Source organism: Acrocarpospora macrocephala (genome assembly GCF_009687865.1).
GTDB classification, from domain to species: Bacteria; Actinomycetota; Actinomycetes; order Streptosporangiales; family Streptosporangiaceae; genus Acrocarpospora; species Acrocarpospora macrocephala.
Window position 1 is genome coordinate 1 of sequence record NZ_BLAE01000036.1, and the last position, 191,629, is coordinate 191,629.

Genomic DNA, 191,629 nt, shown 5'->3' on the forward strand with positions numbered 1-191,629 from the left:
CGCCGATACAGCAACAAATCTGAGGAGGCAAGAGGCCCCAACGTCGTCGAAAGCCAACGCGGCGCTCACGACGTCTCGTTCCTCGGCAAGAGCCGCGAGCTCACGCCGAAACAGCAACGAATTAGAAGAGCCAAAGAGGCCTCACCGCCGTCGAGAGCCAGTCGGCGGCCACGACATCCCATTCCTCGGCAAGAGCCGCGAACTCGCGCCGAAACAGCAACGAATCAGAGGAGCGTAATGAGTACTTTCGTCCTGGTGCCGGGGTTCTGGCTGGGTGCGTGGGCCTGGAAGGACGTTGTGGACGATCTTCGGGCGTCGGGGCACGTCGCGTACCCCCTCAGCCTCACCGGGCTCGCCGACCGAGCGCATCTGCTCTCACCCGAGCTCACCCTCGACGACCACATCAACGACATCGTCAACCTCATCACCTTTGAGGATCTGCACGACGTCATCCTGGTCGCGCACAGTGGAAGCGGCGGCACGGTCACCGCGGCCGCCGGCAGGGTCCCCGAACGTGTCGCCCGTGTCGTCTATGTCGACAGCGGCCCGGTCCCGGACGGCATGGCCCAGATCGACCTCGTCGGACGGGAAACCGTGGAGGCCGCGCTCGTCGACGGCTACCGGTTCCCTTTCGTCGCCTTGGAGAGCCATCCCGGCGCCGCGGGTCTGACCCAGGAGGCCAGGGACCTGATGGCCGCCCGGGCCACCGACCAGCCGCTCGGCCCGATCAACCAGCCCATCTTCCTCACCGGCGCCGTCGACAAACTCCCCAAAACGCTCGTGAGCTGCATGTTCTCAACAGCCCAGATAAAGGACCTGATGTCCCAAGGCCACCCCTACTTCGCCGCGGTGACCGGCCCGGAATGGCAGATCCGCGAACTCCCCACCAGCCACTGGCCGATGTTCTCCCGCCCAGCGGATCTTTCGGCACTGTTGCAAGCCCCGTAAGTATCCAAGGCGAGCGCCTTTACAAAGTAGAGTACGGCGTGAGTTCCGTCGGTTCCGCGATCACGTCTACCAGGGCGCCGTTGCGCAGCACCGTCACCGGCAACGGCCGCCCGATCGCCTCCGCGAACATCAGCCGCTGTAACCCCTGCGCGTCCCCCACCGGCTTGCACCCCGCGCTCAGCACCAGATCCCCCGCCCGCAACCCGGCCCGCGCCGCCGGCGACCCCGCGACCACTTCCACCACCCGCAACGCGCTCGCCTGCCCGACCCGCTCCCTGATCGCGGGCGGCAGCGGCGCGGGCGTCGTGACCAGCCCGAGGTAGGCCCGCCGTACCCGCCCGTCGCGCATCAGAGCGGCCACGATCGACCGCGTCGTGGAGTTGATCGGAACCGCCAGGCCAAGACCGGTTCCGGCCACCGCCGTGTTGATGCCCACCACGTGCCCGCCGGCGTCGGCGAGCGCGCCGCCGGAATTGCCGGGGTTGAGGGCCGCGTCGGTCTGGATGACATCCTCGATCAGCCGCACCGCGGACCCGCTGCGCGCGGGCAGCGAACGCCCTAAACCCGACACCACCCCCGCGGTCACCGAGCCGGTGAGGCCCAGCGGCGTGCCCACGGCCACCACCAGCTGGCCGACCACCAGCGTGTCGCTGTCCCCCAGCGTGACCGGCGGCGGGGTGGGCTCCAGCGCCCGCAGCACGGCCAGATCCGACAGCGGATCCGCGCCGACGACCGCGAACTCCGCGCTCGTCCCGTCGGAGAAGGCGGCGGAGCCGGTCCGCGCCGACCCGACCACATGCGCGTTCGTGAGCAGGAACCCGTCCGTCGTGAAGATCACCGCGGAGCCGCTGGACCGCCCCGCCTTGACGCTTGCCACCTTGGGCGTCAGCTCTGCCGCGACGGACGCGACGATCTTGGAGTACTCATCCATGGGGCACCACCTTCAATACACCAATTACTTCATTACACCTCATCTCTCAGGACATTTGTCCTCCCCAACAGAGGATTGCGCGGCCTGCCGGGCAAGCCGCCAGGAAAAATACCGTTCTGACCATGACGAACGCCGTCGTCCTCGACGACATCCGCAAGAGCTACCAGGACGTGACCGCCGTCGCCGGGCTCTCCCTCACCATCCCCGAGGGCCAGACGCTGGCCCTGTGCGGCGCCAACGGCGCCGGGAAGTCCACCGCCATCGGCATGCTGCTCGGCGTGATCACGCCCGACTCCGGACAGGCCCGCCTGTACGACCGCGACCCCGCGCAAGCCGTACAGCGCGGAATGGTCGGCGCGATGCAGCAGGAAGGCGGCACCCCGCCGCGGGTCACCGTGAAAGAGCTGCTGACCTTCGTACGGGCGACCTACCCGAACCCCCTCCCGATGGCCGAGGTCGTCGCCACCGCCCAGATCGCCGGTCTCGAGCGCAAACGCGTCGACCGCCTGTCCGGCGGCCAGCGCCAGCGGGTGCGCTTCGCGATGGCCCTCGCGGGCGACCCCCGCCTGCTGGTCCTGGACGAACCCACCGCCGCCCTGGACGTGCGCGCCCGCCGCGACTTCTGGGCCGCCATGCGGCGCCTCACCGACCGGGGCAAGACCATCGTCTTCGCCACTCACTACCTGGAGGAGGCCGACCGGCAGGCCGACCGCATCGTCGTGATGGCCGAAGGCCGGATCGCCGCCCAGGGCACCGGCGCCGACATCAAGGCGGCCGCCGAACTCGCCGCCGGAAGCCCCCTTGAGGACGCCTTCCTCACCCTTACTGACCAGAAACCCGTCCCATAGACAGCCGCACACCGCCGCAGCTGTCTAGATCACGACTTCTCATCAAACCTCGAAGGAGGACTGGCGATGATCCCCTATATCCGCCTCGAAGTCCGCAAGATGCTCCGCGACACCGGCTACGTGACCATGGGCCTGGCCGTCCCCCTGATCATGTATCTGCTCTTCACCACCCTGGCCATCCCCGCCGAGGACCGCCCAGAGGGCGCCCTCTGGTCGATGATCGGCATGGCCGCGTACGGCGCGCTCGGCGGCGCCTTCAGCAACGGCACCGGCACCGCCGAGGACAAATCCCTCGGCTGGCTGCGGCAGCTCCGCCTCACCCCGCTGACCCCGTGGCGGGTCATCCTCGGCAAGACGGCCACCGCCGCGATCATCGTCGTGCCGTCGATCGCCCTCGTCCTCCTCGCCGGCGCCCTGGTCAACCACGTCCGCCTCAACCCGATCCAGTGGATCGTCATCATCGCCCTGCTCTGGGTGGGCACCATCCCGTTCAGCCTGTTCGCCCTGGGCAACGGCTACCTGCTCTCCCCGCAGAACGCCGCCGCCGCCAACTTGGCCGGATATATCGGCCTATCGGTAGTCGGTGGCCTCTGGTTCCCCACCGCCAGCTTCCCCGGCTGGCTCGGCACGACCGCGAGATTGTCCCCGGTCAACGGCTACGCCAACCTCTCCTGGAGCGTCGCCTTCGACCACGCCCCCAACCCCCGCTCGGCCCTGGTGCTGCTCGCCTGGTTCGCCGTCTTCGCCGCCTACGCCAGGTACGGTTACCTGCGCTCGGACCGCATGGTGTGATGGAGACCGTGAAGACCCCCGAAGCGACCGGGATCCACATCTGGGTCCTGCTCACCGGGTTCCCCATCGCCGAGATCATCTCCGGCCGGAACCAGCCGCCCTGGCTGGCCTGGCCCGCGATCGCCGCCGTCGCCGCCCTCTACCTGTGGACCACCCGGCTCGCCTTCACCGACCGGGCCAGGGCCACCAGGATCGCCCTCCCCCTCCTGATCGTGGTGGGCGTCGCGTCCGCGCTCGCCTTCCAGGGCGCCTGGTCGTTCGTGCTGACCATGACCGCGATCGCCACCGGAACCGCCGTCAGGGCCGCCCGCGGCATGCTGCTCCTGCTCGCCCTCACCGCGGTGGCCCTGGCCGTGACGGCCGACCTCGGCCTGCTCCTGATGATGTTCTCCGGCTGGGGCGTGTTCATCGCCGGGCTCATCCCGTGGATCATCGTCCAGCTCTGGGACACCATCCACGAGCTCACCGAGACCCGCAAGGAGCTCGCCCGCGTCGCCGTCTCGGAGGAACGGCTGCGCTTCTCCCGCGACCTGCACGACCTGCTCGGCCACACCCTCTCGGTCATGGTCGTCAAAGCGGAGGCCGTGCGCCGTCTCGCCCCCGGCGACGGCGAGGCCGCCGCCCGGCAGGCCGCCGACATCGAGCAGATCGGCCGCCAGGCCCTCGCCGAGGTGCGCGCCGCCGTCACCGGCTACCGCGGGCGCGGCCTGGACGCCGAGCTCGCCGCCGCCCGCGACGTGCTCGCCGACGCGGGCATCAGCCTGCGCGTCCAGACCTCCGCCGTACGGCTCCCGCCGGAAACCGACGCCCTCCTCGGCTGGGCCGTACGCGAAGGAGTGACGAACGTCATCCGCCACAGCGCCGCCCGCTCCTGCCAGATCACCCTCAGCGACACCGGCGGCCTCGAACTGGAGATCCTCGACGACGGCCGGGGCGCGCCGGAACCCGTGGAAGGGAACGGGCTGGGCGGCCTGCGGGAACGGGTCGAGGCGGCCGGGGGGCGGCTGGCGGTCGCCGGGTCGAGCGGGTTCCGGCTGCGGGTGACCGTACCGGCATGATCAGGATTCTGCTGGCCGAGGACCAGACGATGATGCGCGGCGCGCTCGCGCTGCTGCTCGGCCTGGAGCCGGACATGGAGATCGTCGCGCAGGTCGCCGGCGGCGACGAGGTGGTCGCCGCCGCGCTGGACGCCCGGCCCGACGTGGCCCTGCTCGACATCGAGATGCCCGGCCGCGGCGGTCTGGAGGCCGCGGCCGACCTGCGCGAGCGCGTGCCCGGCTGCCGGGTGCTGATCCTCACCACGTTCGGCCGCCCGGGCTACCTGCGCCGGGCGATGGAGGCGGGCGCCTACGGCTTCCTGGTGAAGGACGGCCCCGTGGAGGAGCTCGCCGCCAGCATCCGCCGGGTGCTGGCGGGGGAACGCGTGATCGACCCGGCCCTGGCCGCCGCCGCGCTCAGCGCCGGGCCGAGCCCGCTCACCGACCGGGAACGCGACGTGCTCGCGGTCGCGGGCGACGGCGCCACGATCGCGGACATCGCCGCCCGCCTGCACCTGTCGGAGAGCACGGTGCGCAACTACCTGTCCTCGGCCATCGGCAAGACCGGCACCCGCAACCGGGTCGAGGCGGCCAGGCTGGCCCGCCACAACGGCTGGCTGTGAGCGATCACACTTTCAGCTGGTCGGCCATCTCCCTGAACGTGATCTCGGCCAGCGCCCGCTGCCCCGCCACGTTCGGATGGAAGAAGTCCCACGCGCTGACCTGGTCGAGCGTGAACGGGTAGGCGAAGACCTGGCCGCCGTCGTAGCGGCAGCCGGGGCCGTACTCGGCGCAGGCCGCCGCCAGCTCGGCGTTGTACGCCACGACCCGCGCCCGCACCCGATCCCGGCGCTCCGCGTCCTTCTTCGCCGCCGACCCCGGATTGGCCAGCAGCGCCTGGCAGACCTTGCCGATCGACCAGAACGTCCTGGCCAGCGGGTTGTCCTTGCCGACACGCCACAGATGCTTGAGGTCGGGGACGCTGGCCAGGAACACCCGCGCCCCGGTCGGCCGCAGCTCCCGTAACGCGGCCGCGACGCGCTGCCGGTAGGCGGCCACCGGCGTCATCTGCTTCTCGGTACGGACGCAGGCGTCGTTCGCCCCGATCAGGATCGTGACATAGGTGGCCTTGGCCGCCACCGCCGCGCGCGCCTGCCCGAGCAGATCGGCGCTGGCCGACCCGGACACGGCGAAGTTCAGGTTGCGGCCCCGCACGTCCGCCCCCGCGGCCAGCATGCGCAGGTAGTGGCTGTCGACCTCCGGGTGATCGCCCGCCGCCCAGGAGCGCGACGGGCAGGCGACATACCAGCCGCAGGCGTTGAAGCCCACGCTGATCGAATCCCCGAGCGCCGCCAGCACCACCGGTTCGGCCCGGGCCGCCGCCGTCCCGGTCATCGGCCAGCACAACGCGACCACGAGCACGGGCGTGATCTTCTTGATCATGGGCACCTCCGGGAGCCCAAGCTAGAGATCGCGAAGATGTCTGCTCTATCACCATCCGGGCAGGCGTCCCTTCCATGACCAACTTCCTATCGGCTCTTGACATGGAGCCCCCGCCCAAAGGGGCACCCAAATGTCGAACACGTTCAGTTTCTGCGTAGAGTGTGTGGAGTGAGTGTCGCTCTCGGACTTCAACGTCCCCTGGTGGTTCGCACGGTTCCGGTAGGCGACGTCGGGGACCTGATCGCGCGTCTCCCCGACACCGCCCCCTACGCCTGGGTGCGGCACGGCGAAGGTCTCGTCGGCTGGGGAGAGGCCGCCAGCGTCACCGTCCCGTACGGGCCTGGCCGCTTCGCCTGGGCGCGGGCCTGGCTCAATTCGGTCTTCCACACCGCCGACATCCACGACCAGGTGGGCCTGCCCGGCTCGGGACCGGTCGCGTTCGGCTCCTTCACCTTCGACCCCGGCTCCCCCGGCTCCACCCTCGTCGTGCCCAGGACCGTGCTGGCCCGCCGGGACGGCCGCGCCTGGCTGACCACCATCGGCGAGGACACCCTCGACCTGGTCACCCCGGTCCGCACCCCCGGCCGGATCCGCTACAGCGACGGCTCGCTCACCTCGATGGAGTGGGAGCACGCGGTCGCCACCGCGGTCAAGGAGATCACCGGCGGCCGCCTGGACAAGGTCGTGCTGGCCCGCGACCTGATCGCCACCGCCGACCGCGAGATCGACCCGCGCGCCCTGCTGGCCCGGCTCGCCTCCCGTTACCCCGAGTGCTACACCTTCTCGGTCGGCGGCTCAGTCGGCAAACTCCTGGTCGGCGCGACCCCCGAACTCCTGGTCCGGCACACCGGCCGGGCGATCGAGTCGCTCGTGCTGGCCGGGACCTCGCCCACCGGCGCCGACCCCGCCGACCTGTTCCGCTCGGAGAAGAACCAGTACGAGCACGCCTGCGTGGTCGCCTCCGTGCGGGACGCGCTGACCCCCCTCTGCGAGACCCTCGACGTGCCCGACCGGCCCGAGCTCCTGGTCCTGCCGAACGTGCAGCATCTGGCCAGCCGGGTCACCGGGCGCCTGTCCGACGGCGCGTCCGTGCTGGACGTGGTCGCCGCCATGCACCCCACCGCCGCCGTCGGCGGCACCCCGACCGCGACCGCGCTTGAGGTCATCCGCGAACTGGAGGACATGGACCGGGGCGGCTACGCGGGCCCGGTCGGCTGGATCGACGCCCGCGGCGACGGCGAATGGGGCATCGCGTTACGCTGCGCCGCCATCACCGGCGACCGCGCCCGCCTGTTCGCCGGCTGCGGCATCATGGGCGAATCCGACCCGGCCAGTGAATTAGCCGAGGCACAGGCCAAACTCCGCGTCATGCGCTACGCCCTGGAGGGCTGAGCTCACCCGTTATCCGCCGCCGACGACTGTCTACGTGGCGGGGACGTGCAACCCGGCCCCAGGCGCCGCGGCCGCACGGCCCGCCGTCGCCGTGGCCAGCCAGTCCGTGAAGCCCGGCAGGCCGCTTTCCGCGACGGCGACCTCGAAGGCGACCTGGTTGCCATAGTCGACTCCGCGCGGCGGGTGGCCGGAGGCCCGTAGATCGTTCTCGAGGCGGCCGGCGTGGGCGTGGTCGATGGTGACCGTGACCAGCCGGGCCGGGACCATGGTGATCGGCGACGCCCGGTCGAGAGTCTCGCTCACCACGCCGCCGTACGCCCGGACCAGACCGCCCGCGCCGAGCAGCACGCCGCCGAAATACCGGGTGACCACCGCCACGACGTCCGCGAACCCCCGCCGGATCAGCACATCCAGCATCGGCGTCCCCGCCGTCCCACCGGGCTCGCCGTCGTCGTCGGCCTTCCGCGTGCGCGTGCCGATCACATAGGCGGTGCAGTTGTGCGACGCGTCCGCCCGCCGCCGCGCCGCGATGAACGCCCGCGCCTCCTCCTCAGAACCGGCCGGACCCAGCGCGCACAGAAACCGCGACCGCCGCACCTCGGTCTCGTGCTCCACGACCTCGCTGATCGTCAGCCAGGACCCAGTTTCCCCAGGTAGCTCTCGGGTCACCGTGTCAGCACCGAACCAGCACCAAAATTTCACCCCAGACCGGGCCCATTGAAGAGCCCGTCCAAAATATCACGTGCGCTGCGGAGGTCCCGGCAGGCCCAGTGCGGTGAGCAGGCCGCGCATGTCGTCGGCCTGTTTGCTCATGGCGCGGCCGTCGGCAGATCGCTCACCCGCTCCGGTGCCGCGCAGAAAGGGTGCGGACACGCCCGACATGACCATATGCGGAGAGAGGCAGCGTACCGGTGGCTGCCTGCCTTGCTATTCCGGCAACGAGCTGGGTTCGCCGCCACTGGCGACGATGACGGTGCCGTTGATGTAGCTGCTCCCGGCCTCGATGAGGAACTGGACGACCGAGGCGATTTCCTCGGGTTCTCCGATCCGCTCGCGGAGATTGGCCCGTCCGAGTGCCTCAACGTTGTCGCCGAGCATGGCGGTGGTACCCGCGGTGCGGACCGGCCCGGGCGACACCCCGTTGATCCGGACGCCGCGTGCGCCGAATTCCGTGGCCCAGGAACGCGTCAGCAGCTCGATGGCGGCCTTCGATGCGCCGTACGCGCCACCGATCGGTGCGGGCGACGTCGCCGCGGTCGAGGTGATGTTGACGATCCACCCGTGCCCACGTTCGGCCATGGCGGGCGCCAACGCGCCGACGAGCAGGAACGGGGCCCGGGTGTTGATCGCGAACTGCTGGTCGAAACTGTCGGCCGTTGTATCCGGCGTGCTGGTGAACGCATAGATTCCGGCGTTGTTGACCAGGATGTCCACGTCACCCGCCTCTGCGGCGAGTGCCAGGACCTCCTCGGCGTTCGCCAGGTCCGCCGCGGCGAAACGCGCGCTGCCGCCTCCTGCCGAGATTTCCTTGACGAGCTGGGCACCGCGTTCGGGGTCGCGGCCGTGGGCGATCACATCGATGCCGCCGGCTGCCAGTTGCCGCGCGACGGCGCGGCCGATACCGGCGGTCGCGCCGGTCACGAGGGCCGTACGGGCGCGTTCGGGGACGGTGGTCATTTTGTCGGCCTCACTTTCTGGGTTGTTCTGTCCAGAAAGTAGGGGCAAATTCTGGATTGCGCAACCCACTATCCGGTAACCTCGAGACGTGGCCGAAGCACCGAAACCTCGTCGTCTGACCCCGAAAGGCCAGGCAACGAGGAACCGCATCATCGAAGCGGCGACCGCGCTCATCGCCCAGCACGGCGTGGCCGGCACCGGTATCGAGGACGTACGCGCGGCCGCCGAGGTCAGCGGCTCGCAGCTCTATCACTACTTCGACAGCAAGCAGGCCCTCATCAGGGCGGTCATCACCCGGCAGGCGGACTCGGTCCTCCAGCCCGGCCAGCCGCGGATCGCGGCCCTGGACAGCTTCGAAGCCCTGCGCGCCTGGGCCGACGCGGCGATCGAACGGCAGCGGGAGAACGGCTGCCGCGGCGAGTGCGATCTCGGTTCATTGGCCGGCGAGCTGAGCACCACAGACGAGGAGTCCCGGACCGACCTCGCGAACGGCTTCCTGCGCTGGAAGGACTTGATCCTCAACGGGCTGCAGGCCATGCGCGATCGCGAGGAACTTCGAGCCGACGCAGACCTCGACGAACTGGCCTTCGCGCTGCTGTCCGCGTTGCAGGGCGGCACTCTGCTGTCCCAGACCATGCGCAACGTGCAGCCCCTCGAGGCATCGATGAACGCCACACTGGCCTACATCCGCTCGTTCGAGGGGATCACGGGCGATGCAGCACCACGTACCCCTCCTGGTCGAAGATCACCTGGTAGCCGTCGCGTTTGAGTTCCTCCACCCGTTCGCGCTGCCGGTCGGGTGACCCCCATGGGTAGGAGACCCGGGCCACGTCGGCGACGATCCACGGCGCGACGGCGGGCCGGTCCTCCCACAGCAGGACGGTGGCACGGCCGGACAGGTGCGGCCCGACGTGGTTGATCGCTTCCACCACGGCCCCGTCGGGTATGGCGCGCACCGCCGCCTCGGCGGCCACCACGTCGGGCTGGGACTCGTAGAACTCGGGGCGGATGAGCTGGTCGAACGGGAACCTCGGCGCCAGTGTCAGCGCCACCGCGCAGGCCGCGGCCGCCCAGGTGAGTCCGAGGCCGCCGCGCCCGGTCCAGCGCATGAGCCGCGCCGTGCCGTCCACCCCGGCGCAGATCACCACAGCCACGATGAACGCGCTGTGATGGAAGTCGGTGCCCCACCAGATCGACCGGTCCGACAGCATGCGTTCCAGGTACGGCGGCACCGCCAGCAGGATGATCGGCGAGCACAGGCAGGTCAGCAGCGCGGGCCAGAGCAGGAACATCAGCGTGTCGAGCTTCACCATGGGACTGACGAGCGTGTGCAGCACGCCGAGCGGATCAGTGATCATCTTCCCGGCCAGCGCCGGAATGTCGGTCCCGAGGTGGTCGTACGCCCAGTACATGCGCGGATCTCCGCCGACGGCGGGGATGAGCACGCCGCGGACGAGCCAGGTGTAGAAGATCCCCACCCCGATGTACATGAACCCGTCGAAACGCCGCCCCTTTGTCAGGGCGAACACCCCGAAACCCAGCACCATCAGGCCCATGTCCTCTTTGACCAGGATCAGCCCGGCGGCGGCCAGCGCGGCGTGGCCGTGCCGTTCGGCGTGGAACCGCTCGACCATCAGCGAGATCAGCACCGGCGCGAACGCCACCTCGTGGAAGTCGAAGTTCACCGCCCGCGCGACCGGCCAGGACAGCGCGTAGGCGATGGCCACGAGGTAGGCGGGAGCCGGGCCGAGCACCCGCCGGGTGTACCGCCAGATCGGCACGATCGCCAGCGCGAACAGCGCGGCCTGCGCGACGATCAGCGTCTCCGGGCCGTCGTGCACCCAGTAGAGCGGCGCGAGCAGCGCCAGGATCGGCGAGAAGTGCTCGCCGAGCTGGTTGAAGTCCATCCCCTCGCCGAGATTCATCCCGCGGAGCGGACTGGTCGGCGCGCCGAACCCGGCCATCCCCCGGACCGCCTGGTCGAAGAGCGTGAGATCGAGACTCGTCGTCCGGAACAGGTTGTGCCGCACCAGCGCGAGCAGGGTGTAGATCCCCATCGCCGCGATCGTGATCGCCGCGACGCCCACGACATGCCGGGACCGATCGCCGCCGTCCCGTACGGCCAGCCGGGGAAGCGCGGCCAGGCGAATGGCCATCACCCGGGCAGCCTGCGGAAGATCGCTCGCGGCACGTGCCGGAGCACCGCCATGACCTGGCGCAGCACCCCGGGAACCCAGATCGTCCCGGCCCTGGACCGCAACCCGGCGTGGATCGCGACGGCGACCGCGTCCGGTGTGGTCGCGAAGGGCGCGGGCGGCAGGCCTTCCGTCATTTTCGTGTGGACGAATCCGGGGCGTACCACCAGGACCCGCACCCCGGAACCGTGCAGCACGTCGGCCAGTCCCTGGGCGAACGCGTCCAGACCGGCCTTCGCCGAGGCGTACACGAAGTTGGCCCGGCGCGGCCGTTCCGCGGCGACGGAGGAGAGCACGACGAGCGCGCCGTGCCCCTGCTCGCGCAGCGCGTTCGCGCAGACCAGCGCGGCCGACATGGCCCCCACGTAGGTGACGGCGGCGATCTCGGCGGCTTTCACCGGATCGAGCGCGTTCGTGCCGAGCACCCCGCAGGCCACGAGCACCACGTCGATGTCGCCGCCGGCGAACACCTCGCCGAACGCCTTCTCATGATCGCTGACCGCCGTCGCCTCGAACGCCACCGTCTCCACGGCCGCGCCCGCCGTGCGCAGTTCGTCGGCCGCCCTGGTCAGCGCCCCGGACGGGCGGGCGGCGAGCACCACGCGGCGGACCCGCCTGCGGACCAGCAGCCGGGCCGTGGCCAGCGCGATGTCCGACGTCCCGCCGACGACCAGCAGCGACTGCGGATCGCGGAAAGCGTTGTTCACAGTCGGAGCCTCCTGGCCAGGTCGGACTGGAACACCCCGGCGGGATCCAGCAGAGCGCGGACCTCACGGAACCGGGCCAGACCCGGATACATCGCGGGCAACGACTCGGGCGCGAGCCGGGCGTCCTTGGCCAGGTAGACCCGCCCGCCCGCGCCGATCACGGCCTGGTCGCAGGCGTCCAGCAACTCGGGCAGCCCGGGCGCGGCGGCCGGGAAGTCGAGCGCCAGCGTCCAGCCCTCGATCGGGAACGACAACAGCCCCTCCCCCGCGGGTCCGAGCCGTTTGAGCACCGCCAGAAAGGACGGCACCCCGGATCGGGCGATCCGCCGGACCACACTTTTCAGGCCTTCCCCGTATGGCACCGCGAACTGGTACTGCACGAACCCGTCCGGCCCGTAGATCCGATTCCAGTCGCGAATCCGGTCCAGCGGGTGGAAGTACGCACCGAGCGGCATCGACCGCACGCTCACCCGGGGCGCTTTGCCGTACCAGAGGTGGTTGAACAGCGCGGCCGTGTGCCGGTTCAGCAACCCGCCGGGCATGTGCCGCGGCACGCTCAGCAGCGGCCCCTTGAGCGCCGCCGTCACCGGGCCCTCGGTGTGGGCGGCCTGGTCGACGATGCCGCGCCCGCGCTCGGACAGGCAGTCGAGCCAGGCCACCGCGTACCGGGCGGTGCTGCCGGACAGGCAGGCCAGGACGTCGTCCAGGTCGCGGCAGCGGCGGGTCTCGACCAGCAGCGTCGGCGAGCCGATCGGGATCGGACGCAGGACCGCGCGGGTCACCACCCCGGTCAGGCCCATCCCGCCGGTGGTGGCGTGGAAGGCCGCCTCGCCCGGCCGTAGCGTCCTGACCATGCCCTCGGCGGTGAGCAGGTCGAGTTCCTCGACGTGCGCCGCGAACGAGCCGTCGGCGGGATGGTTCTTGCCGTGCACGTCGGCCGCCACCGCGCCGCCGACCGTGACATGCCGGGTGCCGGGTACGACCGGGAGGAACCGCCCGCGCGGCGCCAGCGCGCGGATCAGCTCGCCCAGACTGGCGCCCCCCTCGGCGACGAGCCGGTCACCGGTCAGGTCGAACGTCCGCAACCGGGTCAGGTCGACCACGACCCCGCCGCCGTTCTGCGCCGGATCGCCGTAACTGCGGCCGAGCCCGCGGGCGATCACGCCACGCCTGCCCGCTGTCTGTACGGCTGCCGCGAGCTCGTCCACCGAACCCGGCCGGAGCACCCGGGCCCGCGAGGGGGACGTCCGCCCCCAGCCGGCGAGCAGCGCGTCAGCCATTCGCGCCCACGAACAGCGCCACCCACGCGACGCCGAGCCCCAGCAGCCAGCGATCCCCGAACACCACGCTCTCCGGCGCGCCGGCGGCGGCCCGGTCGATGTGCCAGGCATACCGCAGGAAGGCCAGGCCGAACGGGATGATCGTGAGACTGTGCGCGGGGAACGCCCACAGGCAGTAAACGGTCATCGCGACCGTCCCCGCCGACTGCCAGACGAAGCGCAGGTAGCTCACCGAATACTGGTCGAGCGACGGCCGGACGGCCAGCCCGTCCGCGCCCAGCCGGGCCAGCTCGGAGAACCGCTTGCCGGCCACCGCGAACAGCGCCGCCGCGCCGAGCACGATCAGGAACCACCGGGTCAGCGGCACCGCCGCCATCACGCCGCCGTACGCGGCCCTGAGCAGGAAACCGGATGACACCACCGCCATGTCGACGATGAGCACATGCTTCAGCCACCGGCAGTAACACGCGTTGACCAGCAGATATCCGGCCAGCACCGCGGCCGCCGCCGGCCGCCAGGCCAGCGTGAGCGCCAGCGCGGTCACCGCGAGCACCGCCGCGCCGCCCAGCGCCACGCGCTCCGGCACGATTCCAGCGGCGACCGGCCGCAGGCGTTTCTCTGGGTGGCCCCGGTCCTCGCCGGCGTCAAGCACGTCGTTGAGGAAGTACACGGCGGACGCGGCGCAGCAGAACGCCACGAAAGCCACCCCCGTGCCGGCCAGCGTGCCGCCGTCGTACCGCTCGGCGGCCAGCGGCGCGGCGGCGACCAGCACATTCTTCACCCACTGGCGGGGCCGCGCGGTCCGGACCAGACCGCCGAGCCTGGTGGACGGGGCCACGGGGGCGGTGCTGGTGATGCTCACAGGCGGTCCCCCTGCGGTCGCTGATCCCTAGCCGCAGCGGACACTATCCACTGATCCACTACCAGGGGGAGAACGGCGGGTGAAGGCTGGACCGACCGACTGTGACCCATCGGAGGCGGCACGTCCAACGTCCTGCCAGCGCATTGCCGGCGGGTGAGCGCACAGTGAAGAAGTAAGCGAGGTGCCGCCCTGGACGCGGAATGCACCGATCCCAAAGATCACCACCTTTACAAAGTATGTCCTATATCCGTTTGCCGGTATATTCCCTTCTCGGTATATTCAAGGAGTGCTGTTCGATGTGCTCGCCGAGCCGACCCGGCGGCGGATCCTGGACCTGCTCCTGGAGCGCCCGCATCCGGTCGGCGAACTGACCGCCCGGCTCGGTCTCACCCAGCCGGGCACCTCCAAGCACCTGCGTGTGCTCCGCGAGGCCGGCCTCGTCCAGGTCCGGATCGACGCGCAACGCCGCTGGTACGAGCTGTGCCCGGCCCCGCTGGCCGAGATCGACACCTGGCTCACGCCGTACCGGCGGCTCTGGGCCACCAGCCTCGACGCCCTGGAACTCCACCTCGAGACGATGGGGAACGATCAATGAACGAGACCCTGCACACCGTCGACGGCCGCACCGTGCTGCGGATGGAGCGGCTGCTCGCCCACCCCGTCGAGAAGGTCTGGCGGGCGATCACCGACCCCGCCCACCTCAGCCAGTGGTATCCGTTCCCCGCCGCCGAACTCGACCTGCGCCCCGGCGGGACGATCATCTTCGACGACGGCGCGGGCACCGTGCTGAAGGCCGTGATCACCGAACTCGACCCGCCGCGCGTCTTCGCGTTCAGCGAGCACGCCCCCGTCTCGGTCCCCCGCGAGAGCGAGGACCTGGTCCGCTTCGAGCTCCGCCCCGAGGCCGCCGGCTGCCTGCTGATCTTCACCCACACCTTCGACGACAGGTATGCGGCGGCCAGCTACGCCTCCGGCTGGCAGACCTGCCTGGTCGCCATGGAATTCCTCCTCGAAGGCCGCCCCTTCACCCCGCCGGAGGGCAACTTCCCCGAACTCCACGAGGAGTACGTCACCCGGTTCCACCTCGACGAGGGCACCCGCGTCCCCGGCGGGGTGCGCTTCGAGCGCCAGCTCACCGTCCCGATCACCCAGGCCCAGGCGGCCCTGGAGAAGGCGGACTGGCCCCCGGCCGACTGCCACCTGTCCGACGGAACCGGCCACGGCGCCCGCCTGGTCGTCACCGCGCCCGACTCCGGCGACCCCGAGCGGGCCCTGATCGAATGGCGGGAACGAATCAACCGCTTCGCCCGCGAGCGCGCCTAACCAGGCCACGGGGTAAATTGTCTTGACATTCTGACCTCCGGTAACCTCGGACAGTGACATCGACTCGGTTGGAATTCGACCTGGACCGGTCGAGCCCCGTGCCCCTCTACTTCCAGGTGGCCGAGCAGATCTCGGAAGCCATCAGAACCGGCGAGCTGACGCCGGGCTCCCGGCTGGACAACGAGATCCTGCTGGCCGACCGGCTCGGGCTTTCCCGCCCCACGATCCGGCAGGCGATCCAGTATCTGGTCGACAAGGGACTGCTGGTCCGCAAGCGCGGCGTCGGCACCCAGGTCGTGCACGGCCAGGTCAAACGTTCGGTGGAGCTCACCAGCCTCTACGATGACCTGCGCCGCGCGGGCCAGGATCCCGCCACCCGGGTGCTGTCCATCGGCACGGCGGCTGCGGACGAGACGGTGGCCGGGGTGCTCGCCGTACCCATCGGAACCGAGGTTCTGCACCTGGAGCGGCTGCGTTTCGCCGCCGGGGAGCCGCTCGCGCTGCTGCGCAACTGGCTGCCGCTCGGCCTGGCCCCGCTGACCGCCGACGCGCTGACCGAGCGCGGCCTCTACGAGCTGCTGCGCTCCGCCGGGGTGCGCATGCGGGTGGCCAACCAGCGCATCGGCGCCCGCGCCGCCTCCCCCGCCGAGGCCCGCCTGCTCGGGGAACGCCGCGGCGCCCCCCTGCTCACCATGGTCAGGACCACCTACGACGACCAGGGCCGCGCGGTCGAGCACGGCTCGCACGCCTACCGGGCCTCGCACTACTCCCTTGAGGTCACGCTGATTGAGCGCTGACCTCCTCGGCCGCGGCCCGGGCGGCGACCCGCTTCTTCAGCCACAGCGTGGTGCCGATGCCGAACAGGACGGCGGCGGCCAGCCCCACCCAGGAGAAGCCCTTCAGCCACTGCTCGGCGACCACGCCCAGGTAGTAGACGGCCGCCGTGGTCCCGCCCGCCCAGGCGATCCCGCCGAGCACGTTCGCCACCAGGAACCGCCAGTACGGCATCCGCAGCGCCCCCGCGAGCGGCCCCGCCAGGATCCGCAGCAACGCCACGAACCGCCCGAAGAACACCGCCCACATCCCGTACCGCTGGAACATCGCCTCCGCCTTGGCGAGGTGCGCGGGCCCGAAATGTTTGGGGAACCGCCGCCCCAGCCGGTCGAACAGCGGTTTGCCGCCCTTCTTCCCGATCAGATAGCCGATCGAGTCGCCGACGATGGCGCCCGCGCTCGCGCACACGCCCACCATCACCGGGCTCACCACGCCCTTGGCCGCCAGCAGCGCCGAGCTGACCAGCACGATCTCCCCCGGCAGGGGAATGCCCAGGCTCTCCAGACCGATCACCAGGCCGACCAGGGCATAGACCCAGACGGCCGGAATCGACTGCAACCATTCCTCGACGTGCATGCTCAACCCCTGTCGTCCGGACAGCTCATTCTTCCCTGACCGGAAGACTGCTCCCGCCGGAAGGCTGCCAGCCGCGCCTTGCGGTCGGCTTGCGAGTCAGTAGCCGAGCGTGGTGAGCCCGGCCAGCGCCGCCTCCCGCATCCTGCCGCGCACCGCCACGGAGGCCGCCCGGTCGGTCCGCACCTCCACGATCCGCAAACCGTCCCCCTTGATCGCCCGGGACAGCTCGTCCGGCTCCTCGACCCGCGTGTACGGCGTGCCGGTCGCCGCCGCCAAATATCCCAGATCCACCCCGTGCGGCGTCCCGAAAACCCGCTCGAAGGGCGCCCCCAGGCCCGCCTGCGGCAACATCGAGAAGATCCCGCCGCCGTCGTTGTTGGCCACCACCAGGCACAGATCGGGCCGGGGCTCGCGCGGCCCCAGGATCAGCCCATTCTGGTCGTGCAGGAACGTCAGATCCCCGACCAGCGCGTAGGAGGGGCCGTTGTGGGCGAGCGCGGCCCCGATCGCCGCCGACACCACCCCGTCGATCCCGGACGCCCCCCGGCAGGCCATCAGCCGCAGCCCGCGCCTGGGCCGCATCGCCCAGTCCAGATCCCGGATCGGCAGGGAGGAGCCGCAGAACAGCTGGGCCCCGTTGGGCAGCAGCGCGCCCAGATCCCGGGCCGTCCTGGGCTCGCTCATCCCGGCGGAGTCCAGCACCTGGTCGATGGCGTCCCGGGCGGTGAGATCGGCGTGCCGCCAGGAGTTCAGCCAGTCGTCGTCCCCGGCGGTGACCGGGATCTCGACCGCCTGTGCGACCTGGGTGGCCGACCGGGTCGGATCGGGCCATCTGGTCAGATCCTGGGCGACGACGATGTGCTCCTGCGCGCGCTTCAGCCAGGACAGCAGCGGCCGCGACAGGCCCGGCCGGCCCAGCGTGACCACCACGTCCGGCGCGTGCGCCTCGGCGAAGGCCTGGTTGCCCAGCAGGAAGTGGTAGGTCGAGACGGCGTGGTCGCCGTACCGGCCGTTGCCGCTGGGCTCGGACAGGACCGGCCAGCCGGCCATGCCCGCCGCGGCCACGTAACGCCGTACGTTGCTGGCGCCGTCGCCCACCACGAGCACGCCACGCCGGGTCGGCGAGATGTGCAGCGCCGCCGACGGCGGCGCGACCCTGGACCTGATCCACGGCCCGTTGGCGTCGCCGTCCAGCGACTCGCACCAGGCCGAGTCCCCGTCGGGGATCAGCGGCTCGCGGAAGGCCAGGTTGAGATGCACGGGCCCCGGATCCATCGGCCCGGCCGCCCGCTGGTAGGCCCGGCACGCCAGCGACCGCCAGTACGCCACCTGCCCCGGCCGCTCCTCCGGCACGCCCACCTCGGCGAACCAGCGGACCGATGAGCCGAACAGCTTCACCTGGTCGATCGTCTGGTTCGCGCCCGTGCCGCGCAGCTCCGGCGGCCGGTCGGCGGTGAGCACCAGCAGCGGCACCCCCGACTCGTGCGCCTCGATCACGGCCGGGAAGAAGTTGGCCGCCGCCGTCCCGGACGTGCAGATCAGCACGACCGGCTTCTCGGCGCGTTTGGCCAGCCCGAGCGCCAGGAAGGCGGCGGAGCGTTCGTCGATCCGCACGTGCAACCGCAGCCGGGAGTCGGCGTGCGCGGCCAGGGCGAGCGGGGCGGAGCGGGAACCGGGGGCGAGCACGACTTCGGTGAGGCCGCAGCGGATCAGCTCGTCGACGAGCACCCCCGACAGCGCGGTAGCCGGATTCACGACAGGCCCGCCGTGCCGGAGGCACGGCCATCAACACAACCTAGCGCGCGAGACATGCGGCCGCCTCCTCCATCCGTCGAACCCACTCCGGCGACTCGATCTCGAAGCGCGCCAGCGCGGCTTCGTCCACCTCCGGACGCCGTACGGCGATCGCCCCGGCCACGGGGGTGAGCGAGTCCGCGACGACGTCCCCGGTCAGGAGGGACATGGTCCCGAGGCCGCAAGCGTACGGCAATTCGGGCAATGCGGCGGCCAGGGCGAGACCGGCGGCGAGCCCCACCGAGGTCTCCACCGCGCTGGACACCACGGCGGGCAGCCCGCAGGCTTCCACCACGCGCAGCGCGGCGCGCACCCCGCCGAGCGGCTGGACCTTGACCACGGCGATGTCGGCGGCCTCGGCGGCGCGCACCCGCAGCGGATCCTCGGCCTTGCGGATGGACTCGTCGGCCGCGATCGGGACGTCCACCCGCCGCCTGACCTGGGCGAGCTCGTCCAGGGACGGGCAGGGCTGCTCGGCGTACTCCAGGGTGAACCGGTCCAGCTCCTTGAGCCGCAGGACCGCCTCGTCGACGTCCCAGCCGCCGTTGGCGTCCACCCGGATCTTCCCGTCCGGGCCCAGCGCGTCCCGGACGGCCTCCACCCGGGCCAGGTCCGCGGCGAAGTCCTGGCCCCGCTCGGCGACCTTGATCTTCGCGGTCCCGCAGCCGGACGCCTTGGCCAGCTCGAAGGCCCGCGCGGCGGGCACGGCGGGGATGGTGGCGTTCACCGGAATGGTCGAGCGCACCGGGTCCGGCCAGCCTTCGAAGGCGGCCTCGCGGGCGCAGGCGAGCCAGCGGGCGCACTCGGCGGGGCCGTACTCCGGGAAGGGCGAGAACTCGCCCCAGCCGGCGGGGCCGCGCAGCAGCACCCCCTCCCGGGCCGTCTGCCCGCGGAACCGCAGGCTCATGGGAATGCCGAAGACCCGCGTCGTCATCGTCGCGCTCGCCTCCACAGGGCTGGTGGGTTGGGGAGACAAGCGTCGCACCACCCGACAACCGCCTCCCAGCCGCCGCGCCGTGACCGCATGTCCCGGGCCCTCGGGACGGTTAACGAGAAACCCGTCCCATAGCCGCCGACCAGGCGACGTGGCGGCTGTCTGGATCACGCCTCTCACATTAATCTTGCGAGCGTGCCAGAACGCGCTGTCCATGCCCTGCTGCTCCCGCCCGGCCCCGAACTCCTGGAATCGGTGCGGAAGGCCGTTTTCGCCGAGGGGCCCGCCGTGCTCCCGCTCTCCCCCGGCCTCCCGGCGGCGGCCCTGAAGACGACCCTGGACGCGCTGCGCCCCACCCACGTGATTACCCAGGACGGGGTGGAGCGGGTCGCGGGCGGCGCGCCGGCCCGCGCCGAGGTGGCGGTGATCATCGCGACCTCGGGCTCCACGGGCGCGCCCAAGGGCGTGGAACTGAGCGCGGCGGCCCTGGTCGCCTCCGCGGCGGCCTCGCTCCAGCGGATCGGCGCGGCCGGCGAGCGGTGGCTGTGCTGCCTGCCGACCTCCCACATCTCCGGCCTCCAGGTGCTGGTCAGGGCGATGCTGAGCGAGACCGTGCCGATCGTGCACGAACGGTTCTCGGCCGGGGCGGTGGCCGCGTCGGGGGCCGGGCACGTGTCCCTGGTGCCGACCCAGCTACGCCGGCTGGTCGACTCCGGCGCCGACCTGTCCGGGTTCCGGACGATCCTGCTGGGCGGCGCGGCCGCTCCCCCGGACCTGCTGGCCGCCCATCCGGGGATCGTCACCACCTACGGGATGAGCGAGACGAGCGGCGGCTGCGTGTACGACGGCACGCCCCTTTACAATGTAGATCTGGAAATCGGGCCCGACGGCCGGATCACGATCGGCGGGCCCGTGCTGTTCTCCGGCTACCGCTTCGGGGAACCGTTCGGCGGCGGCCGCTACCGCACCTCCGACCTCGGGATCTGGGAGGCCGGGCGGCTGACCGTGCTCGGCCGGGCCGACGACGTGATCAACACCGGCGGCCAGAAGGTCGTCGCCGGAACGGTGGCCGCCGTGCTGGCCGAGCATCCCGGCGTGGACGAGGTGGCCGTGCTCGGCCGCCCCGACCCCGAGTGGGGCGAGATCGTCGTCGCCGTCGTGGCCGGCCCCGCCGAACTCGGCGAGCTGCGCGCCTTCGCCAAGGAACGCCTGCCCGCCTACGCCGCGCCACGTGCGGTCATGCGCGTTCGTTCGCTCCCGCTGCTGCCCAACGGCAAACCCGATATGGTCACCTTGCGGAACCAAATATGACCTGCGCTCGTCATAAGTTGCGTAAGCCCGCCACCAGGAGGACGTGCCCGTGCTGATTCCCACGCCCAAGATGCTGATCTCCGCTGGAGTCGTCGGCGCGATCCTCGTGGGCGGGGTGGCCGTGGCGCACACCGCCTCGGCGGGACGGCTGTACGAGGAGTCGCTGCGGTTCAAGGAGGTCACCCGCGCGACCCCGGCGCCGGACCCCGGCGTGGTCTCCGAGCCGGAATCAGGCACCCCCGACCCGAATGTGGTCTCCCGCCTCATGCCCGGCGACCCGGGCGAGATCTCCGAGTACTGGACCAAGGAACGGCTGGAGGACGCGCAGCCGATGCCGATTCCGGAAGTGTCCATCAGCATCCTGCCGAACTGACTGCTCATACTGAATGGCGCGCGGGCGGGCCAAACCACCGCCCCGGCATTCTCGGGCCCCTGGGAACAAATCACGCCTTAAGGCGTTATTGCTACTGGCACGCCGGAGCGACGAGCCACCGCCGCCGACTCCCTGACCGAGCCGGAACAGCCCATCCAGAATCACTTTACTGACGAAGTCAAGGAGGAGGTGTCCTCATGCCCCGAACCGCCGTGGCGGCCTCGCGCGCACGCGAGACGACCCCCACGACGCTCGACCAGCTCCTTGAGCGAGGCCGCGCGCAGGGTCACCTTTCCCTGTCCGAACTCCGCCAGGCCTTCACCGAGGCGGGCGTCGGCGCCGCCGAGGGCCGCGCCCTGGTGCGCGAACTCACCGAGGCCGGGGTCAGCCTGGCCGATACCCCCCAAACCGCGGAGTCCACGGCGGCGGCGGAGGAGGATTTCGACCCTCAGGAGGCCGAGGCCGAGGCCCAGTCGATCGACATCGACGACAACACCTCCGTGATGGGCGACTCCGTTCACACCTACCTCAAGTCCATCGGCCGCCGCACCCTGCTCACCGCCGCCCAGGAGGTCGAGCTCGCCCGCCGGATCGAGGCCGGCCTGTACGCCGAGTACAAGCTGGAGGAGGCCGAGGAGTCCGGCGAGCGCATGCCCCCCGGCTTCCGCGAGGACCTGGAGTGGGTGATCGAGGACGGCCGCCGCGCCAAGGACCACATGCTGGAGGCCAACCTCCGCCTGGTCGTCTCGGTGGCCAAGAAGTACACCGACCGCGGCATGGCCCTGCTGGACGTCGTGCAGGAGGGCAACCTCGGCCTGATCAGGGCCGTCGAGAAGTTCGACTACACCAAGGGCTTCAAGTTCTCCACGTACGCGATGTGGTGGATACGCCAGGCCATACAGCGCGGCTTCGCCGATTCGGCCCGGACGATCCGGCTGCCCGTGCACGTGCTGGAGATGCTGTCCAAGCTGTCGCGCGTCGAGCGGGACATGCACCAGCGCCTCGGCCGCGAGCCCACCCCCGAGGAGCTGGCCGTCGAGCTGGACAAGACCCCCGACCAGATCGAGGACCTGCTGCGCACCAGCCGCCAGCCGATCAGCCTGGACTCCACCATCGGCGAGGACGGCGAGACCCGGATCGGCGACCTGATCGAGGACGTGGACTCGCTGGAGGCCTCCGAGGTGGTGGACCGGCAGCTGCTGGCCGAGCAGCTGCGCGGCGTGCTGTCCAACCTGTCCCCGCGCGAGGCGCGCATCATGGCGCTGCGCTTCGGCCTGGCCGACGGCAAGCCGCACACCCTGGACGAGATCGGCAAGCACCTGGGCCTGACCCGGGAGCGGATCCGCCAGCTGGAGAAGGAGTCGCTGTCCAAGCTGCGCCACCCCAGCAACACGATCCCGCTGCTGGACTGGGCCAGCTGACTAGCTAACTAGCCAGCTCGATCAGCGAGAACACCGCGCCCTGCGGGTCGGCGGCCACGGTCACCCGGCCCGAGGGCAGCGCGAACGGCGGGATCTCGATGACGCCGCCGAGCGACTCCACCCGGTCGGCGGCGGCCAGGCAGTCGGCGACCGCGAAGTAGACCATCCAGTGCGGCGCGATCTCCTGCGGCCAGGCGTCGGTCATCTCCACCATGCCGGTCACGGTCTCCCGCGGCCGGCGCAGGTCGAACTCGGTGTAACTGCCGGACACCCGGCCCTGCCAGCCGAACACCCGCCGGTAGAACTCCGCCGCCACCTCGGTGTCCCGGACGGCCAGCTCGTGCCAGCAGAACGTGCCCGGCACATGATGCATGGCCGCCCCGGGAAAGTCCCGCTCCTCCCACACCCCGAACATCGCCCCCGCAGGGTCGGCGAGCAGCGCCCCCCAGCCCTGCTCCCGGCCCTCGTCGAAAACCTGATCGGGCCCGGAAACTAACCGCCCACCCGCCTGTACGGCATGCTTGACGGTCTCCTCGAGATCGTCCACCGCCATATGGGTGACCCACCCGGCCTCCCGGACCGGCCCGAACCCCGCCACCGGCTGGGCGCGCAGCAGCGCGGTCGAGTGACTACGCCCCCGCGGCTCGAACTCCCAGCCGAACAGCCCCTGGTAGAACCCCTCCGCCCCGGCCAGGTCCCCCGTGCCGAGATCGACCCAGCATGGCTTACCCGCCGCGTACCGCGCCCGTCCGGCCATCCGCCCTCCCGTACCTCACGGTAAGCTCCGGCGGCGGAACGTGCCCAGCGGTTGCGTGATCGGTTATCCGTTATCCGGGGCCTTGTTATCCGGAACCCGGACGAGTTACCCCGGAACCCGGACGATCCCGGTCAGCCGGTGCTCCTCGCGGAGGGTGCGCAGCCGGTCCACCTCGGCGGTCCACTTGGCGCCCTCGGGCGTGGCCCGGCCCTTCCTGCGCCGGATCCGGTCGTCATACGCCTTGACCCCGAAGGTGGCCCGCTGCGCCGACTCGGCCGACCGCAGCGCCCCCGTGAGCGCCTGGTCCAGCGCCACCCCGGCGGCCCGCAGGTCCGCCCCCGGCGCGTGGTCGGCCCGCTTGGCGCGGTATTCCCGCTCCGCCGAGCGGGCCTTCTCCAGCATCGCCGGATAGCCCTTCGCCGCCTCCTGGTCGGCGTGGTAGCGAACCTCCGCCTCCCGGCTCACACGCGGACGGAAAAACGCCATCGTCAGCCCCTCAAACTCTGTCCAACGCTTACTGCCGGTAAGCGTACGCCGTCCCACCGACAGTCGTGCCCCCGGCGGCCTCCTGTACGAAGTAAGGTTCTCGATATGCCAGCCAAACGCCCGCCCGTCCCGCTCTCCCGGGAGCGCATCATCGACGCGGCCCTGCACATCGCCGACGGCCAGGGGCTACGCCGGCTCACTATGCGACGACTCGGCGACGCGCTCCAAGTCGAGGCTATGGCCATTTATCATCACCTCCCCCGCGGCAAGGAGGCCCTGATGGACGCCCTGGCCGAGCATGTCACCACGATCGAGGTGGACTCGGGCGGGCAGACCTGGCAGGAGATCGCCAGAGACTGGGCGCGGGCAGGCCGGGCGGCCCTGCTCGAACATCCGGGCGTGCTGGCGCTGGCGCTGACCAAACCACCCAAGGGCATGGCCCTGGCGACGATCGCCAACCAGGTGGAACGCCTCCGCGAAGCCGGTCTGGACGACCCGTCGGGCGCGGTGCGCACGCTCCGGGCGTACATGTTCGGCAGTGTCGCGGTGGAGGTGCAGCGCTCCGGCTGGGCGGATCCGGACGCCACCGTGCAACACGCCCGGGTGGAATCCGGCGAGGAGGACTTCGAGCGCGGACTCGACGCGGTCCTAGCCGGTCTAGCCCGCCCAAATGGTATGTAACCACTCATTTATCGGAACGACGGCGTGTCGCGCTTGGGCTGTTATCTTCCGTCGGGCAGTCTTGTGCCCCAGATCACATACGGCAAGGCTTGCCAACTGGACCGGTTGAAATCGTCCCAACGGGCTATGTCCTGACCGAGTGACCTACCGCACACTGGTGTAGTCCACTGCAACACGTCCAACCAAGCGCTCGTCCCCCGTCCAACTGAGGGATCCGTCCACGAGCGACCCGAGATAGACACGGAGCCCCGGCGATGTGCCCTCATGACCCGTCTTGTCCGAGCGCGGAAGCGAAGGATCGAGAAGCCGCCAGAACCGTCGCGGCCCACCCCGAGCAGGGGTGGAGCTTGCTGTGCAACGGTGTCGTCCTGTTTGAGGACACGGGGGAGCTGCTTCCGAACGGCGTCGTCATCGCCCCCCATCGGCCGACCGACCTGGCGAGCAGCGCGGCCTGACCCGCTCCGCCAGCCACCGGGCCACCTCCGCGCCCACCCGGGCCGGCTCCCTCTTGAGATCGTGACCCTCCCCGGCCAGCACCACCAGCCGGTCCGCGTCCGCCTCGGCGGGCACCCCGAACGGATCCCGGTCGCCGTTCACCACCAGCACCCGCACCCCGGCCGCGCGCAGCTCGTCGGCCCGGGACCGCTCCGGCCTGCCCGGCGGGTGCAGCGGGAAGGCCAGCGCCACCACCCCGTCCGCCCCGGCCGCCCGCGCCGTACGGCAGGCGACCCTGGCCCCGTTGCTGCGCCCGCCCTGGACCAGCGGCAACCCCGGTAGCCGCGCGCGCAGCGCGCCGATCAGCGCCAGCCAGGCCTCGTCCTGCTTGGCGGCCGGGCCGGGCGCCCGCGCCCCGCGCAGCCGGAACGGCTGGACCACCCGGGCCACGCTCACCCCCGCGTCCAGCGCCGCGTCCCGCACCGCCAGCAGATCGGGCGCGTCCACTCCCCCGGCCGACCCGTGGGTGAGCGCCAGCACCAGCCACGGCTCCGCCGCCGCGTCAATCTCCAGCCGCCCCGGCCCGTACGGCGTCTCGACCTCCATACCCGGACGCTACCGTGTTCATGGCCGCGCCTCCGGCACGGCGGCTCGGCCGCTTTCAGCCTGTGTCTTCCCTCGTCTCTCCGGTCGCTACGCTCCCTGCGTTCCTCAGTCCAGACACAGGCGCGGCCGAGCGCTCCCCCGCGGGCATTACACGGGCGTCGTCCGAATGGAGGATGACGTCATGGCGCGGGTGTGCCAGATTTGACTACGTGCCGGACACATCAATGCCACGCGACGATCTGCGAGCCACCCTCGAAGCGCGCCGGGACCTCGGTCCCGAGTATGAGGACGCGCTCGTCGACTCGTTTTTGGAGAAACTTGACAGTGAGATCACCGCGCGGGTGCGCGCGGAGGTCTCGGTTCACCAGAGCAAAGCGGGCGTGAAGCCAAGCAAGCCCGATAACTCACACATCCCGGTGGCGCTGGGCTCGCTCGGCATCGCCATCCCACTGACGGCGATCGCGGCCGCCAACGCGGGCACCGTGGGCCTGTTCCTGGCCTGGGGTGGCATCGTCCTGATCAACCTGGCCTACGCGCTGGGCCGCCGGAAGAACTAGGGACGGTCGTACCGCTGCCTGACCTGGGCGGCGAGCGTGTCGTCCGCGTGCTCGAACCCGTATCGCCAGACGGTTTCCGCGTCACCGTCCCGGCCGCGCAGCGGCAGCGTGCGCGCCAGCAGCTCGATGGCCAGCGCGGCGGTGTCGGCGTCGGGCCCGGCCTCGACGGCGGCGGCGAACTCCGCGCAGGCCATCTCCAGGTGGGCGATGCCCAGCAGCACCCGCAACCGCGGCGCGTCCGTCACCTCCAGCACCTGGAGCACCACATCGGCGGCCTCGTCCGGCCGGCTGTCCGCCAGCAGATCCTCGGCCATGCGCTCGGCCACCACCGCGAGCCCGAGCGCCGCCTGGGCCCGATCGTGCGCGCCCTCGGTGGTCGCCAGCTCCGCGAAGAGCTCGGCGGCGGCGTCCAGCTCGCCCGCCTCGTAGAGACGGCGGGCCTGGTCGATCTGCCGCACCTGATCGGCACGAGGGTCGATGGCCGTCATGAGGGGGGCCTCCACTGCCGATCTCAGCCGGAAAAGGATCACGAGGATCCTAGCCTTCCGGGCGGCGATCCGCCCCCAGACATGCCAAACGGTTCAGTCCTCGTACGCCTCCAGCGGCGGGCACGCGCACACCAGGTTCCGGTCGCCGTAGGCCTGGTCGATCCGGCGCACCGGCGGCCAGTACTTCTGCTCCCGCAGGGACGCGACCGGATAGGCCGCCTCGGTCCGGCTGTAGGCGTGGGTCCAGGTGTCGGCGGTGACGCTGTCGGCGGTGTGCGGCGCGTTCCGCAGGGGGTTGTCGTCCCGCTCGTACGCCCCTGACCCGACCTTGTCGATCTCCCCCTTGATCGCGACCATGGCGGTCACGAACCGGTCGAGTTCGGCCAGGTCCTCGCTCTCGGTGGGTTCGATCATCAGCGTGCCCGCCACCGGGAAGGACATGGTCGGCGCGTGGAACCCGTAGTCGACCAGCCGTTTGGCCACGTCGTCCACGGTCACGCCGGTCTCCTTGGTGATCTTCCGCAGGTCGACGATGCACTCGTGGGCGACCAGGCCGTCCCGCCCGGTGTACAGCACCGGGTAGTGCGGCGCGAGCCGTACGGCCAGGTAGTTGGCCGACAGGATGGCCTGCTCGGTGGCCGCCTTGAGCCCGTCGGCGCCCATCATCCGCACGTACGCCCACGAGATGGGCAGGATGCCCGCCGACCCGTACGGCGCCGCGCTGACCGCCCCCACGCCACGCCCGGGCAGGTACGGCGCCAGATGCGCCTTGACCGCCACCGGACCGACCCCGGGCCCGCCGCCCCCGTGCGGGATGCAGAACGTCTTGTGCAGGTTGAGATGGGACACGTCCGCCCCGAACTCGCCGGGCTTGGCCAGCCCGACCAGCGCGTTGAGGTTGGCCCCGTCCACGTACACCTGGCCGCCCGCGTCGTGCACCCGGGCGCAGATGTCGGCGATGGCCTCCTCGAACACGCCGTGCGTGGACGGATAGGTCACCATGATCGCCGCCAGCGCCTCCCGATGCTTGCCGATCTTGGCGTCCAGGTCGGCGAGGTCCACGTTGCCGTCCTCGTCGCAGGCCACCACGACCACCCGCATCCCCGCCATGACCGCGCTGGCCGCGTTGGTGCCGTGCGCCGAGGACGGGATGAGGCAGACGTCCCGCCCGAGGTCGCCGCGCGCGTGATGGTAGGCGCGGATCGCCAGCAGCCCGGCGAACTCGCCCTGCGACCCGGCGTTGGGCTGGAGCGAGACGGCGTCGTAGCCGGTCACCTCGGCCAGCCAGCCCTCCAGCGTCTCGATCAGGGCGGCGTATCCGGCGGCCTGGTCGACCGGCGCGTACGGGTGGATCCCGGCGAACTCCGGCCAGGTGACGGGCTCCATCTCGGTGGTCGCGTTGAGCTTCATCGTGCACGACCCGAGCGGGATCATCGACCGGTCCAGCGCGATGTCCTTGTCCTGCAATTTCCGCAGATAGCGCAACATGGCGGTCTCGGAGCGGTGGCTGTGGAACACCGGATGCGTCAGGAAGTCCGAGGTCCGCTCCAGCGCTTCGGGAAGCGCCGCCGGGCTCCCCGCCACCGCGGGCACTCCGAAAGCCTCCCAGACCGCCTCCAGATGCCCGTATGTGGTCTTCTCATCACAGGACACGCCAACCTGGTCCGCGTCCGCCAGGCGCAGGTTGACGCCCCGCTCGCGGGCCGCCGCGACGACCTCCGCCGCCCGGCCGGGCACCCGGGCCAGCACGGTGTCGAAGAACTCCGCGTGCGCCACCTCGACCCCGCCCGCCCGCAGCCCCTCGGCCAGCAGGGCCGCGTGCCCGTGCACCCGCCTGGCGATCCGGCGCAGCCCGTCGGGGCCGTGGTAGACCGCGTACATGGCGGCCAGCACGGCCAGCAGCACCTGCGCGGTGCAGATGTTGCTGGTCGCCTTCTCCCGCCGGATGTGCTGCTCGCGCGTCTGCAGGGCCAGCCGGTAGGCCTGCCGCCCGTCCGCGTCCAGCGACACCCCGACCAGACGGCCGGGCAGCTGCCGCTGCAGCCCTTCCCGGACGGCCAGGTAGGCGGCGTGCGGCCCGCCGTACCCGAACGGCACGCCGAAGCGCTGCGAGGAGCCGATCGCGATGTCGGCGCCGAGCGCGGCGGGGGTTTCGAGCAGCGTCAGCGCGAGCAGGTCGGCGGCGGCGACCACCAGCGCGCCGATCGCGTGCGCCCGCTCGGACAGGTCACGGAAGCCGGCGACCCGGCCGCTCGCCCCCGGATACTGCACCAGCACCCCGAAACACTCGGGCAGCTCCCCATCGAGATCGGCTTCGACCAGTTCGATGCCCAGCGGCTCGGCGCGGGTGGCCAGCACGGCCTTGGTCTGCGGCAGCGCGTCGGCGTCCACCACGAACACCGCGCTCTTGACCTTGGACACCCGCCGCGCCAGCGTCATCGCCTCGGCGGCGGCCGTGCCCTCATCCAGCAGCGAGGCCCCGGCCACGTCCAGCCCGGTCAGGTCGGTGATCACCGTCTGGAAGTTGAGCAGCGCCTCCAGCCGCCCCTGCGAGATCTCCGGCTGGTACGGCGTGTACGCCGTATACCACCCCGGATTCTCCAGCACGTTCCGCAGCACCACGCCCGGCGTGATCGTGTCGAAGTAGCCAAGACCGATCATCGAGGTCAGCACCTGATTGCGGGCGGCGAGATCCCGCAGCTCGGCCAGGGTCTCGATCTCGCTCGACGCGGCCGGCAGGTTCAGCGGATCGGTGGTCCGGATCGCCTTCGGGACGGCCACGGCGACCAGGTCCTCGGTGGTGGCGTATCCCACGGCGGCCAGCATGCGCGCCTGATCGGCGGCGGAAGGACCGATATGACGAGCGGCGAACTCGGAGTGAACAGTCATGACAGGGGCCTCCAGCGGCGTCGAGACCAGCGCGCCCGGCCTGGAACCGGTCGCTCTGCGGGTCTCCCCCTCTGTCATCGGACCTGAGAGCTTCACCGAGCCCTGATGAGGTGCCCGGCTTTCCCCTTCGGTGCGGCCGCCTGGCTGGACGGCACGGCTTTCCAGAGTCGCCTCGCCCGTGCGGTACCGGTTGCCTGAGAGATTCCGGGGAGGGTTGCTCCTTCGGCGCCCCTCCTACTGGACGTGGAAGGGACTCTCCCGCACAAGGTCGTCGGCTGGTACCAGACTACCGCTACCCGGCCGGGATGCTCTCAACCGGTCTTACGGGCGCGTCGTCGCTGCGCCAGTTCGTCGGAGGGGTGGTCGGCCTCAGGCGGAAGGCCGACCTCCGCGCGTTCCCCCGGCAGCTCCGCGAGCGATCCCTCGACTTCGCGCCACACGCGCCCGAGCGCGATCCCGAACACGCCCTGCCCGCCCTGCAGCAGGTCGATGACCTCGTCGGCCGAGGTGCACTCGTAGACGCTCACCCCGTCGCTCATGAGGGTGATCTGGGCCAGGTCGTTGACGCCGCGCTCGCGCAGGTGGTGGACGGCGGTGCGGATCTGCTGGAGCGACACCCCGGTGTCCAGGAGGCGTTTGACGACCTTGAGCACGAGGATGTCGCGGAAGCTGTACAGCCGCTGGGAGCCGGAGCCCTGCGCGGCTCTTATGGTCGGCTGGACCAGGTCGGTGCGGGCCCAGTAGTCGAGCTGGCGGTAGGTGATCCCGGCCGCCGAACACGCCGTGGGGCCGCGGTAGCCGATGTCGTCGGCGACGGCCGCGGGCCGCTCGTCGAACAGCAAGCCCTGCTCACCGGCGCGTTCCCGCGCCGACTCGCGCTGAGCCGGATCATGCCCGGCCGTCTTACCCTCGCCGCTGCTGACCGCCACTGCGGACCTCCGGCTTTCTCTCATCCCACGGCCTGATCTGGGGGTTCTCGAACTACAACCGTGGTTTCCCTTGCACGGTAGGACTGGCGCCAGCCTCAGTCAACGACCTCGATCGGCGCGTCGTGAAGCCGAAATATCGACCGATCTCAACCGGCACGGCCGAAGTCCTCCGGCGTGATGTTGTCCAGGAACTCGCGGAACTTCTCCACCTCGTCCTCCTGGTCGTCGGGCATGCTGACCCCCGCCTCGCGGACCACGTCCTCGCTGGCGAAGATCGGCGTGTGGGTGCGCAGCGCCAGCGCGATCGAGTCCGAGGGCCGCGCGCTGACCTCTACGCCGTTGGAGAACACCAGGTCGGCGAAGAAGATCCCGTCACGCAGCGCGACGATGTTCACGGTGCGCAACTGGATGTCGAGCGCGTCCAGCACGTCCCGGAACAGATCATGGGTGAGCGGCCGTGGCGGTGGGTCCTCTGCCTGTGCCAGCGCGATCGCGGTCGCCTCGGTCATGCCGATCCAGATCGGCAGGTACCGATCACCGTTCGCCTCCTTCAAGAGGACGATCGGCTGGTTCGAGGGCATCTCAACGCGGACCCCCACGACCTCCATCTGCAACACGGGCGACTCACTCTCCGGGATGCGGCATATATCACCAGGCATTCAACGTAACACCCGAGAGCGACAGGCGTTGTCAGCGGCCGAGAACGCCACGAACACTGCCATTAAGCAGCGCGGCGTGCAAACGCAGGAGAAGTCCGGAGATTTCGCGCGCGGATTCCTCGGCGTGGTCGAGGGATCCGGGCGCTCGGCGGCGCAGCAGCGGCGCCACGGCCTGCTCCAGCAGCCCGGCCTCGCGCTCGGCGGCGGCTTTCACCGCGCGCAGATGCCGCGCGTGCAGCCCGAACCTGGCCAGCCGCCCCACGCTGCGCGCCACATCGAGCGCGTCGGCGTCGTAGCGCCGCGCGCCGGGCGGGATGAGGCCGTAGTCCTCCAGCTCGGCCAAGGTCTCCTCGTCGATCTCGGCCGCCGCCAGCAGCTCCTCCCGGCTGAGCCGGACCGGCGGCGTCTCGGCGCCGACGGCGCGCGGGCCCGGCGGGCCGGCCAGCTGGTCCTTGATCACCCGCAGCGGCAGGTACTGGTCGCGCTGGGCGGTCAGGATGAACCGCAGCCGCTCGACGTCGGTGTGGGTGAACTTCCGGTATCCGGACGGGCTGCGCTGGGGCTCGATCAGCCCCTCCCCCTCCAGGAACCGGATCTTGGAGATCGTGACGTCGGGGAACTCCCCCTGCAGCAGGGCGAGCACCTCCCCGATGCTCATATGCGCCCTGATCGCCTCAGCGGCCATACGGGCTCACCCCCTTCTCACCCAGCGATCACGGTCCTCCCGGGCCGCGGGTGAGGAACACCAACCGGAATTTACCGATCTGCACCTCGTCGCCCCCCGCCAGGGGGAACTCCTCGATGCGCTCCCTGTTGACGTAGGTGCCGTTGAGGCTGCCCACGTCGCGGGCGGTGAACTGGCCGCCGCGCCGGTAGAACTCGGCGTGCCGCCGGGACACGGTCACATCGTCCAGGAAGATGTCGCTCTCCGGGTGGCGACCCGCCGTGGTGAGGTCGCTGTCGAGCAGGAACCGGCTGCCCGCGTTCGGCCCGCGCATCACGACCAGCAGCGCGGTGCCCGGCGGCAGCTGCTCGACCGCGGAACGATCCGGCAGCAGCGTCTGCCCGGTCGCCTCGTCCACGGCCTCAAGGGAGATCGTCGAGGTCGTGTCCGGCACCACCTGGTGCGCGGGCGGGCTCAGCGGCGAACCGCATCGAGAGCAGAAACGGGCATCCTCGGGGTTGGGGTGACCGCACTGCGTGCAGTAGACGCTGGGCATCGAACGGCTCGGCCTCTCTCACGACTTGCTCAAAACTGCGAATGCCGAAACTTACGCTGATCAGACACGAAGGTCAAGGCAGGCACGCTGGACATTGACTACCCAACGCTACCGTCAGGCACGGTCCAAGGTCCATGCCGCCACACCATCATCATCCGCCAGGGGTTCAGGTTATCGTTTCAGGCGGATCCGGCGGCCCGCTCGACGACTAGAGCCCATCGTTCGATCAGTGTTTGGGCCGTGTCCACGTCGTGTCCCTCGGCCCACAGGTGGGTGACGGCCTCGGCCGGGTCGGGCAGCACCATGACCCAGCTGCCGTCCTCCTCGACGATCCTGACGCCGTCGGTGGTGTCCAGGCGGCGGCCCTCGGCGGCCTCCACGACCGAGCGCATGACCGCGCCCTTGTGCGCCCACGGCGTGGGGATGGTGCGTTTGAGGAGTTTGGCCTCGGGGATGCGGGCGTCGATCTGGCTGAGCGAGAGCCGGGTCCTGGCGACCAGGCCGAGCAGGCGCAGGAAGACGGCCAGGCCGTCCACGGTGGGCCCGAACTCGGGCACCACGAAGCCGCCCCTGCCGTCGCACGCGAAGATCATCTCCGGGTGGGTGGCGGCGCTGGTGAGCGCGTCGACGCCGGTGGCCGTCCAGTCCACGTGCACGCCGTGGAAGCGGCACACCATCTCGGCCACCCGGGTGGTGGTGACCGGCAGCGCCACCCGGCCGCCCCTGCGCTCGGCGGCGACCAGGTCCAGCACGACCAGCAGGGCGCGCTCCTCGCTGATCAGGTGGCCCAGCTCGTCGACCAGCGAGACCCGCTCCCCCACCGGGTCGAACCTGACCCCGAAGGCGGCCCTGGACGAGCCGACCAGCTCCGAGAGGCGCTGCAGGTCGCGGCGGCGCTCGGCCAGCGTCTCGGTCGGGGAGGCGTCGTCCAGGCGGTTGTTGACCGTGAGCACGCCGACGCCGACCCGGCCGAGCAGGCTCGGCAGCACCAGCGAGGAGGTGCCGCCGGCGCAGTCCACCACGACCTTCATCTCGGCGTCCTTGACGCCGGTCATGTCCACGCAGCGGAGCAGCTCGCGAGCGTAGGTGTCCACGGCGCGGGCCGGGAAGGTGAGCTCGGCGATCTCGCCGGGGAAGGCCCGGCGGTACTCCTGGCGGGAGAAGACGCGTTCCAGCTTGCGCTGGGCGCCCGGGGACAGGTCGGCGCCGGTGTCGTCCAGGAAGACGATGTCGACGCTCTGCGGGTCCCCGGCGGTGGTGCGCAGGGTGATGCCGCCGCGCACGTTCTCCCGGGAGGTGTGGAAGCGGGCCACCGGCATGGCGGCGGCCTCCAGGTCCAGCACGTTGATGGCGCTGGAGTTGAGCGCGCTGATCACGGCGCGTTTCAGCGCGCGGGCCGCCCGGGAGGCGTCCCTGGAGGTCACCACCGTGTCGCCCTTGCTCAGCGTCGTCGCGTACGCGCTGGCCAGCCGCACGCACAGCTCGGGGGTGATCTCGACGTTGACCAGGCCGGAGACGCCGCGCGGCCCGAACAGGCTGCGCTGGCCGCGGGACTCCCAGATGACGCTGGTGTTGACCACCGCCCCGGCCTCGACGGTCTTGAACGGGTAGATCTTCACGCCGGACGACACGTACGCCTCCGACTCGATCACGCACTCGTCGCCGACGACCGCGTTCTCCTCGATCCTGGCGCCCGTCATCACGTCGGTGTTCTTGCCGATCACGCAGCCGCGCAGGTGGGCGGCCGGGCCGATGTACACGTTGTCGTGCACCACCGCCCGGTGCAGGAACGCGCCCTCCTTGACCACCGCGTTGCTGCCGAGCACGGTGTATTCGCGCAGTTCCGCCCCGGCTTCGACCTTGGCGTAGTCGCCGATGAACAGCGGGCCCTTGAGCACCGCGTCCGCGTCGACGGAGGCGCCCTCGGAGACCCAGACGCCGGGCGACAGCTCGAAGGCGTCGTCGAAGTCGACCTTCACCCGGCCCTCCAGCACGTCGGCCTGGGCCTTGAGGTAGCTCTCGTGGGTGCCGACGTCCTCCCAGTAGCCGTCGGCGACGTAGCCGAACAGGCGGGCGCCGCGTGCCAGCAGCTTGGGGAAGACGTGCGCGGACCAGTCCACCGACTCGCCGGGGGCGACCTCGTCCAGGACGCTGGGCTCCATCACGTAGATGCCGGTGTTGACGGTGTCCGAGAAGACCTGCCCCCAGGTGGGCTTCTCCAGGAAACGCTGGATCCTGCCGTGGTCGTCGACGATGATGATGCCGAATTCGAGCGGGTTGGGGACCCGTTTGAGGCCGATGGTGACCAGGGCGCGGTTCTCGCGGTGGAACCTGAGCATGTCGGTCAGGTCGATGTCGGTGAGGGCGTCGCCGGAGATGACCAGGAAGCGGTCCTCGCGGAGCTTGTCGGCGGCGTTCTTGACGCTGCCGGCGGTGCCGAGCGGGGTCTCCTCGGTGGCGTAGTAGAGGTTCATGCCGAGCTCGTCGCCGTCGCCGAAGTAGTTGCGGATCAGCGCGGCCAGGAACTGCACGGTCACCACGACCTCGGTGAAACCGTGCTTCCTGAGCAGGCGAAGCACGTGTTCCATGATCGGGCGGTTGATCACCGGCAGCAGGGGTTTGGGCTGGTTGGCGGTCATCGGGCGCAGCCGGGTGCCCTCCCCGCCCGCCATCACCACGGCCTTCACGCCAATCCCACCTTCATCGGGACGCACGTGCGAGCCTGCGCACCTGCACCACGTACAGCACCCCCGCCCACCAGTACAGACCCGTACCCCAGATGACGAAGGCCCACCCGAATATCGCGCATATCTCCGCGTACCAGCCGGGGTGCGCGGCCAGGAACAGCAGGGGGAACGCGTACATCAGGTTGGCGGTGGCGGCCTTGCCGAGGAAGTGCACCGGGAGGGCGGGGCCGTAGCCGAGGCGGCGCAGGATCGGGACCATGCAGAGCAGCAGCAGGTCGCGGGCGAGGACCAGGGCGACCAGCCACCAGGGGATGATCTCGCGCAGCAGCAGGCCGGCCAGGGTGGCCAGGATGTAGAGGCGGTCGGCGGCCGGGTCGATCAGCCGGCCCAGCCTGCTGGTCTGGTTCCAGGCCCGGGCCAGCTTGCCGTCCAGCCAGTCGGAGAAGCCGGCGACCATCAGCAGCGCGACGGCCCAGCCGTCGGCTTTGGGGCCGAGCACCAGCCAGAGGAACACCGGCACGCCGAGCAGGCGCAAAAAGCTCAGCAGATTCGGAATGGTCCAAATCCGGTCCTCGGCGGTGTCCACGATCCAGACCCTACATGCGCGCCGCGCGGCCCCGGCGGGCGCTCCGGTCAGGGCCGGGTGGGCCGGAAGTCGGCGTCCACCAGCCCGAGCCGGTGCGCGACCACGGCCGCCTGGGTGCGGTTGCGCAGGTCCAGCTTGTCCATCACGGCGGCCACGTGGGTCTTGACGGTGGTGACGCCCAGGTGCAGCCGTTCGCCGATCTCGGCGTTGGACAGGCCGATCCCGACCAGCGTGAGCACCTGGAGCTCCCGCTCGGTGAGCGAGGGCGGCACCCGGAGGTGCCCGTCCTCGGCGGCCAGCGCCCGGGCCACCACCCGGCGCAGCACCGAGGCGGCCAGCAGGGGCTCGCCCTGGGCGGCCCGCCGGACCGCCTCCACCATCCGGTCCGGCGGATCGTCCTTGACCAGGAAGCCGAGCGCGCCCGCGCGCAGCGCCGCGTAAACGTTCTCGTCCTCGGCGAACGTGGTCAGCACCACGATCCGGGTGCCCGGCCGCGCCGCCAGGATCCGCCGGGTGGCCTCGAGACCGTCCACCCGCGGCATGCGCAGATCCATCAGCACCACGTCGGGCCGATGCCGCTCCGCCTCCTGTACGGCCTGCGCCCCGTCGGCCGCCTCCGCGCACACGGTCATGTCCCCGGCGGCCTCCAGCATCATCCGCACCCCGGCCCGCACCAGCGCCTGGTCGTCGGCGACCACGATCCTGATCATCGAAGGCTCCCCTTGGCGAAGCGGGTGACCGCGCAGTCCCAGTCGGAGCCCTGCTCGGGCAGCGCGAACGCCGCCGCCAGCCGCCAGCCGCCGTCGGGCAGCGGCCCCGCGGTCAGCCGCCCGCCGAGTGCGTGCGCGCGTTCCCGCATGCCCGCGATGCCCTGCCCGGAGGACGGCAGCATCGGCACCGCGCCGCCCGCCGCGTTGCGCACCTCCACGGTGAGCTCGTGGTCGTGCACCTCCACCCGCACCCGGGCCGGCGCGCCGGGTCCCGCGTGTTTGAGCACGTTGGTGAGGCCCTCCTGGACGATCCTGGCCGCCGAGGCGCGGGCCACCAGCGGGGCGACGGCCACCTCGGGGGCGATCTCCAGCGCCACCTCCAGCCCCGCTCCCGCCATCCGGGCGGCGGCGTCGCGCATCACGTCCTCGGGGTCGCCTACCGGGAGTTCGGCGCCGGGGGCGCGCAGCACGGTGAGCAGGCCGCGCAGGTCCTCGAGCACCTGGTGGCCGGTGGCGCGGATGTCGGCCAGGGCTTCGGCGGCGGGGCCGGCGGCGCCGGCGTACTCGGCCGCTCCGGCGCGCAGCACCATGGCGCCGACGTGGTGGGCGACGATGTCGTGCACCTCGCGGGCGATGCGCTCCCGCTCGGCCAGGCGGTCCGATCTGGCGCGTTCCGCGGCCAGCTCGACTTCGCGTCTGGTGGCGGTGCGCCGTACCCGGACGAAGGCGCCGATCGCGGCCGGGGCCGCGACCATCGTGGCGAGCACGAGCAGCCACCAGAACGTCACCTCCGCGCCCGCGCCGACGGCGGTGAGCAGGGTGACCACGCAGGTGAGCGCGGACGCGGCGAGCAGCCACCGCCAGGTGACCTGGCTGGCGAAGACGCCGAGCGCGATGAACAGCAGCACCTGGAGGCTGGCCGCGGCGTCGGGGGCGCGGCCGGCCGCGACGAGCAGCAGGGCGCTCTCCAGCAGCAGCACCGCCCCCGGCAGCCAGCGGACGACGCCGAGCGCGAGGCCGGACAGCACCGCGAGCAGGCCGATCCCCCAGGCGTGCAGCTCCGCCTCCGGCCAGTTCGCCCAGGTGCCGAGCACCGCGAACGAGACTCCGCCGCCGGCGAGCAGGATGTCCAGGACGGGCGAGCGTTCCTCCCCATCCGGCACGGCGGCCGACTGGCTGCGCAGGTAGCGGCCGATGGCGACGGGGACGCCGATGATGCCGAAGGTGTAGAAGAGCACGCTGCCGGTCGGGGCCGCGCCGGACGCCAGGTGGATCGCGGTGGCGGCGCAGGCCAGCGCGGCCACCGGCAGCGTCCACGTCCAGTCGCGCGTCCTGGCCAGCGCCCCCGCCGTGAGGGCGAGCAGGATCTGCAGGCCGTCGAGGATTCCCGCGCCCACGCCGTCGAGGGCCACCAGCAGGAGGGCGAGGTATATCGCCACCGGACCCGGCATCCGGCGGGCCAGGCCGAGCGGCAGCCCGGCGGCCAGCACGACCACGACCGTCAGCCAGCCCGGAATGTCAGGACCGCCCCAGGACTGGTGGGTAAGGGCGCACAGCGCGACCCCGGCCATCGCCAGGAGAAAGTCCAGGGTGAATCCACGCCAACGCATGACAGAAACCGTATCCGTCCCGGTCACCAGCGAGTTCCCCCGCAGACATGGAACCCGATCCTTCAGATTCCGTATCCGTCCCGGTCATACGGAGTGCCTCTCCGACACCCGACCCGATCCTCAGATTTCCGTATCCATCCCGGTCGGCCAACGTGTTCTCCCTCACACTCGAAACCCCCGTACAGCACGGCCTTCTCCTTCGTCCGGAGGAGGCGGGTCCTTCAAGTGGCCGGTGTCTCTGGCCGCTCGAACGTGGTCAGCGGTGCCGTTCACCCCTTAGCGTGCGGGCCATGGCTAACGAACCAGCGCTCTTCTTCGGGCAGTTCATGCGCTCCCCCGCCATGATCGGCGCGATCGCCCCCAGCTCCCGGCGGCTCGCCACCGCGATCTCCGTCCCGATCCCCGAGGACGGCGACCCGGTCGTGGTCGAGCTGGGGCCGGGGACGGGCCCGTTCACCGCCGAGATCCAGCGGCGGCTCGGCGGCCGGGGGCGGCATCTCGCGGTGGAGATCAACCCCCAGCTGGCCAGTCACCTGTCCACCCGCCATCCCGGTGTGGAGCTGATCGTGGACGACGCCCGCAAACTCCCCGACCTGATGGCCGCGCGCCGGGCCGGGCAGGCCGACGTGATCATCAGCGGCCTGCCGTGGGCCGCGTTCGGGGTGAGCACCCAGGAAGCCCTGCTCAACGGGGTGCTGACGTCGTTGAAGCCGGACGGGGCTTTCACCATGTTCGCGTACGTGCACGCGCGGCGGCTGCCCCCGGCCGTACGGATCAGGAAAGCCCTGCAGAGATCCTTCGAGGAGGTCGTGCTCGGCCGCACGGTGTGGCGCAACCTGCCCCCGGCGTTCGTCTACCACGCCAGGCGCCCTCGCCGTCCCGGAGTCTAAGATGGCTCGCCATGGACTTCACGCTTCCCGAGAGCGCCCAAGCCGTCCAGGCCGGGATCGCGGCCATCTGCGCGCGATACGACATGGACTACTGGCAGCGGTGCGAAGCCGAGAAGCGCTGGCCTGAGGAGGTCTGGGCCGAGCTGGCCAAAGGCGGCTGGCTCGGCCTGGCCGTACCCGAGGAATACGGGGGTGGCGGTCAGGGGCTGCTCGAACTGGCCGTGGCCACGGAGACGCTGTCCGCGTCCGGATCCGCCGGGGGTTCGGCCTTCACCTACGTGCTCACGCCCGGCTTCGGGGCGATGACGCTGGCCCGGCACGGCAGCCCCGCCCAGCGCGCCGCGCTGCTGCCCAAGCTGGCCACCGGTGAGATCGAGACCTGTTTCGCGCTCACCGAACCCGACGCGGGCTCCAACGCGCTGGCGATCTCCACCTTCGCCCGCGCGGACGGCTCCGAGTATGTGATCAACGGCCAGAAGATCTGGATCACCGGCGTGCAGCGGGCCACCTGGATGCTGCTGGTCACCCGCACCATCCCCGCCGCCGAGGCGAAACCCCGCACCAGCGGCCTGACCGTCTTCCTGGTCAACGTCCCCGACGCCGTGGCCGCCGGCCAGCTGACCTACCGCCCGATCCCCAAGATGGGCGCCAACACCACCCCGTCCAACATGGTCTTCCTCGACGACCTGCGCGTCCCCGCCGACGCGGTCATCGGCGAGGTGCACGGCGGCGCCGTCGTCCTGTGGGACATCCTCAACCCCGAGCGGGTGCTCCTGGCCGCCTCCGCCCTCGGCGGCGCCGAGGTCGCCCTCCGGGTCGGCGTCGCGTACGCCAAGGAGCGCGAGGTCTTCGGCCGCCCGATCGGCTCCAACCAGGCGATCGCGTTCCCGCTGGCCCGGGTGAAGGCCAAGATCGAACTCGCCCGCCTGATGCTGTACAAGGCCGCCTGGCTGTTCGACCGGGGCCAGCCGTGCGGCACCGAGGCCAACATCGCCAAACTCTCGGCCTCGCAGGCCGCGTGGGAGGCGGCGGACGCGGCCTTCCAGACGCACGGGGGGATGGCGTACTCGCTGGAGTACCCGGTCGCCCGCCTGCTGAACGAGGCCCGCATCGGCAAAGTCGCCCCCGTCACGGAAGAACTCCTCCTGAACTACCTCGCCACCCAGGTCCTGGGCCTCCCCCGCAGCTTCTAGGCTCCGCGGGAGGGGAACGCGGAGCCCCTGTGGCTCAGGAGGCGGTGGTGCCGAGGAAGTACTGGTTGTGGCCACCGTTCCAGTACCACGTGTCGATAGCCGCGCCCTGGGCGCCGCTACCGCCCGAAACCTCCATGAACAGGCCGCTGCCGACGTTCTGGACGAGTACCCCAGGCCGGTGCTCGGGGTCAGCGAGGTGTCCCACTGCTGCAGCGCGGTGCCCTTGCAAACCCACTGGTAGAGCTGGGCGCGTGCCGCACTTCGGGAAGCCGACCTATTCGCGCTGTTCGCCGTACCTCAGATCTGTACGGAACCCACTCAGGGTGCGAGTGTGGCGAGCATGCGCGCGGTTGTCGTGAGTCCGGTCTTCGTCGGGCGGCAGGAGGAACTGGTCAGCCTGGCGGCGGAGGTGACCCGGGCGGAGAAGGGGCTATCCGGGTTCGTCCTGGTCGGCGGGGAGGCGGGCGTCGGCAAGTCGCGCCTGATCCAGGAGGCCGCGCGGGTGGCGGAGGCCGCCGGGGTCCGGGTCCTCACCGGCCGCTGCGTGGAGCTCGGCCCGGAGGGCCTGCCGCTGGCGCCGCTGGCCGAGGCGCTGCGCGCGCTGACCCGATCGGCGTCGCCCGGGCAGCTGGACGCGTGGCTGGGCCCGGCGCGAGGCCCGCTCTCCCACCTGCTGCCCAGCCTGGAACCCCTGGCCGAACCGTCCGGCGAGGGGTTCCAGGCCGCGCAACTGCCCGAGCTGGTGCTGGGGATGATCGAACGGCTGAGCGGCGACCGGCCGCTGATGCTCATCCTGGAAGATCTGCACTGGGCCGACCAGTCGACCCTAGGACTGCTCTCCTACCTGGTCAGGACGTTGCGGGACGCGCCCGTGCTGCTGGTCGGGACCTACCGGTCCGACGAGATCCACCGCAGGCACGCGCTCCGGCCGCTGCTCGGCGGGTGGGAGCGGATGCGCGAGGTGCGCCGCCTGGAACTGTCCCGGTTCGAGCGGGACGAGGTCGCCATCCAGGTGGCGGCCATCCTCGGGCGCGCGCCCGACGCCGAGACCGTGGACCTGGTTCTGGACCGTTCTGAGGGGAACGCGTTCCTGGTCGAGGAGATGGTCGGCGTCGTCGACGAGGGCGACGCCGCGGGGCTCTCGCCCACCCTTCGCGACCTGCTGCTGGTGCGGGTCGAGGCGCGTTCCGCGCAGGCTCAGCGGTTGTTGCGGGCCGCGTCCGTGGCCGGGCGGCAGGTGCCGGAACGGCTGCTCGCCGCGGTCGCGGACCTGGAGCCGGCCGCGCTGTTCGAGGCGCTGCGCGAACTCGTCGAGAACCATCTGCTGCTGGTGGACGAGGGCGGCCAGGGGTACGCGTTCCGCCACGCCCTCGCCCGGGACGCGGTCTACCACGACATGCTCCCCGGCGAGCGGGCGCAATGGCATGTGGCGTACGCGCGAGCGCTGTCGGCCGGCCCCGAGCTGACCGACTCCTCAAGTGTGAGCGCGCAGCTGGCTCATCACTGGTTGGCCGCCCTCGACCTGCCCGCCGCCCTGCCGGCGCTGCTCGCCGCCGCGCGGGCCTCCTCCGCGTACGCACCCGCCGAGGAATCGCAGCATCTGGAACGGGCGCTGGAGATCTGGCCCCGGGTGCCGGACGCCGCCGTCCTGACCGGCACCGACCTGGTAGAGGTGCTCGCGACGGCGGGCGAGGCGGCCTGGCGGACCGGATCGGTGGAGCGCTCGCGGGCGCTGTTCGAGCTGGCGCTGGCGGAACTCGGCGAATCCGGTCCCGCCGCCAGGCGGGCGCTCCTGATGGAACGCCTGGCCACGACGCTGGTCGACCTCGGGCGGTGGGAGGAGAGCATGGAGGCGCTGCGGTCCGCGCTGGATCTGCTGCCGCCCGAGCCGCTGGAGTACGCCCACGCGGTGTTGCTGACCTCGCTCTCCCGTAACCAGCTGCGCGGCGGCTGGATCGAGAACGTGCAGGCCACCGCCGAACGCGCGGTCTCCGTGGCGGCCGCGGTGCGGGCGCACGCCGAACACGCGGACGCGCTGGTCACCCTGGGCAGCCTGCGGGCGTCGGTCGGCGACGCGGAGGCGGGCATGCGGACCCTGAGCGAAGGGCTGGCCCTGGCCGAGCGGATCGGCGCCGTGGAGACGATGATGCGGGCCAGGAACAACTCCAGCGACCTGCTGGCGATGCTCGGCCGCCACCAGGAGGCGATCGACACCGCCACCGTGGGGCTGGAGCTGGCCCGGCGGACCGGCGCCAGCCGCACGTATGGCGCCTATCTGGCCGGGAACATCCACGAATCCATGGTCCGGCTCGGGCGCTGGCGGGAGGCGGAACAGGCGGCGGAACAGGCGTTGCGCGGAGAGCCTGAAGGGGCGTTCGCGGCGACCCTGCTCGACCAGCTCGCCCTGATCGCCGTGCTGACCGGGCGGCACGAGGAGGCCGCCCGGCTGGCCGAGCACGCCAAGCGCCTGATGATCGACTCCAGTGACCCCCAGTTCCTGCAGCCGCTGGCCTTCAGCCTGGCCGAGGCCCGCAGGCTCGTCGGCGACCTGGACGGCGCCATCGCGATCATCGAGGACGCGCTCACCCATGACTCCACCCTCTGGCTGGCCCGCTGCTCCTGGCCGCTGGTCTGGCTGGGCACCAGGATCGCGGCCGACCGCACGCTCCTGGCCCGCGACCGGCGTGTGGCCGACCGCTCGCCCGAGGTCGTCGCGTCGCTGGCGAGGATCGCGGGCGCGCTGCCCACGCTCACTCCCGCCAGCACCGGGTACGCGCTGACCACGGCGGCGGAGCGGACCCGGCTCGACGGGGCCACGCGCGAGTGGTCCGACGCCGTCGCCGCGTGGCGGGTGGCCGGGGAGCCCTATCCGCTGGCGTACTGCCTGTTCCGGGTGGCCGAGGATCGGTGTGCCGCCAGTGATCGCCGGGCCGCGACGGAGGCGGCGGCCGAGGCCGCGGAGCTGGCCGCGGGCCTGGGCGCGGATCCGTTGGCGAAGGAGATCGACGCGCTGGCCCGGCGAGCCCGTCTCGTGCTCACCCGGACCGTGCCGGCGGAGCCTCCCGTCCCCGCCCACGACCCGCTCGGCCAGTTCGGCCTCACCGAACGGGAACGCGAGGTGCTCGCGCTGCTGGCCGCGGGCCGATCCAATTCCCAGATCGCCACGGCGCTGTTCATCAGCCCGAAGACGGCGAGCGTCCATGTCTCCAACATTCTCGCCAAGCTCGCGTAACCGGCAGAATCGAGGCGGCGGCCCTGGTCCACCGCCTGACCGGTCCCACGTCTGAGTAGGCGGGACCCGTATATATAGGGATCGCGCCCTAGGGCTTGGCCGCCATGCTCGATGAGCGGGTCCGCAGGTCGAGGGCGATGTCGACCAGCATGTCCTCCTGGCCGCCGACGAGGCCGCGGCGGCCCGCTTCCAGGAGCAGGCTCCGTACGTCGATCTCATAGCGGGCGGCGGCGGTCTCCGCGTGCCGCAGGAAGCTGGAGTAGACCCCGGCGTAGCCCAGGGTGAGCGTTTCGCGGTCGACGCGGACGGGACGGTCCTGCAGGGGCCGGACCAGGTCGTCGGCGGCGTCCTGGAGGGCGAACAGGTCGCACCCGTGCGACCAGCCGTCCAGGGTCGCGGCGGCGGCGAACGCTTCGAGGGGGCAGTTGCCCGCTCCGGCGCCGTGCCCGGCCAGCGAGGCGTCCACGCGGGTGGCGCCGGTCTCGACGGCGGCCAGCGAGTTGGCCACCGACAGCGACAGGTTGTCGTGCGCGTGGATGCCGACCTCGGTGCCGGGATCGAGGACGTCACGGTAGGCGCGGACCCGTTCCCGGACGCCGCGTGGGGTCAGGTGGCCGCCCGAGTCGGTCACGTAGACGCAGTGCGCGCCGTAGGACTCCATCAGCGCGGCCTGCGCCGCCAGCGCGGCGGGTGCGGCCAGGTGGCTCATCATCAGGAATCCGGCCACGTCCATGCCCAGTTCCCGGGCGGTGGCGATGTGCTGCGCGGCGATGTCCGCCTCGGTGCAGTGGGTCGCGACGCGTACCGAGCGGACGCCCAGGGCGTGGGCGCGCTTGAGGTCGGCGACCGTGCCGATGCCGGGCAGCAGCAGCGTGGTGAGCCGGGCGGTGGTGATGCTCGCCGCGACCGCCTCGATCCACTCGGCGTCGGTGTGGCTGCCCGGTCCGTAGGTCAGGCTCGAACCGGCGAGCCCGTCGCCGTGGGCGACCTCGATCCCGTCGACCCCGGCCGCGTCGAGCGCGGCGGCGATCCTGGCGGCCTGGTCGGGGCGCAGGCGGTGGCGGGTGGCGTGCATGCCGTCGCGCAACGTCACGTCCTGGATGAACAGGGTCATGCGGTCTCCAAGGCGAGCCGTTCGCCGACGCGGAGCGCGGCGGAGGTCATGATGTCGAGGTTGCCGGCGTAGGCGGGCAGGTAGTGTCCGGCGCCCTCGACCTCGAGCAGGACGCTCACCTGGTGCGTGCCGCCGAAGGCGCGCGTCTCGGTGATCTGCACGGGCTGCTTCAGCCGGTAGCCGGGCACGTATTCGGCGACCTCGGCGACCGCGCGCTCGACGGCCTTCGTGATCCGCTGATCCGGGGCGTCGACCAGGCAGAGCACCGTGTCCCGCATGATCAGCGGCGGTTCCGCCGGATTGAGGATGATCACCGCCTTGCCGCGCCGCGCGCCGCCGACCGACTCGATCGCCCGCGCGGTGGTCTCGGTGAACTCGTCGATGTTCGCGCGGGTGCCCGGTCCGGCCGACCGTGACGCGATGGAGGCGACGATCTCCGCGTACAGCACGGGCGTCACCGCGGCGATGGCCGCGACGATCGGGATGGTGGCCTGCCCGCCGCAGGTGACCAGGTTCACCTCGGGCGCGCCGAGATGCCGGTCGAGGTTGACCGCCGGCACGACGAACGGCCCGTCCGCGGCCGGGGTCAGGTCGACCATCCGGATCGGGTACGGCGCGAGCGCCCGCGCGTTCGCCCGATGCGCGGTCGCGGAGGTCGCGTCGAACACGATCCGGATGTCGTCGAAGCCGGGCAGCGCGATCAGGCCCTCGACCCCGTCGGCCGTGGTCGCGACACCGAGGCGGGCGGCGCGGGCCAGCCCGTCGGAGGCCGGGTCGATGCCTGCCATGGCCGCCATCCGCAGATTCTCGCCCAGCCGGAGGATCTTCATCATGAGATCGGTGCCGATGTTGCCGGACCCGATCACCGCCGCGCCCACCTTCACGATGCGCTCCCGGTGAAGGCGGCGCTGACCGTTCCGATGCCGTCGATCTCGGCGTGGAAGCTGTCACCCGGGAGCACCGGCGCCATCGGGCCGAGCGCGCCGGACAGCACGATGTCACCCGCGCGCAGCGGCCGGCCGCGATCGCGGGCGGACCTGGCCAGCCAGGCGACCGCGTTGACCGGATCGCCGAGGCACGCCGCCCCGGATCCGGTCGACACGACCTCCGCGCCCCGTCGCATCGTCATCGCGCATCCGGCCAGGTCGAGCCCGTCCAGGCGGCGGCGTGAGCCCAGCGTGAACAGTCCCGAGGAGGCGTTGTCCGCAACGGTGTCGACGATGTCGATGTCCCAGCCGGCGATCCGGCTGTCCACGATCTCCAGCGCCGCGACGACCCAGCCGGTCGCGGCGGCGACGTCGGCGGGCCCGATGCCGGGGCCGGTCAGGTCGCGCGCGAGCACGAACGCGATCTCGGCCTCGATCTTCGGCTGGAGGGTCCTGCCGATGTCGATGGGAGAACCCGGCGGGCACTCCATCGTGTCGAGCAGCACCCCGGAGTCGGGCTGGTCGACCCCTAGCTGGGCCTGGACGACGGGGTTGGTGAGCCCCACCTTGCGGCCCACGACCACGGCTCCCGCCGCGACCTCGGTGGCCACCCACGCGGACTGCACGGCGTACGCCGCGTCGAGGTCCGGCACCAGGGACCGCACCGGAGCGCAGGGGTGACCACTGGCCCGGGCCGCCAGCAGCCGGTCGAGCGCCATCTCAGCTCACCTCGAACGTGGTGCCGATGCCCATGCCGGTGATCCATTCCGGCACCGGTTCGTAGCTGGTCCACACCAGCGGGCGGCCCACCGCGGCCAGCCCGATCAGCCAGGTCCGGATCTCGTGCCCGCCGCTGCCCGCCCGCTGCTCCAGGCCCTCGTCGCCGAGGTCGGTCACCGGCGCGAGGTCGGCCGTGCCGAGCTGCTTGAGGAACCACCGGTCCCATTCGGCGTTGACCGGCGCGTCCGGGTTGCCGGCCATGGCCAGGACGCGCGGCTCGCGGGCCGCGGCGAACGCGCGCGTGTCCTTGCGGCCGCGGATCACCGCCTCGCGGCGGTCCGCGGCGAGGCGAGGGTCACGCGGGTCGTTGGACGGCAGCCAGTGCGACAGGCCGCCGCTGGCCACGAGCAGCACCCGCCCGGCGTACCCGGAACCGCGGATCGCCGCGCCGAGCGAGCGTCCCAGCTGGACGCAGCGCGGCATGCCGGGCAGCGGCGGCGCGGCGGTGTTCACGACCAGCGGGACCATGGGGAGGTCGGCCGTCCCGCGGACCATGTCGTAGCTCTGCGCGATGCCGTGGTCGACGGTCAGCGCGTACGACAGGGTGAGGTCGAAGCCGTCGTCGGCGAGGGCGTCGCGGATCGACCACGCCAGCGCCGAGGCGACCGGCAGCGGGCCCGCTTTGCTGCCGAAGTCGCCGAACCCGTCGGCCTGCTCGACGCCGAGGATGAACGGGGGCATGGCGTCGTAGAAGTTGGCGTGGAAGTGGTCGGGGCCGATGACCACGAGCGCGTCGGGCGCGAGCGCGGCCACGGCCGCGGCCACGCGCCGGGCGTCGGCGAGGAAGCGTCCGCCCGGCTGTCCCGGGTCGGCGGGCGGCAGCAGGGTCGCGAACGGGGAGTGCGACATCCCCACCATGCCGATGATCTCGCTCATGCCTGGTCCAGCAGGAACTCGTGGTGAACGCGCAGGTACTCCCCCGGCTTCTCCCACTGCGGCCAGTGCCCCGCGTCGGCGATCACGTGCAGCCGGGCGTCGGGCAGCCAGTCCAGCAGCGTCGCCGCCTCGTCGAGGCCGCCGGTCGGGTCGTGGTCGGTCCACAGCAGCAGCGTCGGCGCGGTGATCTTGCCCACCCAGGAGGGATCCCAGGCGAAGTCCTTCCGCACCTCGGGGTCCTGCAGCACGAGCGTGTTGGTGATGGCCCGCACGAAGCCCGGACGGCTGTAGACCGCGCGGCGGAGGCCGACCAGCTCGTCGGTGACCATCTCCTTGTGGTGGAACAGGAACTCGACGCGCCTGCGCACGTTCGCGTCGCTCGGGTCGGTCACCGCGGCCATGGTGCTCTCCCGCAGCCGGACCATCACCTCCGGCTTGTTGGCGATGTTGCCGGGAGTGTTGAGCACCATCCGCTGGACCCGGCCGGGATGGTGCGCCGCGGTCCAGGCGGCCACCCAGCCGCCGAGCGACTCGCCGGACAGGTGCGCGGACTCGACGCCCAGCGCGTCCATCAGGCCGAGCAGATGGTCGGACAGCACATCGATCGTGTACGGCCGGTCCGGCAGATCCGACCACCCGTGCCCCACCATGTCGTACGCGGTGACCCGGAAGGCGGTGGCCAGCCCGGCGATGTCTCGCGCGTACGCCTCCAGGTGCCCGCCGGTGCCGTGCAGCAGGATCAGGTCCGGGCCCGCTCCCGCGCGCAGCACCCGGGTGCGCACGCCGCCGACAACGACGTGGCGCAGCTCGTGATCGACGTCGGACAGCTCGCCCCAGACGCTGATGTGGTCAGTCATGGCAGGTCCTCCTGGCCTCGTCGACGGTGCACAGTCCCGCGCTCTGCCGCCGTCCGACGCCCAGCAGGTTCAGCAGGCGGGAGTTCTCGATGGTCAGGAACTCGACGGGCTCCTCGGCGGAGTCGTTGTAATGGCGGTGCCACGTCCAGGGCGGGGTGTAGATGAAATCCCCGGTCGCCCAGCCGGCGGTCTCGTCCTCGACCTCGCTGTGCCCGCGGCCGGAGATGACGAAATGCACCGTCTCGTGGTGATGCCGTTGCATGTCGGAGCTCAGCCCGGGCGGGATCGTCTGCCGGAAGATCTCGAACGTCGCGGTCGGCAGCTTGCCGGCGATCGACAGCGTCGTCGGGTTGTGCACCTGATCGGCCGGCAACGTCTCCAGCTCGGCCGCGTGGACGACCACGGGACGTGCCGGGCCGGGCCGTACCACATCACTGATCGAGCCGAGGAACTCGGCCATCTCGAATTCCGCCATCAGATCGTTTCCGTCCTTCCACCGTCGACCGTCAGCACGGTCCCGTTGAGGTAACTCGCGTCCGCCGACACCAGGAACTCGACGGCCGCGGCGATCTCGTCCGGCCGTCCCGGCCGCCCGGCCGGAATGCCGCTCACATCCTCCGCGTCGAGCTCCGCCGCCGAGAGTCCGGTACGGCCTGCCCGCCCGGCCAGGATCCCCCGGCGGCGCTGGGTGTCGGTGGCGCCGGGGGCCACGCAGTTGACCGTGACGCCGTCCGCCGCGTGCTCGCGGGCGAGCAGGTGGGCGGCGGCCGTGACCGCGGATCTCAGCACCACCGAGACGGCGAGATCGGGCTGCGGCTGGCGTACGGCGGCCGAGGTCACGAAGACCACCCGGCCGAAGCCGCGCCCGGCCATGGCGGGCAGCGCGCGCCGCGCAAGACCCAGCGGGCCGAGCAGCAGCAGCTCGGTCGCCGCCCGCCAGGCGTCGTCGCCGACGTCGAGGATCCGGCCGGGCGGGGGACCCCCGGCGTTCAGGATGAGGATGTCCAGGTCGCCGACGGCGGCATCGCCGCGAGAGATGTCGTTGACCAGCGTCGCGACCGTGACGCCGGTGCTCTCCTTGAGCCGCAGCGCGGCGGCGTCGAGGGTGTCGCCGTGGCGGCCGGTGATCACGACGCGGTGCCCGGAGCGGGCCAGCCGCTCGGCGATCGCGTAGCCGATGCCGGTGGCTCCGCCGCCGACGAGTGCGGTACGAATGACAGCCTCCCAAGGGATCGAGACGAGGTTTAGCCTGACTCGTATGCACACCAGGAACCAACGATGAGTCCCGCTGAGCGGGACGAATCGGCGATGGGCGGGCTCGACCGGGCGGCCGCCATCCTCGGCGCGTTCGACGTGACCCACCGCGAGCTCACCCTCGCCGCCCTGGTCGCGCGCAGCGGCCTGCCGCGTTCGACCACGCATCGCACCGCCGGCCGGATGCTCCAGCTCGGCTGGCTGGACAAGCCCAGGAGCCGCTACCGGATCGGCAACCGGCTCTTCGAGATCGCCAGCCTCGCCCCGATCCGGATGGAACTTCGCGAGGCCGTGCTGCCGTTCCTGCAGGACCTGCACCACGCCACCAAGATCACGGCGCAGCTAGGCGTGCTGGAGGGCGGCCAGATCCTGGTCGTGGAGAAGATCACCGGCCATCGGGCGATGCCGATGTTGTCGCAGGTCGGCGGAATCATCCCGGCGTACTGCTCGGCGCTGGGCCGGGCCATCCTCGCCTACTCAGAGCCTTCGGTCATCGAGGCGGTCCTCGGCGCCCCGCTCGCCGCTCGCACGCCCCGCACGCTGACCAGCCCGGTCGCCATCATGCGGGAGCTGACCGCCGTCCCGGAGCGCGGCTGGGCGATCGACCGCGAGGAGGGGGTCATCGGCGTCAGCTGCGTCGCCGCACCGATCTTCGGACCGCTGGGCGACGTGGTCGCGGCGCTGTCCGTCACCGGGCCCAGCCAGCTCGTCCGGGCCGACCGGATCGGGCCCGCCGTGCGGATGGCCGCCTCGGCCGCCTCCCGGACCTACTCCACCCGACGCTGAGTCCCAGTCAGTGGGACATCTAATTGCGGATCACACCAAGCCCCCGCACGCTGTGACATCAGACACACGGCGAAGGAGGCCACGGTGACACTCGGTGGTGGATACATGCTGCCGTCCCGCGACGGACACAAGATCGCGGCGATCGGCCTGGGCATCACGATGAAGACCGACGGCAAGTCGACCCACGACGCGTACTCGCTGTTCGAGTACGCCGTCCCGCCGGAGACCGACGGCCCGCCGCCCCACCTGCACACCCGCGAGGACGAGTCGTTCATCTGCCTGGCCGGGCGGCTCGACGTCCACCTGGGTGGCGAGGACTTCACTCTGGAGCACGGCGATTACCTGTACCTGCCGCGCAAGGTGGTGCACACGTTCCGCAATCCGTACAAGGAGGAGTCCCGGGTCATCTCGGTGGTCTCACCGGCCGGTCTCGAGGGCTACTACCAGGCGCTCGCGGACATGCCGCCCGGCCCGAAGGACATCACCCTGATCAAGAAGATCATGGCGGAGTTCGGGCTGGAGATGCGGCTGCCATGAGAGTCGCGATCATCGGAGCCGGGGTGGCCGGCCTCAGCACGGCCAAAGTGCTCACGCAGGCCGGGCACGACGTGGTGGTGTTCGAGCAGGCCCCGGACGTGGGCGGCGTGTGGAGCCGCACCCGGCGCTACCCGGGCCTGACCACCCAGAGCCCCAAGGCGCAGTACTCGCTGTCGGACTTCCCCATGCCCAAGGACTACCCGCAGTGGCCCACTGGCGAGCAGGTCCAGGCCTACCTCGCCGCCTACGCCGAGCGGTTCGGGCTCCTCCCCTTCCTGCGGCTGGACACCCAGGTGACCGCGGCCGAACCGGGCGACGGCGGGTGGACGGTCACCACGCGCGACGCGACCGAGACCTTCGACCGGCTCGTCGCCGCCAACGGCGTGTTCTGCGAACCCGCCATCCCGAGCTACCCCGGCCTGGCCGAGTTCACCGCGGCCGGCGGGCGGCTGTGCGCGGGCACCGAGGTGCACGACGCCGAGCAGGCCCGCGGCAAGCATGTCCTGGTCGTCGGGTACGGCAAGTCGGCGTGCGACATCACGGTGCCGATCAGCCAGGTCGCCGCGAGCACCGACGTGATCGCCCGCCATCTGCTGTGGAAGGTGCCCCGCAAGATCGGCGGCGTCCTCAATTTCAAGCTGCTGCTGCTCACCCGGATGGGCGAGGCGCTGTTCCGGTACCTGCGCCTGCGCGGCGTCGAGAAGTTCCTGCACGGCCCTGGCAACGGCATGCGCACCCGGATGATCAACTCCATCGGTACGGTGTCGGTGCGCCAGTTCCGCCTGGACAAACACGGCCTGATCCCCCCGGGTCAGATGGAGGACATCGTCAAGGGCGCCATCGGCCTGGCCACCGAGGGCTTCTTCGAAGGCGTCGCCGACGGCACCATCGCCGTGCGCCACGACCGCACCATCGCCAGGCTCTACGCGAACGACGGCAGTCCGTACGCCGAACTCGACGACGGCACGACGCTCCCTGCCGACCTCGTCATCTGCGCCACCGGCTTCACCCAGGGCGTCCCGTTCCTCCCCGGCGACGTCCAGGAACGGCTGCTCGACGAGCGCGGCAACTTCATGCTCTACCGCCAGATCCGCCCCATCGACGTGCCGGGCCTTTACTTCAACGGCTACAACTCCTCATTCTTCAGCCCGCTCAACGCCGAGATGGCCGCCTTATGGATCGCCGCCGACCTCGCGGGCGCGGTGCCGCTTCCTGACCCGGCGTCGATGCGGCAGGCGGTCGTCGATCAACTCGCGTTCATGGACATCGCCACCAACACCCATCACTGCCGCGGCACGAAGATCATCCCATTCTCCATGCACAACGTGGACGAGGTCCTCGGCGACCTCGACCTCAACATCAGCGCCCCGGTCCGCGCCTCCCACTGGCTCAACCCGATCAACCCAGCCGCCTACCGCCGCGTCACCCCCACCCTCCTCAAACGCCTCTCCTCACCGGCTACCGCTCCCGGAGCAACGCTCCCGCCACCAGCCGCCCACCTTGCCGGGCGGAAGTCCGCTGACGCCTGACCGGAGTTCCCTGGGGCTTGGGTGGGTTCATCTGGTCCATGGGCTACCGGCCAGGAGGCCGCCGTCGGCGAAAATGCTGACTCCGGAGATGAAGGAGCCTGCCTGGGAGGCGAGCAGCAGGCAGGCGCCGATCAGTTCGGAGGGCGCTCCCGGCCGGCCCATGGGGCATCGGTCGAGGATCCAGTTCGCCCGGTCTTCGTCGTCCCAGAGAGGGCGGGACAGGGAGGTCATCAGAAAGCCAGGAGCCAGGCAATTGACCCTGATGTTGTATTTCGCCCACTCTACGCACATTGTCTTGGTCACCTGTGCCAAGGCTGCTTTGTGCGCACCGTAGATCGAGACGTGTTCGAGTCCCACCTCGGAATTGATCGAGGTGATATTGATGATGGAGCCTCCTCCGCTGCCTCTCATGGTCAGCATCGCCTCGCGGGCGAGGAAGTAGGCGGCTCGCAGGTTGACGCTGCCGATCCGCTCCCAAAGGTCGGTGTTCACCTCGGAGATGGGACGGCGCTCGTTGATCGCCGCGGCATTGACCACCACGTCGAGGCGGCCGAAATGTTCTACCGCTTGGGCCACGATCTGCTGAGGCGCGGTGGTCTCACGGAGGTCCGCGGGGACGACCGTGTGATCGACATCATTGTCCGACAGCAGGCGGGAAATCCCCTCGCACCGTTCCTTGGTGAGGTCACTCAGCACGATGCGAGCACCGGCCGCCGCCAGCCCGGCGGCAAGCCATCCGCCCACGCCACCACCGGAACCGGTTACCAGGGCGACCTTTCCCGTCAACGAGAAAATCTTCTCAGGACGCAACGCGTCCATATCCCATTGAACATCAGAGTCCACGGTGCCCCATTCGCTCACGGAAACTCTCGGGATAGACATAAAATGCGTCCTAACTCCAGAGTTTGATACTTTCCCGGCTCGCGCCCACTCCCAAGAACCCGGATACGCTAACGCGCCGCCCTGCGATCGTCTTGTTCACGGCGTGTAGACGTGTAGATCTCACGATGACCAGGTCACCGGTTCCGGGCTGAATGACCACATCGGGTGGCGGTAATCTCTCCCGATCGAATCCATACGTTCCATCCTGTGCCGTGAATCCCGCTCCGACCAGGTCCCCAAGCTTCTTGTCCCAGACCAGCAGTTCGCCACCGTGACGCGGGCCCTCGGTGTAGATATTCACCCCGAACTGTTCGCTGAACTGAAATGTCGAGGCGAACGCGGGAGTCGCTTCCTGAATGATGTCGAAATGCGGGAGAGCTTCCATGTCGGATTCCCAGCTTCGCATCATTCCGAACACGAGCGGGCGGCCGCCGAAACGGAGCAGAGTCGCGCCGTGCGGGGCGACCTCGTCCAGGTCGGCGCGGAACATGTCGGCCGGGCTGGCGAAAGGCAGGAACGCGAGACGCATCGCACGCAGGACCTCGGTCGCCTGATCAAGGTACCCCTCTTCCGCGTGAACGTCCCGGGAAATCGCCTCCGTGAACGCTCTCACCTGGCTTCGATAAATTCGCTGAAAGGAGTTCTCCAGCAGCAGCGGGACGACGTGGCCACGCGCCCGGTCACAGACTTCGGGAGGAAGATATCCTTGGACGTGCGCCGCCAACGCGCTCGGATCTTCGGCGAGGGATGTGTAGGCGGTTTCCAGGGAGTCGGCCCTGATCAGCATCACGCTACCTTTCTGGTCGCAACTCGTGGAATATGCTCGCGGCACCGGCCGAGATGTGCCCGGTATCGGATCCCACGGCCAGCAGACTGGTTTTCCGGGCCAGTTCGGCGTTCATCGCCGTGATGTTCGGACAGAATATTCCGAAGGGCACATCCGCGGCGTGACATGCGCGGCGGACGCGATTCACGTTCTCGATCAGTGCGGGATCGGTCAGCTGGCCGAGTATCCCCATGCTTCCGGAAAGGTCGTACGGGCCGATGAAAATGGCGTCGATGCCCTCGACGGCAAGGATGTCATCGACGTTCTCCACCCCGTCCACGTCTTCGATCTGGGCGATGACCGCGATTCTTTCCGCCGCGCCGCTCAGATAGTCCTGGAAAGATGAGCCATATCCCTGCGCGCGTGCGATGCCCACGCTTCTCCGCCCGAGGGGTGGATACTTCGAGAATAGAATGGCCCGCTCCGCATCCGCTCTGCTCCCTACATGCGGGATGATCACCCCGTCACAGCCGGTGTCCAGCGCGTGTTTGATCCAGGTCTCCGAATTGTCCGGCACCCGTATCACCGCGTATCCCTGGGGCTGGAGAACCTCAATTATGCGCTGTGCGCTTTTAAGATCCAAAAGTGCGGAATGCTCAAGGTCGAGGAAGAACCAGGCAAATCCCGCGCGCTGCAGAATAAGCGCGACCTCGGGAGAGTCGAGGGTGATGAGCGTGCCAAGAAGCGGCTCGCCCGACTTCAGCCTGATTCTCAGATTCGTCACAGGGTCAGGCCTTTCCGCAAACTTTGATAGAAGGGGTTGGCGTCTATTTCTGGGTTTAGCTGGACAATCCGGTCAAGCCCCTGGGATCGGACCTGCCTACCCTCATTGATCTTCAGGGAGTCGTGCCAAAGAAGATTGTAGTAATCCAGCATCGCCTTTCCCAGCACCGGATCCGATATCAGAATCGAGTCCATCGAGCCCGTCAAGTTGACCGGCGGGAAGATGAACACGTAGATATTTCCGTCCTTGTACGTGATGTGCAGGCTTAACGGGTGTAATAATGGGCGAATACGATCCTGGTCGAAGATCGCGAAGGACACCCGTCCGGTTTGATGGAGTTCGCAGCTTCTCTCGACCAGCCAGGCGGATTTCTGGACCGTGTCAACACTGGCAATGCTACGAAAACTCCGGAGCTGGCTCTTCCGGTTCTTGATGCTACTGTGGACAACTTCGAAATACCGGTCCAGTTCTGGATGTTCTCCCTTTGCCGGAGACAGGTTCAAAGTGCTGACGGTGGCCGCGCCCACGGTTATCTCCACCAATTTCCGCAGAAACTCTTCACTGGTGGTGAACACCTGAACGCCCCGCGCCGGCTGATGCAACAGCCGGTCCTGGCGTTCCAGTATCAACTCTGATCGCCCGTAGACGTAGGCGATGAAGCTGGCAAGCGTACCCAGCAGATAACCTGCGACAAGATCAAGAGGCACTGGTACGGGTTCGTCCAGAAACAGGTTGATCAAACCCACAATCAAAGCAACGATGGCAAAGAGACTGGCCAGCCAGATTGACAGTTTTCCAGCAAGGCGTGTGCCGTCGTCACTCAATGTCCCGGATCGCCTGTCTGTACTCGGCAGAGATCAGATGCCCGAACAGTACGATGACCACAGTGTCGCCTTCAGGGTAGATGAAAGCTCTTGCGTCAGCAATAGAAATACCATGGAACCCATGCCACGTTGAGCAGGCTCGTGACATCACAATTATCCAGATTGAGGATTCGGCCCGTCACCCACCTCCCTTGCGATATGCCAATACCGCACTGCCCCTTTTTGCTGCGCCGGCGATCATTCGGATTGGATCACTTGCACTCCTGTGCCGAGCGCCACGTGAAAGATTCGTCCTCGGAGAGCGTGCCGTGCACGATGACCGGACGACACCTTGGCGATCCGCGTGAAATGTTCAGGCCGGGGCGATGGATTAATCTGTGGATCGGCTGGAGGGAGCTGAGTTAGGGTGCCCTTCGGTGATTCCGTACCCCGGCCACCAGGAGGTCCACGTCGTCGCCCATGATGGCGTCGACGCCGAGCGCCAGCGAGATCCGTACCGCGTCCTCGTCGTTGGTGCTCCAGGCCCAGATCGCGATGCCCGCGTCGTGCAGGGTGTCGACGAGGTGGGGGCTGATGAGCTCCCAGCGGTGCTGGATGACCGGGGCGCCCAGGGCGAGCGCCTGCCGTACGGTCTCGGCGGGGGTTTGCGTGCCGTGTTCGGGCAGGCGTTCGGGGGCGAGCAGGAGCGCGGGGACGGCGGCTTTGGCCGCGGCGAGCGCGCAGTGGTCGAAGGAGGAGACGAACGCCCAGCCGAGGGCGTCGTTGTCGGCGACCAGCCGGGCCAGCCGTTCGGCCACCCGGGTGGCGTCCTCGGTGGTGTCGCCCTTGGCCTCCAGGCAGAGCGCGATGCCCTCCGCGCGGGCCAGGTCGAGCAGATCCTGGGCGCGCAGCAGCCGCAGGCCCGCGAAGGCGGGACCGAACCAGCTGCCGGCGTCCAGTTCGGAGAGTTCCGCCCAGGTCAGGTCGGCGAGTGGGCCGGTTCCGTCGGTGGTCCTGTCGATCGTGGTGTCGTGCATCAGGACGAGTTCGCCGTCGCGGCTCAGCAGCGCGTCGGCCTCGATCATCTCGGCGCCCTTGGCGATGGCGGCGCGCAGGGACGGCATCGTGTGCTCGGGGATGTGGGCGCGCTGGCCCCGATGCCCGACAACAAGCGGGCGATCCGCGCGCAGCCAGGGGCCGCTCACAGAGTTGACCATCCAGGTACTCCCGCTTCTCGGCGTATTGACAGGTCAGCTACCGGGCGATGGGTGTGAGCCGTACGTCACTGAGGGAGGCGGTCCAGCAGCCCGAGCTGGACGGCCTGCTGATCCGGCGGCATGGCTACTCCCCTGCTTCAGAGCGGCCTGAACGTCAACCAGAGCGCCAGCACGCTGATCCGCGCGCACGGCTTCGTCTGCGGCCCCGAGAATGCGTGATGACCTGATGACCGGCGCCCTCATCCTGATCGTCATCGGCTTAACGTCACCTGGCTTCAGGGCTTCCGGAGGTCCCGGAGGTTCAGGGGCTTGCGGCGAACGCTTCCTTGAGCCGGGCGGCCACGTAGTCGCGCGCCTCTCCCGCCTGGTCGAAGAAGCCTGGCAGCCCGAAGAAGCCGTGCAGGCTGCCCGGATAGCACCGGTATTCGACCGGGATACCCGAGCCGCGCAACGCGTCAGCGTAGGCGGCCCCCTCGTCACACAGCGGATCACATTCAGCGGTCACGACGGTCGCTGCCGCCAGACCTGACATATCCGACAACTTCAAGGGAGCCAGCCTCGGGTCGGATGGATCCACCCCATCGGCATATTTCCGGATAAACCACGCCATCTCGGCGGCACCTAGTCCGAAGCCAGAGGCGTACGCGCCATAACTCGGCGTGTCCATGGCGACATCGACGACCGGATAGACCAGCACCTGATGGGCAAGCGCGAACCCCGCGTCCCTGGCTTGCCAGGCCACCACCGCCGCCAGATTCCCACCCGCACTGTCCCCGATCACAGCAACCTTCGACGCGTCCGCCCCGTAATGCTCCGGCCGCTTGAAGACATCCGCCAGCACTCCCCAGGAATCCTCGACCGCCGCCGGAAACACATGCTCAGGAGCCAGCCGATAGTCCACGGAAACAACCACAGCCCCAGTACGAACGGCCAGGTCCCGCGCCAGCGAATCATTACGCTGCACACTCCCGTAGACCCACCCACCCCCATGAAAATAAACAACCACCGGCAACGCCTCGCCCCCACCCAGATACCGATATACCCGAACAGGAACCCCCGCCACCAACTCATCCCGCACGACCGCCAACTCCGCGGGCGCCCCCCGCTGCTCAGCCATCACGTCCATCGCCCGCAACTGCCTGATCTCAGCGTCAGTGATCGTCTCCAGATCGACGCTCATGTCATTGGGAAACAACTTCAGATAGGCGACAGCCTGGGGATGCAAAGCCATAGCGGCACACTAACCCAACCCCAACCGATCTTGAATCCATCCCCCACGCCCACGCTGGGTCATCACCGCGCCCCAAGACTTGCCATCGGCCAGGGGCCCGTTCCCGGCAGGATGGCCGGGTGCAGGCGGCGGGGCAGGGATCGGGCCACGTCACGAGCGGAACGCAACAGGGCGGAGACCTGGTCGTAGTCATCGGGCCGCGACCGCAGACGACGCTCGCTCACCTGCTTTTCACTTCCGGGTGCTCCTGACATTGGCAGAGCGACATGATGGAATGGAATCGAGTCATGTCCACACAGGGTTTACATCCCTCACGATCCGAGGTGTAACGAGAGGTAACGAGCTATGGCCGGCAGCGGCGGCAACGCCCGTATGTTCTTGACGCGAGAATTGCGGAGTGCCCGGGAGGCGAAGGGAATATCTCGTGCGGCACTGGCTGGCAGGCTTTATGTGAGTGAGAGCCTGATCAAACTGTGGGAATCCGGACGCCGTGTTCCCACGACGGATGACATGGAGAAGCTGGACGACCTATTCGGCAAGAATGGCACGCTAGTCAGGTTCCGCGAGGATTTCGTCAAGGCAGCGGTCCCCCTGGAATGGTTTGGCCGCTGGTTGGAGATCGAGAGCCGCGCTACGTCTCTGTGGACGTTTCAGCCCATCGTTCTCCCAGGTCTGCTCCAAACGGAGAACTATGCGCGAGCAATTCTGCGCGGGGCCGAGCACGACGCCGACCTGGAGGAGATGGTGGCCGCGCGAATAGATCGGCAACGCATCCTGACCAAGGAGGTCGGATCACCGACGTTCGTAGCGCTCATAGCGGAAAGCGCGCTCCGGAACAACGAAGGGCCTAAGCGTTCTCAGCTGATGAGAAGGAGCAGGTGAGGACGGGCGGCGGACGGCCGGGTTGTGAACAGCGAACGCGACCCTCAATGATCTTGGGTGTCTAGTCCAGATCGATCATGAAGGTCGCGTCCGCGTGCCATCCAACACCATCGCCACGCTCACCCGCCACTGCCGGGCCACCCAGTCCTCCGGCTCCCCTGAAAACCTCTCCCGCCTGCCGGAACTGCCCGGCCTCGCCGACCTGCTCGACGCCGTCCCCGACCCTCGCAGCAGGCGCGGACGCCGCCACCGCATCGGCTCCCTGCTCGCGTTATGCCTGATCGCGGTTCTGTCCGGAGCCCGATCCCTGGCCGCGATCGGCCGGTACGCCCGCGACACCGACCCCGCCGTCCTGGCCGCGCTCGGCCTGACCCGCACGCACGGCCGCCTGGCCGCAAGCACCGTCGGCCGCCTCCTGGCCCGAATCGACGGCGACGCCCTTGACGCGGCCGTGGGCCGTTTCCTGGCGAGCTTTGCCGCCCCCGCCCTGACCGACAATCCAGGTCAAGCCCCCGCCAATGACCGTGACCTGCATGGACTCGCGATCGATGGCAAGGCCCTGCGCGGCAGCCGCACCACAGACGGCGCCATGGTGCACCTGCTGTCGGCGACCCTGCACGAGGGCAGGCTCGTCATCGCCCAGCGCCAGATCCGGGCCAAGAGCAACGAGATCCCCGCCTTCGCCCCGCTCCTGGCCGGCCTCGACCTGACCGGCACGGTCGTGACGGCGGATGCGCTGCACACGCAAAACGCCCACGCCGAGCAGATCCTGGCCCAGGGCGGCGACTACATCTTTATCGTCAAGGCCAACCGTCCCGCCCTGTTGCGGCAGCTCAAAGACCTGCCCTGGAGCCACATCCCGCTCGGGGACCGCACCACCGGGACCGGGCACGGCCGCGGCGAGATCCGCCGGATCAAGATGTGCGGCGTGCTGCCCGGCCTGCCCTTCCCCGGGGCCGTCCAGGCGATCCAGGCCAAACGCCGCCGCGTCCGCCGCACACCCGCAAGGACGAAGATCACCATCACGACCGTCTACGCCGTCACCAGCCTCAAACCCGGTCGTGCCACCCCCGCCCGCACCGGCGGACTTATGCGCGGTCACTGGCAGGTGGAAGCCCTGCACCACGTCAGAGACGTGACATTCGGCGAGGACGCCTCACGCGTGCGCACCGCAAGCGCGCCACGTGCCATGGCAGCCTTCCGTAACCTGGCGATCGGCTTCGCCGGCGCGCTCGGCTGGACGAACATGGCCGAAGCGGTGGAGCACTACCACGCCAACCCCGCTCACGCTCTCCAGTGGTTCGGGCTCACGATGTGAGAACGCTTCGGCCCTGCCGGAACAACGTCGGCGGCCCGAAGGTCATGATCGATCAGCTACAGCATTTCATCGAGGTGGCGGAAGAAGAAAACAACAAGATCATCATCCAGGTCATTCTCGCTTCTGCTCGGGTATGTGCCCGGTTCAACGCCCCATTTGTTCTTGCTGCATTCGATGGTGGCGAAGTCGCGTATCTGGGCAACGCCCTAAGAAGCGATGTGGTCGAAGACGCTGAGGACCTGGTCCGGCTACGTCGCTTGTTCGATGTCTACCGGGCGGAAGCGCTGCGTCAAGACGAGTCCATAACATTTATTGCAAGGGTGGTAGAAGAATGGAAGAACCAACTCTGACGGCATGGCGGAAGTCGTCATACAGCGATTCGACCGGTGGGGACTGTGTTGAGGTTGCGCGCTATGCTCACGGGTTCGCTGTTCGAGACAGCAAGAATCCGCAGGGCGAGCGCCTCTACTTCACTCCGGCCGAATGGATTGCCTTCCTCAAGGGGGTCAAGTCTGGAGAGTTCGACGACATGCCTTGACGTCCAAAGTCCTATACCGCTTCCGCCCCGTCGCCTTCCACCTCGATACGTTCGAAGATGTCGGCGTCAGTCTCTTTCTGCCATTCGGGCAGATCGTCCCAGTCAGCCACATATGAGGGCTTCGGGTCGTCAATGTGCTTGTAGATCTGGGCGATCCAGCAGAGCGCGACAAAACGGCCTTTCTGAGCGCGGGTGAGTTTAGTAGTGGTTCCACCGCTGACCGTAATGAAATCACGCACTTGCCCGTACACAGCCGCAGCTGCTTGACGCTCCCAGCCCGAAGTGTCCTGCCAGGGAGTGACGTATCCCGGTTTGGGCTCCCCAGGAAAGTGCTTACGCACTCCAGCGATCCACGCCTCCCGGAAGATCCGGCCCTGCTCGTCGGTCACAGTCTGCACCATTACTCCTTCACACTTAGGCATCAAGCACGACTACGTCGATGCGGTCGATGAATTCTCTGACGCGTTTGTCGGTGGCGAACGGGGTAATCCGATCCCGCAGCGACAGGAGTTTACGGCCGACATATCCTGCGGACTTGGTGTGCTCGGCGACTTGGGCTGCGGCGTAACCGTGTCGCAGGGCATGGTCCAGGTCGCCTTGCCGTAGACCGACCATGGCCAGGTCGGTCAGGACTGCGCTGCGGCGGCGCGGGGAGTTGGCCTGGTCCAAGGCCTGGTACAACGCGTTCTCAGCGGGGCCAGTCCGGCCGAGTTGCAGGTAGCAGGCACCGCGTTCCTCGGCGAGGCGTGAGCCGTCGAAACGGAGCCAGCCGCTGCGGGTGACCGGTCCGTTCAGCCCGAGGACGTGCTCGGCATTGTCCAATTGGCGGGCGCAGGCGTCCAACTCGCCGAGCCCGGCGAAAGCGTTGGCGCGTACTGCGGCCACCCAGTGCCGGGTCGACAGCTGGGGATCTCCGCGATCGGCTGCTCGGGCGGCTACCGTCAGCAGGGTTTCGGCTTCGTGGTGCCTGTGCTCGTACAAGCAGATGAAGGCGTGCCGGGTGAGCGCGCTGGCCAGGAGGTCGTAGGCGCCGACTTCGCGGGCGGCGCTGACGGCCAGGCTGTAGCAGGAGGCCGCGTCGGCGTATCGGTTGGCGTCGAAGAAGATCTCCCCCGCCAGCTGGAAGAGATCGGCGGTCGCCATGCACACTCCCCGATGACCTGCCATCGTTCGCGCTTGCTCCAGATCGCCGGTCAGGACGCCGAGCTGCCGACGAACCATCGGGTACACCAGCTGCTTGGACGACGACAGCGCGAAGAGCTGCCACAGGTGGTCATTGAGCTGCTCGTACTGGGCTGGGTCGGGTTCGGTCGTCATGGCCGAGTCTGGAGGTTGGCCCTGAGCGGGCTCGGCGTACGGCAAGGCGACAAGGGCGCCGGTGATGCTCAGCAGGCGGAGAAGATCACGGCGGTTCATATCGTCATCCTCGTCCGATTCGCTGCCCGGCACGACATGTCCGGCGATCGGATTGGCGTGTCCCGAGCCGGAGCGGGAGCTGACGTGGTGCTCGTTTTCGGCGGGCGAGACGAGGTTGTCCAGATCGGCCAGGCTCACTTGCAGGAGCCGGGCGAGCTTGGGGCGGATGTAGGGCTGCGGTTCGCATTGCCCGCGTTCCCATCGGGCGACGGTGGACCGGTCGGTTCCCAGCGCATCGGCTAAAGACTCTTGGCTGTAACCGAGCGTCCGCCGACGCTGGGCAAGGTCTTGCCGTCTGGTCATCAGATCTCCTGGGCACTGTCGGCCAAGGTCAGCGTAAGCGATGCGCCAGCGATGACCACTGGATGCGAGGCAAATGCCACAGAGATGCCCCATCCGCGCCCTGGCTCGGCCGTGCCGATCGGGAGTTGGCTGGAGCGCGGCACACCTGACAACGACAGGAGCTGGTCGATGGCCTCCACCCAGCACCAAACGGCCACACCCGCAGAACTCACCCATTCTGATATGGACTGCCGCTCGCTGCGGACAGGTGAGGCGGACGGGTTCTTTGCTGACCTGATGACCGGATTCGCCCCCAGCGATGTGGCATCAATGGTGGTCACACATGTGCTGCCGGGCCAAATGGACTTCTTGGCAGCGCTGAACCGGATCGCTGCCGTGGCCGCGGTACTGCCCAAGCCCAAGTCCGCCGACCACGCCACCCTGGAGGAAGTGGCCAGTCGTTACCAATGTGACGTCCTGTCCCGTGGCCGCTTCGCCGACCCCGGCTGGCTGGCCACCTATCTGGTCGACCGAGCGGCCGGAAGACGGCTGGTGCTGGCCGACATCGGCGGCTACTACGCGCCTGCCCTGGCCGCAGTCTGCTCGGCCATGCCAGGGACGATCGCCGGCGTTGTAGAGGACACCGAGAACGGACTCCGCCGCTATCTCGCACTCGGCGCGCTGCCTTGCCCCGTCTACAGCGTGGCCCGAAGCCCGCTCAAAGAACCCGAGGACCGACTCGTCGGCGAGGCGATCGTGTTCTCCATCGAATCGCTGCTGCGAAAGCTCGGCCAAGTCCTGGCGGGACGACGGGCGTGCGTACTGGGGTTCGGGAAGATCGGTGCGGGTGTCGCCGCCGCACTGCACGCCCGCCACGCCCAGGTGAGCGTGGTGGAAACCGACCCAGTCCGCCACGCCCACGCCATCTCGATCGGGTACGGATCCGCGCCGTTGCCCTGCGCGCTGGCAGCCGCGGACCTGGTGGTCTCCGCCACCGGCAGCCGCGCCATCGGCGTTGAGCATCTGGGGATGCTGCGGGAGGGCGCAGTCCTGGCCGGGGCGACCTCCGCCGATGACGAGTTCGACCTGACCGACCTGCACAGTCCCGCTACCGGATTCACCCATGAGGCACTCGTCGATGGCGCTGTCCGCTACCGCCAGGACGGCCGCTCGTTTGTCCTGCTCGGCAACGGCAACGCGGTGAACTTCCTGCACACCTCGGCGCTCGGCCCGGCGATCCACCTCATCAAGGCCGAGATCGTCGCGGCGATGGCTCGGCTGGCCGCCGAGCCGCATGAGCCGGGTCTGTACGAGGTGCCCGGCGACACCCGTACCCGCATCGCCGCCGCCTGGGTGGAAGCCTTCCGCCCGCACATCGCAAGGGCTGTTGGGGTGGCAGCGGAATGGGCGGCTCACCGGTGATCATCGCAATCGAGGGTGTGAGCTGCTCCGGAAAAACTACGTTGGCGACGAGGCTGGCGGACCCTTTCGGCTGGCAGGTGGTCCCGTGCTACTACCACGTTGCCGCTGACCCCGGGCTTCTGGGCGAGCCGCTTGCCACAAGCGAGGACGAACAACTCGCGGCGCTCACGGCGCATCTACTCGTCGAAGCCGAACGCCGCCACCGGGCCGACGCCGCGCTGGCCCGTGACGGCGCTGTCATCCTCGATCGCAGCATCGACACTCTGCTGGCGCACCTGACCGCCGTCGGCCAGCTCCAGGGGCTCGATGTCCCGGCCACCGTGTCTCGCGCACGGACCTTGATCGACCAAGCCGTGTCGGCCGGAACAGCTGTGGTACCCGATCTAACTCTCCTCTTGATCGCAACGCCTACGGCCTTGGCCACGCGCGGCGTGACCCGCCCGGACGTGCCGCGCCTCTACTACGACCCGAACTTCGCCGCGCACTTCAACCAGTATTTCGCCGACCCGATCTCGCCGCGCTGCATGCGATTGGACGCTAACGCCGACCCCGCCGCGTTGCTCTCCACGGCTCGCACCGCGATCAGTCGGACCGCTGGCATTCTGGCTGAGGAGGCGTGATCGTGTACGCCTTCGGACTCTGTGTCGATGAGCGGTATCTACTCCCGGCACTGGTGACCTTGGAGTCGCTGGCCAGGGTGCTGCCGACTGCGGACCGGCGTGATGCCGCAGTGCGTGTGCTGACCCTGGACTTGACCCGCCAGCACGCCGCCACCATGGCAGACCTCGCCACCCGGTTCGGGTTCGGATCGTTCGACCTGCGCTGGGCTCGTCCCGCCGCCACAGCGGTGATGGCGGACACCGCCTACATCACCGTGACCGCATGGCTGCGATTCCAGTTCACGCCCGCCTTCGTCGGCCGCCCCTACCTCATCTACGTCGACGCCGACACCTTGGTGATCGACGACATCTCCACTCCCCTGGATGGGCTGCCCGCCGATCGGCTGGGACTGGTCACCGACGAGTTCGCTCCCACTGTGGGAAGAGGCCAAGCCCTCCCTCGGCTGACACACGATCGTCCTGAGCTGGCAGGCCGCCCCTACTTCAACGGAGGCATGTGGTGGGCACCCACCGCGATGCTGGCCGCGGTGCGTCGCGGCGTACGCAACGCCTTGAAGACCGGGCGCCGCTACATATTCCACAACGATCAAGACGCGCTGAACCTATGGCTGCTGGCCGACGGCTCGGTTCACGCCGTGCCCCGCCGATTCAACACCTTCGAACTGGCACGGTTCCTGGAGCGCAGCGACTGGCCGCACCGCTACACGCCGCGTTCCCGGACCCCAAACGCCACCGATGCGGCCCTGTTGCACTTCGTGGGCAGCGCCAAACCGTGGCTTCCATCGACCCCGGTCACCCAGCATGTGCGGTTGTACCGCAACCACATGAACGCCACCCTGCGACAGATCCAGCGGCTCGGTGACCTCAGCTTCGATGCCCCTCGCTGGAGACGTCGGTGATCGCACTTGCTGGCAGGTTCATCGTCGACGCTGCCTGCCGGGCTCTTCTCGGTGCGCCAGCAGTCCGAGCAAATCAGCTCTCCGCGACGCCGAGCACGGCCGTCTACCGCGTCATCCTCACCAACCGGCAGATCCACGACAGCGTGATCATCAAGGTGTACGCCGGACGCGCTCAATGGAAGGCCAGCAAAGAACACCTCATCCTGGCCGAGCGGTCCGGTTGCCCCGCGTTCGGTGTACCGGACGTGGTAGCCAGCGGCCCGATACCCCGTCACGACCTGACCGCGCTCGTCCTGACCGACATCGGCCCCCACACCCTCCACCAGACCATCAGCGACGGCGTCCGCTCCCGCCGAGACGCATTGCGACTGCTTGGGCAGCTCCTCAACGCGTTCCATCATGATCCTGGCCGCAGAGCGGACCGTACCCGAACCCAGATCGTGACCCAGCTGGCCTTGGACGTGCGCAAATTGCGCGACCGATTGCCCGAAGAGGTGCTCTGGCGGGTGCGGCCAAGTCTTGATCGGCTCTGCCGTCCCGCCGCCCAGCAGAATGTCGTGAGCTGCCACGGTGACCTGCACTTCGGCAACGTTGTTCTCCGGACCGCTAACGCACTCCCGCATTTGATCGACTTCGAGCAGGCCACCGACGCACCCGCCGAGTACGACCTCGCCCAAACCGCGGTCACTACCGACGCACTCGCACCCGACGACCTCGCCAGCCTGATGACCGGCTACCTCGGCCCGACATCGCGTGGCCTGCTCACCGACCTGATCGTCTTCCACACACTGCGCGGCTGGTGGTGGGCGGCGCGGCAGGAAGATCGCGACGTCGCCCTGTGGCAAGACCGTCTCATCCAAGTCCTCGACCACTACACGCGACCTTGACCAAAGCGGCCATCCTATGAAGGGGAGACCGGCATGAATGAGCCGATACCCGAGGTGTCCATCGTGATCCCGGCCTACAACGAGGAACGCTACCTGCCCCAGTACCTGCCCACCGTGGTAGCCGCGCTGCGGCACTGGGAACAGGCGACCGGCGGTCGTGGCGAGATCATCGTGGTCGACAACGCCAGCACCGACGCCACCGCCAAGATTGCCGCCGCCCTCGGGGCTCGCGTCATCCTCGAACCCCAGCAGGGGATCGGCCGAGCCCGTAACACGGGCGTCACCGCAGCCTGCGGTGACCACCTAGTGTTCATCGACGCCGACGTGGACTTCCCGGTTGAGGGCATCGATGCCGCGATGCGGCACCTGGCCTCTGGGGCCTGCGTCGGCGGGACGATCCCCGCCCTGTACGAGCCGACCAAACTCGGCGCCCGGCTACTGGTAGCCGCCTGGGCCCTCTACCGCCGGCACTTCGGAGGCGCCCAGGGCGTGACCCAGTTCTGCACCCGGGACGCGTTCTTTACGCTGGGCGGGTATCGAAGCGAGTTGTTCATGAGCGAAGACGTCGACTTCTTCGCCCGCCTGATCCGCCTCGGCCGCCGACGACAAGCCCCGGTCGTCTACCTCACCCACCTGCGGGTCCGGCCGTCGCTACGCCGGTTCGAGCGATGGTCCAGCTGGCGCATGATCTGGCGGGCCAACCCGATCACCGCCCGGCTGTTCCTGACCTCCCAGCGGTTCTGGCGGCCCTGGTACGACACCACGGTCCGCTGAACGACATCTCACATTGGAGGAACTCCGCCGTGGACCGGTTACTTCCGACTCCTGATGCCATCGGCGTCTACACCTTCCCCGACGACCTGGCCACCGCCCATCGCACCCATCAGGAGCAACTCGCCAGGCGTCGCAACCATGGGGACAAGACGATCATCGAGATCACAGCCCCGTACGACGGGCAGCCGTACCTGATCGAGCAGCGTCACCCAGCCGGACATCCAGTCGTGGTGATCGAACCCCACCACGACGACCTGGCGCTCTCGGCGAGCGGCCTGTTCCTCACCCAGACTCGTCCGCTGACCGTGGTGACCGTGTTCAGCCGCTCGGCCACCGCGCACGCCTCTGTGCGTGCTCAGCATCCGGGAGAGGAGTCGATCTCCAGGCTCCGTGCGGCCGAATCCACCCAGGCGCTCCGCCCGCTGCACGGCAATCAGCGGTGGCTTGGCTATCACGACGCCGAGGCCCCCTACCAGCCGTACGAGGCCGACCTCCTGGACCAAGTTGTCGCCGACCTGGAACCGGCCCTTGCGGAACTGGGTGACTGGCGCGAAGCCGAACTCCTCGCCCCTGCCGCGGTCACCCGCCACCCCGACCACCTCCTGGTCCACGACGCCGCGCGACGGCTCGGCTGCCGATGGTTCTGGGAAGATTCCGCCTTCTGGCAGACCTACAGCCTGTCCTCCGACGATCAGCACCTGTTCGCCGCACGCGTCGGCGACACGCTCGTCGCCGAAGTCGTCGACATCACTGATGTGCTACTCGACAAGCTCACGCTGCTGCACCTGTACGCCTCCCAATTGCAGCCGCTGTCAGCCATGTACAGGCCGATACGTCACGCCTGGACCGTCGCGCAGTCCGTCCATGGCACCAGTCGAGACCTCTTCGCGGAACGCTTCTACCGAATGGCCCCGCGATGACGTCTCCTCCGGCGGGAGCCGTACTCGGAACAGTGCTGTTCGCCTGGCGGCGGATCCCGCCGCCGTTCCTGATCGGCGGCGCCGAGGTCTCCCAGCAACTGCTCGCCGAGCAGTTCGCCGCCGCGGGCTGGCGAACGCTCTACCTGGCCTCACATGGACCCCCATGGGCAACAACCTCGATGCTGCCGTCGATACTGGACCATCTTGATCGCTCCGCCCTCGCCTACGACTACCAGGCTGGCAGCAGAGAGCTCCGCTACGTCGCCAACGGCATTCACATCCGCGTCGTCGCCCAGGACGTGTTACTGAAAGTGCTCGCTACGACGCTGCGGGAGGACAAACCCGACCTCGTCATCACCTCCCAGGAAGGCTCGGCCGAACTCGCCGCCCACGCCCGGACCAAGACGAAAGTCGCGGGCTGGCTGCACTCGGTCTCGAACACCGGCATGCACGTCCTGAACGGTAAGCCCCACTACGCGCTGGCAACCTCCCGGTTCGTCCTGTCCCAGACACCGTCCACGCACGCGGCTGTGCTCTTCTACCCGCCGTTCCGGCCGCCCAGCGAGCCCTCGGGGTCGCCCGACGCAGATCTGCTCATGATCAACCCGGTTCCGGCCAAAGGCGCCACGCTATTGCACCGGCTCGCCGAGCTTCTCCCGGACCGGCGCTTCACTCTGGTGGAAGGCTGGTGGGACACCGCAGCCGACTTCGCCTGTCACCCCAACGTCACCTACCTGCCCCGCACCTACGACCCCCACGAAATGACCGCCCTATATCGGCGTCACCGGTTGCTCCTGGTCCCCAGCGTGGTCGACGACGCCTTTCCCCGGGTGATAACCGAAGCCGCCCTGGACGGACTGCCCGCCATCGGCTCCACCCGGGGCGGCATCGGCGAGGCTATCGGTGACCCCACGCTCCTCGCCCCACCCGATCAGCATGCCGCCTGGATCGCGTTGATCCGAAACCTCACCCAGGACCGGCTTGCCGAACTGGCCGATCAGGCGCACCGCCGGGCCATCCCGCTGGCCCGCTCCTGCCTTCCGGAACTGACCGCCGCCGGCATCATCGGGACGTGAACGCCGCCCTCACCACGTCACGGTGGGCGGTCCACCACTGCAGTAGCCGCTCCCCGGACTCCCACAACCGATCAGGCCCGTGATCACCCTTGTCGTAGTGCCACTGCAACTGCCAGAAGTCGGTCAGCCGCTTCCACCACAACCGCTCGACCGCATCCACCAAATCCTCATCGGCGATCGCCACCTGTGAACGATATCCAGCGGTGAAAGCCGCTACCCGCTCCAGATCCAAGCGGCCATGGTCAGTGGTGAACTGCACCTGGGCGGTACGGACGACCTCCTCCCCGTACGGGCGGACTCCAAGCCGATCCCAATCCAGCACAGCCACGACCGCCCCGTCCCGCCACAGCAGATTGAGCGGCTGCAAGTCCCCATGGGTCCAGCCCACCGGACCCAGAGCGAGATCATCACCCGGAGCTTCACCGGCACACTCGGCGAGCAGTTCCTTGCGCTGCCGCAACGCCTTAAGCGTGGCGGCGTCGAACACGTCCAGTTCCTCCCGGGTAGCGATGATCTGGAGGAATCGGTCGGCCTCCGCCAGCGCCGCGTTGGCGGGCGTCACCTTTGTCCGCGGCCGATCCCCCACGGGGCCCAATCCGACGCCAGGGGCGGCCAATGCCTGGTGAAATCGCCCGACAAGCCTACCGAGATCGGCGGTTTCATTGACTGTCAGCTCCGCCCCTGGGTGGTGGCTCCCCTCAGCCCAGGGCAGAACGCAAAAGCCACGACCATCGATCTCGGCCACCACATCTCCGGAGACAGCGGCACGCGGGGCACAGACCGGAAGCCCAGCATCCGCCAGCTGACGCACAACGGTCAGGCTGCGCCGAGCCTTCGGCACCGGAACGTCGATGATCTCCTTGATGGCCAGCACTCCGACCCCGGTGCTCACCCGCCAGTTGCGGTTCATCATCCCCGACGGCAGAAACATCGCACCGCGTACAGAGCCCAGGTTGAACGCTTGAGCGACCTGCATCAGGTCGTACTCACCTAGTTCGGACGCTGGCAAGTCAGGATGCTCCGTGGTCACCTTCGGAAGGTTACGCAATCCCCAGACTCGCCATCCTGCCAATCCGCATGCTGGTCGGTGTCACCCGCGCCAACTCGACCAGGCCCCTGCGAACCCTCCAGCACTGCCAGGCCTCGCCTTGTTCCTTGCGGAAACACTGAGGGACACCGGGCCTGGACAGGGAGCCGTCTGTCCTCATAGCACCGATCCAGTGGAATGCTGAAGATCCGCGACGCACGCTCCACATAATCTTGGGCAGCGTGTTTTCGATCTTTCTGGCGATAGCACCCATGAGTTTTGACGTCCGGCCCCACACTTTGCTAACTTCATCCTGCACCGAGGACGTGCGCGAGGTGGCGAACTCACCCGGAATGAGTCGCGATGCTATCCGCAGGGTGCGATGCCCAGTTCTCGCCGTTCTTCCTTATTCACGCTGTCGTTGCGATCTACCAACGCGGCCGTAGTCCGGGGTACGCGCTGCGAGATGGGGATCTTATGCCGCACGTCAACGACAAGCGCGCCTTCAACGAATGTACCCGACTGCTCGGCGGCCCCAAGCAGCTCCATCTGAACGCCCGCCTAAACGGCCGACGGATCGTCGACACGCCCCATCCAGGCCAGCAAGAATTTCAAGCTCTCTTGCTCTGGTGCCTACTCAGTCCTACGCGGTCCATCGACTGGGACAGGAGAATTGGCCGCTCATTCCGCGACATGTTCCTCTACTACAGTTGGGCGTCTCCCCAGCCTGAACGGCTATCTACGGGATGGACGGTAGCCGCACGGGTAGCGAGTTACCTGCTTCCAAGCATTTCGATAGACGATAGAGGTGAGGCCCGATGCGGAGGCGTACCTGGACTTCGCTACGCCAGCAATAACGGCCGATCTATCCAACTTAGGCACCTGCCTACAGGAGGAACGCTCGAGCTAGTTGATAATCGCAGGCACGAACACCAAGATCTGCGCGAATTTCTAGGCTTCGAAGCTTCGCGCGCGCAGCATCACTTTAATCGACGACCGGTAACCCCTGTCTGGGAGAAGCCGACACTCACTTCGACGGAGTTCACCGAACTCCGGCAGTGGTTCCTAGCCCAGCATGCTCCTCTCCTATCAGCCATGATGGCTCGTATCGACCTACTGTGGCGGCACTTCTTCAATCGCGCCGAATTGGACATCAATCCTCGTAGCAAGTGCCCCAGGCTCTCGTGGTGGGCAGGTCCTACCACAATGGACTTTGTCACTCTTCTTATCGACTCGCCCATCGCGATAGACAATGTGCGCGCCTTCAGCGCCGGAGATCAGTGCCGTGCCCTCGCTCTTGGTGACGCGGCACTCGAACTACGAGGGCCTGGCGATGATCAATAGCCAGTCGGCCACGACGCCTTCGTCGGCACTCGAACTGTCGGTACTTCTTCGCTGGCGTGTGTGAGGCCCAGCGGCGGGCGATGAACGCTCCGCGCGCCTCGGCGGACTCGGCTGAGGGGCGCCAGAACATCGGCCACCACAGGCGACTGTGTGTACTTATGGGCGCGTCCGACAGGGCGCGCTATTGAAACTTGCCGTACACCGATCACTGCCCTCGCCCCGCTCCGAGTTGATGGCAAAGTCGTCATGGAGCCACGCCCAGCGCCGGTGTCCGAGAGTCATCTGGTGCCGGTCGGGGAGGCGGCGGCGTCGAGGGCGTGACCGGCCTGGTCGGCGAGGGTCACTGCGACGAGACGCGCCTGGAGGGAGGGGCTGGTTCCTGGGGTGGGCTGGAGCATGAAGCGGCCGTAGTAGTGGCCGTTGCCGAAAGTGCGCAGCTCGATCTCGCGGTCGGGGAGGCCCCGGCGTTCCACGTCCCAGTGCCAGTGGCCCATCATGATCGTGCCGTCCTGTTCGAGGCGCGGGGGATGGCCGAGCAGGGTGCCGTACTCGAAGCGGCACCCGCGGAGTTGGAGGACGTCGGCGAGCTGGTCCTGCACCTCGTCGATCACCTCGCTGGGCGAGGAGGCGGTCTGGGCCAGCGCGGCGGTGTCGTGGATGCGGGCGAGGTAGTCGGCGTCGGTGACGGCGATCACCCTCAGGCGGCGGGCCCAGGCGGCGATCTGGGAGGTGGCCAGCCCGACGACGAGCAGCAGGAAGGCGGTCTGCAGGTCGCCGGGCTTGAGGATGGCGAACTCGTTGTACGGGTGGGTGAAGAGGAAGTCGAACCAGATGGCGGCCGAGATGGCCGCGAGCGCTCCGGCGACGCGGCTTCCCACGGCGGCGACGGCCACCACGACGACGACCATGATGAGGGCGATGTTCGCGTTCGAGATGAATCCCTCGCGGAGGGGCACGAGCAGCGCTGCGGCGAGCAGCGGAGCCAGCACGGCGGCGGCTACCGCCACGGTGTCCCTGATAGGGAGGAATGCCATGTTCATCACCCCTTCTTGCGGCTCCGGCACAGGAAGGTCAGCCGAACTCGTGGTGCGGACCATCGGCCGACAGCCGAGTGAGAAAATGGGCAAATTGTGAACTATTGACCAATTTATCACCTATTCGCGCTCGGTTCTGCGCCTGCCGAAACCCGATCCATGCAGTTCAAGCGGCATGCGAGTACTCGTTGAGGACTCCTCCGAGCCGACCTCGTCGGCGTATGGTCAAGTCGGCGATTCGCTCTGAATCTGTGATCGGATCCGGGACGGTACGCAGCGGAGCGGCTTGGGCCAGGGCTTGATGGGCGAGCGACATCCACTTCACGTCATTCGGAGCCGCCGAAGGCGGCGTGCGAGCAGCTCAACACTGCCCTCCAGCCGCTCATCATGCTCAAGACGTGAGACCCCGGGAGATGCCTGTAGCCGCCGCCGACGTTCGCATTGCCATGCCGGGACCGATCGCCGGTTTGGCCGAAGGAGAGAAGCGGGAGGCGATCCAGCGCATCGTAGGCGCCAAGGTAGCGTCCTGGTCGCCCAGGTCGGCTCAGCTGTTTCGTATTCCTTGCCAAGGCCCGCCGGTCATGGAGTGCGCCGGTCGTCTACGTTGACCGACAGCATTCCCCATGAGCCGGCGAAGCGGAGCAGTTCGGTGGCCCACGCGCCGCTCGCGGCGATCAGGTGCTCATCTGGGCGGAAGTGGACGGCTGTTCCGGTCGTACCGTCGTCAGTGATCGATACCAGGTCGCTGTCGGGGATGCCGTGTTCGTAGCGCTGAGTCCAGGCTCCCCCTCGGCGGCGGTTGGTGTGGACAAGCCACTCGCTGAGTGCCGCCACGACGGACATACCCCGGCGCGGATGGCCGTCGAGAAGCGGTTGGGCGTCAGGAGCGTCGAAGAACCGCAGGTCTTTCGACGCCATGATGGGCTTCCTCACAGGTTGGCCGTGCTCGTCGAGGCGGGTGTCGGTGCCTCGCCCGTCGTCCGCCACGGATACCGAGCCGTCGGGATGGAGCGTGATGGTGCAGTGCCCCCCGTTGTTGCTCTCCGCCTCGTCTGCCGCGTAGGCGACGACTTCAAGGATCAGATGCGGGACGCCCCCGGGAGCGAACATGTCTGGGTTCTGTCGGATGTGCGCGAGGTGCTCGATGTCCACGCCGCTCGCCCAGTCGTGAGTCGTGTTACGCCAAGAGGCCCGCGATGTGTTCATCGGAGCAGGCTATGCCCACGGGGGCTAGAGCGCTCCGAGGTACGACCAGGTGCCCTCATGCCGTACGAAACGGCTGTGCTCGTCTAGGTGGCCCTCGGTGCCCCGGCTGAGGTAGTGGGCGCGGAACCGGACGGTGCCCTCGGTGTGGAAGGGGCTGCCTCCGGTTGTTTCGAGTACCTCCAGGCGCACCCATCGGAGCCCTTCGTCGGGTTCGATGCGGGGTGGCCGCGTCGTCGGATGCCAGCTGCGCAGGAGGTACGCGACGTCGCCGACGCTGAACGCGCTGTACCGCGACCGCATCAGCCTTTCCGCGGTGGGCGCGGCCGCCGTCCCTTGGTGCAGCGAGCCGCAGCACTCCCGGTACGGCATGGGGAGCCCGCACGGGCAGGCGGAAGTGGACGCGGAACGCGCCTGAGGCTGTGCACGACGTCGGGACACGCATGCAATTGTGCCTGCCGACCGGCCTCCGGAGGGCCGATCCCGCCGCCGGACGCACCGATCCGCGCGCCCTACGACCTCCGGCACGCCGACGGGCTGTTCCGCGCCGCCCGGGACGGCCGCCCGGTGGTGGGCTCTGCGTACCCGCGAGATGTGGTTCCACCGGCCGGTCCGTGCCGACGAGTGGCTGCTCTACGAGCTGACGAGCCCCGTGTACCAGGAAGCCCTGACGCTGTCGGCCGGACGCTTCTTCGACCTGGATGGAACCTTGTGGCGACCGTTGTCCAGGAGAGCCTACTTCGGCGGTGAGACCGTCAGCGTCTGCCGCTCGAATCAGAGTTGTTCGTGCAGGCCGTGAGCACCTTCTCCACCTCGCCGCCGCTGCTGGAGCGCCGCCCGCTGCCGCCAGTTCGTCCCGCATCCAGCTCAGCCGCTCGCGTACGCGCCGGTCGGCGGCCACGCGGTTCCGCCGCGGCCGCATCCATGCTGGCACGTGAGACGGGACCCATATGCTCGGGAGCATGGTATTGCCCGCGCAGCGGGCGCTGGTTCCCCTGGACTCGGTGCTTGGACTGCTGGATTTGCTGCTGGATGAGACGGCCGATGAGCAGAGTGCCGTCGCGCCGCTCGCCGAGTCGCTTGACGGCGCCGAGCTGGCCGGCGTGCTGTGGCGGACGCGGCGGGTGCGGGCGGCGGTGGCGCGGTGGCGGCGGCGTGATCAGGAGCTGTCCGCGCTGCTGTCCAGCGCGCGTGAGCTGGCCGAGTTGCGCGATCTGGACGCGCTGCTGGACCGCCTGGTGGCCCGGGCGCATGACCTGGTGGGTACCGACGTGACGTATCTGTCGGAGTTCGACCAGGAGACCGATGAGTTGCGGGTGCGCTCGACGCTGGGCACGTTCGCGCCCGAGTTCCGCCGGCTTCGGGTGCCTCCGGGGAAGGGCCTGGCCGGGAAGGTCGTGTCTACGCGCAGCCCGCAGTGGACGACGAACTATGACCACTATCTCGACGCGCCGCATGACGCGGAGATCGACGAGGCCGTGCGGGCCGAGGGGCTGGTGTCGCTGCTCGGTGTGCCGCTGGTGGCGGGCGACCGCGTGCTGGGCGTGCTGTTCGCGGCCAACCGTGACGAGCACGCGTTCACGCCCGAGGAGATCGCGCTGCTGTCGGCGTTCGCCGACCACGCGGCCGTGGTGTTGCAGACGGTGCACCTGCTGGCGCAGGCCCGCGCGTCGGCCGAGGCGGCGCGGGCGGCCAACGAGGATCTCGCGCGCACCATGGCGGCGAGGGAACGCGCCAGCGCGGTGCATCAGGATCTCACCAGCGCGGTGCTGCGCGGGGGTACCGCGCACGAGGTGGCCCGGACGCTGGCCGGCTCGCTGGGACGGTCGGTGGAGATCTTCGACCGCGACCTGGCCCCGCTCGCCTCGGCGCGGACCGATGCCTCAGGGGAGTCCGTGACCGCGCACGTACGCGCCGCGGTCGAGCGCAGCCGTACCACGGGGCGGTGCGTGTTCCTGGACCCGTCGGATGACGGGGCGGCTGTCGTGGTCGCCGTGGTGGCCGCCGAGACGCTGCTCGGCGCGATCCTCGTCGGCTACGGCGATCTCGCGCTGGGTTCGGTCGAGCGGCGTACGATCGAGCGGGCGGCGCAGATCGTGGCCCTGCTGGCGCTGAAGCGGGAGGCCGTGGCCGAGGCCGAGGAGCGGGTGCGGGGAGAGCTGATCTCCGACATCCTGCTGGGCGACGGCGCGCACCGCGAGGAGCTGATGTTGCGGGCCCGCGCCCGCGGGGTCCGGCTGGAGTCGCTGCGCATGGTCGTCGCGGTGCTGGTGCCGCGGGACCGGCGCAGGGCGGCCGTGCAGGCGCTCGGCACCTGGCGGCCCGGCCTGCTGGCCGGTGAGCACGCGGGCTGTGTGGTCGTGCTGACGGACGCGGCCGACCCCGACAGCGCGGCGACCGAAGTCCGTGAGTGTGTAGGGGCGCCGGTGCTCGTGGTGGCCGACGCGCCCGTCGCCGCGTGGGGCGAGTTGGGCGCCCGGTTCGAGCCGCTGCGCCAGTGCGCCGAGCTGCTGCACGACTTGGGCATCCAGGACACGGCCGTCAACGCGGCGGCCTACCAGCCGTACCTGGCCCTGTTCGGCGCCAGGCGCGAGGGGATCGTCGCGTTCACCGAGGCGGTGCTCGGGCCGATGCTGCGCTGGGACCGCGATCATTCGACCGACCTGGTGCAGACGTTGCGCGTCTACGTCGACTCGCACTGCAGCCCGGCGCGGGCGGCGCGAGCGCTGAACGTGCACATCAACACGGTCAGCCAGCGCCTGGACAGGATCACCATGCTGCTCGGCCCGGCCTGGCGCGAGCCGGAGCCGTTCTTCCGCGTCACCGTGGCCGTACGTATGCACGCCCTCGCGACTGGTCTGTGATCTACGTCGATTCACACATGACAATGGCTTCAACGGCGTGTGATTCACCCATGGGCGCGGCGTTCCGGTCGGACCTAATCTTCCGCACAAGCCGATTGCGTTTCGGCTCGATTATCAGCGTGTTTCGGCGGTATGCGGGAGGCATCGTGGGTGTTCACAGCCGGCTGACGGGGTTGCGTGACCTGTCGCCCGGGGAGCGGCGGGCCCTCGCCGCGAAGAGCGCGGGGCTGGATCCCGGCGCGCTCGACGTGCTCGATCCGGCCGCGGGGCTCACCCTGGACCAGGCCGACCACATGATCGAGAACGTCGTCGGAGTGCTCGGGGTGCCGGTGGGCGTGGCCACGAACTTCAGAGTCAACGGGTCCGACGTCCTGGTGCCGATGGCGACGGAGGAGCCGTCGGTGGTCGCCGCGGCGAGCAACGCCGCGCGTATCGCCCGCGTCCACGGTGGCTTCGCCACGACGTGCTCGGCGCCGATCATGCAGGCGCAGGTGCAGGTGCTGGGCGCGGCCGATCCCCAGGCGGCGCGGCTGCGGCTGCTGGAGGCGCGCGGCGAGCTCACCGCGCTGGCGAACGCGCAGGACCCGCGGCTGGTGGAGTTCGGCGGCGGCGTGCGGGACATCACCGTACGGCTCGTGCCGTCGGGCGAGGACGTCTACGTCGTGCTCCATCTCGTGGTCGACGTACGGGACGCGATGGGCGCCAACGCGGTGAACACGATGGCGGAGGCCGTGGCGGCCAGGGTGGGTGAGATCGCCGGGGGCCGCACCCTGCTGCGGATCCTGACCAACAAGGCGGACCTGCGCCTGGCCAGGGCACGCGCCGTCTTCGACGCCGAAGCCCTCGGGGGTCCGCAGGTGGTGCGGGACATCGTGCACGCGGCGGCGCTGGCCGAGGCCGATCCGTACCGGGCGGCGACGCACAACAAGGGCATCATGAACGGCGTCACCGCCGTGGTGCTGGCGACGGGCAACGACACCCGCGCGGTCGAGGCGGGCGCGCACTCCCACGCGGTCGCCCCGGACGGCCGCTACACCTCCCTGTCCCACTTCGAGCGCGACGCCGAGGGCAACCTGTCCGGCTCCCTGGAACTGCCCATGCCGGTCGGCCTGGTCGGCGGGGCCACGAAGGTGCACCCGGTGGCGCGCGCGGCGGTGCGGCTGCTGGGGGTGCGGACCGCGAGCGAGCTGGCCGGCGTCGTCGCCGCGGTCGGGCTCGCGCAGAACCTCGCCGCGCTGCGGGCCCTGGCCACCGAGGGCATCCAGCGCGGACACATGTCACTGCACGCCCGCAACGTGGCGGTGACCGCGGGCGCGAGCCCCGAGGAGATTCCCACGGTGGTCGCGCGCATGCTCGCCGCCAAAGCGGTACGCGCCGACCGTGCCGAGCAGATCCTGGCCGAGCTCCGCGCCGGAGCCGGTGCAGCCGAAGGAGACTGAGCAGTCATGATTTTGGACGTGGGCATCGACGTCGGGGGCACCTTCACCGACGCAGTCGCCATCGCCGACGGCCGCGCCGTGCGCGGCAAGGCGTTCTCGACACCGGACGTGACCACCGGCATCCTCGCCGCGCTGAGCATCCTGCGCGAGCAGGTCGGGCTGAGCGAGGCGGAATTCTATCCGGCGATCGACCGGTTCGTGCTCGGCAACACCATCGTCACCAACGCGGTGGACGAGCAGAAGTACGCCCGGGTGGGGTTGCTGACCACGCAGGGTTTCCGGGACACGTTGCGGATCGCCCGCTCCGCGCGTACCGACGAGCGCGACTCGCACAAACTGACCCCGCCGCCCGACATCGTGGACCGGCGTCTCATCGTCGAGGTGCCCGAACGCGTCGACGCGCACGGGACCGTGCTGGTGCCGCTGTCGCCCGGCGCCATCAGTACGAGCGTGGAGCAGGTGCTGGCGGCCGGCGCCGAGTCGATCGCCGTGTGCCTGCTGTGGTCCTTCCGCAACGACGCGCACGAGCGGGCGATCGCCGGCTACCTGCGCGAGCGCCACCCGGATGTGCCCTACTCGCTGTCCAGCGCGCTGACGCCGGTGTATCGGGAGTACGAGCGCATGGTGACCACGGCACTGGACGCGGCGGTCAAGCCGATCGTCGCGACCCACTTCCAGCAGCTCGCCGACGCTCTGGCCGCCAAGGGGCTGCGCACCAGGGTGCAGATCATGCAGGTCCACGGCGGGTTCCTCTCGGTCGAGGAGACCGCGCGGGCGCCGATCTCGATGTTCAACTCGGGTCCGGTGGGCGGGGTGACCGGCGCGCGCCTGCTCGGCATGCGGCTGGGTAGGCGCCGGGTGCTCACCGCTGATATGGGCGGGACGAGCCTGGACGCCGCCGCGATCATCGACGACGAGCTGCGGGTGCTGCCGCGGGCCGAGATCGGCGGGCTGCCCACCAGCCTCACCGCGGTGGACATCGAGACCATCGGCGCCGGGGGCGGCAGCCTGGGCTGGATCGACGGCCGCGGAGTGCTGCGCGTCGGCCCGCACAGCGCCGGTTCCGTGCCCGGGCCCGCCTGCTACGGCAAGGGCGGCGAACGTCCGGCCGTGACCGACGCCGCGCTGGTCATGGGGCTGATCAACCCCGAGTACTACCTGGGCGGTACGGTCACCCTGTCGCCGGGCAAGGCGCGGGAGGCGATTCGGCGGCACCTGGCCGAGCCGCTCGGGCTGTCCGAGGACGCCGCCGCGCACGGGATGTACCGGCTGGCGACCTCGCAGATGGCCAACGCGCTGCGCAAGATCACCGTCAACCGCGGGCACGATCCCCGCGAGTTCACCCTGGTCGGCTTCGGCGGCGCCTGCGGACTGTTCGCCGCCGCGATCGCCGCCGAGACGGGAGTAGGCGAGGTGGTCATCCCGCGCAACGCCGCCGTCTTCTCGGCGTACGGGCTCATGCACGCGGACTCGGTCTTCTCGGCGGTCCAGACCAGCCCGTGGACGATGGACCAGCCGGCCGAGACGCTGGAGAAGGAGTTCGCCGCCCTGGAACAGCGGGCGCGCGACTGGTTCGACGCCGAGGGTATCCCCCAGGACCGCCGCGCGGTCTACCGCGAGGCCGACATGAAGTTCGTCGGCCAGATCTTCGAGGTGACCACGCGCCTGCCCGAGGAGCCGTTCGGGGAGGGCGACAAGGAGGCGTTGCGGCGGCGGTTCGTGGCGGACTACGAGGCCGAGTTCGGCACCGGCACCGCGTGGACCGAGGCCGAGGTGCTGCTGGTCAACTCGCGGGTGCGGGCGGTTGGCCGTACCGAGACGCAGAACGTGACCGAGGCCGTCGGCCAGGAGCGGCACACCGCCACCGAGCGGGAGGTCATCGAGCCACTGTCCGGACACCGCCGCCACGTCGAGGCGCACCGGGGGTTCGGCGCGCTCGGCAAGGCCGAGGGTCCCTGCCTGATCGAGGAGCCGGACACCACCGTCTACGTGCCGCCGAACGCGACGGTCGAAGTCATCGACGGCGGGCACTTCCTCATCCGCCTGAACCACGCCGACGCCTGATCGAAGGAGACCCCCCGTGAGCTCACCGACGTCCGACTTCGACCCGATCACGCTGGAAGTGATCAGGATGCGCCTCGACTCGATCGTCGAGGAGATGGGCATCGCGATGATCCGGTCCTCCGGATCGCCCGTCATCACCGAGGCAGGTGACTTCAACACCGCGCTGTTCGATCCCGAGGGACGCATCTACGCCTACTCCGACTACGTGCAATTCCACATCGGATCGGGCAGCGTTGCCGTCCGCAACCTGATCGAAGCCATCCGGGACGAGCCGGTGTATCCGGGCGACGCGTTCATCAGCAACGACCCGCACACCGCGGGGGCGAGCCACCCACCCGACACGAACGTGATCACCCCCATCTTCCACGGCGCGGAACTGGTCGGCTGGGCGCAGTCGCAGGCGCATCTGCTCGACGTCGGCGGGATGACCCCCGGCGGCTTCGCGCCCGGCGCCTACGACTGCTACAGCGAGGCCCTGCGGCTGCCGCCCGGGGTCAAGGTCTTCGAGAAAGGAGAGCCGGTCGAGTGGGTCCGGCGGATCCTGCTCAACAACGTCCGCGTCCCGGTGCCCTATTGGAACGACGTGCGCAGCCTCGTGGCCAGCAACAACACAGGCATACGACGGCTGCTCGCCACGATCGAGGAGTTCGGGCTCGACCGCTTCCGGGCCTACACGCGGCGCAACTTCGAGATCGCCGAGCAGGTCGTGCGCGACCGGCTGGCCCGCCTGCCCGACGGCGTGTGGGAGGCCGAGGAGTGGACCGAGCACAACGGACACACCGACGATCTCTACCAGGTCCGGTGCACGCTGACCAAGCGCGGCGGCCAGGCCACGCTGGACTTCACGGGGTCCAGCCCACAGACCGACGGGTTCGTCAACTGCAGCTACGGTGCCCTGGTGGGTAGTGTCGCCACCGCCGTCGTGCCGATCCTGGCGTGGGACGTGCCGTTCAACGAAGGCGTCATGACCGCCTTCGAAGTGGTCGCCGAGCCGGGGAGCATCGTCAACCCACGCCCGCCCGCGCCGATCAGCAACGGCCACCTCACCACCGGCGCCCGGGTCAGCAGACTGATCGTCAAGCTGTTCAACCAGCTGTGCCGGGCCAGCGACGACCCCGTCCTCCAGGGGCGTACGCAAGGGGTCTGGGCTGATTCCTGGACGGGCGGGATCTCGGCAGGAACCCGTGACGACGGCGGATATTTCGTGCTGTTCAACATGGACGGTGGCGGCATGGGAGCCGGCGCCCAGCCTGAATCGGACGGCCTGGACTGCGCCGGGATGATGACGCAGATGAACAACATGCTGCCGGACGTGGAGATGAACGAGATGCTCTACCCGGTGCTCTACCTGTGGAAGCGACTCTCCCCCGCCAGCGCCGGCCACGGCGCCAACCGGGGCGGCCTCGGCCACGAGTTCGCCTGGACCCTGCACGGCGCGAGCCAGGTCACGCAGACCGTGTTCGCGCCCAGCGCCCAAGTGCCCGCCGACGGCTACGGCGGCGGCCTGCCCGGCGGCGGCAGCGGCCACCTTCTCTGCCGCGACACCGACGTCTGGCAGCTCATGTCCGGCGGCGCCGTCCCCACCGAGGAGAACCTCTCCGCGGCCACCAGGCAGTTGCTGGACATCAACCAGTACGACCTCACGGTCCGGCACGGCGACGTCTTCGTCCAGTGGATCGCCGGCGGAGGCGGCTACGGCGACCCCCTGCTGCGCGACCCGGCTCGAGTCGCGCGGGACGTCGTCGACGGCTACGTGACCGCGGCCGCGGCCGAGCGCGTTTACGGCGTGGTGCTCGACGGCGACCAGGCCGACCTCACCGCGACCGCCGGGCGCAGGGCCGCGCTCCGCGCCGAACGGCTGGGCGACGCACCCCCCGCGGCGGCGGTCCAGGACACGATGATCGGCATAGCCGGAGCCTCCGTCCCGCACCGGGGGCGGGACGGCCACTGGTACTGCCCGGCCAGCGGCGCCCTGATCAGCACCGCCGACGACTGGCATGACGACGCCCTGATCCGGACCCGTCCCGCCGCCGAACGCCTCGCCGAACTCGGCGTCCGGATCCGGCCCCGCCTCGGAGAGCCCGCCGTCCTGCTGGAGGAGTTCGTCAGCCCGGCCTGCGGCACCCTGCTGGAAACCAGAGTGTGCGCCCGATGACCGCCGAGACCTGGGGCGACGACGACCCCGCCCCGGCGGAGCGCGGGCCCCTCGCCGGAGTCGTGGTGCTGGACATCACCCGGGTGGTCGCGGGCCCGTTCTGCTCGATGATCCTGGCCGACCTCGGCGCGACGGTGATCAAGATCGAGCGGCCGACCGACCCGGACTACGCCCGCGATTTCCCTCCGCATCTGCCGGCCGCCGACGGGAGCACGTTCAGCGCGTTCTTCGCGCAGTACAACCGCGGCAAGCTCGGGCTCACTCTCGACCTGGCCACGCCCGACGGGCAAGACCTGCTCAAGCAGCTCGTACGCCGGGCCGACGTGCTGGTGGAGAACTTCCGGCCGGGCACCATGGACAAGCTCGGCGTCGGGCCCGCCGTCCTGCGCGCGGAGAACCCCGGCCTGGTCTACACCGCCATCTCCGGTTTCGGCCAGACCGGGCCGTACCGGAGCAGGCCGGCCTACGACAACAGCGCGCAGGCCACCGGGGGCCTGTGGTCGATGAACGGCTACGCCGACCGGCCCCCGGTCCGGGTCGGCACGATCATCGGCGACCTGTCCGCCACCCTGTACGCCGTCATCGGCACCCTGGCCGCCCTGCGGCACGCCGAACGCACCGGCGAGGGCCAGCTCGTCGACGTGTCGCAGCAGGACTCGGTGCTGTCGCTGACCGAGAACGCGGTCGTGTCGTACACGGTGGACGGCGAGGTGCCCAGGCCGCTGGGCAACCAGCACCCGTTCGTACGCCCGTACGAGTTGTATCCGTGCAAGGACGGGTACGTCTTCTTCGGCGGCTACACCGACAAGTTCTGGCGGCTGACGTGCACGATGTTCGACCGTCCCGAACTCGCCGGTGACCCGGAGATCGACACCATGGCCAAGCGGTTCGACCCCGATGTCTACTCCCGCCGGATTCGTCCGCTTCTGCTGGACTGGTTCGCGTCACGCACCCGCGCCGAACTCGAAGACCTGGCCGGCGACCAGGTGCCGCTGAGCGCGGTCAAGACCATCGCGGAAGTGGTGGACGATCCGCAGATCGCCGCGCGCGACATGATCGTCGACGTCGAGTACCCGGACTTCGGGCCGTTGCGGATGTTCGGCCAGCCGATCAAGCTCGACGTCACCCCCGCCCGGCCGCGTACGCTCGCCCCGCGCCCCGGCGAGCACACCGACGCCGTGCTGCGGGGCCTGCTGGACCTCTCCCTGCAGCGGATCGCCGAACTCCGCGCCGCAGGGGTGATCTGATTGACCATCGGCTTCGAGCGGGACGGGTCCACGGCCGTCATCTCCTTCGCCCGTCCCGCCAAGCTCAACGCGCTGACCCTGGCCATGTACGACGAGCTCGCCGACGCCTTCGCCCGGGTGCGGGACGACGACACGATCGCCGCGGCCGTCCTCACCGGCGAGGGCGACCGCGCGTTCTGCGTCGGCGCGGACCTGGGCGAGTCGATCCCCGCGCTGGCCGAGGGGCGGTTCGACATCTCCCGCTGGGACGGCGCGCACCAGAAGCACACCAGCCTGTTCAAGCCGGTGATCGCCGCGGTCAACGGCCTGTGCCTGGGCGGCGGTTTCGAGATCATGCTCTCCACCGACCTGCGGGTCGCGAGCGAGGACGCCGAGTTCGGCCTGCCCGAGCCGGGCGTCGGAGTGGTACCGGCCGGGGGCACCCTCGCCCGGCTGACCCGGCAGATCCCGTACGCCTGGGCCATGCAGCTGCTGTTGCTCGGCGAGCGCGTCCCGGCCGCGGAAGCGCTGCGACTGGGCCTGCTCAACGCCGTCGTACCGGCGCCGGAGGTGATGCCGACGGCGCTCGCGTGGGCCCGCCGGATCGGCGCGCTGTCCGGCACCGCGATCGCGACGATCAAGCAGGCCGTCCTGCGCCTGGGCGACCTCCCCCTTGACCAGGCGTTCCACGCCGAGGCGCTGTACGGGCAGCGGGCGTTCACCTCACCCGACGCCCGCGAGGGCTTGGCGGCCTTCGCCGCCCGCCGACCACCCGAGTTCCCCTCACGCAAGGGGCACGGGTGAACCGCTACGGAGTCGACCCGTTGCCCGGCCTGCCCAGCCGGATAACGATCTGGGAGGTGGGGCCGCGGGACGGCCTGCAGAACGAGGCCGCGATCCTGCCCGTCGAGGTGAAGGTCGAGCTCGTCGAGCGGCTCGCCGACGCCGGGCACACCGTCGTGGAGACCACCTCGCTGGTGCACCCGGAATGGGTGCCGCAACTCGCCGACGCCGAAGAGGTGCTGCGCCGGCTGAAGCGGCGCGACGGCGTGCGCTACCCGGTGCTCGTCCCGAACGAACGCGGCCTGGACCGGGCGATCGGCCTCGGGCTCACCGACATCGCCGTCTTCGCCAGCGCCACCGAGTCCTTCGCCAGGGCCAACCTGAACCGGACAGTCGCCCAGTCGCTGGAGATGTTCGCCCCGGTGATCGCCCGCGCCCGCGAGGCGGGCCTGGGCGTGCGCGGCTACCTGTCGATGTGCTTCGGCGACCCGTGGGAGGGCGAGGTGCCGATCCCCCAGGTCGTCGCGGTCGCGACGCGGCTGCTCGCGCTCGGCTGCACCGAGCTCGGCCTCGGCGACACGATCGGCGTCGCGACCCCCGGCCGGGTCGCCGCGCTGCTCGACGCCCTAGTGGGCGCCGGGGTGCCGGTCGGACGGATCGGCGTGCACTTCCACGACACGTACGGCCAGGCCCTGGCGAACACCCTCGTCGCGCTCGGCCGCGGGGTCACCACGGTCGACGCGTCCGCCGGCGGCCTCGGCGGCTGCCCCTACGCCAGGAGCGCCACCGGCAACCTCGCCACCGAGGACCTGCTCTGGCAACTGGCCGGCCTCGGCATCGACACCGGCGTGGACCTGGCCAAGCTGGCCGAGACGAGCACCTGGCTCGCCGCGCACCTGAACCGCCCGAGCCCTTCGCGCACGGTCCAGGCCCTCACACCGCCCGCGTGCTGAGCGCGAGACCACGCTGCGTTGTGCCGTCTCACCCCGATTTCAGCCCGGAACGGGCTCTTCCATAGAGCAATCGGGGATGACGGTGAATATTTATGCATAAACGACTAGACATGTGCTGACGGTACGGTCGCGTGAGCGACATGTCAATGACATGTCCGCGCAATAGCGCGGTAATGGTCGTCCGGTGACGCTCGCCGCCCGCGGCCTGCCCCGAATGGGTCTTGACGAGCCTTTTCGCGCGCTGCTACAACGTTAAAGAATCATTCAGTACTGAATATTTATGCAGACGCGGACACGCAAGGGCCCAGCGATTCGCGTCCTCCGGGTTACCCAGCCATTACGCCCCCTCCCCCAATCGCCGAACGGACACCCATGCCGTTCGCGCGTCTCCCAGAGGAGAACCATGCGAACTCGTAAACCAAGATCAATAGCGGGCCGGATCCTGCCGGTCGCGGCCGCCGGCGCGTTGGCCGCGGCGCTGCTGGCGGTCCCCGCGCACGCGGATCCGGACGACAGGGCGTCCGCGTTCGCCAAGGCATGCCGTCATGCGGGCGAGCACGCGAACCAGGACAAGCCCAGGGTGATCGTGACGCAGGACGGCGAGGTGGACGACATGGATTCGTCCATCCGGTTCCTGTACTACGCCAACGAGTTCGACATCGCGGGCATCATCTACTCCAGCTCCCGGTTCCACTGGGCCGGTGACGGAGGCTCGGTGGCGCCCTTCCGGTGGACCGGGACGGACTGGGTCAACCAGTACATCGACCTGTACGCCCAGCTCTACCCGAATCTCAAGAAGCACGCCGACGGCTATCCGACCCCCGCCGCGCTCCGCTCCCTGTACAAGATCGGCAACATCGAGAACGTCAGCGAGATGACGAAGGTGACCGAGGGGTCGGAGTGGATCAGGAAGGTGATCCTCGACAACAAGCCCGGCCCGCTCTACGCCCAGGCCTGGGGCGGCCTCAACACCATCGCCCGGGCACTGAAGTCGATCCAGGAGGAGTACGAAGGCACCAGCCAGTGGCCGGCCATCCAGCAGAAGGTCAGCGACAAGCTGGTCATCTACAACATCCTCAACCAGGACGCCACACTCGCCGACTACATCAAGCCGAACTGGCCCCAGGTGAAGATCATCGACAACCAGAGCCAGTTCTGGAGCTTCGCCTACCAGTGGAAGAGCAACGTGCCCGAGCCCTTCCAGTACACGCTGCGCGCGCCGTACATGGAGGCCAACTTCCTCAACGGCCACGGCGAGCTGTTCCAGCAGTACCGCACCTACCGGGACGGCAAGCCCACCCCCGGGGACGACCAGAACAATCGCTGGCGCCCGGAGCAGAACCTCACCTACGACGTCCATGACTTCATCTCCGAAGGCGACTCGCCGGCGTACATGTACCTGTTCGACTTCAACGGCCTGCGCTCGTCGGAGGACCCGACGTACGGCGGCTGGGGCGGCAGGTTCGCGCCGAACGCCTCGGGCTGGATCGACACCTCCGACGTCAATCCGTACAGCTCGACCGCGACCAACCAGCGCAGGTATCCGCAGACGCGGTGGGTGGAGGACATCCAGAACGACTTCGCGGCACGCGCCGACTGGGGTATGACGCGGAAGTACTCCCAGGCCAACCACAACCCCGAGGCCTCGGTGAAGGAGGGCCTGGACCTGACCTGCAAGGCCGGATCGACGGTCACCCTGCGCGGCAAGGGCAAGGACCCCGACCACGACCGGCTGTCGTACAAGTGGTGGCAGTACACCGACGCGGACACCTACCCGGGCGCCGTCGAACTCACCGGAGCCGACACGCCGTCGGTCTCGTTCACCGTGCCCGCCGACGCCGCCCCGGGCAGCACCATCCACCTGATCCTCGAGGTCAAGGACGACGGCACGCCCGCGCTGAAGCACTACCAGCGGGTCGTCATCACCGTATCCGGCTGATATTCGCCCACTGATGTACGGCCATGCCCGCACCTCCGGGGTGCGGGCATGGCCGGCGTCCTGCCTTGCCCGGAATCCCCACTCGACGTTCGTTGCCAGTTTGTTACAAGGACATGTCATTGACATCGACACAAAGTCACTCGTACGGTCTTCGTATGCCTAATCAGTCACGAATAGAAATTCAAGACCGGGTATTCGGTGCCGGTATCTGGCACTTCGGCCGCTATGTCGACCGATACGCGACCGACGGATACGGCCCGCCGGTGAGCACCCTGCAGGCGATCGACCGCGCCGGGCAGGTCGAGGACCTGTCGGTGGTCGACCTGACCTTCCCCTTTGACCCGGCGGACCTGCCGGTAGCCGAGGTGGAGGACGCGCTCAAGCGCAACGGCCTGCGCGCGATCGCCATCACGCCGGAGATCTACACCAGGCGTTTCACCCGTGGCGCGTTCACCAACCCCGACGCCCAGGTGCGCCGGCAGGCGATCGAGCTGGTGTCGCAGGGCGCGGAGGTCGCGCGTCAGCTCGGCTGCGACTACGTCAAGCTCTGGCCGGGCCAGGACGGCTGGGACTACCCGTTCCAGGCCGACCACTCGCAGCTGTGGCGGTTCTCCCTGGACGCGGTGGGCGAGCTGGCGGCGGCCTTCCCCGACCTTCGCTTCGCGATCGAGTACAAGCCGCGCGAGCCGCGCAACAGCATGGTGTTCTCCTCGGTGAGCAAGACGCTGCTCGGCATCGAGGAGATCGGCCTGCCCAACGTGGGCATCCTGCTCGACTTCGGCCACTCGCTGTACGGCGGCGAGAGCCCCGCCGACGCGGCCCGGCTCGCCATCTCGCGCGGGCGGCTCTTCGCGATCGACGTCAACGACAACTACCGCGGCTGGGACGACGACATGGTCGTCGGCTCCGTCCACCTGACCGAGACCTTCGAGTTTTTCTACGCCCTCCAGGACGCCGGCTGGGACGGCGTCTGGCAGCTCGACCAGTTCCCCTTCCGCGAGGACTCGGTCGAGGCGGCGCGGGCCGGCATCCGGGTCATGAAGGCCATCGACCGCGCGCTCGGGCTGGTCGACCGCGAGGCGCTCACTGCGGCTCAGCAGGCCCAGGACGCCCTGGCGGCCCAGCGCATCGTCCAGCGGGCGCTGCTCAGCACGATGGTAGAGCAGTGATGACCCTGCTCCCCGCCGCGCCCCGGCCGGCCCGCGAGTACCGCCAGGTGGCCGAGCGCGTCCGTACCGGCGGCGACCAGACGGCCGCCGCCGAGCTGAACCGGATCTCCACGGAGGTCCGCCGCAGCATCATCACGATGATCGAAAGGGCCAAGCTGGGGCACATCGGCGGCGACCTGTCGGTCACCGACATCCTCGTGACGTGCTTCTACGCGGTCCTGTCGGTCGACCCCGAGCAGCCGGACTGGGAGCGGCGCGACAGGTTCGTGCTCAGCAAGGGCCACTGCGCCGCCGCGCTGTACTCGACCCTCGCGCACTGCGGATTCTTCGACACCGGCGAGCTCGCCACCTTCATGGCTCCGCTGTCGGCGCTCAACGGACACCCCAACAAGGTCAAGGTCCCCGGCGTGGAGACCAACACCGGGGCGCTCGGGCACGGCCTGCCGGTGGCCACGGGGTGCGCGGTGGGCGCCAAGCTGGACGGGGCGAGCTGGCGCACCGTCGTCGTCATGGGCGACGGCGAGCTGCAGGAGGGCAGCAACTGGGAGGCCGCGATGGCCGCCTCGCACCAGGGACTCTCCAACCTCACCGCGGTGATCGACCGGAACCGGTTGCAGCAGGGCGCGCGCACCGAGGACACCAACCGGCTGGAGCCACTGGCCGAGAGATGGCATAGCTTCGGCTGGGAGGTGCGCGAGGTCGACGGCCATGACCACCTCGCCCTTCGCGCCGCGCTGCGCGGCTCTGACACCGGCAAACCCGTCGTCGTCATCGCGAACACCATTAAGGGGAAAGGCGTTTCGTTCATGGAGGATCGGGTCGAGTGGCACCACAAGGTGCCGACCTCCGAGCAGGTCGAAGCCGCCCTCGCGGAGCTGGCCCGATGACCGTACTGGAGCAGCAGGCGACCTTCGACTGCCGCCAGGCCTTCGCCGAGGAACTCAGCGCGCTCGCCCGCCAGGACGAGCGGATCGTGGCGATATGCAATGACTCCGTCGGCTCCAGCAATCTCGTCGGCTTCCGCGAGGAGTTCCCCGACCGGTTGATCAATGTCGGCATCGCCGAGCAGGAGCTCGTCGGCCTCGCGGCCGGTCTGGCCAACGCGGGCAAGATCCCGTTCGTCTGCGCGGCGGCCCCGTTCCTCACCGGTCGGGCGCTGGAGCAGATCAAGGCGGACGTCGCCTACAGCGAGGCCCACGTCGTGCTGTGCGGGCAGTCCCCGGGCATGGCGTACGGCGAGCTCGGTCCCACCCATCACTCCATCGAGGACCTGTCCTGGGTGCGGGCGGTCGCCAACCTGGACGTGATCGTTCCGGCCGACCCCGTGCAGACGCGCCTGGCGGTGCGCTGGGCCGCGGCCTCCAGCCGCCCCTCCTACCTGCGCATCCCCCGCTTCAAGGTGCCCGCGGTCACGCCCGCGGACGCGCCGTTCGAGCCGCGCCGGGCGGTGCTCCTGCGGGACGGCGACGACGTCACGGTGATCGCCATCGGCTCGCTGACGTCGCGCGCGCTGCAGGCGGCCGACCGGCTGAGCGAGGAGGGCGTGTCGGTACGCGTGCTGAACATGCCCTTCATCGAACCGCTGGACCTGGACTCCGTCCTCGCCGCCGCCCGCGAGACCCGGGGCATCGTGACCGCCGAGGAGGCCACCATCAGCGGCGGTCTCGGCGCCGCGGTGGCCGCCGCCGTCGTCACCAACCACCCCGCTCCGATGCGGATACTCGGCGTACCGCGGGTCTTCGCCCCCACCGGGGACACCGCCTTCCTGCTCGATCATTTCGGTCTCTCCGCGGACGGCATCGCCGAGGCTGTACGGAGCCTGCTCAGCCATGGCTAAATCGCTGATTCTCGCCATCGACCAGGGGACCAGCTCGACGAAGGCGCTGCTCGTCGACGAGGACGGGCAGGTCGTGTCGCGCGGGCTCGCGCCGGTGTCGGAAAGCCAGCCCCGGCCCGGGTGGGTGGAGCAGAGCGCCGACGAGATCTGGCAGAGCGTGCGACGGGCGGTCGCCGACTGCGTCGGCCCAGCCCACGCCGCCCAGGTCATCGGGGTGGGTTTCAGCACCCAGCGCGAGTCGCTGGTGCTGTGGGAGCGCGGCACGGGCCGCCCGATCGGTCCGCTGATCAGCTGGCAGGATCAGCGCACCGGCGCGCTGTGCCGTGAACTCGTGGCCGCGGGAGCCGGCCCCGTGGTGCGGTCGGCCAGCGGGATGCCCCTGGACCCGATGTTCTCGGCGTTGAAGGCCCGCTGGCTGCTGGACGCCCACGACCGGGACCGGAGCCGCGCCCGCGCGGGCGAGCTGTGCCTGGGCACGGTCGACTCCTGGCTGCTCAGCCGCCTCGGCGGCGAGCACGTCGTGGAGGCGGGCAACGCCTCGCGCACCCAGCTGCTCAACGTGGACACGGGGAAATGGGACGAGCGCCTGCTCGAGCTGTTCGGGGTGCCGTGCCAGGTGCTGCCGCGGGTGGTCGCCTCCGACGGTCCCTTCCCCGCGGTCCGCGACCTGGCGCCGCTGCCGGACGGCGTCCCGGTGCTGGCCGTCATGGGCGACTCGCACGCCGCGATGTTCGCCCACGCCGGGTGGCGCGCCGGAGTCGTGAAGGCGACCTACGGCACCGGCTCGTCGATCATGGCGATCGGTGACTGCGGCGACGCCCCGGGGCTGTGCCGCAGCATCGCGTGGGACCTCGGCGGTCCCACGCTCGCCGTCGAGGGGAACATCCGGGCCACCGGCCGTACCCTCAGCTGGCTGGCCGAGCTGTTCGGCGCCACTCCCGAGATCCTCCTGGCGGAGGCCGCGGACACCGGCGGCGTGGCCATCGTCCCCGCGTTCGGCGGCCTCGGCGCGCCCTGGTGGGAGCCCGACGCCACGGCGATCGTGGCCGGGCTGACCCTCGGCACGAGGCGGGGCCAGCTGGTCGCGGCCGCGCTGGAGGCCATCGCCTTCCAGGTGGAGGACGTCGTGGCGGCCCTGGAGCGGGCGACCGGCGAGGTGCGGGTGCTCCTGGCCGACGGCGGCCTCACCCGCAGCGACCGGCTGATGCGGCTGCAGGCCGACATCAGCGGCCGGCGGGTCGCCCGCACCGGCGAGCACGACCTGTCCTGCCTCGGCGTGGCGGACGCGGCCGGGCTGGTGGCCGGGCTGTGGACGCTCCAGCAGTTGGAAAGGCGGCCCAGGACCGCCGACGAGTACACCCCTGTCAGCGACCAGGCAGAGCGCGCCGCCCGGCGGGCCGCCTGGCGGGAGGCGGTCCAGCGGTCGCGTCCCGTACCGGCGACAGGCGAGAGGAGAACCACATGAGCACATCGCCGCCGGCCGCCCGCCGCCGGGTCCCGGCAGGGTGGGTCGCCACCGCGGCCATCGTGGCGCTACTGGTGGCCATGGCGGTCAGCACCAAGTACCGATCGGTGGAGGCCGCGGCGGCCGCGGCGCCCAAGGGATTCGACCCTGCCGCGTTCGGCGCGGAGAACTATGACGCCAAGGTCGTGCCCGCCATCAAGGGCAACGCCGTGGAGCTGCCCGCACTGCTGAAGGCGGTCGAGGAGGACAAGGAGGCCGCGGGCCAGAAGTACGGCAAGCGGGCGGGCACCGGCCCGTACAACTTCGCCGTCAAGGGCACGGGCACGGCGGGCAAGCCCACCTCGGGGCTGTTGCCGGTGGATGTTCCCGGCCTGCCGGACGGCGCCAAGGTGTATCTGCAGATCGGTCCCGCCATCAACGGCACGGCCCTGCGGGACTCCGTCGGGTTCATCACCTTCGGCCAGTTCGTCAACCAGGTCGACTTCGCCGACGCCGCCACGGCCCTCAACGACCAGATGCGCCAGAAGCTGCTCAACGGCCTGGACATCGCCGCGCTCGACGGGAAGAAGATCAGCTTCACCGGCGCGTTCACCCTGCTGACACCCGCCACCGTGACGATCACCCCCGTGGCGGTCTCATGAACGCGCACGTTCTGCAGGCCCGCGAGGTCACCAAGGTGTACGGCGGCACGCACGCCCTCAAGGGAATCGACTTCGGTGTCGCGCCCGGCCGGGTGACCGCGCTGTTCGGCGAGAACGGCGCGGGCAAGTCCACGCTCATGAAGATCCTCGCCGGCATCGAGCAGCCCACCACCGGCCACGTCGAGCTCGACGGCAGGCCGGTCCGGCTGCTGTCCTCACGCGACGCCGCCGACCAGGGCATCGCCATCATCCACCAGGAACTCAGCCTCTGCCCGAATCTCAGCATCCAGGACAACCTGTTCCTGGCGCGTGAGATCCCGGGCGCCTTCGGAGCCATCGACCGCAAGGCGCAGCGGCAGGCCACCGTCGCGGTCCTGAACCGGCTGGAAGAGGATGTCGACCCCAACCGTCTCGTCGGTGAGCTACGGCTCGGCCAGCAGCAGCTCGTGGAGATCGCCCGCACCCTGTTGCAGCAGGCCCGGGTCCTGATCATGGACGAGCCGACCTCCGCGCTCACCGCGCCCGAGGTCGAGGTGCTGTTCCGGGTCATCAGGGAGCTGACCGCCGCCGGAGTCGCGGTCGTCTACATCTCCCACCACCTGGATGAGGCACTGGAGATCGCCGACGACGTCGTGGTGCTCCGCGACGGCTCGCTGGTCGCCACCGCCGACGCGGCGGAGGTCGACATCCGGTGGATCGTCGCGCAGATGGTGGGCCGCGACCAGGACGCCCTGTTCCCCAGCCGGGAGCCGGTGCTGGGCGAAGAGCTCCTCACCGTACGGAACCTCATGGTGGCCGATCCCGACGTGCCCGGCCGGCTCGCGGTCAACGATCTGTCGCTGACCGTGCGCGAAGGCGAGATCGTCGGCATCTACGGCCTGATGGGCTCCGGCCGCAGCGAACTCCTCGAGACGCTGGCCGGCAAGATCACGCCGGTGTCCGGTGACGTGCTGCTCACCGGGACTCCCCTCGGCGGCGTCGGCATCCGCGAGCGCATCGAGCGCGGCGTGGCCCTCGTCCCCGAGGACCGCCAGCGCGACGGTCTCGTGCAGACCATGTCGGTCGGCGAGAACATCTCCCTGGCCGGGCTGAGCTCCATCGCGGGCCGCCTGTTCCTCTCCAGGAACCGGGAGCGCGCCGCCGTCGCGCGGACCATCAGCGACGTCACGGTGAAGACCAGCGGCCCCAAGGCGGCCATCGGCTCGCTGAGCGGCGGCAACCAGCAGAAAGTGGTCATCGGCAAGGCCCTGCTGACCGGCCCGCGCGTCCTGCTGCTCGACGAGCCGTCCCGCGGGGTCGACGTGGGCGCGAAGGCCGACATCTTCGACCTGATGGCGGCGCAGGCCAGACGCGGCCTGGCGGTGCTGTTCACCACATCCGACGCCGAAGAGGCCCTGCACATCCCCGACCGGCTGCTCGTGCTCGCCCGCGGCTCCCTCGTCGGCGAGTTCCGGCAGGGCGAACTGACCCGGGAGGAACTCATGAGCGTGTCCGACGGCGGCGCCCCCACCACCGCGGAGGGGCCGCGATGACCGCCCCGGCCACCACGCAGACGGCTACCGAAGCCGCGCCGCCCGCGCGGGCGGCCCTGCGAGCCCGGCGCCTCTCGCTGCTGAACGTCGCCTTCGAACTGCGCGCCTTCATCGCGCTGGCCGTCCTCATCGTGGTCTTCGGACTGCTGTCGGACTCGTTTCTCACCGTGACGAACCTGATCACGATGACCAAGCACGTCGCCATCAACGGCGTGATCGCCCTCGGCATGCTGCTGGTGATCCTCAAGGGCGGCATCGACCTGTCGGTGGGCTCCATCGTGGGCCTGTCGGGAGTGGTCGCCGGTGAGCTCCTGCAAGGCCTGCAGATCGGCGGAGTGATCGCCTATCCGCCCGTGTGGGTGGTGATCGTGCTGTGCGTCGCGGTGGGCACGGCGGTCGGCGCGCTGAACGGCCTGCTGGTCACCCGGTTCAACGTCGCGCCCTTCATCGCCACGCTCGGCATGCTCTACGTGGCGCGCGGCGCGGCGATGCTGATCTCCAACGGCGCCACCTATCCTAACCTGGGCGGCGATCCCAGCCTCGGCAACACGGGCTTCCACCTGCTCGGCAGCGGGCGGCCCCTCGGCCTGCCCACCGCGATCTGGATCATGATCATCCTGGCGGTCGCCGTCGCGCTGCTGCTGGCCAAGGCGCCCTTCGGCAGATGGCTGTACGCCACGGGCGGCAACGAGCGAGCCGCGGAGCTGTCCGGCGTACCCGTACGCCGGGTCAAGGCGATCGTGTACGTGATCTCCGGCGCGTGCGCGGCGATCGCGGGACTCATCATCGCCTCCGAGCTGACCTCCGCCGCCCCGCAGGCCGGCGAGACGTACGAGCTCAACGCGATCGCCGCGGTGGTCATCGGCGGCGCCGCGCTCAGCGGAGGCAAGGGGAACGTGCGCGGAACCCTCGTCGGCGCCTTCGTGATCGGGTTCCTCGCCGACGGCCTGGTGATCCTGGGCGTGTCGACGTTCTGGCAGATGGTCATCAAGGGGGCAGTGATCATCCTTGCCGTGGTCCTCGACCAGGTCCAGCAGCGATTCAAGCGCCGGGGGGCCGCCGCGTCCGCAGTGGTGGCGAGCGAACAACCCAACTGACCTACCCCACCCCGCACAACAAGGAGATACCCATGCCCGCATCACGTCCACGCCGTCTTCGGCCCACCCGCGGCACAGTCCTCGCGCTCTCGCTGCTGCTCGGCGGCTCCCTGCTGGCCGCCTGCGGCAGCGACGAGCCCGCGGCGACCGGCTCCCCGGCCACCACCTCCGCCACGGCCGGCGGCCTCATCGCCGTCATCACCCCGTCGCACGACAACCCCTTCTTCAAGGCGGAGGCCGACTCGGCCAAGGTCAAGGCCGAGGCGCTCGGTTACGAGACGTCGGTCGCCTCGCACGACGACGATCCCAACAAGCAGAGCGAGCTGATCGACGCCGCCATCTCGCGCAAGGCCAAGGCGATCATCCTGGACAACGCGGGAGCGGACGCGTCGATCGGCCCGATCCGCAAGGCCGCCGAGGCCGGAATCCCGGTCTTCCTCATCGACCGCGAGATCAACGCCACCGGCATCGCCAAGGCGCAGATCGTCTCGAACAACTCCCAGGGCGCCCAGCTCGTCGCCCAGTCGTTCGTGGAGGCGATGAAGAGCAAGGGAAACTACGTCGAGCTGGTCGGCAAGGAGTCCGACACCAACGCCAGCGTGCGTTCCAAGGGATTCGCCGACGTGATCTCGCAGTACCCGGACATGAAGCGGGTCACCCAGGAGAGCGCCAACTGGGACCAGCAGGAGGCGTTCACCAAGATGGAGACCATCATTCAGAAGAACCCCGACATCCAGGGCGTCATCGCGGGCAACGACACCATGGCCCTGGGCGCCGTGGCCGCGCTGAAGGCCGCGGGCCTGCTCGACAAGGTGGAGGTCGTCGGCTTCGACGGCAGCCCTGACGCCATCGCCGCGATCAAGGCGGGAGAGATGCACGCGACCGCCCTGCAGCCCGCCGCTCTCGGTGCCGAGTCCGCCGTCGAGCAGGCGGACGCGTTCATCAAGACGGGCAGCACGAGCAAGGAGGAGAAGCAGTCGATCGACTGCGAACTGGTCACCGCGGAGAACGCCGACGAGTTCGGCGTTTTCGCGAGGAAGTAGACCGCCGGCGGAAGGGCGCGTAGCGTCCTTCCGCCCGCCTACGATGTAGAGAGTCAGGATGGAATAGACATACGGGGAAGGTGGTGCTCGGTGGTCGCGGATCTGGGCCGTAGTCACGGCGTGGGCACGGACCACTTGCGCCTGCTGGCACGAGTGGCCCGCATGTACCACGAGCAGAACATCCGGCAGCCCGAGATCGCCGCGCTACTCAACATCTCCCAGCCGCGCGTCTCGCGCCTGTTGAAGGAGGCCGTCGCCTGCGGCATCGTCCGGACCGTAGTCGTGCTTCCCGACGGTGTCCACACCAAGATCGAGGAAGACCTGCAGCGGCGGTTCGCCCTGCGTGACGTCGTGGTGGTGGACGCCGACGGAGCCCGCGGCGACGTCATCCCCGCCCTGGCCGCGGCCGCCGCCGTCTACTTCGACACCACCTTCACCGGGGGCGACGTCATCGGCATCTCCTCGTGGAGCGAAACGCTCCTGGCCGCCGTGAACCGCATGAGCCCGAAGAACACCCAGGTCGCCGACCGTGTCATGCAGCTCGTCGGCGGAGTGGGCAGCCCCGAGGCCCAGGTCCTCGCCACCCGGCTCATCGGCCGTCTCACCGAAATCACCAAGGGCCGCCCCGTCTTCGTGCCTTCGCCGGGAGTCGTCGGCACCCCCATGGTCCGCGACGCGCTCCTGCAGGACTCCGCGGTCGTCGAGGTCATGTCCCAGTGGCACGACCTCACCGTCGTCCTGGTCGGCATCGGCAGCCTCGACCCCTCACCGCTGCTGCTGCGCAGCGGGAACGCGATCGGCCAGGCCGACCGGGAGGAACTCCGCCTGCTGGGCGCCGTCGGCGACGTCTGCCTGCACTTCTTCGACGAGAACGGCAACGCCATCGACTCCGCCTTCGACCGCCGAGTCGTCGGCATCGACGAAGCGAGCTTCCGAGCCGTGGCCCGCCGCGTCGCGGTCGCCGGCGGCATGCGCAAGTTCTCCGCCATCAAGGCCGCCCTCGAAGGCGGCTGGGTGAACGTGCTGATCACCGATTTAGAGGTCGCGCAGAGCCTGCTCGACCATAGGGCGTGAAACTTCTCGTTGGCCAGAGCGGTCAGTCGGTGGTGCGGCGTTCCAGTAGCGGGCGGAGGGTCTCCAGGACGGCGGGGTCCTCGATGGTGGACGGGACGGGGGCCGGGCGGCCGTCGGCCAGGTCGCGCATCGTGCGGCGGAGGATCTTGCCGGAGCGGGTCTTGGGCAGGGCGTCCACGATGGTGACCTCCTTGAAGGCGGCCACGGCGCCGATGTCGCGGCGGACGGCGGCGATCAGTTCGGCGCGGAGCGTGTCAGGGGCGATCGGGGCGCCGGCCTTCAGGACGACGAAACCGCGGGCCACCTGGCCCTTGATGGCGTCGTGGACGCCGATCACGGCGCATTCGGCCACGGCGGGGTGGGCGGCGAGCACGGCTTCCATGCTGCCGGTCGACAGCCGGTGGCCGGCCACGTTGATCACGTCGTCGGTGCGGCCCATCACGAACAGGTAGCCGTCCTCGTCGAGGTAGCCGCCGTCGCCGGTCAGGTAGTGGCCGGGGTAGTGGGACAGGTACGAGGCGATGTAACGGTCGTCGTCGCGCCAGAGCGTGGGCAGGGTGCCGGGCGGCATGGGGAGTTTGATGCAGATGGCGCCTTCGGCCCCCGCCGGCAGTTCCGCGCCGGCGGGGTCGAGGACGCGGATGTCGTAGCCGGGCATCGGGACGGTGGCGGATCCCGGTTTGATCGGCATGGGGTCGAGACCCTGCGGGTTGGCGGCCACCGCCCAGCCGGTCTCGGTCTGCCACCAGTGGTCCACCACGGGCACGCCGAGCCGGTCGGAGGCCCACCGGTGGGTCTCCGGGTCCAACCGCTCTCCAGCCATGAAAAGTGCCCTGAAAGCCGACAAATCGTATTTGTCGATTTCGTCGCCCTCCGGGTCCACCTTCTTGACCGCCCGCAGCGCGGTCGGCGCGGTGAACAGGGCCTTCACGCCGTACTGCGAGATCACCCGCCAGAACGCCCCGGCGTCCGGGGTGCCCACCGGCTTCCCCTCGTACAGCACGGTCGTCGCGCCCGCGAGCAGGGGCGCGTACACGATGTAGGAGTGGCCCACCACCCACCCGACGTCGGAGGCCGTCCACCACACGTCACCAGGCCCGATGCCGTAGACCCCGGCCATCGACCACAGCAGCGCGACCGCGTGCCCGCCGTTGTCGCGCACGACTCCCTTAGGCCGGCCCGTGGTGCCGGAGGTGTAGAGGATGTAGAGCGGGTCGGTCGCCGCCACGTCGACGCAGGCGGCGGGCTCGGCGGCGGACATCAGCTCGTCCCAGTCGGCGTCGCGCTCCCCCATCTCGGCGCGCGCCCGCTCGCGCTGGAGCACCACGACCTTCTCCGGCGGGTGCGCCGCGGCGGCGATCGCCTCGTCCACGATCGGCTTGTACTCCACCACCCTGGTGGGCTCGATGCCGCAGGAGGCGCAGACCACGACCTTCGGCTCGGCGTCGTCGATCCGGGCGGTCAGCTCCTTCGGGGCGAAGCCGCCGAAGACCACCGAGTGCACCGCGCCGAGCCGGGCGCACGCCAGCATCGCGACGGCGGCCTGCGGCACCATCGGCATGTAGATCACCACGCGGTCGCCCTTGCCGACGCCGAGGTCGCGCAGCACGCCGGCGAACCGCGCCACCTGGTCAAGCAGCTCGGCGTAGGTGTAGCGGGCCGTGCCGCCGGTGACCGGCGAGTCGTAGATCAGCGCCGTACGGTCGCCGTGCCCCGCCGCCACGTGCCGGTCGAGCGCGTTGTGGCAGGTGTTCAGCTCGCCGTCCGGGAACCATCGGTACAGCGGCGCGTCCGTGTCGTCCAGTGCCCGCCGGGGAGCGCGGGACCAGGTCACCGCCTGCGCCGCGGCGAGCCAGAACGCCTCGGGGTCCTTCAGGCTCTCCGCGTAGACGTCGTGGTACATGCCCATCACGGTCTCCGTTTCGTTTCGTAGCCGGTACACCGCGTAACACCCACCCGCCGTACCGTCATCGACCGTCCTCCCGAACCGGTCAGAAGAAGCCTAGGTCGTATGGGCGTCACCGGAGCCGGCCGGCGAGGGGCAGTCTGGTCCGGGTGAGCAGCGCCGCCGCTGTTGCCAGCACGGGTAGCCCCACCACCACGGCGAGCACGAATGGCCACGGTATGGCGATCGTGGCCGGGTCTCCGGCGCCGTGCGTCGTCATCGGCCGGCTCAGGGCCACGCCCGTCACCGTTCCCGCGGCCAATCCCACCAGGGCGCCGAGCCCGGAGATGTAGAGGGCCTGGCCGGCCACGACCACCCGCAACATCCCGGGCGGGGCGCCGATCGCCATCATGGTCGCCCGCTCGGGCCGCATGTCGGCGGCGGCCAGGCGGGTGGCGGCCAGCGTGCCGCCGACGACGAGGACGAGAGCGCCGCCGAGCCAGCCCCACAAGCTGGGGTCGGGCACGTTGCGATAGCCCTCCTCGGAGGCGATCGTGACGCGGGAGGTCGCCTTGGCGAGATCGCGCCACAGCGTGGAGTCGGCCGGCGGCCGGTACATGGCGTAGAGCTGGCGCTCCGACGTCGAGAAACCGGCCTGCTCGACCAGGGCGCGCGGCAGCAGGGCGCCGCCTTGGTGCTCGTCGGCGGGTGTGGCCAGCACCGCGGGCACGTCGAGCTTGCGCGCGGGGGCGGACGTGGAGCTCGCCCGCAGCGCCAGCTTGCCGTCCCGCAGCGCGGCCGCGTCGAACACCACGGCCTTGCCGCTCGCCAGCGCCGCGGCCGCCTGCGGGTCGTGGCGCCCTTGCAGGAGCCTGAGCAGAGCCTGGTCTCCGATGGCCACCGTGCGACGCGTCCGTATCCCGTTCCAGCGCACCGTGTACCGCAACGCGTAGCGGTGGCCCTGGGCGTCCTTCGCGTGATAGCCGGCGACCAGCGGCACGCCCGGCAGCTGGCGGGCCGTTTCGGCGCGAAGCCTGTTCCAGGCCGCGTCGCCGATATTGCCGGCCCAGATCGCCAGCATGCCGGTCGGGCGCGCCGAGGTATAGGCGTTCCGCCGGTCCATGTACTCGCTGTAGGCGCCGATGCCCATCGCCACGACCGTGGCCGTGACCGCGATGACGGCCGCCACGGCGCTCACCGTCCGGGATTGGTGGCGGACCGCGTCGCGGACGGAGACCCGCAGCGGGAGCCGCAACCGGGCGGCCAGCCGTCCCGTGCAGCGGACCAGCCATGGCGTCAGCACCACCAGCCCGAGCAGGACCAGCACCGCGGATGCGAGCACCCACACCGAGCCCGGCTGGCGCCGCGCCACCACGGTCGCCCCCAGTCCGGCCAGCACCAGCGCGGCCCCCACCAGGGGCCATCCCGGCCGATCGGCCACCGCGGGCGCGCGGCCGGCCAGCACGGTCGCGGTGTTCTGCCGAGCCGCCTGTACGGCCGGCACCAGCGCCGCCACGAGCCCGGTGAGCAGGCCCAGCGCGGCGACGCTCAGAACCGGCGACCACGGTACGCCCGGCGGGCCGACCTGCCCTCCCCAGCGCGCCACGACCGGGGCACCCAGCACTCCGGCCCCGATGCCCAGCACCGTCGCCACGAGGGTGGCCACACCGCCGAGGACCAGTCCGTCGGCCAGCACGATCGTCCGCAGCTGCCCGGCCGAGCCGCCCTGCGCCGCGATCTCGGCCAGTTCCCGGCGCCGTCTCCGGAACCCGACCGCGAAGGCGGGCCCGGCCAGCAGCACGATCTCCAGCACCACCATGATCACCATGGCGCCGATCCCGACCGTGGCCTGGACGTCGAAGGCCGAGGCACGAACCGGGGTGGCCGCCGGTCCGGTGAGCATGGCGCGGGAGGTGACGAACAGACCGGCCCTGTTCAGCGTGGGCACGTCGGCCCAGGACACGGGCTTGGGGGTGTCGGCGAGCCATCCGGTGCCGCGCCCGTCCGGTGACCAGAATTCATCCAACGGCGCCAACGGGAGATCCGGACCCACTACCTGTCGAAGCGAGGGCTGGTGCGGGTGCTCGACCACGCCCACCACCGTCAGCGGCGCCACGCCGACTGGCTGCAGGAGATCGCCGGGCCGCAGGCCGAACGCGCGTGTCACCGCGACCTCGCGGGCGGCCGGAAACCTGCCTTCGCTCAGCGTCAGCATTCCCCTGGTGACGGGATCGCGCAGGTCGATCTCCAGCGCGTCGACCCGCTCGGCGCCCAGCCGGAGCACGCCGGTGCTGAAGGGGATCAACCGGGTGCCCGGTCCGAGCAGCGCCACGACCTCGGCGGCGCCGAGCCTGGGCACGGCCGCTTCGTCGCCGCCCGTGTTCCAGCTCGCCCCGTTCTGCTCCTGGTGGAGCTCCGTACCCGCGGGCACCTGAACGAGGCGGGCGTCGGCCGCGCCGAGCTCGGCCGCCAGTCCCTCCCGCGGAGTGACGGTCATGGTCTCGGTGAGGGTGAGCATCGCCGTGATCACCAAGACCGGCAAGCCGATCATCACCATGATGAGCGCGCTTCGTCCCCGGGCACGCCACGCGCTCCGGCGGGCGATGCGCAGCGCGGCGCGAACGGCGCTCATCGGGCGCTCACCAGCGATTCGCTCGTGGAATCCGTGATCATCCCGTCGCGGAGGAACACCACCCGATCCGCCCAGGCGGCGTAGCGCGGCTCGTGCGTGACGAGCAGGACCGCCGCGCCAGCGTCACACCGAGCGCGTAACACTTGCATGATCTCGTCGCCGGTGCGCGTGTCCAGCGCGCCGGTCGCCTCGTCGGCCAGCAGCAGGCGCCGCTCGCCGACCAGAGCACGGGCGATCGCGACCCGCTGGCGCTGGCCGCCGGACAGCTCGTCGGGGAAGCGGTCGGCCAGGTATGCCACGTCGATCTCCGTCAGCACGGCCATGGCCTCCTCGCGGGCCAGGCGTGACCGCACGCCGTCGAGCTCGCGCGGCAGCATCACGTTCTCCGCCGCCGTCAGCGACGCGATCAGGTTGAGGTCCTGGAAGACGTAGCCGACGCTGCGGCGCCGCAGTGCCGCCAGGTCGCGCACGGTGGCCAGGTCCTGCCCGCCGATGTGCACCGTCCCCGACGTGGGCCGGTCGAGCCCGCCCGCGAGGTTGAGCAGCGTCGACTTGCCGGACCCGGACGGGCCCATGACCGCGACCAGCTCTCCCGCGCCGACCTCGAGGCTCACGCCCTTCAGAGCGGGTACGGCTGTCGCCCCCTCGCCATGGACTCTGGCCACCTCGGCCAACCGTACGAGCGTCATCTTTCCTCCTTGAGAACGGCCTCGCAGTGGTCCAGCCACCGCTGCTCGGCCTCGGCCCGGAAGATCATGGAATCGAGCACGAGCCGCTGGGCCACGCCTTCCGTGACAGCCCGCTTGGCCCTGGTCAGCTGCTGGAGGGCGCGCATGGTCGCCGTCCGCTGCGTGCGGATGACCTCGGCGACGTCCACCTCCTTGGCGGTGACGGCCATGGCCAGCTTGATGACCAGCTCGTCCCGCGGCCGGTCGGACTGGACGACGGGGGTGCTGAACCATCGCCCCAGTTCCGCCCGGCCGGCCGCGGTGATCGTGTAGACGACCCGGCCCTGCTCGTCCGACTCGCCCGGCTCGACCAGGCCGTCACGCTCCATGCGGGCCAGCGTCGTATAGACCTGGCCGATGTTGAGCGGCCAGGTCGCCCCAGTCGACGCCTCGAATTCCCCCCGCAATTGGTAGCCATGCCGGGGTCCTCTGCTGAGCAGGACGAGCAGCCCGTGCCTGATCGACATGAATACTAAGTATGCATATTCAGTATGCACTGGGCAAGGCGATCCACCGTATTCCGCACACGACGCGGCGTTCCACGTCACCGGCTGTCGTCGCACTCGGCCTGCTGGCTGATGGACAGCAGGATCGCCTCGGCGGTCCCGGCCGGGTAGCCGTCCCCCGCCTGCGGCAGGAGACATCTACGCCCTCGTCCTGGACCTGTGCCGTCAACCCTGGAAGCGTCTGTCCGATCTGTTGATCGCATCGGTGACCGCCGCCAACGGGCGCCCGCTGGCCACCCGCATTCGGCCAGACCCTCCCAGGAGCAAGTTCAAGACCGGACCGTGGAACCGGCGCTACCGGCGTGACCGCCGGCCCGAACCCGGCGTCATCGTCCGATGCTGCGCCGAAAATCAAGCCCACCCGGACTCACGGAAGACCCGCGGAAGTGCATGATCGGGTCGATGGGGGTTAGCATATAAATGGCTTTCTTCGATACACGATCGCCGCCAGCCAGGGGGTGCAGTGAATTGACGGCTGGAGACCCATCGCCAAGGCATCTTCCCATCATTTCCGAGCATGACACATGGATAAGTGTCGACCCGGTAATCGGCTGTCCAGCGAATTGTTCGTACTGCTATCTTGGGCCGATCGGCCTGAAGGCGAGCCAGCCTAGATCGATAATTCCTCCAGGGCGGGCGATGGAAATGCTGTGCGAGTACCTCGGAGAGACTCGCGGTGACATGGGCGACGAGGCCGAATCCACCCCCATCTGCCTGGGCAATTATACCGACATGCTGTTAACCGCCGCCAACCGCGAATACTTTCATGAATTCGCGAGCGAGATGGCCGCTGTCGGCTCCGCCCGACCACTGGTGGTGGTGTCCAAAGGGCGCATGTCCCGCTCCCTGGCGGAGGCCCTCGACGACCTGAACATCACTATCATCATCTTCCACTCACAATCCTTCCATCGGACGGCATTGGAGATTCGGACGGAAAAAGGCCCCGTCCTCATCCCGGATCAGACATTCGACGCCGGAGCGACGTATCGCGGCCTCAAGAACATAACGCCGGTTCACTTCTGGCGACCGATCACCCGCAAGGCCGTGCCGTCCACCGGTTGGGCAGTCGAGACGGTGCGGCGGCTAAAAGCGTCCGGGTACCGTTGCTCGGTCGCTCTCGGTCTCTCGGTCGGGGCGGGAATCGCCCAGTCGGAACTTGTCCAAACCGGCTTGCTGGAACAGCCCACCGAAGCATGCGACGAGATGTGGGACGCGGAGGCATGGGCGGACATCACCGCCGCGGCTGTCACCGTGGGCTATCCTGTCTACCGGAGCACATCGTGCGCAATCGCATTGGCCAGCGGGAAAGCCGAAGCTCTTGGCGTGTGGGATCGTCAGCGAGGCGCTGCGGAGCGGTGCTGGCCATGCAACTGTCCGGCGACTCAACGAACTCTTTGCCAGTCCAAGACTCTTCGGTCGGAGGCCATGAAGGAGCCGCTGGCCTGGATCGCGGACCACCTGGGGGGAGACGCTTCCCGCCTCGAGGCGCTATCTGGCCGCCGCGTTCGGGTGAGTGGGGAGATTCGGCAGTCCATGATTAGCCTGGTACTGCACAAGTATCAAATCGAACTGCTACCCGAATCGATTTCGGCTGAGCGGGCCTGGCTTGGCAGATTTGGCAGGAAAGGCAGCAGTGAATAGGACCCAGACGAACGTGTCGGAACTTCTGCCGACTTGGCTGTCCTATGCCGCGAAACGGCTGCGGTCCATTACTGGATTTGTCACTGTGCACCCAAACGGAGGTGATCCGAGAGCACTCGCCTTCTCCCGTTATGACCATGTCACCAGGGTCGCGTCTTTGGCATTGTCCGTAGGCGGCGATCGCAGGTTGTCGCGGTCAGAGGTGCTGCTGTTCTCCTGGCTGCACGATATCAACCGCTGGCCCTTCGCGCACAATTCCGAGCAAAACCGATTCGACCAGGCCGACGACATCGAACGCTTCATCGCAGGCAGGTTGTCCGCGGAGACGGCGAGACAGGCCGCCGCGATCGCGCGCAAGCGTATTCCGGACCTGAATCCGGCCGCGCGAGCGGTATTGCTGGCCGATATCGTCACCGGCTTCTTCGAGGACACGCTGTTCACGATCACCGGCCTCAATCTGTCGCCGTCGGAGCTCCCGGATGAAGCACTCGACCTGCTTCGCTTTCCGGTCGGAGACACCGCTTTCCTGGAAGAACTCCAGTATCTCTATCTGCTGCTGAACCGAGAACTCGACGTGGCCAGGTACACTCGCGATTTCAATTCGCTTGTCTTCAGATCGACACGAAGGTTTCTTTCGGATCACAATTTCCTGGACGCCGATCCACTTGAGAGCGACAGATTCTGGAGTATTCGGTCGACGCTCCGCGATGATTACCTGGAGCGGCAGATATTTCCGCTGAACAACGAGAAGGTCTGCCACGGTGAGTTGATCCGGCAGGTGGTCGTCGACCCCGTTCTCAGCCTACTCGGTGAAAGTGCCGGGGTCAGGCTCACACGGTGGACCGAGGCTGACCTGATCGCCTATGTTCTGCGGGAGCACCTGGTGACCGAGGAAACGGTGTTCGCGCTCAGGCCGACCATTGACTACATTCAGAAATTCGAGCCGAGTCGCTGTTTCATGTGAGTGTCTCCGCGCATTCAGTGGTTCGCGCGGCGCCACGCGCTCAGATACTCCTGGTAGATGAACTTCTGGGCGGGGCTCCCGCGAAACGAGTAGCGCTTCAGCGTTGTTCGCGCGCTTATCCACAGGCCGCCCACTTTCGGGACGCCGGGCACGGTCGAAGCGACCGAGGAAACACCTTCCGCGAGCTGCATCTCAAGTGGTGTCAGATCAGCGGTGCTCAGCCCCAGGCGCTCGTTGAGCCGCTGGGCGATCTCGTCGATATCACGCTCAAAACGAAGAACGTCTTCCTCGGTTCTTATGCCACGAACGTGCTCACGCAGGGATCCCGCCTGCCGCCGGTAACTCATGATGCGATCGCAGACCAGGTCGATCCATTCTCGATCAGGTCGAAGACCTACCTCTTCGTTGTTCCAGAGCCGTCCTCCGACCAAGGGCAGCTCAAGGCGAAGCAGTTCGAAGTGGCGGGCGCGTGAGGATCCCGCGCCATCGCTCACCTTGGAATGGATGCCCCGGATCAGCTTGATGACATCCAGCACAGCCTCCTCAGTCGCGTCATCGGACAAGATCTGGCTGGTGACGGCGAAGTCCCGGCGGAGGCCGTGCGGCTGATAGGCATGGCCTGTGACGGTCGCCCGCGCCTGATAGCGGAGGGATCTCGTCAGCGCCGCGATGAGGTTCGACGGCTCCACCGTGTCCGGCATCAGAGGACGGAAGAGTTCGCCGATCGCAACGGATGCCGCGCGTGCCCACTCACCAAGCTGATCTGGTTCGATCCCGTCCGAGGTGGGCACGCGCACCAGATGGTGGGGAAGCTGCGACTGGTGGAAGTCATTCCACTGCAGAATCCTCTTCCGGAGGCCGATGTTGCCCGATGCCTCGACTTCTTGGTCACAGGCGTCCATCGACCGCAGAAACGAAAGCATCGCTTCCACGCCCCGCGTCTGCAACGTGCCGAGCACCTCCGATTCCGCGGAGGCAAGCTGCTGCACGGAGCCGGCGAGAACCTGAACTGGCGTAACCAGGCCGAGTTCGAGCAGACGTCGCAGGAGATACGGTTCCTCACCGAATTGTTCGGGCGCCGGGCTGAGGTGGACCGGGTGAATCACCCTGACCGCCGGCTGGAAGATGAGCGACTGCACGAGTTCGACATAGGCCTGCCGGGCGAATGGATCACGGCTTCGCTCGCCACGATTCTGGGCGGTGATGAACTCCTGAGCGCTGATGAATGTCGAATTATCGAGCGCTATCGGGGGCATGGCCACGCGAAGTATCTTACAGTCGGGCCAATTGACAGGCCAGCACACGGGGCAACGATGGACTGGGATTCGCTTTGCCCACGTATGACGGAACATGTTCATGTTTCACTGCGTTCCGAACATCATGGGTGTTTCACCGCGTAGATGGGTTCATGTCGGGTTGAGCGCATTGATCGTTATCCCGTTTGCCGGACTGCGCACGGTGAGGGTATGCCGGTCTGTTTCGACGCGGTCGCGCCTGGAGCGTAGTCAGACGCCCGGCGTCCAGGCTGTGGTGGATCGACCTTGGTCGTGTACCTCGATTTCGGCGGTGCGTTGATAGGCGATCATCGCCCGCCAACCGGATCGGTGCCCGGATCGTCTCCATGCTCTTCGCTTTCCCCAACTTCTTCCCCGTGGGATGGATGGGTTCACCGCGCCGCCCGGCTGGAACTTCTCTCCGTCATCTGTGCGCACGTGTCGCCAGCCGCCGGGTCGATCAGGTCAGGAGGTTCCGCAGAGCGTTGATGACCTCGGCGGGGGCCTCTTCGGCCATGAAGTGCCCGGTGGTCACGGTGTGGTGCTTCAGGTCGGGAGCCCAGGCACGCCAGAGGGACGCGGCGTCGAAGCCCAGCGTCGTGCCCCAGTCTTGTTGCAGGACGGTGACGGGCATCCGCAGGGTGTTGCCCGCGTCGCGGTCGGCTTGGTCGTGTTCGACGTCGATGCCGGCCGAGGCCCGGTAGTCGGCGACGATCGAGGGGATCGCCTCGCGGGACGCCCGCAGATAGGCGGCGCGGATCTCGGCCGGGATGGCGCCGGGGTCGCGGGTCCACACGTCCAGGAAGTGGCCGAAGAAGGCGTCGGCGCTGGCGCTGATCATCTGTTCGGGCAGGCCGGGTGGTTGCGCCATCAGGAAGAGGTGGAAGCCGACGGCGGCCGAGGTCCCGCGCATGACGTTCCACATGTCCAGCGTGGGCAGGACGTCGAAGGAGGCCAGGTGAGTGACGGCGCCGGGGTGGTCGAGACCGGCTCGGATGGCGACCAGGGCGCCCCGGTCGTGTCCGGCCAGGGCGAAACGTTCGTGTCCGAGGGCGCGGGCGAGCGCGACGATGTCGGCGGCCATCGTCCGCTTGGAGTAGGTGGTGCCGTCGGGATCGGCCGGCTTGTCGCTGTCGCCGTACCCGCGCAGGTCGGGGCAGATGACCGTGTGGTCGGCGGCCAGGTCGGCCGCGACGTGCCGCCACATCAGGTGGGTCTGCGGGAAGCCGTGCAGCAGCACGATCGGCCTGCCCGAGCCGCCCACGACGACGTTGAGCGCCACCCCGTCGGCCACGGTGATCCTTTGACGGTCGAATCCTGTGATCATGATGTCCTTTCCTTTCGGTCGGCGGTGAACAGCTTCCGCGCAGCGACTGAACGCCTGATCAGCGGCGACTGAGTGACAAAGCGCGGCTAGGATGGGCAAAGTGATCGAGTTCGGGGTCCTCGGGTCGCTGCAGGCCCTGGACGGGCAGCGGAAGCCCGTCGACCTCAAGGGGCCCCGGCACCGGGAGGTCCTGGCTCGGCTGCTGATCGCCAAGGGCCGGGTGGTCCCCGTGGACTGGCTGATCGGTGACCTGTGGGACGACCCGCCCGAAGGCGCGCTCGGGGCCGTGCAGACCTTCGTGTCCGCGCTTCGCCGGGCGCTGGAGCCCGGCCGCCCGCGCCGCGCGCCGGCCAAGCTTCTCGTCACGGCCGCGCCGGGCTACGCGCTGCGGGCCGAGCGGGAGAACGTGGACGCCTGGCGGTTCGAGCAGGCGGTCGCCGGTTCCCGTGAACTTCCCGCCGAGCAGGCGCTGACGCTCCTCGACGGGGCGCTGGCGCTCTGGCGGGGCCCCGCCTACGCGGAGTTCGCCGGCCGGGACTGGGCGCGTGGCGAGATCACCCGGCTCGGCGAGCTGAGGCTCCTCGCCGTGGAGCGGCGGGCGGAGGCGGCGCTGGCGCTCGGCTTGGCCGCCGACGTGGTCGCCGACCTGGAAGCCCAGGTCACCGCGCATCCGCATCGGGAGGATGCCTGGCGGCTGCTGGCTCTGGCGCTGTACCGCTCCGGCCGCCAAGGCGACGCCCTCGGCGTGCTCCGGCGGGCCAGGACGAGCCTGGTCGAGGAGCTGGGCGTGGATCCGGGTTCCGAGCTGCGCAGGCTGGAGGCCGACATCCTCGCCCAGGCTCCGCACCTGGCCCTGCCCGCACGGGAGAGGCACCCTCCGCGTCGCCCCTTCTTCGGCCGTACGGAAGAGCTCACCGCCCTCCAGCAGTCCGCCACCGCCCTTGGGCTGATCTCGGGCGACGCGGGTGCGGGCAAGACCGCCCTCGCCGGGGAGCTGGCGCGACGGCTCCTGGCGGAGGGCTGGACCAGTGCCTGGGGAGCCAGCCCGGAAGACGGCGGCGTGCCGGCGGCCTGGCCGTGGAGCCGGATCCTCGCCGCCCTCGGCGCCTTCGCCGAGTTCCCCGGCGACAGGTTCGCGCTGCGCCGTCACATCGTGGCGGCCGTGGCGAGGGCGGCCGAGCGGGCGCCGCTGCTACTGATCTTGGATGACCTGCAATGGGCCGGCGAGGAGACCTTGGATGTGCTGGTCTCGCTCGCCGTCGAACCCCCACCGGGACGCATCCTGATCATCGGGACCTATCGCTCCACCGAGGTCGGTCCTTCGCTGACCGCGGCGCTCGCCAGGATCGCCCGGGTCGAGCCCACCCGGGTCCGTCTCGGCGGCCTGCCGGAGGAGGCGGTGGCCGAGCTCGTCGCCGTCGTGTCCCGGCGGGAACCTGAGCCGGCCCCTGTCAAGATCATCTATGACCGCAGCGGCGGAAACCCCTTCTACGTGCGTGAGCTGGCCAGGCTCTACGACGCCGAGGGCGTGGCCGGCCTCTCCGTGGTGCCCGAGGGGATCCGCGATGTCGTTCGCCACCGGCTGGCCGGGCTTCCCGACCGTAGCCGCGAGGTTCTGCGTCAGGCCGCGGTGATCGGCCAGGAGGTGGAGCTGGCCGTACTGACCGAGTTGACGGGCGACGAGGAGACCGTGCTGCGGGCGGTCGAGGACGCGACGCGGGCCGGGTTCGTGGTCGAACCAGAGGCCGAACGGGTGGACTTCGCGCACGCCCTGGTCCGCGACACGCTCTACGACGACATGACCCGTAGCCGCCGGGCCCGCTACCACGCCAGGACGGCGGAGATCGTCGAGCGGCTCAGGCCGTACGACATCGAGACCATCGCGCACCACTACGTGCGGGCGCGGAGCCGCGATACGGCGGCGCGCGCCGCCCATTACGCGCGGGCCGCGGCCGAGCGCGCCGAGCGGCGCTTCGCGCCGCACCTCGCGGCGCGGCTGTGGCGGGACGCGCTCAGCGCTCACGACCTTCGGGAGGATCCGCCCGTACGGGCGCGGCTGGAGCTGGTGATGGGCCTGGTACGGGCATTGGCGCTCACCGGGGACCTGGACGCGGCCAGAACCTCCCGTGGCCAGGTCCTCACCGCGATGGGCGAGCTGGACGACCCGGACCTGTCCGCGCGGGTGCTCGGGGCCTTCGATGTCCCCGCCGTCTGGACGACCAACGACGACGAACCCCTCGCCCGCCGGGTCGTCGCCGCCGCCGAGCGCGCCCTCGCCGCCCTTCCGGCGGACAGGGTCGCCGAGCGGAGCAGACTGCAGAGCACCATCGCCCTCGAATCCCGGGGCCACGGCAGTGCGCGAGCACACGACGCGGCGGCGGACGCCGAGGCGCTCGCCCGCCGCGCGGGAGATCCGGTGCTGCTGGCCTTCGCGCTCAACGGCCGCTACATGCAGTCGTTCCACCGCACCGGGCTGGCTCCCGAGCGGATCGGCATCGGGACGGAACTGCTGGCGCTCGCCGTCCAGCATGACCTGCCCGGGTTCGAGGTCACCGGCCACCTGATCCTGCTTCAGGCCCACTCCGCCCTGGCCGACTTCGACTCCGCCGACCGGCACGCCGCCGCGGCCGACGCCTTCGCCGAGTGGCATGAGATCTCCCTGGTCGGCGTCTTCACCCAGTGGTACGCGGCGCTGCGCCTCGCGGTCGAAGGCCGTACGGCGGAAGCCGAGGCCGCCTACCGCTCCGCGGCGTTCCGCCTGAACGCCACCGGCATGGGAGGCATGGCGCGTGGTCTGCTGCCGCTCGCGCTGCTCTCTCTCGACCGGGGGACGGTGGACTGGGACGCCGACTGGGGGACCTGCCACGATTGGGCGCACGCGCTGCGGCTCCTGATCTCGGGCAGATCCGAGGAGGCGGCCACGGCCCTGCGCACGCTCCCGGCCTCCCCGCGCGACCTGCTTTACGAGGTACGGCTGGCCCTCGAAGCCGAGGTCGCGATCGGCGTCCGGGACCACGCCGCGATGAGACGGATCCGGCAGGAGCTGCTACCCGCCGCGGACGAGCTGGCCGGCGGCGGAACGGGTCTGCTCAGTTTCGGCCCTGTCCGCCGCTATCTGGACGGGCTCACAGATCCCTCGGCTTGGGCATGACACCACGGCGTGCGGGTCCACGCTCAGCGCTTCATCGGTGTCATGTGATCGTCTCTTGACGATCATCCGGGTAGCACCACGAACGAAACTCACTTTCGCAGTCGAGGTCTCGTTCCAGGAGCGCGTGTTGACCCGTCCACCCCGCCTGCTGCCCGCCAGCGGGTTGCTGATCCCGCTCGCCGTCCTGGGCGGGCCGCCCACTCCCGGCCCGGGCCCCGTGGTGGACGGCAACGCCCGGTTCACCGTCCTGTCCCCCACCCTGATCCGCGTCGAGTACGCCGGCGACGGCGCCTTCGAGGACCGGCCCACCTTCAACGCGGTCACCCGCGCGACGGAGCCGCCACCGTTCACCACCACGGTCGAGAACGGCGCCCGGGTCATCCGCACCGGCCGGCTGACCCTGCGCTACCGCCGCGATTCGGGGCCGTTCACGCCGGCGAACCTGTCCGTCAAACTGAAGGCCGGGACACGGCGGGTCACCGCGCGCCCGTCGTTCGGCACCTCCGCCGTCACCAATCTCGGCGGCTGGCGGCGCTCGCTGGACAAGGTGAGCGCGCCGGTGGCGCTCAACGACGGCCTGCTCGCCAGGGACGGCTGGTACCTGCTCGACGACACTTCGACGGCGCTCCTCAACCCCGACGGCACGATCACCCAGCGGCCAGGGCATGGCGGCCTCCCGTACCAGGACGGTTACCTCTTCGGCTACGGGCACGACTACCGCCGGGGGCTGAAGGATCTGCGCGATCTCACCGGACCGGCGGCGATGCTGCCCCGGTGGGCCTTCGGCGTCTGGTTCTCCCGCTACTACCCTTACCGGGAGTCCGACTACCGCGACGGCCTGCTGCCCGCGTTCCGGGCCAACCGGGTGCCGCTGGACATGCTGGTCGTGGACACCGACTGGAAGTCGCCCAACACCTGGAACGGCTGGAACTGGAACCCGGCGCTCTTTCCCGACCCGCGGGGCTTCCTCGACTGGGCCAGGGGGCGGGGGTTGCGGGTGGCACTGAACATCCACCCCAGCATCTCCCTCGCCGACCCGAAGTACGCCCAGGTCAAGGCCATCGTCGGCGGAGATCTACCGGCGGGCGACTGCCCCAGGCGACCGGGGTCCAGGGTCTTCGACTGGAGCGACCCGAAGCAACTCAAGGCCTACTTCGAGCTGCACAAACCCCTGGAGGACCTGGGGGTCCGGCTGATGTGGCTCGACTGGTGCTGCGACCCGAGCAAGGTGACCGCGCCGGGCGTGACCCCCGACACCTGGATCAACTCCCGGTACGCCCTGCGGGACCGGGAACGCGGCCTGCGCGGGTTCGCGTTCTCCCGGGCCGGGGGCGGCTACGGCGGTTTCCGGGTCTACCCGGCCGGCCCGTGGGCCGAGCACCGCTACACCGTGCACTTCACCGGCGACACGTCCCCCAGCTGGGACGTCCTTGCCATCGAGGCGGCTTACACCCATCTGGAGGGCAACATCGGCATGCCGTACGTCTCGCATGACATCGGCGGCTTCTACGCCAGACCCAAGCACCTGCCCGACGGCCTCTACGCCCGCTGGGTGCAGTTCGGCACGTTCCAGCCGATCCTGCGCCTGCACTCCAACCACGGCGACCGGCTGCCCTGGGAGTACTCGGGCGCGGCCCAGCGGTCCGCGCAGAAATTCCTGCGCCTGCGCGAGGCGCTGGTCCCCTACACCTACACGCTGGCCCGCCAGGCGGTCGACACGGGACTGCCGATCACCCGCGGCATGTACCTCAACTATCCCGAACACGAGCAGGCCTACCGCTACCGGACCCAGTACCTCTACGGCGACGATGTCCTGGTCGCCCCGGTGACGACCCCTGGCCTCGGCAAGGTGACCACGAAGGTGTGGTTCCCGCCGGGCACCTGGACCGACTACTTCACCGGCGCGACCCACACTGGACCGGCCACGGCCAAGGTGACCACGGACCTGTCGACCATGCCGGTCTTCCTCCGCGCGGGCGGCATCCTGCCGACCAGAACCGACTACGTCGACTCGGCCGAGCGGAAGCCGCTCGACCAGGTCACGCTCACCGTGGCCACCGGCGGCGACGGAAAGCTGTCGCTTTACGAGGACGCGGGCGAGGGCCCCGGCCACCTCTCGGGAGAGTCCGCGACCACCGCGATGACCTTCGACACGGCGAAGCGCCTGCTGCGGATCGCCGCCCGGCGGGGCACCTTCCCGGGCGCGGTGACCACCCGCTCCTGGACCGCCCGCTTCCGGGACGCCGACCGGCCCGCTCAGGTCAAGGTCAACGGAACCGCGGTCCCGGCGCGCACGAGGGCTCCCGGGTGGACTTATCACACCCCCACCAGGACCCTGACGGTCCGCACGACGGCGCTCCCGGTCACGGCCGGCACCACCCTCCAGTTCATCGATGAACGCCGGGGTTCTTGACGGCACCATGGTTCAACGCCAGTGCGCCGACCCGGTGAAGCGGCGCGCGGTCCCGTTCTGGACGACGGTCCGCCGTTCGGGTCCCGCCCACAGGACCGACGGGTCGTCGAACGGATCGCCGTCGAGGATCAGGAGGTCGGCGGTGGCGCCGACCTCGACGCGGCCGAGATCGGGACGGCCGATGATCTCGGCGTTGACGGAGGTCGCGGAGCGCAGCGCGGCCAGCGGCCCTTCGACTTCGACCTGCAGCCGGAGCCCGGTGAGCTGCTCGTCCTCGAGCAGGCCCATCAGGTCGCTGCCGAAGCCGATCCGGACGCCTGCCGCCCGGGCGAGCTCGATCGCCCGCCGGCCCGCGTCCAGCACCTCGCGGTTCTTCGCCTGCGAGACGGGAGCGAGTCCCAGCTCCGCGCCGCGCCTGTCCATGGCGTCGTACGCGGCCAGCGTCGGCACGAGGAACGCGTCGTGCCCGGCCATCAGGCTGGCCGCGGGCGCGTCCAGCAGGTTGCCGTGCTCGATGGTGCGGACCCCGTTCTCGACGGCGTGGGCGATCGCCTCGGGCGAGTACGCGTGCGCGGCGACGTAGCTGCCGCGGCGGCTCGCCTCGCCGGTGACCGCGCGGATCTCCTCCGGCGAGTACTGCGGGACGCGGATCGGATCGGTGAGCGAGACCACCCCGCCGGAGGCCATGATCTTGATGGCGTGCGCGCCGCGCCGGAAGCGGTCCCGTACGGCGCGGCGGAGCGCGTCCACGCCGTCCACGATCTCCGCCATGTGGCTTGTGCACGAGCACAGGTCCTGGTCGCCGGGGCGGGGATCGCCGTGCCCGCCGGTCTGCGACAGCGCGGGACCCGTGTACAGGTACCGCGGCGCGGCGATCAGGCCCCGGGCGATGGCCTTCGCCAGGCCGGGGTCTCCCCCGGCCACGTCGCGCACCGTGGTGAAGCCGCGGCCCAGGGCGGCCGCCAGCCGGCCGGCCGCGGCCAGCGCGACGTAGCTGAGCGGGCTGGATTCGAGGGCGAGCAGATCCAGTTCGGTGCCGTAGGCGTGGAAGTGCGCGTCGATGAGGCCGGGGACGACCGTGCCGCCCCGGGCGTCGATCACCTCGCCGGCGGCTCGCGGGGCGCCGCCGATCTCCACGATGGTCCCGTCCGAGACGTGGATCGGGCCCTCCGCCAGCTCGGCCGAGACGCCGTCGAAGATGGCGGCGTTGACGATGGTCAGGCTGCCCGCGGTCATGCCGCCGGCTCCGCGCCGCGCAGTCGCCGGGTGGCGGCGGCATCGACGTCGAGGCTGTCCGGGTCGACCACGACCCCGTAGTCTCGGGCGGCGGCGGCCGCCGACACGAACCCGTTGCGCACGTCGCGCGCGACCCGCTCCGGCTCGCGCTCGAACGGGTCGCCGAAGCCCCCGCCGCCGCCGGTGTTGTTGACGAGCACGTCGCCGGCCTCCAGGTGGTTGTAGCCGCCCCCTTGCACGACCTCGCGGCCGGTGCCCGGGTTGAGCACGATGTGGTTGTTCTCGCCGGGGCGTCCCCCGCCGATGGCCCAGGGTTTGGTCCTGGTCTTGTAGACCAGGCAGATGCCGGTGGACGGCGCGGTGAACCGGTAGGTCCGTCCCACCCCGACGCCGCCCCGGAACCGCCCGGGTCCGCCGGTGTCCGGGCGGTAGCCGTACGACTCGATGAACATCGGCGACTTGGTCTCGAGGACCTCGACGGGGTTGTTGCGGCAGCCGGGCTCGGACAGGTGCATGATCCCGTCCTCGCCGTCGCCCGTCGCGTGGGCGCCGAATCCGACGGCCTCGTTGGTGGCCTCCAGCCACGTCTCGCCGTTGCGCGGGTTGATCCCGAGGCCCATCATCGAACTCACGTCCCCACCGGAGCACGCGGGCACGCGGTCGGGCATGCCCTGCGCGAGGGCCTTCAGCACGACCTCGCCGCCGAGCAGGCCGGTCCACAGCGTGAAGGTGGGCATCGGCGGGACCGCGTGCATCACCGAGCCCGGCTCGGTGATCACTCGCATCGGCCGGAAGTTGCCGGCCACCACGGGCGTGTCGGGGGTGGTCAGCGCCTTGAAGATCAGGCTGCAGAACGCCTCGGTCTGGCCGACGGGCAGGTTGATCGGCCCTTTCACGTCGCGATCGCTGCCGGTCCAGTCGATGATCATCTCATTGTCGGTGATCGTGACCGTGACGTGCATCTTGATCAGGCGGTCCAGGTCGACGCCGTCGCTGTCGACGAAGTCGTGCGCCGTCCACGTGCCCTTGGGCAGCTTGGCCAGCGCGAGGCGGGCGAGCCGCTCACCGTGGTCGTTGATCGCGTCCATGGCGCGCAGCAGTGTCCCGGCGCCGTACTTGGCCGCGATCTCCTGGGTCCGGCGGACGCCGGTGACGCAGGCGGACACCTGGGCCTGGATGTCGCCGATCGTGCGCTGGGGCATCCGGCTGTTGAACCGGATGACGTTGAAGACGTCGTCGTTCTGGACCCCGGCCCGGTAGAGCTTGCTGGCCGGGAAGAACAGCCCTTCCTGGTACATGTCCGTGGAGTCCAGGACGTACCCCGGATCCTTCTGTTTGAGGTCGAGCACATGGATCCGGCAGGAGGCGAAGCCGATGAGCTCCTCGCCGTGGTGCACCGGGGCGAAGACCAGCGGGTCGAGCGTGTGCGCCGACGACCAGTACGGGTAGTTGAGGATGAGGACGTCGCCGGGCCGCATCGCGTCGCGGCCGAGGAACTCCACGGCCTTCTTGATCCCGTGGTCGTTCCCGCGGGTGAAGACCGCGATGCCGGGGGCGTCCGCGACCACGTCGCCGTTGGCGTCGTGAATGCCGATGCCGTAGTCGTGGATCTCGTACACGACCGTGTTGTACGCGGTCCTGCACAGGTTCCTGGCCATCTCCTCGGCGGCGGCGAGCAGGCCGTGCCGGATGATCTCGGTGGTGATCGCGTCGCTCATCGGTTGAACTCCTTGCTCACGGGGGCGACGGAGATGACCATCTCGCCGTACGGGCCGACTCTGAGGGTGTCGCCAGCGTGCAGGACCGTCGTCGCCGTGTGCTCCGCGATCACTGCGGGACCTTGGATGACGTCGCCTGCCAGCAGGGACTCGCGGGTGTGGAGGTCGTAGCGGACCTCTGGACGGTCGTCGGACAGGTACACCGCCCTGGTGCCCTCCGGGCGGAGGTCGCCGGCCGTTCGCTCCGCGATCAGCGGGAGCGCCGGCTTGTCCACCGAGCCCGCCGCGCGCAGCCGCAGCGTGGTGACCTCGATCGGGTCGTCCATGGTGTGGCCGTACTGCCGCTCGTGCAGGCGGGCGAAGCTCGCCTCGACGGCCCCGGCCATGTCGCCGGTCCCGGCGGGGAAGGACACGGTGACGGAGTGCTCCTGGCCGGAGTAGCGGACGTCGAGGCTGCGGACCAGCGTGCGGCGCTCCGCGCCGAATCCCTCCGCGGCCAGAAGCGCCTCCGCCTCCCGCTCCATCTCGCGGTAGGAGGAGTCCACCGCCGCGGGGTCGAGCCCGGCCAGCGGTGACACGGAGGTGCGGGCGAAGTCGTACTGCACGTCGGCCATGAGCATCCCGAAGGCCGAGAAGGCACCCTGACCCGGCGGCACGACGACGGTGGGGATGCCCAGCTCGCGGGCCACGTCGACGGCGACGAGGCCGCCGCCCCCGCCGAAGGACAGCAGGGCGAAGTCCTTGGGATCGCGGCCCAGCTCGACGGTGATGGCGCGGACGGCACCGGTGATCTTCGTGTTGGAGATGCGGATGACGCCGCGGGCGAGGGCCTTGATGCTCATGTCGAGCGCGGTGGCGATTGGCTGCAGCGCCTTGTCCGCCAGCTCGGCGTCCAGGGTCAGCCTGCCGCCCAAGGGGGTCTCACCGCCCAGGTAGCCGAGGGCCAGCGCCGCGTCGGTGAAGGTGGGCGCGGTGCCGCCCCTGCCGTAGGACGCGGGTCCCGGCGCGGCCCCGGCGCTCTGCGGCCCGACCTGCAGGCCGCCGGCCTCGTCCAGCCAGGCGATCGAGCCGCCGCCCGCCCCGATCGTGTGGATGTACAGGGACGGCGTGTTGATGGGCAGCTGCTCGAATTCGGCGCCCTGGTACAGGACCGGCTCGCCGTCGAGGATCAGGGACGCGTCGAGGCTGGTGCCGCCCATGTCGATGGTGATGAGGTTGGGCCGGCCCAGGATCCGCGACAACGCGGCCGCGCCGATGACCCCGCCGGCGGGCCCGGACAGAATCAGGCTGACCGGCTGCTCCCGGGCCGCGGCGGCGGTCATCGCGCCCCCGCCGGAACGCGTCATGAGGAAGCGCCCGTCGAATCCGCCCGCGGCGAGCTCGCCCTCCAGCGTGTGCAGGTACTGGCGGACGATGGGCTTCACGTAGGCGTCCAGGACCGCCGTGCTCGTGCGCTCGTACTCGCGGTACTCCCGCGACAGCTCGTGTGACAGCGTGACCGCCACCTGGGGCGCCACCTCGGCGAGCACCTCGCGCATCCGCAGCTCGTGCGCGGGGTTGGCGTACGAGTGCAGGAAGGCCACCGCCACCGACCGGTACCCGCGCTCCGCGACGAGGGCCGCCACCCGGCGGGCGTCCTCCAGGTCGAGCGGAGTGTGCACCGTGCCGTCGAACCGGCTCCGCTCGACGACCTCGTACGTGTCGTAGCGTTCGAGCAGCGCGGCCGGCTTGCGGTAGGTGATGTCGTAGTTGGTCCGCCGGTCGGTACGGCCGAGCAGGTAGACGTCGCGGAACCCGTTCGTGCCGATGACGGCCGTACGGGCTCCGGTGCGGGTGAGGAGCGCGTTCAGCCCGAGGGTCGTGCCGTGGGTGAACATCCCGATGTCCGCCATGGGCGCCTGTGCCACCGCGAAGGCGTTCATCACGCCCCGGGTCGGCGCGTCCGGCGTGGTGGGGACCTTGTCGAAACGCAGCTCGCCGGTGCCGGGGATCAGCTCGACCACGTCCGTGAACGTTCCTCCGACGTCGATCGCGAGCCTGCTCGTCTTGCTCATCGTGGTGTCAGCCTTCCTGTCTGAGAAATGGTCACAGCCCGTGCGCGGCGAGCACCGACTCGAGCACGTCCGCCGGCAGCCCGCGCCCGTCATCGGCACGCGGCCAGTGCACGGTGACCTCGTCGAATCCCAGCGCCGCCAGGCGGCCGAGGAAGTCCGCGTACCTGGCGGCGCTCTCGAACGGCCACCTCACGTCCAGCGCGAGCTGGACTATCCGGCGCACAGATGCCGCCGCCCTGCCGGTGGCCTCGAGTTCCCGGGTCAGCGCCGCGCTCTGGTCGCCGATGGCCCGGAACCAGGATTCCGGGTCGACCTGCCCCCCGTACGGGCCGTAGGTGACCCACGCCTGGCCGAAGCGCGCGGCCGATCGCAGCGCCCGCGGACCGGCGGCGGCCACCGTCAGCGGCACGCGCGGCCGCTGGACGCAACCGGGGATCTGGTGGGCGTCGACGGCGCTGAAACGCTCCCCCCGCAGAGTGGTCACCGGCTGGGTGAGCAGCTGGTCGAGCAGGCGGAGCCACTCGGCGAACCGCTCGGCTCGTTCGCGGCGGTCCCGCGGCGGGTCACCGAGGACGAGCGCGTCCGGGCCCTCGCTGCCCGCGCCGACGCCGATGTCGAGCCGGCCGCCGCTGATCCGGTCGAGCGTCATGATCTCCTTGGCGAAGGTGACCGGATGCCGGAAGTTCGGCGTCGCCACCTGGGTGCCCAACCGCACCCGGCTGGTGGCGACCGCGGCCGCGGCCAGCAGCGGCACGCTGGCGTACCAGGGCCGTTCCCGCAGTGCCGGCCAGGTCAGGTGGTCGTAGGTCCATACCGTACGCAGGCCCGCGGCCTCGGCCTGCTGGACGTCGGCGATGAAGGCGGCGGGGGGATCACGGTCGGGAAGGACGAGAGCCGACAGGGCGAGCAACGGGCTTTCTCCATTCAATGGTGGCGAAGAGTCGGGGGCGCGCCGGCATGACGGCCCGTCGTCTCTGTTCGACCGGTCGCGGGAGAGGTGGATACGAGGAGCGCGGCTACCGGCGCCGGGGACGTTCTTCCCGGCCCGCCCAGCTGCCGCGCACGTGACCGATGTGGGCTTCGATCAACCGTTCGAGGCCATCGCGGTCGTCGGCCGCGATGAGGTCGAGCATCTGGATGTGTTCCAGCGCCGAGGCGTTCAGTTCGCCGGTCTCGGCGAGCCGGGTGAGCCCGAACAGCCGGGTCCTGGCCCGCAGCTCGCCGACCAGCGAGACCAGCTCCGCGTTGCCCGCCAGCGCGAGCAGTTCCAGGTGGAACCGGCGGTCGTCCTCGATGTAGGCGATCAGGTCTTTCTGCTGCGCGACGTCGACGATCCGCTGCGCCATCGGCCGCAGCCGGGCCAGGTCGCCGGCGGTCGCGACGCCGATCGCCTTCACGGTCGTGGGCACTTCGAGCAGCTGCCGTATCTCGGTGATGTCGTCGAGCTCCTGGTCGGACAGCTCGGTGGCCCGGAAACCCCGGTTGCGCACCGTCTCGACGAGGCCCTCCTTGACCAGGTCGAGCATCGCCTCCCGGACCGGCGTGGCCGACACACCTAACTGCGCGGCGAGGGCGGGGGCGGAGTAGACCTCGCCGGGCCGCATCTGACCGGCCACGAGTGCCGCGCGCAGGGCGTGCGCGACCTGGTCGCGCACGCTGCGCCGCACCGCCAGGGTCGGCAGCTCCAACGACTCCGCCATGACGCACCTTTCCCAAGCCGCACGGGATCTCCCCGGACCATGCTGACACGAGTTACCGGCACCCGGCGGCGACCGCCCGCTCCGTGGCTTCCCGCACGGCGCGCTCCTGCTCGCCGGTCAGCGGCACGCGCGGCGGCCGGCACGGCCCGCCATAGCGCCCCACGATGTCCATCGACAGCTTGATCGCCTGCACGAACTCGACCTTCGAGTCCCAGCGCAGGAGCGGGTGCAGCAACCGGTACAGCGGAAGGGCCGTGGCCAGGTCGCCCGCGGCGGCCGCGTCGAACAGCTCCACGCAGGAGCGCGGCAGCGCGTTCGGGTATCCCGAGATCCAGCCCGGCGCCCCGGCGAGGACCAGTTCCAGGGTGACGTCGTCGGAACCGGCGAGAACGTCCAGGTCCGGGGCGAGCTCGGCGATCTGGTAGATCCGCCGGACGTCGCCGGAGAACTCCTTGACACCCACGATGAGGCCCTCGGCGTGCAGCCGGGCGAGCAGCGCCGGGGAGAGATCGACCTTGGTGTCGATGGGATTGTTGTAGGCGACCACCGGCACGCCGGCCTTCGCGACCTCCCGGTAATGGTCGACGACGGCGCGCTCGTCGGCCCGGTAGGCGTTCGGCGGCAGGAGCATCACGGCCGGGCAGCCGGCCTCGGCCGCGTCCTCGGCCCACCGGCGCGCTTCCAGGGCGCCGTACGCGGCGATGCCGGGCATCACGGTGAAACCGTCGGGGGCGGCGTCGAGGGCCACCCGCACGACCGAGCGGCGCTCGTCGTCGGTGAGGGTCTGGTACTCCCCCAGTGACCCGTTCGGAGTCACGCCGTCGCAGCCCTCGGCGGCGAGCCACCGGATGTGCTCGGCGTAACGCTCGAGGTCGACATCGAGCCGGTCGTCCATCGGCAGCGCCGCGGCCACCAGCACGCCGTGCCAGGGCTTCAGTCGCGCTCGCATGCTTGCTCCCATCATTGATTGCGGAATACTCGACCCGGGCGCCGTACCCGTGGTCATCTGCCTCTCCTCGTCGCGCTCAGCGCGACGGCGGCGAGGATGACGACGCCGGTCGTCAGATCTTTGAAGAACGGGTTGGCGTTGAGGATGTCGAACCCGTTGTCGATGAGGGCCAGCAGGTACACGCCGCACACGGACCGCCAGATCGCGCCGATGCCGCCGTAGATGCTGGTGCCGCCGAGGATGACGGCGGCGATGGCCAGCAGTTGCAGGCCGTTTCCGGCCTGGGGCTGGCCGCTGCCGATGCGGGACACGCCGATGGCCGCGGCGATCCCGGCCGCCAGACCGCTGTAGAGAAAGGTGTACAGCTTGACCCGGTCGACCCGGATACCGGAGAGTTCGGCCGCCTCGGGGTTGCCGCCGACCGACAGCACGTACCGGCCGAAGGTGGTGTAGTTGAGCAAGAACCCGGACACCAGCGCGAAGGCGCCCAGGATGAGCACGGCGTAGTAGACGGGACCGACGCCGCCCCGGCCCAGCGCCGTGAACGAGCCGTCGCCGACACTGATCAGGAAGCCGCCGGTGATGAGCACGGCCAGACCGCCGTAGACCAGGCTCGAGGCCAGCGTCGCCAGGAACGAGTGAATCTTGAGGCGGGTGATCGAGAGCCCGTTGATCAGGCCGAGGATCGCTCCGACGGCGGGCGCCGAGAGCAGGCCCAGCACGGGGCTGCCCAGGCGGACCGCGACCCACGCCGCGACGACGCCGGCGACGCTGAAGATGGCGCCGGTCGACAGGTCGAAGCCGCCGCAGATGACGACCAGGGTGCCCGCGACGGCGATGATCGCCAGCGGGGCGTTCTGGTTGAGGATGTTGATCAGGTTGGTCAGGGTCAGGAACGACGAGGTCGACACGCTCAGCGTCACGAACAACGCGACGAGCAGGATCAGGACCGCGTACTGGCGGACGAAGGGCAGCACCTGGGCGGCCGCCGTCTCCGGCGTTGCGGACGTGCTCTTCATTGGTCCTCCCCGTTGCCGGAAGGTGTGCTGGTCGTGGGGGTGTCGCCGACGCCGAACAGCCGCTGCAGCAGGACCTCCACCGAGGTCTCCGCGGCCGCCACCTCGCCGATGAGCGAGCCTTGCCGCACCAGGTAGACGCGGTGGCTCAGCCCGACCACCTCCTCGAGTTCGGAGGAGATGAGCAGGACTCCGGTGCCCGCCGTGGCGATGTCGACGATGAGCTGGTAGATGCGGGCCTTGGCGCCGACGTCGACGCCGCGCGTGGGCTCGTCGAGGATCAGGAACTCCGGCCGGCCCAGCAACCACTTGGCGAAGAGGACCTTCTGCTGGTTGCCGCCCGAGTAGACGGAGATGTCGCCGTCGACCTGGCGCGGGCGCACCCCGAGCCGCTCGATGAGCTCCCCGACCGCCGCCCGCTCGGCGCGGCGCCCGAGCACCCCCATCCGGGAGAATCCGCCGAGGTGGGGCAGCGTCACGTTCTCGAACAAGGGCCGCATCAGGACCAGGCCCTGCGCTCGCCGGTCTTCGGGGATCATCGCCATGCCCCGCGCGATGGAGGCCCGCGCCGAGGCGGCGCGGACCTCCTCGCCGCGGAAGGCGATCCGGCCCGAGTCGGCCGGCTCGCAGCCGAACAGCACCCTGGCGATCTCGGTACGGCCGCTGCCGACCAGACCGGCCAGGCCGACGATCTCGCCCGGCCTGACCGTCAGCGACACGCCGCGTACCCGCTCGCCGCTGTGGACGTCGGACATCTCGACCAGCGGCGCGGTCCGCGCGCCGGGCGCCGGCGGCCGTTCGGGGAGCAGCATGTCGGCGGGCTCGCCGAGCATGGCCTCGACGAGACTCGCTTTCGTCTCCCGCCCGGTGTCCGCGGTGCGGATGAGCCTGCCGTCGCGCATCACGGTCACCCGGTCGCAGTGCGCCAGCACGTCTTCCAGGAAGTGGGTGACATAGATGATCGTGGTGCCGCGCGACTTGAGCCAGCCGATGATGTCGTGCAGCCGGGCCGTCTCGTCGGCGGTGAGCGAGGACGTCGGCTCGTCCATCACGATGACGCGCGCGTCGCGGGCGAGCGCCCGCATGATCTCGACCTTCTGCTGGTCGGCGATCGACAGCCGGTCGACGGGCACGTCCGGCGGCAGTCCGAAGCGGCAGATCCGCTCGAGCTCCCGGTAGCGCCGTTCCAGGCCGGAGTGCAGCACGCCGAACGTACGCCTCTCGCGTCCGAGGAAGACGTTCTGCGCGACGGTGAGGGCGGGCACCAGGCACAGCTCCTGGGCGATGAGGACGACGCCCGCGTCCTGGGCGCGCTTGATGTCCCAGCGCCGGACCCGCTTGCCGAACACGTCCAGGTCACCCGTGTCCTGGTGGTACAGGCCGCCGATCATCTTGCCCAGGGTCGACTTGCCGGCGCCGTTCTCGCCGACCAGGCCGTGCACCTCGCCCCGGGCGAACGACAGCGTGACCGCGCTCAGCGCCTGAGTAGACCCGAATCGTTTGGATAGGTTCCGTACGGATACGGCTGGTTCCGCGGTCACGCCATCACCTCCTTTGGTCACGTCGTCGATCGGGTCAGTCGGACCACTCGCCGGAAAAATCGGGATACTGGCCGAGAATCTCCTTGGTGACGATGAGCGGCACGGGTCCCAGCTTGTTCGCGTCGACGACCGCGGTCACCGGCTTGCCCAGCACCGCGTTCACCGCCTGGTCCAGCGCGGCGCCGCCCATGCTGACCGGGAAGTTCACGAGGTCGGCGGCCCACTTGCCCGCCCGCACCTGCTTGATCGCCTCGGTGTTGCCGCCACCGCCGGTGACGTACATCTTCGAGAGATCCAGCCCCGCGCTCTCCAGCGCGATCTGCGCGCCGGTGGTCTGCTGGTCGGCGTTCGAGAGCACGGCGTCCAGCTTCGGATTCGCCTGGAGGATGTTCTGCATCGCCTTCAGCGACGTGTCGCGGTCGTAGTTGCCCTGACCGGTCGCGACGACCTTGATGTTGCTGTGCTGCTCGAGGACCGACTGGTAGGCCTTGTAACGCAGGTTGTCGAACGGGAACTGCAGCTGGCCGATCAGGATCGCGACATTGCAGGGGTCCTTCCCCTCGCAGTACGTCACCACGCCTTCGGCCTGCGCCTTGGCGTCCGTCTCGGCGTTCGAGGCGACGGTGGAGACGACACCGGGCGTCTGAGGGGTCATCTCGGTCAGGTTGGGCCCAATGGGGAACAGGACCGTCACGACCGGAACCTTCGCCTGAGCCGCGGCCGGAACCGCCGCCGCGACGCCGACGTTGTCGTTGGGCACGATGACGATGCCGTCGAACTTGCCCTGGCCGGCCACGTTCTGCAGCTGGTTGAACTGCGTCTGGCTGTCGAACTTGCCGTCGAAGATGGTCACCTCGACGTCGCCGAGCTTCTTCGCCTGCGCGAGCGCGCCGTCGTAGACGGCCTTGTTGAAGCCGTTCTGGCTGGACGCGGCCAGCAGCGCTATCCGTACCGGGCCGGTGTGCTTGGCCTGCTCCCCGGCGGCCGAGCTCGCCGTCTGGGAGCCGGTGACGTCAGAGTTGCAGGCGGCCAGCGAGAAGCTGAGCGCGGCAGCCGCGAGAACCGCGAGACCGCTGCGGCGAAGTGGACGTCCTGACACGGGCACCTCACAAAGTTGTGGCATGTCGACGACCTCGACGGATCTTTCCTCGGTGCCCTCGACGGGGAGGTCAGTACAATGTCACACTGCAACTGCCCCGTCAACGACTCCGGCCCGTCGCCTCCCAGCAGGAGCGGTACATGACCGATTCACCCCCCACCACCTGCGGCACCGGTGGTCGTGGCCACCTCGTCAGGCCCGATCCCGCGACGTCGCCGCGATCACCGCCCCAGGCGTGCGTCGCGTACCGCGCGTACGGCCTTGAGGATGTTCACGTAGCCGGTGCAGCGGCAGAGGTTGCCGGCGAGGCCGCGCCGGATCTCGTCGTCAGATGGATCCGGGTTCTGTGCCAGCAGGTGGCGGACGGACATCACCATGCCGGGTGTGCAGTATCCGCACTGCATGCCCTGGGCGGCGATGAAGGCTTCCTGAATGTCGTCGACTTCGGGGGGTGTCCGGCCGTCCTCGACGGTACGGATCGTCCGGCCGTCTGCTTCCGCGGCGAGCAGGCAGCATGATTTGACCGTGAGCCCGTCGAGGCTGAGTGTGCATGCTCCGCAGCTCGCGGATCGGCACCCCACGTGGGCGCCGGTCAACCGGGCCCGCTCGCGGATCGCGTCGATCAGGGTTTCCCGAGGGTCGACATCCCAGGTGACGACTTCGCCGTTCACCTCGACTGAGATCAGCATGGCTGTTCCTCCCGCGCGTGTCGAAGCACGCGCGCCGCGAAGTTCCTGGCCATGGCTCGCCGGTAGGGCGCCGGGTTGTGCGCGTCGCCGAAAGGCCGGCCGGCGCAGGCCTCATCGACTGCGTCGAGTGTCGCGGCCAGGTCGAATTCGCGGCCCAGTTCCACGATCACCGGTGTGGGTGTCGCGCCGCCGACGGCGAGCCGGCCGCGATCCGGCATGAGAACAGCCGCGGCGGTGATGGTCGGCGCGGCGCCCTGAACCCGGAAGTACCTCTCGAACGCGGTTCGCCCGCCGCTGGTGGACGGCACTTCAACCGCGACGATCACCTCGTCGCGCGCCAGATCCGTACGCCGGAGCCCGAGCACGAAACGATCGAAGGCCACTTCTCGCGAGCCCCGCCGGCTGGCGACGACCACCCTCGCGCCGAGTGCCGTCAACGCGGTGACGTAATCGGCGCCGGCGTTGCCGTATGCCGCGACTCCGCCGATGGTGCCGCGATTGCGTACTTGAACGTCTCCGATGCCCGCGGCGGCCGTGGCGAGGATGGGCACGTGCTCGGCCACGATCGGGTCGGAGGCTATCTCGGAGTGGGTGGCCATCGCGCCGAAGCGAACGGAGTCTCCCGAGCGTGCGATACCCCGCAGTGCCGGAATGCCGCTGAGCGAGACGATTTTGCCGGCGCGGCCGATGCCCCGGTTGAGCAGCGGCATGATCGTCATCCCGCCGGCCAGGATCGTCGCCTCGCCGTCGAGTTCGGTGAGGAGCTCTGGAAGAGTCCGCGGAGCGGCGAAGGACGCCGGCATCATTCGCCTCGCCCGGCCGAGCGCGCGGTCTGAATGGCTGCCCACACCCGCGCGGGGGTGAATGGCATCGTCGTCATTCGTACCCCGAAGTCGGCGAGCGCGTCGTCGATCGCCGAGGCGATCGCCGGTCCTGGCGCGGAGATACCCGATTCTCCGACGCCCTTCATGCCCATGAAGGTGAAAGGTGAGGGCGTCGACCGGTGACCGAGCACGATGTCGACGCTTTCCCGGATACCGGGCAGCGTGTACTCCCGCAGGGTCGGAGTCTGCGGGATGGCGTCGTCGTCGTAGACGATCTCCTCGTACAGGCTTGCCCCGATGCCCTGCATGATGGCGCCGTGCAGCTGTGCCTCGGCGAGCAGCGGATTGACCACGACGCCGCAGTCGTGCACGAGAGCGAACTTCTCTATTCGCACATCTCCGGTCTCGGGGGTCACCTCCACGATGCACGCGCCGGTGGAGAAGGACCAGGTCGGGTACTGGTTGTAGCGCCCGTCCTCGTCCTTTCTGTGGTAGACGTTGTCGATCTTGAAGGCGCGGGTCGCTTCGAGAGCAGGGTCGATGCCGGCCATGTGACGGCCGTGCGGTTTGCGGTAGATCTCCGCCGCGACCTCATCGAACGTCACCGACTGGCCGCTTGCCCGGGAGCGGATGCGGTGTCCCGTCACCTCCAGGTCCGCCCGGTCCGCGTTGAGCATGCGCCCTGCCACGATCTCGAGTTTCTCGCGAATCACCAGGGCGGCGAGTCGCGCGGACGATCCACCGAAGGTCAGGCTTCGCGAGCTGTAGTTGCCGTTGCCGTGCGGCGCCGACTGGGTGTCCCCTTGCAGCACCCGCACCCGGTCGAGGTCGGCGCCGAGACATTCGGCGACGATCTGGGCGATGCCGGTCTCGTTTCCGCTGCCGGGGGAGGTGACTCCCGTCAGCACCGTGACATCACCGCGAGGAGTCATCTTCACGGTCGCCGAATCGGTGCCGTTGAGCAGGGCGTCAGGTCGTGAACTGCCTTCCGGGGTGAGCTCGTGGCCGATACCGATGCCGAGATAGCGGCCGTCCGCCCGTGCCGCCGCTTGGCGCGCCGGGAAGTCGTCCCAGCCGATCAGCTCCTGCACCGCCTCCAGCGTGCCCTGGTAGTCGCCGGAGTCGGTCACCCAGCCGGAGGGCTGGACGAACGGGAAGTGGCTGGGGGAGATGAAGTTGCGGGTGCGTACGGCATCGCGACCGAGTCCAGCTGCCCGGGCCACATCATCGAGAATGCGCTCCATGAAGAACGCGGCGACTTCCTTGCCATAGCCCCGGTAGGCCTGCCATGGACCCCGATTGCTGACCACGGCGCGCAGCCGGATCGAGACGTGGTCCACGACGTAGGAGCCCGGCATGCACGCCGCGCTCACGATCGCCATCAGCCACCCCAGGAACGTGGACTGGGCGCCTACGTCGGCGAGGAGGCCGGCTTTGAGCGCCGTGATCCTGCCGTCGGGCTCGAACGCCACCTCGTAGTCGCAGCGCATGTCACGGGAATGGCCGCCCGCCGAGAGGTACTCGTCGCGTTGTTCGATCCATTTCACCGGCCGGCCGAGCCGCCTCGACGCGTACGCGGTGATCACGTCCTCGGGGAACATCGGGATCTTGCCCCCGAACGCGCCGCCCACCTGGGGCTGAATGACGCGGAGATTCCCCTCCGGAAAGGACAGTGCCGCGGACAGGAGCGCGCGCAGCACGTGGGGCGCCTGGGTCGACGCCCAGCAGGTCATGGTCTCGTCGTAGGGGTTGTAGTCGGCGATGATGCCACGGCCCTCCAGCGGAGTCGCGGCGACGCGGTTGCAGACGAGAGTGCCCGAGGTCCGGCCGCTCGGCGGGGTGGCCGCGAGCACCGCGTCGGCGTCTCCTCGCGCGATCGGGTAGTCGACCATGACATTGTCCGGCCAGCTCTCCTCGACGAGTACCGCGCCGGGTTTCAGCGCCGCGCGGGCGTCGCCCAGGGCCGGGAGCGTCTCGTACGCGACGAGCACGGCCTGGGCGGCGGCGCGAGCGGTCACGTAGTCGCGTGCCACGACTGCCGCGACGGGCTCGCCGACATAGCGGACCTTGTCCACGGCCAGCACGTGACGTACGGCGGTCCGAGGCGTGAAGTTGACGTTCGTGCCGCTCGGGTGGATCGCGATGCCGGCGTCCCGGAGTTCCTCGCCGGTGAGGACGAGCGCGACACCGTCGAGATCGTGCCCGGCGCTCGTGTCCACCGACCGGATGCGGGCGTGGGCGTGCGGGCTTCGCACGACAGCCATGACCAGGCAGCCGTCGGGCCGGATGTCGTCGACGTAGGTGGCCGCGCCCGCGGCCGAACGACGGTTGTTGCGTCCGGGGATCGACGCGCCGACGTAGGTCATCGAGCCTCCGTCGCCCTTCGGACGAGATCGACGCACCGATCCGGCCAATCGGCGGGCTGGGGCTCGCCGCCGATGTAACTCGCGTAGTAGTAGCCGAACATCATGTTCAGCACGAGGTTGACGTCGATGTCCGCCGGGAACTGACCCTCCCTGACGCCCCGATCGAGCACGGCTCGCACGCGATTGCGTCGCGCTCGGACGACCTGTTCCCGGTAGAGGGCGATCATCCCGGGCTGCTGTTCTTCATGCGCGAGCAGCGTGCCGATGATGCTCATGCCGTGGTCCCGGCTGACCGCGCGTTCGAACAGCCGCAGCTCCGTGCGGAGCGCCTTCCACGCATCCGCCTCGGTGGTGGGCGGATCGTCGTTCGCCATCGTGGCGATCGCTGCGGTGGCCAGTTCGATCTTGGTGGACCACCGGCGGTAGATGCTCGGCTTGCTCACCCCCGCGCGTTCGGCGACGGCGTCCATGCTCATCGAGGCGAACCCCTCGCGCGAGAGCACGTGCAGGGCCGCTCGCAGGATACGGGCATCGGCGTCGATATCTCGTGGTCGGCCGCGGCCTCGAGGTGCGCTCTCTCGAGACTCCAATGCCGACCTTGACCCAGGGATCGTCATATCCCTACTCTAGGACATTATTTACGATACCGTAACGTAAACATAATGGGAGCTTCCACATGCTCAGGGTCGAGCGCCTGTCACTCGCCTTCCGAGGTGTACAGGCCTTACGCGACGTCACGTTCGAGGTCGCCGCCGGAGGCGTCACTGCCCTGATCGGACCCAACGGAGCGGGCAAGACGACGATGTTCAACTGCATCAGCCGCATCCTCACCCCCGACAGCGGGGCGCTCAGCCTCGACGGGATCGATCTGATCGGAGTCCGGGCGTCCCGCCTCCCGGAATTGGGAGTCGCCCGTACCTTCCAGCACGCCGCCCTGTTCCCGTCCCTCGACGTGCGCGGCAACGTCCGGATCGGGGCTGATGTCGCACGCCACGCGTCGCGCCCGGCGCTGCCGGTCGACGAGACCTTGGAGCTGCTGCGGCTTTCCGCCGACGCGTCCCGAAGCACCGAAGGGCTCCCGCTCGGCACCAAGAAGCGCGTCGAGCTGGCCCGCGCGCTGGCGAGCGGTCCGCACCTCCTGCTGCTCGATGAGCCCGCGGGAGGCCTGACCCACGAGGAGGTCGGCGAGATGCGCGACACCCTTCTCGCCGTGAAGGAGCGGCTCGGCCTCACCATCCTGCTCGTCGAACACCACGTCCAGATGGTCATGAGCATGAGCAGCCATGTGGTCGTGATGTCGTCGGGCGAGGTCATCGCCGATGGAGCGCCGTCCGACGTGCGATCCGACCCGCGCGTCATCAGCGCCTACCTGGGGAGCTGAGATGCCTCTCGTACCACTGCTCGACGTGGACAACCTGCACGCCCGCTACGGTCAGGCGCGCGTTCTGCACGGCGTCAGCCTGACGGTCTCGCCGGGCGAGGTGGTCGTCCTGCTCGGCGCGAACGGGGCGGGCAAGACGACGCTGCTGCGCGCCATCACCGGTCATGTCGAGCGGACCGGGTCGATAAAGTTCGCCGGCACGGACATCACGAGAGCCTCGCCGGCGGCGATCGTGTCCCTCGGGCTCGTCCAGGTTCCGGAAGGGCGTGGCACGTTCGCCGACCTGACGGTCCAGGAGAACCTCCGGCTCGGTGCCTATACTCGCCGGGTCACCGCCGCGGCGCTCGCGCTCGAGATCTCCGAGATCGTCGAGCGGTTCCCCATCCTCGGCGAACGCGCGGGCCAGCGGGCCGGGCTGCTCAGTGGTGGGGAGCAGCAGATGCTCGCGATCGGACGGGCGCTCCTTGCCCGGCCGCGGCTTCTCGTGCTTGATGAGCCCTCGCTCGGACTCGCCCCGACCGTGACGCGCGCCGTCTTCGACACGTTGCGTGAACTGCACGACGAGCAAGGGCTCAGCCTGCTCGTGGTCGAGCAGAACGCCGACCTGAGCCTCGGCATCGCCGATCGCGCGTACGTGCTCGAAGCAGGAGAGATCCAGGTTGACGGTCCGGCCGCAGCCATCCGCGACGACGCCGGTCTCCGCCGGGCGTACCTGGGATATTAGGAGGGACACGATGCTGGCTCTCCAGTTACTCGTCGACGGCGTCGGCAAGGGGGCGATCTACGCCGCTCTCGCCCTGGCGATTGTCGTCGCCCACCGGAGCACCGGGCTGATCAACTTCGCGCAGGGCGAGTTCGCCACGCTGTCGGCGATGTTGACGGTCGCGCTCACCGGCCTCGGTCTCGGCGTCTGGCCCGCGCTCGCCGTCGCGGCCGCGGCCTCGTTCGCCGCAGGCGCGCTCATCCAGGTGGTGATCGTGCGCCCTGCGATGCGCCGTGACCTCGTCCCCGTGGTCATCATGATCGGTCTCTATGTCTGCGCCAACGCCATCGGTCAGCTGACCTTCGGCCAGAACCCGCGCCCCCTCGAAGGACTCTTCCCCGCCGGGGGGCTCGTGTTCGGCGGGATCCGCGTCCAGTGGTCGCTGATCGGGGTGATTCTCCTGCAAGCGGTGGTGATCACGGCGCTCACCCTCTTCTTCGTCCGGACCAAGATCGGGCTCGGGTTCCGCGCGGTCGCGACCGCCCCCGAGGCGAGCCGGGTCGCGGGGATACCCGTCGAACGGATGCACATGATCGGCTGGGGCATCGCCGCGGCGCTCGGGGCCGTGGCCGGCGTCAGCCTCACCAACCTCGGCGTCTATGTCGAGTCGCACATGATGACGACGGTCCTGGTCTACTCGCTCGCCGCGGTCACCATCGGCGGATTCGACAGCGCGCTCGGCGCGATCGTCGGCGGCGCGATCATGGGAGTCGTGGAGAGCCTGGTCACCGGCCTCGTGCCGGGTGTCTCAGGGGATGTCGGAATCCTGGTCTCACTCACGATCATCGTCCTGATCCTGCTGTCGCGACCGCAGGGACTCTTCGGCCGGGAGCGGGTGGCCCGTGTCTGAGTCACGCCCGGTACGCGCTGCGGCCAATGCCGCGCTTGTCCTCGCCCTCGTGCTCGTCCCGCTCTTCTTCGAGCCCTTCAGGGTCACCCAGTTCACCCAGATCCTCGTCGTCGCCATCGCGGTGGCCGGGCTCAACCTGCTGACCGGCTTCACCGGACAGGTCTCCGTCGGGCACTCGGCCTTCTTCGGGATCGGCGCCTACGTGACCGGTGTCCTCATCGTCCATGCCGGCGTTCCGATGACCGCCGCGATCATCGCGGGCACCCTCTCCGGCGGCATCGCCGGAGCGCTGTTCGGCATTCCTTCCCTGCGGATCAAAGGCACCCACCTCGCGATCGTGACTTTGGTGCTCGCGGCATCCCTGCCCGCCGTGCTGAGCACGTTCTCCGAGATCACCGGCGGCACGGAAGGGCTGCGCGTACCCCGCATCACACCACCGCGCGGATCGTTCCTCGCCGCCGACCAGACCCGCTACTACGTCGTACTCGGGGCGCTGCTCCTCGTCGTCCTCGGCGTCTTCATGCTCGACCGCAGCCGGACCGGGCGCGCACTGCGCGCCCTCGGCGACAACGAGATCGCCGCGGTGACGTACGGCGTGCGCCCCATGCGGCTGCGGATCGGCGTGTTCGCGGCGAGCTCGACGATCACGGCCCTGGCGGGCGCCCTTTTCGCCGTCACGAGCGGCTTCATCTCCTCGACCACGAGCTACATGACGATCGTCGGATCGATCGTGTTCCTCACCGCGCTCGTGATCGGGGGACGCGCGCTGCTCGCAGGACCGCTCGCCGGCGCGGCGATCGCGGAGCTCCTGCCGGCCCAGATCAGCAGGTATTCCCCGGAATGGGCGAACTTCGCCTATGGCGCGATCCTGATCGCCCTGCTGCTCCTCGCGCCTGGAGGTATCTCCAGCCTCCGGTTCAGGCGCCGGCGGTCACACCCGGCTCCTCATGTCCTCCCCGCCCCCCTTCAACAAGAGGAAACACCCCATGACACCGACGACACCCGCGACCAGGCGCAGCCCACGACGCGTATTGGCTAGCACCGGATCGCTCCTCGCTGCCGTCCTCCTCGTGACGGCCTGCACGGCGCGAGTCGGCGACGGCGGCGACCCCGCGTCAACCGGCGACAGCCTCAATCTGACCGCCGACTGCCTCCACTACGACCCGACGGCGGGCGTCACCACCGACACGATCAAGCTCGGAACCAGTCTGCCGCTCACTGGGGCGCTGGCCATCCCCGGAACGTTCCACTTCGGCCTCGAAGCCTATCTCGCGACGGTCAATGCGGAAGGCGGCGTCAACGGCAGGAAGATCGAGCTCACCGTCCTCGACGATGGCTACGACCCCGCCAAGACCGCCACGAATGTCAACGAACTTGTCAACCGGGACAAAGTCTTCGGCATCGTCGGAATCCTCGGCACCGCTACGGCGCTCGCGGTACAGCAGGATCTGCAGGACAACTGCGTGCCCAATCTGTTCATCCAGACCGGGGCTCCCGTGGTCGCCGACCCCGCGCAGACCTGGTCGCAGATCCAGTTCCCGACCTACAGCCTGGAGGCGCAGGCGCTCGCCCAGCGCGCCATCAACGCGGGCGTCAAATCGGTGTCGATCATCAGCCAGAACGACGCCTTCGGAAAGGCGTACGTGGACGCCCTCGTCAGCCCGCTCAAAGACGCCGGTGTCACGGTGGGCACCCAGGTGACCTACGACCCCGGTGCCCCCAGCGTCGAAACCCAGATCACCCAGCTCGCCGCCGACGGCGCCGACGCGGTGTTCATCGCCGCGCTCGGTACCAAGTGCCCGCAGATCCTCAACGGCATCAAGTCGTCCCGCTGGAACCCGTTGCTGCTCAGCGTCAACTTCTGCACGTCTCGTGGACTGCTTGGGCTCCTTGAGGACGGCGCGGGGGACGACATGATCGGTACGACCTGGTACAAGAGCCCCACCGACCCGCAGTTCGCGCAGGACGGCGCTCTTGCGGCCTACCGTGAGGCACTCGCAAAGTACTCGCCCGCCGCCGATCCCGATGAGGATTTCGTGCTCGACGGTTGGCTGGTGGGCCAGCTCCTCGTCGATGTCCTCAAATCGGCGGAGACACTCGATCGCGCGTCGGTGATGCGGGCCGCGCACGAGGCCAACCTGCACGTGGACACCATGCTCGACGGCGTGCGGTTCGCCGCTGCGGGGACTACGGAGCCGATCGGTCAGGTTCAGCTGCGCCGCTACGACAGCGCAAGCAAGACGTTCCTGTTCATCGATCCCAAGTCAGGCGACGACCTGCCGGCCGGAAAGACGAGCCTGATCATCCGCGGGACGAACCCGAGCGCTGACGTCCGAGAGCCGTCAGCCTCCGGAGCTCCTCGCCCGTCTGACGGCAAGCCATGACCTCAGCCGATGACGAACTCTACGGACTCGACGCCCTCCCGTACGGTGTCTTCGATCCAGGTCAAGGCCCTCGGGTGGGTGTTCGATTCGGACCGGGAGTCGTCGATCTCGCAGCTCTGTCCGCCGCTGAGCGCTCCCCGCTGGTGGAACTGTTCGACCGGCCCACCCTCGACGCCCTCCTTGCGGCGGGCAGGACGACCTGGTCGCGGGCTCGGTCGAAAGTCCAGGAATGGCTGTCGACGACACCGGGCGAGCACGGCCATCACCTCGCGGACGTCGACCTTCATCAGCCCTTCACCGTCGCCGACTACGTGGATTTCTACTCCTCCCGAGTGCACGCGGAGAACCTGAGTCAAATCTTCCGGCCTGGTCAGCCGCCGTTGCAGCCGAACTGGCTGAGCCTTCCCGTCGGCTACCACGGCCGGGCCGGCACGATCGTGCCGTCCGGAACGCCGGTCGTCCGGCCTAACGGCCAGCGGGCGGGAGGCGGTGCCGGCCCTTCGGAATTCGGTCCCACCCGGAAGCTCGACCTGGAGGTCGAGCTGGGTTTTGTGGTGGGTCGCGGGTCCACGCTCGGAACTCCGCTCCCGGGCGGGCACGCCCGGGAGCACATCTTCGGCGTCGTGCTGGTTGACGACTGGTCCGCTCGCGACATCCAGGCGTTCGAGTACGTTCCCCTGGGACCGATGCTCGGGAAGTCGTTCGCCACCTCGATCGGGCACTGGGTACTGCCGATCGAGGCGCTCGACGCCGCGCGCATCCCGCCACCGCCGAGAGAGCAGGCGCTTCACCCCTACCTGACCGGCTGGCACGACATGGGACTCGACATCGACTTCGAGGTCCGCCTCAATGGGCACCTGATCAGCGCGCCACGCTACCGCGACGTCTACTGGACGCCCGAGCAGCAGCTCGCGCACCTGACCGTCAACGGCGCCTCGCTTCGATCCGGTGACCTGTTCGCGTCCGGAACGGTCTCGTCGATCGGGAATCCCGGTTCGTTGATCGAACTCACCCTGGACGGCCGCCGGCAATTGGCGCTCCCGGACGGGAGGCAGCGGACCTACCTCGAAGACGGCGACGAGGTCGTCATCACCGCGACGGCGCCTGGTCCCGGCGCCGCACGCATCGGCCTCGGAGAAGTGCGCGGAACGATTCACCCGTCATCGATCGAACAGGGAGACAGTTAATCGCCATGCAGGACATCAAACGCGTTCGGGTGGTCGTCACGGGAGATCGCGACGGCAGGTCGTACATCAGCTCGGATGCTCCCGCATCTGGTGCCCTCGTGCAGCCAGGGCGGCCGACGGCCCTCACGGACGTGTGGCATGTGGCGGGGGTACCCGCCGACCCGGCGGACTCCGGGGAACCGCCGACGGACCGGCCGTTCACCCTGGCACCGCCTGCGAGCGGAATCGTGTTCAGAGTCGTGCAGTTCGACCCGGTGAGCGCCGACGAGATCGCCGCGATGGACGGCCGGGAAATCTTCGCGGCGATGAATGCCAGCGCTGACCATGTGGGTGGAGAGACCAGCCCGTTCATGCATAGGACAAGAAGTCTGGATTTCGGGCTGGTCCTCGAAGGGTCACTCACGATGCTGCTCGACGACGATGTCACCGAGGTATCCGCGGGCGACATCATCATCCAGCGGGCGACCAGTCACGCTTGGGAGAACCGTGGCTCGCAGCGCGCCTTGGTGGCGTTCGTCCTGGTCTCCGCGATGTAGTACGCCAGACAGCCCTTGGTTATTTGATCTCCTTCCGTCGACAAGAAGAACGATCAGCCAAGGGCTGTCCCTTATATCCCCGCAGCAAGTCAGCGGACGATGCCCTGGCTGTCCTTGCCGTCGCCGTCCCAGTCGCCGATCACGGGCAGATCGCCGGCGTCGCCGTAGGCCACCGAGTGGGTGGTCTCGGTGCCGGTCGTGACCGGGCTGGTGCGCAGGTAGAACCCGTTGCCCATCCGGACGCCGATGTTGTCCTTGCCGTCGCCGTCCCAGTCGCCGACGAACGGCACGGCATTGGAATCGCCGTACAAGAAGGTGTACTGAGCCTGACCGCTAACCGGGTTGTTGCTGATGAAGAAGCGACCCGCACCCGGGTCGTAGGCGCTGACGGTGTCCCTGCCGTCACCGTCCCAGTCACCGGCCAGCGGGATCATCGGAGCGTCGCCATAGGCCACCGACTGGGTGGTCTCGGTGGCCGTGGTGACCGGGCTGGTACGCATGTAGAACACGTTGCCCATACGAACGCCCACGTTGTCCTTGCCGTCGCCGTCCCAGTCGCCGACGAAAGGCACGGCATAGGGATCGCCGTACAAGAAGGTGTACTGAGCCTGGCCGCTAGCCGGATTGTTGCTGATGAAGAAACGGCCCGCGGTGGGGTCGTAGGTGCTGACGGTGTCCTTGCCGTCGCCGTCCCAGTCACCCGTGATGGGCACCATCGGGCTGTTGCCGTACGAGAAGACCGGCCGGGTGGCGGCGGAGGAGCTCTGGTTGTCGGACAGATAGAAGTCCAGCACCCCCAGATCGGCGGAGCCGTTCCACAGGGCGTTGACGAGTAACTGGGCGTCGTGGACCTCGCGGCCGTAGGCGTCCGGAACCGCCGAGACCTGGACCTTCTGGCAGATGGCGCCGATGTCCCCGCTCATCCACGAGTTGTTGGGGTACTTGCGCAGCATGGCGTTGATGAACGCGTTGGTGGCGTACACCGGATCGGTCAGTTGGGCCGGGGTACCCCATCCCTGGGAGGGGCGCTGCTGGAACAGTCCCAGGCTGTCGTGGTCGGCGGCGACCGTGTAGTTGTGCAGGGTGCTCTCGGTGATCGCCGTGGTCACGGCGATCACCGCCGCTCGCTTGTCCAGGCCGCGGCCCTTGACGGTACGGGTGATGACCCGGGCACACGACACGTTGTAGCCGTTCACGCTCCGGCCCAGGCGCGGGCCGTTCATGGACGGTCGCACCTGGTTGGCGACCGCGTTGTCGGCCGCGGTCGGCCCGCCCGGTACGCACGCCGCGAACGCCAGCGCGGCCGCGAGCTCCGCGGGCACCGGAGAGCCGGCCGGGCCGGGAATGGAGGGGGTGGGGGAAAGTTCGGTGGCCCGGGCCGGGACAGCCCCGGCGGCGGACGCGAGGAGTCCGCCGACGAGAGCGGTAAGCGCGATCAGAGGCCGGACGACGGAGGAACGGGGGCGCGTGTTCATGGTCTTCTCCTGGGGAGATGTGAGCGCCCTGTCTCCAGCTGCCGGGAGACAGGGCGAGGGGGAGAATGAAGGGCCTTGGTGACGTCAGCGGGCGATGCCCTGGCTGTCCTTGCCGTCGCCGTCCCAGTCGCCGATCACGGGCAGATCGCCGGCGTCGCCGTAGGCCACCGAGTGGGTGGTCTCGGTGCCGGAGGTCACCGGGCTGGTGCGCAGGTAGAACCCGTTGCCCATCCGGACACCCACGTTGTCCTTGCCATCGCCGTCCCAGTCACCCACGAACGGGACCGCGTTGGGGTCGCCGTACATGAAGACGTACTGAGCCTGACCGGTCGCGGGGTTGTTGCTGATCAAGAACTTGCCCGAAGCGGGCTCGTAGGCGCTGACCGTGTCCTTGCCGTCCCCGTCCCAGTCACCGGCCAGCGGGATCATGGGAGCATCCCCGTAAGCCACCGACTGCGTGGTCTCGGTCGCCGAGGTGACCGGGCTGGTGCGCATGTAGAACCTGTTGCCCATACGGACACCCACGTTGTCCTTGCCGTCGCCGTCCCAGTCGCCCACGAACGGGACCGCGTTGGGGTCGCCGTACGCGAAGACGTACTGAGCCTGACCGGTCGCGGGGTTGTTGCTGATGAAGAAACGGCCCGCGGTGGGATCGTAGGTGCTGACGGTGTCCTTGCCGTCGCCGTCCCAGTCACCCGTGATGGGCACCATCGGGCTGTTGCCGTACGCGAAGACCGGCCGGGTGGCGGCGGAAGAGCTCTGGTTGTCGGACAGATAGAAGTCCAGCACCCCCAGGTTGCCGCCGCCGCAGTTGCGGCTGGTGACGTTTCGGTAGGTCTGGCTGTTGGCGCTGCCGTACGTGACGCCGTTGAACGTGGGCTGGACCCGCTCGGCGCCCGCGTACCCCCAGGACGCCTCCCCGTTGCCGTTCGAGTCGTAACCGAGCTCGAAGTGGAGGTGGGGATGGTTGTTGGACGTGGGCCCCGTCCGGCCGACCCGCCCGATGACGGTGCCCTGCTGGACCGAGGCGCCCACGTTGACGGCCCGGGACTGCAGGTGCAGGTACGTGGTGAACCAGCCGCCGCCGTGATTGATCTGAATCACGTTGCCGGCGTTCTCGTGGTAGTACGACTTGTTGACCGTTCCGGCGGCGGGCGCGACGAGTGTGGCCCCCTCGGTGCCCGTCTGGTCCGGTTCCTTGACCATGTCGAGCGCCGGAGCGTGCCCCCAGGTGTCCAGCCGCCACTGCTGACCGCAGGGGAAGGGCAGCTGAAGGTTGGGACCGGCCGCGGCGTGCGCCGGAATGGTCAACAGCCCGCCCACGAGGCCGGTGAGCGCCGCCGCGGTGACTGTTCTCACCCACCCGGGGTGCCCTGTACGTCGCTGCCGGGAGCGGAGGGAAATGAGCGAACGCATGATCATGCATCTCCTGACGGTCGACCGGTGAGGGCCGATTAGTGATCTTCTTCGTCGGACGGTCCTCACCGTGACCGGCCCTCTGTCCCACAGCAAGGGATTGGGACAAGTGAGGGACAACGGGACAAGGACCCGCTTTGACCTGCGCAATCCCGTGCGAGTTGGGACAGAGCGGGATATACCAGTGATGCTGCTGGTTCTGCTGTTAATCTTCGGGATGTCAAACTCGGGGTGTCGGCACTCGAGGAGCCAGGTTGTCAGAGCCCTCTGCAGTGGAGGACTTGGCCGCGTATCTACGCCAGTTGAAGGGCAAGACCGGCCGTAGTTACGACGCCCTCGCCAAGAGGCTCGGCGTCGGCAAATCCACCCTCCACCGCTATTGCTCCGGAGAGGGCGTGCCGCCGCGCTTCACTCTCCTGGAGCAGTTCGCCAAAGAATGCCGGGCGAGCCAGGCGGAGATCATCGAATTGCACCGGCGGTGGGTGCGGGCCCAGACCGTCCAGCTGCCCGAAGCGGAATCCGGCGCGGACCAGCCTGCCGAGCCGCCGGAGGCACCGCTCCCTCCGTCGCCGGAATCCCCGCCCCCGGCGAAAAGGTATCCGCCATTCCTACGCAATAGACGCACGTGGTGGACGCTGGCCGGGCTGGCGGCCCTGGTCATGGGCGCAGTCCTGATCTGGCGCCCCGGCCAGGACTTCATAGCGGACGCGGAGACCGCGCATCTCTGCACCGAGCGCAGCGGCGTCAAGCACGTTGACGCCAGACAAGGCGGCCATGTGTGGACCAGGGACTTCGTGTGCGCCAACCGACCAGACACACCGCTCTACGTCAACGTGGGCAGCACCGAGAAGATAGCGGTCCTGGACACCCCGAAGAGCTGGTTCGTCTGCTGGGAGCTCGGACGTGTCCAGAGCGACGGAGGAAGGGTCTGGTACTACACCCGCGGAGACCGCTCGGAGCCAGGCAAGGAACGCTGGGAGGGGTGGGGCTTCGTCGGAGCCGAACATGTCGACGCCACCACCCACCCCCTGCCGAACATGCCACGATGCGACCAGTAGCCGATGACCACCTTCCGGGCGGTTCCCCGCGCCGCCGACAGCACCAGCCGCGCCGGCGCCCACCCCTTCGAGCCCGGCATGACCTGCACTCCCCAAGGCAGTCCTGATCCTTTGGGAGACTGGGCACATGCCGGTTGAGTGGTCTCGCCAGGAAGTCCTCGACGCGCTCGGAACCCACCTGCTCCGTCCACGCGCCGCAACAGACGACTACACCGTCATCGACGTCATCACAGAGCCGGACAACCTGCTCGTGATCTTCCGTTGGCGGCGAGATCCCAACACCTACGCCGTCGAGGTCGAGTTCCCGGCATCACCCGAAAGCTCGGTGACCGGCGAGCCGCTGGCCTCGGTGGACGAATGGGCCGCAGACGTCGCGTTCAGCATCGCGGAACAGCTCTGGACCGGCCTGGTCCGCCGCAGCCGCCGTACGATCCGAGACGGCTACGTCGTGCTGGACATCCGGGATGCCCCAGACGTCTGCCCCGCCGGTTTCTTCATCAGCTCGGTCCCCCTCGTCATACTCTCTTCCCGGCCTCAATCCCCGATTGAGCCCCTTCCCCCACCCGCGCTCCAGGCCGGCCACTGGCTGGCCGAGGCGGGAATGGACGTGACCATCCCCCAGCGGTCACTAGCCGACGCCAAGCTCGCCTGCTGGCTACAGGCCTACGTCAACAACGCCCAAGGCGAACCCTACGTCGGCCACGCCGCCGCATCCTGGGAGGACGACGACCACACCACCGCCCGCCTCGACCTGGCCCGCACCCAGCCCGGCATCCCCCCGACGGTACGCGAAGCGCTCGTACGCCTGGCAATCTGCGAGGTAGCCGAAGCCGGCGCATTACACATGGTCACCATGATCGACATCCCAGAGCTCCACACCCTGGGCTTCCGCCCCACTCCCAACGGCGAACTCACCCTTGCGACCAGCTGCGCCGGGCCCTGATCCGAGGCGCTTTCCCTCGGACCTCAATTTCGGGAACCACCAAGTTCCATCGTGTTCCATCAGGTCCGCATAGTGTCTCTCCATGTCACGCCCTCTGTGGTGAGGCGCCGCCGTCCGGTTCGGCGCCCGTCACGAGGAGAACACCTTGAACACCATAGATCACCGGCCCCACGGCCGTACGAAGCGCCGCCTCCTGAGAGCGCTCGCCATGGCCACGGCCTCCGCCCTCGGCATCACCCTGATGGCCGCCCCCGCCTCAGCGGCACAACAATGCAACTACAAACCCGAATACAACGCCTGCCTGTCCCTCACCCCGACCGACTCCGGGCACTACCTGGTCCACATCGGCATCGACCTCCGCAAACTAACCCAGCCCGAGGCCCAGGCCATCATCCTGGCCGCCCCCTATCGCAACCCCTTCCGCACCTGGCTGTACGCAGGCGACAAAGTCCAGGACGACATCATCGCCGGCGTTTCCACCATCCGCGTATGGGCCTCGGAAACCGGCCTCAGCGCCGAATTCGAACGCGTCGTCACCAAGTCCAGCCTCAACGAGGACCCCTGGCCCGGCGAATTCGACGAGGTATACGGAAGCATCGACTACCGCGACCCCCGAACCGGAGCCACCCGCACCTTCAATACCCCCGAAATCGCCGGCCTCTTCTAGTGCCAATACCGTGCGGTGAACGTTTTTCATCCTGCCCTACAAGCGGTCAGATCACCGTGACGGTGAATATGCTCGGCTGGTGGTTGGGCGCGGAGACGCGAAACTGGGCGGAGTCGTCGACCGTGGCGCCCGGTCCGGCGGCCACCCGCACGGTCTGGGAGATGTTCCAGTTGGCCGGGGTGAAGGTCAGGGTCGCGCCCGACTGGATGTCCAGGTCGGGGTCGCCATTGATTCGCTCGGCCGTGACGACAGTGTCGCTCGTCGGAGCCCGTGAGAGGCGGACCGAGAAGAGGGCGGTGCCGCCGGGGGCGACGCCCAGCCACGTCGGCATGACAGCGACGAAGGGACCGGCCGTGGGCCCGATCACGCCGACGTTGACGACGTTGGAGGCGTAGCTCATGCCGCTGACGTCGATGGCTCTGGCCGACAGGGTGTAGTTGCCCGCCGGGGCGCCTAACCAGGTGAGGACGTACGGCGCGCTGGTGGCGCTGCCGAGCAGCGTCGTGCCCGAGTAGAAGTCGATCCTGGCCGCCCAGTTGGCGGGAGTCGTGGCCGCGGACAGGCGGATGGTCGTGGGTACGGTGAAGGCCTGGCCGTTGACGGGAGAGGTCAGCCGGACCGAACGCGCTGTATTCGCCGTGCAGGGCACGTCGTTGAGCGTGAACAACGTCGGAGGTGCGTTCGTGCCGGTGTAGGTCCCGTAGAAGCCGATGGTGACGCTCTGCCCGGTGCCCAGGGCCGGTGCGACCGATGGGGCGTTCACGGTCACGGCCGGTCCCGACTGAGTCCAGGTGCCGTTCCAGCCCACGGTGACCTGCTGGGTGCCGGGCCAGGTGAAGCGCAGGGTCCACGGGTTCACCGGGTCGCCCAGGTTGGTGACCGTGATGTTGGTGCCGAAACTGCCGCCGCTGTTCCAGGGCGGTGAGAACCAGACCGAGCACGCGATGTCCCCGTGTGCGGCGATGGGAGTGACGACCACCCCGGTCGCCGCCAGCAGCACGGTAACGGTGGACAGCGCCCATGCGCGCAGGGTTCTCATGGCCACACCTCCGAGCGCGGAAGGGCTCTCAGATTCGGCCTGTTCCGGGCGGATGTACAGCACGACTTGATTCACCGTTGCGCAGACCTGGTAGGACTTCACCTGGGTAGCTGAAACATTCAGCTCGCTGGGCGGTGAATCCCGAAGGCGGCTACGCCGCTCGAAAACACTGCCCTGCGTCCTGGTGCGTCCCTTCGGCGGTCGCAAGCCCCTGCCCTTTCTTCGTCTCGAAGCAGATGTAATGCCAGGAGTTTCCCGCAGCACCTGCGCGCCAGCTCCTATGGGGCCGGGTCCTGCTTCGACATTTATGGACGTTCGATACGGGTCGGGTTTCCGCGTACGAGCTCATCGTGGATACGCCAGCGGGCGGTGGTGACGGCGCGTTCTGCTGCCTCCTCACCGTGCTCGATGCGCTGTCGCAGCAGCTGCATGGCGATGCGGCGGTTGAGGCTGAGCTGCCGCTCGGAGTCGACCACGACGACGATCCCCGAGGGGCGGTGGGTCGCCCGTACCGCTGTGCTGGCCTTGTTTCGATGTTGACCGCCGGGGCCGCCGGTGCGGCAGGCGACGATATCGACATCTGCTTCCGCGAACCTCGCGCGCGGGGTGTCGACCTGGCACGGCTGGGCGATGATGTACCAGTTCTTTCGGCCGGTGCTGGTCCGGTAGGGGCTGGGGGCCTGCCAGCACAGCGTTCCGGTCCACGAGGCAGCGAACGGCTCCGCGCCGACTCCTGTGATCTGGACCAGGACGGATCGGTAGGTGCCGGGCCGGTCACCGGGAACGGTCTGGACCCGATGGGTCCGCAGATCCTGCCGGCTGGCGTCGGCTTCCAGGCGGCGCAGCAGCCGGGCCAGCGCCCAGGCACATTCTTGCGGGCCACGTCCTGCCGACAGAAGCAGGTGGACGATCATGCTCGGCCTCGCTTACGGCGGTGGCCCCGACGGTCCCGTTGGGGCGTCGACCCGATGTCAGGCGTCTTGTAGGTGACCAGGGGGACCGTGGTGGCCACGGGCGTGGCCAGCTCATGGTGGACGAGGTCGGCGATCACTTGCTCGATGCGCTTGTAGGCCGTTGGCGCCTCCTCGAAGAGCAGTTGGCGATCGCCGCACACCACCACCGAGCCCACCGGTGTGCGGCGCAACTCCTCGACCGTGTGCTTGGCCCGGCCCCGGCGCAGAGCGTCGGCACGCGACATCTTGCGGCCCGCGCCGTGCGCCACCGAATGGTTGGCGTCCGGCCCGGCGTGGGCGGCCACGAGGTAGGAACGGGTGCCTCGCGTGCCCGCGATGAGCACGTCGCGGCGGTCACCCGGTGCCGCCCCCTTGCGGTGCAGGTAGACCCCGTCGCGGATCTCGACCAGGTTGTGGCACTGGTCGACAATCGGCTCGGTAGGCTCGGTCCCCAGGGCATGGGCGACCCGGGCAGCCAGCAACCGCCGGTTGAGTGATCCCCAGCGTACGGCGTCGTCATGCATCGCCAGATAGGCGCCGGGATCAGGAGCGGGGCCCGCACCGTGGACCGCGGTGTGCGCCCTCAGGATCCGCTCGCCCAGCCCTCGGGAACCGCTGTGGACGATGAGAACGTGATCGCCGGCGGCGAGCCCGAGACGACTCGCGTGACCCGGCTCGAAGACCGTCTCGATCCGCGCCAACTCCACGAAGTGATTGCCTCGGCCGACCGTTCCGAGACCCTCGAGGTGACCGGCGGGAACATCGCCCTTCACAACGGCCCAGGCCGGGTCGCCGGCATCCTGCCCAGGGCTCAGCGCACGGTCGAGGTCGGGAAACCGGGCGGCAAGCTTCGCGGGTACGGCCCGCTTGAGCGTGATGGGGAACACGGCGATACCGCAGCCGATGTCGGAGCCCACCAGAAACGGATACAACACGGTCGACGCCATGGCGGCCCCGATCGGGGCCCCCTTGCCGGGGTGCAGGTCCGGCATGGCGGCAACGTGCGTCATGCCATCGAGAGCGGCCACCTGGTGGCACTGCACGAGGGCATCGGACTCGATCCAGCTTGCGGGGGAAGAGAACACGGAAATGGTGGCCGAACCCATGGCCGGCGTGGACGACGGCAGGGACTCCTGCCGAGAGTATTGCTGAGACAAAGACGTTTCTCCGCGGAAAGGATGTGGGCAGACGGCAGTACGGCACGGGTTGGCGCCGTGAGATCTCGCAGTGGCGGGTTGCTGTCCGTCAGAACGTCATGGAACACAGCGTTCCCTGAGCCCATGCGCGAGGCAAATGGTTTTCAGTCGAGCTGAAGGTGAACTGAGCGTCTAGGGACGGCAGCGCTTGAGGCCGTCCGGGGCGTAGCAGGGCAGGTGGCCGAAGGCCTTGAGCACGTCCTGGCCGCCGCCTCTGATCACGTAGTTGAGGAAGCTCAAGGTCAGCGAGTCGGCGGCCGGCGTGCCGCGGGTGTAGGCGTACTCGATCTCGGTGAAGCGGTAGCTGTCCTCGCCGATCGCGCGGAGCGACGGCGCGTGGCCGTCGATGTTCAGGGTGTGCAGCCCCTTGGAGACGGCCGCGGCCCGCAGTTCGCTGTAGCCGATGGCACCCGGCACCTGGGCCACCGTCTTGAGCACCTCGGCTGTGCTGTTGAGCTCACAACGGACGGTCTTGTCCTGCGGGGAGTTCTTGTTCACGCAGTCGCGGGAAGTGAAGGCGGGCTCGCCCTGTCCACCGAGGATCCGCCGGCGAAACAGGTCCCGGGTGCCGGAGTTGGCGTCCCGGCTCACGAGCCGGATGGGGAGGTCGGGGCCGCCGAGGTCCGTCCAGTTGGTCACGTCGGCCCGATAGATCCTGCGTATCTGGTCGATGGTCAGATCCTTCACGCCGACCTTGTCGTTGACCACGAGCGCGAAGGCCGCCACCGCGACCTGGTCCCCGTACAGGCCGGTGAAGCTGGGCGGCTTGGGACCGTCCGACAGGACGAGCACGGCCGGGGAGTCGGCCTGCGCCAGCTCCCGCAGACCCTCGTTGCTGCCGTGCGCGTCCACGATGATCTCGGACCGTGCGCAGTCCGCGGTGTACTGACGGGCGAGTTGTTCCATGGCGGGGGCGAAGGCCGTAGAGCCGATCACCCTCAGTTCGCCCGTTGCGCACCCCATGGGAGCCGTCGGCCGGAAGACGATGATGCCCGCCAGCGTGATGAGGCTGAGGGCGAGTACGACGACGGTCGTCAGCGCGGACCTGCTGAACAGGGGCGGCTTGTCATCGACCGACATACTGCGGGTGGATTCGACCCTGCCGTCCCGGATGCCGCCGCTGACGTCGATCTTGCCGCCGACGGGGCCGCCGCTGAGCAGGACGAGCAGCTTGAAGTGCTCGTCCTCGTTGAGCGGTACGCGCGGCAGCTGAATGACGTGGTCCTTGTACTGCATGCCGCCCTTGTCCTCGACCGGGTCGAAGTGGTGCAGCAGATGCTTCGCCTTGGGATCGGCGATGACCTCGACGGCCCACACGGTCCGCTCGGCGAAGATGACGTTGAGGCCATGATTCTTGTCCGGATTGGTGTAGTCGGTCTCGGCGATGCTGGTCGTGCCGGTGTTCTCGACGCGGAGCAGCACGAGGGTGGGGTTGGCGGGGATGGGCTGGTCGGCGCCGGTCTGGTTGGTGAACAGGCCCAGTCGCGCCTTCGGCTGCCCGTGTTCCTCACCCAGGTCGCTGATCGCGGTGTCCATCTGTACGCGATGGCCGATGCGCTTGCCGCGTCGCGTACGGAGCTGAAGCAGGCCGCCCACGGCCGGCGCCACGAGCCCGAGCAGTGCGGCCGTCACGGCGACGATGTTCTCGGGGCTGAACCAGTTCACGCTCGCCAAGCCTCGTATTACGCCAGAAGCCACTAAATCCCGACAGGAGGCGAGCACGCACACATCGCCTCTTGATCACGCTATGTGGGCAGAAAAAGGAATGAAGATCATTAGCTGATCAGTCGTCGAATGTTCACCCCGAAGACGCGAATGCCGGACTGAGGCCCGCCCGCGGCCGCTGTGCCGCTCCCACCGGCCTTATGCTCGGGCGGTAGAGTGCCGTCCCGATGGGTTCAGGGCCGATCGTAGAGAGCCCACCGGTCAAGGTGCCTGAGTGCCCGCGCGTAGGCGCGCTCGCTCGTTTGGGCAGTCAGTCCGGCGAAGAACATGTGCTCAGCCGCGAGGCGTTCAGCATCGGCCAGGTCGGTCGGCGGACGGGAAACCACGAAGCCAGTGGCCAGGCCGACGACGGTGGGTTCGGCCCCGTACCGGTCGTACCAGCGGTGAGCTGCCGCGACGAGCAACTCGGGTTCATGCCCCTCCGAATAATACGAGTTCAGGTAGGCGAACGCGGCCCATGGCTGGGGGCGCGGCAGGATCACCAGGTCCTGCGGCACACCAAAGTGGGCAATGTCATAGCCATCAAGGTTGTATCCCTCCTCACCGGTGCCGACATCCCGAGGGGCATATCGAGCGCTGATCTCCGCGATGCGGCCGTAGACGTCGACCTCTGCGGCTCTGGCCAGCACATCAGATGGCGCATTGCGTGGGTCAGTGGAGAAGACATAGTCAACGTCGAAGGCGGTTACCCGGTCCAACACAAGGATTGGATAGAAATCCGGCAGAGCAGTCCGTACCTGCCGCCACAGCTGTTGCCCATCGCCGGTGACGTGAACCACGAGGACAGACTCGCCAAGAACCTGAAACTCTTCAACGGGATACAACTCGAGGCCGGCGACACTCACGATGTCCCTCACGAAAAACGAATTTACGCGATTCTTGATCAGTTGCGACGAAGTCAGCCATCCTGACCGCGCACACCCGCGTAGCCTCCCCGGCCTGTGGAGTCTCGGCCGCTCGGGACGTCTCGCATACGACTGAATGATCTTGCGCCGCTGGTCGTAGCGGGCGCGTTACAGAACTTCGGAACGGCATCCGCTCATGCCGCGGATGGAGCGGCCTGGCCACGCGCCGCCGCCAGGGCGACTGGCGGGTAGCCCGGGCCGGGGCAGCCTGCCTAGAGTTGATCTGGTGACCTACTTGCGCGATACCGGGGAAGTAAGTGCCGAGTTCCGTGTCCACGATGACGTGGAGAGCCTCACCTTTCGTACGTCGGGCACGCATGTGCGGTTCGTGGCGCCGGGCGCGGCGACCAGGGGGCAGTTCGGTCTGTTCGAGTGGAACATGCAGCCACGCACGGCTGGTGCGGACGCACACTTCCACAAGACGTTCTCCGAGTCGTTCTTTGTCACGTCCGGCACGGTCGAGTTCTACGACGGCAACCGCTGGATGCTGGCTCAAGCGGGTGACTTCCTGTACGTACCGATGGGTGGCGTCCACGGATTCCGCGCCCTCAGCGACGAACCCTCCTCGATGCTGATCTTGTTTGCTCCGGGTGCGCCACGGGAGGAGTACTTTCGTGAGCTCGCGGCAATCCGGGACAACGGCCGGACACTGACCGAGGACCAGTGGACGGAGTTCTTCGCCCAACACGACCAGTACCGCGCCGAGTAATCGCCGATCCATCGCATTGCCCGCCACGCCGACCCGCGCACCACGATGCGCTACGACCGCGCCCGCAACGACCTCAACCGGCACCCGAACTTCATCCTCGCCGCCTAGATGGCCTCCGGCACCTGACTCGTGACCCGAGGAGGGACTCGAACGCACTGGTCTGCCGATGTGCGTGCGTGTCAGGTCGAATATGGTCCCGGTATGCTCCGCCCATGGGGGCAGACGAGATCACGCCGCAGCTGTTTCCCAACCGTTTTGCGGATGCGGTCGGACCCAGTGCGGGCGGGCCTGCCCGCGATCGTTGCCGGTGCGTCGGCCACTCGGTCGCGACCCGGTCTGCGACCGTCTCCTTCCACAGGGACCGGCAGGATACCGAGGCGGCGGGCTGGCAGCATCTGCTTGCGCTGATCGACGAGGCGGTTGCGGATGGACGGACGGTATTCAAGCCGTTCGTGGATCTGAGCGCTCCCGAGCGGCGACAGATTGTCACGCTACCGCCAGCGATCGCGAAGCTGACCGCCGTCAAACATCTGGAGCTCTACGGCACAAATCTGGTTCGCATCCCGCCCGAGATCGGGGCCATGACGAGCCTTGAGGTCTTCGAGCCCTACACCTCCCACAGACTGCATTGGTATCCGTATGAGCTGACTAGATGCGCCAAGTTGGCCGACAGCACGGTGAGCACGCGCGTCCTGTACGGCAATTTCAAGTTCCGGCCGCCGTTTCCGAAGCTGCGGCCGGTGACCGGCGTAGGAGAGGCAGACTTCGAAGCGCTCGACCCGGGCGTGTGGGGCGCCGACGCGGTGCGGACCTGCAGCATCTGCGACGGGCCGGTCCAAGGTGAGCTTCACCAGGTCTGGATCTCTCGCCTGGTCGGCACCGACGTGCTGCCGTTCCTGGTGAATGCATGTTCCGCGGCGTGTGTGGCGGCGCTGCCGGAGCCGCACCCCGGGTACTTTCCAACGCCGCACACCGGCGGTCCGGACATCGTGCAGTCGGCCGCCAGACGATGAGGTAGCGACCACGATCCCGTCGCGAACTCTCACCACGGACCACCGGCCCGCTTTGGGTTGGCACGCTTTGGCGGACAGCAGGCGATTGCGGCTCAACTACGCACCGTCGAGGCAGGCGATCCATCCCAGGCACTACGGCCACGATGAGGCGATCCGACACGCTGATCGGCCGTCCCGCTCCCAGAAGCATCCTCTTCTGCCGCTGGTCGAATCCTCGCTCAGGTCCGGCTGGTGATGGGATAGCCGGCTTGGAAGGCGAGTCGATGGTCGGCGTCTTCGGCAAGGCGGGTCAGGACCGTGTCGAGGTCCATGAACGCTTGCCAGGGCTCCTGCCCGGCCGCGAGGGCGAGGTGGTCGACGACTAATTGTTCGAGATCGGGAACGCGTTTGGCCTTCCAGATCTTGTCGGCCAGGCTTACCAGCAGATCCTCGACTGCGATGTCGGGCCGGGTCCAGTCGGCGTGGGTACGGGCGAAGCGGGCCATCGGCTCGGTGACCCCGTGGTCGAGCAGGAGCCGATAGCCTGCGTGCTCATGCGCGGATCCAGGACCGGATAGTTCGCCGGTGTGGATGGTCTTGCCGATGTCGTGGGTGGCCGCGCCGAACAGGACCGCCTCGCGGTCGATGGCAAGGCTCGGGTACTCGCGGGCGATCCAGTCGAGGAGCTGGTAGGCGACGTCGTGAACGGCCCTTAAATGCGCCGCGAGTCTGGGCGGCGCGACCAGGTCCCGGAGCAGACGAGCAACCTGATCGGGCAGCGGCCGCAATACCGGCCCCCCGAGGTCGCTCAACGCACGCTCCAGCGCGGCCGAAGTCACATCGAAACGGTATCCGGCACCTGCCCACACTCTTCTGCCGCGAAGCGCGCGGTCTTCGACTGTTGCGCCGCCGTCCGACTTTGCCGAATTGAGTGCGTGTCCGTTGCGTTGACCGTTCGCTCCGTCGCACTCCCCTGGCCGCCGCTGACGTCGCATCTGCCGCGAAGAGCGTGGGCGGCAGCATGTCAGACACGACTGCGAACCACTCAATGCGGAGTGGTCGTGGCGCACAGGTTTGTGCCCCACCTTTGTGGCCGAAACGCGCCCCAGACGTAGAGTCGGACTCCATCTGACCTGGGCAGATGCGATCGAGACGCAGGTGGAGATCGAGGGCAAGGCAGCGACTATAACCGTGACCCTCGTCGTCGGCTCGACGTCGCTGTAGAGATACCCGTCGATTGAGCGAGCGGCTCGCCAAGCTGCCGGCCGCAGATCCAGACGATCTCGATGCGCTCACGTTGCTCGACCTTGTGACGGCTCCCGATGGTTGGGAGATCGACCGGAGACTCGAATCGGCGAGATCCTGGACCGGTACCCGGCAACCAGTCCGGTACACCGGGCGGTCCGCCGCTCACGGGACACGCTGCTCGCCACTGCTGAGCGAGCAGCGAGACCAACCGCGGAACCCCGCGCGCCGACGACGTCGTCGCCGACGCATCGGCGGCCTGTGCGAGGCCGATTTCATACGCACAACATTTGCGTGGGGCCGAAGTCTTGCTCTACGGTTCGCGAATGGCGATTCTGCAGGCGCTGACGAACCAGGGACGCGTAGTGGGCGGCCACCTGGCGAGTGGCAGCGTTCTCTCAGGCCACGGCGGGCTCACCATCCAGCACCCACGCAACCCATTCAAGCGGCACAAGCTCAACGCCGAGACCGTGCTCGAGTGGGAGGAACTCTCGACCAGGGAAGGTGTCGCCGCCGTCATGGGCCAGGCTGCCGCGAAGGCTGCTCTGCCTGGGATGATCGGTAGGGCTGTCGGTGCCGGCCTCGGGGCTGCCATGAAATCCGGGCACACCGTCCGCGTGAACTGGGCCGACGGCAATCAGTCCATCATTGAGTTGCCGGAGAAGCTGTTCATGATCTTCTCCGTATTGCTCGAGAGCCAGCAGGTCGTAACTGATACCTCCGCGCAGGCTGAGTCTTCGGAGCCCCTCCCGGCGCAGCCTGGCGTGACCGAGAAGATCTTGGACCTCGGTTCTTCGGTGATTCAGCGAGGCAAGCATGGGGCACCGGCCGAGGCCGCACCTCAGCCGGATGTTGTCGAGCAGATCGCGAAGCTCGCGTCGCTCCACGACGCTGGCATCCTCACGGACGAGGAGTTCGCGGAGAAGAAGGCTGAGCTGCTCGAGCGTCTCTGACACTTGAGGCGGCCAGTCGTCGCCCGGGCCTGGGTCGACGCATGATCCAAATCTCTTGGCGTGGTACTGACGCCGGTTCTCGCGCAGGTGGTTCGACTCTACTCCGCAAGATCAACCGACCGGATCTGCCGCGATGAGGGCGGCTGGGATGATCGACGCGAAGCGGCCGAGGGGATGAGGCGGCATTGGGGTTGAACGAGGAGTGGCCGACTGCCTGGGCCTGGGCGGCGCAGGTCGAGGCGGCCGCCGTGCGGGCGCTGAGGGACGTCGTGTCGACGTACCCGTTTGAGGCGGGTGATCATAGTGTGGGCCCGCCGTCCTCCGCGGCGGAACTGGCCGCGCTGCACGAGCGCATGCCGTGGGTTCCAGATGAGCTTTTCGCCCTGTACCGATTTGTCGGGCCACTGTCGCTGCCGGACATCACCAACGGATACTTTCTGCACCCGCCGGACAGCGTGATCGGCAACACGTATCACGGGCGCGCCGACCGGATCGGCGAGCCGTTTGCGGAGGACGTCGCCGTCGTGGTCTTCGGTAGCAACGGAGGCGGCGACCTTTACGCCTTGGCAACCACGGTCGGCGGCCCGGTCTACCGGTTGCAGGAGGCCGTCTACGAAGTCGGCATCTATCACGGCACTGAACGCAGCATCACGGTCGTCGGCGAAGACCTACGCAACTTCCTCGAGGAGTTCCTAGCCGCGGTGGAGGCCTTCGCCGACGACGGAAGCACACCGATCTCTGACCTGCTCGACACACCAATCGACTACCGATAGCGCGTCAGGCTGCCGGGGGACACTCATCTGCCGCCGACAGCGCGCTCGATCCGACGGCGAGGATCCGGAGCAGTTGCCCGACCTCCCGGTCGCCAGCTTTGATGTTGGGAGACAAGGAGGGCGTGTGGCCGAGGGCACTGAGAATTGGCGACTGATCCTCCAGGCCGCCCGCGCATTGACGACGGGCACACGCCATTCACGCGGATCGCCGTCTACGAGTGGATCTGGGCACGCTACTTGCGCCGTGATCATGACCGGCCGAGCCTCGATCCCACCTTTCAGGGGCATGATCAGTAATGCGCCCGGAGGACCGCCCGGCACAGGTGGAACACCGCTCCGTCGGACCGGTCAAGGACTCTACGTGCTGGCCAGCCCGCCCGGAAGCAGCAGCGAAACAGCGACAAGGCCGGACGGTGATGCAACGGTCGCCGAGCCGTCTTCCGGCTACTGACCAGGCACGGCCCGCGAGTTCGTAGCTGTCCTGTCGACTCCGTCGCAGTCGCGCCGGTGCAGACGTCCTCTTCTGCCGCGAAGCGCGCGGTCTTCGACTGTTGCGCCGCCGTCCGACTTTGCCGATGAGAGAGCCATCACGGAACCTTCGAACGTGCCAGTCCCGCACGTACACCGCTTCAGAAACATCCGCTGATGCATTCATCTGCCGCTGACCGCGTGGCAGACCCATACCGCAGTCCAGGTACGTGCGCGTGAACGGTCACAGGCAAAGGGGACACGGCTGCAGGTCTCCGCCGACCTCGGTGCGGGCCCACAACTCCAATTCACCTCGGTCACCGCAGAATTTCACATAGTCAGCTGTCCAGCGCACGCCTCTTGCCGGGTTTCCCGTGATCGTGGCGCAGTCGCCGCGGTGCAGACGAAGGTAGCTGGGGCTGGGGTTACGCGAGGTATTGACAACGAATCCATCGGGGTGACGCCTCACCCACTCCAGGTAGCCAGTGTCGTCATCGACGAAACGCTGCATGAATCCATGATGCCGCTCCTGCTGCTACCGCGCGCGGCATCGCGATGCTGGATCAGTCGGGCAAAAGCTGGGGATGACACCCAACAAAGCTGGGCAGATGTCCGATCTGCCGACGTCCTCTTCTGCCGCTGACAATGCGCACTTGCCGAGTGGGGACCGCATACGACTCAGCGCTCGGCGATCGTCACTCGCCCGGGTCAGTGCCCTGAGATGTAGAGATAGACCTTGGAGAAGTCGAGCGCGGCCAAGTGATCCTTGCGGATGCCCCAGATCAGGTACGCCCCGTCGCCCCAGATCATCTGGGCCCTGGAGTCGTCGGCCACCTGCAGTAGCGTGACCCACTGGCGTGCCTCTTCCTGGAAGGCCGGATCACCGTACCAGCCGGCCCCGGCCGCATGCGCCGCCGCGACCTCGACCGGATTCTGCAGCGTGTCGGAGTACCCGCCCATCTGATGTGGCGGCCCAGGCCTCATCCTCCGTTCGTGGTACAGCGTGAGCTCCCAGGCGAAGGTCTCGCCGTCCCCGACGTCCTCGTCCTCGGCGTCCTCAGGATCCTGGTCCGCCACGTGGTCCCACACCAGTTCCCTGGCCGCGTCCAGACTCCCGAAAGCGTCCAGTACCGCGGGATGGCCAAGATCTGGCCAGCTCGGCTCGGTGACCGCGGCGAGCGGCACCTCAGCGTACACCCGGGCGCGGTCGTGGCCAGGCGGGTGTCGCTCGGCCACGGCAGTGCCCGGTGGCAGGTAGATCACCTGGTTCTTCCCCGACTCGGCCGCGATGAAGAACAGCAGCGTGCCGCAGCGGGGCAGGGCGATGTCCACCGGGTGGCGTGCCAGCCGCCCGCAGTCGAACTCGGCCACCAACGACAGCGGCCCGCCGCCCGCGTCAAGCGGCCACGCCATGTTCTCCGGCAACCGCGCCGCGCCGCCGAGCCGTCCGACCACGACTTCCCCGCTCGCGGCGGCATACAGCCGGACGGCGGGCCGTAACAGCCCGATCATGCGCTCGGCGCTCTGCACCGGCAGATTTCCGCGCGCGAACTCAGCGAAATCACTCCTCCAGTCCGTCACGCCCCCATCCTGCCTCCCGGCCACGACACGACGGCCGTACCGCAGGCATCGCCAGCCCAGACGTGGCAGCGATCCACCGCGGAGCCAGAGGAACTCGAACGCACTGGTCTGCCGATGTGCGTTAGTTGCTGTTGAGTGACCAGTCTTGGAATGCTTCGCAGATGTCCTCGCTCCCGGCGACGTCCGCCGAAGACGTCATCGATAAGCCAGCCAAGGCCCAGTTCGAGGTGTTTCTCGATGAGCACCGCAGGGCCCTCAATCGCTGCTTGGACGGGCTGGCCGAGGAGGAGGCGCGCCGGTCGTTGGTGCCCTCCCGGACCACGCTGCTGGGTCTGGTGAAGCACGCGACCTTCGTTGAGAAGGTCTGGTTCGACGAAGCCGTCACACGCCGGTCGCGCGCCGAGATCGGCATCCCCGCGACGCCGGACGAGTCGTTCATTCTCGATGACGGCGACACTATCGCCACCATCCAGCGGGCACACCGTGAAGCATGCGAAGCGTCACGCCGCGCGACGTCATCCCTCGGGCTGGACGACGTGGTCCACGGCAACCGGCGCGGCCCGCTCCCGCTCCGCTGGGTGTACCTCCACATGCTGCGCGAGCTCGCTCAGCACTGCGGGCACGCGGACATCCTGCGCGAGCAGCTTCTAAGCGAATAACGCGCCAACGTCCGCACATGCCGCTGAGCGCGGTGGGTTCTCCTTCGCCACGCAGGGAGATCAGCCACCACAGTGCGAACAACCGGTCTTCACGAACGAACGCCAGGAACTCCGCCAGTTCCACCCCGGGATCACTGGACACTGTGGACGAGCGCGTCCATGTCCAGGGTCATGTACGCCGTCGAGCTGGCGGCATCGACCACCGTCGTGATCGCGATGGCCAGGCCGGTCTCGGCGGTCCAGACGAACCGGCGGCCCTGCAGCAGCCTCGGTCCCCCGTTGACGCGTCTGGTCTCGCTCCAGGTGAGCAGGGTGCCAGATACTCCCCCGACGGCGGCCTGCTGTTTCTCCGCGGTGGGAATGTCCGTCAACCAGGGCTCGGGTTTCACCCCCTGCCAACCCTGGGAGTACGGCCCTCGGTACACCGACATGGCCACGTAGGCGCCATCGCCTGGCCTGTCTCCCCAGTAGCGGGTGGTTCCCCGCCAGTCGCCGCCCAGTTCCCGCGTCTCATCACCCTTTCGGAGTTCCGGAGGGAGGGAAGGCGCCCTCAGCCCGTCCACCGACTCCGCGAAGGTGGTGGAGATCAGCTCGATTCCCTCCGAGATCCGCTGCATGTCGCCGGCCGTGCTGCTCGACGCCCAGATCCGAATGCCCAGACCGGGCCGCACGACCCACAGCCGCATCCTGCCCTTGTCCGGTCCGCGCTCCCCGCCGACGACCCGGCCTTCGGCGGCGGCCGTTCCCCTGACGGAGGTTCGGCGCAGGTCGACCAGCCGCTCGCTTGTCGGCCAGGAGACCCCTTGCAGCGTTTTCAGGTCCTTCGCGCGCAAGCCGTACACCACCTCCACCGTGATCTCCCCGGCTCCGTCGGACGACCAGCGCCGGGCGATGCCGTCGCTGAAGGGCATGATCTCGTCCGGGGATCGCCAGCCGTCCGGCATGTACGTCACCCGTACCTCTCCGATGTCCCCCGTCCACCGGACGCGCAGCCCGCTGGCGATCCGGTCGAGGTCGTCCTTCAACGACGGGGATGTCGTGACCCGGAGCAGCACCCCGGGCCGCGGGACCCACAGCCTGTCGGTTCCGTCAGGCGAGACGACGGGACCGTCCGACGTCCTGGGTTCGACCGGGGCCGGCATGGCGTTGAGTGCGAGGACGCCCAGGGCGTTCTCCATCTGGCGATGACCGGTCCGGTACACACTGATCTCGGCCCACCGATCACCCTCCGACCAGCGAAGCGCCTCACCGCGCAGGTCGGCCAGGGTGACCTCCGCCCGCTCCGGCCTGTCGAGCCCGTCCGGCAGGTAGCTGATCTCTACGCCATTGATCTCGGCGTGGACGTCCTCCACGATCATCTCGTGGCCTCGGGTGGCGACGAGGTAGGCCGGTCCGGCCCCCGCCGCCGCGAACAGCGCGATCGCCGCCGCCACCACCTTCGCCCGTGCCTTCCGCCGCCATTGCGAACCCCGTACGACCCGGTCCACCAGATCCGGGGAGATCCTCAGCTCGGCTGTCTCCTCCGCCATCGCACTGCGCAGTTCGACCTCAAGCTCCGACATTGCTGGCCACCTCCTCTCCCAGCAGCGCGCGGAGCCGTACGAGCGCTTTGGCGGCCTGGCTCTTCACCGTGCCGACCGAGCAGCCGAGCAGTCTCGCGGTCTGCGCCTCCGACATGTCCTCCCAGTAGCGGAGGACGACGACGGCCCGCTGGCGGGGCGGCAGCGCGCGCAGCCCGCTCATCAGCACCTGCCGCAGCTCGACATCGTCCCTCGTGGTGGGCGTCTCGGGCGGGGAATGCGTGGGGATGATGCGGAGCAGCGCGCGGCGCCTGGCCCGGCTGATGGCGAGGTTCACGATGATCCGGCGTACGTAGGGCTCGGGGTCGGTGTCCTGGCGAAGCCGGTGCCAGCTCCGGCAGGCCCGCTCCAGCGCGCTCTGCAGCACGTCCTCCGCCTCCTGGGCGGAACCGCAGGTGAGGTGCGCTGTACGCAACAAGCTGGTGCCCCGAGCCGCGACGAACTCGGCGAACCCCTCCGGGGCGCTCACACGCTCCCATCCAGTCTCATGACCATATGTACGCCTGGCCGCCGGGGATGGTTGCCCACGGATCCCATCCTCGTTGGCCAATGCCCGAATCGCATTGATCAACGAGGGTCTGCGTCTACCTTGCGCACGTCATGGCGACCTGGGCGTGGAAAAGGTGCCCGAAGAGCGGATCGGTGAACGTTTCGAAGACCTGCGGCTCGCCGACTACGGTGCACGCGCCGTAGAAGCCTTCCGCCTGCGCCGAAATCCGCGCGTCGTCGAACGCACCCTGGATGGCGTTCTCCGCGGTCAGCCCGCGCGCGCCGCCGACGAACAGCGGGCTGGCCAGCGCCGGCGAGGCGGCGAACATGACCAGTGCGGCGGCGGATGCCGTCATGGCGAGGCCGAAGCCGGTACGGCGGCTCAGGCGTCGGCGTGCTGGGGACTGCTCGGTCAAAGGAGCCTCCTCGATCAAGGGATCCGAGTAGATCAGCGACAGTCTGTGTGGATGCTTGCCGGTTGGATAGATCAGCCCGACTGATCAAGCCCGCACGTCGGCTGACCAAACGACCGGACATCGGCGTCGCGCGGTCCGCGCCTGCCGAAAATCTCATCCATGCAGTTCAAATCGCCGGCTTCCAGGGCCTTCGACGGGTCGTGCCTTCGGGGCGGCGCGCGCGCCGTAGCTTCCCAGCAGGGTTTCGAGGAGCGGCAGGACACGGGTTACCTGCCGCGTCCGGATGGCCAGGTCCCACAGCGGCTCGAACTTCTTCCACCCGCCGGCGTAGGTGAGGTGGCGCAGGCGGTCGCGCGGGAGCGGCTTGGTGGCGGCGCCGCGCCAGATCGCGCTCCACCGGTAGAAGTCGCGGTAGGCCCGCCAGTATCCGTCCTCGAGTTGCCGGGCGCTCATTCCCATCGGCCGGTACACGACGTGTCGTGTGTCGTACCGGTCCCAGTCCTGGTGGAGGATCCGGCCCTCGGCCGCGATGCGGCGGTAGAGGCCGGTTCCCGGATACGGGGTCATGATGTGGAACGTGGCGGTCTCGATGCCCTGCTCCACCGCCCAGTCGACGGTACGGTCGAACACGTCGGGCCCGTCCTCGTCCATGCCGAACACAAAACTGGCGTTCACCATCACTCCCTGGTCGTGCAGCCGCCGGACCACCGCGGCGTAGTCGCGCCCGATGTTCTGCCGCTTGCGCTGCCCGGCCAGATTGCCGCCGTTGATGGTCTCGAAGCCGACGAACAGGCTGCGCAGCCCCGCCGCGACCGCCTGCTCCAACAGCCCGGGGGCGAGCACCGAGTCGACCGTGCCGGCGGCTTGCCACAGCCGCCCCATTCCCGCCATGCCGGCGAAGAGTGCCTCGGCGAAGCGCCGGTTGCCCAGCAGGTGGTCGTCGAGAAAGTACAGATGCCGCCCGGGCAACCGATCGATCTCGGCCAGCGCCGCGTCCACCGTCTGGGTGTAGAAGGACCGGCCACCGGCGAAGAACGCGTCCTTGTAACAGAAGTCGCAGTGGTGCGGGCACCCGCGGGAGACCACGATCGAGTTGGGCACCAGATAGCGCCGCCGATCGATCAGATCCCGCCGTACCGGCGGAAGGTCGGTCAGCGTCCGCTGAGTGGAGTGGTAGCGGGCCCGAGGCCAGCCGCGGCGGAAGTCGGCCAGGAACTCGGGCCAGGTGTCCTCCCCCGGTCCGGTGACGACGGTGTCCGCGTGCGCGGCGGCCTCGTCGGGCAGGGAGGTGACGTGCAGCCCGCCCATCACCACGTACACGCCTCGGGACCGGTAGGCGTCGGCCAGCTCGTACGCCCGCCGCGCCGAGGTGATGTAAGGCTGGATCACCGCCAGGTCGGGACGGTCGTCGTCAAGGCGCAGCCGCTGGACGTGCTCGTCCCAGATCCGCACCTCGTCGTCGTCGCCCAGGTAGCCGGCCAGGGTCGCCAGCCCCAGCGGCGGAAACAGCGCATACTTGACCGGCCGGAACAGCGGGCTGGTCGCCTCGGTCAACGCCGGGAGCACCATCGTGACACGCATGCCCTGGATGCTAGAGACCGGATGTGGAACCACCGCCGAGGTCATGTGCCTGTTCTGTGCAGACATTCCAGACCTGGCCCACCCACACGATCTGCCCAGTCCGTGGCGGCAGGACTGCACGCCCCCGCAGCCGGGAGAGGGCAACCCGCACGTGCCCGAGGGCGAGATCACGGCGGTGCGATCGCCGCCACTAGAAGAAGGACACGAACAGACTCGCCGCGGACAACACCGCCGCTCCGGCGAGACTGCCAACCAGGAGCACGCAGACCACCTTCACCCAGGGTTTCACCTGGCCATGGTGGGGTGCACGCGCGAGCAAAGCAAGTCGGCCTGGCAGTGCCGGACACTACTTTCAGTAACCAGTCCCAAGTCAGGCATCCCGCGTAGGCTCACTGGGGATAGCGTCTGAGGCGCGTCGCCAGGCGGCGCTGTGCAGCAGGCGCAGGCCGTTGAGGGCGACGATGACGGTGGAGCCCTCGTGTCCGGCCACGCCCAGCGGCAGCGGCAGATCGCCGAACAGGTCCCAGGCCACCAGCACGGTGATGAAGGTGGCGGCGATGACGAGGTTGGCCACGACCAGGCGGCGGGCCCGCCGGGCCAGGGCGATCACCGCCGGGACGGTGGCCAGGTCGTCGCGGGTGATGACCGCGTCGGCGGTGTCCAGGGCCAGATCCGATCCGGCGCGGCCCATGGCGATGCCGACGTGCGCGCTGGCCAGCGCGGGGGCGTCGTTGACACCGTCGCCGACCAGCGCCACCCGCACGCCGCGGGCTCGCAGCTCGTGCACCGCCGCCGCCTTGCCCTCCGGCAGCAGCTCCGCGCGCACATCGCCGATACCCGCCTGTACGGCCAGCCGGGCCGCGGCTCGCTCGTTGTCGCCGGTCAGCAGCACCGGCGCGGCCCCGGTCAGGGCCGTCAGGTGGGCTACCGCTTCGGGAGCGCCGGGCCGCATCCGGTCGGCCAGGGCGAGCAGCCCGGCCAGAACGCCGTCCAGGCGGACCAAGACGACGGTGTGTCCGCTGTCCTGGAGCTCGGCGACCAGTTCCTGGACGGCATCCTGGCCATCGTCCAGGAGATGAGCCGGGCTGGCGACCTCGACGAGATGACACTCCACGCGTGCGCGCACGCCCCGGCCAGGCTCGGAGACGAACTCCTGCGCCGCGGTCACCGGCAGGCCCGCCGCGTGGGCTGCTTGGACCACGGCGCGGCCCAGCGGATGCTCGGAGAACTGCTCGGCGGCGGCCGCCAGCGCGAGCAGCCGCGGCTCGGCGAGGCCGGCGCCGGGCAGGACGTGCACGCCGGTCACGTGCGGGCGGCCCTCGGTCAGGGTGCCGGTCTTGTCGAAGGCGACCGCCGTGACGGTGCCGAGTTGTTCCATCACCACGGCCGACTTGACCAGCACGCCGTGCCGTCCGGCGGTGGCGATGGCGGCCAGCAGCGGCGGCATGGTGGCCAGCACGACCGCGCACGGGGAGGCGACGATCATGAAGGTCATCGCGCGCAGCAGGCTGTCCTGCACCGGCACGCCCCACAGCAGCGGCAGCGCGAACAGCGCGAGGGTGGCGGCGACCATGACGACGGAGTAGCGCCGCTCGACCTTCTCGATGAACAGCTGGGTGCGCGCCTTGGTGGCGCCGGCTTGGGCGACCATGGCCACGATTCGGGCGATCACCGTCTCGCCGACCGGGCGCATCACCCGCACGCGCAATACGCCAGTGCCGTTCAAGGTGCCGGCGAACACCTGATCGCCGGCCTGCTTGTCCACCGGCATGCTCTCGCCGGTGATGCCGGCCTGGTCGACGGCGCTGGCACCGGACACCACCTGGCCATCGGCGCCGATCCGTTCCCCGGGCCGTACCAGGATTTCCTCGCCGACCTGGAGAGCGGCGGTCTCGACCCGCTCCTCACCGTCGGCGCTCAGGCGGGTCGCCTGCTCGGGTGCCAGATCCAGCAGGCCGCGCACCGAATCCTCGGTGCGCTTGGTGGCGAGCGATTCCAGCGCGCCGGAGGTCGCGAAGATGACGATCAGCAGCGCGCCGTCGAAGACCTGGCCGATCGCGGCGGCGCCGATCGCGGCGGCGACCATCAGCAGGTCCACATCCAGCGTCCGCTCGCGCAGCGCCCGCAAACCCGCCAGGCCGGGTTCCCAGCCTCCAGCCGCGTAACAGGCCAGGTACAGGCCCCACCACAGCCACGGCGGCGCTCCGGCCAGCCAGCAGATGCCACCGGCGGCGAACAGCGCTGTCGCGACCGCCGCCCAGCGCACCTCCGGCAACGACCACATTCCGGACCGCCACGATGAGGCGGCCCGGCCTGGCGCGGTATCACGGGCGGGGAAGGTTCTGAGTTCGGCGACCACAGAACCATCGTATATGCGCACTCACGCAGATATGCAACTAGACAGATTGCGGAGTACGCTGAGGGCATGCACACGTCGCTGCCGGACTTCGACATGCCGAACGAGGAACAGGTGCACCTGGCCGCCGAGTCGTTCCGGCTGCTGTCCGACCCCACCCGCATCAAAATCCTCTGGGCGCTGCTGCAAGGCGAATCCAACGTCGCCTGCCTGGCCGAACTCGCCGACGCCGCCCCCACGACGGTCAGCCAGCACCTGGCCAAACTCCGCCTGGCCGGACTGGTCAAAGGACGCCGCGAAGGCACGTTCGTCTACTACCGCGCCGCCGATGAGCACGTGCGCCGCCTGCTGACCCAGGGCCTGTTCCACGCCGACCACATCGACGGCGACGACCCGCATCCCTCACCCGGCACCGTTACCGAAGAGCCCAGCGCCAGAGTTGCTGACACCCGAACCGCCTCCTAGAGGTCCTCGGCGATCGATCGCGTCGCACCCACCCTCGGTACGCTCACTCGCATCAGCGACTCCTCTCACTGATGGATGAAATGTGAGCATCGATCCGCATCTGGTCCCGCACTGGGACACGGTCGCGCTGGTCACCATCGACGTGCAGCGCGACTTCCTCTCCGAGAGCCCGTACGGGATCGCCGGAACCACGGAGATCCTCCCCAACCTGGGCATCCTCGCCAAGGCCTTCCGCGGCGCCGGGCGTCCCATCGTGCACATCGTCCGCATCTACGAACCGGGCGGCGGCAACGCGGACCTGGTCCGGCGATCGCTGCTCGGCGGCGGGGCGCGAATCGCCGCGCCCGGTTCAGAAGGCAGCCAGCTCGCCCCGGGGCTGGCCCCGGACGCCGCGCCCGAACTGGACCACGCCCGCCTTCTCGCCGGCGAAACGCAGGAACTCGGCCCGCGGGAGTATGCGATCTTCAAACCGCGCTGGGGAGCGTTCTACCAGACCCCGCTTCAGGACGAGCTGCATCGGCTCGGCGTGGACTCGATCGTCTTCGCCGGATGCAACTTCCCCAACTGCCCGCGGGCCAGCATCATCCAGGCCAGCGAACGCGACTACCGCGTCATCGTGGCCACCGACGCTCTGTCCCAGGGCAGCGAACAAGGCCTGCGTGAGGTCTCCCGCATGGGCGTACAGCTGATGACCACCGATGACGTCGTCAACGCTCTCGGCTGATCAGGTACGACGCCAGGGTCGCCGCCTGTGCGCGGATCTCCGGGATCGCGGTGGTCTCGTACAGTTTTCCGCGAAGCGTGGGTCCGAGCGTGACGATCCGATCGTCCGGACGCCCAGCGGCGTCGAGCACCCGTCCGCACGCGTCGGCGTCCAGGCCGAGGCCCAGCGGGCCGGGGCGGACCAGCCCGTCGGCCAGGAGGCGAGCGAGCATTCCCTCGCCGGGGACGGTGAAGGCCGGACCTGTGGCGTTGACCAGCCAGGCGACCCGGAGATCGTGAGTGGTGCCGTCCGTGCTGACGCGGACGGTCAGCCCCGCTGAGTCAGGCGTCGCCCGGTCCACGTGGCCGCGGAGCACACGCAGCCGGCCGGCGGCGATCAGGCCGTCGACACGAGAGGCGGTCTCGGGTGGGATGCGATGGCGGTGCACCTCCCAGTAGCGGGCCAGGACGGTGAGGAATCTGCGCCGCTCGTCGATGGGCAGGCGGGCCCACAGCTCCTGAACCCGGGGCCGCAGGCCGTCGATCACGCCGCGCCAGTCGCCGCCGCTCTGGTGTGTGGCGACGCGGACCGCGCTCAGCAGACTCCGCAGCCTTAGCGGGCCGTCGGGAATCAGCACGGGTGCGCAGGGTGGGGTGGGCTGGCTGTGCGCCTGTGGCAGCAGGCCGTGCCGGGATATGGCGTACACGGTCCTGGCCGCGGTGCGGGTGAGGGTGACGGCTACGTCGACCATGGTCAAGCCGGTGCCAATGATCAGAACGTCACCGCAGCCGACGCGGGCCAGCGCCCCTGCCGCCCACGGATCCGCGATGTAGCGTTCGCCTGTTATGGGTATGGGGGTCGCCGCGGCGGGGTTTCCCGTGGCCAGGACGACGGCGTCGGCGTCGAGCGCACCTCCGTCCGACAGGTGGACACGTAAGGGCGAGCGGGTGAGGGCCACCGCGTCCCCCCGCAGGCGGGTCACCCGATGAGCGTTTTCGGCGTCGTCCAGCGTCTCGCGCAGGTAGCGGCCGTACATGTGCCGGGGCAGGAAGTCGGCTCCGGCCGCGTTCAGCCCTCGCGACCGCGTCCACCGCACAAAGTGGTGGGGATCATGTTCTAACGCGCTCATTCTCTCGGCGCGGCTGTTCAGGAGGTGGTGGGGGTCGGTAGTGGAGTACGCCTGCCCGAGCCCATGCCGCCCATCGCGGTCGATCAGCACCACATGCAGAGGGACGCCGTGCTCCCCCGCGCGGTACAGCAAGTGGACGGCGGCCAGCGTGCCGCTGGCACCGCCGCCCACGACCACGATGACATGGCTGCGGGACACCACCTCAGATTAAGCGACTTTACCTACATGTTGTATGGGTATTTCGATGAAGCACCGGCAAACGTTCTGGCGCCGTCAGGATCTATGACCGACCCGCTGGCCGCGGGTCCACAGCAGGTCGTCGGAGCAGATGCGGATCTCGGTGACGCCGCTGATCTGCCGACCGCCGCACCGGTCGCCGGGCACCGCCAGGTGCGGCCCCCGCTCCCCCAGGACCGAGCCGTCCATCGTGGTGCCGAGCACGGCCTCCACCCCCGCGAACTCCGGATCGATCTCACCCCACGACAACACGGCGTGGTGCCCGTCCCGGCCCAGGACCGAGACCAGGAACCGCAGCCGGTCCTTACGCTCCGCCGGATCGAAATCGGGCTCGGCCGCCTGGAGCACCTCCACCAGCAGCGGCCCCGTGAACCGATGCCGGCGCAGCCCCGAGGTACGGCACATGAACGCGACTTCCACGTCATGCTGCGGCAGCGACCAGAGATCCGCGACGTTGATCGAACCACGCATCCGCACGTCACCGTCCAGAAGCACTGTCCCAGCCAGCATGGGGCCTCCTCATCGACCGCAAAGAAGGATGCCCGCCCGGCCTGCCTTTTACGCGCAATAGCCAATGAAAGAGCAAAATTAGCTGGCAAATACCAGTGCCGAAGAGCTTTTGCCTTCGCATTCCGCAAAGGGCGCGGCCTCTCCCGCGAAGCCGCGCCCACGAGCTTGCCGGTCAGATGTGGAGTTGCGTGCAGATCGCCTTGACCTCGGTGTACGCCTCCAGCACCTCGTGACCCATCTCCCGGCCCCAGCCGGACTGCTTGTATCCGCCGAACGGCAGGGCCGCGTCGAACACGTTGTAGCAGTTGATCCAGACCGTGCCGGCGCGGATCCGCTTGGCCAGGGCGTGCGCCTTGGAGACGTCGCGGGTCCAGATGCCGGCGCCCAGGCCGTAGTCGGTCGCGTTGGCCTGATCGGCGATCTCGTCCAGAGTCGAGAACGGGGAGGCGACGACGACCGGCCCGAAGATCTCCTCCCGGACCACGGCCATGTCGGGGTTGGTGCCGGTGATGACGGTGGGCTGGACGAAGTAGCCGTGTTCGCCGTGCCGGTTGCCGCCCGCGACCGTACGGGCGCCGTCGGCGCGGCCGGACTCCAGGAAGCCGGTCACCCGGCGCAGCTGCTCGTCGGAGACGAGCGGCCCCATCTGGGTGTCGGGATCCAGACCTGAGCCGAGCTTGATGCCGCGCGCGATGGTGGCGACGCCCTCGACGACCTCGTCGAACCTGCTCTCCTGTACGAACAGCCGGGATCCGGCCACGCAGCACTGGCCGTGGTTGAAGAAGATCGCGTTGGCCGCGCCGGGAATCGCCAGCTCCGGGTCGACGTCGTCGAAGACGACGTTGGGGCTCTTGCCGCCCAGCTCCAGGCTGACCTTCTTCAGGTTGCCCGCCGCCGCCTGGACGATGAGCTTGCCGACCTCGGTGGAGCCGGTGAAGGCGACCTTGTCGACGCCGTCGTGGGCGGCCAGCGCGGCCCCGGCCGTCTCGCCGTACCCGGGCAGGACGTTGACGACGCCGTCGGGCAACCCGGCCTCGGCCATGAGCTCGGCCAGCCGCAACGCCGACAGCGGCGTCTGCTCGGCGGGCTTGAGGATCACGGTGTTCCCGGTGGCCAGCGCGGGCCCGAGCTTCCAGGCCGCCATGAGCAGCGGGAAGTTCCACGGGATGATCTGCGCGACCACGCCGATCGGCTCCCGCAGCGTGTAGGCGTGGAACTCCGCTCCCGGCAGGTACGGCACCGACAGCGCGATCGTGTTTCCTTCGATCTTGGTGGCCCAGCCCGCCATGTAGCGGAACAGTTCGGCGGCCAGCGGGATGTCGGCGGCCCGGGCGACCGCCAGCGGCTTGCCGTTGTCGAGCGATTCGAGCTGAGCCAGCTCGTCCGCGTGCTCCTCGATGAGATCGCCGATCCGCCAGATGATCCGGCCCCGGTCGGAGGCGGTCAGGCGCGACCAGGGGCCGTCGAACGCGGCGCGGGCCGCGCGGACCGCGCGATCGACGTCCTCGGCGTCGGCCTCGGCGATGTGCGCCAGGGTCTCGCCGGTGGCGGGGTTGGGGGTGGCGAAGGTCTTGCCCGAGGCGGCGTGCACCCAGCGCCCGCCGATGAACAACTGGCGTGGGGTGGCGATGAAGTCCTCGACGCTCTTTTCCAGGGTGACCGTCATCAGCGTCGGTTCCCTTCCGGTAGACAGCTCCAGTAGTCACAATCTGACTACTGGAGGTGTGAGAAAGCAAGGGCGGTCAGCGGCTGACGGACTCCATCAGGCGCAGTGCCGCGACGGCTGTCTCGTAGCGCCAGGAGGCGACGGCCCGCTCCAGGCCGTGCGCGGTGTCGCAGCGTTGTCGCAGCGCGGCGACGATGGGCCGGATCCGGTCCGCCTGCGCGTCGACCAGCGGCTGTGGGTCGCCGCCGGTGCGGTCGATCAGCGCGAGCTTGATGAGGAACTCGGTGCGGACGTCGCGGATGTGGTCGACCGGGCGGACGAGCCAGTCGGCGGCGGCGCGCCGGCCGGCGGCCGTGACGCTCAGCATGCGGCGTTGCGGCCCGGCGTGTCCCGGCTCGGTGCCGGCCGGTTCGGCGAGGCCGAGGTCCGTGAGCCGGTCCAGGGCCCGGTAGACCAGTGGCCGCGGCACCTGCCAGATCGTCCCGATGGGACCGGAGGCGGCGGTGAGCCGGGCGAGGGCGAAGCCGTGGGCGGGGCCTTCGGCGAGGAGCGCGAGCACGACCCACTCGGTGAGTGAGAGGGCGGGTGAGTCCACGCCCCAAGACTAGGGCGCTGCGGAGCGACCAGTAGTCTCATCATGACTAGTGATTCCGGATCATGGTTCCTGGGAGGCATCCATCCTGATGACGCCTCATCCGAACGCGATCTGCATCGGCGGGCCCTGCCATGGCCTGCTCGTCCGCATCGACCAAGAGGTCGGCATTCTCCGTATCGACCATGAGACGCTGCCGGACGCCCGATACCGGGTGACCGCCGACCGTGTTCACCACCCGTCCTCGTCGCGGCCGTTCATCGTCTTGTCCTGGGCCGATGATCCCGCCGACGACGTCATCGATCAGCATGATCCCCGTTGACAACGCAAGCGTCAGGTTGGGTCAGTTCACCGCTCGTGTCGCCCCGAGCAGATCACCGCTTCTTGGCCGCGGCGACGACGTAGTTGTCCCCAGTTGATGTGACGAGGAATGTCCATATTTCCGGACCGGCGGTAAGCGTGCATTTCACAGCCGGGTACGTCTGGGGCACGCCGGGCGCGCAGTTCGCCGTGGCGGCGGCCAGGGCGGGCAGGCTGTTCGGTGATTGCCGGAGGTATTCCCAGACGTCGTACGCGTAGGTGGTCGAATCGGGGGCGGGAGCCAGCCCGCCGAGGAACGCCGAACCTTGGGTTAGATCGTCGTCAAGCGCCGCGTCCAGCAGCATTTCGACCGCGCGCGCTGCCTCTGCCGCGTTGTGCTGACTCTGCGCGGAGTCGGGGGCCGACGCACTGGGAAGCGTTATTTCGGGGACGTGGTCGGCCGCGCAGTCGGCTCCCGCGAAGGACGGGAGGGCGTCGACGACTCCGCCGGTGTAGGCGATCAGCCGGAATGTCTGGCTGTAGGTGTCGAAGGAGTAGACGAAGGACGCGGTTCGGTAGCCGTACGCGCCTTCGGGGTGGTTGAGCGTCGTGAGCAGCAGCCGGCGGCCACCGTTGGAGACGCAGCCGGTGGTGTGCAGCGGATCGCCGCGCGGGATGACGAAGTCCCTGCCGGTGTTGTGCCCGTTTCCGTAGCGCGCGGCGCGTACGTTTCCGTCCTGGGTGGGCCCGATCAGCACGGCCCAGTCCGCGGTGCTCACGAAGATCTGCTCAGTCGCCGGGCCACCCAGCTGCCAGGGCACCACGGTGGAGGGGAAGGCCAATCGTGTGGCGGATCGATCCCAGACCCGGATGTGGCCGTCGGCGAGGTACGCGGTGGCGCCGAGCGCGTTGCCGGTGCTCCACAGCACCAGGCGATCCCGTTTGCCGTCGGTGTCGAGGTTCGCGTCCACCGGCCACAGGCAGCCGACCCGCGCCGGCGCTCCCACGGGCGCGAGGTTCGCCCGAGGGGGAGCACACGCTCCGCCGGGCAGGGCGGCCGCGGTCGTGCGGTCCATGCGCGCGGGCCAGGCGACGTATCCCGGATGGTCGTCGACGCGGAGGAGCTGGACGAGGCTCAGCACGATCTGGATGGACTTGATGCCGGCATTGACCACTTCGGCGATCTTGGCGAGATTGCCCAGCACCGGCAGCGCGCTCAGATATCCCATCACCTTCGCGATCCGCGCCGACAGCTCGATGCCGCTCTCCACGATCGACGGCACGAACACGAGAATCAGCCGGGCCAGCAGTTCCGGATCCGTCAGGACGATGCCCGCGAGACGTACCACGAAGTCGAGATCGCTGGTGTCCTGCTCGCCCTTGGGGAAGGAGAGGTGCCGGCTCAGCTCGTCCAGCAACTCCTGGTTCTTCTCGCTGTTGGCCGTCGACAGATCCATGATCAGGGTTCGGTTGAGGAACAGGCCGAGCACCGGGAGGACGGCGTGGTTCACGAGCGTCAGGGCGCGGCTGTAGACCCTCGGCTTGCTGATGTCCAGGATTTGGGGGTCGTCGGCCACCTGGCCCCAGGCGACGGAGTAGTACCCCGCCTTGGTCTCGATTCTCGCCTGCCCGGGACGCGCGAACTCGGCCAGCTTCGCGATCTGGCTGGGCGGCAGGTCGTCGCGGTGCTCGCACGGCTCGAAGGAGACGCCGAAGAAGCTCAGGATGCCGCAGCCGGCGGCCTTCACGCCGTACAGGACGTAGCCGGCGATGTCGGAGAGCACGGCCAGGACGATCGTGTCCAGGCTGGGCACGATCACGACCTGGCCGGGGACGGCGCCGAGCACGTGATCGGCGTTCTTCCCGGCCTCGTAGAGGAACGCGACCGAGGGGCTGTTGTTGACGGCGGTGGTGGTCACGCCGTCCGAGCAGAGGACGACGGGGGAAGCCGCGGTGCCGGGCGCGGGCGGGACTCGCCAGGCGGGTGCGGCGCAGGTGTCGCCCGGCGACTTCCGGGCTCGTACGGCCCGACGCCCGCCACCCAAATGGGCGATGGTGGTTTCGGTGCCGGATGGCGGAGCTGAGCAGGACCCCGGGTCCTTGCCGGCGTCGATCTCTTTCGAGATCTTCTGGATCTGCTCGACCAGGGAGCAGGTGAGCCGCCCATGGGCGCGGAGCTCCGCCTGACCGGGAGGCGGCGTGGAACCGTCGGCGAGCGGTTCCCGGGCGATCCGCCCGCACAGTTCGCCCGCGTGCTCGGTCAGCTCCTGGGCGCCGGACGGCCTCCTGATCAGGGCGTCCAGCAGGCTGACGGTGATCGCGTTCGGCTGCGCCGTCCACGGCATCAGCAACGTCTCGCCCACGCTGGCTGCTTTACAGTCCGCAACGAGGTCGTGCGGCGTCATTCCTGGAGCGGACACGACGGGGACGACCGTCAGCGGTTTGTCGGCTTTGTTGAGAATTACAGCTATTCCGCCGGAGTTCTCGTTCACCTCGACGGTGGCCGACGGTTTCCCGTCGGGTGAATCGCTCGCCAGGTCGTAGACGACACCGGCGACCACGATTTTCGACGCCTGGGCGGTGGCGGCCCCCAGATCGATGGTGATCTTCTGGAATACGGTGGCTCCGCGTTTCCAGGGCACCGGCTGTGAAGCATAGGTGGTTTTCGCTATGACCGTAATTCCGGCCAGCAGCGCGATAATCGCGCCCACCGCGACGATCCGAAGGCGTCGCTTGACGCGTACCCCCGCCTGCTGGGCGGGAATGGGAACGAGCTGGCCGGGATCGGCTCGGAGAGCGGGCAACCGTGACCCGACATCGTCCAGATCTATCGGATCGAAACGCAGCTGAGTTTCGGCCTCCTTCGGAGGCTGTTGCGGTTTCCGCTTCCGCCACATGTGCCGCTCTTCCGTTGGCGGGATGATCGGCCCATATCATCCGATAAAGCAGAGGTGAATGTCACTAATTGATGAAATCGAGATGAATTGTGTTTAGCCTTCGCGCCCGGTCGCCAAGAGACAGTATTGGGCGCCGTCCCTCTCTAGCGTGTGTAGAACTGGGCCACGATGCGGTCCATCAGTTCCTCGCCCGGCCGCTGGTCGCTGACCAGCCTCCATTGCTGCACGATCGCCACGGGCAGCAGCGACAACAGCTCTATGTCCGTGGACGCCGGTAGTTCGCCGCGGTCGATAGCGCGGGTGACGATCGTGCGCAGGCCGTTCACGAGTGTTCCGGTCATGCCGGCGCGGAACGCTTCACGTAGCTGGGGGTTGTTGGCGATCTCGCCGCTGACGGCGGCCAGCGCCTGCGAGCCGCGGTGCTCTCCGCGGAGCAGCGCGTGCAGGAAGCGCCGCATGTCTTCGGCGAGGCTACCGGTGTCGGGGATGTCGGGGACGACGTCGGCGCGGCGCTGCATCGCTTCGGCCGCGAGCGCCGCCTTGTTGGGCCAGCGCAGATAGAGGCTGGCCTTGCTCACCCCGGCCCGCGCGGCGACCTGTTCCATCGCCAAGCCCGCGTAGCCGACCTCGGCCAGCAACTCCAGCGCCGCGGCCAGCACCGCCGCATCCACACCGGGATCGCGTGGGCGACCCCGTCGAGGCCGGTCCGCCATCTTTCTCGTCTCTTCCCGTCGGCGACTCTTTACTAAACGCCAGCGTCTGGATATTGTCGGCCGCCGACGGCATTACCAGACGCAGCCGTTCAGATAATACACCCCAGGCATCCGGTGAGGACGTAGGTCATGTTCGAGGCGTTGGCACGGTTCGTTGTCCGGTTCCGCTGGCTGATCGTAGTGGTGTGGGCAGCCGGGGTCGCCGGTGCGGTGTTCGCGCTGCCGAGCCTGTCCAGCGTCACCCAGTCGAACAACGCCCAGTTCCTGTCAGCCGACGCGCCGAGCCGGCACGCGGCCAGCCTGGCCGCCCCGTTTCAGGGGGCCGCCCCCGGTGCTACCGCGATCATCGTCGCGTCCCGGGCGAACGGGCCGCTCACCCCGGCCGACGACGCCGCGATCGAGCGGGTGCTGCAAGCCGCCGCGACCGTCAAGGAGGTGACCTCGGTACGCGATCAGGGCGGGTCGGCCGACGGACAGGCGCGCCGGGCGCTGCTGATGACCGTGCCCGACGGCCCCGGCAACACATCCAACGCCGATCTGGTCACCGCCGTCCGCGCCACGTTCGCCTCCGCCACAGCGCCGGTGGGGCTGACCTTCCACCTGACCGGCCCGCTGGCGCAGAGCACCGACGCGGATACCGCTTCAACGAAGGCGGGCAGCAACATTCACCGGTTCACCCTGCTGTTCGTGATCGTGTTGTTGTTCGTCGTGTACCGCTCCCTGCTGGCCCCCGTCGTCACCTTGATCCCCGCGGTGCTGGCGCTGCTGCTGGCCGGGCCGGTGATCGGCCAGGCCGGGCAGGCCGGGCTGCCGGTGTCGCCGGCCATCCAGCAGTTGCTCGTGGTGCTGCTGCTCGGCGCCGGCACCGACTACGGCCTGTTCCTTGTCTTCCGGATGCGTGAAGAGATCCGCCGCGGCCGGCAACCCCGCGAAGCCCTGATCGCCGCGATGGCCCGGGTCGGGGAATCGATCACCTTCTCGGCCGTCACCGTGATCGCGGCGCTGGCCTGCCTCGGTCTTGCCTCCTTCGGCCTGTACCGCGGCCTCGGTCCAGCGCTTGCCATCGCTCTGGGCGTGATGCTGCTGGCCGCGCTGACGCTGCTGCCGGCTCTCCTGGCGATCGCCGGGCGGGCGCTGTTCTGGCCCACCCACCTCGCCAGCGGGCAGCAACCCGTCGGCGTGTGGGGGCGCGTCTCCACCCGCGCGGTACGGCGGCCCTTGCCCGTCCTCGCCGCCGGGATGCTCCTCTTCGGTGGTCTCTCGGCAGGCTTGAACGGGTTCACCACCGGCGGGTTCACCACCAGCAACCCCACCACGACCGGCGATTCCGCCGCCGGCACCGCCGCGCTGGCCGCGCACTTCCCCGCCCCCACGAACAACGGCGAGACGTTGCTGCTGCGGTTCGCCGACCCTGTCTGGCACAACCCGGACGCCCTGCAAACGGCCCAGCGGCAACTGACCGCGGCCCCCGGCATCAGCGCGCTGACCGGTCCGCTCAACCCCAACGGCACCACCGTCACCGCCGCCGAGCTGGCCGGCCTCCACTCGAGCCTCGGCTCGGCCGCGACACCGCCGGCCGGGGTCTCGCCGGACCTGTACCGGACATACCGAGCCAGTACCCAGTTCATCAGCCCCGACGGGCGTACCGTACGCTTCGACGCCGTACCCGCCGCCGGACCGGCCGGCAGCCGAGCCGCCATCGACGCCATCCCCGCACTGCGGACCATCGTGACCGAGGTGGCGACCGGAGTCGCCGCGACCGGCAGCGGTGTCGCCGGGCTCGACGCGACCGCGTACGACATCTACACGGCCTCCACCAGCGATCTGGCCCGCCTGGTCCCCATCGTGCTGCTGGTCATCGCATTACTGCTCGCCGTGCTGCTGCGCAGCCTCATCGCGCCGCTGTATCTGATCGTCACCGTGGGCCTGTCCTACCTGGCCGCCCTCGGCTTCGCCACCATCGTGTTCGTCCACTACGGCGACGGCGAGGGCCTGAACTTCATCATCCCGATCCTGCTGTTCATCTTCGCCATGGCCCTGGGCGAGGACTACAACATCCTGCTCATGGCCCGCGTCCGCGAAGAAGCCCACACCCATCCGCTGCGCGAGGCCCTCACCCGCGCGATCGGACGCACCGGCGGCACCATCACCGCGGCCGGGCTCATCCTGGCCGGCACCTTCGCCGTCCTGGCCATCGCCGGCAACAACACCCAGGCCCGCCAGCTCGGCTTCACCATCGCCTTCGCCGTCATCCTGGACACCTTCTTCGTCCGCACCCTCCTGGTCCCCGCCGCCGCCGTCCTACTCGGCCGATACAACTGGTGGCCCTCCGCCCTGTCCCGCATCCCCGCCGACCACAGGCCCACCGCCACACCCGACCCCACAGCCCGTAAAGCAGGCGACCCCGCCAAGCCAGCCACGACAACAGGTAAGCCATGACCCGACCCGATAACCTCATCGAACGGCCAGCGGAGCAGGCCGATCACCTGGACCGGCCCGGCCAGCGCTATAAGCCCACGGGCCTGAGGAAGCTGTGGAGGACCACCAGGCCCTTTCCGTACTTTTCGTCAACCTCGTGTTGGAGTTCTGGTGTGGCCAGCCAGGCCCCGATCTCGACCTGGCCTTTCAGTTCGTCGACCCAGCCCGAGAAGACCCCTTTGATCTCCTTGGACGCCCTCCCGTGGAGGGTCTGTAGTTCCTTCTTGGTGTGCTGGGCTTGGCTCAGGCACAGCGCGCCGCCCCAGAGTTCGCGGATCGCGGGCTCGCGGGTGGTCGCGTCGCCGGTGAAACGCAGGTTCAGGACAAGCCGTTCGTGGTCGTTGGCGTATCGCTCCACGGATCGAGGGTCATTGGAGTCGTAGCCTTCGATCTCGTCCAGGTAGCTCTGGTCCAACCAGGCGCCCGCGTACCCGGGAAGCTTCTTGGCCCGGGTGATCGCGGCGTCGATCGCCTGCTGGGTCGCCTTGGCGGGGGCGACCGGGCGCCAGCCTCCTGAGGGTTCTGGGCAGGGGGAGGTGAACCTGGATCGGCTAGGCGGGGAATCGGGGCGCTCGGCTGGGCGGGGCGGCTCGGTGAGCGTCAGCTTCTCGCCGTCCCAGGTGCCGACCACGCGGTATTCGCCCCAGCGCACGCCGTGCCGGTCGGAGTGCTCGACCCCGTTCCAATCCCACCCGGCGATGTCGGGGCCACCGCACTGAGGCGGGAGGGAGAAGTCGATCGCCACGCAGAGCCGGGGGCCGTGCTTCTGGCTGGCCAGTACGAATGTGTCAGCTTCGTACCGCGGTTCGGGAGCGGTCGCGGCCGTCCCGCAGGCGGCGAGTGCCGCGAGCACGGCTACCAGCCGGATACCTCTCATGCATCTGAGACGGTACAAGGATTTCGATCTAATTGTTGGGTTTCGCGCGGCGTCAGCGGCGGCGTGCCGCGGGCTGCAGGGCCGGGCTGACCCAGCCGTTCTCGGCGGGGTTGATGGTCAGTCCTGGTGGCACGATCTCGTCGATGCGGTCCAGCACGTCGTCCGGCAGTTCGATGTCGGCGGCGGACAGCTGGGATTCGAGATGGTCCATGGTCCTGGGGCCGATGATCGCTGAGGTGACCGCGGGATGGCGCAGGACGAACGCGATGGCCATCTCGATCAGGGTCATCCCGGCCTGCTCGGCCAGCTCCGCGAGCCGTTCTACGGCCTGGAGCTTGCGCTGGTTGTCCGGCAGCGACAGGTCGAAGCGGTTGGCCAGCCGGCGGCGGGCCGCGGAGAACGGCCCTTCCGACTCCGTGCCCTTGCGGTAGCGGCCGGTGAGCCAGCCGCCGGCCAGCGGGCTGTAGGGGATGACACCCATCCCGTGCCGGGCGCAGGTGGGCAGCGCGTCGGCCTCGATCGCGCGCACCAGCATGTTGTACGGCGGCTGCTCGCACACGAACCGCTCGCGGCAACGCTCGCGGGCGGTCCACTGGGCCTCCACGATCGCCGAGACCGGCCAGGTCGAGTGGCCGAGGTAGCGGACCTTGCCGGCGCGGACGAGGTCGGTGAGGGCGCCGAGCGTCTCGTCGATGTCGGTGTCGGGGTCGTAGCGGTGGATCTGGTAGAGATCAATCCAGTCGGTGCCCAGCCGGCGCAGCGAATTCTCGACCTCGCGGACGATCCAGCGGCGGGAGTTCCCGCGCTGGTTGAGATCCTCGCCCATCGGCATGTGCGCCTTGCTGGCCAGGACGACGTCGTCGCGCCTGCCCCCGGCCAGGGCCTTGCCGACGATGACCTCGGACTCGCCGCCGGAGTAGACGTCGGCGGTGTCGATGAAGTTGATCCCGGCGTCCAGCGCGCGATGGATGACGCGGACGCTCTCGTCGTGGTCCTTGGTGCCCCAGTCGCCGAACATCATGGCTCCGAGGCACAGCTCGCTGACCGAGACGCCGGTACGGCCCAGACGGCGATACTCCATGGGTTGCTCCTGATCAGGTACGGGTGATGGGTCGGCGCGGCACGAGTTCGATCGTCGGCCAAGGTAACGGGTCGGCGGGAGTCACTGCCGTTCCAGGTATCGGCAGTACCTGTCTGGCCGCCGAACAGCTCACATACCGTGGACGTATGGACGATCGAGCCGAGATCCAGGCCTTCCTCAGCTCCCGGCGGGCCCGTCTCACCCCCGAGCAGGCGGGTCTTCCGGCCTTCGGCGGCAACCGCCGGGTCAAGGGGCTGCGCCGCGAGGAGGTCGCCCTGCTGGCCGGCGTCTCGGTCGACTACTACGTGCGCCTTGAGCGCGGCAACCTCGCCGGCGCCTCCGACAGCGTCCTGGACGGCCTCGCGCGGGCCCTGCACCTCGACGAGGCCGAACGCGACCACCTGTTCGGCCTGGCCCGCCGCCCCGGCCTCCGCACCGCCGCACCCCGCAGGACCGCCGCGCGGCGCGTGCGCCCGGCCCTCCAGCAGGTCCTCGACGCGATCATCGACGCCCCCGCCTGGATCCGCAACGACCGCCACGACCTGCTGGCCGCCAACCGGATGGCCCGCGCCCTGTACTCCCCGATGCTCGCCGACCCCCGCCGTCCCGCCAACACCGCCCGCTTCATCTACCTCGACCCCGCCTCCCGCCGGTTCTTCATCGACTGGGACAAGGCCGCCGACGACATCGCCGCCATCCTGCGCTCCGAAGCGGGACGCAACCCTCACGACAAGGCGTTCACCGAGCTCATCGGCGAACTGTCCACCCGCAGCGAGACGTTCCGCCGGCGCTGGGCCGACCACAACGTCCGCTTCCACCGCACCGGCGTCAAACGCCTCCACCACCCCGCCGTCGGCGACCTCGAACTGAACTTCGAGGCCATGACGCTCCCCTCCGACCCGGGCCTCACCCTCATCGTCTACACCGCCGCCCCCGACACCCCGAGCGCCGACTCCTTGCGCCTCCTGTCCACCTGGGCCGTCACCCAAGACCACGACCGCTCCACGAGCATCTGACCAGCGGGGATCAGGGAGTGAGGGTGGCGCGCTGGGATTCGTGGCGGTCGTGGAGGTGGCGGCGCATGAGGAGGGCGGCCATCTCGGCGTCGGCGTCCAGGACGGCGCGGATCACGCGGGCGTGCTCCGACCACGAGTCCTCGGGGGAGGTGACGAGGCCGCCGACGAGGTGGTGCGCCTGGTTGCGCACGGAGCGGAGCAGGGCGACGAGCACCCGCGAGCCGGTGCCGCCGGCCAGCAGTTCGTGGAAGTCGCCGTTGAGCCGCTTGAGCGCGGACTGGTCTCCCGCCTCGGCCGCCTGGGAGCCGGCGAGGAGCACGCGCTCCAGCTCGTTCATGGTCTCGGAGTCGCGCCGCTCGGCGGTCTTGCGCACCGCGATGAGCTCGAGCGCGAGCCGGACCTCCTGGATGGTGGCCAGCTCTTCCTGGTCGAACACCGCCACCCGCACGCCGCGCCGCGGGGCCGTCTGAACCAGGCCCTCGGCCTCCAGCCGGCGGAACGCCTCGCGCACCGGCAGCCGGGACACGCCCATCCGCTCGGAGATCGCCCCCTCGCCCAGGCGGCTGCCCGGCTCGAGGGTGCCGTCGAGTATCCAGCTGCGGAGCTGGTCGGCGACCTCGTCACGGAGTGCCCGATGCGACTCGCCGATCGACACGACGCCCCCTCCTCTTGACAATCCTGCATACAGTATCGCAGACAGTCAGGAAAGACGATCGCCCCGCCCTCACAGCCCGGACCACGCGTTTATGCGAATTATCACACGAGCGAGCCGCCGGAGGTGCTGCCTTCGACCATTGCCAACTCACTTATTCTGGATACAATATCCGCCATGTCATCGCCCTCGGGGGTGGGAGCCTCTCCGGTGCGCCCCGACGCCGTCGCCAAGCTGACCGGCGAGTTCGGGTACGCGACCGAGCTGCACGCCCCCGGCGAACTGCACGGCGCGACCGTACGCAGCCCCGTCGCCGCCGCCGACCTGCTCGGCGTCGAGACGGCGGAGGCGATGCGCGTGCGCGGCGCGTACCGGGTGCTGACCATCGCCGACGTGCCCGGCGCGCGGCGCGTCGGGGTGAAGACCCCCGACCAGCCCGTGCTCGCCGACGGCCGCGTCCGCCACCACGGCGAGCCGATCGCCTTCGCGCTCGCCGAGACCGCCGAGGCGGCCCGCCGGATGGCCCTGCTGGTGCGCCCGATCCTGCGCCCACGCCCCGCCCTGCTCGACCCGGAACGCGCGCTCGACGCCGACGCCCCCCGCGTCGGGCCGGACGGCAGCAACCTGGTCCATCGGCTGCGCCTCGCGCACGGGACCGCCCGCCGGGGCGCGACCGGCGTACGCCGCCGGTGGCGGACCGGGCGGCAGGACGCGGCGTTCCTGGCCCCCGAGGCCGGGCTCGCGCTCCCCGACGGCGCGGGCGGGGTCGTGCTGCGCGTGGCGACCCAGGACCTGCACCACGACCGGGCGCAGATCGCGGCGGCGCTCGGCCTGCCCGAGGAGCGCGTGCGGGTGGAGCTGGCCGGCGTCGGCGGCGCGTTCGGCGGGCGCGAGGACATCACCGTACACGTGCACCTCTGCCTCGCCGCCCTGCTCAGCGGCCGTCCCGTACGCGCGCTCTACTCGCGGGCCGAGTCCTTCGGCGCCCACCCGAGCAGGCACCCGGCGATCATGACGTACGAGCTGACCGCCGACCCCGACGGCACGTTCGTCTCGCTCGCCGCCGACCTGCTGTTCGACGGCGGCGCGTACGCGAGCACGTCCAAGGCCGTCGTCGGCGTCGCGCACTACTTCGCCGCCGGGCCCTACCGGATCCCGCGCGTCGAGATCACCACCCGCGCCGTCTACACCAACAACCCGGTGGCCGGGGCGCTGCGCGGGTTCGGCGCGACGCAGGTGTGCTTCGCCATGGAGTCCACCGTCGACGCGCTCGCCGCCGAGCTGGGCCTCGACCCCGCCGACGTACGCCGCCGCAACCTGCTCGAACCGGGCGAGCCGCTGGCCACCAGCGGGCAGGCGCTGGCGGGCGTGGCCGCGCCCGCCAGCCTGCTCGACGCGCTCGCCGCCGTGCCGCTGCCGGCGGCCACGCCCGCGCCCGGCCTCCGGCGCGGGGTGGGCGTGGCCGTCGGGATCAAGAGCGCCGGGCTCGGCGACGGGCGGCCTGAGGGCGCGGGCATCGTGCTGCGCGCCGACCGCCACGGCGTCGAGATCGCCACCGCCGCCCCCGAGGTGGGCCAGGGCGTGCGCGCGGTGCTGGCGCAGATCGTCACCGAATGCCTCGGCCCGGTGCCGATCACGTTCGCGGACTCCACCTCGGCGCTGCCGGCCAGCGGCGGCAGCAAGGCGAGCCGGCAGACCATGGCCTCGGGCGGCGCCGCGCTCCGCGCCGCGACCCGCCTCAGGCAGCGGCTCGGCGGCGCCACCCCCGTGGATCTTTCGGCGCTGGGCGACGGGACCTCGATCGTGGTCGAGGAGCGGTACGACGCGCCGCCCACCGCCGCGCCCGATCCGCGCACCGGCCGCGGCGACCCGCACATCGCCTTCCAGCTCACCGCGCACCGCGCCGTCGTGGACGTGAACCCCGCGCTCGGCACGGCCCGGGTGGTGCAGCTCGTCGCGGCCCAGGACGTGGGCCGGGCGCTGAACCCGGCGCTGGTACGCGGCCAGCTCGCCGGCGGCACCGTCCAGGGCGCGGGGTTCGCGCTGCTTGAGGAGATCCCGGTGGACGCGGACGGGCGGGGCGGGGCGGCCGGGTTCGGCACGTACCTGCTGCCCGCGGCGGTGGACGTGCCCGAGGTGATCCCGGTGATCGTCGAGTCCGGCGACCCGCGGCTGCCGTTCGGCGCCAAGGGCGTCGGCGAGGGCCCGCTGATCTCCTCCCCCGCCGCCGTGGCCGCCGCCCTCCGCGCCGCCACGGGCCGCCCAGTCGCCCGCATCCCCGCCCACCCCGAAGACCTCGCCACCTCCCACGACCCCGCTGCCACCGCCCCCGCCGCAGCGGCGGAAGAGCCCGCGGCGGTGGATGGCTGATGGCGTACCTGCGGCCGGCCACGATCGCGTCCGCGCTGGCGGCGCGGGCCGAACTGCCGCGAGCCCTCGTGTGCGGCGGCGGCACCGCCGTCCAGCCCGCGATGAACGCCGGGCTGCTGCGGCCCGCCGACGTGCTCGACCTGGGCGGGCTCCGCGACGGCGCGGCGATCGACGCGTACGGGGACCGGGTCAGGCTCGGCCCCGTCGTCCGCGTCGCCGCGGCCGCCCGCGCTCACGCCCTCGGCGCCGGGGTGCTCGGCGGGCTGCTGCGCGGGTTCGCCACGCCCGCCGTGCGCGAACGCGCCACCCTGACCGGCAACCTGTTCCAGGCCCCCGCCGACCTCGCGGTGGTGCTGACCGCGCTGGACGGCTCGCTGATCACCGCCTCCGCGCACTCCCGGGGCGAGCGGAGGCTGCCGGTGACCATGGCGTCCGCGCTGCGGCCTGACGAGCTGGCCGTCGGGCTCGATCTCGCGGTGCCGGCGGCCTTCGCGTACGAGCGGCTCGCGGTCCGCGAGGTCGCGGCCCCCACGCTCGCGGCCGTGGCGGCGGCCCTGCTCCCCGGCGGCCCGCGCGCCGCCGTGACCGGATACCGGGCTGGAACCGCCGTTCCCTGCCCCGGCGCGGTCCCGCACCTGGCCGACCCGGCCGGGGCGGACGGCTTCGCGGCGGCGGTCGTGGCCGCCGCCGCTCCCCCGACCCCGTACGCCCGCCGCTCCGTCGCCGCCCTGGCCCGCCGCTGCCACCGCCGCATCCACCGGGGAGACGCCGATGCCTGATGACCTGGTGGAGGTGCGCGGGACGCTGGACGGCGAGCCGTACCACGCCGAGGTGCCGGTGTGGGCTTCGCTGCTCGACGCCCTGGAGGCGGCGGGACGCCCGCTCCCGGCCGGGTGCCGGGGCGGCCAGTGCGGGAGCTGCACGGTGTCGCTCGACGGGGTGCCGGCGCCGGCGTGCGTCGTGCCCGCGGGCGCGGCGGCCGGCGCGGTGGTGGAGACCGCTCGGCGGGCCGCCCTGCCCGTGCTGGTGGAGGAGATGGCGGCGGCCGGCGCCACCCAGTGCGGCTACTGCTCCCCCGGCCTGGTGGTCGCCCTCTCGCACCTGCTGAGGACGAGCCCCGCCCCTGACGCCCCCGCCGTACGCGAGGCGCTCACCGGTCACCTGTGCCGCTGCACCGGCTACGAGGCCATCGTGACCGCCACGCTCGCCGCCGCGGCCCGCCTGACCTCCGAGATCTCAAGCATCTGAGATTTTGTATCCCATAATTGCGGCCAGGCTCATGACGCCACACCGCGGATACATGACCACACATACCCAGGTCCACAGGCATCAGCCCCGCACCACACGGCAGTCCAGGTAACGTGGCATTAACCAGATTATTGGCTAGCCGCAACAAATTCGGGATACAAAATCCTGCATGACAAGCGTTTCGCAAGCCGCGCGGCCACTGGTCAGCGTGCGCGGGCTCGACCACATCGTCCTGCACGTCGCCGATCCGCTGCGCTCCCTCGACTGGTACACCGCCAAGCTGGGCCTGCGCCCGCTGCGCGTCGCGGAGTTCCGCGCGGGCAAGGCGCCGTTCCCCTCGGTCGAGGTGGCACCCGGCGTGATCATCGATCTGGATCCGAGGGGCAAGCGCACCGGCGAGAACCTCGCGCACTTCTGCATCGAGGTGGACACGATCGACCTCAAGGAGCTGGCGGGGTCCGGGGCCTTCGGCAAGGTGGCCGGGCCGTTCCGGCGCTGGGGCGCGCGCGGCGAGGCCGACCTCGTCTACATCACCGACCCCGACGGGAACGTGATCGAGCTGCGCCACTACGGCCCCAGCCAGGTCAACGACTACGGCCCGAACCAGGCGGTACGGCCGGAATGACCGCCACCGCCGTCCTGGCCGCCAACGCGGTGGCGCACGGCTCCCTCGGCGTCGTCGGCGCGGGCGCGCGCACGGCGGCGGCGATCGGCGCCGCCGCCCTGCTCGACGGCGGCAACGCCTTCGACGCCGTGATCGCGGCCGGGCTGGCGGAGACCGTGCTGCTGCCACCCAAGTGCGGTCTCGCCGGTGACGTGGTCGCCCTGATCCTGCCGGCGGGCCGGCCCGCGCCGCGCGCGCTGCTGTCGATCGGGGCCGCCGCCCGGCGGCTCCCCGAGGCGCTGGCCACCCGCCCGCTCCCCCGCGACGGCGGTCTTTCCGTCGGCGTGCCGGGGGCTCCCGGCGGGTACGCGGCGCTGGCCGCGCTCGGCCGGCTGGGCCTGGATCGGCTCGCCCGGCCCGCCATCGAGCTGGCGCGGCGCGGGATCGTCTGGCCGGAGCTGTGCGCGGCGCTCGCGCGGGAGGCGGACGACCTGCTCGCCTACCATCAGCCCGCCGGCTGCCGGTACCGGCCGGCGGCGGGCCCGCTCCAGGCCGGGACCCTGCTCCGCCTCCCCGGGCTCGCGCTGCTGCTGGGCGAGTTCGCCGAGCGCGGGGCCGGACTGTTCCACGGCCCGGCGGGCGCCGTACTCGCCGAGCGGGTCGCGGCGGCGGGCGGCGTGGTCGGCCGCGACGACCTGGCCGTCCCGACGGCCGAGTGGGCGGAGCCGGTCAGGCAGGACGGGATCTGGGCGACGCCCGCGCCGACGCGCGGACCGGCGCTGCTCGCCGCGCTCGCGGGCGAACGCGCGCTCGTGGGCGGGCCGATCGGCGAAGGGACATCCGTGGTCGCGGCGGCGGACGGTGAAGGAAACGCGGTGGTGATGGTGCACTCAAATTCGCATCCGCAGTTCGGCAGCGGCCTGGTGGCCGAGCCTTACGACCTGGTGCTGTCCAATCGGGCCGGGCGCGGCTTCCACCCTGATCCCGGCCACCCGGACGGGCCCGCGCCGGGCCGCAGGCCGCCGACCACGCTGCACGCCTGGGCACTGGACACCCGCGGCACCGGCAGGCCCGACGTGTTCGGCGCCACGCCGGGCGGCGAGCAGCAGGTGCCGTGGAACGCGCAGGTGCTCGGCGACCTCATGACCACGGGTCCTGACGATCTCGGCGCCATCCTGACCGGTCCGCGCTGGTCCCTCCAGGACGGCGCGCGGGTGCCGGTGGAGACGTCGCCGTCGGCCGTACGCCCGGCGCACGTCCTCCTGCGCCTCACCGGCGCCGGCCTGACCGCCGCCGCCGATCCCCGTATCGGCGCCACCGCGCTGGGCGTGTGACATGCGCGTATCGCTGCTCGGCACCGGCGGGATCGGCGGTACGCTGCGCGACCTGCTCGCGGCGGGGCGCGTGGCCGGATGCGTGACCGGCGCCGCCGTCGGCTCGCGCTTCCCCGCCGGGGCGGTGGTGGCCGAGCTGACCGGGACCGGGGACGTGGTGGTCGAGGCGGCGGGCGGCGCGGCGGTGCGCGCGTACGGGGCGCAGGTGCTGGCCGCGGGCCGCGACCTGGTCGTCTGCAGCGCGGGCGCGCTGGCCGACGACGCCGTGCACGCCGCGCTCGACGCCGCCGCGCTGGCGGGGGGCGCCCGCTGGACGGTGCCGCCGGGCGCGATCGGCGGCCTGGACCTGCTGGCCGCCGCCATCCGCGCGGACGGCGCCGCGGAGGTCACCCTCACGACCGTCAAGACGCCCGGCGCGCTGGGCGTGCCGGGCGCGGGGATCGTGTTCGAGGGCACGGCGCGCGAGGCGGCGCTGCGGTTCCCGAAGACGGCGAACGTCGCGGTCACCCTCGGGCTGGCCACCACCGGCATCGACCGGGTGCGCGTGGTGGTGACCGCGGACCCCGCGGCCCGGCGCACCCGGCATGAGATCACGGCCCGGACGGCGGTCGGCGAGTACCGGTTCGCGCTGGTCAACGACACGCTCGCCGCCTCAGGGGGGCGGACGTCGGCGATCACGGTGTGGTCGGTCGTCCGGGCGCTCGAGGAACTCGCCGCACGGGGGCGAACTCCCATTCCGCTCAAGAAAGGAGCGCCATCATGACCGAGGGCGCGACGACCGTCGCCGTACGGCCCACGGAGGGTGCCGCCCGCAGCCTGCTGGCCTTCCGCGGGGTGGAGATGGTCTTCCCCAACGGGGTGCACGCGGTCGACACGGTCGACATGGACATCGCCCCCGGCGAGTTCGTCTCCCTGGTGGGCCCGTCCGGCTGCGGCAAGAGCACGCTGCTGCGGATCGCGTCGGGCCTGGCGCGGCCGACGGCGGGCGAGGTGGTGCTGAACACCGGCCACATCGCCTACGTGTTCCAGGATCCGACGCTGCTCCCGTGGCGTACGGTGCGGCAGAACGTCGAGCTGTGCAACCAGCTCAAGAAGCTGCCCAAAGCCGAGCGGGCGGAGAAGGCGCGGCAGGCGATCGAGATGGTGGGCCTGGCCGGGTTCGAGAACCGCCATCCCAACCAGCTCTCCGGCGGCATGCGGATGCGGGCCAGCCTGGCCCGGGCGCTGACGCTGGAACCCGAGGTGTTCCTGTTCGACGAGCCGTTCGGCGCGATCGACGAGATCACCAGGGAGCGGCTCAACAGCGAGCTGCTGCGCATCTTCCGGACCCGCGCGTTCGCCGGGGTGTTCGTCACGCACTCGATCGCGGAGGCGGTGTTCCTGTCCACCCGGGTGGCGGTGATGTCCGCCCGGCCAGGCCGGATCATCGGCGAGTTCGACGTTCCCTTCCCCTACCCGCGCGAGCCCGAGCTGCGCTCGACGCCGGAGTTCGCCGCGCTCACCGGCGAGATCGGCCGCTGCCTGAGGAGTGGTGCCCAGTGACGTCGATCATTGCGACCATGGCGCCCGCCGAGCCGGTCACGTTCGCCAGACAGGCCCGGATGCGCGGGTACGTCACCATGGGCGGGCCGCCGTTGATCGTCTTCGCCCTGTTCGTGGCGGTCTGGTACCTGATCTCGTACGGCCTGCTCAGCGAACGCCGCCGTTTCCTCCTGCCTCCCCCGCACGACGTGGTGTCCGTCGGCTTCCTGGACTGGCACAACTTCGCGGAGATCCTGGCCGGTCTCGGCTCGACCGCCGCGATCTCCCTCGCCGGATTCGCGATCGCCGGAACGATCGGGTTCACGCTGGCCGTGGTCATGTCGCAGTCGGTCGCGATGGAGCGATCCTTCTACCCGTACGCGGTGGCGCTGCAAACGCTGCCCGTGCTGGCCATGACGCCGCTGGTCGGGCTCTGGTTCGGGTTCGACACCTTCAGCCGGATCCTGATCTGCTCGATCCTGGCGCTGTTCCCGATCATCACCAACACCCTGTTCGGCCTGAAGTCGGTCGAGCCGTCGCAACGCGACCTGTTCGACCTGATGAAGGCCGGCCGGTGGACGCGGCTGTGGCGGCTGGAGATCCCGGCGGCGCTGCCCAACATCCTCACCGGGCTGCGCATCTCCGGCGGCCTTTCGGTCATCGGCGCGATCGTGGCCGACTTCTTCTTCCGGCAGGGCGATCCGGGCATCGGGCGCCTGCTGGACATCTACCGGGCGTCCCTGGAGACCGAGCGGCTGTACGCCGCGATCATCTGCTCCTCGCTGCTCGGCCTGGCCCTCTTCCTGACCAACACCCTGATCAGCCGGCACGTGCTGCGGAACTGGCACGCCTCGGCGCACTCGAAGTCAAGCTGAAATGCGAGCCACGATATGAAACCCTCCATTCGCACGCTGGCCGCGGCCGGCCTCCTCACGCTGACCGCCGCCTGCGGCGGGGACACCACCGAGGCGGCGGCCCCGCAGGCCGCGCCGACGGTGACCACCGGCGTCTCGCTCAAGGGCGTCTGCCCCGACACGATCTCCATCCAGCTGAGCTGGTTCCCCGAAGCCGAGTACGGCGGGATGTACCAGCTCATCGGCCCCGGCGGCACCCTCGACGCCAAGACCGGCGTGTACAAAGGCCCGCTGGCCGACACCGGGGTGAACGTGGAGGTGCGGGCGGGCGGCCCGCTCACCGGCAACGACCAGGTGACCGCGCAGCTGTACAAGGACGACTCGCTGTTCATGGGCATGCTGGCCACCGATGAGGCGATCCAGAACTCCAAGGAGCAGCCGACGGTCGCGGTCATGAGCTACTTCGACAAGGATCCGCAGATCCTGATGTACAACCCGGAGAAGTTCGACTTCAAGTCGATCGCGGACATCGGCAAGACGGACACGCCGGTGCTGTACTTCGAGGGCTCGACCTACATGGAGTATCTCGTCGGCTCAGGCCAGCTCAAGAAGAGCCAGGTGGACGGGTCCTACCAGGGCAGCGCCGACCGGTGGGTGGCCTCCGACGGCGGGGTGGTGCAGTCGGGGCTGGCCAGCGCCGAGCCGTACAAGTACGGCAGCGAGACCCGCGGCTGGAACAAGCCCGTCAGCACGCTGCTCGTGTACGACGCCGGCTACGTGAACTACGCCAGCTCGCTGTCGATGCGGCCGGAGCTGGTGACGCAGTACGACGCCTGCCTCAAGGAGTTCGTGCCGATGATGCAGCGGGCGTGGGTGGACTTCCTGAAGAACCCGGGCCCCATCTCCGCCAAGATCACCGAGATGAACCAGGAGATCGGCGAGTTCTGGCAGACCAGCGAGGGCCTGAACGCCGCCGCGGTCAAGACGATCCTGGACCGGCAGCTCGCGGCCAACGACTCCACCGGCACCATCGGCCGCTTCGACGAGACCCGCGTGCAGAAGATGATCGACATCCTGTCGCCGATCTTCGCCGCGCAGAACAAGGCGCTCAAGGACGGGCTCAAGCCTTCCGACATCTTCACCAACAAGTACGTCAAGGACGGCATCGGCCTCTAAGGCCCATCCCCAGGAAGGAGAAGCACGTGGACACCGTGCTTGACGACAAGATCCGCGCCCGCGCCGCGGAGATCCTCCTCGACGTGGAGCGGTGCACCGACCCGGTGCAGTCCGCGCAGCTCCTGCCCCGCCAGGTCTACACCAGCCAGGACTTCTTCGAGTTCGAGAAGCAGGCCATCTTCGGCCGCGAATGGCTGTGCGTCGCGCACGTCAACGAGATCCCCAACCCCGGGGACCAGCTCCCGATGACGATCTTCGACGAGCCGATCGTGGTGCTCCGCGACCTCAGCGGCGAGATCCGGACGCTGTCCACGATCTGCCAGCACCGCGGGCACCCGATCTTCGACGGGCTGAACGCCCGGGAGGCCGAGGCGCCCTGCCTGAACGGCACCAAGCTGGTCTGCCCGTACCACAACTGGGCGTTCGGTCTGGACGGCAAGCTGGTCGCGGCCCCGCAGATGACCGAGACCGTGCCGCTGAAGGACCTGCGCCGGTTCGTCCGGCTGCCGGCCGTGCGCACCGAGATCTTCCACGGCCTGGTGTTCGTGAACTTCGACCCGGACGCCCGCCCGCTCGCCCCCACCTTGGCCAAGCTGGACGCCGAGCTGGCCACGTTCGGGCTGGACGAGCTGGTGCCGATGCCCGCCTCGATGCGCCGCGACCTGCCGTGGAACTGGAAGATCCATCACGACAACGCGCTGGAGCCGTACCACACCGCGTTCGTGCACAAGGGCGTGCACGAGAGCGCGCCGTCGCGGCTGGCGGAGTTCGGCGAGTTCGACCCGGGCGACGGGCAGATCATGCACCCGACGTACCTGGTCAGCGAGGAGGCCAGCCTCGGCGACGCGGCCGACGGCAGGCGGCGCACGCCGGGCATCCCCGGCCTGACCGAGGAGCAGCGCAGGCGGGTGATGTTCGCGTCGGTGCCGCCGCTGATCTTCGGTATCTTCCAGCCGACGTTCGTCAGCCTGTCGTTCGTGCTGCCCACCTCGGCCCGGACGATCGACCTGCGCCGGGTCAACCTGTACCCGAAGTCGGCGGTCGAGGTGCCCGGCTTCGAGGAGATCTACGCCGAGCAGCTCAAGCGCAAGGCGGTGGCGATCGAGCAGGACGCCGTCACCACCGAGGCGCTGCAGCGCGGGTACGAGTCCAGGTTCGCGCCGCGCGGGCCGCTGGCCAAGCTGGAGACCACGATCCCGCAGATGAACGCCTGGCTGCTCACCCGCTACCAGGCCGCGCTGGGGGCCACCGGTGGGTGAGCCGGGCGAGGCGCTGCTGGCGCGGCTGGATCTGCTGGAGTCACGGCACGAGATCGAGCAGCTCATGGTGGCGTACATGGCCGCGGCCGACCGCAAGGAGGACAAGGGCCACCATGTGAGCGTGCTGTTCACCGAGGACGGCCGCTGGGAGAGCGTGGGCCCGCACGGCAACCCCGGCTGGGCGGCCGTCGGCCGACCTGCGCTGGTGCGGAAGTTCGACCGCAACGTCGACCGGATGCCGTTCGCGGCGCACTTCCTGACCAACGGCGCCGTCGAGGTGGACGGCGACGCCGCGCGCGGCCGGTGGATGTACTTCCAGGCGTGCACCTACCGCGGCGACCAGCCGCTGTGGATCGCGGGGAGCTACGACAACGAGTTCCGCCGCGAGGACGGCCGGTGGCTCATCTCGCATCTGCGCGTGCACAACTTCTTCACCACGCCCTTCGACAAGGGCTGGGTGGCCGTTCCCCACATGGAGACCCCTTGATGAGTTATCGGCACCAGATCCTGCGCAACCTCAGATACGGCGCGTTGCCCGCGTTCATGAAGCTGCAGCGGGAGAAGAACGAGTTGTACGTGGCCGAGGGCCTCACGCCGTACCGGGTGTGGGCGCCCGCGTTCGGCGGGCTGCACCATATGGTGCTGGAGGCGGAGTTCCCGACGATGGCGGAGTTCGAGCGGCAGCACGTCACCGCCAAGAGCGTCGCCCGGGTGGCGGAGATCAACGCGGCTCAGCTCGAGTACGTCATCGAGGGCAGCGCCGAGGATCGCCTGCAACGCCTCGGCCTGGACGCGTGAGAGTCAACTTTCGCGGACGCTGTACCAGATGTTGTTGCCTTTGGCCAGGTCGGCGATGGCCTTGAAGAGGCTCGCCGAGGCGAGGACTTCCCAAGGGATCAGTAATAGCCATGCCCTGAGTGACGAGTGTGCGCGAACCAGCGGATCGGACGCCGTGCACAGCAGTCTGGTGAGCTCGGCAAGAAGGAGTACGGACAGGAGCACCGTCGCGCTCAGGGCGAAAGGGGAAAGGACTAAAAGTATCGGGATAAGGAGCCTGGTCGCAATACTCACCAGTGCCATCCAGGCAAGTCTGCGCGCTCGCCCGCTCAGCCTGTTTCTATTGGATATCAGCCTTTGGAGCTCGCCCCGGGACCAGCGGCTGCGCTGCATGATCGCCAGCCGCACATTCGTGCCGGGCGACTCCCGCGAGGCCGTGCGGACGAAGCCCAGCTTGAATCCTTGCTCGATAAATCTGAGACCCCATTCATATGACTCCTCCGCGCCCGTATCCAGGAACGGGCGCGCGCTGTTCCAGGTGGTACGCCGACCGTAGACCGAGCTCCCTTCGACGACGTGCACGCCAAGCCACCGGTTCAGGCCACGCTGGGAGGAGCACCACGTGCTGTCCTCCAGTGCCCGAATCTGTGAGAACAGCCCGGCACCACCAGCGCTGACCTCTGCTGCCTGGACCAGGTCGTATCCCTCGACCTCAAGTGCGAATACGGCCTCACGCAGCTGATCCGGCCCTGGTACGACGTCGGCATCGAGGATCCCGATCACTTCTGCCTCGGAGAGATCGAATACTTGATTAAGGGCATGACCTTTCGGTGATACAGATGGCAGGACTTTGAGATGCCAGTTCAACCGCCCGTCCTGGTTGTATCTTCGTATCATCGATTCTGCGTGCTTGACATCCTGTTCCTGTTCACTGGAGACCACCCAGACGAGTTCTAGGAGATCGCACGGATAGGACAGTCGCTGCTGCCCCTGAGCGGAACGCTCAAAGGCCTGGATGGGTTCCCGGTAGAAGCAGGTGAATATCGTGACGGACTGCCGGGGCCGCCAGCCTTCGGGGATGTTCTCACCACCATAAGGTGTGCGAGGCCACGAGGGCATAAGCATGTCCACCATATGCGTCAAGTCTCCTTTCGGGCTGCTTCTGGGTCGTCCTCGAGACGGTATGTCCACACGCCCGCAGCGGCCGGATAGCAGTCCAGCGATCGGCCCGCGAAATCAGGAGACAGGCGACTACGCCCGTGATTCAAGCCGTCATGCCATTGGGTGACCAGTTCTTGACCCATCGCGCCCAGCGCATCGTCCCCCAGCACGACACCCGTGTTGCTCAGACCGCCGAGGAGTTGTGTCTCCAAGCACTCCTCAACCAGGCTGTTCCATGCGCCACCTTGACTGCCCGCTATCAACCCATAGATGAATGCTCCCGCGAATTGGTTCTCGACGACGAAGGGACCGAACCGCGGAGGCACCGCGACTTGCCGCACGAACTTCATCGCGTCGTCCCGGATCATCTCGATCTGGTCCTGAGCTCCTATGAGGTGGAGAAAGCTGCGCCAAGAAATGTATCTCCAGATTCCCGTGGCCTCTTCGAGCACCACGGTTCCCGCGCGACCGCGAAACACGTATGGAAGCACGGTAGCGGGAGCCGAGATCGAAGGCGTCTGCCAATAATTCTCCGCTAGGTTCACGTTCTCAATGAAGCACACGGAATTCCGTGGGCCATGTGCGTGCCCCATCACGCTCGGGCCGCTGGCGTGTTCGACCAGATTCGGCAGCGAGATCAAAGTTGACCGGCCAACGCGTTCTAGATAGCGCTGGACGAAGACGTCGTCTGGGAGCTCGGCACACTCCGCCGGAGAGCCTTCAGCCACGACCCCCGCAGCATCCGCACGCGGCAGTAACAGGGCCAGCGTCGGAACCCATTCGCCTCTTACCGCTCGGGCCCACGTGCCGCCGGTTGCCGCCGCCAGTCTTACGGCCGCGCCGTTCCAGCAGTTCCAGTTGGTGTACAGGACTAGCGCGCAGTCCGGATGGAGGCCGGCCGCCTTCGAAACCGCGCTGACGAAGTCCGCGCCGAGAATGACGTCATCCTGCAGCACGAGATGATGTGTCGTGTCCGCTCGCGCCTGGGACCACGCACGCAGAGCCGAGCGGCGACTCGTCGGCGGTCCACCCGGGCTGGGGTCTTCGGCGAGTGCGCAGTTGAAATCGGCAAGCTGTGCCGCCAATGCCTGGGCGGCCGGCCGCCGTTTCGGGTGGAACATGACCGATGCGCCTATCTTGACTGGTCGCATGCCCGGCTCCCTGAGGTGCGATCGCGAATTGGCCGCTAGCGCAGCGCGATTTCATGGTTACCTCGATAGACCTTGGCCTCCAGATAACCACGGTTGATGGGGTTCTCGTACACGCCGGTTGGGATCCGAGCACACACCTCAATGCCATTCGCCGCCAGCTGCTTCACCTTGTCTGGATTATTCGACAAGAGTCGAATTCTAATCGCGCCGATCGCCGCGAGCATTTCGGCCGCGACCAGGTAATTGCGCAGGTCGTGCTCGAAGTTCAGCGCGGTGTTCGCATCGAAGGTGTCCAGCCCGCCGTCTTGGAGCGCATATGCTCTCAACTTGTTGTACAGGCCGATTCCACGGCCTTCCTGGCGCAGATACAGTAGGATCCCGGATGATCCGGCCATAAGCTCGATGGCCTCGCTGAGCTGATCACCGCAATCGCAACGCGCCGACCGGAACACGTCGCCGGTCAGGCACTCCGAATGAACCCGCACCAGCGGCGCCTCGTCGCCTGCGATCTCTCCGAAAATGAGCGCGACATGCTCCCCGGGGGCGCTCAAGCCGTCGAATGACACCATGCTGACCCGTGCCATCAATTGCTTGCCGACCTGCAGCGGGATGTTTATCTTAGTTGCGATCTTGGGCTCTGGCCGCATCTTTCGCCTGTCCATTCAATTACTGAGGTTTCCGTCCCGCCCCCGCTGACGCTTGGTGCCTGCTCGCCGCAGAGCCTCGCCCCTGGGCCGGAAACTCATTCCCGAAGCTCGAACAGCATGAAATAGTTGGTGGCTGCCAATAGTTCACGGACCTTGTCATCGAGGATAATGGGCTCGCAGCTCGTGAGACGGTAGCCATAGCTCTTGAGAAGCGGCTCCAGCGGGCGCCTCACCGCAATGCCGTCCACGATGGCTTCGCAACTGAATGGTTTGTCGCTGTCGTTTGGCACGATGAGGAGAAAGGGCACCCCCAGGTCTCGCAGCCAGCTGAGCCAGCCGTCCACCGCTGTGTAAGGCATCTCGGAGAAGCTGTGTATGTTCACCGCGAGATCAGGGCGTCGGGAATCCGAGACGACATGGAGTTCGTCGAGGGCCAGCGCCACAGCCTTGCGCTCGACCTCCCTGAATCTCAAATACGTTTCGCAGACCAATGTGGATTCGGGAATACCGTCGAGGCAGTAGTACTTGTTCAGCCCGGGAACCGCTTCCGCCATTCGATGGGCGAGTCGGCCGTATCCAGCGCCGATGTCCACGACGACGAGATCTTCCCTGCCGAAGATGTCCATGTGCCGATCAAGGAAGTAGATCTCGTTGAGGGAGTCCAGCAGATCTCGGCTCACCCAGCCGAAGCGATCGGAATAGAATCGCTCACAGCCGAAGGCGCCGTCCTCGCTTAGCACACCAAGTAGCCCCTGCGTGTCACTCTTCGCGATGTAGGCGGCGTAGAGAGGATACTTGAGGACTTGGTCTTCGCCGAAATAGCGCGTCTGCCAGACATAGCAGTTGTCTTCACGGAAGGTGTTCATCCGCAATTCGCGTCCGACGAAGCTCTCCGACCACTGGCTGCGACGGCTCAGCCGGCTCTCGAGTTTGCGGTATCTTTCCTGTAACTCTGCCAGGCGATTCAGGGCGGGGTTGTGCCCTTCGCCGTGGCCTGGAACTGTTCCGTCTGATTGTGTGTGCTCGACTTCACGTGGAGAGCCCATATGTACCCCGCGCCTCCAAACAAAATCATCAGTGCGAACGTGGCCCAAAGGAGGGTCGCGTCCAGTTCGACTAGTGATCCGACCAGAACCGGTCCGCCAACCGATGAGCACGCCCAGGCAAGCTGGAATATGCTCATATAGCGACCTCGGGCCGCCTTGGGCGCATGCAGTGTCACCAGTGCCGACACCGCGGGACCGTGAACGAGTTGACCCAGGGTCAACAGGGTGACGCCGAGAAGAATCAGACTGGTCTGGCTCAGGCCCTGAGTGTGTCCTGAAACTGCTATCGCTACCACGCCAGAGGTCATGAGGCCGGTCGCCCCGGCGATCACAACCGTTCGCGAGAAACCGGCGGTCAATCGTGTGACCACCGTTTGCAGAGCGATGGATATCAGCATGTTCAACGTCAGTCCCGCCGACGCCACCCAAGGTGAGACCTTTTCCACGACGATCAGATAGACCGGCAACGCCATGTGGGGAATCAGCCAGGCGAAGCTGGTGACGGCTTGGGATGCTGCCATGAGGAGAAAGGGACGATCACGCAAGGCGTCGCTCCACCTAGGCCGTTCCTTCGACCTGGAGGACGAATCACGGCGTGGCCTGGCCCCGGCAAT

181 protein-coding genes and 1 riboswitch are annotated in these 191,629 nt (G+C 69.3%); of the genes, 87 read left to right on the forward strand and 94 right to left on the reverse strand.

The features are described from left to right. Positions 1–237: 237 nt before the first annotated feature. Positions 238–948 (forward strand): alpha/beta fold hydrolase, encoded by a 711-nt coding sequence (locus Amac_RS29595; RefSeq protein WP_155357701.1) that lies wholly within the window; start codon positions 238–240, stop codon positions 946–948. A gap of 19 nt (positions 949–967) precedes the next feature. On the opposite strand, the gene Amac_RS29600 is transcribed toward Amac_RS29595, so the two are convergent. After that, a complete protein-coding gene (locus Amac_RS29600; protein WP_155357702.1) occupies positions 968–1,879 on the reverse strand; it encodes a S1C family serine protease in 912 nt (303 codons plus the stop codon). Positions 1,880–2,001: 122 nt separating this feature from the next. Between Amac_RS29600 and Amac_RS29605 the strand changes: the two genes are divergently transcribed. From Amac_RS29605 to Amac_RS29620, 4 genes are all read left to right on the forward strand, one after another. Further along, positions 2,002–2,727: an ABC transporter ATP-binding protein gene (locus tag Amac_RS29605; RefSeq protein WP_155357703.1), complete on the forward strand. Its 726-nt coding sequence runs from the start codon at positions 2,002–2,004 to the stop codon at positions 2,725–2,727. A 66-nt stretch (positions 2,728–2,793) separates the two neighbouring features. Then, positions 2,794–3,519 (forward strand): ABC transporter permease, encoded by a 726-nt coding sequence (locus tag Amac_RS29610; protein WP_155357704.1) that lies wholly within the window; start codon positions 2,794–2,796, stop codon positions 3,517–3,519. Continuing rightward, a complete protein-coding gene (locus Amac_RS29615; RefSeq protein WP_155357705.1) occupies positions 3,519–4,577 on the forward strand; it encodes a sensor histidine kinase in 1,059 nt (352 codons plus the stop codon). The genes Amac_RS29610 and Amac_RS29615 overlap by 1 nt, the downstream gene beginning before the upstream one ends. Then, the gene (locus Amac_RS29620; RefSeq protein ID WP_155357706.1) at positions 4,574–5,179 is read left to right on the forward strand and encodes a response regulator transcription factor; all 606 of its coding nucleotides are present in this window, start codon (positions 4,574–4,576) and stop codon (positions 5,177–5,179) included. Before Amac_RS29615 ends, Amac_RS29620 begins: the two co-directional genes overlap by 4 nt. Before the next feature lie 4 nt (positions 5,180–5,183). Here the strand turns inward: Amac_RS29620 and Amac_RS29625 are convergent, their stop codons facing one another. Next, positions 5,184–5,999, reverse strand: a complete 816-nt coding sequence (locus tag Amac_RS29625; RefSeq protein WP_155357707.1) for a GDSL-type esterase/lipase family protein — start codon at positions 5,997–5,999, stop codon at positions 5,184–5,186. A gap of 168 nt (positions 6,000–6,167) precedes the next feature. On the opposite strand from Amac_RS29625, the gene Amac_RS29630 reads away from it, so the two are divergent. Beyond that, complete coding sequence (locus Amac_RS29630; RefSeq protein WP_155357708.1) at positions 6,168–7,391, forward strand: isochorismate synthase; 1,224 nt, start codon at positions 6,168–6,170, stop codon at positions 7,389–7,391. A 30-nt stretch (positions 7,392–7,421) separates the two neighbouring features. Here the strand turns inward: Amac_RS29630 and Amac_RS29635 are convergent, their stop codons facing one another. From Amac_RS29635 to Amac_RS29640, 3 genes are all read right to left on the reverse strand, one after another. Then, on the reverse strand, positions 7,422–8,006 hold the full coding sequence (locus Amac_RS29635) for an IMPACT family protein (RefSeq protein WP_246268786.1): 585 nt from the start codon (positions 8,004–8,006) through the stop codon (positions 7,422–7,424). A 123-nt stretch (positions 8,007–8,129) separates the two neighbouring features. Next, a complete protein-coding gene (locus tag Amac_RS57445; RefSeq protein WP_281356354.1) occupies positions 8,130–8,264 on the reverse strand; it encodes a hypothetical protein in 135 nt (44 codons plus the stop codon). A gap of 54 nt (positions 8,265–8,318) precedes the next feature. Beyond that, the gene (locus tag Amac_RS29640) at positions 8,319–9,032 is read right to left on the reverse strand and encodes an SDR family NAD(P)-dependent oxidoreductase (RefSeq protein ID WP_218041367.1); all 714 of its coding nucleotides are present in this window, start codon (positions 9,030–9,032) and stop codon (positions 8,319–8,321) included. A 124-nt stretch (positions 9,033–9,156) separates the two neighbouring features. Between Amac_RS29640 and Amac_RS29645 the strand changes: the two genes are divergently transcribed. After that, entirely contained in the window at positions 9,157–9,837 is a 681-nt protein-coding gene (locus tag Amac_RS29645; protein WP_155357711.1) for a TetR/AcrR family transcriptional regulator, read from the forward strand. Here Amac_RS29645 and Amac_RS29650 read toward each other — a convergent pair. The 4 genes from Amac_RS29650 to Amac_RS29665 are packed head-to-tail and all read right to left on the reverse strand — an operon-like array spanning position 9,773 to position 14,112. Next, positions 9,773–11,224 carry a DUF2079 domain-containing protein gene (locus tag Amac_RS29650; protein WP_155357859.1) on the reverse strand — a complete coding sequence of 484 codons (1,452 nt, stop codon included), beginning with the start codon at positions 11,222–11,224 and terminating at the stop codon, positions 9,773–9,775. The genes Amac_RS29645 and Amac_RS29650 overlap by 65 nt on opposite strands. Next, on the reverse strand, positions 11,224–11,970 hold the full coding sequence (gene dprE2, locus Amac_RS29655; RefSeq protein WP_155357712.1) for a decaprenylphospho-beta-D-erythro-pentofuranosid-2-ulose 2-reductase: 747 nt from the start codon (positions 11,968–11,970) through the stop codon (positions 11,224–11,226). Before dprE2 ends, Amac_RS29650 begins: the two co-directional genes overlap by 1 nt. Beyond that, positions 11,967–13,250 carry an FAD-binding oxidoreductase gene (locus Amac_RS29660; RefSeq protein WP_155357713.1) on the reverse strand — a complete coding sequence of 428 codons (1,284 nt, stop codon included), beginning with the start codon at positions 13,248–13,250 and terminating at the stop codon, positions 11,967–11,969. The genes dprE2 and Amac_RS29660 overlap by 4 nt, the downstream gene beginning before the upstream one ends. Beyond that, positions 13,243–14,112, reverse strand: coding sequence for a decaprenyl-phosphate phosphoribosyltransferase (locus Amac_RS29665; RefSeq protein ID WP_155357714.1), 870 nt, complete (start codon positions 14,110–14,112; stop codon positions 13,243–13,245). Before Amac_RS29665 ends, Amac_RS29660 begins: the two co-directional genes overlap by 8 nt. A 286-nt stretch (positions 14,113–14,398) precedes the next feature. Here Amac_RS29665 and Amac_RS29670 point away from each other — a divergent pair, with 286 nt between their 5' ends. The 3 genes from Amac_RS29670 to Amac_RS29680 are packed head-to-tail and all read left to right on the forward strand — an operon-like array spanning position 14,399 to position 16,232. Then, positions 14,399–14,707, forward strand: coding sequence for an ArsR/SmtB family transcription factor (locus Amac_RS29670; RefSeq protein WP_155357715.1), 309 nt, complete (start codon positions 14,399–14,401; stop codon positions 14,705–14,707). Next, positions 14,704–15,435 carry an SRPBCC family protein gene (locus tag Amac_RS29675; RefSeq protein WP_155357716.1) on the forward strand — a complete coding sequence of 244 codons (732 nt, stop codon included), beginning with the start codon at positions 14,704–14,706 and terminating at the stop codon, positions 15,433–15,435. The genes Amac_RS29670 and Amac_RS29675 overlap by 4 nt, the downstream gene beginning before the upstream one ends. Positions 15,436–15,488: 53 nt before the next feature. Next, positions 15,489–16,232 carry a GntR family transcriptional regulator gene (locus Amac_RS29680; RefSeq protein WP_155357717.1) on the forward strand — a complete coding sequence of 248 codons (744 nt, stop codon included), beginning with the start codon at positions 15,489–15,491 and terminating at the stop codon, positions 16,230–16,232. On the opposite strand, the gene Amac_RS29685 is transcribed toward Amac_RS29680, so the two are convergent. From Amac_RS29685 to Amac_RS29695, 3 genes are all read right to left on the reverse strand, one after another. Beyond that, entirely contained in the window at positions 16,213–16,845 is a 633-nt protein-coding gene (locus Amac_RS29685) for a DedA family protein (RefSeq protein WP_155357718.1), read from the reverse strand. The two genes, Amac_RS29680 and Amac_RS29685, sit on opposite strands and share 20 nt — an antisense overlap. Positions 16,846–16,941: 96 nt before the next feature. Continuing rightward, a complete protein-coding gene (gene menD, locus Amac_RS29690; protein ID WP_155357719.1) occupies positions 16,942–18,600 on the reverse strand; it encodes a 2-succinyl-5-enolpyruvyl-6-hydroxy-3-cyclohexene-1-carboxylic-acid synthase in 1,659 nt (552 codons plus the stop codon). Between the two features lie 40 nt (positions 18,601–18,640). Continuing rightward, complete coding sequence (locus Amac_RS29695; protein ID WP_155357720.1) at positions 18,641–19,573, reverse strand: o-succinylbenzoate synthase; 933 nt, start codon at positions 19,571–19,573, stop codon at positions 18,641–18,643. 195 nt (positions 19,574–19,768) lie between these two features. Between Amac_RS29695 and Amac_RS29700 the strand changes: the two genes are divergently transcribed. The 3 genes from Amac_RS29700 to Amac_RS29710 all read left to right on the forward strand — a co-directional run bounded on the left by Amac_RS29700 (position 19,769) and on the right by Amac_RS29710 (position 22,678). Next, a complete protein-coding gene (locus Amac_RS29700; RefSeq protein WP_155357721.1) occupies positions 19,769–20,884 on the forward strand; it encodes an AMP-binding protein in 1,116 nt (371 codons plus the stop codon). 49 nt (positions 20,885–20,933) lie between these two features. After that, positions 20,934–21,257 (forward strand): hypothetical protein, encoded by a 324-nt coding sequence (locus Amac_RS29705; protein ID WP_155357722.1) that lies wholly within the window; start codon positions 20,934–20,936, stop codon positions 21,255–21,257. Positions 21,258–21,454: 197 nt separating this feature from the next. After that, positions 21,455–22,678 carry an RNA polymerase sigma factor gene (locus Amac_RS29710; protein WP_155357723.1) on the forward strand — a complete coding sequence of 408 codons (1,224 nt, stop codon included), beginning with the start codon at positions 21,455–21,457 and terminating at the stop codon, positions 22,676–22,678. A 4-nt stretch (positions 22,679–22,682) separates the two neighbouring features. Here Amac_RS29710 and Amac_RS29715 read toward each other — a convergent pair whose 3' ends face one another. Next, complete coding sequence (locus Amac_RS29715) at positions 22,683–23,435, reverse strand: VOC family protein (protein ID WP_155357724.1); 753 nt, start codon at positions 23,433–23,435, stop codon at positions 22,683–22,685. Between the two features lie 105 nt (positions 23,436–23,540). Further along, positions 23,541–23,921 carry a hypothetical protein gene (locus tag Amac_RS29720; RefSeq protein ID WP_155357725.1) on the reverse strand — a complete coding sequence of 127 codons (381 nt, stop codon included), beginning with the start codon at positions 23,919–23,921 and terminating at the stop codon, positions 23,541–23,543. Positions 23,922–24,026: 105 nt separating this feature from the next. Here Amac_RS29720 and Amac_RS29725 point away from each other — a divergent pair, with 105 nt between their 5' ends. Both Amac_RS29725 and Amac_RS56495 read left to right on the forward strand, forming a co-directional pair. After that, complete coding sequence (locus Amac_RS29725; protein ID WP_155357726.1) at positions 24,027–24,602, forward strand: TetR/AcrR family transcriptional regulator C-terminal domain-containing protein; 576 nt, start codon at positions 24,027–24,029, stop codon at positions 24,600–24,602. Positions 24,603–24,856: 254 nt separating this feature from the next. Further along, complete coding sequence (locus tag Amac_RS56495; RefSeq protein WP_155357727.1) at positions 24,857–25,057, forward strand: DUF5999 family protein; 201 nt, start codon at positions 24,857–24,859, stop codon at positions 25,055–25,057. Here the strand turns inward: Amac_RS56495 and Amac_RS29735 are convergent. Beyond that, complete coding sequence (locus tag Amac_RS29735) at positions 25,011–25,643, reverse strand: alpha/beta hydrolase family protein (RefSeq protein WP_155357728.1); 633 nt, start codon at positions 25,641–25,643, stop codon at positions 25,011–25,013. The two genes, Amac_RS56495 and Amac_RS29735, sit on opposite strands and share 47 nt — an antisense overlap. Before the next feature lie 209 nt (positions 25,644–25,852). Here Amac_RS29735 and Amac_RS29740 point away from each other — a divergent pair, with 209 nt between their 5' ends. After that, positions 25,853–26,200: a hypothetical protein gene (locus tag Amac_RS29740; protein WP_218041368.1), complete on the forward strand. Its 348-nt coding sequence runs from the start codon at positions 25,853–25,855 to the stop codon at positions 26,198–26,200. Here the strand turns inward: Amac_RS29740 and Amac_RS29745 are convergent. From Amac_RS29745 to Amac_RS29790, 10 genes are all read right to left on the reverse strand, one after another. After that, complete coding sequence (locus tag Amac_RS29745) at positions 26,197–26,688, reverse strand: hypothetical protein (RefSeq protein ID WP_155357730.1); 492 nt, start codon at positions 26,686–26,688, stop codon at positions 26,197–26,199. The two genes, Amac_RS29740 and Amac_RS29745, sit on opposite strands and share 4 nt — an antisense overlap. Positions 26,689–26,781: 93 nt before the next feature. Further along, complete coding sequence (gene gcvP / locus Amac_RS29750) at positions 26,782–29,577, reverse strand: aminomethyl-transferring glycine dehydrogenase (RefSeq protein WP_155357731.1); 2,796 nt, start codon at positions 29,575–29,577, stop codon at positions 26,782–26,784. A gap of 171 nt (positions 29,578–29,748) precedes the next feature. Further along, positions 29,749–29,848, reverse strand: a riboswitch (glycine riboswitch). Positions 29,849–29,888: 40 nt separating this feature from the next. After that, positions 29,889–30,506 carry a MerR family transcriptional regulator gene (locus Amac_RS29755; RefSeq protein WP_218038822.1) on the reverse strand — a complete coding sequence of 206 codons (618 nt, stop codon included), beginning with the start codon at positions 30,504–30,506 and terminating at the stop codon, positions 29,889–29,891. A gap of 146 nt (positions 30,507–30,652) precedes the next feature. Next, positions 30,653–31,123 (reverse strand): bifunctional nuclease family protein, encoded by a 471-nt coding sequence (locus Amac_RS29760; protein WP_155350793.1) that lies wholly within the window; start codon positions 31,121–31,123, stop codon positions 30,653–30,655. 73 nt (positions 31,124–31,196) lie between these two features. After that, a complete protein-coding gene (ftsR, locus tag Amac_RS29765; protein WP_155357732.1) occupies positions 31,197–31,850 on the reverse strand; it encodes a transcriptional regulator FtsR in 654 nt (217 codons plus the stop codon). 28 nt (positions 31,851–31,878) lie between these two features. Further along, a complete protein-coding gene (locus Amac_RS29770) occupies positions 31,879–32,385 on the reverse strand; it encodes an FHA domain-containing protein (protein WP_155350791.1) in 507 nt (168 codons plus the stop codon). A 179-nt stretch (positions 32,386–32,564) separates the two neighbouring features. Then, positions 32,565–35,072: a mannose-1-phosphate guanyltransferase gene (locus Amac_RS29775; protein ID WP_155357733.1), complete on the reverse strand. Its 2,508-nt coding sequence runs from the start codon at positions 35,070–35,072 to the stop codon at positions 32,565–32,567. Positions 35,073–35,085: 13 nt separating this feature from the next. Beyond that, entirely contained in the window at positions 35,086–35,658 is a 573-nt protein-coding gene (gene clsA / locus Amac_RS29780) for a cardiolipin synthase ClsA (RefSeq protein WP_246265261.1), read from the reverse strand. A 47-nt stretch (positions 35,659–35,705) separates the two neighbouring features. Then, positions 35,706–36,368: a response regulator gene (locus Amac_RS29785; RefSeq protein WP_155357734.1), complete on the reverse strand. Its 663-nt coding sequence runs from the start codon at positions 36,366–36,368 to the stop codon at positions 35,706–35,708. After that, the gene (locus tag Amac_RS29790; protein ID WP_155357735.1) at positions 36,365–37,978 is read right to left on the reverse strand and encodes a sensor histidine kinase; all 1,614 of its coding nucleotides are present in this window, start codon (positions 37,976–37,978) and stop codon (positions 36,365–36,367) included. The genes Amac_RS29785 and Amac_RS29790 overlap by 4 nt, the downstream gene beginning before the upstream one ends. A gap of 290 nt (positions 37,979–38,268) precedes the next feature. Here Amac_RS29790 and Amac_RS29795 point away from each other — a divergent pair, with 290 nt between their 5' ends. Beyond that, positions 38,269–38,868, forward strand: coding sequence for a class I SAM-dependent methyltransferase (locus Amac_RS29795; protein WP_155357736.1), 600 nt, complete (start codon positions 38,269–38,271; stop codon positions 38,866–38,868). 11 nt (positions 38,869–38,879) lie between these two features. Beyond that, positions 38,880–40,061 (forward strand): acyl-CoA dehydrogenase family protein, encoded by a 1,182-nt coding sequence (locus Amac_RS29800; protein ID WP_155357737.1) that lies wholly within the window; start codon positions 38,880–38,882, stop codon positions 40,059–40,061. A gap of 34 nt (positions 40,062–40,095) precedes the next feature. Here the strand turns inward: Amac_RS29800 and Amac_RS29805 are convergent, their stop codons facing one another. Continuing rightward, positions 40,096–40,266 (reverse strand): RICIN domain-containing protein, encoded by a 171-nt coding sequence (locus Amac_RS29805; protein ID WP_155357738.1) that lies wholly within the window; start codon positions 40,264–40,266, stop codon positions 40,096–40,098. A 135-nt stretch (positions 40,267–40,401) separates the two neighbouring features. On the opposite strand from Amac_RS29805, the gene Amac_RS57450 reads away from it, so the two are divergent. After that, entirely contained in the window at positions 40,402–43,293 is a 2,892-nt protein-coding gene (locus tag Amac_RS57450) for a helix-turn-helix transcriptional regulator (RefSeq protein WP_155357739.1), read from the forward strand. An 88-nt stretch (positions 43,294–43,381) separates the two neighbouring features. Here Amac_RS57450 and dmpG read toward each other — a convergent pair whose 3' ends face one another. The 7 genes from dmpG to Amac_RS29845 are packed head-to-tail and all read right to left on the reverse strand — an operon-like array spanning position 43,382 to position 49,112. Then, on the reverse strand, positions 43,382–44,407 hold the full coding sequence (gene dmpG, locus Amac_RS29815) for a 4-hydroxy-2-oxovalerate aldolase (protein ID WP_155357740.1): 1,026 nt from the start codon (positions 44,405–44,407) through the stop codon (positions 43,382–43,384). Further along, positions 44,404–45,291: an acetaldehyde dehydrogenase (acetylating) gene (locus Amac_RS29820; protein WP_218041369.1), complete on the reverse strand. Its 888-nt coding sequence runs from the start codon at positions 45,289–45,291 to the stop codon at positions 44,404–44,406. The genes dmpG and Amac_RS29820 overlap by 4 nt, the downstream gene beginning before the upstream one ends. Next, positions 45,288–46,052: a 2-keto-4-pentenoate hydratase gene (locus tag Amac_RS29825; protein WP_155357742.1), complete on the reverse strand. Its 765-nt coding sequence runs from the start codon at positions 46,050–46,052 to the stop codon at positions 45,288–45,290. The genes Amac_RS29820 and Amac_RS29825 overlap by 4 nt, the downstream gene beginning before the upstream one ends. A gap of 1 nt (position 46,053) precedes the next feature. Continuing rightward, positions 46,054–46,989 (reverse strand): DODA-type extradiol aromatic ring-opening family dioxygenase, encoded by a 936-nt coding sequence (locus Amac_RS29830; RefSeq protein ID WP_155357743.1) that lies wholly within the window; start codon positions 46,987–46,989, stop codon positions 46,054–46,056. After that, positions 46,986–47,846, reverse strand: coding sequence for an alpha/beta fold hydrolase (locus Amac_RS29835; protein ID WP_155357744.1), 861 nt, complete (start codon positions 47,844–47,846; stop codon positions 46,986–46,988). The genes Amac_RS29830 and Amac_RS29835 overlap by 4 nt, the downstream gene beginning before the upstream one ends. Continuing rightward, positions 47,839–48,321 carry a cupin domain-containing protein gene (locus Amac_RS29840; protein ID WP_155357745.1) on the reverse strand — a complete coding sequence of 161 codons (483 nt, stop codon included), beginning with the start codon at positions 48,319–48,321 and terminating at the stop codon, positions 47,839–47,841. Before Amac_RS29840 ends, Amac_RS29835 begins: the two co-directional genes overlap by 8 nt. Then, positions 48,321–49,112, reverse strand: coding sequence for an SDR family oxidoreductase (locus Amac_RS29845; protein ID WP_218041370.1), 792 nt, complete (start codon positions 49,110–49,112; stop codon positions 48,321–48,323). The genes Amac_RS29840 and Amac_RS29845 overlap by 1 nt, the downstream gene beginning before the upstream one ends. Positions 49,113–49,124: 12 nt before the next feature. Here Amac_RS29845 and Amac_RS29850 point away from each other — a divergent pair, with 12 nt between their 5' ends. The 3 genes from Amac_RS29850 (at position 49,125) to Amac_RS29860 (ending at position 51,952) form a co-directional block, all read left to right on the forward strand. Then, complete coding sequence (locus tag Amac_RS29850) at positions 49,125–49,886, forward strand: IclR family transcriptional regulator (protein ID WP_155357746.1); 762 nt, start codon at positions 49,125–49,127, stop codon at positions 49,884–49,886. Positions 49,887–49,970: 84 nt separating this feature from the next. Continuing rightward, positions 49,971–50,423 (forward strand): cupin domain-containing protein, encoded by a 453-nt coding sequence (locus Amac_RS29855; protein ID WP_218041371.1) that lies wholly within the window; start codon positions 49,971–49,973, stop codon positions 50,421–50,423. After that, positions 50,420–51,952, forward strand: a complete 1,533-nt coding sequence (locus Amac_RS29860) for a flavin-containing monooxygenase (RefSeq protein WP_155357747.1) — start codon at positions 50,420–50,422, stop codon at positions 51,950–51,952. The genes Amac_RS29855 and Amac_RS29860 overlap by 4 nt, the downstream gene beginning before the upstream one ends. Positions 51,953–51,979: 27 nt before the next feature. On the opposite strand, the gene Amac_RS29865 is transcribed toward Amac_RS29860, so the two are convergent. From Amac_RS29865 to Amac_RS29895, 7 genes are all read right to left on the reverse strand, one after another. Beyond that, positions 51,980–52,813, reverse strand: coding sequence for an SDR family NAD(P)-dependent oxidoreductase (locus Amac_RS29865; RefSeq protein ID WP_170322728.1), 834 nt, complete (start codon positions 52,811–52,813; stop codon positions 51,980–51,982). Between the two features lie 31 nt (positions 52,814–52,844). Continuing rightward, on the reverse strand, positions 52,845–53,621 hold the full coding sequence (locus tag Amac_RS29870) for a 2OG-Fe(II) oxygenase family protein (protein WP_155357749.1): 777 nt from the start codon (positions 53,619–53,621) through the stop codon (positions 52,845–52,847). Positions 53,622–53,625: 4 nt separating this feature from the next. After that, positions 53,626–54,384, reverse strand: coding sequence for an HpcH/HpaI aldolase family protein (locus Amac_RS29875; protein WP_155357750.1), 759 nt, complete (start codon positions 54,382–54,384; stop codon positions 53,626–53,628). Next, the gene (locus tag Amac_RS29880; protein ID WP_155357751.1) at positions 54,381–55,208 is read right to left on the reverse strand and encodes a hypothetical protein; all 828 of its coding nucleotides are present in this window, start codon (positions 55,206–55,208) and stop codon (positions 54,381–54,383) included. The genes Amac_RS29875 and Amac_RS29880 overlap by 4 nt, the downstream gene beginning before the upstream one ends. A 401-nt stretch (positions 55,209–55,609) precedes the next feature. Continuing rightward, on the reverse strand, positions 55,610–56,404 hold the full coding sequence (locus Amac_RS29885) for a glycerophosphodiester phosphodiesterase (RefSeq protein ID WP_155357752.1): 795 nt from the start codon (positions 56,402–56,404) through the stop codon (positions 55,610–55,612). 301 nt (positions 56,405–56,705) lie between these two features. Then, positions 56,706–57,635, reverse strand: coding sequence for an alpha/beta hydrolase (locus tag Amac_RS29890; protein ID WP_155357753.1), 930 nt, complete (start codon positions 57,633–57,635; stop codon positions 56,706–56,708). Positions 57,636–57,697: 62 nt separating this feature from the next. Then, the gene (locus tag Amac_RS29895) at positions 57,698–57,859 is read right to left on the reverse strand and encodes a hypothetical protein (protein WP_155357754.1); all 162 of its coding nucleotides are present in this window, start codon (positions 57,857–57,859) and stop codon (positions 57,698–57,700) included. Between the two features lie 148 nt (positions 57,860–58,007). On the opposite strand from Amac_RS29895, the gene Amac_RS29900 reads away from it, so the two are divergent. The 4 genes from Amac_RS29900 (at position 58,008) to Amac_RS29915 (ending at position 60,373) form a co-directional block, all read left to right on the forward strand. Beyond that, the gene (locus Amac_RS29900; RefSeq protein ID WP_281356357.1) at positions 58,008–58,517 is read left to right on the forward strand and encodes a helix-turn-helix domain-containing protein; all 510 of its coding nucleotides are present in this window, start codon (positions 58,008–58,010) and stop codon (positions 58,515–58,517) included. A 94-nt stretch (positions 58,518–58,611) separates the two neighbouring features. Then, the gene (locus tag Amac_RS29905; protein ID WP_170322729.1) at positions 58,612–59,835 is read left to right on the forward strand and encodes an ISAs1 family transposase; all 1,224 of its coding nucleotides are present in this window, start codon (positions 58,612–58,614) and stop codon (positions 59,833–59,835) included. Further along, entirely contained in the window at positions 59,832–60,185 is a 354-nt protein-coding gene (locus Amac_RS29910; RefSeq protein WP_281356355.1) for a Scr1 family TA system antitoxin-like transcriptional regulator, read from the forward strand. Before Amac_RS29905 ends, Amac_RS29910 begins: the two co-directional genes overlap by 4 nt. Next, a complete protein-coding gene (locus tag Amac_RS29915; RefSeq protein WP_155357758.1) occupies positions 60,167–60,373 on the forward strand; it encodes a DUF397 domain-containing protein in 207 nt (68 codons plus the stop codon). The genes Amac_RS29910 and Amac_RS29915 overlap by 19 nt, the downstream gene beginning before the upstream one ends. An 11-nt stretch (positions 60,374–60,384) precedes the next feature. Here Amac_RS29915 and Amac_RS29920 read toward each other — a convergent pair whose 3' ends face one another. From Amac_RS29920 to Amac_RS53890, 3 genes are read right to left on the reverse strand one after another with little or no spacing between them, the layout of a single operon-like run. After that, positions 60,385–60,762: a hypothetical protein gene (locus tag Amac_RS29920; protein WP_246268790.1), complete on the reverse strand. Its 378-nt coding sequence runs from the start codon at positions 60,760–60,762 to the stop codon at positions 60,385–60,387. A 25-nt stretch (positions 60,763–60,787) separates the two neighbouring features. After that, positions 60,788–62,092 carry a helix-turn-helix domain-containing protein gene (locus tag Amac_RS29925; RefSeq protein ID WP_155357760.1) on the reverse strand — a complete coding sequence of 435 codons (1,305 nt, stop codon included), beginning with the start codon at positions 62,090–62,092 and terminating at the stop codon, positions 60,788–60,790. Continuing rightward, a complete protein-coding gene (locus tag Amac_RS53890) occupies positions 62,092–62,412 on the reverse strand; it encodes a hypothetical protein (protein ID WP_170322730.1) in 321 nt (106 codons plus the stop codon). The genes Amac_RS29925 and Amac_RS53890 overlap by 1 nt, the downstream gene beginning before the upstream one ends. A gap of 19 nt (positions 62,413–62,431) precedes the next feature. Here Amac_RS53890 and Amac_RS29930 point away from each other — a divergent pair, with 19 nt between their 5' ends. From Amac_RS29930 to Amac_RS29960, 7 genes are read left to right on the forward strand one after another with little or no spacing between them, the layout of a single operon-like run. Continuing rightward, the gene (locus tag Amac_RS29930; RefSeq protein WP_170322731.1) at positions 62,432–63,493 is read left to right on the forward strand and encodes an NAD(P)-dependent oxidoreductase; all 1,062 of its coding nucleotides are present in this window, start codon (positions 62,432–62,434) and stop codon (positions 63,491–63,493) included. After that, the gene (locus Amac_RS29935; protein WP_170322732.1) at positions 63,490–64,113 is read left to right on the forward strand and encodes a dTMP kinase; all 624 of its coding nucleotides are present in this window, start codon (positions 63,490–63,492) and stop codon (positions 64,111–64,113) included. Before Amac_RS29930 ends, Amac_RS29935 begins: the two co-directional genes overlap by 4 nt. Next, a complete protein-coding gene (locus Amac_RS29940) occupies positions 64,110–65,012 on the forward strand; it encodes a glycosyltransferase family 8 protein (protein ID WP_218041372.1) in 903 nt (300 codons plus the stop codon). The genes Amac_RS29935 and Amac_RS29940 overlap by 4 nt, the downstream gene beginning before the upstream one ends. Beyond that, on the forward strand, positions 65,009–65,899 hold the full coding sequence (locus Amac_RS29945) for a phosphotransferase (protein WP_170322733.1): 891 nt from the start codon (positions 65,009–65,011) through the stop codon (positions 65,897–65,899). Before Amac_RS29940 ends, Amac_RS29945 begins: the two co-directional genes overlap by 4 nt. Before the next feature lie 33 nt (positions 65,900–65,932). Further along, a complete protein-coding gene (locus Amac_RS29950; RefSeq protein ID WP_155357764.1) occupies positions 65,933–66,673 on the forward strand; it encodes a glycosyltransferase in 741 nt (246 codons plus the stop codon). 29 nt (positions 66,674–66,702) lie between these two features. Beyond that, a complete protein-coding gene (locus Amac_RS29955; protein ID WP_218041373.1) occupies positions 66,703–67,593 on the forward strand; it encodes a PIG-L deacetylase family protein in 891 nt (296 codons plus the stop codon). Next, complete coding sequence (locus Amac_RS29960) at positions 67,590–68,669, forward strand: glycosyltransferase (RefSeq protein ID WP_155357766.1); 1,080 nt, start codon at positions 67,590–67,592, stop codon at positions 68,667–68,669. Before Amac_RS29955 ends, Amac_RS29960 begins: the two co-directional genes overlap by 4 nt. Here the strand turns inward: Amac_RS29960 and Amac_RS29965 are convergent. The 4 genes from Amac_RS29965 to Amac_RS29980 all read right to left on the reverse strand — a co-directional run bounded on the left by Amac_RS29965 (position 68,656) and on the right by Amac_RS29980 (position 73,718). Beyond that, positions 68,656–69,645 carry a phosphotransferase gene (locus tag Amac_RS29965; protein ID WP_155357863.1) on the reverse strand — a complete coding sequence of 330 codons (990 nt, stop codon included), beginning with the start codon at positions 69,643–69,645 and terminating at the stop codon, positions 68,656–68,658. The two genes, Amac_RS29960 and Amac_RS29965, sit on opposite strands and share 14 nt — an antisense overlap. 1,673 nt (positions 69,646–71,318) lie before the next feature. After that, positions 71,319–72,074 (reverse strand): DUF4118 domain-containing protein, encoded by a 756-nt coding sequence (locus tag Amac_RS29970; protein ID WP_155357767.1) that lies wholly within the window; start codon positions 72,072–72,074, stop codon positions 71,319–71,321. Positions 72,075–72,653: 579 nt separating this feature from the next. Beyond that, the gene (locus tag Amac_RS29975) at positions 72,654–73,280 is read right to left on the reverse strand and encodes a DNA topoisomerase subunit B (RefSeq protein ID WP_155357768.1); all 627 of its coding nucleotides are present in this window, start codon (positions 73,278–73,280) and stop codon (positions 72,654–72,656) included. A gap of 24 nt (positions 73,281–73,304) precedes the next feature. Continuing rightward, positions 73,305–73,718 carry a YchJ family protein gene (locus Amac_RS29980; protein ID WP_155357769.1) on the reverse strand — a complete coding sequence of 138 codons (414 nt, stop codon included), beginning with the start codon at positions 73,716–73,718 and terminating at the stop codon, positions 73,305–73,307. A 151-nt stretch (positions 73,719–73,869) separates the two neighbouring features. Between Amac_RS29980 and Amac_RS29985 the strand changes: the two genes are divergently transcribed. The 18 genes from Amac_RS29985 to Amac_RS30070 all read left to right on the forward strand — a co-directional run bounded on the left by Amac_RS29985 (position 73,870) and on the right by Amac_RS30070 (position 96,558). Further along, positions 73,870–74,076, forward strand: a complete 207-nt coding sequence (locus tag Amac_RS29985) for an acyl-CoA thioesterase domain-containing protein (RefSeq protein WP_155357864.1) — start codon at positions 73,870–73,872, stop codon at positions 74,074–74,076. A gap of 163 nt (positions 74,077–74,239) precedes the next feature. Continuing rightward, the gene (locus Amac_RS29990) at positions 74,240–76,141 is read left to right on the forward strand and encodes a helix-turn-helix domain-containing protein (RefSeq protein ID WP_155357770.1); all 1,902 of its coding nucleotides are present in this window, start codon (positions 74,240–74,242) and stop codon (positions 76,139–76,141) included. Positions 76,142–76,287: 146 nt separating this feature from the next. Then, on the forward strand, positions 76,288–77,580 hold the full coding sequence (locus tag Amac_RS29995; protein ID WP_155357771.1) for a hydroxymethylglutaryl-CoA reductase, degradative: 1,293 nt from the start codon (positions 76,288–76,290) through the stop codon (positions 77,578–77,580). Positions 77,581–77,586: 6 nt separating this feature from the next. Further along, positions 77,587–79,644, forward strand: coding sequence for a hydantoinase/oxoprolinase family protein (locus tag Amac_RS30000; RefSeq protein ID WP_155357772.1), 2,058 nt, complete (start codon positions 77,587–77,589; stop codon positions 79,642–79,644). Positions 79,645–79,660: 16 nt separating this feature from the next. Further along, a complete protein-coding gene (locus Amac_RS30005) occupies positions 79,661–81,799 on the forward strand; it encodes a hydantoinase B/oxoprolinase family protein (protein WP_218041375.1) in 2,139 nt (712 codons plus the stop codon). Beyond that, a complete protein-coding gene (locus Amac_RS30010; protein WP_155357773.1) occupies positions 81,796–83,046 on the forward strand; it encodes a CaiB/BaiF CoA transferase family protein in 1,251 nt (416 codons plus the stop codon). The genes Amac_RS30005 and Amac_RS30010 overlap by 4 nt, the downstream gene beginning before the upstream one ends. After that, positions 83,047–83,829 (forward strand): enoyl-CoA hydratase/isomerase family protein, encoded by a 783-nt coding sequence (locus Amac_RS30015; protein ID WP_155357774.1) that lies wholly within the window; start codon positions 83,047–83,049, stop codon positions 83,827–83,829. Continuing rightward, complete coding sequence (locus Amac_RS30020) at positions 83,826–84,761, forward strand: hydroxymethylglutaryl-CoA lyase (protein WP_155357775.1); 936 nt, start codon at positions 83,826–83,828, stop codon at positions 84,759–84,761. Before Amac_RS30015 ends, Amac_RS30020 begins: the two co-directional genes overlap by 4 nt. A gap of 403 nt (positions 84,762–85,164) precedes the next feature. Further along, a complete protein-coding gene (locus Amac_RS30025) occupies positions 85,165–86,700 on the forward strand; it encodes a DUF1593 domain-containing protein (protein ID WP_170322734.1) in 1,536 nt (511 codons plus the stop codon). A gap of 155 nt (positions 86,701–86,855) precedes the next feature. Further along, positions 86,856–87,869 carry a sugar phosphate isomerase/epimerase family protein gene (locus Amac_RS30030; RefSeq protein WP_155357777.1) on the forward strand — a complete coding sequence of 338 codons (1,014 nt, stop codon included), beginning with the start codon at positions 86,856–86,858 and terminating at the stop codon, positions 87,867–87,869. Then, entirely contained in the window at positions 87,869–88,756 is an 888-nt protein-coding gene (locus Amac_RS30035; RefSeq protein ID WP_155357866.1) for a transketolase, read from the forward strand. The genes Amac_RS30030 and Amac_RS30035 overlap by 1 nt, the downstream gene beginning before the upstream one ends. Beyond that, positions 88,753–89,706 carry a transketolase family protein gene (locus tag Amac_RS30040; protein ID WP_155357778.1) on the forward strand — a complete coding sequence of 318 codons (954 nt, stop codon included), beginning with the start codon at positions 88,753–88,755 and terminating at the stop codon, positions 89,704–89,706. The genes Amac_RS30035 and Amac_RS30040 overlap by 4 nt, the downstream gene beginning before the upstream one ends. Continuing rightward, positions 89,699–91,171, forward strand: coding sequence for an FGGY-family carbohydrate kinase (locus Amac_RS30045; protein WP_155357779.1), 1,473 nt, complete (start codon positions 89,699–89,701; stop codon positions 91,169–91,171). The genes Amac_RS30040 and Amac_RS30045 overlap by 8 nt, the downstream gene beginning before the upstream one ends. After that, complete coding sequence (locus tag Amac_RS30050; RefSeq protein WP_155357780.1) at positions 91,168–91,812, forward strand: DUF2291 family protein; 645 nt, start codon at positions 91,168–91,170, stop codon at positions 91,810–91,812. Before Amac_RS30045 ends, Amac_RS30050 begins: the two co-directional genes overlap by 4 nt. Beyond that, a complete protein-coding gene (locus Amac_RS30055; RefSeq protein ID WP_155357781.1) occupies positions 91,809–93,344 on the forward strand; it encodes a sugar ABC transporter ATP-binding protein in 1,536 nt (511 codons plus the stop codon). The genes Amac_RS30050 and Amac_RS30055 overlap by 4 nt, the downstream gene beginning before the upstream one ends. Beyond that, the gene (locus tag Amac_RS30060) at positions 93,341–94,441 is read left to right on the forward strand and encodes an ABC transporter permease (RefSeq protein ID WP_155357782.1); all 1,101 of its coding nucleotides are present in this window, start codon (positions 93,341–93,343) and stop codon (positions 94,439–94,441) included. The genes Amac_RS30055 and Amac_RS30060 overlap by 4 nt, the downstream gene beginning before the upstream one ends. Positions 94,442–94,473: 32 nt before the next feature. Beyond that, positions 94,474–95,484, forward strand: coding sequence for a D-ribose ABC transporter substrate-binding protein (locus Amac_RS30065; RefSeq protein WP_155357783.1), 1,011 nt, complete (start codon positions 94,474–94,476; stop codon positions 95,482–95,484). Positions 95,485–95,574: 90 nt separating this feature from the next. Further along, positions 95,575–96,558: a sugar-binding transcriptional regulator gene (locus Amac_RS30070; RefSeq protein ID WP_246268793.1), complete on the forward strand. Its 984-nt coding sequence runs from the start codon at positions 95,575–95,577 to the stop codon at positions 96,556–96,558. Between the two features lie 22 nt (positions 96,559–96,580). On the opposite strand, the gene Amac_RS30075 is transcribed toward Amac_RS30070, so the two are convergent. The 4 genes from Amac_RS30075 to Amac_RS30090 all read right to left on the reverse strand — a co-directional run bounded on the left by Amac_RS30075 (position 96,581) and on the right by Amac_RS30090 (position 102,270). Beyond that, the gene (locus Amac_RS30075) at positions 96,581–98,500 is read right to left on the reverse strand and encodes a propionyl-CoA synthetase (protein ID WP_281356356.1); all 1,920 of its coding nucleotides are present in this window, start codon (positions 98,498–98,500) and stop codon (positions 96,581–96,583) included. Positions 98,501–98,576: 76 nt separating this feature from the next. After that, on the reverse strand, positions 98,577–101,075 hold the full coding sequence (locus Amac_RS30080; protein ID WP_155357785.1) for an ABC transporter permease: 2,499 nt from the start codon (positions 101,073–101,075) through the stop codon (positions 98,577–98,579). Then, positions 101,072–101,764, reverse strand: coding sequence for an ABC transporter ATP-binding protein (locus Amac_RS30085; RefSeq protein ID WP_155357786.1), 693 nt, complete (start codon positions 101,762–101,764; stop codon positions 101,072–101,074). Before Amac_RS30085 ends, Amac_RS30080 begins: the two co-directional genes overlap by 4 nt. Further along, a complete protein-coding gene (locus tag Amac_RS30090) occupies positions 101,761–102,270 on the reverse strand; it encodes a PadR family transcriptional regulator (protein WP_155357787.1) in 510 nt (169 codons plus the stop codon). The genes Amac_RS30085 and Amac_RS30090 overlap by 4 nt, the downstream gene beginning before the upstream one ends. A 720-nt stretch (positions 102,271–102,990) precedes the next feature. Here Amac_RS30090 and Amac_RS30095 point away from each other — a divergent pair. Beyond that, entirely contained in the window at positions 102,991–103,950 is a 960-nt protein-coding gene (locus Amac_RS30095; RefSeq protein ID WP_155357788.1) for a hypothetical protein, read from the forward strand. A 13-nt stretch (positions 103,951–103,963) separates the two neighbouring features. Continuing rightward, positions 103,964–104,914, forward strand: coding sequence for a hypothetical protein (locus tag Amac_RS30100; RefSeq protein ID WP_155357789.1), 951 nt, complete (start codon positions 103,964–103,966; stop codon positions 104,912–104,914). A gap of 14 nt (positions 104,915–104,928) precedes the next feature. Here the strand turns inward: Amac_RS30100 and Amac_RS30105 are convergent, their stop codons facing one another. Together Amac_RS30105 and Amac_RS30110 are read right to left on the reverse strand one after the other, a co-directional pair. Continuing rightward, entirely contained in the window at positions 104,929–106,176 is a 1,248-nt protein-coding gene (locus Amac_RS30105) for a hypothetical protein (RefSeq protein WP_155357790.1), read from the reverse strand. A 472-nt stretch (positions 106,177–106,648) separates the two neighbouring features. Then, positions 106,649–107,515, reverse strand: a complete 867-nt coding sequence (locus tag Amac_RS30110) for an alpha/beta fold hydrolase (RefSeq protein WP_155357791.1) — start codon at positions 107,513–107,515, stop codon at positions 106,649–106,651. A 100-nt stretch (positions 107,516–107,615) separates the two neighbouring features. On the opposite strand from Amac_RS30110, the gene Amac_RS30115 reads away from it, so the two are divergent. Both Amac_RS30115 and Amac_RS30120 read left to right on the forward strand, forming a co-directional pair. Beyond that, a complete protein-coding gene (locus Amac_RS30115) occupies positions 107,616–110,666 on the forward strand; it encodes an ATP-binding protein (RefSeq protein ID WP_218041377.1) in 3,051 nt (1,016 codons plus the stop codon). A 127-nt stretch (positions 110,667–110,793) separates the two neighbouring features. Continuing rightward, a complete protein-coding gene (locus Amac_RS30120; RefSeq protein WP_155357793.1) occupies positions 110,794–113,079 on the forward strand; it encodes a glycoside hydrolase family 31 protein in 2,286 nt (761 codons plus the stop codon). 12 nt (positions 113,080–113,091) lie between these two features. Here Amac_RS30120 and Amac_RS30125 read toward each other — a convergent pair whose 3' ends face one another. The 13 genes from Amac_RS30125 to Amac_RS30185 form a co-directional block, all read right to left on the reverse strand. Next, positions 113,092–114,315, reverse strand: coding sequence for a metal-dependent hydrolase family protein (locus Amac_RS30125; protein ID WP_155357794.1), 1,224 nt, complete (start codon positions 114,313–114,315; stop codon positions 113,092–113,094). After that, entirely contained in the window at positions 114,312–116,033 is a 1,722-nt protein-coding gene (locus Amac_RS30130) for a hydantoinase B/oxoprolinase family protein (RefSeq protein ID WP_155357795.1), read from the reverse strand. The genes Amac_RS30125 and Amac_RS30130 overlap by 4 nt, the downstream gene beginning before the upstream one ends. Next, on the reverse strand, positions 116,030–118,087 hold the full coding sequence (locus Amac_RS30135) for a hydantoinase/oxoprolinase family protein (protein WP_155357796.1): 2,058 nt from the start codon (positions 118,085–118,087) through the stop codon (positions 116,030–116,032). The genes Amac_RS30130 and Amac_RS30135 overlap by 4 nt, the downstream gene beginning before the upstream one ends. 31 nt (positions 118,088–118,118) lie before the next feature. Further along, positions 118,119–118,997 (reverse strand): LLM class flavin-dependent oxidoreductase, encoded by an 879-nt coding sequence (locus Amac_RS30140; RefSeq protein WP_218041378.1) that lies wholly within the window; start codon positions 118,995–118,997, stop codon positions 118,119–118,121. A 106-nt stretch (positions 118,998–119,103) separates the two neighbouring features. After that, a complete protein-coding gene (locus Amac_RS30145) occupies positions 119,104–119,787 on the reverse strand; it encodes a GntR family transcriptional regulator (RefSeq protein ID WP_155357798.1) in 684 nt (227 codons plus the stop codon). 52 nt (positions 119,788–119,839) lie between these two features. After that, entirely contained in the window at positions 119,840–120,736 is an 897-nt protein-coding gene (locus Amac_RS30150) for a dihydrodipicolinate synthase family protein (RefSeq protein WP_155357799.1), read from the reverse strand. Between the two features lie 53 nt (positions 120,737–120,789). After that, positions 120,790–121,755: an ABC transporter permease gene (locus Amac_RS30155; RefSeq protein ID WP_155357800.1), complete on the reverse strand. Its 966-nt coding sequence runs from the start codon at positions 121,753–121,755 to the stop codon at positions 120,790–120,792. Further along, a complete protein-coding gene (locus Amac_RS30160; RefSeq protein ID WP_155357801.1) occupies positions 121,752–123,293 on the reverse strand; it encodes a sugar ABC transporter ATP-binding protein in 1,542 nt (513 codons plus the stop codon). The genes Amac_RS30155 and Amac_RS30160 overlap by 4 nt, the downstream gene beginning before the upstream one ends. Positions 123,294–123,327: 34 nt before the next feature. Further along, positions 123,328–124,392: a sugar ABC transporter substrate-binding protein gene (locus tag Amac_RS30165; protein ID WP_170322735.1), complete on the reverse strand. Its 1,065-nt coding sequence runs from the start codon at positions 124,390–124,392 to the stop codon at positions 123,328–123,330. A 221-nt stretch (positions 124,393–124,613) separates the two neighbouring features. Further along, positions 124,614–125,081: a (2Fe-2S)-binding protein gene (locus tag Amac_RS30170; protein WP_155357803.1), complete on the reverse strand. Its 468-nt coding sequence runs from the start codon at positions 125,079–125,081 to the stop codon at positions 124,614–124,616. Beyond that, complete coding sequence (locus Amac_RS30175) at positions 125,075–125,887, reverse strand: FAD binding domain-containing protein (RefSeq protein WP_155357804.1); 813 nt, start codon at positions 125,885–125,887, stop codon at positions 125,075–125,077. The genes Amac_RS30170 and Amac_RS30175 overlap by 7 nt, the downstream gene beginning before the upstream one ends. Beyond that, positions 125,884–128,271, reverse strand: a complete 2,388-nt coding sequence (locus Amac_RS30180) for a xanthine dehydrogenase family protein molybdopterin-binding subunit (protein ID WP_155357805.1) — start codon at positions 128,269–128,271, stop codon at positions 125,884–125,886. The genes Amac_RS30175 and Amac_RS30180 overlap by 4 nt, the downstream gene beginning before the upstream one ends. After that, complete coding sequence (locus tag Amac_RS30185; protein WP_155357806.1) at positions 128,268–128,888, reverse strand: TetR/AcrR family transcriptional regulator; 621 nt, start codon at positions 128,886–128,888, stop codon at positions 128,268–128,270. Before Amac_RS30185 ends, Amac_RS30180 begins: the two co-directional genes overlap by 4 nt. A 59-nt stretch (positions 128,889–128,947) precedes the next feature. Here Amac_RS30185 and Amac_RS30190 point away from each other — a divergent pair, with 59 nt between their 5' ends. The 7 genes from Amac_RS30190 (at position 128,948) to Amac_RS53895 (ending at position 135,372) form a co-directional block, all read left to right on the forward strand. Next, complete coding sequence (locus Amac_RS30190) at positions 128,948–129,652, forward strand: ABC transporter ATP-binding protein (protein ID WP_155357807.1); 705 nt, start codon at positions 128,948–128,950, stop codon at positions 129,650–129,652. Position 129,653: 1 nt separating this feature from the next. Further along, positions 129,654–130,376, forward strand: coding sequence for an ABC transporter ATP-binding protein (locus Amac_RS30195; protein ID WP_155357808.1), 723 nt, complete (start codon positions 129,654–129,656; stop codon positions 130,374–130,376). A gap of 10 nt (positions 130,377–130,386) precedes the next feature. Then, on the forward strand, positions 130,387–131,265 hold the full coding sequence (locus tag Amac_RS30200) for a branched-chain amino acid ABC transporter permease (RefSeq protein ID WP_155357809.1): 879 nt from the start codon (positions 130,387–130,389) through the stop codon (positions 131,263–131,265). Further along, positions 131,258–132,304 (forward strand): branched-chain amino acid ABC transporter permease, encoded by a 1,047-nt coding sequence (locus Amac_RS30205; RefSeq protein WP_155357810.1) that lies wholly within the window; start codon positions 131,258–131,260, stop codon positions 132,302–132,304. Before Amac_RS30200 ends, Amac_RS30205 begins: the two co-directional genes overlap by 8 nt. A 31-nt stretch (positions 132,305–132,335) precedes the next feature. Next, on the forward strand, positions 132,336–133,649 hold the full coding sequence (locus Amac_RS30210; protein ID WP_170322737.1) for an ABC transporter substrate-binding protein: 1,314 nt from the start codon (positions 132,336–132,338) through the stop codon (positions 133,647–133,649). Continuing rightward, positions 133,646–134,836, forward strand: coding sequence for a fumarylacetoacetate hydrolase family protein (locus tag Amac_RS30215; RefSeq protein ID WP_155357812.1), 1,191 nt, complete (start codon positions 133,646–133,648; stop codon positions 134,834–134,836). The genes Amac_RS30210 and Amac_RS30215 overlap by 4 nt, the downstream gene beginning before the upstream one ends. Before the next feature lie 239 nt (positions 134,837–135,075). After that, positions 135,076–135,372, forward strand: a complete 297-nt coding sequence (locus Amac_RS53895; RefSeq protein WP_170322738.1) for a cupin domain-containing protein — start codon at positions 135,076–135,078, stop codon at positions 135,370–135,372. Between the two features lie 89 nt (positions 135,373–135,461). Here the strand turns inward: Amac_RS53895 and Amac_RS54530 are convergent, their stop codons facing one another. Both Amac_RS54530 and Amac_RS30230 read right to left on the reverse strand, forming a co-directional pair. After that, positions 135,462–136,847: an FG-GAP repeat domain-containing protein gene (locus Amac_RS54530; protein WP_174900240.1), complete on the reverse strand. Its 1,386-nt coding sequence runs from the start codon at positions 136,845–136,847 to the stop codon at positions 135,462–135,464. Between the two features lie 84 nt (positions 136,848–136,931). Further along, a complete protein-coding gene (locus Amac_RS30230; RefSeq protein WP_170322739.1) occupies positions 136,932–138,206 on the reverse strand; it encodes a M23 family metallopeptidase in 1,275 nt (424 codons plus the stop codon). A gap of 311 nt (positions 138,207–138,517) precedes the next feature. On the opposite strand from Amac_RS30230, the gene Amac_RS30235 reads away from it, so the two are divergent. The 3 genes from Amac_RS30235 (at position 138,518) to Amac_RS30245 (ending at position 140,931) form a co-directional block, all read left to right on the forward strand. Beyond that, positions 138,518–139,321, forward strand: a complete 804-nt coding sequence (locus Amac_RS30235; RefSeq protein WP_155357815.1) for a helix-turn-helix domain-containing protein — start codon at positions 138,518–138,520, stop codon at positions 139,319–139,321. A 127-nt stretch (positions 139,322–139,448) separates the two neighbouring features. Further along, on the forward strand, positions 139,449–140,264 hold the full coding sequence (locus Amac_RS30240) for a hypothetical protein (protein WP_155357816.1): 816 nt from the start codon (positions 139,449–139,451) through the stop codon (positions 140,262–140,264). A gap of 145 nt (positions 140,265–140,409) precedes the next feature. Then, positions 140,410–140,931 carry a hypothetical protein gene (locus tag Amac_RS30245; RefSeq protein ID WP_155357817.1) on the forward strand — a complete coding sequence of 174 codons (522 nt, stop codon included), beginning with the start codon at positions 140,410–140,412 and terminating at the stop codon, positions 140,929–140,931. Between the two features lie 46 nt (positions 140,932–140,977). On the opposite strand, the gene Amac_RS30250 is transcribed toward Amac_RS30245, so the two are convergent. From Amac_RS30250 to Amac_RS30270, 5 genes are all read right to left on the reverse strand, one after another. Continuing rightward, complete coding sequence (locus Amac_RS30250; RefSeq protein WP_155357818.1) at positions 140,978–141,970, reverse strand: cellulose binding domain-containing protein; 993 nt, start codon at positions 141,968–141,970, stop codon at positions 140,978–140,980. Positions 141,971–142,275: 305 nt separating this feature from the next. Then, entirely contained in the window at positions 142,276–142,884 is a 609-nt protein-coding gene (prfH, locus tag Amac_RS30255) for a peptide chain release factor H (protein WP_155357819.1), read from the reverse strand. Next, on the reverse strand, positions 142,881–144,029 hold the full coding sequence (locus Amac_RS30260; RefSeq protein ID WP_246268807.1) for an RNA ligase RtcB family protein: 1,149 nt from the start codon (positions 144,027–144,029) through the stop codon (positions 142,881–142,883). Before Amac_RS30260 ends, prfH begins: the two co-directional genes overlap by 4 nt. Positions 144,030–144,251: 222 nt before the next feature. Continuing rightward, positions 144,252–145,784: a PstS family phosphate ABC transporter substrate-binding protein gene (locus tag Amac_RS30265; protein ID WP_155357821.1), complete on the reverse strand. Its 1,533-nt coding sequence runs from the start codon at positions 145,782–145,784 to the stop codon at positions 144,252–144,254. Between the two features lie 233 nt (positions 145,785–146,017). Further along, positions 146,018–146,701: a DUF4253 domain-containing protein gene (locus tag Amac_RS30270; RefSeq protein WP_218041379.1), complete on the reverse strand. Its 684-nt coding sequence runs from the start codon at positions 146,699–146,701 to the stop codon at positions 146,018–146,020. A gap of 274 nt (positions 146,702–146,975) precedes the next feature. Between Amac_RS30270 and Amac_RS30275 the strand changes: the two genes are divergently transcribed. Both Amac_RS30275 and Amac_RS30280 read left to right on the forward strand, forming a co-directional pair. Beyond that, positions 146,976–147,458, forward strand: coding sequence for a cupin domain-containing protein (locus Amac_RS30275; RefSeq protein WP_218041380.1), 483 nt, complete (start codon positions 146,976–146,978; stop codon positions 147,456–147,458). A 212-nt stretch (positions 147,459–147,670) separates the two neighbouring features. Further along, on the forward strand, positions 147,671–148,471 hold the full coding sequence (locus tag Amac_RS30280) for a leucine-rich repeat domain-containing protein (protein WP_155357823.1): 801 nt from the start codon (positions 147,671–147,673) through the stop codon (positions 148,469–148,471). Between the two features lie 218 nt (positions 148,472–148,689). Here the strand turns inward: Amac_RS30280 and Amac_RS30285 are convergent, their stop codons facing one another. Further along, entirely contained in the window at positions 148,690–149,289 is a 600-nt protein-coding gene (locus tag Amac_RS30285) for an HD domain-containing protein (protein WP_246268797.1), read from the reverse strand. 732 nt (positions 149,290–150,021) lie between these two features. On the opposite strand from Amac_RS30285, the gene Amac_RS55390 reads away from it, so the two are divergent. Then, positions 150,022–150,648, forward strand: a complete 627-nt coding sequence (locus Amac_RS55390) for an SHOCT domain-containing protein (RefSeq protein WP_218041381.1) — start codon at positions 150,022–150,024, stop codon at positions 150,646–150,648. A 191-nt stretch (positions 150,649–150,839) separates the two neighbouring features. Further along, positions 150,840–151,421 carry a hypothetical protein gene (locus tag Amac_RS30295; protein WP_155357825.1) on the forward strand — a complete coding sequence of 194 codons (582 nt, stop codon included), beginning with the start codon at positions 150,840–150,842 and terminating at the stop codon, positions 151,419–151,421. A gap of 1,176 nt (positions 151,422–152,597) precedes the next feature. On the opposite strand, the gene Amac_RS30300 is transcribed toward Amac_RS30295, so the two are convergent. After that, positions 152,598–153,470 carry a DUF1963 domain-containing protein gene (locus Amac_RS30300; protein WP_155357826.1) on the reverse strand — a complete coding sequence of 291 codons (873 nt, stop codon included), beginning with the start codon at positions 153,468–153,470 and terminating at the stop codon, positions 152,598–152,600. A gap of 161 nt (positions 153,471–153,631) precedes the next feature. Between Amac_RS30300 and Amac_RS30305 the strand changes: the two genes are divergently transcribed. Next, entirely contained in the window at positions 153,632–154,129 is a 498-nt protein-coding gene (locus Amac_RS30305) for a DinB family protein (protein ID WP_155357827.1), read from the forward strand. A 131-nt stretch (positions 154,130–154,260) separates the two neighbouring features. Here Amac_RS30305 and Amac_RS30310 read toward each other — a convergent pair whose 3' ends face one another. The 5 genes from Amac_RS30310 to Amac_RS30330 form a co-directional block, all read right to left on the reverse strand. After that, complete coding sequence (locus tag Amac_RS30310; protein WP_155357828.1) at positions 154,261–155,691, reverse strand: hypothetical protein; 1,431 nt, start codon at positions 155,689–155,691, stop codon at positions 154,261–154,263. Beyond that, positions 155,678–156,178, reverse strand: coding sequence for a SigE family RNA polymerase sigma factor (locus Amac_RS30315; RefSeq protein WP_155357829.1), 501 nt, complete (start codon positions 156,176–156,178; stop codon positions 155,678–155,680). The genes Amac_RS30310 and Amac_RS30315 overlap by 14 nt, the downstream gene beginning before the upstream one ends. 115 nt (positions 156,179–156,293) lie before the next feature. After that, positions 156,294–156,614 carry a hypothetical protein gene (locus Amac_RS30320; protein WP_155357830.1) on the reverse strand — a complete coding sequence of 107 codons (321 nt, stop codon included), beginning with the start codon at positions 156,612–156,614 and terminating at the stop codon, positions 156,294–156,296. Between the two features lie 153 nt (positions 156,615–156,767). After that, positions 156,768–158,195 carry a B12-binding domain-containing radical SAM protein gene (locus Amac_RS30325; protein ID WP_155357831.1) on the reverse strand — a complete coding sequence of 476 codons (1,428 nt, stop codon included), beginning with the start codon at positions 158,193–158,195 and terminating at the stop codon, positions 156,768–156,770. A gap of 370 nt (positions 158,196–158,565) precedes the next feature. Next, positions 158,566–160,554, reverse strand: coding sequence for a heavy metal translocating P-type ATPase (locus Amac_RS30330; RefSeq protein ID WP_307729770.1), 1,989 nt, complete (start codon positions 160,552–160,554; stop codon positions 158,566–158,568). A 66-nt stretch (positions 160,555–160,620) separates the two neighbouring features. Here Amac_RS30330 and Amac_RS30335 point away from each other — a divergent pair, with 66 nt between their 5' ends. Then, a complete protein-coding gene (locus Amac_RS30335; RefSeq protein ID WP_155357832.1) occupies positions 160,621–161,016 on the forward strand; it encodes an ArsR/SmtB family transcription factor in 396 nt (131 codons plus the stop codon). An 82-nt stretch (positions 161,017–161,098) separates the two neighbouring features. After that, positions 161,099–161,740, forward strand: a complete 642-nt coding sequence (locus Amac_RS30340) for a cysteine hydrolase family protein (RefSeq protein WP_155357833.1) — start codon at positions 161,099–161,101, stop codon at positions 161,738–161,740. On the opposite strand, the gene Amac_RS30345 is transcribed toward Amac_RS30340, so the two are convergent. The 4 genes from Amac_RS30345 to Amac_RS30360 all read right to left on the reverse strand — a co-directional run bounded on the left by Amac_RS30345 (position 161,724) and on the right by Amac_RS30360 (position 165,856). Beyond that, a complete protein-coding gene (locus Amac_RS30345) occupies positions 161,724–163,046 on the reverse strand; it encodes an FAD/NAD(P)-binding protein (RefSeq protein WP_170322740.1) in 1,323 nt (440 codons plus the stop codon). The genes Amac_RS30340 and Amac_RS30345 overlap by 17 nt on opposite strands. Positions 163,047–163,121: 75 nt before the next feature. After that, positions 163,122–163,595: a molybdopterin-binding protein gene (locus Amac_RS30350; protein WP_155357835.1), complete on the reverse strand. Its 474-nt coding sequence runs from the start codon at positions 163,593–163,595 to the stop codon at positions 163,122–163,124. 172 nt (positions 163,596–163,767) lie between these two features. After that, complete coding sequence (locus Amac_RS30355; protein WP_155357836.1) at positions 163,768–165,261, reverse strand: aldehyde dehydrogenase family protein; 1,494 nt, start codon at positions 165,259–165,261, stop codon at positions 163,768–163,770. 76 nt (positions 165,262–165,337) lie between these two features. Further along, positions 165,338–165,856: a PadR family transcriptional regulator gene (locus Amac_RS30360; protein ID WP_155357837.1), complete on the reverse strand. Its 519-nt coding sequence runs from the start codon at positions 165,854–165,856 to the stop codon at positions 165,338–165,340. 88 nt (positions 165,857–165,944) lie between these two features. Between Amac_RS30360 and Amac_RS30365 the strand changes: the two genes are divergently transcribed. After that, entirely contained in the window at positions 165,945–166,175 is a 231-nt protein-coding gene (locus Amac_RS30365; RefSeq protein ID WP_155357838.1) for a hypothetical protein, read from the forward strand. A 52-nt stretch (positions 166,176–166,227) separates the two neighbouring features. On the opposite strand, the gene Amac_RS30370 is transcribed toward Amac_RS30365, so the two are convergent. Both Amac_RS30370 and Amac_RS30375 read right to left on the reverse strand, forming a co-directional pair. Next, on the reverse strand, positions 166,228–168,957 hold the full coding sequence (locus Amac_RS30370; RefSeq protein ID WP_155357839.1) for a hypothetical protein: 2,730 nt from the start codon (positions 168,955–168,957) through the stop codon (positions 166,228–166,230). 236 nt (positions 168,958–169,193) lie between these two features. Then, on the reverse strand, positions 169,194–169,721 hold the full coding sequence (locus tag Amac_RS30375) for a TetR/AcrR family transcriptional regulator (protein WP_170322741.1): 528 nt from the start codon (positions 169,719–169,721) through the stop codon (positions 169,194–169,196). A 171-nt stretch (positions 169,722–169,892) separates the two neighbouring features. On the opposite strand from Amac_RS30375, the gene Amac_RS30380 reads away from it, so the two are divergent. Beyond that, positions 169,893–172,202, forward strand: coding sequence for an MMPL family transporter (locus Amac_RS30380; RefSeq protein WP_155357841.1), 2,310 nt, complete (start codon positions 169,893–169,895; stop codon positions 172,200–172,202). 67 nt (positions 172,203–172,269) lie between these two features. Here Amac_RS30380 and Amac_RS30385 read toward each other — a convergent pair whose 3' ends face one another. Further along, on the reverse strand, positions 172,270–173,118 hold the full coding sequence (locus tag Amac_RS30385) for a hypothetical protein (RefSeq protein ID WP_155357842.1): 849 nt from the start codon (positions 173,116–173,118) through the stop codon (positions 172,270–172,272). Between the two features lie 52 nt (positions 173,119–173,170). After that, on the reverse strand, positions 173,171–174,199 hold the full coding sequence (locus Amac_RS30390; protein WP_155357843.1) for an aldo/keto reductase: 1,029 nt from the start codon (positions 174,197–174,199) through the stop codon (positions 173,171–173,173). Between the two features lie 146 nt (positions 174,200–174,345). On the opposite strand from Amac_RS30390, the gene Amac_RS30395 reads away from it, so the two are divergent. Then, a complete protein-coding gene (locus tag Amac_RS30395; protein ID WP_155357844.1) occupies positions 174,346–175,215 on the forward strand; it encodes a helix-turn-helix transcriptional regulator in 870 nt (289 codons plus the stop codon). A 10-nt stretch (positions 175,216–175,225) separates the two neighbouring features. Here the strand turns inward: Amac_RS30395 and Amac_RS30400 are convergent, their stop codons facing one another. Continuing rightward, complete coding sequence (locus tag Amac_RS30400) at positions 175,226–175,870, reverse strand: GntR family transcriptional regulator (RefSeq protein ID WP_155357845.1); 645 nt, start codon at positions 175,868–175,870, stop codon at positions 175,226–175,228. Positions 175,871–176,044: 174 nt separating this feature from the next. Here Amac_RS30400 and Amac_RS30405 point away from each other — a divergent pair, with 174 nt between their 5' ends. The 12 genes from Amac_RS30405 to Amac_RS30455 all read left to right on the forward strand — a co-directional run bounded on the left by Amac_RS30405 (position 176,045) and on the right by Amac_RS30455 (position 187,031). Beyond that, the gene (locus tag Amac_RS30405; protein ID WP_155357846.1) at positions 176,045–178,237 is read left to right on the forward strand and encodes a xanthine dehydrogenase family protein molybdopterin-binding subunit; all 2,193 of its coding nucleotides are present in this window, start codon (positions 176,045–176,047) and stop codon (positions 178,235–178,237) included. Further along, on the forward strand, positions 178,237–179,016 hold the full coding sequence (locus Amac_RS30410) for an FAD binding domain-containing protein (RefSeq protein ID WP_155357847.1): 780 nt from the start codon (positions 178,237–178,239) through the stop codon (positions 179,014–179,016). The genes Amac_RS30405 and Amac_RS30410 overlap by 1 nt, the downstream gene beginning before the upstream one ends. Next, positions 179,009–179,485: a (2Fe-2S)-binding protein gene (locus Amac_RS30415; protein ID WP_218041382.1), complete on the forward strand. Its 477-nt coding sequence runs from the start codon at positions 179,009–179,011 to the stop codon at positions 179,483–179,485. Before Amac_RS30410 ends, Amac_RS30415 begins: the two co-directional genes overlap by 8 nt. Before the next feature lie 169 nt (positions 179,486–179,654). Further along, positions 179,655–180,110 (forward strand): VOC family protein, encoded by a 456-nt coding sequence (locus Amac_RS30420; protein ID WP_155357848.1) that lies wholly within the window; start codon positions 179,655–179,657, stop codon positions 180,108–180,110. Then, entirely contained in the window at positions 180,107–181,423 is a 1,317-nt protein-coding gene (locus tag Amac_RS30425; RefSeq protein ID WP_155357849.1) for a gamma-glutamyltransferase, read from the forward strand. The genes Amac_RS30420 and Amac_RS30425 overlap by 4 nt, the downstream gene beginning before the upstream one ends. Position 181,424: 1 nt before the next feature. Further along, positions 181,425–182,186, forward strand: a complete 762-nt coding sequence (locus tag Amac_RS30430) for an aspartate dehydrogenase domain-containing protein (RefSeq protein ID WP_155357850.1) — start codon at positions 181,425–181,427, stop codon at positions 182,184–182,186. After that, positions 182,183–182,965 carry an ABC transporter ATP-binding protein gene (locus Amac_RS30435; protein ID WP_155357851.1) on the forward strand — a complete coding sequence of 261 codons (783 nt, stop codon included), beginning with the start codon at positions 182,183–182,185 and terminating at the stop codon, positions 182,963–182,965. Before Amac_RS30430 ends, Amac_RS30435 begins: the two co-directional genes overlap by 4 nt. Next, on the forward strand, positions 182,962–183,819 hold the full coding sequence (locus Amac_RS30440) for an ABC transporter permease (RefSeq protein ID WP_218041383.1): 858 nt from the start codon (positions 182,962–182,964) through the stop codon (positions 183,817–183,819). The genes Amac_RS30435 and Amac_RS30440 overlap by 4 nt, the downstream gene beginning before the upstream one ends. Before the next feature lie 15 nt (positions 183,820–183,834). After that, complete coding sequence (locus Amac_RS53900; protein WP_170322742.1) at positions 183,835–184,974, forward strand: ABC transporter substrate-binding protein; 1,140 nt, start codon at positions 183,835–183,837, stop codon at positions 184,972–184,974. A gap of 26 nt (positions 184,975–185,000) precedes the next feature. Next, complete coding sequence (locus tag Amac_RS30445; protein WP_170322743.1) at positions 185,001–186,233, forward strand: aromatic ring-hydroxylating oxygenase subunit alpha; 1,233 nt, start codon at positions 185,001–185,003, stop codon at positions 186,231–186,233. Further along, positions 186,226–186,720, forward strand: coding sequence for a nuclear transport factor 2 family protein (locus Amac_RS30450; protein WP_155357853.1), 495 nt, complete (start codon positions 186,226–186,228; stop codon positions 186,718–186,720). Before Amac_RS30445 ends, Amac_RS30450 begins: the two co-directional genes overlap by 8 nt. Further along, complete coding sequence (locus Amac_RS30455; protein WP_155357854.1) at positions 186,720–187,031, forward strand: hypothetical protein; 312 nt, start codon at positions 186,720–186,722, stop codon at positions 187,029–187,031. Before Amac_RS30450 ends, Amac_RS30455 begins: the two co-directional genes overlap by 1 nt. A gap of 3 nt (positions 187,032–187,034) precedes the next feature. On the opposite strand, the gene Amac_RS30460 is transcribed toward Amac_RS30455, so the two are convergent. From Amac_RS30460 to Amac_RS30480, 5 genes are all read right to left on the reverse strand, one after another. After that, the gene (locus tag Amac_RS30460; RefSeq protein ID WP_155357855.1) at positions 187,035–188,144 is read right to left on the reverse strand and encodes a glycosyltransferase family 2 protein; all 1,110 of its coding nucleotides are present in this window, start codon (positions 188,142–188,144) and stop codon (positions 187,035–187,037) included. Between the two features lie 5 nt (positions 188,145–188,149). Further along, a complete protein-coding gene (locus Amac_RS30465) occupies positions 188,150–189,322 on the reverse strand; it encodes a hypothetical protein (RefSeq protein WP_155357856.1) in 1,173 nt (390 codons plus the stop codon). Positions 189,323–189,357: 35 nt separating this feature from the next. Further along, entirely contained in the window at positions 189,358–189,984 is a 627-nt protein-coding gene (locus Amac_RS30470) for a GTP cyclohydrolase II (RefSeq protein WP_218041384.1), read from the reverse strand. Positions 189,985–190,064: 80 nt separating this feature from the next. Continuing rightward, positions 190,065–190,835 carry a putative sugar O-methyltransferase gene (locus Amac_RS30475; protein WP_170322744.1) on the reverse strand — a complete coding sequence of 257 codons (771 nt, stop codon included), beginning with the start codon at positions 190,833–190,835 and terminating at the stop codon, positions 190,065–190,067. A 98-nt stretch (positions 190,836–190,933) separates the two neighbouring features. Then, positions 190,934–191,536 carry an MFS transporter gene (locus Amac_RS30480; RefSeq protein ID WP_246268802.1) on the reverse strand — a complete coding sequence of 201 codons (603 nt, stop codon included), beginning with the start codon at positions 191,534–191,536 and terminating at the stop codon, positions 190,934–190,936. Positions 191,537–191,629: the final 93 nt, after the last annotated feature.

What these genes read in the sequence shown, in the direction of transcription:
- Amac_RS29595 (WP_155357701.1), top strand. Translation starts at nt 238, where the DNA reads ATGAGTACTTTCGTCCTGGTGCCGGGGTTCTGGCTGGGTGCGTGGGCC.
- Amac_RS29600 (WP_155357702.1), bottom strand. Translation starts at nt 1,879, where the DNA reads ATGGATGAGTACTCCAAGATCGTCGCGTCCGTCGCGGCAGAGCTGACG.
- Amac_RS29605 (WP_155357703.1), top strand. Translation starts at nt 2,002, where the DNA reads ATGACGAACGCCGTCGTCCTCGACGACATCCGCAAGAGCTACCAGGAC.
- Amac_RS29610 (WP_155357704.1), top strand. Translation starts at nt 2,794, where the DNA reads ATGATCCCCTATATCCGCCTCGAAGTCCGCAAGATGCTCCGCGACACC.
- Amac_RS29615 (WP_155357705.1), top strand. Translation starts at nt 3,519, where the DNA reads ATGGAGACCGTGAAGACCCCCGAAGCGACCGGGATCCACATCTGGGTC.
- Amac_RS29620 (WP_155357706.1), top strand. Translation starts at nt 4,574, where the DNA reads ATGATCAGGATTCTGCTGGCCGAGGACCAGACGATGATGCGCGGCGCG.
- Amac_RS29625 (WP_155357707.1), bottom strand. Translation starts at nt 5,999, where the DNA reads ATGATCAAGAAGATCACGCCCGTGCTCGTGGTCGCGTTGTGCTGGCCG.
- Amac_RS29650 (WP_155357859.1), bottom strand. Translation starts at nt 11,224, where the DNA reads ATGGCCATTCGCCTGGCCGCGCTTCCCCGGCTGGCCGTACGGGACGGC.
- Amac_RS29660 (WP_155357713.1), bottom strand. Translation starts at nt 13,250, where the DNA reads ATGGCTGACGCGCTGCTCGCCGGCTGGGGGCGGACGTCCCCCTCGCGG.
- Amac_RS29675 (WP_155357716.1), top strand. Translation starts at nt 14,704, where the DNA reads ATGAACGAGACCCTGCACACCGTCGACGGCCGCACCGTGCTGCGGATG.
- Amac_RS29685 (WP_155357718.1), bottom strand. Translation starts at nt 16,845, where the DNA reads ATGCACGTCGAGGAATGGTTGCAGTCGATTCCGGCCGTCTGGGTCTAT.
- Amac_RS29695 (WP_155357720.1), bottom strand. Translation starts at nt 19,573, where the DNA reads ATGACGACGCGGGTCTTCGGCATTCCCATGAGCCTGCGGTTCCGCGGG.
- Amac_RS29710 (WP_155357723.1), top strand. Translation starts at nt 21,455, where the DNA reads ATGCCCCGAACCGCCGTGGCGGCCTCGCGCGCACGCGAGACGACCCCC.
- Amac_RS29715 (WP_155357724.1), bottom strand. Translation starts at nt 23,435, where the DNA reads ATGGCCGGACGGGCGCGGTACGCGGCGGGTAAGCCATGCTGGGTCGAT.
- Amac_RS29720 (WP_155357725.1), bottom strand. Translation starts at nt 23,921, where the DNA reads ATGGCGTTTTTCCGTCCGCGTGTGAGCCGGGAGGCGGAGGTTCGCTAC.
- Amac_RS29725 (WP_155357726.1), top strand. Translation starts at nt 24,027, where the DNA reads ATGCCAGCCAAACGCCCGCCCGTCCCGCTCTCCCGGGAGCGCATCATC.
- Amac_RS56495 (WP_155357727.1), top strand. Translation starts at nt 24,857, where the DNA reads ATGTGCCCTCATGACCCGTCTTGTCCGAGCGCGGAAGCGAAGGATCGA.
- Amac_RS29735 (WP_155357728.1), bottom strand. Translation starts at nt 25,643, where the DNA reads ATGGAGGTCGAGACGCCGTACGGGCCGGGGCGGCTGGAGATTGACGCG.
- Amac_RS29745 (WP_155357730.1), bottom strand. Translation starts at nt 26,688, where the DNA reads ATGACGGCCATCGACCCTCGTGCCGATCAGGTGCGGCAGATCGACCAG.
- gcvP (WP_155357731.1), bottom strand. Translation starts at nt 29,577, where the DNA reads ATGACTGTTCACTCCGAGTTCGCCGCTCGTCATATCGGTCCTTCCGCC.
- ftsR (WP_155357732.1), bottom strand. Translation starts at nt 31,850, where the DNA reads ATGGCCGCTGAGGCGATCAGGGCGCATATGAGCATCGGGGAGGTGCTC.
- Amac_RS29770 (WP_155350791.1), bottom strand. Translation starts at nt 32,385, where the DNA reads ATGCCCAGCGTCTACTGCACGCAGTGCGGTCACCCCAACCCCGAGGAT.
- Amac_RS29785 (WP_155357734.1), bottom strand. Translation starts at nt 36,368, where the DNA reads ATGATCAGGATCGTGGTCGCCGACGACCAGGCGCTGGTGCGGGCCGGG.
- Amac_RS29790 (WP_155357735.1), bottom strand. Translation starts at nt 37,978, where the DNA reads ATGCGTTGGCGTGGATTCACCCTGGACTTTCTCCTGGCGATGGCCGGG.
- Amac_RS29795 (WP_155357736.1), top strand. Translation starts at nt 38,269, where the DNA reads ATGGCTAACGAACCAGCGCTCTTCTTCGGGCAGTTCATGCGCTCCCCC.
- Amac_RS29800 (WP_155357737.1), top strand. Translation starts at nt 38,880, where the DNA reads ATGGACTTCACGCTTCCCGAGAGCGCCCAAGCCGTCCAGGCCGGGATC.
- Amac_RS57450 (WP_155357739.1), top strand. Translation starts at nt 40,402, where the DNA reads ATGCGCGCGGTTGTCGTGAGTCCGGTCTTCGTCGGGCGGCAGGAGGAA.
- dmpG (WP_155357740.1), bottom strand. Translation starts at nt 44,407, where the DNA reads ATGACCCTGTTCATCCAGGACGTGACGTTGCGCGACGGCATGCACGCC.
- Amac_RS29825 (WP_155357742.1), bottom strand. Translation starts at nt 46,052, where the DNA reads ATGGCGCTCGACCGGCTGCTGGCGGCCCGGGCCAGTGGTCACCCCTGC.
- Amac_RS29830 (WP_155357743.1), bottom strand. Translation starts at nt 46,989, where the DNA reads ATGAGCGAGATCATCGGCATGGTGGGGATGTCGCACTCCCCGTTCGCG.
- Amac_RS29835 (WP_155357744.1), bottom strand. Translation starts at nt 47,846, where the DNA reads ATGACTGACCACATCAGCGTCTGGGGCGAGCTGTCCGACGTCGATCAC.
- Amac_RS29840 (WP_155357745.1), bottom strand. Translation starts at nt 48,321, where the DNA reads ATGGCGGAATTCGAGATGGCCGAGTTCCTCGGCTCGATCAGTGATGTG.
- Amac_RS29850 (WP_155357746.1), top strand. Translation starts at nt 49,125, where the DNA reads ATGAGTCCCGCTGAGCGGGACGAATCGGCGATGGGCGGGCTCGACCGG.
- Amac_RS29860 (WP_155357747.1), top strand. Translation starts at nt 50,420, where the DNA reads ATGAGAGTCGCGATCATCGGAGCCGGGGTGGCCGGCCTCAGCACGGCC.
- Amac_RS29870 (WP_155357749.1), bottom strand. Translation starts at nt 53,621, where the DNA reads ATGCTGATCAGGGCCGACTCCCTGGAAACCGCCTACACATCCCTCGCC.
- Amac_RS29885 (WP_155357752.1), bottom strand. Translation starts at nt 56,404, where the DNA reads ATGGTCAACTCTGTGAGCGGCCCCTGGCTGCGCGCGGATCGCCCGCTT.
- Amac_RS29890 (WP_155357753.1), bottom strand. Translation starts at nt 57,635, where the DNA reads ATGGCTTTGCATCCCCAGGCTGTCGCCTATCTGAAGTTGTTTCCCAAT.
- Amac_RS29900 (WP_281356357.1), top strand. Translation starts at nt 58,008, where the DNA reads ATGTTCTTGACGCGAGAATTGCGGAGTGCCCGGGAGGCGAAGGGAATA.
- Amac_RS29915 (WP_155357758.1), top strand. Translation starts at nt 60,167, where the DNA reads ATGGAAGAACCAACTCTGACGGCATGGCGGAAGTCGTCATACAGCGAT.
- Amac_RS29925 (WP_155357760.1), bottom strand. Translation starts at nt 62,092, where the DNA reads ATGACCAGACGGCAAGACCTTGCCCAGCGTCGGCGGACGCTCGGTTAC.
- Amac_RS29930 (WP_170322731.1), top strand. Translation starts at nt 62,432, where the DNA reads ATGGACTTCTTGGCAGCGCTGAACCGGATCGCTGCCGTGGCCGCGGTA.
- Amac_RS29950 (WP_155357764.1), top strand. Translation starts at nt 65,933, where the DNA reads ATGAATGAGCCGATACCCGAGGTGTCCATCGTGATCCCGGCCTACAAC.
- Amac_RS29960 (WP_155357766.1), top strand. Translation starts at nt 67,590, where the DNA reads ATGACGTCTCCTCCGGCGGGAGCCGTACTCGGAACAGTGCTGTTCGCC.
- Amac_RS29965 (WP_155357863.1), bottom strand. Translation starts at nt 69,645, where the DNA reads ATGCAGGTCGCTCAAGCGTTCAACCTGGGCTCTGTACGCGGTGCGATG.
- Amac_RS29970 (WP_155357767.1), bottom strand. Translation starts at nt 72,074, where the DNA reads ATGGCATTCCTCCCTATCAGGGACACCGTGGCGGTAGCCGCCGCCGTG.
- Amac_RS29975 (WP_155357768.1), bottom strand. Translation starts at nt 73,280, where the DNA reads ATGAACACATCGCGGGCCTCTTGGCGTAACACGACTCACGACTGGGCG.
- Amac_RS29985 (WP_155357864.1), top strand. Translation starts at nt 73,870, where the DNA reads ATGTGGTTCCACCGGCCGGTCCGTGCCGACGAGTGGCTGCTCTACGAG.
- Amac_RS29990 (WP_155357770.1), top strand. Translation starts at nt 74,240, where the DNA reads ATGGTATTGCCCGCGCAGCGGGCGCTGGTTCCCCTGGACTCGGTGCTT.
- Amac_RS30000 (WP_155357772.1), top strand. Translation starts at nt 77,587, where the DNA reads ATGATTTTGGACGTGGGCATCGACGTCGGGGGCACCTTCACCGACGCA.
- Amac_RS30010 (WP_155357773.1), top strand. Translation starts at nt 81,796, where the DNA reads ATGACCGCCGAGACCTGGGGCGACGACGACCCCGCCCCGGCGGAGCGC.
- Amac_RS30025 (WP_170322734.1), top strand. Translation starts at nt 85,165, where the DNA reads ATGCGAACTCGTAAACCAAGATCAATAGCGGGCCGGATCCTGCCGGTC.
- Amac_RS30030 (WP_155357777.1), top strand. Translation starts at nt 86,856, where the DNA reads ATGCCTAATCAGTCACGAATAGAAATTCAAGACCGGGTATTCGGTGCC.
- Amac_RS30035 (WP_155357866.1), top strand. Translation starts at nt 87,869, where the DNA reads ATGACCCTGCTCCCCGCCGCGCCCCGGCCGGCCCGCGAGTACCGCCAG.
- Amac_RS30040 (WP_155357778.1), top strand. Translation starts at nt 88,753, where the DNA reads ATGACCGTACTGGAGCAGCAGGCGACCTTCGACTGCCGCCAGGCCTTC.
- Amac_RS30045 (WP_155357779.1), top strand. Translation starts at nt 89,699, where the DNA reads ATGGCTAAATCGCTGATTCTCGCCATCGACCAGGGGACCAGCTCGACG.
- Amac_RS30050 (WP_155357780.1), top strand. Translation starts at nt 91,168, where the DNA reads ATGAGCACATCGCCGCCGGCCGCCCGCCGCCGGGTCCCGGCAGGGTGG.
- Amac_RS30055 (WP_155357781.1), top strand. Translation starts at nt 91,809, where the DNA reads ATGAACGCGCACGTTCTGCAGGCCCGCGAGGTCACCAAGGTGTACGGC.
- Amac_RS30060 (WP_155357782.1), top strand. Translation starts at nt 93,341, where the DNA reads ATGACCGCCCCGGCCACCACGCAGACGGCTACCGAAGCCGCGCCGCCC.
- Amac_RS30065 (WP_155357783.1), top strand. Translation starts at nt 94,474, where the DNA reads ATGCCCGCATCACGTCCACGCCGTCTTCGGCCCACCCGCGGCACAGTC.
- Amac_RS30080 (WP_155357785.1), bottom strand. Translation starts at nt 101,075, where the DNA reads ATGAGCGCCGTTCGCGCCGCGCTGCGCATCGCCCGCCGGAGCGCGTGG.
- Amac_RS30085 (WP_155357786.1), bottom strand. Translation starts at nt 101,764, where the DNA reads ATGACGCTCGTACGGTTGGCCGAGGTGGCCAGAGTCCATGGCGAGGGG.
- Amac_RS30090 (WP_155357787.1), bottom strand. Translation starts at nt 102,270, where the DNA reads ATGTCGATCAGGCACGGGCTGCTCGTCCTGCTCAGCAGAGGACCCCGG.
- Amac_RS30095 (WP_155357788.1), top strand. Translation starts at nt 102,991, where the DNA reads ATGGGCGACGAGGCCGAATCCACCCCCATCTGCCTGGGCAATTATACC.
- Amac_RS30110 (WP_155357791.1), bottom strand. Translation starts at nt 107,515, where the DNA reads ATGATCACAGGATTCGACCGTCAAAGGATCACCGTGGCCGACGGGGTG.
- Amac_RS30125 (WP_155357794.1), bottom strand. Translation starts at nt 114,315, where the DNA reads ATGACCGCGGGCAGCCTGACCATCGTCAACGCCGCCATCTTCGACGGC.
- Amac_RS30130 (WP_155357795.1), bottom strand. Translation starts at nt 116,033, where the DNA reads ATGAGCGACGCGATCACCACCGAGATCATCCGGCACGGCCTGCTCGCC.
- Amac_RS30135 (WP_155357796.1), bottom strand. Translation starts at nt 118,087, where the DNA reads ATGAGCAAGACGAGCAGGCTCGCGATCGACGTCGGAGGAACGTTCACG.
- Amac_RS30145 (WP_155357798.1), bottom strand. Translation starts at nt 119,787, where the DNA reads ATGGCGGAGTCGTTGGAGCTGCCGACCCTGGCGGTGCGGCGCAGCGTG.
- Amac_RS30150 (WP_155357799.1), bottom strand. Translation starts at nt 120,736, where the DNA reads ATGCGAGCGCGACTGAAGCCCTGGCACGGCGTGCTGGTGGCCGCGGCG.
- Amac_RS30155 (WP_155357800.1), bottom strand. Translation starts at nt 121,755, where the DNA reads ATGAAGAGCACGTCCGCAACGCCGGAGACGGCGGCCGCCCAGGTGCTG.
- Amac_RS30170 (WP_155357803.1), bottom strand. Translation starts at nt 125,081, where the DNA reads ATGCTGATCTCAGTCGAGGTGAACGGCGAAGTCGTCACCTGGGATGTC.
- Amac_RS30175 (WP_155357804.1), bottom strand. Translation starts at nt 125,887, where the DNA reads ATGATGCCGGCGTCCTTCGCCGCTCCGCGGACTCTTCCAGAGCTCCTC.
- Amac_RS30180 (WP_155357805.1), bottom strand. Translation starts at nt 128,271, where the DNA reads ATGACCTACGTCGGCGCGTCGATCCCCGGACGCAACAACCGTCGTTCG.
- Amac_RS30185 (WP_155357806.1), bottom strand. Translation starts at nt 128,888, where the DNA reads ATGACGATCCCTGGGTCAAGGTCGGCATTGGAGTCTCGAGAGAGCGCA.
- Amac_RS30190 (WP_155357807.1), top strand. Translation starts at nt 128,948, where the DNA reads ATGCTCAGGGTCGAGCGCCTGTCACTCGCCTTCCGAGGTGTACAGGCC.
- Amac_RS30195 (WP_155357808.1), top strand. Translation starts at nt 129,654, where the DNA reads ATGCCTCTCGTACCACTGCTCGACGTGGACAACCTGCACGCCCGCTAC.
- Amac_RS30200 (WP_155357809.1), top strand. Translation starts at nt 130,387, where the DNA reads ATGCTGGCTCTCCAGTTACTCGTCGACGGCGTCGGCAAGGGGGCGATC.
- Amac_RS30215 (WP_155357812.1), top strand. Translation starts at nt 133,646, where the DNA reads ATGACCTCAGCCGATGACGAACTCTACGGACTCGACGCCCTCCCGTAC.
- Amac_RS54530 (WP_174900240.1), bottom strand. Translation starts at nt 136,847, where the DNA reads ATGAACACGCGCCCCCGTTCCTCCGTCGTCCGGCCTCTGATCGCGCTT.
- Amac_RS30240 (WP_155357816.1), top strand. Translation starts at nt 139,449, where the DNA reads ATGCCGGTTGAGTGGTCTCGCCAGGAAGTCCTCGACGCGCTCGGAACC.
- Amac_RS30250 (WP_155357818.1), bottom strand. Translation starts at nt 141,970, where the DNA reads ATGAGAACCCTGCGCGCATGGGCGCTGTCCACCGTTACCGTGCTGCTG.
- prfH (WP_155357819.1), bottom strand. Translation starts at nt 142,884, where the DNA reads ATGATCGTCCACCTGCTTCTGTCGGCAGGACGTGGCCCGCAAGAATGT.
- Amac_RS30260 (WP_246268807.1), bottom strand. Translation starts at nt 144,029, where the DNA reads ATGGGTTCGGCCACCATTTCCGTGTTCTCTTCCCCCGCAAGCTGGATC.
- Amac_RS30280 (WP_155357823.1), top strand. Translation starts at nt 147,671, where the DNA reads ATGGGGGCAGACGAGATCACGCCGCAGCTGTTTCCCAACCGTTTTGCG.
- Amac_RS55390 (WP_218041381.1), top strand. Translation starts at nt 150,022, where the DNA reads ATGGCGATTCTGCAGGCGCTGACGAACCAGGGACGCGTAGTGGGCGGC.
- Amac_RS30305 (WP_155357827.1), top strand. Translation starts at nt 153,632, where the DNA reads ATGTCCTCGCTCCCGGCGACGTCCGCCGAAGACGTCATCGATAAGCCA.
- Amac_RS30310 (WP_155357828.1), bottom strand. Translation starts at nt 155,691, where the DNA reads ATGTCGGAGCTTGAGGTCGAACTGCGCAGTGCGATGGCGGAGGAGACA.
- Amac_RS30325 (WP_155357831.1), bottom strand. Translation starts at nt 158,195, where the DNA reads ATGCGTGTCACGATGGTGCTCCCGGCGTTGACCGAGGCGACCAGCCCG.
- Amac_RS30335 (WP_155357832.1), top strand. Translation starts at nt 160,621, where the DNA reads ATGCACACGTCGCTGCCGGACTTCGACATGCCGAACGAGGAACAGGTG.
- Amac_RS30350 (WP_155357835.1), bottom strand. Translation starts at nt 163,595, where the DNA reads ATGCTGGCTGGGACAGTGCTTCTGGACGGTGACGTGCGGATGCGTGGT.
- Amac_RS30355 (WP_155357836.1), bottom strand. Translation starts at nt 165,261, where the DNA reads ATGACGGTCACCCTGGAAAAGAGCGTCGAGGACTTCATCGCCACCCCA.
- Amac_RS30365 (WP_155357838.1), top strand. Translation starts at nt 165,945, where the DNA reads ATGACGCCTCATCCGAACGCGATCTGCATCGGCGGGCCCTGCCATGGC.
- Amac_RS30380 (WP_155357841.1), top strand. Translation starts at nt 169,893, where the DNA reads ATGTTCGAGGCGTTGGCACGGTTCGTTGTCCGGTTCCGCTGGCTGATC.
- Amac_RS30385 (WP_155357842.1), bottom strand. Translation starts at nt 173,118, where the DNA reads ATGAGAGGTATCCGGCTGGTAGCCGTGCTCGCGGCACTCGCCGCCTGC.
- Amac_RS30390 (WP_155357843.1), bottom strand. Translation starts at nt 174,199, where the DNA reads ATGGAGTATCGCCGTCTGGGCCGTACCGGCGTCTCGGTCAGCGAGCTG.
- Amac_RS30395 (WP_155357844.1), top strand. Translation starts at nt 174,346, where the DNA reads ATGGACGATCGAGCCGAGATCCAGGCCTTCCTCAGCTCCCGGCGGGCC.
- Amac_RS30405 (WP_155357846.1), top strand. Translation starts at nt 176,045, where the DNA reads ATGTCATCGCCCTCGGGGGTGGGAGCCTCTCCGGTGCGCCCCGACGCC.
- Amac_RS30410 (WP_155357847.1), top strand. Translation starts at nt 178,237, where the DNA reads ATGGCGTACCTGCGGCCGGCCACGATCGCGTCCGCGCTGGCGGCGCGG.
- Amac_RS30415 (WP_218041382.1), top strand. Translation starts at nt 179,009, where the DNA reads ATGCCTGATGACCTGGTGGAGGTGCGCGGGACGCTGGACGGCGAGCCG.
- Amac_RS30420 (WP_155357848.1), top strand. Translation starts at nt 179,655, where the DNA reads ATGACAAGCGTTTCGCAAGCCGCGCGGCCACTGGTCAGCGTGCGCGGG.
- Amac_RS30425 (WP_155357849.1), top strand. Translation starts at nt 180,107, where the DNA reads ATGACCGCCACCGCCGTCCTGGCCGCCAACGCGGTGGCGCACGGCTCC.
- Amac_RS30430 (WP_155357850.1), top strand. Translation starts at nt 181,425, where the DNA reads ATGCGCGTATCGCTGCTCGGCACCGGCGGGATCGGCGGTACGCTGCGC.
- Amac_RS30435 (WP_155357851.1), top strand. Translation starts at nt 182,183, where the DNA reads ATGACCGAGGGCGCGACGACCGTCGCCGTACGGCCCACGGAGGGTGCC.
- Amac_RS53900 (WP_170322742.1), top strand. Translation starts at nt 183,835, where the DNA reads ATGAAACCCTCCATTCGCACGCTGGCCGCGGCCGGCCTCCTCACGCTG.
- Amac_RS30455 (WP_155357854.1), top strand. Translation starts at nt 186,720, where the DNA reads ATGAGTTATCGGCACCAGATCCTGCGCAACCTCAGATACGGCGCGTTG.
- Amac_RS30460 (WP_155357855.1), bottom strand. Translation starts at nt 188,144, where the DNA reads ATGGTGGACATGCTTATGCCCTCGTGGCCTCGCACACCTTATGGTGGT.
- Amac_RS30465 (WP_155357856.1), bottom strand. Translation starts at nt 189,322, where the DNA reads ATGCGACCAGTCAAGATAGGCGCATCGGTCATGTTCCACCCGAAACGG.
- Amac_RS30470 (WP_218041384.1), bottom strand. Translation starts at nt 189,984, where the DNA reads ATGGACAGGCGAAAGATGCGGCCAGAGCCCAAGATCGCAACTAAGATA.
- Amac_RS30475 (WP_170322744.1), bottom strand. Translation starts at nt 190,835, where the DNA reads ATGAACACCTTCCGTGAAGACAACTGCTATGTCTGGCAGACGCGCTAT.
- Amac_RS30480 (WP_246268802.1), bottom strand. Translation starts at nt 191,536, where the DNA reads ATGGCAGCATCCCAAGCCGTCACCAGCTTCGCCTGGCTGATTCCCCAC.